Raw genomic sequence first — 225,774 nt, forward strand, 5'->3', positions numbered from 1 at the left:
GCTGCGGCGCGACGGTGACCACCTTCGAGCAGAATCCCGAGTTCGCCGACGTGGCACGAGAGAACATGGAGTTGGCGGGCGTCGCCGACCGCGTGGACGTGCGGACGGGCGACGTGACCGACCAGCTCGGCGACCTCGACCGCTACGACGTGGTGACCCTCGACACCGAGGACGCGCCGACGATGGTCGAGCGGACGCCAAACCTGCTCCGGGATGGCGGCTACGTCGCCGTCTACTCGCCGTTCGTCGAGCACACGCGCGAAGTCGTCTCGGCCGCCCACGACGTGGGTCTGGCCGAGGTGGAGACGCTGGAGACCATCCAGCGCGAGATGGACTTCGACGACCGGGGGTCCCGGCCCTCGACGGCCGGCGTCGGCCACACCGGCTATCTCACCTTCGCCCGGCGGGTCTGAGCCGACGGCGGACGAGCAACGTTCACCCTTTTCTCTCAGGTGTTTCTCGACGCTGTCGTGGACTCGAGAGTGACAAAGCGGTGACTTCCGACGGTGATACAGCAATCGCTTGCGTCGAGTGGCGCCAGCTCAGTGGTCGTCTTCGCGCCACTTGTGCTCGCACTCGGTGCAGGTGAAAAAGCGCGTCTCGCTCTCGTCGGCCGCGCGGATCTGTTTCATCTCCCAGAAGGCGCGGTCGTTGCCGCACTCGGGACAGAGGGCGTCGGTCGTCGGACCCATGTCCTCGGCGCTGACGTCCGAGGTGTCGATGACCTCGGTCTCTTCCTGTCCCTGGGTGGTGACGGCGGTCTGGGCCTCTTCCTCGGCGTCGCGGGCCTCTTCGTAGCCACAGCTGCCACATACCCAGGCGTCCCCCTCGGTCTTCATCATCGAACCGCATTCGTCGCAGAACTTCATACCCGCCGTACACGACCGCTCATTGAAAAGTGTCCGGATTCGCGGGTGTGAACGGTGGCGGCTTACTCGGCCTCGCTCCACTGGTCGCAGGCGTCCATGTCCTCCATGAGTTCGTCGTGGAGGCCGCAGTAGGGCGTGATCTTCTCGTCGACCTTGACGTACTCGAAGTGCGCGCAGTTGCCGCAGTAGGTGTCCGGGCGGCCCCGCTGGCTGGCGGTCTCGATGAACTCGGCGTCGGTGCGGTCGTCGACGGTGGCGGACCCGCCGTCGGCGGTCGGTGCGGGACTCTCGCCCGGGCCCGAGAGGATCTCCGCGCCCTGCGCGCTGGGGGATTCCTCGGTCGGGGGCGACTCGTCGCGGTTGGTCTGGGTCCGGACCTCGCCCTGCGGGTCCGTCCCGAAGAAGCCGACGCTACCGAGGCCGCCGGCCGGTTCGGCGTCCTCGACGAGTCGGACGTTGCCGGATTCGGTGATCTCCATGCGCGCGGTGCCGCCGGGGTCGTTGCGGGTCTTGAACGTGGCGAGGCCGGCGAACAGGCACGACAGCGTGATCATCGCGCCGAGGAAGTAGACCACGACGGTCGCGATCGCGAGCGGGTCGCCGGCGCCGAACCACCGGTCGGGGTAGGCGACGCGGAACAGCGCGACGCCGAGGACGCTGACGCTCGCGCCGATGACTGCGGCGGCGCGGGTCGTCCGCCCCGAGGGGAGGACGGCGAAGACGCCGAGGAACGTCGCCGGGAGCCCGAGGCCGGCGAGCGTCCCCGCGAGGCTACGCGCGGCGATCTGGTCGAGTCCGAGCGATGCCCCGGCCGTGGTCGTCGCGACGGCGATGCTCCCGACGACCATCGCCGCGCCGACCTCGAAGAGACTCGCCCCGGCGTAGAACCGACGAGAGGTCGTCACCGTCCGTACGTGCCCCTCGTACACTTCCGTCAGGCTTGCCATACGCGTCCTTCACTACCAGAGACCAAAACAACCCGTCAGACGTGCGTCTGACCGGGGAGAAGTGTCGGGCTGGGGATCGGGAGAGCGCGTCTGAGAGGCGGAAACGCCGCGGAAAAGAGGCGAACGGGGGCAGTCAGTGGCGGTGGTCGGTCGGCGGGCAGTCACCGGGTGAGCGCGACTGGGTGGTCAGTCGGCGGTCACGTCGACCCGCTGGTCGTCGGTCTCGCCGCCCGGCACCGCGGCCATGCGGTAGAGCTGCCAGACCAGCAGGACGAGCAGGCCGGCGATGACCAGCCCGGTCCTGAGGTTCGGGTCGACCAGCGGGGTGGCGATCACCTCACCGGCGTCGTTGGTCGCTGGCGCCGCTCCGTAGGGCGGGCCCGCGAGCGTTTCGACGAGACCCAGGACGACGACCCCGAGTAGCACGAGGCCGCCGCCGAGCGCCATCGCCGCCCTGTCGATCGCGTTCGTGGTGGTGTGTTGCATTGGTGGTCACCTCGTCAGCCGAGCAGGTACTTGAGCTTCGGGCGCTGTTCGACGAACCGCGTCCGCTCGACGATGGCGTCGAGGCCGTAGTACCGGCCTGCGGCCAGCGCGGCCATCGTGATCATGAGCAGCAGGCCCATGAAGTCGCCCGTCACGAGCCCGTGGCCGTAGCCGGCGTTCCCGACCCAGAACAGGGTCATGAAGAACGCCCCGCCGAAGGCAGCCAGCCGGGTCAGGGCGCCGAACATGATCCCGAGGCCGATGAGCGTCTCGAACAGGGGGACGCCCGGCTCGATGAGCCACGCGAGATTGTTGCCCATCCAGACCGGGAGCGGACCGAGCGCCGTCCCGGTCATGCCCTTCAGGTAGCCCGGTCCACCGGTGTAGGCGAAACCGTTCTCGATAATCTTCGTCATGCCCGCGTGGAAGAACCACCAGCCGGTAATGACCCTGAGTATCGCGACCCAGTACGTTGCGACCGGCCCGCCGATGTCGAACGCGAACTCCTCGTCGAGGGGGTTCGCCGTGTTGGTTGCCATGGTCGTCACCTCACATGTGCAGCTTGCGGGCGAGTGGACATATAAACGGGAGCGTGTTCCCGACTTCTGAAAATCACGGGACAGCGAAGGGGCACCTACGATGAGACATATAAAATACCCCACGAACGGGGTCGGCGAGTACGCGCAGGAGTCGTGACGCTGTGGTCGTACCGCTTTGGGCGGGCCGCGGACCAGAGTGGCGACTGGATGGGAGAACGGGGCGAAGACGAAAGGCTACGTGAGAACGGCGACGCCGGCCGATCAGACCAGCGAGGAGCCGTCGAACTCGCCGCGCTCGTAGTCGACGTCCATCAACTCGAGGATGGTCGGCGCGATGTCGAACAGGTCGACGTCGGACAGGCGGGCTTCCTCGTCGTCGATCAGCAGCGTCGCGTTGTCGAAGCTGTGCATGCCGTTGCGGGCCGCGAACTCCACGAAGGGGTCCTTGCGACCCTTGAACCCGGCCTTCAGGTCGAAGCCGTGGTTGGGGACGATGGTCAGGTCCGGAGCGATGTCGTCGTGGTCGCCGCGGAAGGCGTCCTCTTTGGTGACGACGCGGTCGGCGACTGGCTCGCCGTTCGGCCCTTCCATCGCTTCGAGTTCGGCTTTCAGCTCGGCGCGGACTTCCTCGTAGTCCTCTTCGGGGACGCTCCCGCGGGGTTCGCGCCCTTCGAGGTTGAGGTAGAAGCGCCCGGGGATGAGCGAGTAGACCTGCGCGTCATCGGCGATGTCCGGCAGTTCCGTGTGGGTGTACTCCAGCACGTCCGTCTCCTCACCGAAGTCGGTCCCCAGCGCGACGCCGTCGGCCGGCGTGACGGCGATCTCGAAGCCCTCGTCGGTGTCCTCGACATCGACGCCGTCGATCAGTTCGGTCGTGTCGGCCTTGTCGACGCCCATCGACTTCGGCGTGACTCCGGTCAGGTCCTCGACGACGCGGTCGCGGACCGCCTCGGTGAGCGCGACGACGGTGTCGCCGTCGACGTAGGCTTCGCCCTCGGCGCGGACGAGGTCGACCTCGATGTGGTAGGTCTCGTCGGCGGACTCGGTCTCGACGTCGGCGACGTCGACGACCGTCGCGGAGTCGACCCCCGATTCGACGACGGCGGGGCCGGCGTCTTCGAGCGCGGCGATGGCCTCGTCGCGGGCCTCCTCGGAGTCGGCCACCAGCGTTCCGTCCTCGAAGTCGATGTTCAGCGTGGAGACGTCGACGAGTTCGTCGACGTCACCGGCGTAGCTGGGGTCGACGTCGACGTGGCCGCCCTCGCGGAGCCACTCGCCGACCTGGAAGACGTAGTCATCGTCGTCGCCGTAGGAGAGCCAGCCGTTCTCGCGGAGCCACGCGTTGCAGTTGACCTCGTAGTCCAGCGACGTGAACCCGTGGTCGGAGGCGACCATCATCGTCACGTCGTCGGGCAGCAGCTCGCGGAGCTCGCCGAGGTACTCGTCGACCTTGCGGTAAAAGTCCATGAACTCCTCGCTGTACTCGCCGTTCTCGGCGTAGTCGCGGAAGAGGAAGTGGTTGACCCGGTCGGTCGTCATGTAGACGCCGAAAAAGAGGTCCCAGTCGTCCTCCTCGATGTAGTGTTTGAACGCCTCGTGGCGGGCGTTGATGGTCGCGTGGGCGTCCTCCATGAACTCGCCCTTGTCCTTGTGGCCGAGGCTGGCGTTGGTGTCGATACGGTAGCCGATCTCGTCGAGGTAGTCGCGGAAGTCGTCGGGATAGGCCGCCTTGTCGACGCCCGGGGAGAGGAACCCGGAGACCATCCGCTGGACGTCGCGCTGGGGCGGGAACGTGGTGACGACGTTCATCACGGTGGCGTCGCGGCCGGCCTCGTGGACGCGGTCCCAGACCCGCTTGGTCTGGACGTCGCGGCGCATCGGGACGTACGTGTCGTAGGAGCCGACCTCGCGGTCCTGGAAACCGTAGACGCCGGTCTCGCCGGGGTTTTTCCCCGACGTGAGCGCCGGCCAGCAGGCGGAGGATTCGGGAGGGACGATGCTGTCGATGGCACCCGCCGACCCCTCGTCGATGAGTCGGGCGAGGTTCGGGAACTCCTCCCTGTGGTCGGCGATGAGGCTATACGGCACGCCGTCGATACCGAAGAAAGCGACCCGCGGCTCGTCGTCGCCGCCGCGGATACGGTCGAACAGTCCCATACTCCGGGTTACCGCGGTGGGGCACAAGAACTTTCTTCTCCCGGACAGGCTGGGGGGCCGTCAGTGACGCCGCCGGGCGTCGCGTCCGTACCGAACGGACCAGTGATACTTCCCGCAGACGCACCGTCCTCGGCCAGTCATCGACCCGCCGCTACCGGGCGCTGCCGGCCGGTTCGCCGCGATCCATCGACTCACCGCTGTCCACCCGCTCGTCGCCGTCCTCACCGGGCGACGACTCGTCGTCCGCTGCTGGATCGAAGTTCTCCGGGACGACCGTCAGGTGGGCCATCCCCGTGGACGGGTTCCTGGTTGCCATACACGAGAATATACGGCGTCGCCACTCAAGTAATTACCCATGCTCATAATTTATGGGCTGCCGCGAACGTAATGCACGTGAGGAATACCGAGACGGGAATCGGTTGCCGTTGCACAGGCCGTGGCGATCGACCGGCTACCACGGTCGTCAACCAGCGACCGTGGCCGTCGGCCAGCGGTCAGACGAACGGCTGGGAGCCTCGACGCGGGGACCACCGGCGCGAGGGCCACGAGCAGGGACCGCTGCGCGAGCGTCCGAGCGGGAAGCCGGCCTCAGCGCATCCGTTCGGGGTCGACGGCGTTGTCGGTGAGGATCCAGCTGTCGGGTTCGGTCGTGTCGAAGACCACGGTCTCGCCGTCGACCTCGACGGCGATGAACCGCTCGGAGACGGCGGATATCTGTTCGCGCAGTGCGGCGGCGGAGGGTGAGTCGCTGTCTTGCATCTGTGTCACCTCGGACGAGTGTGCCTACGGACGAGTAGGCAATATAGGGGGTCGACGTCGTACGTCGTTTCGCTCCGCTTCAGGCGAGTTCATAACGGTTCAGAACCCGCCACAGTCCCGCGATTAAACCGTTCAAGGAATCCGTGAATTCGCGTGAACGATTTACGCCGACCCTGACCGTTTACTGGAGCGGTCGCTGGCCGAGTTCGGTGACCGTCGCGGACCGGCTGCCGTCGCGGAAAATGACGGCGGCCGGGTAGGCGAAGAAACTACTGCGTTGTGTCGCGGTGCAGTTGGACGGTTCCGTGGCAGGTCTACTGGAACTCTTCCTCGTAGAGGTCCTGGGCGTGCTCGATGGCGTCGTAGGCGGACTGCTTGTCCTCCCAGCCCAGCGTCTCGACTTCCTTGCCTTCCTCGAGGTTCTTGTAGGTCGCGAAGAACTCGTCGATTTCGTCGAGTTGCTGCTGGGGGATGTCTTCCAGATCCTCGATGTGGTCGTAGCGCGGGTCCTCGCTGGGGACGGCGATAACCTTGTCGTCCTGCTCGCCGTCGTCGTCCATTTTCATCAGTGCGACCGGACGGGCCTCGATGACGCAGCCGGGGAACGTCTGGTCCTCGACGAGCACGAGCACGTCGAAGGGGTCCTCGTCGTCGTAGTACGACTGCGGGATGAAACCGTAGTCGGAGGGGTAGTGGACGTTCGAGTGAAGCACGCGGTCGAGGACGACGCCGGGGATATCCTTGTCGTACTCGTACTTGTTGCGCTCGCCTTTCAGGCACTCGACGACTGCGTAGATCTCCTCGGGCGGGTTCGGCCCCGTCTCGAGGTCTTCCCAGAGATTGGACATCATCCGCGAGTCCTCTTGGCGGCGCCAAAATCCTTTCGACCTCGGTCTCGACGCGCCTCAGCGGCGACCTCCTGTCCCGGATCCCTCGGACGATCTCATGGTGATCGTCACGTTATCACTCGGTGATATCAGAAACGAAACTCCCGCCAGCCGCTTATAAATCCGGGCAATAACGGAAGAAAGTTAACAAGTGTTAAATAGCCAGATGACATTCCACTAACCATGTCAGAGGCACAATCGGTAACTGACACGCCCGGGATCGCACGTGAACTCACCGCGTTCCAGCAGAACATCCTCGTTATTCTCGGCGAAGAGCCGCGCTACGGCCTCGCTATCAAACGTGAACTCGAGGAGTACTACGACGACGAAGTCAACCACGGCCGCCTGTACCCCAACCTCGACGACCTCGTCGAGATGGGGCTGGTCGAGAAGAGCGAACTCGACAAGCGGACGAACCAGTACGCGCTGACCGACGAGGGCTACGAGACGGTTCTCGACCAGCTCTCCTGGGAGTTCTCGAAGCTCGTCACGAGCGAGGACCGCGCCGACGACCTGCGCGAACTCGTCGACGCCGTTCAGGAGTAACTCACTCTTCGAGCGGACAGCGCTCGTCCGCCACTTCGAACGCGGCCACCACCGATTTTTCGACGACCGCTCGTTGCTCGGGAGTCGGCCATGCGTTGCGCGGATAGTAATCGTTCAGGAACTCCGCTAGCTCCGCGGCCGTCGCGTCGTGGATCGGCTTCGCGTAGTGGTTGCCCATGAAGTCGGCCAGCGTCGCCACGTTCGCGGCGTGGTCGTCGCCGCGTTCCGCGCGCACGTCCGCGACGATCTCGCGATTGTACTCGTCGATCTCTTCCCAGTCGTCGCCCTCGCCGGGACCGGAGAGCGGCACTTCGATCCCGCGGTCGACGTTCTCGATGCGGTCGGTCCGGATCTGGCCGTCCTCGATCCACTCCTCGGGGTGGAGGACGAGTACGTCGCGGGTCTCGTCCTCGCGGACGCGCGCGGTGTAATCGTGTTCGGCCAGCCGCTCGTCGCGGTCCGAGCGATAGGCCGCGGCTTCCTCGTCGACGACGGCCTCTCTGGCGAGTTTCGTGAGCCGTTCGGCCTCCTCGACGACCGGCTCGGGCGGGAGGTCCTCGGGTTCGTCGTCCTCGGCCAGTACGTCTGGCGCTTCGCTGGGGTCCGGTGTCTCGTCAGGCATGGTGGATGTCTCGCTCGGCAGGCACGGGTCAGGCCTCGTCGAGCGCTTCGTTCGCCAGTTCGTCGGCGCGGTCGTTTATCTCCCGCGGAACGTGCTCCAGCGACCACGTCTCGAAGTTCCGCAGCAGTTCGTGGACGGTGACCCGGTACTCCCGCAGGTCGGGGTCGTTCGTGTCCCACTCGCCGCGAACTTGCTTGACGATGAGTTCGGAGTCGCCGCGGACGTCGACCTCGTCGAACCCGTAGTCGCGGGCGACGCGCAACCCCTCGATGAGCGCCTCGTACTCCGCCTGGTTGTTGGTGGCGCGGCCGATGGTGTGGCCGCCCTCGGCGACGATCCCGTCGCCGCTGACGATGACCCAGCCAACGGACGACGGGCCGGGATTGCCCCGGCAGGCACCGTCGAAGTACACGTGCGCGCGCCCCCCGCCTTCGCGGATCAACCCTTCCAGTTCCGCGGGCTTGGCCCCCTGGATCACGACCTTGTCGTCGTAGGCGACCGCCGTGGCGTCGCCGCGCTCGGCGCGCCAGCGCTCGTGGTCGGTGTTGCCCTCCCTGATCGCCACACCCGCGTCTTCGAGGCGCGAGCGGGCCGCGTCGACGTCGCACTCGACTGTCGGCATCGTCCGGTGGTCGCCCGCGCCCGGTCAAATGGATTTGGATCCTGCCCGCCCCACACCTGCCCGACGGCTAGCAGGTGCGTACCATCTACCGGCAAATCACGGAGTAAGCAAAAGATATATAACCGAGAGTTTAAGCCGTGGCATCGACTAGCACGGGGTTGCGATGACAGGCACCAGCCACCAGCGGGAACGCAAACGCGAGCGCACGACCGAGAGCGAAGACGAACGCGCCGAGCGGGCGTGTCCGGACTGCGGGTCGGAGCAGTTGGTCACGAGCGCGGACCGCGGGGAGCTGATCTGTGACGACTGCGGGCTGGTGGTCGAGGAGGGGGCTATCGATCCGGGGCCGGAGTGGCGGGCGTTCACCCACAGCGAACGCGAGGAGAAGTCGCGCGTGGGCGCGCCCACGACGCAGACGATGCACGACAAGGGACTGACTACGACCATCGACTGGCGGAACGAGGACGCCTACGGCCGTACCATCTCCTCCCGCAAACGCAGTCAGATGCACCGGCTACGCAAGTGGCAGGAGCGCATCCGGACGAAGGACGCCGGCGAGCGCAACCTCCAGTTCGCGCTCTCGGAGATCGACCGGATGGCCTCCGCCCTGGGCATCCCACGGTCGGTCCGCGAACTGGCGTCCGTCGTCTACCGCCGTGCGCTTGACGAAGACCTCATTCGTGGCCGGTCCATCGAAGGCGTCGCCACTGCCTGCCTCTACGCCGCCTGTCGCAAACAGGGGCTTCCCCGAAGCCTGGAGGAGATCGCCGACGTCTCCCGCGTCGACCGGACGGAGATCGGCCGCACCTACCGCTACGTCTCGACGGAACTCGGACTCGAGATGGAGCCGGTCGACCCCAAGCGGTACGTCCCGCGCTTTTGCTCGGAACTCGACGTCACCGAGGAAGTCCAGACGAGAGCCAACGAGATCATCGATCGGACCACCGAGCAGGGCCTGCTCTCGGGCAAGTCGCCGACCGGGTACGCCGCGGCCGCCATCTACGCCGCGTCGCTGCTCTGCAACGAGAAGAAGACCCAGCGAGAGATCGCCGACGTCGCGCAGGTGACAGAGGTCACTATCCGGAATCGCTATCAGGAACAGATCGAAGTGATCGGGCTCGGGTAGGTCACGCGTACCGACTCGACGGGCGTCGGGCGACGGTTTTTGTCCGGGGAGACCCAACTGCCGCTCGTCTCTCGTGTCGCTCACGCTCAGACTCGACCGTCTCGCTGGGCTCCCGGCGGCGTACCGGCTGGTCGACGCGGCCTTCTTCGCGGCGCTCGCCCTCGCGCTCACGGCCTGTTACGCGACGGGAATGCCGCTTTCGGGCGTCGCAGCGGTCGCCATCGCCGGCTTCGGGCTGGAGTACGCCGTCAGCGGCTTCGTCACCGACGGCATCTTCCGCGGGGTCGAGTGGGCTGACGAACCGCCGCCGCGCCTCCGCCGGATCGTCGCCGAGGTGGCCGCGTCGTTCGGCGTGGACGCGCCGCGAGTCGTGGTCGACCCCGAGAGCCCGGGCGGGGTGAACGTCCTCGGCGACGGCGACCGGACGGTCCTCATCGTCTCGTCGGCGCTGCTCGACCGCCTCGACGAGGCGGCGCTCCGGGGCGTCGTCGCCCACGAGCTGGCCCACGTCGCGCTGGGCCACCTCCGGCGGATGCCGGTCCGCGTGGCCGTCACCCACGTCGTCGGCCTCGCGGCGTTCTGGGTGGTCGCGCTCCGGCACGTCCCGCCACAGGTCGCGATGCTCGCCGGCGGGACGTTCCTCGTCGCCGGCGTCGCCCGCACGAACGGCATCAACGCCGTCGTCTACGTCGTGGCGAGCGTCGGCGTCGTCGTCCTCGTGCAGGCGCTGGCGGCCCGCGCGAGCCGGGTCGAAGAGTGCCACGCCGACGACGTGGCCGTCGGGCACGTCGGCGCGACGGCGTTCTGTACCGGGCTGTACGCCGTCGGGTCAGTGGGCGCCGACGACGACGCCGTCGCGGGCGAGGCACCTTTCGGGAAGCGGCGCACCCGACTGGAGCGGCTCACCGCCGCCCACCCCTCGATCGAGCGGCGGCTGGCCCGCCACGGGATCGTTCCCGGCGACGTCGCCGACCGCGTGACCGAGGAGCGCGCGGCCGACGACGCCATCGCGGGTGCCAAACCACGTGACGCCACCGACTGATTCAAGCCGCTGGGTCCAGTACGTGGGGACCAATGGCGGGCATGCGCCTCGACGACTTCATCGAGGACTTCCAGCGCGACGAGGCGGCCGAGAAGCGCCGCCTGGCCGAGGAGAAGTCCTACGAGATCACCGAGTACCTCGACGACGTCGAGCGGGAGTTCCAGCAGGCCGTCCAGGGCGACTCCATGTTCGGCTCGACGGCGCCGGAGGTGTTCGTCGGCCGCTCGGGCTACCCCGACGTGTCGACGGGCGTCCTCTCGCCGATGGCCGGCGACGCCGACGCCGCCGACTTCGCGACCAGCGGCGAGTGGTACCAGCAGGGCTACCAGATCGACGACGTGCTCCAGCGGCGGACGGGGATGCTCAACTCCACGCGCTCGGCGAAGGTCGACGTCAACGACGTGTGGGACGGCTTCGTCGGCACCCAGCGAGAGGTAGCCATCGCCGACCACCCCGTCGACGTGGAGGTCGGCCTCGACGGTACCCCGGACATCGACCTGAGCCTCGACGACGTGTCGACGCCGACGGGGCCGCGCGCCCGCGCGACAAACGCCGACCTCGCCGAGAACCCACACGTCCCCCGCCCGGTCGAGAAGACGCTGGAGGACGACGACTGGGCGGCCGAGGGGGCGATGACCTATCTCTACCGCCGCGGGTTCGACGTCTACGACATCAACACCATCCTCTCGGCGGGGGCGCTCGGCCAGGGCCGCGAGCGGAAACTCGTCCCGACGCGGTGGTCGATCACCGCCGTCGACGACACCGTCGGGAAGTACCTGCGCGGCGGGCTCCAGCACAGCGACACCGTCGACGAGGTTTCCGTCTGGACGAACGAGTACATGGGCAACCGCTACTGGGTGATCCTCGCGCCCGGCCAGTGGGAGTTCGAACTCGTCGAGATGAAGGCCCCCGAGAGCGTCTGGAACCCCGCCGCCTCCGAGTACTACCTCGCCAGCGCCTACGAGGGCTGGGAGGGCCGCACCGGCTACGTCGAGGAGACCGCCGGCGCGTACTACGCCTCCCGGCTCGCGGTCCTCGAACACCTCCGCGAACGCGACCGGCAGGCCAAGGCGCTCGTCCTCCGTGAGGTGACCGACGAGTACTGGGCGCCGGTCGGCGTCTGGCAGGTCCGCGAGGGCGTCCGCCACGCCTTCGAGGGCGAACACGGCGTCGCCGAGAGCTTCCACGCGGCACTGAACGGCCTGCTCGACCAGCTCCCCATCGGGCTGGGTCACCTCCGCAGGAAGTCGAACCTCGTCGCCGGCCTGCAGACCTCCATCGCCGACTTCTGAGCGGACCCAATCGTTTTCGGCCGGTCGGCCGTACTCGGTGGTATGCTCCTCCAGTTCGGGATGCCCGGTGGCGTCGAACTCATCGTCATCCTCCTGATCGGCCTCCTGATGTTCGGCCTACCGGTCCTGCTCATCCTCCTCTTCGGGGCGGCGTGGCTCCGCTCGCGCGGCGACTACGACGACCGCATCCGCGAACTCGAAACCGAGATCGCCCGCCTGCAGGCACAGATGGGCGACGACGGCGATTCGGCCGGGACGACCGACGCGGACACTACCCGACCCACCGATGCGGCGACGAAGACCGGCGAGGAAGACAGAGGGGACGACGCCTCCACTGACGACGGCGATACCGGCGCAGACGCGTCCCGGTAATCGTCCACTGGCTGCGACGCGCTCGCGGAAAACGAGGGGGCAATCCTCGGGCAGCGCTCACTTACTCACTCGCTCGCGTCGAGGTTCGCCCACGCCTCGTCGACCATCTCGCCGGTCTCGGCGACGATGTCCCTCCACTCTTCGGAGTCCGGTGCCATCCCGCTCAGGCGCGCGATGCGCATGATCGAGACGTGATAGACGGTCTGGACGCCCGGTTCTTCTTCCCAGATGACGACGCCGCAGGGGAACAGCCCGCCGATCCGACCGCCGGAGGCGTCGAGCGCGCGGTCGGCCATCGCTGGGTTGCACGCGCCGAGGTAGTAGTAGGGGTCGCGATCGGCGTCGACCTTCTCGTTCAGGAGTTCGGACGGAGCGAACTCCGCGGGGAAGCCAAAGCCCGCGGCCTCGAAGGCCGAGCGGACGTGTTCGATAGCCGCCTCGTGGTCCATCTCCAGCGTTGCGCGCTTCTCGCCGATGTCCCCGCTGGTCAGGTCCGCGGGGTCGAAGGGGAGCGCCATGTACCGACCCGACGGTCGCCCCCGCAAAAACAGTGATCCCGGCGGGCCGCGATGGCCCGCGAATCTCGTCCACGGACCCCCGCGCTGCAGGTCTTCAGGCCATCTCGTCGCCTGTTACGGTCTCGTCCGACTGGATCCACGCCCGGTGGTTGTCGACGTCGTAGATGACGACGTCCCCGTTTGCGATCTCGAGTTCGTCGTAGCGGCTCGTCTCGGAGCGGGTCTCGTTAGTTGCCATTGGTAGTGTCCACGTTCCGTCGCTGTCTCTCGATTCGACGCTAGCAGTAGCTACGCCCTATACTGTGTTAAATGTTACCAATGGTATGGCAAAGATTGCTGGTGGGCGCCCGGATCGCGATTCGGTCGCGACAGGTAGTAAACGACAATTCCGTTTCCTCCTGTTTACAATGATTGACAGGGGTGGGGCGGAAAGCGACGGACGACACCTGCGGCGCCGCCGTTGGTCCCCGCGGCTCGGCGGGTGAGGAACGTGATCTCACGCATGCAACGGCCACAGGCTACGGTAGTCGCGACAGTCGTACTGCTCGTTCTCGCGCCGGTCGTCGGGGTCGGCGCGGCGGATGAACACGAAGTTACGGGCCACCCGGGGATCGACGTCTCGGTGCCGGATACGGATTTCCAGCCGGGCGAACAGACGTCCCTGCAGGTCATCTTGCTGAACGACGGCAACGTCACTAGCGGGTCGGCTTCGAACCCGCAGTTAGAACAGCAGGTGACGACCGCCCGGGCCGTGCGCGTCAGCGTCGACGACGACCACGACGCGCCGGTCTCGGTCAAGACGAACGAACGCGCCATCGCCCAGCTACCCGACGGGTCCTCGACGCCGGTCGAGTTCCGTATGGACGTCGACCAGAACGCCGAACCGGGCACCTACAAGCTCCCGGTCAACGTCAGCTACAACTACACGGAGGCGGTCGACCCGCAGACCGGCGAGACCGACCACAACAGCACGTGGAAGAACTTCACCGTCGGCCTGACGATCGAGGAGGCCGCGCAGTTCAGCGTGACGAACGTCGAGTCGACGGCCCGCATCGGCGCCACCGGCACGGTCGACGTGACCCTGCGCAACACGGGGAGCGCCGTCGCGCGCAACGCCTCGGTCCTGCTCGAATCGCAGAACGCGGACATGACCTTCGGACAGGCATCGTCGTCCTCGCGGTACGTCGACGGCGCCTGGGAACCGGGTGAGCGCCGGACCATCTCCTATCGCGTCAGCGCCTCCCAGTCGGCCAGCCAACAGCGCTACGCCTTCGGCGCGACGGTCAACTACGAGGACGAAGACGGGACGCCGATGCAGTCCCAGTCGCTCTCGCTGGGCGTGACACCCGAACCCGAGCAGTCGTTCAGCGTCACGTCGGTCGACAGCGACGTGGCCGTCGCCGACGATGGCCCGGTCACCGTGACGGTCCGCAACGACGGGCCCGCGGAGGTCCGCGACGCCTCGGTCACGATCACCTCGAGCAGTAGCGCCCTCGTCTTCGGCGGGTCCGCCAGCGCGAGCGAGTACATCGGAACGTGGGGCCCCAACGAGACCCGCGAGCTCACCGTCGATACGACGGCGACGCCCGACGCCGACTCCCGCAGCTACTCGCTGCAGGCGTCGGTCAGCTACGAGGACACCGAAGGTGACCCCGGCGAGTCCGGGACGCTCCAGTTCGGCGTCCGGCCGGACCCCGAGGTCGAGTACGAGTTCGAAGCGACCAACGTGAGCTCGAACCTGCGCGTCGGCGAGGAAGGGACGCTCTCCGGGACGATCACGAACACTGGCGACGCGCGCGCGGATAGCGTCGTCGTCGTCTTCGAGAGCGAGAGCGCCAACGTCTCCCCGCTCGAACGGGAGTACTCGATCGGTATGCTCCGCGTCAACCGCTCGAAGGAGTTCTCGTTCGACGTGGATGTCAGCGAGGCCGCCGAGGCCGGGCCGCGGCAGTTCACGCTCCGGCCGACCTACCGCAACAAGGACGACGAGCGCCGCGAGGCCGAGAGCTTCGACGTGCGCCAGCGCGTCCGCGAGCAGCGCGACCGCTTCTCGATCGACGCCGGTGACGCGACGGTCGAACGCGGCGAGGGCCGCAAGCTTACGGTCACGGTGACCAACAGGGGCAACACCGCGGTTACGAACCTCGACGCGGCGCTGTACGCCGACGACCCGATCAGCATCGACGACGCCAAGGCCTACGCCCAGCAGATCGAACCCGGCGAGTCGCGCGACCTGACCTTCGAGGTGAGCGCCGGCAGCGATGCACTGACGAAGTCTTACCCCCTCGAGATGGACTTCCAGTACGACGAGAACGGCGACACGAAGCTCGACAGCGGGTACCGCTTCGCCGTCGACGTCACCGAACCGGAGGACGACGGCGGGGGCGGGCTGCCGGTCGCACTGATCGCCATCGCCGTGGTCGCCGTGATCGCGGTCGGTGGCTACCTGCGATTCGGCAGGTGACCCGATGGTCTTCCAGTGGTTCACCGACGAGGTCGGCGACGCCATCTCCGCCTATCCGGGGCGGATAACCCTCGCCTTCCTCCTGTTGACCGGCGTGTTCCTGCTCGGCCTCGGCAACGTCGAGACCGAGTCGGGTAGCAACCAGTTCGTCGAAGGGCTCGACTCCTTCGAGGCCTTCGAGGACATCCAGCGCGAGTTCGGCTCGAGCTTCGGCGAGAGTTCGACCAGCACGCAGCTACTCCAGCGCGAGCAGAACGTCCTCTCGCGACCGAGCCTCCTGCGGATGTTGCGGACACAGGATCGGTTGCAGGACCACAGCGATCTGCGGGTGACGGGCGTCTCCAGTCCCGCCCGGACCGTGGCCCAGCAACTCGATCCCGAGGCGACGACGGTCGAGGCACAGATCGACGCTGTCGAGTCGGCGACCGCCACGGAGATCGACCAGGCAGTTCGACGCGCGGCCGACTCGGGAGGGCTCGGCTCGCAGGTCAGCGACGACTTCGATCGCCAGAGCGCCGCCGCCACGGCGGCCCAGGCCACGGTCACCCACGAACGGGACATCGACTCCCGCGAAGAGCGCGTCGAGCGCGTCCTCACCACCGTCGGGGGCGATATCGAGATCGTCGGGAGCGCGCCCAACACTATCGGGTCGTCGCTCGCGCTCGTGCTCCCCGCGGCGTTCATCCTCATCGTCCTCTTCCTGATCGTGGCCTACCGCGATCTGGTCGACCTGATATTGGGGGTCGTCGCCATCCTGCTGACGCTGCTGTGGACGTTCGGCTTCCTCGGGCTGGCGGACATCGCGTTCAACCCGCTTTTGGTCGCGGTCCCGCCGCTGCTCATCGCGGTCGGGATCGACTTCGGCATCCACGCGGTCAACCGCTACCGCGAGGAGCGCGAGCGGGGCCAGCCGGTCGGCACGTCGATGCAGGTGACGACCGAGCAGTTGCTCGTCGCCTTCTTCATCGTGACGGGGACGACCGTCATCGGCTTCCTCTCGAACCTGCCGAGCGCGCTTGACCCAATCCGCGACTTCGGCGTCGTCGCCGCCATCGGCATCTGCTTCACCTTCCTCATCTTCGGGATCTTCCTCCCGGCCGCGAAGGTGAAGATCGACCGCATGCGTGCTCGCTATCCGATCCCGACGATGAGCGAGCGGCCGCTCGGCTCCGAGGGGTCGACGCTGGGCCGCCTGCTCGGCGGTGGGGTCACCGTCTCGCGGCGCGCACCGGCCCTGTTCATGCTCGTCGTGCTCCTCGCGAGCGGAGCGGCGGGCGTCTACGCCACCGGCGTCGACACCGGCTTCACCGAGGACGACTTCCTCCCGCCGGAGTACGACGAGCTTCCCGACTGGCAGAAGAACCTGCCGGACCCGTTCAGCCCGCCCGAGTACAGCTACGTCGAGAAGACGAACTACATCGACGACAACTTCGAGTCGAGCAGTTCGGTCATGCTGTTCGTCGAGGCCCAGATGGAACGTGACGACGCGCTCGACCGGGTCCGCCGGATCGGTCGCGATCCGCCCCCGACTTTCGAGCGGGACGGCCGCTACGCCCAGAGCCAGTCCGTCGTCACCGTCGTCCAGTCCTACCAGCAGCGCGACCCCGAGTTCCGCGACCTCGTGTCGCGGAACGACCTCGACGCGGACGGCATCCCCGAGGACAACCTCGGCGCGGTCTACGGGCACCTCGAATCCTCGCCCGCAAGCGGGGTCGAGGGAGTCCTGTCGAACGACCACCGGAGCACGCTCGTGACCTACTCGGTCAACCCCGACGCCACGAACGCGGAGGTGACCGCCGACGCCACGGAAGTCGCCGCGGAGACCCCGCTCGACGCGACGCCCACCGGCAACGCCGTCATCTTCCAGGAAGCCTCGAACCTGATCCTCGACACCGTGATCACGAGCCTGATCATCACGCTCGTCGGGGCGTCGTTGTTCCTGGTCGTCGTCTACGGCGTGCTGGAGGGGCGCCCCTCGCTCGGTATCGCGAACGTCGTCCCCATCGCCGTGACCGTGACGTTCGTCGTCGCGTCGATGCGCTATCTGGGGATCGACTTCAACGCGATCAACGGGGTGATACTCTCGCTGACGATCGGACTCGGGATCGACTACTCGGTCCACGTCGTCCACCGCTTCGCCGACGAGTACCATCACGCCGACATCGACACGGCCCTCGACCGCGCCGTCCGAGGCACCGGCGGCGCGCTCACCGGCAGCATGCTCACCACCGTCGCAGGCATGGGCATGCTCGTGTTCGCGCTGAACCCGGCCATCGGCGCCTTCGGCGTTCTGACCGCGCTCTCGGTCATCTACGCCTACATCGCGTCGATGCTGGTCCTCCCGTCAGTGCTGGTCCTCTGGGACCGGGTGTTCAACCGCTCGCGGGCGGCCAAGTTGCTCTACGGGCGCGGTAGCAACCCGACTCCGGAGACATCGGTCGAGGACTGAGCAGGCGTCCAGGCCCTTTGGCTCATCGCCTGATCACTACTTCTCGGAGCGCAACGGAAGCGGCCCATCGCCCCCGAACGCTTTACGCCTGGTCCGCGAACGCGTAGTATGGTCCACGTTGTCATCATCGGCGCCTACGGAAGCGCCGGCGCCGCGGTCGCCGAGGAACTCGCCGACGAACCGGACGTGGAACTCACCCTGATCGACGACGGCGAGCCCGGCGGCGGACTCTGCATCCTCCGCGGGTGCATGCCGTCGAAGGAGGTCCTCTCGGCCGGTGCCCATCGCTTCCGGGCGCGCCACGACGACCGCCTCCGCGGCAAGCCCCACGAGGTCGACGTCGAGCGCACTGTCAGGCGCAAAGACGAGCACACGCTCGGGTGGGCCGAACACCGCCGCGAGTCGATCCACGACCTCGCCGAGCGCGAGGACGTGACGTTCATCCACGACACCGCGCGGTTCGTCGACGATTGCACGCTCCGCGCCGGCGGGCAGACGATCTCCGGCGACTACGTGGTGATCGCCACCGGGTCGGCGGTCGACGTCCCCGACCTCCCGGGCATCCGCGACGTCGACTACCAGACGAGCGCGGACCTGCTGGACGAGACCGCCCTCCCCGATTCGGCCGCCGTCATGGGGCTCGGGTACATCGGGCTGGAGATGGTCCCGTACCTCAGCGAGGTCGGCGGGACCGACGTGACCGTCGTCGAACACGACGAGCGCCCCCTCGACGAGGCCGACCCGGCCTTCGGCGACGCAATCCTCGACCTCTACCGCGAGGCCTTCGACGTGACTATCCCGACCAACTCCTACGAGAAGCGCGTCGAACCCACCGACGACGGAGGCGTTCGCCTCTTCCTCGAACACGCCGACGGCGAAGACGAGGTCGTCGAGGCCGAGGAGCTGTACCTGTTCACCGGCCGCCGCCCGTGTCTCGGTCGTCTCGGTCTGAAGAACACGAGCCTGGAACCCGGTCCCGACTGGGTCCTCGACACGATGCAGGCCCGCGACGACGGCCGAGTGTTCGTCGTCGGCGACGTCAACGGCAAGGAACAGATCCTCCACGTCGCCAAGGAACAGGGCTACGCCGCCGCCGAGAACATCCTGCGACGCGAGCGGGGCGTCCCCCTCGAAGAGTACCACAACGTCACCCACCACGTCATCTTCTCGGGCCTCGGCGTCTATCCCTACGCCCGCGTCGGCATGACCGAACGCGAGGCCCGCGACTCGGGCTACGACATCGTCGTCGCCAGACGACAGGCCAGCGACGACGGCGTCTTCAAGGCCAAGGACGCCCCCGAGGGCCTCGCCGAACTCGTCGTCGACCGCGACAGCGCGACGGTGCTGGGCTGGCAGGGCCTGCACTACCACGCCGACGTGATGGCCAAGACCATGCAGATCGTCGTCGAGATGGGACTGGACGTCCGGGAGGTACCCGACCGCGCCTTCCACCCGACGACCCCCGAGATCATCGACGGCCTGCTGCGGGACGTGACCGCCGAACTGCCCGAGTGACGGCGTGATTCGGGAGCGGATGGCGTTACTACCGTGCCGGCACTTCGTTCACGGGTTCCAACAGACACTTGTATTACAGGTACGACTGACACGTATGCGGCGGCAGGTTGCGGAGTTGGCGATGTACTGGTGTCTCTTGTTTGGCGGGGCTGCGGGGGCGCTCGGTCTCTGGTCGCTCTCGCAACGACAGACGGGTCCGGACCCGGCGGTGATGCCCGTGCTTTCGATTATCGGTCTTGCAGCACTGCTGCTATCGATCGGAATCACGCTCAGAATCCGACTGGGTCCGCCGGGCGCGGCGGCCGACCAGCGTGACTAACCCGACTCGGCCGCCATCCGGGCCTACCTGCACGTCCCGACGAAGTGACGGTCGCGCTTACTCGAAGTCGTCGGGGACGTCGAAGTCGTGGTAGTGTTCGCCTTTCTCCTTCGAGAGGATGTCGAGCGCGGCGGCGCCGCCGTCGCCGGCGGAGATGACGGCCTGCCACTCCTCGGCGCGGACCATCGCGCCGGTGGCGTAGGCGTGCTCGACGCTGGTCTCCATGTCGACGCCGACGTCGACGACGTCTTCGTCGGTGAATTCACAGCCCAGATCCTCGGCGAGGTCGCGGTTCGCGCCGGTCGCGAGGATCAGGTAGTCGGCGGCGAGGTCGTCCTCGTCGGTGACGACGCGGAACTGGTCGCCGTCGCGCTCGACGGTCTGGACCTCCGCGCCCTGTCGGCGGTCGACGCCGAACTCGTCGACCTGCTCGCGGCTCTCCTCCATGAACTCGGTGCCGCCGATGTCCTTGATCCCGAGATAGTTGACCAGATGCGCCTTGTGCATCCAGGTCTCGTCGGTGTCGAAGACGACGGTCTCGAGGTCGTTCTTGGCGGTGAACAGTGCGGCGCTCAGGCCGGCGGGGCCGCCGCCGACGATGGCTACGTCTGTCATGTCTCCGTATAGGTCAGGGAGCCGGAAAGTCGTTAGCCTACCCCGACTGGATTTCCGGGTTATCGTGACGTGTCGCCGGAGGCTGGCCGCTAACTGTGACTGCCTACCCCTCCGATCAACAGATGGCGTGGTAGAGGCTGACGGTTCCGTCGTCCTCGATCTCGCCGTACGCGCCGCCGTGACAGGCGTCGTTCTCGATGGTCGTCCGTTCGGTGGTCCCCCGCGCGGTCAACGCGATCCGGAACGATTCGATGCCGTCGGGTTCGGCCACGCTGGTGTTGTAGACGGTCTGTTCGGTCCCGGGTGAGAGGTCGTACGTCCGTTCGTGGACCGTGGTGTTGGTCGCGATTCGGACGACCCGGAGCTGCGCGGTGACGGTGCGGTTCCAACGGTTCTCCAGACTAACCGTCTGCGGGTCTTGCTCGTTCGTCAGCGCCGGGAAGCCGCCGGGTTCGGTCGGCGTGGGCGATCGACCGGCCGGGACGGCGGAGAGACAGCCGCTGACTGCAAGGAGCGTCGCGACGGTTGTGGCCACGTATCGTCGCTTCGGTGACACATGAGCGAGTCGACGCTCGGGGTGAAAGGCTTTCTGGCGGAACAGCTACCTGAAAACCGCCACCTCTCGACAGCGCGACCCGGCTCCCGTTCCCACTACTCTTCGAGCAATTCCTTCGTCTTCCGGTGGCGATAACGGAACATCGGTTCGAAGCCGATCCAGCCGAGCGGACCGAGGAGACCCCCGACGACGGGGAGTTCGTACTCGACATGGTCGCGGACGCGAGTTCGGTCGCCGAGCCCCTCGAAACTGTGGGTGTGGACCCACGTCGGGAAGGGGCCGTGGACCATCTCGTCGCGGAAGCGCGCCTGCCCGTCGCGCTCCTCACGGGCGACGATGTGGGAGGTCCACCGCTGGCGCGGCGCGATGCCGAAGGGGGCGATGGTGGCCTCGATCTTCGAGCCGGCGTCCAGTACGTCGGGGTCGGGTTCGCCGTCGGGTCCGACCGTCGACTCGACGCGGAGGCGCATCCAGTTGGGGGTCAGCGCCTCCAGTCCGGCAGCGGTGGAGTGGAACTCCCAGACGTCGTCGAACGACGCGTCGACGACCGTTTCGCGCTCGTAGACGGGCATAGTGGGCGTTCGGACCGGCGGGACATAACGAGTGGGACGAACTGCGAGCGGGCAGCGGACGCGAGCCCCGGAATACTTCCGACGGTGTGGAGAACGGGGCGGCATGGCAGGGCTCTCAGTCGCGGTTGCGGGTGTCGTGGCGACGCTGGTGTTGCTCGCGTGCAGCGCCTTCTTCTCGAGTTCCGAGACGGCTATCTTCTCGCTCCCGAAGGCGTGGATCGACGAACAGGCCGAGCACAGCGACCGAGCCCGCGTGCTACAGGGACTCGTCGAGGACCCCCATCGCCTGCTCGTGACGCTGCTGGTCGGGAACAACGTGGTCAACGTCGCGATTTCGAGCATCGTCACCGTGCTCGTGACGAGCTACCTCGAACCCGGGCCGGCGGTCGTCGTCGCGACGCTGGTCACGAGCACGCTCGTTCTCCTGTTCGGGGAGATCGTCCCCAAGTCCGTCGGGCTCGGGAACGCCGAGCAGTGGGCCGTGTCCGTCGCGCCGGTGGTCAGTGCGGTCGAGACGCTGCTGGGACCGGTCATCACCGTCTTCGACGTGGTCACTCGGCGGATCGGGGCGGTGTTCGGGAGCGACGAGGCGATCGAAGAGCCGTACGTCGACTGACGGGGACCGGCATCGACGAGAGGTAGCTCCGCCCGCTCGCTACGGCCAGACGCCAGCCTGTTCGCTGGCGGTCAGCACTCGCTCGATGGCGACGACGTATGCGGCGGTCCGGACGTTCGGCAGGTCGCGCTCCTCGAAGGTCGCGGTGAGCCGGTCGAAGGCGTCGACGATGATCGACTCCAGTTCGTCGTTGACGCGCTCCTCGGTCCAGTAAAAGCGCTGGCGATTTTGAACCCACTCGAAGTACGAGACGGTGACGCCGCCGGCGTTGGCGAGGATGTCGGGGAAGACGGACACGTCGCGGTCGGTCAGCACGTCGTCGGCGTCGGGCGTCAGCGGTCCGTTGGCTGCCTCGACGATCACGTCCGCTTCGACCTCGTGGGCCAGATCGCCGTCGATGGCGTTTTCCAGCGCGGCGGGGACGAGCAGGTCCACGTCGAGCGTCAGCAGGTCCTCGTTCGAGATGGTCTCGGGGGCGCCGTAGTCGACGACGTCGCCCGTCTCGGTCTTGTGTTCCTTGACGGCGCGCGTGTCCAGTCCGTCTGGGTCGTGGATAGCACCCGAAGAGTCCGAGACGGCGACGACGTCGGCGCCCAGGTCCTCCAGCAGTCGCGCGGCGATGGAGCCGGCGTTGCCGTATCCCTGGACGGCGACGTTCGCACCCCCCATCTCCTTGTCGAGGTAGTCGAACGCCTCGCGGGCGGTCAGCATGACCGAGCGGCCGGTGGCCTCGACGCGGCCCTCGCTGCCGCCGCTGTCGAGCGCTTTCCCCGTGACGACCCCCGGCGCTGTGGTGTTCTCGAGGACCTCGTAGGTGTCCTTGATCCAGTTCATCTCCCGCTGGCCGGTGTTGACGTCCGGCGCGGGGACGTCCCTGTCCTCGCCGATGAGCGGGCGCAACTCCGTGGCGAAGGCGCGGGTGAGCCGTTCGAGTTCTGCCGTGGAGTGGTCGTCCGGGTCGACGACGATGCCGCCTTTCCCGCCGCCGTAGGGGATGTCGACGACGGCGCACTTGTAGACCATCCAGCCCGACAGCGCCTTGACCTCGTCGCGGGAGACCTGCGGGTGATAGCGGATGCCGCCCTTGTACGGGCCGCGGTCACCGTTGAACTGCGAGCGGAACGCGCGGAAGACCTCGACCGACCCGTCGTCCATCTCGACAGAGAGGTTCGCCTCCAGCACGCGTTCCGGTCGCTTGAGGCGGTCGAGCATCCCGGGGTCGACGTCGAGGTGCGCCGCGGCGTCGTCGACCTGCTCCTGAAGACTCTCGAAGGGATTGGCCTCCTCGGACATGCCGACTAGGTGGGCCAGCGCGTGGAAAAGGATTCGGCCGATCGCCGATAGAACCACATTTCAGGCACTGAATCGGCGGAAATCCAACGATCCGAAAGAACGTCGAGAACCGCTTCGTTCGGGCCGAAACGGAACCGATCAGGACTCCTGTCCGTCCGCGGCGCGGGCCCGCTCCAGTACGCGTTCGGCCTGCGCGATGAGCGGCGCGTCGATCATCTCCCCGTCGACGGCGAAGACGCCGCGGTCCTCGGCGTCGGCCTCCTCGCGCGCCGCGAGCACGCGCTCGGCCCACTCGACGCGCTCGGGGCCGGGAGTGAACGTCTCGTTTACCGGCCCGACCTGCGAGGGATGGATCGCGAGTTTCCCGTCGTAGCCCAGTTCGAGCGCGAACTCCGTCTCCGCGCGCAGCCCGGCCTCGTCCTCGAAGTCGGTGTAGACGGTGTCGATGGCGTCGACACCGGCCGCCGCGGCCGCGAGGACGACGTGTTCGCGGGCATAGAGCACTTCGGTCCCTTCGTCCGTTCGAGTGGCGCCGACGTCGGCGGCCAGATCCTCGGCGCCGAACAGGAGGGCATCAGTAGGACGCGCGGCAGCGATCCCCTCGGCGTGGAGGACGCCTGCGGCCGTCTCGACGAGCGCGAGGATCGGGAGGTCGGCGCCGCGCTCGGCCGCCAGATCGGCCAGCGCGTTCACATCGTCGGCTTCGCTGGCCTTCGGCAGGACGAGCGCGTCGAGGGGTGCTCGCGACGCCGTGCCGTCGAGGATCGCTTCGAGGTCGTCGCTGGCGCCGCTGCCCGGGGGCTGGACGCGCACGCAGACTTCACAGTCTGCGTCGAGGTCGGCGAGAACGTGCCGGACCGCCTCCCTGGCCGCGTCCTTCTTCCCGGGTGCCACCGCGTCTTCGAGGTCGAAGATGACCGCGTCGGCTCCGGTAGCTGGGGCGTTCCGCATGAGTTTCGGCCGGTCGCCCGGCGAGAACAGGAGGCTCCGGCGTGCCATGTTCGAACGTCGGTCGGCCAGCGGTTTGTAGCTACGGGCGGGCGACGCGGAGTCCGCCGAGACGCACAGCGACGACGTGTCGCGCCTCTCCGGCCGTCACGATGTCGTCGTCGGGTGTTCGTCGCTGTCGACTCCCCGTGGATTTCCGATTGTTCCCGCCGGTATTCGCCGACTACCCGGTACCTGATGGGCCACATCCGTTCAACCGACCGTCAAATTTTACCTAACCTTTATAATAAATCATGGGTATTTAGGGGACATGCCTTCTGACAGGGCGGACGGACTGAGCAGGGAGCGACGTGACTATCTGAAAGCAGTCGGCGCTCTCGGCGCGGCCGGGCTCGCCGGCTGTTCGAGCGGTGGCGACGGCGGGGACGGCGGCGGTGGCGGCGGTGGGACCGCCAGCGACGAGTGGTCGTACGACGGCGAGATCGACGAGGCGTTCGTCTCACCGGACAACCTGGAGAACGACATCTGGCAGACGTTCCTCGCGGGCGCCCAGGAGGCGGCCCAGGCGCTCGGGCTCTCGGTCGATTACCAGGGCCACGGCGGCCAGGAGTCCCAGCAGATCTCTCAGTTGCAGTCGGCGATTTCGGCCGGCGCGGACATCATCACCGGGACCGCCTACCAGAACTCGGGCGTCCGGTCGGTCGCCGAGACCGCCGCCGACGGCGGGGTCCCGTTCGTCTCCTACTGGACGATGGCCAACTGGTGGACGCCGATGGACAGCGGGCCGGAGTTCCTCCAGTACCAGATCCCCGAGGTCGTCCGGACGGGGGCGGCGACGGCGCGCGTGCTCTTCGAGGCGATGGGCGGCTCGGGGAACTTCGTCCACATCACGGGCGTCCCCGGCCACGTCGGCTCCCACCGCAACGCGGGCGTCGAGCGAGCCATGGAGGACTACCCGGACATCGAGCGTCTCGGCGACCCGATTCCCAGCGAGTGGACCCGCTCGACGGGTCGACAGGCGATGTCAGACTTCATCTCGCAGTACGGCGACGACATCGACGGCGTCTACGGCCAGAACGACGGCGTCGCCCTCGGGGCGCTGTCCGTCCTCGAGGAGAACGACATGGCGCTCCCCGTCGTCGGCTACGACGGCTTCCAGGAGACGACCGAACTCATCCGCGACCGGTCGGCCGACTCCGGCGAGCCCTACGTCGCCGGCACGTTCGCGGCGCAGCCGTTCTGGCAGGGCGGCTGGGCAGTCGTCAAGGGGTACGACTGGCTCCACGGCTGGCGGCCCGAGGTCCCCGAGCGCATGATGTTCGGCGGCGGCGTCATGATCCTCAACGACTCGCTCTCGCAGGACACCTTCAGCGACCTGGACGTCTCGTTCACCGAACCGTCCCAGTACCTCGACATCGCCTTCAGCGACGGCGAGTCGCCCTACGACTGGGAGGCTATGTCCATCGAGGAGAGTGGCGACGACTGGGACCCGCAGAACCTGCTCGTGCCCATCCGGCGCGACGACTTCAGCCAGCTGCTCTGGACGGAGGACAACAAGCCGGGCAACTACGAGGTGCCCGACGTCTACGACGACGCCGAACTGTTCGACCGGGTCGAGGAAGACTACCGCGATCGGTTCGAGAACGGACAGAACCCCTACGCGTAGTTCCACACGATGGTAGCTAACACGGCGAGCGACTCGTCGACAGTCGAATCGGCAGGCGACGCACCGCCCCGGCTGCGGGTCGAGGGGCTCTCGAAGTCGTTCAGAAACGTCGACGCGCTGGACGACGTCTCCCTCGAGATACAGGCCGGCGAGGTAGTCGGCCTCGTCGGGGAGAACGGGGCCGGCAAGAGCACGCTGTTGAAGCTGCTCACCGGGATCCACCGGCCAACCGACGGGCGGATCGTGATCGACGGGGAGCCAGTAACGGTCTCCGGCCCGCGGGACGCCGCCCAGCGCGGCATCGCGATCGTCAAGCAGGAACAGGACGTGGTTCCGAATCTCACCGGCTACGAGAACCTCTACCTGGGACGGATCCCCGACTACGCCCGCGGCGGCGTCATCGACAGCGACCGCATGCGCGAGGAGGCCCAGCAGGTCGTCGACGACCTGGGCATCACCCTCGACGTCTCTCAACCGGTCAAATCCTACAGCTTCAACCAGCGCCAGATGCTCGAAGTGGCGAAGGCGTTCAGCGAGTCGATCCACACGGACAACCCGGTCATCCTCCTCGACGAGCCGACCGCCGGTCTCGAGGAGGACAGCCGCGACCTGCTGTTCGAGCGGATCGCGGAACTGCGCGACCAGGCGTCGTTCGTCTTCGTCTCCCACGAACTCGACGAGGTTCTGGAGGTCAGCGACCGGATCTACGTGCTCAAGGACGGCGCCCTCGTCAGCGAGCAGTCGGCCGCCGAGGCGACCGAGTCCACCCTCCAGCAGGCGATGGTCGGCCGCGAGACGGCCGACGAGTACTACCGCGTCGACCGCCAGCGGCCGCTGGACGGCGACGCCGAGACGGTCCTGTCGGCCGACGGGATCTCCCGCGAGGACGAGCTGTCGGACGTTTCCGTTGCCCTCCACGAGGGAGAGATATTCGGGCTGGTGGGCGTCGAAGGCTGCGGCAAGAGCGAACTCGGGCGCGTCCTCTGCGGCGTCGACGCGCCGGACTCGGGGACCATCCGGGTCCGCGGGGAGCCGGTCGAGCCCGGGTCGATGTCGGAGATGGTCGACGCCGGAGTCGGGTACGTCCCGAAGGACCGCAAGAGCGAGGGGCTGTTGCTCTACCAGTCGCTCCCGATGAACATCTCACTGCCGAGCATCGGGACCGATCGGGTCACCGATCGCCTGTTCGGTCTCGGGTCGGCGCTCAACCTCATCGACCACGACAAGGAGACCGCGATGGCCGAGGAGGCCATCGAGGAACTGGACATCCGGACGCCGGGGGTCGACACGCTCGTCCACCAGCTAAGCGGCGGCAACCAGCAGAAGGTCGTCCTCGGCAAGTGGCTCGCCCGGGAGTCGGACATCCTCGTCATGGACAACGTCACCCGCGGCATCGACGTCGCGGCCAAAGAAGAGGTCTACCGGGTGTGTCGTGACCTCGTCGAAGAGGGGGTCTCGATCGTCTTCATCGGCGACGAACTCCCCGAGGTCATCGGGATGTCCCACCGCATCGGCGTGATGAAGAAGGGGCGGCTGGTCGACGTCGTCGACGCGCCGCCCGAGACCAAACCGGCCGAGTCGGACCTCATAACGGAGATGATCTAATGTCAGAGCGAACGTCACAGTCAGCGCTGCGGGAACGGTTCGAGAGCATCGCGGAAGACCGGACGCTACAGGACTGGGTCATCGACCTCGGGCCGTTCGCCCTGCTCGCGGTCCTGATGATCGGGTTCAGCATCGCCAGTCCGGTGTTTTTCACCTTCTCGAACCTCGTCGACAACGTCCTGCGCAACAGCACGATACTGCTGCTCGTCTCGCTGGCGGGCACGTTCCCGATCCTCCAGCAGAGCATCGACCTCTCGGTCGAGTCGATGGTCGGGATCACCGGCGTCATCGCCGCGATCCTCATCTCCGACTACCAGCTGGGCGTGCTGGCGCTCCTGGCGGCCATCCTGGCCGGGACGGTGTTCGGGGCCCTCAACGGCATCGTCTTCGCGAAGTTCAAGATCCCCTCGTTCCTCGTGACGCTCGGTTCGCTGTCGATCCTCTCGGGGACGGCGCTGCTGATGACCGGCGGGACCTCCGTCCCCTACCGGAACCCGGGAGTCAGACAGATCGCGACCGGTCACGTCATCCCCGGCGTCCCCAACCTCGTCGTCTGGGGGCTGCTGATCTACGGCGTGATGGTGTTCGTGGCGTTCAAGACGCCGTTCGGCCGCTACTGCTACGCGCTCGGCGAGAACGAGAACGTCGCGGACCTCTCGGGCGTGAACGTCGACCGCTACAAGATCGGCGCCTTCGTCGTCTCGGGGCTGCTCTGCGGGACCGCCGGCGCCTTGCTGACCGCGCGGACCGCCTCCGCGGCGCCCGGCATGGGGTCGGGGCTGCTCCTCCAGTCGATCGCGGCGATCGTCATGGGCGGGACCGCGCTGACCGGCGGCGTCGGCGGGCCTCACCGGACGCTGCTGGGCGTGCTCGTCATCGGCGTACTCGCCAACGGGATGAACCTCGTCGGGATCCAGTCGTTCGTCCAGGACATCGTGCTGGGGTTCGTCGTCATCATCGCCGTCGCCATGTCGATGGACCGCCGGAAGATTGACATCGTGAAGTGAGCGCCTAGCCTTTTCTCGCGGGCGGCCGACGGGTTCGATATGCCCGGGCGTTACTACGAGGGCTTCGAGGTCGGCGAGACCATCGCCCACGACAAGCGCCGCACCGTCTCCGAGTCGGACAACCAGCGCTTCTGCGATCTGACGATGAACCAGCAGCCGCTGCATCTGGACGCCGAGTTCGCCGAGTCGACGCAGTTCGGCGACCGGCTCGTCAACGGCCTCTACACGATGAGCCTCGCGGTCGGGCTGTCGATCCCCGACATGACCGACGGGACCATCGTCGCGAATCTCTCGTACGACGACGTCGAGCACCCGGAACCGGTGTTCCACGGCGACACGATCCGCGCGGAGTCGACGGTCATCGACAAGCGCGAGACGAGCGACGGCGAACGAGGGGTCGTGACAATGGGAGTCGAGGCGTATCGCGTCGAGTCGGGGACCGACACGCTGGTCTGTTCGTTCGAGCGGACGGTGCTCGCGAAAAAGCGGGCGAACGAAGCCTGAGTCCGCGTTCGACTGTGGAGAGGGGATGGCCGGGCCGGAACGGATCCCACGGCCGTTCCGGGGCCAGCGGACACGCGATGCGTCGGTTAGACTGTCGCGAGTACGACCGCATTGACGAGCACGGTCACTGTCCACGGGAGCGCGAGCCCCAGTGCGATGACCGTCCCGTGACGGGGACGGACGGCCCGGAGACACAGCGCACCGCCGACGACGAGGATTTTCGTCGCGACGAGCGCGACGAATCCGACGCCGTCGATGGCCTGTCGCATCACCGGGTTCCCTTCGGTGAGCCCCATCGAGAGACCGAGCCAGGTCGTGGCGACGTCCAGCACGACCGTCGCGATCACGACGGACCACAGCGCTCTCTCGACGAGCCGCCCGTCGATATCGACGACGGGGAGGCCCACGGTCTCCCACGATCTGGTCGTACTCGGCAGTAGTGGACCGCGCATCGTACCCACCGCACGCTACCCCCCACCCAGAGGGGTGAGTCGTGCGTGTGACACGTCGTCACAGCTCGGTAAAAAAGGATCGCTTTGCTATCACTTCCGGCCCAATCGACGGCGGCTTCGCTGTTACCCGTTGCAAAGGGCGCTGGCCCGAGGCGGGTCGCTCACAGCGACGCGAGCAGCGCCGCGTTGAAGACCACGGCCAGTACCCATGGGACCGCGAGACCGATCGGGGCGACCAGTGAGTACTCCGGCCAGATGGTCCGGAAGACGAGCGCGAGCGCGACAGCGCCGGCCTTCGCGAGGGCGAGCGCGCCGAGCCCGAACGCGTCGAGCGCCTGCCGCATGAGCGGGTTGCGCTCGGCCAGTCCGACGGAGAGGCCGTACGCGGTCAGGACGATGTCGAGCACGAGCGCCCAGCAGACGACTACCCACAGCAGCAGTTCCAGGTCGGACACAGAACCCGAAACTGTGCCGAGGTACTCGTCGATGGTCGACGAGTCGAGCCCGGTCGGATCGGTCGTCAAGAGCGGCATGTGTGGGGTCTCGACGGGTTGGTCGGTCGCCGGGGGTACGCCGAACCGCCCACCCCGCCATTGCATACCGCGGCCGACATCCCCAAGAGTATACGTCGCTTATGTATCACGTATCGCGGTACTCGCAAACTACCAGGAGAGCGCCCGCACAGCGCCTGCGGTCGGGGCCGCGTCGCCGGGGCCCAGAGCGTTTACATTGATCGAGAGCCACGGAAGGGTATGGATTACGAGGTCGACGTGCGGAAACTTGCCCTCTTCAACGAGATGGCGAAGGAGGGGGCGAATACCGTCTCCGACCATCTGAACCAGCTCTCGGGGTTGCACACCGAGATCGAGGTCTCGAAGATCAGCTTTCTCGACATGGCTGACGTCCGGACGCACCTCGGCGACCACGAGCAGGTCGGCATCTACGTCCAGCTGACCGAAGCGCCCTACGGCTACGTCCTCTTCATGCTCGAACCGGACGGGAGCAAGCGCCTCGCCCAGAGCATGGTCGGGGACATGGACAGCGCCGACGCCGCCGACGGCCACTTCACCGACCTCGAGCGCTCGGCGATGCAGGAGATCGGCAACATCATGACCAGCGCGTTCATCGACGGGTGGGCGAACGTCCTCGACACCACGATCGACATGTCGACGCCCTCGTTCATCTTCGGCCCGGCCAACGCCATCGTCGACGAGATGGGCGGCTGGCCCGACGAAGAGATCGCCTTCGTCGTCGACTCCCACGTCGTCGCCACCGACGCCGACGTCGAAGTCACCGTCTACACCTTCCCGCAACTGGCCGACCTCGTCCAGCTGATCCAGAACATCGACGTTACCACGGACGTCGAGCGGGACACCGCCGCCTCCGACGTCCTCTGAACCGGGTGAGCGCGCGTGGACAAACAGCCGCTCCGCGAGACGATCTGGGACGAACTCGAAGACAGCGGCGAGGCCTGCTTTCCCTTCCCGCCCCACGGCCGCATCCCCAACTTCGCCGGCGCCGCCGACGCTGCCGACCGCCTCGCCGACCTCGAGGAGTGGACCGACGCCGACACGCTGAAGGCCAATCCCGACGCGCCGCAACTGCCCGTCAGGCGGGGCGCGCTCGACGCGGGCAAGACCGTCTACATGGCGGTCCCCCGACTCCGGGACGGACGCTGTTTCTACCGGCTCGACCCCGCTGAACTCGCCGACCCCGACGCCGCCGCGACGGTCTCCGGTGTCGCCGACCACGCCGAACAGGTCGGCCCCGACGCCGTCGACCGGATCGACCTCGTGGTCGTCGGGAGCGTCGCCGTCTCGCCCGACGGCGCCCGCGTCGGCAAGGGCGAGGGCTACAGCGACCTGGAGTTCGCCGTCCTCTCCAAACTCGACCTCGTCGACGCCGAGACGACGGTCGTCACGACCGTCCACGAACTACAGGTCCGGGAGAATATCGCCGTCGACGCCCACGATGTGCCGCTCGACGTGATCGTCACGCCCGAGCGAGTCATCCGAACGGAGACGTCGCACGAACGACCCGACGGCATCGACTGGAACGCGCTGGACGACGAACGGATCGAGGAGATCCCCGTGCTGGCGCAGTTCGCGCCGTAGGCCGGGAGTCGGCAGGCGATCCTCCGCTCTCACCCGGCCAGGACCGCCGTCTCCGAGTAGTCGAGCGCGAAGGCGCCGACGCCGGTGAGCGCACCGACGGCGGTCGCGACGACGAGCGCGTGGGAGTTGCGGACGGCGAGCGCCCCGACAGTCACGGTGAGGACGAGGAGGAAGGCGACGCCGGACGTGGCGACGGTGACGGCGATCCGGCGTCGGAGGTGTGAGACCTCCGCGCCGAATCCGGCGATCACGAGCCCGATCGCCGTCAACCCGGCGAGGAGTCCCACCGGGATCCCGACGAACAGGGAGAACTCGATCCACCGGAGGGCGAACTCGGTGACGGCCGCGCCGACGGCGAGAAACGCCGCCAACCCGGCCGCGAGCGCGACGGCGACGGTTCTGAGTCGCATGGTAGGTCTACGGATCGACGGCGGAAATAACTCACCCGGCTGTGGCGTCCCAGCGGCCGCGAGCCTGCGGCCGCGACGACTCACTCTTCGAGGGCCGACTCGGCGCCCGGCGGGAGATCCTCGGGGCGCATCACGACGTTGCCGCGGCCCACGTCGACCTTGACGATGGCGTCGTCGGACTCCATCGCCGAGAGGACGCGGCTCACCTTCGACTTCGACCAGTCGGTCTCCTGGACGAGCGCGGCCTGTCGCATCCGACCGTCGTGGTCGTCAAGCAGCGTGAACACGACCTCCTCGTCGGAGAGAAACTCGGTCGGAACTTCCTCGGCGTCGGCGGCCGCCTCGCTCTCGGCGGCCTGCGTTCCCCCCTCGGAGACGACCGCGGCGGGAGCCGCGTCCGCTTCCGACGCGGGGGGATCCCCGTTCGTCCCGTCGGGTTCGGCGCGTTCGCCCTCCTCGCCCGTGAACGCGCGGCGGATCCGTCCCACCGGTGCGCGCCCGGACCAGACGAGGAAAGCGACGACCGCGACCGCCGCGACGCCGACGCCGACGAGCCCGGCGAGGGCGAGGGGGAGGTCCTCGCCAGCGGCGTCGACCTCCTCGGGGTCGGGGACGCCGTCGCCGTCCGTGTCGGGATCGGTCGGGTCGGTCTCGTACTCGTTGACTTCGGGCCCGTCCTCGAGGCCGTCGCCGTCGGTGTCGGGGTTGGTCGGGTTCGTTTCGTAGGTGTTGACTTCGGGCCCGTCTTCGAGGCCGTCGTCGTCCGTGTCGGGGTCGGTCGGGTCGGTGTCGTACTGGTTGACCTCCGCGCCGTCTTCGAGGCCGTCCTCGTCCGTGTCGATCTGGTTGGGATCGGTGTCGTAGGTGTTGACTTCGAGGTTGTCGTCGAGGCCGTCCTCGTCGGTGTCGGCGCTGTTCGGGTTCGTCTCGAACTCGTTGATCTCGGCGCCGTCGTCGAGGCCGTCGCCGTCGCTGTCCGGCTCGGTCGGGTCCGTGCCGTAGGTGTTGACCTCCATCCCGTCGTCGACGCCGTCGCCGTCGGTGTCGGCCTTGTTCGGGTTCGTCTCGAGTTCGAGTTCTCGGGGGTCGGGCAGGCCGTCGTCGTCGCTGTCGACCTTCGTCGGGTCCGTCTGGTACTGCTCGATCTCCTCGTAGTCCGAGAGCCCGTCGTCGTCGGTGTCGGAGTTGGTCGGCGACGTCTCGTAGGTCTCGACTTCGACTTCGTCGGAGAGGCCGTCGCCGTCCGTGTCGTTCGAACGGAGCGAAGTTCCGAGCGACGCCTCCCGCTCGTTGGTGAGGCCGTCGCCGTCGAGGTCGCCCTCGCGGAGCAGGACGGTGACCGGGATGGTCTCGCTGTCGAGGTCGGTCGAGCCGTTGGTCTCGCCGATGGCGACGCGGAGCTCCTGCTGGCCGGTCAGGTTCTGCGGCCAGTCGCCGACCTCGACGGTAGCGGTCTGGTTGTTCCCGGCCGGGACCGAAAACTCCGTACAGCCCAGGTCGCCGTCCGCGGACGCGAGGCCCAGACAGACGACTCCCTGGTCGAGTCCGCCGTCGCTGGCGACCGTGGTCGCGAAGGAGTGGTCGGCGGTCCGCCAGATGGCGAACCCGTCTTCGTAGTCCGTGACCGCGCCGTCACCCCGATAGGAGACGTCGGTGATCTCGGCGTCGCCCGCCGACGCCGACTGGCCGGGCCCTGCGGCCGCCGAGGCGACCGTGGCCGCGCCACTCGTCACTACGAGGACCGCGAGAAGCCAAACGTGAACGTTCCGTTCCATGGGGTCGTGGATGCCTGCCCGTCACCCGGGCGTGACCCAGTCCAGCCCCCGACTGGACGAGCCCACGCGCGGGTGACAGAGTGATATGACTTGGATGGCTGGCGTTAGGAACCTTACGCCGCCACCTGAAGGGTATGGCCACCCTTCCGGGCCGAAATCACTGCATACCGGCCGGATGGCGACCGTTCGATCGGGCACGCGATCTTCGGCTACCGCCGGGACTCCTCGCCCACGAGCCGCGTGTCCGCCCCGTTCGCGTCCGAGCGGTCCGACCAGGGTTCGCTGATCGAGAGTTTCATGTCCTCGGCGAGACGGACGGTATCGGTCCGCGGGTCGTAGGCGACGACGCCGAAGTCGTCGAGCTTCGACAGGTGCGCGCACCCGAGCCTGTCCCTGACGCGGGTCACGGCGTCCTCGTCGGTCGCGGCGGGTCGGTCCTCGCCGCGCCACCAGCCGACGAGGTGGGCCGCTACCTCCTCGACGGGCGCGCGGTTGCCGCAGTCCTGCAGGTAGTAGAGTATCGCGCGCCGCTCCCAGTCCGAGAAGACGTCGTGCATCGTCTCGATCTCGCTCGAATCGAGCTGCGGTCGGGTCCGGACTGGTCGGGTTCGCGAGTGCGTGTTTGACATGGTTGGCCTTGAGGGGGCTCGGAGACGACCACCACCGCCTTCGTCTGTCGCGCCCCGTAGTCCTGAATAGGCCGGAGAGGGGCAAAGAACCGCAAACTCGTCCCGTCCGTTGTCACAGTTCCCCACGGTCCGTCGCCCCACAGGAGGTCCACAACCCCGCCACGTGAGGGGGTCTGACGCCGTCTTCCGGTCGCGGCCGTGATACGGTCGCAACAGTCGGACCAGACGAGTGCAACTGGCGAAACAATCAGTTACCGTACCGTTTCACCCGTCAGATCGTCGGCGAACGACGGTGAGAGCGGCTCCGGCGCTCGGCACCGTCGAGTGCGGAACGCCGCGATAAGGAGGAGTTACTCGACGAGCGCCGCGATCAGGTCCGCCGCCAGCCCCTTCTCGAGGGGGTCGTTGGCGTTCCCGCAGTGGGGCGACTGGACGCAGGCCGGACACCCCGATTCGCACGGGCAATCGCGAAGCATCCGGAGCGTCCGCTCCATGAGGTCGACGACCGTCTCGTAGGCGCGCTCGGTCAGCCCGACGCCGCCGGGGTAGCCGTCGTAGACGAAGATCGTCGCGGAGTCGGTGTGCGGGTGGACCGGCGTCGAGAGCCCGCCGACGTCCCGGCGATCACAGAGGAAAGAGAGAGGGAACAGCGAGATCATCCCGTGTTCGGCCGCGTGGATCGCGCCCGGGAAGGCGTCGGGCCCGTCGCCCGCTTGCCGGAGATCCGTCTCGACGTCGGTCGGGACCGTGAAGTAGATCGCCTCGGTCTCCAGCGTCGTCTCGGGGAGATCGAGCGCCTCCCGGCCGATCGGCTCGCCGCTCTGGCGGTCGTATCGCTCGTAGCCGGTGATCTGCTTGCGCATGCTCACGTCGGCGAAGCGGACCGTGACCTCCTCGTGGGTCGGGAGTCGCTGCTCGCGGCGGTCCTCCTCGACGGTGATCGTCTTGTCGTGGAGCACCTGCGTGTAGTAGTTCGGACGGACCGGCGCGAGGTCCGCGACGTCGTTTCGCAGGTCCAGATCGACCACCTCGTAGTCCTGTCCCTGGTGGTGGTATATCGCGCCGGGGTGGGCGTCCCGCAGGGCGTCCGCGAACGACAGCGCCGCGATTCGACTTCCGTCCCGCCGGTCCCGGAGCTGCACCTCGCGGTCGCCGATGGTCCGCAGGCTCATCTCGTGCTGCGGACTCGCCCCGCCGTCGTAGAGCCAGCGCAGCCCCGCGTCGGTCGTCCGTCGCTCCAGGTCGCCTTCCTCGGTCAGCTTCGAGACGATGTCGGGGAAGAGTTCGCCGAAGTGGCGGTCGTCGTCGGGGCGGAGCCAGTTCTCGCGTGCGGCCGCGCGCACGTGCCCGGGCAGCAGGTTCTCGTTCTCGGGGTTCGAGATGGCCTCTTCCGGTTCCTCGTCGAAGAAGTCCCGTGGATGGGCCATGAGGTACTGGTCGAGCTGGTCCTCGCCGGCGACCATCGCGACGAGCGAGGGGTCGGTCCCGCGCCCGGCGCGGCCGCCCTGCTGGAAGGCGGCCATCCGCGTGCCGGGGTAGCCGTCGAGCAGGACGACGTCGAGGCCGCCGATGTCGACGCCGAGTTCGAGCGCGTTCGTGCTCCAGACGCCGCGCACTTCGCCGGAGTCGAGACCGTCCTCGATCTCCCCGCGACGCTCGTCGGTCAGCGCGGCCTGGTAGGCGTGAACCGACCGGGCGGCCTCGTGCTCGCCGCGGTCGCGCAGGTCGCTCGCGCTGTCGGTCGCGTAGCGCTCGGCGACCTGTCGCGATCGGGTGAACGCCACGGTCTGGTAGCCGCGCGCGACGAGGTCGACGAACAGCCGCTTGGTCTCGACGTGACTGGAGCGGCGGCGGCCGCTCCCGAACCCCTCGCCGTCGCCGTACTCCGGCGGATTCCAGAGCAGCCAGTGAGTCGGTCCGGTTGCGCTCTCGTCCTCGTCGACGAGCCGGAACGACGCGGGCGGCTGGCCGGTGACCGTCGCGGCGTGGTCGACGGGGTTGCCGATGGTCGCCGAACAGCAGACCCAGTCGGGGTCGGCGTCGAAGCGCTCGCAGATGCGCTGGAGGCGCCGGAAGACGAGCGACACGTGGCTGCCGAACACGCCGCGGTACTCGTGGACCTCGTCGATCACCACGGTCTCCAGCCGCTCGAAGAACCAGTCCCACAGCCGGTGGGCGTGGGGAGCAATCCCGTAGTGGAGCATATCGGGTGTCGTCAGCAGGACCGTCGGCTGGCGCTCGCGGATCGCCTCCTTCTCCGTCCGGTCCTGTCGGCCGGTGTACTGCGCGACGGAGACGCCCGAGGCGAAGCCCAGCCCGTGGGCCAGCTCCGAGAGGGTCTCCTCCTGGTCGTTGATGAGCGCCACCTGCGGCGCAATATAGAGCGTCGTCGCCCGCTCGTCGAGCGCCCGCTCGAAGGCCGGGACGGTGTAGGCCAGCGACTTCCCGCTGGCAGTCGGCGTCGCGAGGACGGCGTTCTCGCCGTCGCGGACGGCCGAGACGGCCCGGGCCTGATGGCTGTAGAGGCGCTCGACGCCCCTCGACTCCAGCGCGCTCGCGAGTCGCGAGTCGAGGTCGACGTCGGCGAAGGTCGCCTCGCGGCCGGGCGTCACGCGCCGCTCGGCGATCTGTCCCTCGTAGTAGGGGCGGCCCTGGAGCCAGCGGATCGTCTCGTCCACGTCTACCCGTTCGTGGGCGAGCGTCGCAAAAGCGGTTGCGCCTCACGCCTTCGAGTCCGTCCGCAGATACCGGCGAGCGAGCAGTCCGAGCGTGAAACCGACCGACGAGTAGATCAGGATCTCCGGCGGGTGGTCCGTGAGGAAGTACGGTCGGAAGCCGACGGCGATGGACGCGTCCGACAACTCGATCGACTCCTCGAGCAGCACCTGAACGTCGCTCACGTAGAAGACCGCGTCGCCGAACCGGAGCGCGCTCCCCAGGACGAGCGCGGGGAGGTACCCGCGATTCAGGTAGGCGTGGCCGGCCGCGAGTCCCATCGAGAGCAGGTATCCGAGCGGCGTGCGCAGCGCGAAGGCGGCCGCCAGCTCGCTCGCGGCGTGAAGGCTCGACTGCTCATCGACGACGGCCCGAAGCGCCAGGTAGTCGACTGCTGCGCTAACGACCAGTAACGCGCCGGCGGCCAGAAGTGCGAGCATCGTGATCCGCCGCTCGTCGCCGAGTACGAGCGCCCGCAGATTCTCGACGGACGGGATCCGGACGTCTCGTGTCGTCACTGGTCGAAAGTCTGCCCGCGGCGAGAAAAAATTGGCGTCGGTCGTCGGGTCGGTGCTTGTGCGTCGTTAATTCTCGCGAGTGCGCGTCGTCGCCAGCACGGCGATCGAGAGCGCCATCAGCCCGAAGAACGGCGCAGGGAACGCCGGCGACTGCGAGAGCGTCTCCAGCGCAGCCTGGTCGCCGGCCGGCGCGTTGCCGTTGTTTCCGTTGTTTCCGCCACCGGCACCGGCACACGTGTACATGCCCTGGTTGTTCTGTTCGACGTTACTGTTGGTGCCGATCAGGTCACCGTTCACGCGCACCTGGTAGATCTTCGGTTCCTCGAGGCCATCGAACGCATCGTTCTCGAAGTCGACGCTAAGCTCACTGCTGGTGGCGGTCGTCGTGAACGTGGCAGTGTCCCCGTCGTTGTCGATCGCCACCACTTCGACTTCGTCACCGACTTCGAGTCCGGAGATGATGACCTGACTACAGCCACGGAAGTCGAGAGTGGGCTCCTCACCGGGCGTCTCGGTGTCCGTGTCGGTCATCGGCGTTTCCGTGTCCGTGTCGGTCATCGGAGTTTCCGTGTCCGTATCGGTCATCGGCGTTTCCGTGTCCGTGTCGGTTTCCGGAGTGTCAGTATCCGTCTCGGGAGTTTGAGTGTCCGTGTCGGTCTCCGGCGTCTCGGTGTCCGTATCGGTCATCGGAGTCTCCGTATCGGTGTCCGTGGCGGGAGTCTCCGTATCGGTGTCTGTGGCGGGAGTCTCCGTATCCGTATCGGTCTCCGGCGTTTCGGTGTCCGTGTCGGTTTCTGGCGTCTCCGTATCAGTATCCGTCTCGGGAGTCTCGGTGTCTGTATCGGTTTCCGGAGTCTCCGTATCGGTGTCTGTGGCCGGCGTCTCCGTATCGGTATCCGTGGCCGTTTCGGGCGTCTTCGTGTCGGTCACTGGCGTTTCCGTGTCGGTATCTGTGGCCGGAGTGTCAGTATCCGTGGCCGGAGTGTCGGTATCGGTTCCCGGAGTGTCCGTCTCCGGGGTTTCGGTCTCGGTTTCGACACCCGGCGTCTCGGTGTCCGTTTCCGGCGTCTTGGTCTTCGTCTCGGTCGGCGTCTCGGTTTCCGTGGCCGGCGTCTCAGTCTCGGTCGGCGTCTCGGTCTCTGGCGCCGGCTGCTCGGTTTCGGTCTCGGTCGGCGTCGCCGTGTCGGTCGGCGTCTCGGTCTCCGCACCGACCTCTTCCGGACAGTCGCTGAAGAGGACGTACGCGGCGCCCGCGTCCATCCGGTCGTTCGAGTCGTTATTCGGCGCGCCGATCGCGACGTCCTCGGACCCGTCGTCGTTGAGGTCACCGGCCTCGGAGACAGCGTAGCCGGCGCGGTCCGTGCCGTTCTCACCGAAGAAGGTCGTGTCGGCGTCGGTGAGGTTCAGGTCACCGTCTAACCCCGCCTCGCCGGAGACGAGGTAGGCGGCGCCGGCGTTCTCCGCGGTGCTGTCGTTGTACGGCGCGCCGACGAGCACGTCGTCGACCCTGTCGCAGGTCACGTCGCCCGACCCGGCGGCCGAGACCGACCAGCCCGCGCGGTCGAGCGCGGCAGCGCCGGCCATCCGAACGTCGGCGTCGGCGAGCGACTGTTCGCCGGCGAGCGAGTCCCCGCCGTAGACGACGTAGGCCGCGCCGGCGTCGGTCTCGTTGTGGGAGTCGTTGAACGGCGCGCCGACGAGCAGGTCGGCGGTGGTGTCGTTGTTCACGTCGCCCGCGTTCGAGACCGACCAGCCCGCGCGGTCACCGGCGGACTCGCCGATCAGGGTGAGCGATGCGTCCGCCAGGGAGTTCGTGTCCCAGTCCGAACTGTCGACGACGTACGCGGCACCGGTTCGGTTCTGTGCCTCGTCCGTCGCGGACTCCGCCGCGGTGGCGTTGTAGCCCGGCGCGCCGACGATGATGTCTTCCGTACCGTCGTCGTCGACGTCGCCGGCGGTCGAGACCGACCAGCCGGCGTGGCTGCCGTCGCGTTCGCCGAGGTAGGCCGCGTCGGCCTCCGAGAGGTTCAGGACCGACCCGGGCGCTTCGCCGAGGGTGAGCCCGCTAACCATGTACGCGGCGCCGGCGTTCGGGCCCGTAGTGTTGGCGTACGGCGCCCCGACGGCAACCCCGTCTGCACCCGACCGGTTGACTTCGGAGACGGAGTAACCCGCCTGGCCGTAGGCTTCGGTGCCAGCGAGGACGGCGTCGGCGTCCTCGGCGGAGAGGTTCATCTCTGCGGGCAGCGACTCGCCGCCGTAGACGACGAACGCTGCGCCGCCGTTGGGCGCCGCGGTGTCGTTGCCCGGGGCGCCGACGACCACGTCGTCGATGCCGTCGCCGTTGACGTCACCTGCCGTCGAGACGGACCAGCCGGCGAGCTCGTTGTTCGTGACGCCGCGGAGCGTCACGTCCGCGTCGGAGAGATTCACTTCACCGGGATCGGCGGGGCCGTAGACGATGTAGGCCGCACCGGTGTTCGGCCCGGCGCTGCTGTTGCGTGGTGCGCCGATGATCAAGTCGTCGACGCCGTCGCCGTTCACGTCGCCCGCCGAGGCGACGGATTGCCCGGCGGTGTCGTTGACGCCTTCACCGGCGTATTTCACGTCCGCTTCCGTCAGGTTGATCTCGTCCGCGTACCCGCTCGATGCGGACTGCTGTGCGCTCGATACATCTGTCGGCGCGTGCGATCCAGTATCGAGATCGATGGCGCCGGCGACCGCGGTACTTGTCAGAAACAGTGCAACAACGCCTATCACGGCGAGTCTTCCACGTGTCGACCCGCCCCCATCGTCTGGAGACATGGCAACGAGGACACGGAAGGAACAGACATTGTTATTGAGTTACCTATCTGAGTAGCGTCGACCAAGGGTTCGATAAGGAGAAGTTCGTCCTCGCCGGTCAGCGCTGGGATCTCGACAGCACAACGTTACTGCGACCGAAGTCGACGCCGCGGGCAGCGGTCGAACGGCCCCCTCACAGGGCGGTCGAACCGCCGCCTGAGAGGGCCCGTGACCGGTGGTACCTTGCCTGCACTTACCATCGAGGGGTCGTGGCCGCGACACTGCCGTCCAGCGCTTCTCGGAACGGTATCGTCGCGCCCGATCCGGCGGACCGTGACGGTGAAACGAGCAATTACGATCGGCAGTCGTGCGTCGCTGCTGGCCGTGATTCGGGTACGAATGTGTTATTGACTACCAAGGACTGGGATACTGATTCGCGGGCGGCCGGGGAAAACGCACCGCCCGCCGGTTCGGGAGAGGTCGCTGCGTCCGAGAATTGCTTACTCTTCGCGCGTGCGAGCAGTGGCCAGCACGGCGATCGAGAGGGCCATCAGCCCGACGAAGGGAGCCGGGAACAGCGGCGAGGTAGAGAGGGTCTCCAGCGCGGTCTGGTCGCCGGCCGGCGCGTTGCCCGCGCCACCGCCGTCCCCGTTGTCGTCGCCACCGTCGGGGGTTTCGGTCTCGGCGCCTTCACCCGCGTCCGCGTCGTCGGGGTACGCCTTGATCGAACCGCGCTCGAGTTCGCCCTGCGAGAAGCGCAGTTCGGTCTGGCCGCCGGCGCACGGGTTGCTCGCGGAGCGGTCGCCGCTCACGTCGCTCCCCGAAGCGGCCTCCACGACGCCCGGACTCCCCGTCTGCTCGTAGAGGCCCGAGTCGGTCCCGTGGACGACCGATTCCGGTCCGAGGCCGGGGCCGCCCCTGCGGTAGTTGACGGTCACCGGGTCGCCGTCCTCGTCGTCGGTGACGGAGTTGATGATGATCACTCGGCGGTCGGTCTGGTCCGAGTCGAAACAGAACGAGACGAAGTTGATCGACTCCTCGGGTTCGGCGCCGGGCGGCGCCGCCGTCTCGGTCGTCTCAGTGGGCGCCTCGGTGTCGGTCGGCGTCTCCGTACCCGTTAGACCGTCCGTATCGGTCGCTGTGTCGGTATCCGTAGCCGTGTCAGTCCCGGTCGCCGTGTCCGTCTCGGTTTCGGGGGCGACGGTCGTGTCGGTCTCCGTCGCGGTCACCGTCTCCGTGGCGGTTTCCGTTTCAGTGGCCGTCTCGGTGTCAGTGACGGTGTCCGTTTCGGTGACCGTCTCGGTCTCGGTTTCCGCGTCGGTCGCCGTCTCGGTTTCCGTCACGGTGTCGGTTGCGTTCTCGGTCGTCTCGGGGGCTTCGGGCTCCGCGCCCACCGTCTCGGGACAGTCGGCCTGGACCGCGTACGCGGCGCCCGCGTCGGTGCGGTTCAGCGAATCGTTGTACGGCGCACCGATCGCGACGTCGGCGGTCCCGTCGTCGTAGAGGTCGCCGGCGTCGGCGACGGCGTAGCCGGCCCAGTCGTCCTCGCCGGCGCCGTGGAAGGTCGCGTCGGCGTCGGTGAGGTTCACGTCGCCGTCGAACGAGTCACCGCCGTCGACCAGGTAGGCGGCGCCGGCGTTCTCGCCGGCCGTGTCGTCGAACGGTGCGCCGACGAGCACGTCGCTCGCCGCGTCGCAGCCCGTACCGTTAGCGCCGTACGAGGCGACCGACCAGCCCGTGCGGTCGAGCGCGCCCGTACCGGCCAGGCGGACGTCGGCGTCGGCGAGCGTTACGTCGGCGGCGCTCTCGTCGCCGAAGGCCGCGTCACCGTAGACGACGTAGGCCGCGCCCGCGTTCGTCCGGTTGTTCGAGTCGTTGTACGGGGCGCCGACGATCAGGTCGGCGGTGCTGTCGTTGTTCACGTCGCCCTCGCCGGCGACCGACCAGCCCGCGCGGTCGCCCTCGGAGGCGCCGCGGAAGGCGGCGGTCGCCTCGTCGAGCGAGACGTCGCCGTCCGCGGAGCCGTTCACCACGTATGCCATCCCGGTCCGGTTCAGTCGCTCGGTCCCCGCGTCGCCTCCGGCGTCGACGGTAGCGTTGTAACCGGGCGCGCCGATCGCCACGTCTGCGACGCCGTCGTCGTCGATGTCGCCCGCGTTCGCGACCGACCAGCCGGCGTGGCTGCCGTTGCGTTCGCCGAAGTAGGCCGCGTCGGCGTCCGAGAGGTTCACGACTGCGTCGCCGGACTCGTTGAGCGTATCGCCGTCGACGACGTAGGCCGCGCCGGCGTCCGTCCCGGTGGTGTTGGCGTACGGCGCCCCGACGGCAACTCCGTCAGCACCCGACCGATTCACTTCGGAGACGGAGTAACCCGCCTGGCCGTAGGCTTCGGTGCCAGCGAGGACGGCGTCGGCCTGTGAGAGGTTCATCTCCGCGGGCAGCGACTCGTTCCCGTAAATCACGAACGCGGCGCCGCCGTTGGGCGCCGCAGTGTCGTTGCCCGGCGCGCCGACGACCACGTCGTCAATGCCGTCGCCGTTCAGATCGCCCGCGGAGGAGACGGACCAGCCGGCCAGCTCGTTGTTCGTGGCGCCGTGGAGAACCACGTCGGCGTCGGTGAGGTTCACCTCGCCCGGTTCGGCGGGGCCGTAGATGATGTAGGCGGCGCCGGTGTTCGGCCCGGCGCTGCCGTTGCGTGGTGCGCCGACGATCAGGTCGTCGACGCCGTCGCCGTTCACGTCGCCCGCGTTCGCGACGGCTTGCCCGGCGGTGTCGTTGACGCCTTCGCCGTTGAACGTCGAGTCCGCGTCGGTAAGGTTGGTCGACTCCGCGAAGCCGCCGCCCGGTTGTTCCTGGGCGGCCGGTGCGGCGTCGTCGACTGCTGCTGACGGCCCTCCGGTCGATCCGAGATCGACCGCGCCGGCGACCACTGTACTTAACGCGACTAGCGTGACGATACCGACTACGACCAGTCGGCCGCTCGTCGGTCCTGCTATCGATCCTGAGTCGTCGAGCATGCTACCGAACGCACGGATACCCACACTCGTTGTTATTCAGAGACCACTGTCGGTAACGTCGGGTAGAGCGCCGGACAACGCGGTGTTACCGATCGGGCGAGTGAACTCTCCCGACCGTTTCACCCCGTCGAGCTGACGGCCCGACTCACCCGCGATCAGCCCGGCCAGGAAACCGAGCGGACCGGCACGAACGTCCATCTGTGCCGTCGTTACGCCACGATCCAGTTCAGGGTCAGCGATCCGCAGACTCCGCGGTCGCCGGTGAAACAGTCGGAACGAGCACCCACCGCGGCGGGTACGACCGCGTTATCCAACTCTCCAGCCGGGTGAGAATGCATGACACTGTAACCTGCGCGTCAGGTAACGGGATCTATGTCACACGCGAGGAATTTCCGGGGGATGGACCCGGCGCTATTCGGTTCACCTGGACCGACGCGTGCCCATCGGAAGACGAAAGGCGCCGTTCGTCCAACGAGAGGTCAATGGCCGGCGAGACGCTGTCGCGTCGCCTCGAATCCCGCGTGTCGCCGATGGCGGCGCTGGTCGTCGCCATCCTCGCGGTCGCGACGAGTGCGATCCTCGTCCGCTGGAGCGAGGCCCCGCCGACCGTCGCCGCCTTCTACCGCGTCCTCTTCACCGCCGGAGTGCTCGCGCCGCTGGCGTTCTCCCGCCACGGTGAGGACCTGCAGTCGCTCGACCGCCGGGACGCTCTCGCCGCGGCCGTCACGGGAATCGCGCTCGCGATCCACTTCGCCGCGTGGTTCCAGTCGGTGCGGTGGACGAGCGTCGCGGCCTCGGTGACGCTCGTCCAGTCCCAGACGCTGTTCGTCGCCGTCGGTGCGTCGCTGTACCTCGGCGAACGCCTCACGCTCGCAAAGCTAACCGGCATCGTGATCGCGCTCGCGGGCGCGGTGGCCATGTCGCTAGGGGAACTCCTCGGCGGCGCGGCCGTCGGTCCGCACCCGCTCGCGGGGAACGGCCTCGCACTGGTCGGTGCGGTGATGATGGCCGCCTACGTGCTTGCAGGGCGGTCGCTACGCGCCCGGGTCGCGCTGGTCCCCTACGTCACGGTCGTCTACTCGGCCTGTGCCGCGGTCCTCGGAGCCATCGTGCTCGCGCAGGGCGACGCTCTCCTCGGCTACGAGCCGGTCGAGTGGGCACTGTTCCTCGCGATGGCGGTCGGCCCGGGCGTCTTCGGGCATACCGTCATCAACTGGGCGCTCGAACACGTCGAGTCGTCGGTGGTGAGCGTCTCGCTGCTCGGCGAGCCGGTCGGGAGCACGCTGCTGGCGCTGGTCTTGCTCGCCGAGGTGCCGGGATCGTGGACTCTCGCGGGAGGCATCGTCGTCCTCGCCGGGATCTACCTGACCGCGCGAGCCCGGAACTCCTGACCCGTCCGTCGCTTCAACAGCCGGGCTCCGGTAGTTCAGCGACTGGGACACGCGGCCGGTTCAAGCGGCGTGTTTCTCGATCTCGCCTTTGACGGCAGCGCCGTCGAAATCGTGTTCCGGCCGGATGTTGACGAAGTCGAGGAAGTCACGGGCGTCGAGCAGCGCTTCGGGTTCGTGGACCTCGAGGGCGGCGGCGACGGCGTCCCGCGCGCCGACGAGCGGTTCGAGGGCGCCGAGCGCGCAGGCGATGTCGTAGTCCCGGGCGTCCTCGATGGCGTCGCCGCGGACCTTCGTCGCGTCGATAAAGTAGAGTTCGCCGCCGGAGACGAGGACGTTCTCGCGCTGGAGGTCACCGTGCGCGAGGTTGCTGTCGTGCATCCGGTCGAGCGCCTCGAAGAGGCCGACCGCGTGATCGCGGACTTCGTCGGGCGGCAACTCGTCGAGCGCCCGGAAATCGGGCAGGTATTCGAGGACCATCACGGCCACGTCGTCGTACTCGAAGGCCTCCTTGGGCTCGGGCGCGTTGACGCCGATCTCGCGCATTCGCTCGTTGGCCTCCAGTTCGTGCTCGGCCATCTCGATGGGCGCGTCGAAGCGCTGGAAAAAGCCCTCCGTTCCCGAGGAAAAGGCGCCGAGATTGCGGCCGGCAGTCAAAAGCGCGTGGACCAGCGAGTTCTGCTCGGTGACGACCTTCACGAACAACTGGTCGTTGACGACGCAGGGCGTCGACAGCCAGTTGTCCGCCTCGAGGAAGACGACTCTGGCCGTCTCCAGATCGTAGCGAGTCATCACCTCCCGGATCGCCCCTTCGAGCGTCGGCCAGGGAACCGTCCCCCGAAGGAATCGCCTGAACGCCATCCGTCCGCCGAGTCACACCCCACGGGTTTAGTGGTTCTGTCCGCCGCCTCCGCTCGCGGTCCACTGGCGGAGTTCTCCCTCACTGTCTCCCAGGCCGTACAGCGCTTCGGACCCGAGCGCGACGTGCTCGACATCGGCTTCGGCGGTCCAGACGATCGACCCGTCGTCGGGACGCAGCGCGAACAGCGTGCCGTCGGTGACCGCCCCGTAGAGTGCGTCGTCGCCGACGACCATCGACCCCACACCCCGCCGCGCGTCGCTCGTCCGGTCACCGACGGTCCGCTCCCAGACACGCTCGCCCGTCGACGGGTCGGTCGCTACCACAAGCCCGCCCACCTGACCGACGTAGAGGCGGTCGTCGTCGGCGGCCAGTCCCCTGCCCCGGCCGCGCTCGTGCCAGACGAGTTCCCCCGTCCGGTCGAAGGCGTAGACGACCCCGCTGGTCCGGCGTGCGACGACCCGCTCGTCAGTGGCGACCACCGTCTTCACCGCCCAACCCCCCTCGTCGGTGCCGTTCGGTGGCATCGCGGTCGCCTTCCACGCCCGGTCGCCGGATCGAAGGCGACCAGTTGCTTCCCCGAGGCGCCGACGTAGAGGTGTCGGTCGCCCAGCGCAGGTCGGGCGCCGACGTGTTCGCCGAACTCGTGTTCCCAGCGGCGCTCGCCGTCGGCGTCGAGGACTCGGACCGACCACCCCGTCGCGAGGACCACCCCCTCGGCGGTGGGGTGGACGACATCGACACCTTCCGGGAGCCGGCGCGTCCAGTGGGCTGTCCCCTCGGCGGCGTCGACGGCGTGGAGCCGGTCGTCGGCGCCGACGTACACCCTGTCGCCGCGGACGGCACAGGCGGACGCCTGCGCCACTGACTCATCGTCGTCGGTCAACTCGTACTCCCAGAGCCGCTCGCCGGTCGCCGGGTCGACGGCGTGCAGGAACTGCTGCTCGGGCGGGGACACGTGCGGCCCGTGCAACAACCGGCCAGTGGCGTACACCCGCCCGTCGGCCACGACCGGGTTCGCGTACTCGGGGGAGTAGTGGTCGGCGTCCGTCTCGGGCGGCTCGGCCCGCCACGTCTCGACCGGCGCAGTCTCGAAAGTAACCCCCTCGGGGTTGTGAGCGCCGTTGGCCACACCCTCTCGGGGAAGCGGCCAGCCCGTGTCGGACCGAACCGACCCGGCACCGTCCGTTTCGGGCGTCGCCTCGTCGGGAGTGTCCGTCTCCGTCGCCGTCTCCGCGTCGGTGGCGGTCGCGGTCGGCGACTCCGTCGGTCGCGCCGTCGGCGTGGACGAGGGACTGGCGGTCGGTGCTGGCTCGGCGTCGGTGGGGGTGTCCGTGTCGCGGGACTCCCCGCCCGGACACCCCGCGAGTGCGGTGGCGGCCGCGACGCCGACCGTTCGCAGGAGGGCGCGTCGCTCTCGGGAAGGCACGTCTCGGCCGTCCGGGCGGGGTGGTATGTGTCTTGTGGGCCTCCGGCGGTTGGGCGTAGCTGACGACGCCGCGAGCGCCGCCACCATGCTATATGTCCACGCAAGGCGTACGTCGGCGTATGGACTTCACCCTCCCCGACGAACACCGGATGATCCGGGAGACGGTGCGGGACTTTTGCGACGAGGAGATCGCTCCCATCGCTCAGGAGATCGAGGACGAGCACCGCTTCCCGGAGGAGGTGTTCGACAGGCTCGCCGACCTCGACGTGATGGGCGTCCCGATTGCCGAGGAGTACGGGGGACTCGGTGGCGACCAGCTGATGTACGCGCTCGTCACGGAGGAGCTGGGGCGGGTGTCCGGCTCGATCGGCCTCTCCTACGCGGCGCACGTCTCGCTGGCGAGCAAGCCCATCGAGCTGTTCGGCACGGACGAGCAGAAGGAGGAGTGGCTCCGACCGCTCGCGACAGGGCAGTACCTCGGATCGTGGGCGCTCACCGAACCCGGGTCGGGGTCGGACGCCTCGGACATGGACACCACCGCCGAGCGGGACGGCGACGAGTGGGTCCTCGACGGGACGAAGCAGTTCATCACCAACGCGAACGTCGCGGGGTCGGTGCTCGTCAAGGCGGTCACGGAACCCGGCGCGGGCTACGACGGCATCTCGACGTTCGTCGTGGACCCGGAGGACGACGGGTTCGAGGTCTCGGCCGTCTGGGACAAGATGGGGCTGAACGCCTCGCCGACCTGCGAGATCACGCTGTCGGACGTGCGGGTGCCCGAGGACCGGGTCCTCGGCGACCCCGGCGAGGGCTGGGACCAGACGAAAAAGACTCTCGACGGGGGGCGCATCTCGATCGCCGCGCTTTCTGTCGGCCTCGCGCAGGGCGCCTTCGAGGCGGCGCTGGAGTACGCGAAGGAGCGCGAGCAGTTCGGCCAGCCCATCGGGGAGTTCGACGCGGTGCGGGACATGCTCGTCGCGATGGACCGGAAGATCGAGCGCGCGCGCCTGCTGACGCACAAGGCCGCCGTGGCGTACGACGAGGGCGAGGACGTGGCCCGCCTCTCCTCGATGGCGAAGCTCGACGCCTCCGAGATCTGCCGGGAAGTGGCCGAAGACGCCGTGCAGGTGCTGGGCGGCTACGGCTACACGACGGACTTCGCGCCCCAGCGCTTTTTCCGCGACGCGAAGCTCATGGAGATCGGCGAGGGAACCAGCGAGATCCAGCGGCTGGTCCTCGGGCGGGAACTCGGGCTGTAGGTCCGCTGCTCAGTATGTGCGCATACTGAACAACTGATCCTCCCTCCACAGCGGACTGTTACCCAAAGACACTCAACTATTGACAGTACAGACACAGGACGTGACACACAGACGAACGTTTATGGAATACGTATCAGTGGCTGCCATAGCCGGTCTTGCGGGGTGTACTAGCGAGTCTGATGGTGGTGCTAACAGAGGTCAGGGGACGGACACTGAAGAGATACCGCCAGAACGTGCTGATACGGCTCGCAGTACCGAATCAACACCCATCACGGGATCTGCTCGGAGTACTGGCTCTACCCGTGGAACGAACACTTGTGAAGAACAAACTATTGCACCGGATATAGGGGTCTGGAACGAACGGACGGCGAGAGCGACAGCATCTGTCGAAATTCGGGCTGATCCTCCAGTCTCTGACCCTCCGTATTTTTCATCCACGTATACAGTTGATGCAGACGATAGACAGACAGAGGAACGCATCTACGCTGATGCTAACCCCGATAGACACGAATACGAACTGATAGCCACCGATGAGAACCAGACGAAAAGCATCAGCGTCACTGATGTGGTGAAACAACCCACACTGCGAACGACCATCATCAAATTGGTCGAAGACGGTATTCGACTGATACCCGCACATTCCGACCCCGGAGAAGACTACAACCCAAATTGTTACTGACGTAGTCTGTACTGAGCAAATTGAAGAAACGAAGAAGGGGAACGTGAACTGTAGTATGACGCCCTCGCCGTTGTTAGTCTGTCACCACTCGGAAGCGAGGACGCCGTAGCGCTCCATGTCGACGCGGCGGCCGCGGGCGAACGCCTGCCCCCGAAGCGTTCCCTCGTGCTCGAATCCAACCTTCTCCAGCACCCGCATCGAGGCATCGTTGAACGCGAACACGCGCGCCCAGATCTTGTCGAATCGACGCTCGTCGAAGCCGTACTCGACCATCCGGCGGGCGGCCTCGGTCGCGTAGCCGTTGCCCCAGTGGTCGGGGTGGAAGAAGTAGGCGAGTTCCGCCGTCCCCCACTCGCCGCTGACGTCGCGGAAACTGATCGTGCCGACGCGCTCGCCGTCGACCCGGAGGAGGAACTGGACGCCGTCCTCGCCGAGCGACTCGAACCACTCGCGCTCGTCGGCCATGTTGATCGGTCGGGTCGAGGCGAGGCCCTCGCGGACCTCCGGGTGGTTGATGATCGTCTGGAGGAACTCCAGATCGGCTTCCTCGACCGGGTGAAACGTCACTCGCTCCGCTTCCATGAAGACCGGTCCGCTCATGCCCGCGGGGACTCGGCCGAGGCCCTTCAGCGTTCGTCCGGCGTGCGAAGTAGTGGCACGCTACGGCAGTTCCTGAACGCGGGCGAGCATGTCGTCGAGGTCGGTCGGGCAGGCGGCCAGCGAGTAGCCGTCGATGCGCGCCAGATCGGCTGCGTGCTCCCAGACGCTCTCGTCATCGAGCCCCTGGAGGACGACGGCGTTGGGCGTCGGGTTCAGGACTCTGAGGGCGACCATCGCGCCCTCGCCGCTGGTGACGTTCGTGAACACCAGGGCCCGGTTGGTCGACTGGCCGTAGAGGCGGTAGAACTCCTCGGAGGAGAGCCGGGAGATCGCCTGGATGCTGTCGATGACGGTGTGGCCGGCGACCGTGTCCTGCGCACCGGAGACGATCTCGGTGGCGCCGATGGCGTCGTAGAAGTCCTCGACCGGGACGGCGGTGGGGTACTCCCGGAGGTCCTGCACGATGTCCGCGTCGAACCCCGCCGAGAGCACCCGGGCGTGCTGACGGATGTGGCTGCCGCCGCGGCGGGCGTCGATCTCGAGCAGTGCCTCGACGGTGCGTTTGACGACGCCGATACCCGGGCTCTCGCGCCGGCCGCTCTCGTAGTCGGAGACGACCGACGGCGAGACGCCCAGCTCGTCGGCCAGTTCCGTCTGCGCGACCTCGAAGTCCGTGCGCCACTTCCTGAGCGTGCCGCCGGGGTCGTCGCTCAGGGCGATCTCGCCGGCGATCCGCTCGGCCAACTCTCGTCGCTGTCCCTGGCCCATTTGCCCGTTGGTGGACGAGCGGTGACTAAAGCGTGTCGGACCGTCCCACGGAGGCGGCCTTGTCGGTTCCGCCCGCCGAGAGGTGTCCGCCGATCAGCCCGCCGACGGCACCGAACAGGAGCGGGTAGACCACGCCGGCCAGCAGGACGGCCGTGACGAGGTTGGGGGCCGCCGTCGCGTCGCCGACCGAGATGGCGAACAGGATGGCACCGGCGACCGACAGCGGCAGGTACCCCAGCACGACGACCGCGCCGTTGCGCGCTGCGGTCGTCGGTTCGCTGGCGGTGTTCCAGGCGGCCACGATCCCGGCGGCGACCAGCAGGAGCGGCGGCACGACGAGGAAGGCGGTCAGCGCCGTTTCCTCGGCGCCGGCGACGAAGTTCTGGGCGGTCTGCCCGCCGAACAGGCCCGGGATCTTGACGGTCACGTTGTGCGCGTTGTAGAACAGCCACCCGACGAGTTTCCAGGTGACGTTCTCGTCGGTCAGCGCGCTCAGCACGTTCGATCCCAGCGAGTTCTCGATGTTGCTGGCGTGTGTGAGATACAGCGCGAGGTACCCGAGCACCCACGCGGCGATTCCCCCTGCCAGCCCACCGGCAACGACACGTTTCGTATCCGTTGACCTGTCTACCATGTGCCGACCGACCCGGGCCTGCGGGAAGTGCTTTCTGCCCTGTCCACGGAGCTCCCCTCGTATTCGGAGGTGCGTCGAGACGCCGACCGCGTCAGCCACGGACGGCGACCGGAAGCCGGCTCGGGCGTCGCAGAGCCGGTACCCTCCGCATACCTTAGTCCGGCGCGGTCGGGCGTCTCGGCATGGTCGTGCGCGTCGCGCTTCCCCCGGCACAGACCGAGACCGGGACCGGGACCTCGACGCCGACACCGGGGGTCGGTCCGGAGGAGCTGTTCGACTTCGCGCCGACGGTCGTCCGCGGGGCGTGGTTCTTCCTCGGGGCGATCGTCGTCCTCCTCGTCGGCTGGTACCTCCTCGAACCGGCGGTCTCCCGCGTGGTCCGGCGCCGCAACCACAACAACCCGACCATCCAGGACGCGATCACGCGGTACGTCCGCGTGGTCGTCGTCCTGCTCGCGCTCGTCGTCGGCGCGGGCATGGCCGGCTACGCGAACGTCCTCACCAGCTCCGCCATCGTCGTCGCCGCGGCGACGCTCGCGGTCGGCGTCGCCGCCCAGGCGGTCGTCGGGTCGCTGGTCAGCGGCCTGGTCCTCGTGTTCGACCCGGAGTTCAGCGTCGGCAACTACATCGAGTGGGACGACGGCAGCGGGACGGTCGAGGCGATCACGCTCCGGGTGACCCGCGTCGAGAGCCCCGACGGCGCGCTCGTTACCGTCCCCAACACCGTCCTCACGGGCCAGCCGATCACGCGACCCTTCGGCCGGGGGCGCTACCGGATCGTCGAACAGGTGGGCATCGACTACGCCGACGACCCCGACGAGGCGATCGACATCCTCGTCGGGGCAGCCCGGGGGATCGACGCGGTACGGGAAGATCCCGAACCGGTCGCGTTCGTCGACGAACTCGGGGACGACGCGGTCCTCGTCCGCACCCACTTCTGGCTCGGGGAGACGCGACAGCCGGAGGTGGCCGACGTCCGGTCGACGTTCGCACAGCGGGTCCGGGGGCGCTTCGAAGACGCCGGCATCACGATCAACCCGGCGCCGGAGCAGGAGCTACAGGGACGGATCGGCGTCGACGAACGCGGGTCGCTGCGCGACGCCGACGAGTCCGGCTGATCCCGTCCGGCAGATCCCGTCGATCAGTCGTCCGCGGACTGCGCCGCCCGGGTCGAATCGCGCCCCTCGCGATTCAGTCGCTCGTCGCTGACGCGCCAGCTCAGTTCCACCGTCCAGCGTTTGCCGTCTGCCTCGTCCTGGACGGACTCGACGAGGTGAACCGGTCCGTCGGGTCTCGGCGGGCGGTCGTCGTTCGCGCCGGACTCCGAGGTGTCGTAGCGAGCGGTCAGCCGCTCGTCCAGTCCGCGGAGATAGGCGCCGAGTTGTTCGCGGTCGAGCGTCCCCTCCCGGTTGGTCCGCTGGCTGGCCGCGCCACGTCCGACGCCGCCGGGTCGGCCCGAGGAGTGTTCGCCCTCCACTGCGTTGATCACTGCACCCAGCAGGAGCACGAGCGCCGAGAAGTAGAGGTACGTGACGACGACGATGACGCCGCCGAAGAAGCTGCTCGACCCGGGATCGGAAAACGAGAGGTACACCTGGAAGAGCGCCTGGAAGGCGGCCCACCCGACCGCGGCGAAGACCGCGCCGGGCAGGACGTCGCGGATCCCCGTGTCGACGTCCGGGAAGACGTAGTACATCGGGAGAAAGGCGAGGACGAGCCCGCCGAGGAGGACGAACGGCGACACGTAGCTGAGCAGTGGGACCGCGTCGGCGAACAGTCCGACCGCGGCGCTGACGCCGACGGTCGCCAGCACCGCGACGACGAGCGCACCGAACACGATGACGCCGTCGCGGAACTTGTCGACGAGGGAGTTCTCGCTGGTCGTCTCGTAGATCTCCGAGAAGGCGGTGTCGAGGCCGCGGAAGATCTTCAGCGCCCCCCATATCAGCACGACGAAGCCGATCACGGACGCCCCGGCGCCCGACGCCTCGTCGCCGAACAGCCCGGTGACGACCTCGGCGATCGGGCCGGGAAGATACTGCTGGGCCGCGTCGACGACGCGCGCTTCGAGGCCCCCGCCGACCACGTTCAGCGCGACGAACAGCACGAGGAGCAACGGCGCCAGCGAGACGAAGGCGTTGTACGCCAGCCCCGCGGCCATGAACGTCACGTTCTTGTCCGAGAAGTCCCCGTAGACGCGCTTCACGAATCCGCGTGCCCCCGAGAGCGAGACCATACCGTTCGTTGGGGCCTCGATCGGAAAACCGGCGTGCCGGCGGGCGCGTGGCCGCGGTATCGGCGGTCCGGAGCTCCGCTCGGCGGGCCGTCCCGGGCCGCTCCGAAACCACTAACCCCCTCACACGCTTTCGACCAGCCAATGGACTGGACGGAGAAGTACCGGCCGTCGTCGCTCTCGGAGATCCGCGGGAACGACAAGGCCCGCGACGCCCTGAAAGAGTGGGCCGACACCTGGGATGACCACCGGGAGGCGGTCGTGCTCCACGGATCGCCGGGGATCGGGAAGACCTCCGCGGCCCACGCCCTCGCCAGCGACATGGGGTGGCCGACCATCGAACTCAACGCCTCGGACTCGCGCACGAAGGACGTCATCGAGCGCGTCGCCGGCGAGGCCGCGAAGTCGGGCACGCTCACCGCCGGCGGGAGCGGCCGGCGCGTCGTCATCCTCGACGAGGCCGACAACCTCCACGGCAACGTCGACCGCGGCGGCTCGGCGGCGATCACCTCGCTGGTCAAGGAAGCCAGCCAGCCGATGATCCTCATCGCCAACGAGTTCTACGACATGTCCAACGGACTCCGCAACGCCTGCCAGGAGATCGAGTTCCGGGACGTGTCCAAGCGCTCGATCGTCCCCGTCCTCCGGGACCTGTGCCGGAAGGAGGATATCGAGTACGACGACGCCGCGCTCGACCAGATCGCGGAGATGAACAGCGGCGACCTCCGGGGCGCGATCAAGGACCTGCAAGCGATGGGTGAGGGTCGCGACCGGATCGGGGCCGACGACGTAGTGACCGGCGAGCGCGACCGGACGCAGGGCGTCTTCGACTACCTCGACACCGTCATCAAGGAGGCCGGCGCCGAGGAGGCGCTGAAAGCATCCTACGACGTCGACGAGACGCCGGACGACCTCATCAACTGGATCGAGGACAACATGCCCAAGGACTACGAGGGCGAGGAGCTGGCGGTCGCGTACGACTTCCTCTCGAACGCCGATCGGTGGCTCGGTCGCGTCCGCGCGACACAGAACTACTCGTTCTGGCGCTACGCGGGCGACAACATGACCGCCGGCGTCGCCGCCGCCCGCCGCGAACCCAAGGGCGGGTGGACCCGCTACGGACCGCCGAGTTACTGGTCGAAACTCGGCCGCTCGCGGGGGACCCGTAACACTCGCGACTACATCGCCCAGCAGATCGCCGAGGCCGGCGGCGTCAGCATGTCGACCGCCCGCCGGGAGATCCTCCCGCACCTCTCGGTGATGACCCACCACTGCAAGAACCGCGAGTTGACCGTCGCGATGACCGCGAAGTACGAACTCGACGCCAAGCACGTCTCCTTTATCACCGGCAGCGGCGAGGACACCAACAAGGTCCAGTCGATCGTCGAAGACGCCGAAGCACTCCGCGAGGAGCGGGCCGTCGAAAACGCCGGCGGGGCGTTCGACAACGCTCACGCGGGCGAGGGCGAAACTCCCGAGAACGAGAGCGACGGGGAATCCGACGACGAGGCCGAAGCGGCCCAAGCGTCGCTCGGCGGAGGCGAAGGTGCGACCGATTCGAGCGACGCAGACGGGGACGACGGCACGGACGGCTCGGCCGAACCCGAAGACGACGACGGGCAGTCCGGCCTGACGGACTTCATGTAGTTTCCGCCCCCTGACTTACCGTCCCGCGGTCGGCGCTTCTGTCCCGTCTCGCTCGCGCCACCAGCGATACGTGAGGACCAGCCCGGCGATCAGGCAGACGAGTGCGAGGCCGTCGAGCGCGGCGTTCAGCGGTGTGCCCGTCTCGACGATTCCCTCCTGGGTGACCTGCAAGAGCCCGTAGGCGAGCCACGTGAGACACAGGCCGAGGTACATCGTCAGCTGGGTCCGGTCGATCGACCCGCGCTGGTACCGGACTGTGACGAGGCCGAGGAGGAGGGCGTAGGCGACGACGAGGGCGATGTTGACGATATCGGGGACCATTGCGTCGTGTTGGGCTGGTATCAGTATGTGTCTTGGGATGCGGTCGACGGGGTCGCGCGCCGGAGTCCGGGAAACCGTCTCTGGACTCCCGAGATGTGGGCCAGTCCCGAGACGGATCGGACGGGCGGACACAAGGGATTTATCGAGGTGGTTCGACGCCGCGGGTAGTGCCCTCCAAGAGAAAACTCACCGACACGATCGCCGTCTGTATTGTGCTGACGCTTGCGGTCGGTCCCGTGGCAGCAACCGGCAGTCTGACCCCGCAACCGTCGTCGGCAAACGAGTCAGCAGTTACGGCATCTGAGACGAACGTGACGGTGACGGACCTGCGCGTCTGGAGCAGCGACCCGTCACCGTACCCGGAACTGAGCGACGAGTGGCCACTTCACGAGGGGTTCTCCTCGCGTGCTGACGTCGAGCAAGCCATGGCCGACGGGAGACTCCACCGGGACCGACGGGTTCCGGTGAACGGCACGCTCGTCCTAGAGTTACAGATGCCGGGCATGGCCGACCGTCTCGCGAACGCCAGTGGAACCAACGAGACGACGCGCTTTTTCGACGTGGTCTACGGCGCGGACGACGCCTTCAGGCTGGAGTCCACAACTCGAGATTCACTACATAGTCCCACAACGGTGTTCCGCTTCAATGGGACCGGTTCGACGACTGTCTACAGCGACCGGGACGCCGACACCTACTACGTCGTCGTGGACCCGGCGACCCTAATTCCCGGCTACGTCGGCGTCGAAGGAGAGAGGGAGATCGTCTGGGATACGGACGGCTATGACTTGCCACAGTCGGGGATACTTCGCGGCTACGCGCTGAACGTGACCATCGACGGACGGTCCTCCCATTTCCTCGGCAACGCGAGCATCTTCGACCTCGCAGCAGAAGATGAGGGCTGGTACCAGGTCAAACCTGTCGTCGAATTGATCTGGGACGACGAGGAGGCGGTCTTCGAGTTGCCCAGAGGATGGAACCGGACGGTCCGGGCACAGTCTGACCAGCCACTCGTCGCACACACCTCCCTCGACGCGGGTACGCCCGTGACATTCAGGGTCGTGAACCGTTCCGACGGCGGCCCTCCGCTGTCGAACACGGCCGTGGTGACCGACGAGTTCGGTTCCAAATCCACGGAGGATGCCTACATCTACCACCTGTCTAACGAAACCGTGTATACGTCGGTGACGGCGACGCTCGACGCGAGCGGGGTCGAACCCGACACCGCTGCGACGCTGGAGGTCACTGCCGGCGACCGCGTCCTCCTGCGCGAGCGGTTCACCGTCCGGCCGGCGCTCTCCACGCCGACACCGACGGAGGCGGCCACGCCGACTGCAACGTCGTCACCGACGCCCGGGGAAACGGCTGAGACTACGCCGACTTCGGCGACCACACCGATATCGACGCCCGCGACGACGACCGCTGCGCCCTCATCGCCAACCGAGACTACCGCCGGGACGGGCTCCGGGTTCGGTCTCCTCGTCGCGCTCGTCGCGTTCGTCGTGACCTGCTGGCGACGCCGTGACGACTGAGCTACCGGCGCTCGCGGCTCGCTCGGCCAGTGCGAGAACAACCCGAAACGGGGTCGATCGACGCCACATCGACCACCCGGCGCACAACTCGCAGCGATCGCAGGCTGGTACACTCGCGAACAGAACAGCGAGGCGTCAGTCCGCGCGCTGGGTGCCGAAGCCGCCGGTCTCGACGACTGTTCGGTTGGCGACGACGGCGAGCCCGGCGATAGCCACGGCGAGGAGGATCGTCGCCGTCTCGCCGTAGAAGTCGGGGAGGCCCCACTTCCGGCGGCTCAACACCATGGTGACGTAGAGAATGGCGGTGGAAAGTACGGTGGCCGCGCGGAACCGCAGGAGGTTCGCCGGGTCGACGACGGTCTCGCTCCAGGTCAGCAGGGCGACGAGGACCGCCAGCAGTGCGAACGCGGCGGCGTAGTAGGCGACCAGGTTCGTCGGCGGGTGTTCGAACACCGAGACGAACTCGAAGACGGCGACGAGCGCGACGAGGCCACCGCCGAGGCTGACGACCGACCGGACGATCTGGGAGCCGGGAGCACCGAACATCCGGGCGACCGCGTAGACGAGCAAGGCGAAGATGACAGTCGCGGTGGTGAAGTGAGCGATCATGACCGCGGGCCTGAAACCGCCGGGAAACATGCCGTTGGCGGTGGTGGTCATGCCGCCGAGGACGATCTGGAGGGGGAGGATCGCGATGGCGGCGGTGACGGCGTAGCGGACGCGGCGGTCGTCCTGCCAGCGCCAAACGCCGTAGAGCCACCCGAGCAGGAGGAAGCCGACGACCATCGCGACGAGGCGGTGGAACCACTCGAAGAAGCTCGCCCAGTTGGCCGGGAACAGGCCCATCCAGCCGTTGCACAGCGGCCAGCGCGTTCCGCAGGAGAGTCCGCCACCGGTCGATCCGGTGTGCAGTCCCAACAGGATGAGGACGAAGGTGAGCGCCGTCGTGACGCCCGCGAGGGTCCGGAAGCGGCGGGTCATGAGCGCGGGTTCGTTCGCCACGGACTTTACTCCCCCCATTTCGCTCTCGAACGGGGCTCGCGGGAGTCAGCGTGGACACCGGCGCTCCCGAATGTGTTCACCGAGATCGCGGCAAGACGGACCGGTGAACGCTCAGTTGAGGTGTTCCCGTTCACGGAACGGCCTGCTAAATCGTCGATCGGCGAAGACCGCGCTCGCCGGCGATATCGACCGCATCCGAGGTTCGACGAACGACGATGAACCAGTCGTCATTTGGAACAACGGGAAGGTTTTTGCCGGCCCCGTCCGGGGATATCGTATGGGACTCGACGAGGACGCACTGGAGTATCATCGGACGGAGCCGCCCGGGAAGCTGGAGATCGCGACGACCAAGCCGACGAACACCCAGCGCGATCTGCAGCTTGCCTATTCGCCGGGCGTCGCGGCTCCGTGCCTGGAGATCGACGAGAATCCGGGCGACGCCTACGAGTACACGGCCAAGGGCAACATGGTCGGCGTCGTCTCGAACGGCTCTGCGGTGCTCGGTCTCGGCGACATCGGAGCACAGGCGTCCAAGCCCGTCATGGAGGGCAAGGGCGTCCTGTTCAAGCGCTTCGCCGACATCGACGTCTTCGACATCGAGCTCGACGAGCACGACACGCAGGCCTTTATCGACGCCGTCGCCGCGATGGAGCCGACCTTCGGCGGGATCAACCTGGAGGACATCAGCGCGCCGGAGTGTTTCGTCATGGAAGAGGAACTCCGCGAGCGGATGGACATCCCCGTCTTCCACGACGACCAGCACGGGACGGCCATCATCTCCGGCGCCGCACTCATCAACGCCGCCGAGATCTCCGGGAAGGCTCTCGAAGACATGCGGATCGTCTTCTCGGGCGCCGGCGCGAGCGCCATCGCGACCGCCCGCTTTTACGTCTCGCTGGGCGCGAAGAAGGAGAACATCCTGCTGTGTGACTCCTCGGGGATCATCACCGAAGAGCGCGCCGAGAACGGCGACGTCAACGAGTACAAGCGGGAGTTCGCCCGCGACGTGCCCGAGGGAGACCTGTCCGACGCGATGGAGGACGCCGACGTGTTCGTCGGCCTCTCTATCGGCGGCATCGTCGACCAGGAGATGGTCCGGTCGATGAACGAGAACCCGATCATCTTCGCGATGGCCAACCCGGACCCCGAGATCACCTACGAGGACGCCAAGTCCGCCCGCGACGACACGGTCATCATGGGCACCGGCCGCTCGGACTACCCGAACCAGGTCAACAACGTCCTCGGGTTCCCCTTCATCTTCCGCGGCGCGCTGGACGTGCGCGCGACGGACATCAACGAGGAGATGAAGACCGCCGCCGCCGAGGCGCTCGCGGAACTCGCTCGGAAGGACGTCCCCGACGAGGTCGTCAAGGCCTACGGCGACCAGCCGCTGCAGTTCGGGCCCGAGTACATCATCCCCAAGCCCGTCGACCCGCGCGTCCTCTTCGAGGTCGCGCCCGCCGTCGCCGAAGCGGCCATGGAGTCCGGGGCGGCCAGAGCCGAACTCGACGTCGACGAGTACGTCGAAACGCTCGAAGCGCGGCTCGGCAAGTCCCGTGAGATGATGCGCGTCGTGCTCAACAAGGCACAGAGCGACCCCAAGCGGCTCGCGCTCGCCGAGGGCGCCAACGAGAAGATGATCCGCGCGGCCTTCCAGCTCCAGGAGCAGGAGATCGCGGACCCGGTGCTCATCGGCGACCGCGAGGAGATCGAGGCGACGACCGCCGACCTCGGACTGGAGTTCGAGCCCGAGGTCATCGACCCCGAGAACGGCGACTACGAGGAGTACGCCGAGCGGCTCCACGAACTCCGCCAGCGCAAGGGAATCACCCGCAGCGAGGCCTCGGAACTCATCGAGAACGACACCAACTACCTCGCGAGCGTGATGGTCGAGCAGGGCGACGCGGACGCGATGCTGACGGGGCTGACCCACCACTACCCCTCGGCGCTGCGGCCGCCGCTGGAAGTCATCGGTACCGCGCCCGACGCCGACTACGCGGCCGGCGTCTACATGCTGACCTTCAAGAACAAGGTCGTCTTCTGCGCGGACACGACGGTCAACCTGGACCCCGACGAGAAAGTCCTCTCGGAGGTCACGAAACACACCGCCAGCCTCGCGCGTGACTTCAACGTCGAACCGCGCGCCGCGCTGCTGTCCTATTCGAACTTCGGCAGCGTCGAAAACGAGGGCACGGCGAAGCTGCGCGACGCCGTCAGCGACCTCCACGACGACCCCGAGGTCGACTTCCCGGTCGACGGGGAGATGCAGGCCGACACCGCCGTCGTCGAGGACATCCTCAACGGCACCTACGACTTCGCCGACCTCGAAGACCCGGCGAACGTCCTCGTGTTCCCGAACCTCGAAGCCGGCAACATCGGCTACAAGCTGCTCCAGCGACTCGGCGGCGCCGACGCCATCGGCCCGATGCTGGTCGGCATGGACAAGCCCGTCCACGTCCTCCAGCGCGGCGACGAGGTCAAGGACATCGTCAACCTCGGCGCGGCGGCCGTCGTGGACGCCCAGCAGCAGGAAGACGAGTAACTGTCCGCGTGCCGTAGGCACGCGGTTCGCGGCTGCGAGCGGAGCGAGCGGCTTTTTGCCCCATCTTTTTCGCGGAGAGGTTCCCGCAGCGAACGGAGTGAGCGAGGAAACCCGACAAGAAAAAGGTGGTCGCTGCAACCTCGGCGCGGCGGCCGTCGTGGACGCCCAGCAGCAGGAAGACGAGTAACTGTCCGCGCGCCGTAGGCACGCGGTTCGCGGCTGCGAGCGGAGCGAGCGGGGTGGCTATTCTTTCGACGTGGATTCCGCGGCGAGCGCGTACACGTCGCCGGCGAAGGAGACGGTGTAGACGGTCCCGTCGGCGACCAGCGGCGGGCTGCGAATCCCGCCGTAGATCGCGTCTCCCGCCTGACGGTCGCGGACGGTGTGGACCCACCGGTCCGCGCCGTCGGCGGCGTCGAAACAGTAGAGCTGCTGGCGGTCGGTACAGACGACTCCGCTCTCGGTCACGGTGAGGGCGTGGCCGTCGTGTCCGAGGGAGGTCGACCACAGCTCGTCGCCGTCAGTCGAGAGCGCAACGAGCGACTTCTCGGTCGGGACGTACACGGCATCCTCGGTCGCGGCGACCGAGTGCCGGATCGTCGATCCGGCGTCGGCGTGCCAGCGTTTGTCGCCGTTCGCGGGGTCGAGCGCCCACGCGCGCCCGTCGCGGGCGCCGACGTAGACGGTCCCGTTGCGAACGGTCGGCGCGGCCCAGACCTCGTCGGTTGCGTCGAAGCGCCACAGTTCCTCCCCGCTGTCAGCGTCGAGCGCGTAGACGGCGTGAGTCTGTCCGCCGCCGACGAACGCCACCCCGTCGGCGACGGCGGCGGTCGTCGCGTACTCTCCCGCCGTGAAGCGCCACAGTTCCTCCCCGTCGGCGGCGTCGATGGCGATGACCGCGTCCTGATTCAGCGCACCGCCGGCGAAGAGGACGCCCTCGGCGAGCGTCAGTGGTGAGTTGACGTCGACGTCCGGAACGGCGCGCCAGCGCTCGCTCCCGTCGGCGAGGTCGACGGCGACGACGCCGCGGTCGGCTCCCGATCCGCCGTTCCAGACCGCGACGTAAGCCGTGTCGTCCGTCGTCGTCGGCGGCGCAGCGAGATCGTGGCCCACGTCGGCGCGCCAGCGCTCGGACCCGTCGGCGGCGTCGAGACCGACCAGCGACCGGGCCGCGACGACGAGCGTGTCGCCCGAGAGCGCGAGGCCGCCCTCCGCGGGGTCGATCCGGGTCCGCCATCGCCGATTCGCCGACGCGGGCGCCGCGGTGTCGACGACGCCGGTGTTCGCCGCGTCGTACTGGAACTGCCCCGGGTTCGGCCCCCCAGCTTCGCCGCCGTCCGTCCGCTCGGAGTTGGCCGTCGGCTGTGCGGGAGGTGTCGCCGTCTGCTCGGCGCTCGTCGTCGGTGCTGACTCGGACGCCGTTTGCGTGGGTTCTGCCGCGCGACCGAGACAGCCGCCGATCAACGCCGTCGACGCCGCCGCTCCGTGGAGGAACCGCCGCCTGGAGACCATACGCACTATTCATCAGCGTATCGGTATATTTCTTCGGTGGTGGGACTGGATCACGTGGTCCAGAAGATATACACGTCGGCTGGCCCGACCGTCGAACACAGACAGATGGCCAAGACCATCGATGTCTCCGGTGCACCGATACGAGCGTTCCAGTACATGCTGGTCGGGAGCGTTGCGTTCGGGATCCTGTTTTTCGTATCACTCTTCTGCTGGACGGTTCTCGACGCGGCCGAAGTCGCCGTCCCGCGCCCGAACGTCGTGGTCTGGCCGGCGGTGTTCGCGGTCGTCTGGGCGACGGCAACGGTCGCGTGGGTTCGACACGTCCGAAGGGCCGACGACAACCCATGGGTGTCGGTCCCAGGCGAGCAGCACCTCGGTCGCTTCGTTGACCACGGCGGGCTGGCCCGGTCTAGCTGGGCGCGGTCGATCCGTGACCTCTCTATCTCCGCGGGGGAAGGCGAGCGCCGCGACGCGGAGGACGGCTCTGGGAGCGGTGAAAGCGGTGAGCGCTGCGACGAGAGAGGCGATGCTGAGAGCGGTGAGCGAGCCAGGCGGCGGGAACGAGAGGAGTAGCGGTCAGTCGCTCGCGCTCCCGCGGTCGGCGCGGGACGGCGGCGGATACCGGTCGTCACCGGTTTTCGACGGCGATTCGGGGAGGACGCAGCGGTCGGCTTCGCGGTTGACGTGGGCGTACTGCTCCGGGGCGTTGGCGAGCGGGTGGGCGGGGTTGTACCCGCTGCCGATGCGGGCGGCCCGGATCTCGGCGAAGTCGTGGAGCCGCGAGCGGATGCCCCGCCAGTGGAGTCCGATGGTCTGGGGGACCGACACCGAGTGAGTGGGCTCGAGCTCTGGATCGCGGTCGGTCAGGACCGTGGCGTTGACGTTCTCGGCGAGGGCGTCGTGGTCGATGAGGACGCCGACGCTCGCGTCCGTGGGGGAGCGAGCGGCGAGAACGTCGAGTCCGAGGTGCAGCGCCCGGTACTCGGCGACGTTGTTGTCGGGGGCGCGGTCGGGGACCGACAGCCGCGCGACGCGCTCGCCGTCGCGCGTCTCGATGACGACGCCCAGCCCGCCCGTGAACTCCCGGGCGTCGTCGCCCGGCGCGGCGCCGCCGCTCTCGCGGTAGGAGCCGTCGGTCGCGAGGTAGAAATCGCGATGATGTGTCCGAGGCGGGTGGGCGATGTGCGGCGTCGGTGCCTCGTCGAACAGGTCACGCAGGGTCGGCCGGCCGTATGCGGCCATACGTTCCCTTGGAGACAGGACGATTTAAACGTACGGGGGGACCGCGATCCGCTCCCACCGCAGTCGAGCGATTCCGGGCGATCGAACCCGGATGTCTCCCGCTCTCGATACGGACGGAAAGACGCCGAGCCGAAACTTTCAGGCCGATTCGGGCGAACCCCAGTCCGTGTCCACCTACCGGAATCTCGGACTGTTCCTCCTGCTGTCGGCGCTGTGGGGCTCCGCGTTCATGGCGATCAAGGCGGGGCTGTCCGCGTTTCCGCCGGTCCTCTTCGCGGCGCTCCGCTACGACGTGGCCGGCGTCGTGATGTTCGGCTACGCGGTTCTCAGGGCCGATCGCTGGATCCCGCGGGGCCGCGACGAGTGGGTCACCGTCGCCGTCGGCGCGTCGCTCCTCATCGCCGCCTACCACGCCTTCCTCTTCGTCGGCGAGCGCGGGACGACCAGCGCCGCCGCGGCGGTCATCGTCAGCCTCTCACCGGTGCTGACCACCGTCTTCGCCCGCGGACTGCTCCCCGACGAGCGGCTCTCGACCGTCGGCATCGCGGGGATCTTGCTCGGTCTGGTCGGCGTCCTCGCGGTCGCCCGGCCGGAGCCCGACGCGCTGCTGACCGACGCGGTCCTGCCACAGTTGCTCGTGTTCGCGGCCGCGCTGTCGTTCGCCCTTGGGAGCGTCGTGACGACGTACGTCGACGCGGGCCTCGAAATCGAGACGATGGAGGCGTGGTCGATGCTCGGCGGCGCCGGGCTCATGCACGTCGTCAGTCTCGGACTCGGCGAGTCTCCCGCCGCGATCACCTGGTCGTGGACCGCAGTGGCGGCGCTGACGTACCTCTCGCTGGGTGCCAGCGCGGCTGGCTTCCTCATCTACTTCGATCTCCTCGAACGGCTCGGTCCGATCGAGATCAACCTCGTCTCCTACGTCGCGCCGCTGTTCGCCGCGCTCACTGGCTTTCTCTTTCTGGAAGAAGTCGTCGACACCGGGACTGCGCTGGGATTTTGCTGTATCTTCGCCGGATTCCTGCTGATAAAGCGGCGGGCGCTTCGACGGGAACTGCCCCGGCTTCGAGCGGCGATCGGAGAGGAGGACTGAACAGGTGGACGACGGGTGGCGGTCAGGTCACAGTCGGGCGACGTAGGGCGACGGCGGGACGACTCACTCGCGGTAGTGGGAGTGACCGACGAGCAGGGCGAGGACGTTCGCGGCCAGCAGGGCGACGAACGCGTTCGTGTACGGCTCCGAGGACAGACCTGTCGCCAGCAACAGCGGGAGATGGAGGAAGGGCAGTGCGACGGCGGCCCAGAATGCGAAGCCGGTGATCGGTGCGACGACGCTCTCGCTGACGTCCGGCAACGTGACGTCGGGGCGCTCGAGCGAGGGTGCGAGTTGTGACGTTCTGCTCGACATACGGGGAACCTCGTATGTCTACAGTGACACGGTGATACCTTATAACCGTCCGAGCCTTCCAATCATTTCACAACGTTTCACGCGTTAGACACCGCCCTAGAAGTCGTTTTACACCCTCTATGCACCTTTCACTATCGGTTTAGATGTAGCGAGAACTTTTAATCTCTCCTCTCAGTCGGTTTCACAGAATCACGCGGCTGTTCGCAACAGAGATAGACAAACGTCCACTTTCGGGGCCACAGCCATCACCCGAGTACCGTAACCGAAACTTCCCGCGGGCCGTCGGGGGTTTCGATGGTTGCGGTTTCCCGGACGTGGTCGCGAACCTGCTCGCGCCACGATTCGACCGCTTCTTGATGGCGGTCGTGATGGCGCTCGACGGTGTACTCGGTGTCGGGGTCAGCGCGGAGTCGGTCCTCCGTCTCGGCGGGGCGCGGATACGCCGGCGTCGACTCGTCGACGAGCGCGTCCGGCGAGACGTGTAGCGGTGCCGGTCGCTCGTCGTAGTCGTCGGGACCGACGTGCAGCCGCGCTCGCATCCGGCCACTGAACGGCGGTGTGACGCGTAACACGGCTTCACTGTCCCGTTGGCGCCGGGCTTCCAGCGCCGCGACCACGTCGTCGGCCGTGACGGCCAGCGTCCGGATCCGCGTCGGATCGGTCGACTCCCCGTCCATCGATCTGATCCAGCGGCGTCGTCGATTTAATCTCGTCGGTGACCCCTCTGTTGTCCCTGCCGTCCCGAACGTTCCGTCCTTCTGACACCGACGAAATAGTCCTTGAGTTTTCACGACTGATAATCGATGGGGTGGATTTATGCGTCGGTTTGGTCGATAGTCGATAGTCCGTAGCATCGACTGCGGGACCCCACGATGATATCGCCGAACAGCAACTCCGAGGACGTGACTGTTCTCGTCGTCGACGACGAACGGGACATCGCCGATCTCTACTCTACCTGGCTAGAGGAGGAGTACGATGTCCGGACCGCCTACGGCGCCGAACAGGCGCTGGAGGAAGCGGACGAGGCCGTCGACGTGGTCTTCCTCGACCGCCAGATGCCGGAGATGAACGGCGACGAGGTGCTCGAAGCCCTCCGCGAGCGAAACCTCGACTGCCGGGTCGTGATGGTGACAGCCGTCGACCCGGATTTCGACATCGTGGACATGCCGTTCGACGACTATCTCACGAAGCCGGTGATGCTCGACGACCTCTTCGGTGCCGTCGACCGAATGCTCACCCGCGCCGACTACGACGACCGCCTGCAGGAGTTCTTCTCGCTGGCGTCGAAGAAGGCGACGCTCGAAGCCGAGATGGACCACACCGAACTCCAGGACAACGAGGAGTACCAGCGACTCAAAACCGAAGTCGAGTCGCTCCGTCAAGAAGCCGACCGGTCGGTCACCGAGTTCAGCGACGCCGAGGACTACGAGACGCTCTTCCAGGAGTTCCCCGGCGACGCCTGATACGCGGATTTTCCACGAACTATCGCGGTAACGCCGAGATCCGTCCCTGCATTCCGATACCAGTCCAGTCTCACAACCAGCTGTCGCTCGCGGTCGGTGACGACGGATAAGGTATGCCCGGGGAGGGCTCCGAACCCTCGATCTCCGCATGTCCCAGGTCCGAGGCTGACGGGCCTCGTGGGGGCATGCCGGCTGCCGCGCAAGGAAACCCTATGAGTGCGGCGCTATGTCCAGCTAAGCCACCCGGGCGCACTTGCTGGTACTGTGGTGTCGGTCTTTAACCTTCTCATCTCCGACGGCCATTCGCCGCGATTCGGCCGCCGTCCCGTCGTTTCAGTGATTCGTTTCTACGTCCAAGATGTAGTGAGACCCTCGGAGAGGGGGCGAGTGGACTTCTGTAGATCACGCTCGGGGTTGGAAGCCCATGGCGTACTCTCTTGCAGTTGTAGTGACCGCAACAGCAGAAATCACTGGGAGATGAAAGCCCTCGGCGCGCTCGCGGTCGCTGAAGCGGGATATCCGCGCTCTCCACACCATCCGCGCGGATAGTGCCCGCTCAGGCGACTGAACTGGACGCGAGCGCGCCTCGCTCGTTCAGTCCGCCAGGAAATCGCGACCGCCCCGCACAGCACCGCAACGGCCCACACGCCTCCCCAGCCGATTCGCTCGCCGTTGGCTCGCTCATCTCTCGCGCGGCTATTGCTCGCGGTCCTCACAGTGCTCGGACACGCTCGACAGCGCGCGCCGCTGCACATCGTCCGTTGAGTCCTTACGATGAACACCGTCTCCGTCGAAATAGCACGCTTTTACCCACGGCGACCCCAGTTCGGGTATGGTCACCAGGGACGCGACGTGGGCGTACCGCGACGAGTTCGGCGACCGGTTCGCCCGGACGTACTTCCGCCGGTTCGGCGAGGGCGTCGTCTCCAGCATCGGCGTCGGCACCTACCTCGGAGACCCGACCGACGAGGCCGACGACGCCTACCGCGAGGCCGTCGTCGAAGCCCTCGAAAGCGGCGTCAGCGTGGTCGACACCGCCATCAACTACCGCAACCAGCGCAGCGAGCGCGCCGTCGGCCAGGCCGTCGAGGATGCCGACGTCGACCGGGAGGCCGCGTTGGTTGCGACGAAAGGCGGATTCGTCCCGTTCGACGGTGAGCGTCCCGACAATCCCGGACAGTGGATCCACAGTGAGTACGTCGACACCGGCATCGTCGACGCCGACGACCTGGTCGCCGGCCAGCACTGCATCGCGCCCGAGTTCATCGACGACCAGCTCGACCGGTCGCTCGACAACCTCGATCTGGACACGATCGACCTCTACTACGTCCACAACCCAGAGACGCAACTGGCCGAGCGGTCGGCCGAGGAGGTGTACGACCGGCTCGAAGACACCTTCACCCGACTGGAAGAGCGAGCTGCCGAGGGCGACATCCGACAGTACGGCGTCGCGACGTGGGAAGCGTTCCGCGTGCCGGCCGACGATGATAGCTACCTCTCGCTAGCGGAGGTCGCCTCGCGGGCGCGGGAGGCGGCCAAGCGGGCGAACAACGCGGCGACGCACTTCCGGGCGATCCAGCTGCCGCTCAACGTCGTGATGGCCGACGCGTTCACGGTCGAAGCCCAGGAAGGCAACGAGGGCACCCAGTCGACGCTGTGGTTCGCCCACGACGCGGGACTGAACGTCTTCACGAGCGCGTCGCTCGCACAAGGCCGACTCGCTTCGGCCGGACTCCCCGCGGACGTGGCCGAGCGTGTCGCCGGGGAGACGAACGCGCAGAAGGCGATCAACTTCGCCCGCAGCGCCCCGGGAGTCACGTGTTCGCTGGTCGGGATGGGGTCGCCGGAGCACGTCGCCGAGAACGTCGCCGCGGGGACCCACCCGCCGCTGGGCGCGGACTCGTTCGACGCGGTCTTCGAGTGACGGTAGAGGCGAGAAACGGGCTGCTGTCCGGGCGGCGTTCGACGGTTCGATCGCGGCTATCCCACTTTCTTCCACTTGTTTCCGCACTCGGGACAGACCCGGACGGTCCCGATCTCGTCGGGGTCGTTCTCCGTCCCGAGTTCCTCGCCGCACTCGCTGCAGGCGAGTCGCTCGTAGACGTCTTTCTCGATCTCGCCCGAACGGAGCCCCTTCCGGACCGATTTCATGGCCGAGCGTAGGATACGGACTCTCAAAAACCCCATGCATAGATTCGACACACGACGGCCTGCACCACCGGACGAGACGGCTCGAACCCCTCGGATTCGACCGCTCGGGCGGAGAGATTTGGCCGAGTCACGGCCGGCGTCCCTCGCTCGCCGAAACAGCGGACTATTTGAGAGTCGAGTCGTTAGCGAGCGTCGATGGAGTACGTCCAGGAGCGGGTGGCGACGCTACACGACTTCGGTGACGCGAGTCCGGAGGCCCCCCTCGACCGCGCCACGGTCGTCGTGCCCCTGACCGACCGCGACCATGCCAGCCTCGCCGCCGAGCAGGTGCTCTCGACGCTCGGCGACGTAGACCCCGGGTCGGTCCTCCTCGCGCTCCGCGCCGGCGAGGACTCGGTCGCCACCGTCCGGGAGTGGGTCGACTCGCTCGACGTGGACGCGGACCTCCTGTGGTGCAACGCGCCCGCTGTCGAGTCGCGACTCGCCGACCGCGGGCTGGACGGCGACGCCGGCAAGGGCCGCGACGTCTGGCTCGCGCTCGGCGTCGCCGCCGCCCGCAGCGAGTTCGTCGCCGTCCACGACGCCGACGCGACGACCTACGGCCCCCAGCACGTCCCCCGCCTGCTCTCCCCGCTCGACGGCGAGTTCTCGTTCGTCAAGGGCTACTACGCCCGCGTCGAGAACCGTCGCCTCTACGGTCGGCTCTGCCGGCTGTTCTACGAACCCGCCGTCGCGGCGCTCGCCGAGTCGCGCGACGACCCTATCGTCGACTACCTCGGCGCCTTCCGCTACGCGCTGGCCGGCGAGTTCGCCGCCACCAGCGACCTCGTCCGTCGACTCCGTCCACCGCGCGGCTGGGGACTGGAAGTCGCGACGCTCGGCGACGCATTCCGGGAGGCGGGGTTCGAGGGCACCGCGCAGGTCGATCTGGGCATCCACGAACACGACCACCGCGCCGTCAGCGGCCGCGGCGGCCTCTCGGACATGGCCGACGAAGTCGCCGCCGCGCTGTTCCACGCGCTGGCCGACCACGGACTGGACGTCGACTACGGCGGCCTCCGCGACCGCTACCGGACGACGGCTCGACGGCTCGTGGACCAGTACGCCGCCGACGCCGCGTTCAACGGTCTGGAGTTCGACCAGGCGGCCGAGCGCGAGCAGGTCGACGCTTACGCCGACTCGATCCGCCCGCCCGAGCGCGACGACCGGCTCCCCGCCTGGGACGAGACCGACCTCGACCCCCACGGCGTCTTCCGGTCGTCCCGCCGCGCGCTCGACGGCGTGATCGGGGAGTGAAAACCGGCCAGTCGTCTTCTGTTCTGGCGCGCTGTCGGACCTGCCCGCCGCTTGGCGGGCCGCTCGGACTAGTCGTGCGAAGTCTTCGTGAGCGGAGCTCTCTCGTCGTGCCAAAAATCTCCGATTTTCGGAGACAGCGACCGCGAACCCGACGAGGGCTTTCAACGCTCGGTAGTCTTTGCGGTAGCAGCCACTCACTGTGAGCACGTAGCGAGAGTTCACCCACCAACAACCCCGACAGCAAAGTCTCCAGCTAGATGTCGCCGGCCATGGCGTCGAACAGGCGGTCGATGAACTCCTGACGGTCCATGCCGTCGCCGGGGCCGAGGCCCTCCATGTGTTCGACGGAGAGCTGGCCGCCGCCCATTCGGGCGTGGCCGCCGGCGTTGGCCATGGGGATCTCCTCGACGACGGCACGGAGCGTCTTGCCCATGTGGACGCGGTCGTCTCGGGACCGGCCGGAGAGGTGGAGCGTATCGCCCTTCTGGCCGATCACGACGACGGCGGTGACGCCTTCGAGGCGGGTGAGTTCGTCGGCGGCCTGGGGGATGGCGTCGGCGTTGGACACCTCGCCGACGTCGCTGACGGCGAAGGCGTTGCGGACCGAGCGCTGGTTGATGGCGCGGGCCTTCACGTCGAGGACTTCGGCGTCGACCTGCGGGTTGGCGATGCGGTCGAGGCTGTCCTCGTCGATGCCGTCGTAGAGGTAGGCGCTCGCCGTGAACTCCGCCTCGGAACAGCCCTTGGTGAGGTGTTTGGTGTCCGACTGGATGCCGTAGAGCAGGCCCGTCGCGGTGTCCGAACCGAGGACGCGCTCGGCGTCGCCGTTGACGGCCTCGGCTTCCTCGGGGGAGAGGGCGTCCCAGCCCTGTTGCTCGAAGTACTCGGCGAGGATGGTAGCGCAGGCGCCGTGGTCGGGGCGCACGTCGGTGTACTCCGAGCCGGTGCCGTCGCCGGGGTGGTGATCGACGACGGCGACGGGGTCGACGCTCTCGGCGCCGGCGAACCCGCGGGGTTCGTTGTGGTCGACGAGGACGACGTTCTCCGAGGTCAGGTCGCCGGCGGTGTCGATCTGGTCGAAATCGAGGTCGAGGACCGTCTCGAACGCCCGGTTCTCCTGGTGGCGGATCTGTCCGGGGTACTGGATGTCGGCGTCGACGCCGACGTGGTCCGCGAACTCCGCGACGGCCAGCGCCGAGGCCATCGCGTCGGGGTCGGGATTGGGATGCATGAGGACCGAGATGTCCTCGTAGTCCGCGAGGTGGCCGACGAACTGATCTCCGGGCGTCCGGCGGAGGCGTCTGATCCCCCACCAGAGCGCGACGAGGACGGCGAGCAAGCCGACGACGGCGGCCGCGAGGACCAGCGGGTCCTGCTCGGCGACCGCCGTGGCGGCGTCGGAGGGCGCGGATACGCCGACGCCACCCGCGGCTGCGTGTGGCATATCCGGGCTGTCGCCTTCGAGGGTCAAGTAGTTTCTCACTATTCCGCACGCCGCATACATCGACGCAGTACGACTTCTCGACCGTATTTTGCGGCGATACGCCGACTCCGATCACCCGAGCAACTCGAAAGAACCGCGATCAGAGCGCCGCCAAATAGTCACGCCGATCCGGCGTCGCCGTCCCCGACATACGCGTCGATGGCGGCGCGGTACCCCTCCCGGTAGGTGGGGTACTCGAACTCGTAGCCGAGCCCCCGCAACCGCTCGTTCGAGACGCGCTTGCTCGTCCGCAACCGCCGCTCGACCGTCTCCGAGAGGTCCTCCGCGGCGAGTCTGTCTTCGATGGTCCGCTTGGGCGGTTCGGGTTCACCGCACTCGCCGGCGAGCCAATCGGCGAACGCCCACTTGTCGACCGGCTCGTCGTCGACGACGTTGACCGCCTCGCCGCGGGCCTGATCGGATTCGAGCAGGTACGCGACGGCCCCTGCCGCGTCGTCGCGGTGGACCATGTTGAGATAGCCCTCTGTCACCGGCCCCTCGACGTACCGTGACAGCCGGTACCGATCCGGACCGTACAGTCCCGCGTACCGCGCGACCGTCCCATCGGCCCCGTACTCCGCCGACCGTTCGATCGCGATCCGTTCGGCCTCGGCGAGCACCTCGGTCTTCGGCGTCGTCGGCTCGATGGGCGTCGACTCGTCGACCCAGTCGCCGTCGTGGTCGCCGTATACGCCTGTGCTCGACGTATACACAACGCGGTCGGGCGCGTCGTCGCGGCCGCAGAAGTGGTCGATCGCCGTCGTCAGGCCGTCGACGTACACTTCGCGGGCGGCGTCGGCGCCGCGACCACCGCTGCTCGCCGCGAAGATTACTGCGTCGGCGCCGGGGACCCGCTCCAGCGCGTCGGCGTCGGTCACGTCAGCCTGTACGCCGGTGAACCCGGCCGCTTCGATCCGCTCGACGCCGTCCTCCGAGCGGCGGACGCCGACGACGTCGTGGTCGGCCGCGAGCCGCCGGCCGAGTTCGAGGCCGACGTACCCGCAGCCGAGGACAGCGACGCGCATTATCGGGCTTCGAGGAAGTGGTGGATCGCCGCGTACTCGGCGAGGGTGATCGGGTACCGCCCCTCGACTTTCTGCTGGATCTCCTTGGGATCCATCTCGTCGTTCAGCCCGGTCGCGACGGCCTCGACGTCCACGACGGCGGTCGTCATCCCCATCAGCAGCATGTCCAGCGCTTCCATCTTCAGGGTCTCGCCGTCGGGCCGCTCCGGGTCCGTCGCGAGGACGGCCGCCGCGGCTTCCAGCGTCAGCTCCGGTCGATCGCCGGCGGCGATGGCCTCGACGACCTCTCTGTCGACGCCCGAGCGCTCGACGATGGTGTCGACGCCGACGCGGTCGACCGTGTCGGCCAGCCGCTCGCCGTACGCGTCGCGCAACTCTTCGGGGGACAACTCGCCCGCCGACTCGAACTCGCCTCTGAGCATACCCGACCTTGACCGTCGGCCTACAAGTCTCTGTCACTCTCGACCCGACAATCGGGGTCGGGTACGAGCCCCGTGGGCCGGGGATCGACGTCCCCGCCGGATCCGTCCGCGCCCGGACAGTCATCGCTTGAACTGTTGATCGATAGCGGATAGTCCTCCCCAGTCCACGGCCGGTCACGGTCGGAGGGTCCGGGAATCGCCCAGCCGGACGACTCCTCGATCGCCGTACCGTCGATATCTCCGACGCCGGTCCCGCCGGCCGGGACGACGACCACCACGGCGGTCCGCGTGGTGAACGTCACCCGCGAAGCGCGGCCCAGTACTTCCCCTTCGCCGTCGCCGTCGACGTCCACCGTCGCGTTCGAGCCGTCGCGGACGTAGTTCAGCGAAGCGTCGCCCACATCCGGCGTCCGACGCGGCGTCTCGACGGCGAAACGGGCGTACTCCCCGCGCACAGTCACCGACCAGACGTTCATCGTCGCGACCCAGTTGCCCAGCGGCGGCGCCAGCGGGATCCCGGCCGGGATCTCGCTGACGGACTCGTTGAGCCGCTTCTCCAGCGCGCCCGAGACTTCCGACTCCACGCGCTTCGAAACCGCGTCTTTCACGTGTGCGGTCGCGGCCGTCACCGCCGGACCCGAGACTTTCCCGCGTTTCGCCTCCAGCGAGTCGTACAGCGCGGTCCGGAGACGGAGCCGTACCCGGTCGCGCTCTCTGGTCGACCAGCCGTCCTCGGTCACCCGCTCCTCGGCGGCCGCGACCGTCGGCTCGACCACGGACCCGTTCGACAGGGCGAGGGCGCGCTGATCCAGCGTGTCCCACTTCGAGAGGCCGTCCTCGACGATCCGCTCGCGCTGGGCCGAACCGTTGCCGACTCGCAGGCGGAACAACTCGTCCGTCAGGTCGTCGCGGATCTCGCCCACTGTCGAGTCGACCTTCGTGCGTAGCCGGTCGCGGCGCTCTTCGACGCTCGCGTTCGGACGGTGATCGAGCGTCCTGTTTGCCGCCCGGAGCGCCCGTGCGGCCGTCACGAGCCGTCGTTCGCGACTCGACCCGCCCGGCATCAGCGCTGTCAACACTGCGTCGGTCGCATCGCCATACGGGATGGTGGCGTAGTTGACGTTCCGCGCAGTGAGCGGGTGAGTCGGCGCGTCGTCGGCGCTGACCGCCGTCACGTCTCCGTCGTTCACTTCGGTCAGCGTCAGATACGGCGGCGCGCCGTCGACGTGCATGTCGAGACCTGTGGCGGGATCGGACTCAGATTCGCCGTCCCCGGACCCGTCGCCCCGCTCGTCGGCTCGCCGGGCGTCGTAGCTCGTCCGGATCGTGGAAAGCGACGGCGCACCGACTGTTTCGAGCGCATCCGCCAGCGCGTTCTCCCGCTCGGAGTGCCTGTCGGCGCGCGTCTCCAGCCGGTCGATCACGAGGTCGAGATACCGACCGCGGACGGCCGCGCGCGCCTTGGCCGCGACGTGCGGATAGGTGTCCAGTGCGTCCGCGAGTGCCGCGCGTCGTTCGCGCAACCGTTCGGCGAGCTTCGCGGCCGGATTGACTTCGTGAGTGCCCATCCGGCCGCGCGACACCGCGACGGACTCGTCCCGGACGGTCCGCCGGAGGTCGACCAACCCCTCGTAGATCCACGGGGAAACGTCCCCGACCCACTCGCCGTCGATCCGCTTCGGACTCCCGTCGAGCGCGCCGCGAGCAGCCCGCCCCGCCAGTCCGTCCGGGCCACCCCCGATATCGACCCACGCCCGGACGCGCTCGGACACGTCGGCGAGGTTCGGCCCGCCGAAGGGACCGTCCCGTTCGTGGACTGTCGCGATCGGATCGTCAGGCGCGTAGGGCGTAACTGCGTGGTCGCCGACGACCGAGACGGTCACCCGCTTGGTCTCGGTGCTCGTCCGCGTCGTCGCGTTGACCGACCCGTTGTGGTACCAGACCGCCCGCCGCTCGTGGCGGAGCGTGACCGTTCGGACGTACGTCTCGAGCCTGTGGTATCCCGACGGGGACGTGACGCTCGGCCCCTCCGTCGCGTTGGAAACGTCGACCACGTCCGTATCGGTCGTCTCGGACCTGAACTCCCAGTGGTGCGGATCCGCCGGCGGTCCCGGTCGAGCAGGTTTCCCGCCGCTGATCCGCTCGGACGCCGACACGGCACGGACGCGGGCGCCGTACACGGAGTCGATCGTCTCGTTGATTCCTCCCTCATCGCGAAGCTCGCGGAACGCCCGGTCCGCCGAGAGGCCGACGGAGACGTTGATCGTGTCTTCGGGTGAGGGCGCGTCTGTGCCGTTCGACGCCAGCCCGGGGATCCCTCCGCTCTCGGACGGCGTCGTCGCCGACCGCAGTTGCTGCTGGAGGAGAGCGTCGATCCCGGGGTCGCTGGGCCCGTGGACCGAAGTCACGTCCTGCAGCCCGACCGCGGCCGTGGCCGTCTCGAGCGCCTGCCGTCCGTCGGGGTCGCTCCGGCCGAACGTCGACCGCTGGACGTCGAGGACGGCGCCGTTGGCCATGAGTTCGACGTGGCGGTTGGCGACGACGTTGGTGATCGGCGCGCCGCCGTACTGGGCGTAGCCCCGCGCCCACGCCACCGCGTACAGTCGGGTGGTCAACCGCTGGCCGAGCCCGGGCTTCCCGACGCCCGATTTCAGGCGCTCCTGGAACCGATCGACCCGGTCGTGGACCGCAAGCACCGGCGTCTCGACGACGACCGAGAACGACTCCCGTTCGGTACCGACGACGCGGCCGTCGCCCGTGGCCCGGATGGTGACGTTCGAGATTTCGGCCCGAAGGCTCGTCCCGTCTGGGCCCGCTCGTTCGATGCTGACCCGCTCGATCGCCTCGTCGAGCGCTTCGGGGGTCGGCGTCGGTGCGAGCGTCGCGTTCGCCCGGACGCCGCGGTGAGTGCGGGCGACGGAGTCGAGTCGGTCCCGCGCAGCCAGGTAGATGCGTGCCCGGAGAGCGTCTCGGAACGCAGTGTCGGGGTCGATGACGTCGCCCCACTCGTTGTTCGCGGGCGTCACCACTGGATCGCTGGCAGCGGCGACGCTCGCGTCGGTGACTGCAGTCCGGACGGCCGCCCGCGCGTCCGCGGTCGTCCGCTCGACGGCGAGGTCGACCGCTGGCTCGGGAGTCGGTTGCGGCCGGTCGACCGCACTTGCGAACAGCGCGCTGGAGAGGACGAGGAGTACGCCGACCAGCGCGAACGGGATCCGGCCGCGCTCCCCGAGTTCGAAGCCGCGTCGGCTCACGGCGACCACGTCCTGACGACGAGTCGGACCTGATGAGGTCTAACCGCGCGTGCAGCTGCCTCGGGCGTCTCGAACCGATCCCGGAGATCGGCGCGGAGCCGCTCGGCGAGCGCGCGAGCGAGCTTCCGGTTGACCGCCCCGACGCCTCGCGGACCGACCTTCCCGGAGAACTCGACGCCCAGCGCATCCGACACCTGGCGATAGCGGTGGGCCGTCAGTGCGCGGTCCGGCCCCTCGCTGTAGAGCGCGGCTCGCATCTCCGACTCGGGGAACAGGCCGTCGACGACAGACCGCGAAACGACTCTGGCAACGCCTCCGTATCCGCCCCCGCGGGCCGCACGCCGTGCTTCCGCCGTGACGTTGGGAAGACCGCTCGCCGCCGTCACCGTTGTCACCGACACGTCGGCGTCCCGTGGAGGTGTGTTTCCGACGGCGAACGACGAGCCGAGCGTCGCGTCGGGATACGGCCGCCACGCGACGGCAACCTGTGCGTTCGCCTCGCGCGTGTGGAGGACACGGTCAGTCGCGATACGCGCCTCCTCTCGGAATTCCTCGCCGGTGCCGACCAGCGGTACTCCACCGAGCGAGGGCGTCGAAACCGCAGCAGCGGCGAGCAACTGGGCGTGCGTACCGTGAGCCGTCCGCGTAACGCTGACCGTCCGGCGCTCGTCGCCGCCGAGCAGCGACGACGTCTCGACAGTCGCCGAGCGCGTGTACGTCACTTCGGTCGTGCTCGTCGCGAGCACGTCGGCAGTCTCCTCGGCGACGCGGTCCCCCTCGATCGCCCGTCCGTCCACGCCGGCGAGAACACCGACCGCAACGCCGACGAGGAGGACGAAGATCACGGTATCGAAGGCCGTGCTCGACGCCTTCAGGTCCATACTCGCACCTCCAGTCGACCGGGAGCGACGCGACCCTCGCCGACGCGAACGCTGATACGCCGGCTCGCTTCGTCGGCCGATTCCGGGAACGCGGGCCCCGCTCGCTCGACCCGGTTGTCCACGGTGAGCGTCGCGTTCGCCCGGTAGCCCGCTGGCACGCGATCGAGGGCGTCGGCGAGCCGGTCCGGTCTGGCGACCCCGCCGGCGGTCACCGCTCGCTCGACCCGGTCCGCCGCGGGCTGGGCGTGGTTGCGGTCGACCGGGTCCGGCAGGCTTGACTCGAAGGCGCCGGCGTACAGCGCGAGTGCGAGCGCGACGACGACGACGGCGACCAGCGCCGCCACCGGCTCGGTCTGGCCCCTACTCCCCGACGAGCGTCGCATTGACATCCCCCCAGGTGACTCGGCGAACGACGAGCGTCTCCGGTGCGGGCTGCCACGACGGGTCGCGAGTCCGCGACCGGTCCAGTGCCCGCTGGAACGCGTCCGGATTCGGGAACGCTCGGGCGGGCGGAATCCCGTGCAAGACCGTGGCGAGTCGGTCACCGTCTCCGCCCACGGCGGGGACGACCGGCCCGTAGGCGAACGACGCGTGGGCGTCACCGCCGGGTCCACGGAGGCCGAGCCGACTGGATCCCAGCCGGATCTGGCGCGCGTCGAGCGGGTGTTCGGCGGTCGACTCGTAGGGACTCGACGCGACGCTGTCGACCGTGCGGGCGACGCTGGTCGCGTCCGGGGGCGGCGCGGTCGGGACGCGGAGTGCCAGCCCGACGATCCCGGCGCCGACGACCGCGAGGGCCAGCCAGACGTACGTCGATTCCACTGCGGTGTCGAACATGGGCCGGCCTGGCCGCCCGACCGGATTTAAACCTTCAGACGAGCCATCCCGTGCCGACGAAACCGGCGACGAAGACGACGCCGGCGAGACAGAGCGCCCGGCCTACCCGGTACCCGACGAGCGAGCGGTCGAGCCCGCGCTGCAGACCCGTCGCGAGCGCGGTCAAGATTACGGCGAGCAGTGCGACGTAGATTCCGACGGCGGTCCCCAGCGCAGCGGGCGAGACGGCCGCGGTGAGCGGGCCGTCGGAACTCATCTGGTCGGCGAGCGTGACGGTGGCGCCGCCGACGAGCGGGCCGAACACCGCGGCGGTGTTCGCGAGCGTCGACGTGACGCGTTCCAGTTCCCGTCCGATCTCCCGTTCGACGCCGCGAAGGTCGTCGAGGTGATCCGCCATCGCGACGATGGCCGGCCCGGCAGGCTGGCCCTCGGAAGCGGCGACGGCGAGCAGCTCCGACGTGCTCCGGGCGCGCTCGCTCGGCACGGTCGCGAGCGCGCCGTGTTCGCCGAGGAACGACTCGCGGACGCCCGCGCGGACCTGCCGCTGCTGGCGGACGGCGTCGGCGAACACGTCGCCGGTCGCCGACTCCAGCAGGTCGACGGCGTCGTCCAGCGCCGCCTCGACCGCGCGACCGCGACCGACTTCGCGGCCCACGAGGTAGAGCGCGTCGGGGAGGCCGGCCTCCACGGCCTCGACCCGGTCGCGAACGGCGACCATCGGCCGGTAGGCGACGACGAGCGCGACGCCGACCCCGACCGTCGGCGCGACGACGAACGCGGCCCAGGGCGCGGCCAGACGACCGACGACCAGCCACGCGCTCGCCGCCGTCGCACACCCGGCGACCGGGGCTGGCCACCGCCGGTCGGGTACGTCGGGGTGATCCCGGGCGATTGGCGTCGGCGGGAACGCGACGGGGCGGCGCGAAAGCAGCCACGCGCTCGCCGCGATCAGCGCCGCCGGGAGCAACACGTCGTAGCCGAGTACGACTGCCGCGAGCGGGACTTGGACGCCGACTGTCCCGGCCGTCGGCAGCAGCGCGACGAGGGCGAGCGGGAGCAACACGCCGAACGCGTACAGCGCCGTCGCCGGCCCCTGGACCGACGCCGCGAACTCGGCCATCGTTTCGCGCGTTCCCTCGAGCGTCACGTCGATCGCGGCATCGAGCGCGCGTTCGCGTTCCTCCGCCGGGGCCGATCCGGCGGACTCGACGAGCGTGAGCGCGCGCCGCAACGCCGGGAACCACTCCGCCCACTCGTCCGCGAAGGTGGACAATCCCGATCGGCCGGTCCCACGCGCACGGCGGACGTGGCCCGCGAGACTGCGTGCGAGTCGCCCGTCGCCGGTATCGGCTGCGAACGCGGCCGCCGTCTCGGGCGTCGGCGTGAGCCGCATCCGCAGCACGGCGCTGCTGACGAGTTCCGGCGCCGTCCCGAGCGCGCGCGTCCGCCGCGCCGTCGCGAGCAGCCGCGGCAGGTACCGCGCGACGGCGGCGACGACCATCCCGACGAGGGACCCAGCGGCGATCGCCACCGAGAGCGTTCCGAACAGAACCAACATCGGCACCGCGATGACGACGGCGGCGACGATCCCTGCACCGTCGGCTGCCCGCAGCACCGTCTCCGCGTCGAGGTCGTCGTCGAGGTACGCGACCGCCCGCGAGAGCTTCGGATCGGCGTCGGGCGTCCACAGCGGGATCGACGCGAACGTCTCGACAGCAACGACCGCTGGCGACGACGGTTCCGCTCGGCTTTCCCCCGCGACTCGCAGAAGTCGATTCGGGCCGTCGGCGGACCCGCTTCGACTGTCAGGTGTCACGCGTTCACCCGGTCGACCCGCGCCGGTTCGACCGTCTCCGGGCCCGTTCGACCCGTCTCCGCGAGATTTGCCAGCCACGACGTCCGGGCGGTGAGTTCCGTGCGGAGATCGGCGTAGGTCTCTCCCGGCTCGGCCAGCGACTCGACGAGCCGGCTGTTGCCGCGCTCGATCCGGTCGGTCGAGCGAAGCGCGTCACCGTCGCGCTCGTAAAGCGTCGCGAAGCCGACCGCATCGCTACCGTCTCCGTTCCCGGAAGCACAACCGGGGTCCCCCCGTGACCCACCTCCGGTCCGCCGGACTTCCTCGATCGAACTGACGCGGCGCTGGGTTCCCTCGTCCGTCTCGGTCGCTTCGAGCGTGACCAGGAAATCCGTCGCGGCGAACGACGCGGGCGGGACGCCGAGATCCGAGACGACGCGCTCGCGGACGTCCGCGCCGCCGTCACCGTGAATCGTTCCGAGGACCGCGCCGTCGTTCGCGCCGACCCGCATCGCCTCGTAGAGCGTCCCGGCCTCCTCGCCGCGGATCTCGCCGACTACCAGCGCGCCGCTCCCGAGACGGAGCGCCGTCCGCAGCGCCTCCGTCGGGCTCGTCCCCGTCCCGTCGAGCGAACTCCGGAGCGCCTGCACGTCCCGTCCGCCAGACTTGAGCGCCTCGATCGGGAGCTCGGGCGTGTCCTCGATGACGATGCTCCGGGTCTCGGGCGGCACCTCCCAGAGGAGCGCGCTCAGGCAGGTGGTCTTGCCGGCGCCGCGTGGGCCGGCGACGAGGCCGGCCGCGCCGCGTTCGACCGCGACCGAAAGGAGGGCGGCCGCGTCGGCGGTCGTCGTCCCGTTCGCGACGAGCGCGGGCAGCGTCCACGGCTCGCGGTCGCCCGCGCGGAACGCGAAGGCGATGCCGTCGCTCACGGGGTCGGTCACTGCGGCGACGCGGACGCGCCGGTCTCCCGTCGCGACCGCCGCGTCGAGCGTCGGATCCGCGCCCGAGAACGCCCGCCCGCTCTCCCGGCGGAAGCGCGAGGCCAGCGCTTCGGCCCCGTCGCGTGTGAGTCGAACGTTCGTCCGCATCGCCTCACCGTCGACGCGAACCCGCAACGGCGTCGACGCGACCGGCGCGGTCGCGAAGACGTCGGACACTCGCTCGTCGGCGAAGAGGTCGGCGACGACGCCGTACCCCCGCGTATGCTTCCGGAGCACCGCCGCGATCTCCTCGACCGGGTCGTCCTCCGCGGCGACGCGCCGCACCGCTCGGCCGGGCGCGCGCTCGGCGCCCGACACCGCACCGCCCGCCAACCGCTCGTACGCGGCCGCGAGCGTCTCCGTCGATTCGGGATCGAAGCGCGCCTCCACCGGTTCGAGGTGGTAGGTCCTGACGGCGTCGTCGGGTCGGCCGTAGACCCGGGCGACCCCACCGGTGTCCAGTTCCCGACGCGCGACGAGTTCCGCATTCGCTGGCGGTCGCGCGGCGACGCGGGAGCGGCTCACCGTCGGCCCGACGAACGGACGGAGCGCGTCCTCGTACTCCCGTGCTCGTGCCGCGCCGTCTGCAAGCCCAGTCTCGGCGGCGATCCGGCTGACCGGACCGGCCCGCCCGGTCGCCTCCCGTGCGGCGGCGAGCGGGTCCCGGGTCGCCAGCCGAGCGAGCCGCTCGTCGTGGAACCCCGCGGCGTCGGCGAACCGGCCGGCCGCGACCAGGAACGCCGCGGCGTCGCCCTCGTAGGCGCGAACGACTCCGTTCGCACGAGTCGTGACCGCCGCCGCGTCCCGTTCAGCCAGCGCACCGACGACCGTCTCCCGACACTCGGCGGACGATTCGAGTCGGCCCGCGTCGGGGCAGTCGTTCGCGTCGACGACGAGTCGGTCGCCTTCGAAATCGGGGCGACACCGGCACTCGCCGGGGTCCTCCTCACCTCGGAGTCGAGACAGCAGTGCGTGCATGGCCGCGGGTGGTCCCGTGTTTCTACTTCAACCTTCGCGCCGCACGCGGACGACGGCGGTCCCGTCTTCGTCCACGAGCCGAAGCACCGCCCGCGCCTGCCCGCCGCGCAGCCGGAGCGGTTGGTCCTCGTGCGGTCGAATCCGTACTCCGTCGACGACGACGGCGTGATCGGTCCCTCCCGAAACGCGCCACGTGAATCGCGTCACGGCTGCACTCGGCCGATCTCGTCGACTCGCTTCGCCTGAGCCAGTCGCTCCTGATCGTTCGGCCGGCCCTTCGATGCGAAATCGCTCGACGCCGGCGCTGGCGAACCCCTCGGTCGGGAGGACGAGTTCGACGGCGCGGCGGGCGGGTGCTGTGTCGGCCGGCAGCGCGTCGTTCCCGGCATCGAGCGCGCGTGCCTCACCGACGAGGCGATCGATCGCGTCCCTGACTGCGGTATCGCTTCGCTGGACGCCCGCGTATTCGACCGCGGGGACGACGACGCCCGCCACGGCGACGAGGAGCGCGACGGTGAACGCGACTCTGACCACGGGTCACAGCGCGTCCCTGACCCGCTCGATGAACTGCTCGGTCTGGCTCTCCCCGTCCGCTTCCGAGTCGCCGGCCGCGTCTCCCCCGTCAGTTCCCGGTCGCTGTCGGTTTCCTGCCCGCATCCGTTTCCCGCTGCCGGGTTGCTGTTCGCCGGTCTCCGCCCGTTGATCGTCGCTTGGCCGCTCTGACCGTTCGTTCCCGGGAGTCCGCGATTCCGGGCGGGAATTCGCACTTGGATCCGTCGACTGGGCGGGGCGGGCACCTGGACCGTCGTCATCGACCGCGGCTTCGAGCGTCTCGGCTTTCGCGAGCGCGGCGCTGGCCCGGCGTTCGACCTCGCGGTTGACGGCACGGACGTTCCCGGCGTAGCCGCGGACGGCCTGCAGTCCCGCTTCGAGTTCGTCGACCCGCGACTCCAGTTCGGCCAGCCGCGACTCGAAATCGGCCACGTCGCCGGCTTCCTCGGCGGACGCCCGGAGCTCGCTCAGGTCGGTCTCGTCGTCGGTCAGCGCGCGCTCGACCGCGTCGAGCCGCGCGTCGAGGTCTCGCTCGGACATGGGTCGGGTTCGTCCCGTCACCGTACTTGAACCCTCGGCTGTTCCCAACGTTCAATAACCATTGTACCGAGGGTACTGGTATGAAGGTCGTCCTGATTGGTGTCGGCCAGGCCGGGGGGAAGGTCACCCAGCGGCTGGCCGAGTACGATTACGACATGGGGTTCGGCGCCGTCCAGGGCGCTATGGCGGTCAACACCGCCCAAGCGGATCTCCAGAGTCTGGACATCGATACGATGCTTATCGGCCGCGATCGCGTCAAGGGTCACGGGGTCGGGGGAGACAACGAACTCGGGGCCGAGATCATGCAAGACGAGGCGACGGAGGTGATGGACGGCCTCGACAGCAAGCTCGCCACGGATGCTGAGGCCGTCGTCATCGTTGCGGGCCTCGGCGGCGGCACCGGCAGCGGCGGCGCACCGGCGCTCGCCCGCGAGCTCAACCGGATCTACGACATCCCGATCTACGTCCTCGGCATCCTCCCCGGCCGCGACGAGGGCGCCATCTACCAGGCCAACGCCGGTCGCTCGCTGAAGACGATCGCCCGCGAGGCCGACTCCCTCCTCCTCATCGACAACGACGCCTGGCGGACCGCCGGCGAGTCAGTCGAAGAGGGGTACAAGGAGATAAACGACAACATCGCCCAGCGACTCGGCCTCCTCTTCGCCTCGGGCGAGATCGACGCCGGCGCCGACGTCGCCGAGAGCGTCGTCGACTCCTCGGAGATCATCAACACGCTCAGGCCCGGCGGGATGGCCGTCCTCGGCTATGCGAGCGCCGCCTCCAGCGAGAACGCCGGCGAGAACGTCAACGCGATCACGTCGACGGCCCGCAACGCGCTGCTGACCGGGACGAGCGTCCCCAACGTCGTCGAGGCGGAGACCGGACTGCTCGTCGTCGCCGGCCAGCCCGAGCGCATCTCCCGGAAGGGCGTCGAGCGCGCTCGCTCGTGGATCGAGAACGAAACCGGCAGCATGCAGGTCCGCGGCGGCGACTTCCCGCTCGACTCCGAGCGCATCGCGACGCTGGTACTGCTCGGCGGCGTCGAGCGCTCCAGCCGCATCCAGGAGTTCATGGACCGCGCCCGCGAGGCCCACGAGTCCGAACAGCAACACGAGACCGACGCCAAGGAAGCGTTCGTCAACGAGGAACTCGACGACCTCTTCTGAGTCGCCGGGTTCCGCCCTCCGCTCGGTAACCCGCGCGTTCGGCCTCCTCGCCAGCCCGGAAGCGAAAGCTCTAATCGACGGGGAGGAGAAACACGACTCATGGCTGACGACGAGTCCGAAGAGGAGGAGCCCGCGGTCGAGCTCGGCGAGGGCGAACCGGTCGAGGGCGCGCCGCTCGCACGGGTCGCCTCGCGACTGAACTGGGGAATGGCCCACAGCGAAGTCGTCGAGCGAGAGGGCGACGTGACCATCCGGACGCCGGACGGCCCGCAGCAGCTGGGCGACGTGATGGACGAGGTCGACATCCCTTACTTCGAGAGCCGCCGGGAGTTCAACGGCGCCGTCCGCGAGGTCATCGGCACCGGCCCGATCCCCACCGCCGACGAGTAGGCCGTCGAACCGACCCGACCCCGTCCGATCGACGCGAACGTATTTTCCGCCGAGGCGTCTAGCGAGTACCGATGGTCGAGACCGTACTCGCCGTCGGGGTCGTCGCCTCGCTGTTCGTTGGGTTCAACATCGGCGGGTCGTCGACCGGGATCGCCTGGGGTCCCGCCGTGGGAGCGATGGTCCTCCGGAAGGCGACGGCGGCGGCGCTGATGACGGTCTTCGTGTTTCTCGGCGGGTGGACCGTCGGCAGGAACGTCATGGACACGCTCAGCGGGGACATCGTCACGACAGAGATCACGCTCGGCGCGGGGGTGGCCGTCCTCTTTTTCATCGGGCTCGGGATCCTTGTCGCGAACGTCTTCGGGGTGCCCGTACCGACGTCGATGACGACGGTCGGATCGATCGCCGGATTCGGTCTGGCCAACGGGACGCTCAACTTCGCGACGCTCGGCTGGATCGTCTCGTGGTGGATCGTCACGCCGATTGTCGGGTTCTGGGTCGGTGCGACCGTCGGCCGGTATGTCTACCCGGAACTCAACCGCCGCGTGCAGATCGAAGTCTCAGAGGGGCCGACGCTCTCGGTCGACCGTAGCGGCACCGTCCCGCGACCAGGTCTGGGACCGAACACGACCCCGGGCGAACTCGCCGGGACGGTCGTCGTGCTCGTGATCGGCTGTTACATGGCGTTCAGCGCGGGCGCGAGCAACGTCCCGAACGCAGTCGCGCCGCTGGTCAGCAGTCGAGCGCTCGACCCGGACATCGCGATCGGGATCGCGACGGTCGCCATCGGCACCGGCGGGTTCACCATCGCGCGCCGGACGATGGAGTCCGTCGGGTCAGAGCTCTCCGACATCCCGCTGCTCGCGGCGCTCATCGTCATGATAACCGCTTCGACGGTCACGACAGCCCTGTCGTACATCGGCATCCCGATCAGCCTCGTCATGGCGTCGGTGATGACGATCGTCGGCCTCGGCTGGGGGCGGGCGACACGGCCTATCGCCGCGAGGGACGTCCTGCGGGGCGAGTTCGACCGCGAGATCGAACCGGCCGCGCTGACGGTCGAACCGGACGCACCGCTCACCGAAATCGGCGAGGCAGAACCGGACGAAGTACTCGATGCGAGCGAACTATTCAACCCGCGCGCGATCGTCAAGTACGTCTCGATGTGGATCGTCGGGCCGACGATGTCGACGCTGCTCGCCTACCTGTTCTTCACGCTCGTCCCGGTCGCCTGATCGACGCCTCCAGTTTTACGGATGGTGACCGTAGAGTGGCTATGGCCTCGCGCGTCCTCGTCCCCATGGACGGCTCGGAGATGAGCGAACGAGCGCTCGAACACGCCGTCGATATCTACCCGGCTGCTGAACTGACTGTCTTGCACGTGGTCGGCGAGCCGTCGCCGATGTGGGGCGAGGCCACCGGCGTCGCACTCGCCGACGACGTCGAAGCGGCAGCGGAAGAGCGCGCGAAGCCTATCTTAGACCGGGCGCGCGAGATCGCCGACGCCGCCGACCACGACGTCGACCTGCAAACCGAGGTCGCGCTCGGACACCCGCTCCGCGCGATCATCAACCGGGCCGACGAGTACGACGCGGTCGTCATCGGCAGCCACGGCGGGACCGTCGCGGAGCGCCTGTTCGTCGGAAACGTCGCGGAGAAGGTGTTCCGGCGGTCGCCGGTCCCGGTAACCGTCGTCCGCTGAGTCGCGGTGGCAGTCGGTCCACAGCGGTCGGTCGCGTTCGTCGCAGTCGGTCACGCCCGCTCGTCGCTTGCGTCCCGGGCCTCGTCCTGCCGGGTGCGTCGCTCGAACCGTTCATCGAGCGACTCGACCCGCGTCTGGACCTCGTCGAGTCGCTCGCCCATCGTTCGTTCGACCGCCTCGACGGTCCCGTCCATCCTCTCCTCGACCGTTTCTTCCATCGTCTCTTCGACGGCTTCCTCGACGGAGTCGTCGACCGTCTCCTCGACGGTCTCCCTGACGACGCGAGTCATCCAGTCCGGATCGAACCGGACCATCTTCCAGACGACGTGAACGACGTACGCCGCGAAGACGCCGACGCCGAACGCGATCCCGACGTTCGTATTCACGGTTGCGATCAGCACGATGGAGAGGGCGATCAGGCCGCCGTAGACCAAGTCGACGAGCGCGTCGGCGCGGACGGGGTTCACCATCGGGGCCGGTCACCCCTCCGCTCGGCCCCGTTAACCCCGGTCGACTGTCGATTCTCCCGCTGGCCGGCTCTCCCCTCGGGTCTCATGGCTGTCCGACCGTGTCTACGGAGTGCGGACGGATTAGTCCGATCCACAGTCGAGCCCGACCGCCACGGAACCTATCCCTCCCCCTCTAGATCCTCGGCCCGTCGTCTCTCCGCGATCGTCGCGGCGGCTCCCCGCGTCGACGCAGCCGATTCAGTCCAACAATTGGTCGGCGATCGTGTTCCGCAGGACCTCGCTGGTTCCCTCGTAGATCTCGTTTAGCTTCGCGTCGCGGTAGTACCGTTCCACCGCGAAGTCCTTCGTGTAGCCGTAGCCGCCGTGGATCTGGATGGCCTCGTTGGTCACTTCGCGGGCCATCTCGGAGGCGTACAGCTTCGCCTGCGCGGCCTCCTTGACGTAGCGCTCGCCGCGCATCTTCCTGTCGGCGGCCGCGTGCATCAGGTAGCGAGCGGCGTTGATCTTCGTGTCCATGTCCGCGAGCTTGTGCTGGATCGCCTGGAATTCGCTGATGGGCTGGTCGAACTGCTCGCGGTCCTGGGCGTATTCGAGCGCGTCGTCGAGCGCGGCCTGCGCAAGCCCGATCGAGCGGGCGGCGATGGTTATCCGCCCGCCGTTGAGCGTCTTGAGCGCCTGGACGAATCCCTCGCCTTCTTCACCCAGTCGCCGGTCCGCAGGGATCTCCATCCCGTCGAAGCGTAACTCGGCGGTCGGACACCCCTTGTCGCCGAGTTTGTGCTCGGTGCCCTCGACGTGGAAGCCGTCGTCTTCGTCGGGCCGGACGACGAACGAGGAGATGCCCTTGCCGCCGGCGTCGGGGTCGGTCTTGGCGAAGACGACCACCGTGTCGGCGACGGACCCGTTCGATATCCAGAGCTTGCCGCCGTCGACGACGTAGCTGTCGGGGTCGTCGGCGTCGCCGACGGGCTCCGCGGTCGTCTCCATCGCCGGCACGTCGCTCCCGGCGCCGGGTTCGGAGAGGGCGAACGCGCCGATCTCGTCCCCTTCGGCCAGGGGAGTCAGGTACCGCTCGCGCTGGTCCTCGTCGCCGAACTCGTAGACCATGTTGCAGGCCAGCGAGACGTGGGCGGCGACGATGGTGCCGAGGCCGCCGCTCCCGCGCGATATCTCGACCAGCGCCTCGGGGTAGGCGTGGTAGTCGAGGCCCGCGCCGCCGTACTCCTCGGGGATCGGCATGCCCATCAGGCCCAGTTCGGCCATCTCGTCGATCAGGTCGGCGGGGAACTCGTCGGTCTCGTCGATCTCGGCCGCGCGGGGGACGACCTCGTCGTCGACGAACTCCGCGACCATGTCGCGGATCTGGCGCTGCTCCTGCGTGAGGGCGAAGTCCATACCGTACCTACCGCCGCTCGGCCCTTGATAGTTCGGCAGCGAAGCGTCCCGATCGCGGGGATCAGTCGTCGCCGGTCGACAGGTCTGCCGAGAGGCCCTGGGCCATCTCGATGTCTTTCGAGTTGTTGAGCGTCCACGCCGTGCGGTCGGTGACGGCCTCGATGACCTCGCGGGCGCTGGGGTAGCCGTTGCCCGACTTCTTCACGCCCCCAAACGGTAGCTGGACCTCTGCGCCGATACACGGGAGGTTCGCGTAGGCGAGGCCGACCTCCGCGTGGTCGCGGTAGTAGTTGATCTGGCGGTAGTCCTCGGAGATGACCGCGCCGGCCAGCCCGTAGTCGGTGTCGTTGTGGATCTCGACCGCGCGCTCGATGTCGCCGTCGTACTCCATGAGCGCGACGTGCGGGCCGAACACTTCCTCGTGGGTACAGCGCAGGGCCGCGTCGGGGTCGGCCTCGTAGACGAACGGACCGATCCAGTGTCCAGCGTCGCCGCCCTCTGGGGTCTCGTCGTCACCGAGGTCGGTCCGGTCGACGAGGACGTCGACCCCTTCCTCGCTGGCGAGGTCGTTGTACTTCGCGACCTTGTCGCGGTGGTCGGCCTCGATCAGCGGGCCCATGAAGGTGTCTTCGTCCAGCGGGTCGCCGACGGCCACCTGCTCTGCGGCCGCGACGAAGCGCTCTCTGAACTCGTCGTAGACGTCCGCGTGGACGATGATGCGCTCGCTGGAGACGCAGCGCTGGCCCGTCGTCTTGAACGAGGACATCACGGCAGAGTGGACCGCGATGTCGAGGTCCGCCTTCTCCGTGACGACGATCCCGTTTTTGCCGCCCATCTCGCAGGCGGCGCGCTTGCCGGGGTCCTCGGCGACGGCCGTGGCGATGTTGTGGCCGACCTCCGCGGACCCCGTAAAGAGGACCGTGTCCACGTCGTCGGAGTCCACGATGGCTTCGCCGGCGTCCCCGAAGCCCTGAACCATGTTGAAGACGCCGTCCGGCAGCCCGGCCTCGTCGAACAGTTCCGCGACGACGTTCGCACAGAGCGGCGTCTGCTCGGCGGGCTTGAACACGACGGTGTTGCCCTCGACGAGCGCGACGGCCATGTGCCAGTAGGGGATGGCGACCGGGAAGTTCCACGGCGTGATACAGCCGGTGACTCCACGGGGCTTCCGGCGCATGTAGGCGTCCTTCGAGGGGATCTCGGAGGGGACGATGTCGCCGCTCGGGTGACGGGCGTCGCCGGCGGCCCACTCGACCATGTGTGCGGCCTCGACGACGTCCGCGCGGCCCTCGCTGATCTCCTTGCCGCACTCCCGCGAGACGGTCTCGCCGAGGTCGTCGACCGACTCCTTCAGCGCGTGGTACACGTCCCAGAGGTACTCTGCGCGGTCGATCCGGGAGAGTTCCCGCCACTCCTCGTACGCCGCGCTCGCGGCGTCGACCGCGCGCTCGACGTCCGCCGGGGTCCCGCGGTGGAACTCGCCGAGCGTCTCGCCGGTCGCGGGGCTCTCGCTCGTGAACGTCTCGGATCCCTCGCCGGAGACCCACTCGCCGTCGATGTACTGTCGGTGTCGCTCTGCCATGGATCGGCGGACGGGCGGAGACGGCGAAACGTCCGACCCGACCATGGGCGGGTCGCCGTACGGGGCCCGAACGGGCCGCGAACAGCGCTCTCGGGGCCTCGCCCGACCATGGTCGGGTCTGTCTACGAGTGACCGGCAGGCAAATGCCCGCTCGAGGCATACGATACACATGAGTATCGCGGATCAGATAGCCGGGACGCGACTGACGCTGGACCTGTGGCATCCGAACTGCTGGGCGATCGAGGCGACCGAACAGACGGGCGGCGGCGTCCTCGCACACGCCATCTACAACTCGCCGCAGACGGACGGCGAACGGCCGGCCTCGGTCAACGGGCTGTTCACCGCTTTCGGCGACGACGAGGCCGCCGTCGAGGACCTGCTCGACGCCATCCGCGCGTCGGACCGCTCGGGCGAAGTGCTGGAACTCCAGGAGCGGTTCGGGCGCGGGCGGAACACGCCGGGCAACGTCGTCCGCGAGTTCTTCCTCGAGTACGACCCCGACGACATGGTGTGTCCGACGCTGCTGGAATACGGGTTCGTCCACAGCGCGCCGGTCAGAATCGAGAACGGCCGCGAACAGTGGGAAGTCTGCTTCGTCGAGGACCGCTCGGCGATCGAGGACGCGCTCGACGGCGTGCGCGAGCAGGCCGGCGCCGAGGTGACCGTCGACTCGATCACGACCGGCGAGCCCTCCAGCGGGACCGAGCGCGACCAGCGCCTGGACACGCTCACGACCACCCAGCGCGAGGTCTTCGAACACGCCCGCGAGGTGGGATACTACGACTGGCCGCGCGGGACCTCCACCCGCGAACTGGCCGCCGACCTCGACGTCTCGAAGACCACGCTGCTCGAACACCTGCGCAAGGCCGAGTCGAAACTCCTCGACCCGTAACATCTGTCTCGCAGAACGGACCACACGGCGTCAGTCTTCACGGCCGCAGCCGACGGCGATATCTCGGTTCGGTCGCCGCTCACAGGTTCGAATTCGGTCGGTGCTCCCGAGCTCAGACGCCGACGACGGATCTGAGCGCGAACAGGGCGTTCGACTTCCGTTCCCTGATCCGCCGGTAGAAGTACGAGAACCACTTGCTCCCGTACGGGATGTACTGGTAGACGTCGACCTCGTCGGCGAGCGCGTACTGCTCGTCCTCGCGGACGCCCATCAGCATCTGCACCTCGTAGGGCGTCCCGAACTCCGCGTGGAGGTCGCGCGCGAGGTCGATCATCGCCGGGTCGTGGCTCCCGACGGCCACCCCGTCGTCGAACTCGCGGAACATGTACCGCAGGCACTCCCGGTAGGCCTCGTCGACCCGCGCCTTCTCTCTGTACGCGATCTCGGCGGGCTCGTCGTAGGCGCCCTTGACCAGTCGCACCTTGCCGGGGAGGTCGGCGAACCGTTCGAGGTCGTCGGGCGTCCGCTTCAGGTTCGCCTGCAGACAGACCCCGACTCGCCCCCCTGTCTCGACGGCGTGGCGCTCGACGGCGTCCAGGGTCACGTCCGTCGTCTCGTGGTCCTCCATGTCGACCCAGACGAACGAGTCGGCGGCGTCGACGATGCGCGCGAGGTTCTCCTCGAACGCCGTCGCGCCGACTTCCAGTCCGATCTGGCTCGGCTTGACGGAGATGCAGGCGTCGGCGCCCCGCTCGGCTATGAGCGCGGCCAGTTCGACGTACTCGTCTGCGTCCGCGTCCGCGGCCGCGCGTTCCTCGTAGTGCTCGCCCAGGAGGTTCACGATTGCGGCCACACCGTCCTCGTTCAGGTCGTCGACGTGTGCGAGCGCCGTCTCCGGCGTCTCACCGGCCACGAAGTCGCTGGCGATCGGCGGGATCATATCACCGACTCGGTCCGGCACGCCCCTATAAGGGAACCCGACCAATCGTTTCAGCGCCTACCTGCATGATGAAAACAGAGTCCCCGCCCGTAACGGGTCTGACGACGGCCGAGACGGACGAAATCGGCGATCCCCGACCATGGGAGGGTTGGGCTTAACCCCGCTCGTCTCATTAGTTTATAGAACGTATGCCACGATATACCAAGGACGACATCGACCGACGAACGCTGTTGAAGTTGACGGGTGGGGTGGGTCTCGCCGGACTGGCCGGCTGTGTGAACACGACCGACGGTGACGGCGGCGACGGCGGCGACGGCGGCGACGGCGGGAGCGGAACTGACGGGGAGGGCGACGGCGGAAGCGGCAACACGGAGACCGAAACGTCCTCGAGCGACGGCGGGAGCGACGATCCCTACACGATCGGGATGGTGGACTCGCTGACGGGGTCGCTGTCGGCGTTCGGCGAGCGCAACCAGCGCGGGAAGGACCTCGCGCTGGCGACGGTCAACGACGTGGGGATCAAGGGTCGAGACCTCGAAGTCGCCGTCGAAGACTCCGGCTCCGAAAACCAGGGCGGCATCTCGGCGGCCCAGAAACTCGTCAACCAGGACGGCGTCCCGTTCCTCATCGGGTCCGTGGGCTCGGGCGTCTCGCTGGCGATCTACGAGAGCGTCGTCCAGGACACCGACGTCGTGCAGCTGAGCCAGAACTCGACCGGACTCGGGCTGACCGACTTCCCCGGCCTGCTCCGGATGTCGCCGACCGGCCGCACGCAGTCGACGGCGCTGGCGGACATCATCGCCGAGGACGGCTACGACACGGTGGCGGTCACCTACGTCAACAACAACTACGGGCAGAGCCTCGCCGACGCCTTCGTCGAGGCGTGGGACGGCGAGGTCGCGTACAATCAGGCTCACGACCAGGACCAGCAGTCGTACTCCGGGGCCCTCTCGGAGATGAACAGCTCCGCCGCGGACGCGTGGCTGTTCATCACGTACCAGGCGGAGTTCGCCACGATGGTCAACGAGATCTACTCCAGCGGGTACGAGGCCCAGCTGTACGGCGCCGACTCCGTCTCCGGCGACGACGTACTCAGTAACACGCCCGAGGGGAGCATGGAAGGCATGAAGATCGTCGTGCCCTCGGCGCCGGTCGAACAGGACAACTACAAGGAGTTCGCGAGCAGGTTCGAGGAGGAGTACAGCGAGTCGCCGACCTCGTGGTCCGCCTACGCCTACGACTGCGTCGTCAACGCGGCGCTGGCGATACAGGCGGCCGACGAGTTCACCGGCGCAGCGCTCCAGGAGACCGTCCGCGAGGTGAGCCGCCCCGAGGGCGAGAAGGTCACGACCTACGAGGCCGCACACGACATCCTCGCCGACGGCGGTAGCGCCGACGAGGTCGACTACCAGGGCGTGAGCGGGCCGATCGACTTCGACGAGAACGGCGACCCGGTCGGGTTCCTGCAGATCCTCACCGTGCAGGACCACGACTACGCCGGGACCGGCTTCATCGAGTCCTGAGGACCGATGGTCCTCCTCGATCACATCGCGAGCGGGCTGATTTACAGCAGCATCATCGTCCTCGGGAGCATCGGCCTCTCCCTGATCTACAGCATCGCCGACTTCGCCAACTTCGCCCACGGAGACACGATGACGATCGGCGCCTACTCGTCGTTCGTCGCCTTCGGCTTCGTTGGCGGCATCGGCGGCGTCGCGGTCCTCGGGCTCCCCATCGGCTTCTTCATCGCGCTGCTCGTGGGGATCGCCGCGGCCGCGGTCGTCGCCGTCGTCACCGAGAAGCTCGTCTACGAGGGGCTAGATGTCGACTCGATCGGGATGCTGATCACCTCGATCGGCATCGCGTTCATCTACCGCGCGGTCATCCAGATGCAGTTCGGCGCCGACGCCGTCCGCTACGACATCCAGACGCTCCGTCCCATCGAGTGGCTGCTCCCGTACAACATCCGCGTGACTGAACACGACGTGGCGATCGTGATCTCGGCGGCCGTGCTCGTCACCGGACTGCACGTCCTGTTGCAGTACAGCGACCTCGGTCGGAAGATGCGCGCGATGGCGGACAATCCCGACCTCGCCCGCGTGAGCGGCATCCGCACCGACCGGATCAAGCTCTGGACGTGGATCATCGGCGCGGGCCTCGCCGGCTCCGGGGGCGTCTTCCTCGGGCTGTTCAACCTCCTGCGGCCGCGGATGGGCTTCGACCTCCTGTTGCTGATCTTCGCGGCGGTCATCCTCGGCGGGATCGGGTCGGTCTACGGAGCGATGCTCGGGGGGTTCCTCATTGGCATGATCCACGAACTCGTCCCGCTGCTCACCCAGATCGGCGCGGTCCTGCCGTTCGTCTCCGACAGCTTCGGCATCCCCATCGAGAACCGGTACGCCAGCGCGGTGGCGTTCGTCATCATGGTGGTCGTCCTGCTCGTCCGGCCGCAAGGGATCGCCGGGGAGGCGGTCTGAGATGAGCGCAGTCACGCGGGCCCAGACGTACTGGGCCGACCTGACGCGCGCCGAGCAAGGCGTCACCGGCTTCGTCGTCGGCTTCGCCGCGCTCCTCCTCTTCGGCCTTCTCAGCGGCGCGCTCGCGCCGACGTACTTCCTGTTCCTCGTCGGCATCGCGGGCATGTACGCGCTGCTGTCGTTCGGCCTGAACGCCCAGTGGGGGTTCACCGGGCTGATCAACTTCAGCGTCGCCGCGTTCTTCGGCCTCGGCGCGTACGGGACCGCCCTCATGACGGCGGACAGTTCACCGCTCCCCGTCGACTTCAACCCGATCGTTGGCCTCCTCGTCGCGCTCGTCCTCGCGGCCGTCGTCGCCGTCTTGATCGGGATCCCGACGCTCCGACTCCGCGCGGACTACCTCGCCATCGCCTCGCTGGGCCTGGCCGAGGTCGTCCGCACCATCGTCAAAAACGAGGACCAGTGGACGAACGGGACTGCGGGCGTCCGCGGCATTCCGGGATTCTTCGAGGGGTGGCCGATCCTGTCGACGTTCCCCGAGGCGATGCCGGGGCTGGAGATAATCGTCTCGCCCGGTTGGCGGACGACGATCGGGCTCCCGTTAGTCGACTTCGGGCTGGAGTTCGTGATCCCGTCGTCGACGCTGCTGCTCGGCACGTCGTTCTGGTCGGCGCTGTTGAACGTCGCCCTCGTCCTGACGTTCGTCGGCGCGAGCTACGCCCTGTTGCGCCGGGTCCACCGCTCGCCGTGGGGGCGCGTCCTGCGGACGATCCGCTCGGACGAGGATCTCGCGCGGGCGCTGGGCAAGCACACCTACTCGTTCAAGATGCAGTCGTTCGTGCTCGGCAGCGTGATCATGGCGCTGGCCGGCGTCTTCTACGCCCACTTGAACCTCTTCGTCGGCCCGGGCGAACTCGACCCCGTGACGACGTTCTACGTCTGGGTGGCTGTGATCCTCGGCGGCAGCGGGTCGAACCGCGGCGCGCTGTTCGGCGGGTTCGTCATCGTCGCCATCCGCGAGGGGACCCGCTTCCTCAACGAGTTCGGGTGGATCCCCGTCGACGTGGCGCCGCTGCGGCTGCTGCTGATCGGCGCCCTCATCGTCGTGATCATGCGGTTCCGGCCGGAGGGCGTCCTCCCGCCGCAGCGGGAACTCATCTGGCCATCGGCCGTCGACGAGCCGCCCTCGAGGCCGGATTCCGGCGTCCGCGACGTCAAGGCAGGTGGTGGCGATGAGTGACGTCGAAGAACCGGTCGACCGGGCGGTCGAGACCGACGCCGACCGCGCGGGGGACAACGTCGTCCTCCGCGTCGAGGACCTCCAGAAGTCCTTCGGCGGCCTCGTCGCGACCGACCACGCCACCTTCGAGGTCGAACGCGGGACGATCACCGGCCTCATCGGTCCGAACGGCGCCGGCAAGTCGACTCTCTTCAACCTCGTCTCGGGCTTCTACGAGCCCGACGGCGGTCGCATCGAGGTCAACGGGGTCGACGTGACCGGGAAGGAACCGTACGAGGTCGCCGACCACGGGCTGATCCGGACGTTCCAGACCCCGCGCAAGCTCGAGGGGATGACCGTCCGCGAAGCGATGCTCGTCGGACCGCGACGCCAGCCCGGCGAGTCGTTCGTGAACCTCCTCACGTCGCCGGGCGCGGTCGGCGAGGCGGAGCAGCGGAACCTCGCGGACGCCCAGCGGATCCTCGAGGAGTTCGAGATCGACCACCTCGCGACCCAGCCGGCGACCGACATCTCCGGCGGACAGATGAAGCTGGTCGAACTCGCGCGGGCGATGCTGGCGGAACCGGAGATCCTGCTGCTGGACGAACCGGTGGCCGGCGTCAACCCGACGCTCCGGAACAAGCTCGCGGACCAGATCCAGCGGCTCAACGAGGAGGGGACGACCTGCCTGCTCATCGAACACGACATGGACTTCGTGATGACACTCGCCGACCCGGTCGTGGTACTGGACCAGGGGAGCGTCCTCATGGAAGGGCCGCCCCAGCGCGTGCAGACGGACGATCGCGTCATCGGGGCGTACCTCGGGGGTGGCACGTGAGCGACCACGTCCTCGAACTCGCGAACGTCGACAGCGGGTACGGAGAGGTGCAGGTCCTCGACGACCTCTCGATGCACCTCGACGAGACGGAGATCGTCTGTCTCATCGGCCCGAACGGCGCCGGCAAGTCCACGGTGCTGAAGACCGTGTTCGGCCTGCTCTCGCCGTGGGAGGGCACTATCCAGTACCACGGCCGCGACATCGGCGGGATGGCCCCCGAGGACATCGTCCGCGAGGGGATCGGCTTCGTCCCCCAGACCGACAACGTGTTCGGCTCGCTCACCATCGACGAGAACCTCCGGATGGGCGGCGTCGCACGCGAGGAGGGGCTCGACGAGGCGATCGGCCGTCTCTACGACCGGTTCGAGCTGCTCGACGAGAAGCGGGCCGCGAAGGCGCGGACCCTCTCGGGAGGCCAGCGGCAGGTCCTCGCGTTCGCCCGCGCGCTCGTGATGGAACCGGACGTGCTCCTGATAGACGAACCCTCCGCCGGGCTGGCGCCGAACACCGCCGACGACGTGTTCGGCCACGTCCAGGCCGTCAACGAACTCGACACGGCGATCCTGATGGTCGAACAGAACGCGACGAAGGGACTCGACATCTCGGACCGCGGGTACGTCCTCGACCAGGGGACCGTCAGGTTCGAGGGGGCCGCGGACGGACTCCTCGAAGACGACCAGGTGTCGAAGCTCTACCTCGGCGGTTGACTCCCCGACCGTCTCTCGGCGCTCGCTCCTACTCGTGACTGGACTCAGACGATACGCGTTCGCCCTCGGGCCGCTGACAGCCGCGGGATTGTGGGGCGGGATGTACGTCGTCAGCAAGTGGGGATTCTCGGTGATTCCGCCCGTCACCCTCGGGTTTCTCCGGGTCGCACTGGGCGGGGCCGCGCTCCTCGCGGTGCTCCGGGTCGGGGAATCGAGGGGGGCGTCGACCGCGACCGACGGCGGGACGTCGGTCGCGCGCTCGGACTGGCCGCGCTTCCTCGCTCTCGGGGGCTGGGTCACCCTCACCATCGCGACGCAGTTCCTCGGCACCGACCTCACGAACGCGAGCCAGGGGTCGCTGTTGACCGTGTTGACCCCAGTCTTTACAGTCGCGCTCGGCGCGGCGGTGCTGGGTGAGCGGGTGACCCGACGGAAGGCCGCTGGTGTCGCGCTGGCGGGGATCGGCACGGTCGTGGTCCTCGCCGGGCAGTACGACCTCGGTGGGATCGCGGCCGGCAACGCCCTCGGCGTCGCGCTCCTCCTCGTCGCGAGCGTCGCCTGGGCGGGCTTTACCGTCTGGGGCGCGCCGCTGGTCCGTCGGTACTCGGCGCTGACCGCCGCGACCTACGCGACGCTTGCCGCCGTGCCGATGCTCGGCGTGCTGTCGGTCGTCGAACTCGCCGCGCTCGGGTACGGGCCGGGTGACCTCCCGCTGAACGCCGCGAGCGCGTTCGCGGTCGGCTACCTCGGGCTGGCGTCGACGGCCGCCGCCTGGTACCTCTGGTACAAGGGCCTCGAATACGTCTCCGCGGGCACCGTCGCCGTCTTCTTCTTCGCCCAGCCGGTCGTCGGTGCCGCCCTCGGCGCGGCGCTGCTCGGCGAGCGACTCGGCGCGGGGTTCGCCGCCGGCGGCGCCCTGATGGCCGTCGGCGTCTGGACCGTCAGCCGGGAGCGAGCGAAGCGGGCCGACGAGGCGTGACGCCAGACCGCCTCAGGACCGCGACGCCTCGACCGACAGGTCCTCGTCGACGACGAGTTCGAGCCGTTCGCCGTCGCGCTCGACTGCCAGCGCGACCTTCCAGGGGTCGGTGTCGCGGACCGTCAGGGACTCGTTGGTCATCGCCCACTCGAGTTCCCAGTGGGGGCGGCTGGTCACGTCGATGCCGTGGTCGTGGAAGAACGCGACGACCGCGGGGTGATAGAGCACCGTGAGGCCGACGGACATGTAGTGGCGGGCGCCGCAGTGGTCGCACTCGCTGGCGACGAACACGTCGAAGCGCTCGCTCCCCTCGGACCAGACGTCCTCGCCGCGGACGAACTCGGTGTCGAGTGGGCTGACGCAGGTCGGACAGACGCCACGGGCGTAGGCGAGCATCTCGTGGCGGTTGTACTGGTCGACGCGTTCGAGGAGGTCGCCAGTGTCACCGGTCTCGACTGTACTGGGCGGTAGTTGCGCGTGCGAGTACACGTGGTCACAGCCCGGACAGCGCAGTTCGAACGTGCCGTCCTCGTACTCGCCCTCGACCGGGACACCGCAGAAGTAACAGTCGAGACCGACCTCGAACGGCCCGACGGTCGCTCGGCGGTTGAACGTCCCGGCCCGGATCTGCCTGTAGAGCGCGAGCCCCTCGGCCCTGAGCGTGTACCCGTCGTCGTCGCGGTCGACGAACTGCCCCACGAGCTCCGAGAGGTGGTAGTTGAACCGCCCGCTGTCCATCGTCGCGTCGACGCGCGCGCGGAGATCGGAGAAGGGGACGCCCTCGTGGGGCGTCTCGCCGAGCGCGCGGAGGATGGCCGCCCGCGTCTCGTTGCCGATGAGCGCGAAGGCGTCCTCCGGATCGGCGCCGGCCCCCGCGGGCGCCGTGTCGGTGTCGTCTGGCACGTCTGGGAGTTCCGGAGTCACGTCGAAATATGTTGGGGAGCCGCGCCGACGGTCCGACGTGTTCGACCGCCGATCGGTCCGGAACGGCCGACCGCGAAACGAGGAAGTACAGACCGAATTACCCACCTTTTTCGCGCCACCGCCCGTGGATCCGGTCATGGACACGCGACAGTTCGGTTCGACGGGGTACGACGTCACGGAGATCGGTCTGGGGACCTGGAACGTCGGTCCCAGCTGGGGCGACGTGACCGACGAACAGGCCAAGGAGGCGATCCGCACGGCGCTCGACGACGGCGTCAACTTCATCGACACCGCCGAGGTGTACGGCGACGGCCGCGCCGAGCGACTCATCAGTGAGGTCCTCGACGAGCGCGACCCGGACCGGCGCATCTACGTCGTGACGAAGGCCGCGCCCGACGAGGACGGCGGCCACTCCGAGGACGGCCTCCGGTCGTCCGTCGACGGGTCGCTCGACCGCCTCGGCGTCGACTCGCTGGATCTCGTCCAGCTGCACTGCCCGGAGACGTCGGCGTTCTACGAGCCCGAGAACTTCCGGGTGCTCGAGGATCTGCGCGACGAGGGGAAGATCGACCACGCTGGCGTCAGCGTCGAGAAGGTCGAGGAGGCGGCGAAAGCCATCGAGTACGACGTCGTCGAGACGGTCCAGATCATCTTCAACCCGCTCCGCCAGCGGCCGGCCGAGCGATTCTTCGAACGCGCCGCCAACGAGGACGTCGGGATCATCGTGCGCGTCCCGCTGGCGTCGGGCCTGCTCGCCGACGCCTTCGAGGGCGTCGAGGACTTCGGCGAGAGCGACCACCGACGCACCGCCGCCGAGGACGGCGTCGAGGCCGGCGTCGGCCGCAAGGGCGGCGAGACGTTCGCCGGCGTCCCCTTCGAGGACGGTCTGCGCGCCGTCGACGACCTGCGCCCGTTCGTCCCCGACGAGGCGACGATGGCGCAGTTCACGCTCCGCTGGATCCTCGACCACGACGCCGTCTCGACGGTCATCCCCGGGTCGACCACGCCGAAGCACGTCAGCGAGAACGACGACGCCGCCGACCTCGACCCACTCTCCCACCAGACTCACGGCGCCGTCCGCGACATCTACGAGGAGCATGTCGCCGACTACGTCCACCACCGCTGGTGACCACTCGGTAGCGATTCCGTATCGGCTCGGACGTTCTGGCCGTTCCGGACCGAAATATTCATACGGGACGCGTGAGCCGTGGTCTCCAGCCGACAGGGTTGCGACGGGGACGCGTCGAAGGTACGTTTCGACAGGAGCGATACGACGAGAAGCGACCGCTCCGTCTCCCGATTTTCCAGTCGAAACCGAAGGGTTGATTAGTGTCGATTTTCGCGCCGCGTGCGGCGACGGGGAGCGCGCGGCGATAGCGGTTCAGTCGGCGCTCGCGGCGGACAGGGGGTCCACTTCGCCGTCCGGTCCCGTCTTCTCGCCGATCCCGCGACCGAGCAGGTACAGGGGAACCCCGAACAGGATCGTCGCACCGGCCCAGGGGATAGTGGTGAAAATCGAAAGGAGGACCGCCAGCAGCGGTGACGACGGCGGGTGGAACAGCACGGCGGCACAGACCGGGGAGACGACCAGCAATCCGGTCACGCTCCGAGCGACAGCCGTGCTACGTCCAGCCGCGCGACCGAGCGGGAACCAAAGCGCTGCTGGGATCGACAGCAACGCCGTCTGCAGGGCGACGACGGAGACGACGCTGGCAACGGCCGTGCCGATAGCGGCCGCGAGGACCGTCCAGCCGAACGCGGCGCGGGCCGACGGCCGGTCGAGCGCCAGCACGCCCGCAGCCACGAGCGCATACACCCCCGCGAAGGTGCCTACCGTCTCGGCGACGGCGGCGTCGAGGATGGAGCCAGCGACCGACGCAGCGCCGACCGCGACGACGACGGTCGCACCGACGCCGACGATGCCTTTAGCGACCAGCATCGAGTCGACCGCGGGTAGTTCGGATCCCCAGCGCCGGACTGCGAAGATCACGCCGCCGAGGAACAACGCGGGGAGGACCCCGTGGAAGAGGACGCTGCTGCCGACGAGCGTGAGGCCGAAGCCGACGACCGCAACGGACGTCGCGCTCCGGCCGAGCGGCCCGTCGGTGGGCGCGAACGCCAGTCCGGTCGTGGACTGGAGTCGGACGCCGGACTCCTCGGCCCGCCAGACGACCGAGTTCCCGTCGATGGCCGCGCCAGTCGGCGTGCGAGTGACCGCCATCCCCTCGGGACCGCGGATTCGGAGTTCGTCGGCCTCCATCTGAAGGCCGCTCCGCCGCGTCCGCCCGTCGAGCAGGTCGACGAGGACGGCCCCCGTAGCGCTCCGGTGGGCCACGCCCTCTGCGGCGAAGTCGACGACGAGCGTCCCGTTCTTCACGGAAGTCCGCAGGTCACGCGGGTCGCCGACGACGCTCCGCCGGTCCAGCGCCTCCCGGACGACGTACTCGCGGAGGGTCGCGTTCGCGGCGAATCGCTCGGCTGCGCCGTCGGAGACGCGGACTTGAGCGTGCCAGTGGCCGGTTCCGTTCTCGTGGACGTCGATGGTGGCCACGCCGTGTTCGACCGTCAGCGGAACGCCGGCGTACTCGGCGGCCTCGGCGAACCCATCGCCACAGACGCCGCAGAGCGATTCGGGCGGCGGCGCTGCGCTCGCCGGCCCGACGGGACCGGCGGCGGCGACCGCGATCAGGGTCAGGACCGCGACTGCTCCGAAGAGGACCGGGCGGCGAACTGTCATTACTCGATTCTCTTACCCTTGTATAAAGGACGTTCCGGTGGGTCAGATGGGGATTTCACCCTCTCGGTTCCTCCCACCGGTTCAGTCGTACTCGTAGAAACCCGCGCCCGTCTTCTTCCCGAGGTCGCCGGCCTCGACCTTCCGCTTGAGGAGGTACGCCGGCTGGTAGCGGTCGCCCAGTTCGTCGTGGAGCGTCTCCGTGGCGTGCAGGCAGACGTCGAGGCCGATGTGATCGGCCAGTTCGAGCGGCCCCATCGGGACGTTCGTCCCGAGTTCCATCCCCCGGTCGACGTCCTCCTTCGAGGCGACGCCCTCGTCGTAGGCGCGGATGCCCTCGTTGATCCACGGCATGAGGACCCGGTTGGTCACGAACCCCGGCTTGTCGTCGGCCTCCCACGTCTCCTTGCCGAGCGCCTCTGCGAACGCGTGGGCGAACTCCGTGACCTCGGATGCAGTCTTCTCGCCGACGACGACCTCGACGCCGCGCATGACCGGCACCGGGTTCATGAAGTGCAGGCCGACGACCTGCCCGGGCCGCTCGGTGGCGCTGGCGATAGTCGTGATCGACAGCGTGCTCGTGTTCGTCGCCAGCACCACGTCCCCGTCGGTTACCTCGTCGAGGTCCGCAAACACGTCCCGCTTCACGTCCACGTTCTCGACCACCGCCTCGATCACCACGTCAGCGTCTGCCAGATCGGCCAGGTCCGTCGTCCCGGTGACGCGCTCGCGCATCGCGTGGGCCTCGTCGGCAGTGACTTGCTCTTTGTCGACCAGCCGGTCGAGACCGTTGGAGAGAGTCTCGATCCCCCGCTCGACGAGGTGATCTTCCACGTCGCGGAGCACGACCTCGTACCCTTCCCGGGTGGCGACCTGAGCGATCCCGCTTCCCATGGTGCCGGCGCCGACAACGCCGACCGTGTCGATAGCATCGAGTCCGCGCATGGTCCTGTCTCCGCCCGCCGCCGGCGTAAGCCTGCTGGCGACTCGGGTCGGCGCCGCCGTCACCACGCCGGAAACCCAGACCAGTCACCTTTTCGAGAACTGGCCAGCTCGTTGCCAGATGATTTCACGAAGTTTCTGGATCGGTTCAGATAGACGAATCCGGCAGCGAGAGCGATTGGTAACGCGTGTCACGCGAAATCGTTTACTCGGGCGGTAGTAAATAGTGTCAGAAAGAAGATATATAACGCCGGTCCGAGTACGACTGTTCGTAATGCGACCCATCGACGACGCTCCGGTCACGCGGGACGGGAAAGTACTCGTTTTGGCCTACGATCACGGTATCGAGCACGGGCCGGTCGATTTCGACCCACAGCCCGAGAGCGCGAACCCGGAACACGTCTTCGAGGTCGCCACACACCCCGCGGTCACGTCGCTCGCAGTCGGCAAGGGCGTCGCCGAGGCCTACTACCCCTCCTACGAGGACGACGTGTCGCTGCTCGCCAAGCTCAACGGCACCTCCAACCTCTGGATGGGCGAACCCGACAGCGCCATCAACTGCTCGGTTGAGTACGCCGCCGAGGAACTGGGCGCCGAGTCCATCGGCTTCACGGTCTACCCCGGTACGAACTGCGAGGTCGAGATGTGCGAGGAGTTCCGCGAGGTCCAGGAGAAAGCCCGCGAGTACGACCTCCCCGTCGTGATGTGGTCCTACGCCCGCGGGCAGGGCGTCAAGAACGACACCAAAGACGACGTCATCGCCTACGCCGCCCGGCTCGGCCTCGAACTCGGCGCCGACGTGGCGAAGGTCAAGTACCCCGGCAGCCGGGAGGCCATGAAACGGGTCAACCGGATGTCGGGCCCGACCAAGGTGATCATGTCCGGCGGGTCGAAGAAAAACGACCGCGAGTTCCTCGAGAACGTCAAGGACGTCATCGACGCCGGCGGCGCCGGCCTCGCCGTCGGCCGCAACGTCTGGCAGCGCGAGAACCCGCGGCGCATCCTCGACGCGCTGGAGAAGGTCATCTACGAGGAGGCCTCCGTCGACGAGGCGCTCTCGGCCGCACCCCCGAAAGCATGAGTCGGTCGACCCCGTCGGCGGCCGAGTGGACCGGCGACGCGGGGGTCGACGCCGTCTTCGACGTCGTCCGCGAAGCGGCCGTGGAGATCCGCGAGGCGCTGCCCGAGCGCCGCGCGTACGTCGACCGCGAGAACCCCAGCGGCGAGCGCGTCCGCGCCGCCGACGAGTACGCCGACGACCTCCTCTGCGAGCGTCTGCTCGAACTCGACGCCGTCGCCGCCTACGCCTCCGAGGAGCGCGAAGAGCAGCGCTACGCCGAGGACGGCGGCGAGTACCACCTCGCGCTCGACCCGCTCGACGGCTCCTCGAACCTCCGGTCGAACAACCCGATGGGGACCATCGTCGGCGTCTACGACGAACCGATCCCGGCGAGCGGCCGCGACCTCGTCGCCGCCGCGTTCGTCCTCTACGGCCCCAACACCACGATGGTCGTCACCGACGGCGAGCGCGTCGACGAGTACCTGATCGAGGACGGCGACCGCACGCCGCTCCGCGAGGACGTCACGCTCCCCGACGATCCGACGGTCTACGCTTTCGGCGGCCGCCGCCCCGACTGGACGGCCGGCGTCACGGCCGCCGTCGAGGACTTCGAGGACGAGCGGTTGAAACTCCGCTACGGCGGCGCCTTCATCGCCGACGTGGGACAGGTGCTCACCCACGGCGGCGTCTTCGCCTACCCCGAACTCGAGGACACGCCGGAGGGAAAGCTCCGCTACTGCTTCGAGTGCGCGCCGGTCGGACTGGTGGTCGACGCCGCCGGCGGCCGCGTCTCCGACGGGTACGGCGACCTGCTCGACGCCGACCCCGAGGAACTCCACGAACGCAGTCCCGTCTACGTCGGGAACGCCGAACTGGTCGACAGGGTCGAGTCGCAGCTGTCGTAAAGACTCCCGGAATCATCGGTTTGCGGTCGCTGCTTTCACCCGCCGTTTCTCAGCCGGAGTTGCTCACCCGCCGGTGCTCTCGCCGCCACCGACCTTCCCGAGCACGAACCGCAGGAGCACGAGCACCAGCAGGAGGCCGACGATTCCGCCGATCGCCATCCCGATCAGTCGAAGCGGCAGGAAGGACAGGAACGAGAAGATAGAGAGGATGGAGAGCAGCCCGCCGCCGCCCTCGACGACGACCGGGCCGGCTTGGGTCCCGTTGACCATCACGGTGTGGTTCCCCTCCGTCGCGAACCGCGTCGTGAACGCGACCTGTCGCTGTTCGCCCGCCGGGACCGCGACCGACTTCTTCGCGACGAACGAGACGTTCATCCCGTGGACCGTCTCGAGCCCGGGCGTATAGCTGCCGTCGCCCTCCCCCGTGTTCAGCAGGGTGACGTTGACGCCGACCGACTCGTTGACCGCGACGGCTGTCCGGTTGACCGTGACGTTGTGGACCACGACGTTCGCCTCGGGGTCCTCGGCGTCGGTCCCGTTCGGCGCTGTCTCGCCGTCCGCCGCCGCGCCGTCACCGGGGCCATCCGTTTCGGTCCCGTTCGGTGCCGTCTCGCTCCCGTCCGCCGACGCGAGTGCCGGATCCGTCGCCAACGAAAACACGGAGAGGTCGGGTGAATCGACCTCGTAGCCGACGTGAGTTTCGTTGGACGACGCGGTCGTGGCGAGCGCCGACCAGTTACCGCCCGAGCGGCGGTAGACCGTGAGGTTCGCCGGGTCGATCCCCTGGGCCTCGAGGTACGAGCGGCGGACGGAGAGTTCGAGTGTGACACCGTCGACAGCCGCGTCGGCGACGGAGTGCTGGACGGTGACGGTCGCCGCGGAACTCGACCCCTCGGGCGCATCGAGGGGGGTACCCGCTCGCTCCCGGGCGACGACGTTCGCGGTGACGTTCGCCTCGGTCGCGAGGTCGATCGAGAGGGTCTCGACGGAGACGTTCGCCGTCTCGACGACCGCGTTCGGACCGTCCGCGTCCGGTATCGAGACTGTCGTTCCCGCCGCGGCGCCGCGGACCGTCACCGCCGACGTCGCCGTCCCCTCGCGTTCGTCTCGGAGCGGTTCGACGGTTACTCGCGGCCAGTCCGCGTCGCCGTCGTCGCCGCTTTCGTCGACGAACGTCTCCCGTGTCCGCCCGTCGACGGTGAAGCGGCTGGTGTGTTCGACGCCTTTCGCGTCGGTGGCGCGGACGATCACGTCGGTCCGATTGGCGCCGATCGCGACCTCGCGGTCGAACTCGACGCGGTCGCTCCGCGACCCCGAGTGAACGACCTGATAGTCGAGGGTCTCGCCCGTGTCCGCGCGGCGCGTCTCGACGACGAGGCGCTCGGTGACACCCTCGAACGCGACGCCGCTGAGGAAGAGCCTGTCGCTGGCGACGACGACCGTCCGATCGCGGTCGACGGCGATCTCCGGGGCGACGTCGCGCTCCGAACGGGACAGCCGCTCGATGGTGACCGTCCGACTCGTCTCCTTTCCGGTGACGTCGGTTACGGTGATCGTCGCCTCGTACGTGCCCGGATAGAGCATGAAAAACGACTCGTTGAACGTCGTCGAGAGTCGGTCACGATCCAGCAGCGACTCGGTCGGCGCGCTGATCTCGCGACTCTCGGTGTCGTTTCCGTCCGGACCGGAGAACTCGATGGTGCCCTTCTGGATGCCCACGTCGTCGTCGACGCTGCCGCCGAGGAAAACCTGGTTGCGGGTCGTCTCGTTGGGAAACGGTTCGAGCGAGAGGGCGGGCGGGCGCTCGTCAGTCGTGTCTATCGAAAACGTGTAGATGCGGACGTTGCCGAACTCGTCGACGGCGGTGATCCGGAAGTCGTTGGTGCCGTTTCCGCCCTCGCCGGTGAACCCGAGATCCATCTCGACGGAGAAGTTCTCCCCGACGTGGTGGAGGACGCGCGTGTCCTTTTGCCCGGCGAACTCCCGGGAGATGTGAATTTTCTCGACGGCGGAATCGTCGATGATGTTCCCCTCGATCGTCGCTCGCGATCCGTTCACCGTCCCGTCGCCGATCGGCTTCCACGGCGCCGTCTCGTAGGGGCTGGTGAGGTAGACGTGGGGCGCCTGGGCGTCCTTTTTCACGGTGAAGGAGGTCGACTCGACGTTCCCCGCGTCGTCGGTGACGATCACCCGGACGCTGTTGGCGCCGTTCGAAAAGTCCGGGGCCACCTGCTCCGACACGGAACTACCGTTGACCGCGATCGAGCGGACGCGCTCGCCGCCGACCCGGACGACGATCTCCGAGAGCCCGGTGTCGGCGGCCGCGTCGGTACCGACCGACGCGTTGATCCTGATCCCGACGTCGGTCCTCGTCTCGTAGGTCTCGCCCTCGCTGATCGCGGTTCCGCCGACCGAGAGATCGACCGTCGGTTTCTCCGCGGCCGCCGCGCCGGCCGATCCGGCGGCCAGCGGCACGGCGACGGCACAGACGGCGACGAGAACCAGTGAGAGCGACCGGAGACGCATTGGCGCGATGTTGCCCGTTCACCTACTTAACCGGTCGCCCGAGGGTATCAACTTTGAAATCCCCACGTTCGGCCCCGCCGATCGGAACGCCGGACTGCGCGACGGGGCGGCATATTTTACCGCTAGCGTACGACAGTAGCGACATGCGAGTTCGAATCGCCGGGGAGGCGACCGTCGAGGAGGCCGAAGCGATCGCCTCCGCGCTGGAGCGCCACGTGCCGAGCGACGGACGCGTCGAGGTGTTCGTCGGCGACGCCGACGAGCCCGCCGTCGTCCACGATCTGGACGGCGACGCCGAGAGCGGTGCAGCGTCGTCCTCCGCGCCGGACGAGAATCTCGGGCCGACGGCTCGCGAGCGGGCGCTCCGCGAGGAGATCGCCGACATCCGCGCGGGCGGCCCCGAGAAGTACCGTCGCCGGCTCGCCGAACAGGGCAAACTGTTCGTCCGCGACCGCCTCGAACTCTGGTTCGGCGACACCGACCCCGTCCCGGGCGAGCGCGAGCGCGACGAGGCCGCCGGAGACGACGAAGGCGCCGCCCGCGACGACGAGGACCCGTCGGGTCTGCACTTCGAAGACGGCAAGTTCGCCAACTTCGACGCCTGGCACGCCGACTCACCGGAGACGGACGGTACAGAAGACGGCGAGGGCGGCGGCGACCGACTGCCCGCGGACGGGCTGATCACGGGTGCCACCGAATTCGAAGGCCGTGATCTCCACTTCATGGCCAACGACTTCACCGTGAAGGCGGGGTCGATGGCCGAGCGCGGCGTGGAGAAGTTCCTCCGGATGCAACAGCGCGCGCTGAAGACCGGCCGCCCCGTCCTCTACCTGATGGACTCCTCGGGCGGACGCATCGACCAGCAGACCGGCTTCTTCGCCAACCGCGAGGGGATCGGGAAGTACTACTACAACCACTCGATGCTCTCCGGGCGGGTCCCGCAGATCTGCGTCCTCTACGGCCCCTGTATCGCCGGCGCGGCCTACACTCCCGTCTTCGCCGACTTCACGGTGATGGTCGAGGACATGTCCGCGATGGCCATCGCCAGCCCGCGGATGGTCGAGATGGTCACCGGCGAGCGGATCGACCTCGACGACCTCGGCGGCCCCGACGTCCATACCCGCCACTCGGGGTCGGCGGACCTGGTCGCCGAGGACGAACACCACGCCCGCGATCTCGTCGCGCAGTTGATCTCCTACCTCCCGGACAACAGCGACGAGAGCCCGCCGCAGACCGACGGGCGCGCGCCAGCAAAATCTCCCGGAGGTATCGACGGCGTCGTCCCGCAGGAGCCGAACAAAGGCTACGACATGAAGCGAGTCATCGAGCGAGTGGTCGACGCCGACTCCTTCTTCGAGCTCCAGCCCGAATACGGCGCGGAGATCCTCACCGGGTTCGCCCGCGTCGACGGGCGTCCGGTCGGCGTGGTCGCTAACCAACCCGCCAACCGGGCAGGCGCCATCTTCCCCGACGCCGCGCGCAAGGCCGCGGAGTTCGTCTGGAAGTGCGACGCCTTCGAGATCCCACTGCTATATCTCTGTGACACGCCCGGTTTCATGGCCGGCTCGGACGTCGAGAAGGAGGGGATCCTCGAAGCGGGCAAGAAGATGATCTACGCCACCTCGGCGGCCACCGTCCCCAAGCAGTGCGTGATCGTCCGGAAGGCCTACGGCGCCGGCATCTACGCCATGTCCGGCCCCGCCTACGACCCCGAGTCGACCCTCGGGCTCCCATCCGGCGAGATCGCCATCATGGGTCCCGAAGCGGCCATCAACGCCGTCTATGCGAACAAGCTGGACGCGATCGACGACCCCGACGAGCGCGAGCGCCGCGAGCGGGAGTTGCGCGAGGAGTACCGGGAGGACATCGACGTCCACCGGATGGCCAGCGAGGTCGTCATCGACGAGATCGTCCCGCCGTCGGAGCTTCGCGACGAACTCGCCGCGCGCTTCGCCTTCTACGAGACCGTCGAGAAGGAGCGCCCGGAGAAGAAACACGGAACGGTGCTCTGAGCGGTCGCCGCTTCGCTGGATTACTGTAGCGGCTGTCTCGCAGTCGTCTCGCTCCCCGTTCAGTACTCCGTGGAGTCGTCGAACAGGCCGAGGTCTTCGGCGACCAGATCCTGCAACTGCTCCGCGAGGGCGGGGTCGACCTGTGCGACCTGTTCGCCGTCGTGGAGCCGGTCGTTGTGTCGTTCGACCGCCTCGGCGACGTCGTCGAGGGCGATCTCGGTCTCGGTCTCGCACTCCGCGCAGATCACCGGCACCGTCGGATCGTCGCTGTCGTCTGCCATCAGTTCTCGGCCGTCTGTTCGACGGCCCGGGTGAAAATCTCTCGGCTTCGGCCCGCACCACAAGGGCTTATGGCCGGAACCCGAACGCCGACTATGCGACGCGTCATCGTCGATACGGACACGGCGGGCGACGACACGCAGGCGCTCGCGCTCGCCGCGCTCACCGAGCGGCTCGCCGTCGAGGCCGTCACGGTCGTCGCCGGCAACGTCCCGTTCGACCGGGAGGTCGAGAACGCCAAGTACACGCTCTCGCTCGTCGACGCCGAAGACATCCCCGTCTACGAGGGCGCCCACCGCCCGCTCCTGAAGTCCCACGAACACAGCACCGAGATCCACGGCGAAGGCGGCCTCGGCGGCGACCTCCACCCCGAGACCGGGATCGACTCCGCCGAGGGGTTCGGCCCCGACGAGATCGTCCGGCGCTGCCGCGAGTCGCCGGGCGAGATCACGCTGCTCTGTATCGGCCCGCTCACCAACTTGGCGCTCGCACACGCCCGCGAGGAGTCGCTGCCCGACCTCGTCGACGAGGTATGGGTGATGGGCGGCGCCGTCAACTGCCAGGGGAACGTGACGCCGGCCGCCGAGTTCAACTTCTGGGCAGACCCCGACGCCGCGGCGCGCGTCGTCGACGCCTTCGAGGTGACGCTCGTCGACTGGGGGCTCTGCCTGCGAACGCCGCTGGCGCCCGCCGCGCTGGACGCCGTCGCCGAACTCGATACCGACCTCGCCGAGTTCTTCCTCGAAGTGACCAAGACCGTCCGCACCCGCGGCGAACCCGGAGGAATCGACGGCATCACCCAGCCCGACGGGCTGGCGACCGCGCTGCTCGCGTACCCGGAACTCCGCGATCTCGTCGGAACCTACCCGGTCGCCGTCGACGAACGAGAGGGCCTCACCCGCGGCTACACGAGCGTCGACGTCGAAGGCGTCACCGGCGACGACGCGAACACGCACGTCGTCGAGGCCGCCGATTCAGAAGGGTTCACGGACGTGATACTCTCGATGCTTCACAATCGAGATCCCGACGCCGGTATCGAATAGGCGCGTCGGCTACCGGATACTCGCAGCTGATACCGTCACGATCGACCGAACACCATAACTACCGCTCGTACCGTAGCGACGAAAGAAGATGGGTTGGGGCGGATTTGAACCGCCGGCCTCCTCCATGTCAAGGAGGTGTCATAACCAACCTAGACCACCAACCCTCGCGTGCTTGCCTGCTACACTTTCGAGTTGAGGACAGGGATAATTGAAGGTTTCGAAGACGGCCCGAAAGTGACGCGACGAGTGAGAGAATTTCCGGGACGGCGGCGGGGTCGTTCAGCACTGGCTGCGCATCTGCTACTCTCGCGGTCGACAGGGGGAGACCGACAGAAACCGCCCCACTCGCCTGAGCAGTTTAGAACGAGAAGTCGTCGTCTTCCTGCCGCATGCCGGGATCCTCGGCGGTGTCCCACATGTCGTCGGCGAACTCGTCGGCCATGTCGGTCTCGGCCACCTCTTCCTCTGTGTCGCGCGTGTACGCGTCCAGCCCCATCGAGAGCAGTTCCTCGACGGCGGCTTCGCGGCTGACGAACTCCTCTTCGGTTATCCGTTCGAGTTTCGTGAAGACGTCCTCCGGCAGTGAGACTTCGACTGTGGGCATGAGTTGTCGGTTTACACTCAGGGGTGAAGTGTTTTGAGTATTTGGGCTGGCCGCCGGACGGTCGCTACTGACCGGCCGTGATCGTCAACTCGACGGTCGCGGCACCCGCCCCTGAGGACCCCCCGGACGAGTCTTCGGACGACTCCCCGTCCGCCGTTTCTTCCGTTCCCTCCTCGGCAGTCGATTCGGGCGTGGACTCGGGCGTCGGGGGCTTTGCCTTGCCCATCTCGGAGTTGTCGAAGATGAGGCGGTAGCTCCCGGAGCTGATGCCGGAGGAAGAACTACCGTCGGAGCCGTCCTGAACGCTGTGGGCGGCGTTGTAGTTCACCTCGTGGCCGTCCTTGAAGTAGTCGAATTCCCCGTCGCCGATCATCAGTACGTCGATCGCCGGCCCGTCCGTGACGGTGAAGTCGTACTTGAGCGCGCCCCCGTTCTCGAAGTCGATCGAATAGCTGGTGAACGACCCTGCGGGGATCTCGATCGTCTCGTCTTTCTCGTAGAAGATGTCCGTGACGTCGGTGTGGTCGGGGAACGGACCCGAGTTCCCGCCACCACCGCCGTTTCCGTCTCCGTTGCCGTCTCCGCCGTCGGAGCCGCTCCCGCCGTTGCACCCTGCCAGTGCCGCGAGGCTTGCGGCGCCCATCCCCAGCACTGCACGACGTGTTCGAACCATGCAGGCAGGTACCGCCTTACACTACATATATGTGTCGACGGCTAACACATACTCCAGTCCGCCAATACCGAACGCAACAGCCCCTCTCGGGGAGAAATACGGATTTCGACACCAAGTACTACCAGTGCGTTATGTAATATAGAACAGTGGGCCAACGCGGATTTGAACCGCGGACCTCCCGGTTATCAGCCGAGCGCTCAACCTAACTGAGCTATTGGCCCTCGACAACCGTTCATTTTGGACGGGGCACTTTAACAGTTACCCTTTGGCCTCGATTCCGACGCCGTCCGGCGGTTCTATGGTACCGTCCCACAGGGACGATACAGTTCGAGTCTGCCCGTCTGTCATTCGACGCCGGGGCGGCGGTCGCTATCGTCGTCATCGAAGTCGATGTCGTAGGCGTCGTCGTCAAGGTCGTAAGCGTCGCCGGGCTGTCCGGGACCTGGGCTGCCGGCACCGGGGCCGCCAGCGTTCGGTCCACCAGCGCCGGGACCGGCGTCGCCGAACGGGAACCCGCCGATGTAGACGTTCCCAGTGGCGAACCCGCCGCTTTTCTTGTCCATGTAGGGGACGATGACCTTCTCGCGGACGACCCATCGGATGGGCGAACGGGTGAACGGCACAACGAGCAGGATACCGATCACGTCCGTGACGAGGCCGGGGGTGAGCGTCAGGGCACCGGCCACGAGCAGGAACGCGCCGTCGAGCAGTTCGTCCGTCGGGAGTTCGCCGGTGGCGAGCTTTTGCTGTATCCTTCGGACAGTGTGGCGCCCCTCGGCACGGACGAGCAACATTCCGAGGAGGGCGGTCAACACGACGATGAGCACCATCAGGGGGGCATTGATCGGGGTCTGGGTTACCAGAACGAGCAAGAGCAGCGAGTCCAACAACGGAATCAGCAACAGCAACCCCACGTACCGGAGCATACCTCGACTTGTCACCGACGACTCAAACACTTTTCGAGGGATCGACGCGGGGGGCTCTTTCGGACCTACCGGCCTCGAACACCGACTCCGATCGGGTTCTCGGGCTGGAGGGTGATCTGCATCGACAGGTCGAGCGGCGGTTCGGTGACGGGATCGAAGGCGAACCGCCGGGCGAGCGTCGCTAGCACGAGCTTCGCCTCGACGAGCGCGAACCGCATCCCGATGCAGTGACGCGGCCCGCCGCCGAACGGGAAGTACGCGTACTCCGGCAACCCTTCGCGGAAGTCGTCGGTCCACCGCTCCGGCCGGAAGGTGTCGGGGTCGTCGTACCACCGCTCGTCGCGCTGGACGACCCACTGAGGCATCGAAATGGTCGACCCTTCAGGGATCTCGTACCCACCAATCTCCACGTCGCGCGTGGGCTCGCGGAAGACGGTGTAGGCCGGCGGGTAGAGCCGCAGCGCCTCGTCGACGACCCGGTCGAGGTACTCGAGTTCGAACAGGTCCGCGGCGGTCGGACGTGGGCCGTCGGCAGCGCTCCCTTCGGACCCGTCGCCCAGCACCGAATCGAGTTCCTCGTGCAGCCGCGCCTGCTTCTCGGGGTTGTTGGCGAGCAGATAGACCGCGTAGGCGAGCGTCAGCGCGGTCGTCTCGTGGCCGGCGAACAGGAAGGTGAAGAGGTGGTCGCGGATCTGCTGCTCGGAGAGTCCGCCCCCCTCTACGTCGAGGTCGAGCAGGATCGACAGCAGGTCGTCGAACTCGCCGTCGCTGGCCCGGCGGTCGTCGACGATGGCGGCGATGGCGTCGTCGAACTCCGCGACCGCGCGCCGGCAGCGGCGGTTGGCCGGCGTCGGTACCCACAGCGGGAGCAGCGACGAGACGGACCCGACGTCGAACCGGTCGGAGATGGCTCCCGCGGCGTCGCGAATCGCCGACTCGCGACCCCGGATGTCCACGTCCAGCAGCGTCTTCGCGAGGATTTCGAGAGTGAGCGTCTGCATCTCCTCGTTCACGACGACCGAGTCGCGGCCCTCCCACTCGTCGGCGCGCTCCTCCGCGAAGCGACTCATCATGTCGGCGTAGGTCTCGATGCGCTCGCGGTAGAAGGAGGGCTGGAGTGCCGCTCGGTGGGCCTGCCACTCCTCGCCCTCCATGAGGAAGAGGCCGCCGTCGGCGATCTGTCCGAGTGCGTTCCGGATGACCGAGGCGCGGCGGAAGTCGGCGTCGTCGGTGACGAGCACGCGCTCGACGTCTGCCGGGTTCTTGAGCATGTAGCCGTCGCTCCAGGCGACCCGGTAGCTGACCACGTCGTCGTCGATCGCGCGGCAACGATCGTAGAACGCCAGCGGATCCCGGAGGAACTCGACGGTGTTCCCCGCCAGCGGAATTCCGTCGGGACCCGGTGGGCGGTCGCCGGGCGTCGACCGGCGCAGCGGTCCGTCCGACGTCTCCGACCCCTCCGTTCGCGCGTCGTGCGTTGCCATCACCTGTGTCTACGCACCCGACCGCCAATGCTGTTGGGCCGAGTACGCCCGCTGCTTTAAGTAGTCCCGCGAGAAGCGACAACGCAGTCCTTATGCGCGGCGTGGCAGTAGGACCGTCGATGACAGTCATCGGGATCGTCGGACTGCCCGGCAGCGGGAAGAGCGAGGCCGCAGCCGTCGCGCGCGAGGCGGGCGTCCCCGTCGTGACGATGGGCGACGTGATCCGCCAGGCCTGCCGCGACCGCGGGCTCGACCCCGCGACCCACCACGGCGAGATGGCGCGGACGCTCCGCGAGGAGAACGGCCCCGACGCCATCGCCCAGGCGTCGCTTCCCCTCATCGAGGACCGCCTCGAGGACGCCGACACCGTCGTCGTCGACGGTATCCGCTCGGACGTCGAAGTCGAGCGCTTCGTCGAGGCCTTCGGCGACGAGTTCACGCTCGTCGAGGTCCACGCTCCGAAGGAGGTCCGCGCCGAGCGTCTCGACCTGCGCGGCCGTGACGCGTCTGCCGAGGAGGGCGGCGAGTCGATGGAGGAACGGGACGAGCGCGAACTCGGCTTCGGCATGGGCGAGGCGATGGCCATGGCCGACCTCACCATCGAGAACGACGCCAGCCTTGAGGCGTTCCAGTCCACCGTCGAGCGCCTGCTCGCCGACGGCCCCGAAGCCATCGAGGACGAGCAATGATCCCGAACCCGAGGAGCCAGCCATGAGCACAGTCTACTCCGTCGATATCCAGATCACCGCACCGGTCAACGACACCGAGGTCACCGACAGGGTCGCCGACGCCGTGACGAACCTCTTCCCCGGCGCCGACGTCGACCACCAGCACGGCGAACTCGTCGCCACCGCCCACGACATGGAGGAGTTCTCCGAGCGGCTCCACCGCCAGGAGATCCTCGACACCGCCCGCGGCGCCTTCTTCGAGGACCTGCAGGGCGACACCTTCTCGTTCGACCTGAAGAAACAGGCCGCCTTTCAGGGGGTCGTCAACTTCGCCGTCGGCGAGCCGGACGAACTCGGGGAGATTCACGTCCGCGTGCGCGTGAACGATCCCGACGCCGAATCCTACATCGACCACGTCGCACCGCCCACGAAAGAGGGCAAGCCCATCGACCCCGACGAGTAATCCCGCTGCGCGACGGTTTCCCACAGCCGGGCCACCTTTTTGGCCCGTTCCGCTGACACCCAGGTATGGCAGCGATATTCTTCGACGTGGACGGCACGCTAGTCCGGTGGGCGGGCGACTACGCTGGTATCGTCGCAGACGCCTTCGACCGGGCGGACGCGACGGCCACCGACGACCGGCTGGACCACTACAACGAGCGCTTCTTCCACCACTTCGGCGCGTTCGCCGACGACCCGTACTACCGCGCGTTCACCGACGTCTGCGAGCGCTTCGACGACGATTCGGATCCCCGAGCGCTCGCGGACGCGCTCGTCGCCGCGGAGTTCGACGCCGTCGAACCGGTCCCGGGTGTCGAGGCGGCCGTCGAGCAACTCGCGGAAGACCACACGCTCGGTATCCTGACCAACGGGGTCCCGCGCGTCCAGTTCGGCAAGGTCGAGGAGGTCGGGCTGCTCGACTACTTCGATGTCCGCGTCGCCTCGCACGACCCGGAAATCGAGGCGACGAAACCCGACCGGGACATCTTCGAGGCGGCGAAAGACCGCGTCGACGCCGAGACGTACGTGATGGTCGGTGACGACCGCGAACCCGACATCGACGGCGCACGAGAGCACGGCTTCGAGACGGTCCACGTCGATACGGGCGTCGCGGATCTGCGTGCGCCGGACTTCCGGACGTTCGCGACGCTGCTCTGAGCGGGTCTGGTACTCCCCCGACGTCGTTCAGCCGTCGATCCCGCTGACGAAGACGGCGACCCACTCGCCCACTTCCCGACGGCGGGTCACGCGAACCGATTCGACCCACTTGACCCACTGGAAGCCGCGGCGGCCGGGTGCGACCAGCCGCATCGGGGCGCCGTGGCCGTGCGCGAGGGGCTGGCCGTCGACGTGCGTCGCCAGCAGCGCGTCCCCCGCCTCGTCGAGTGGTAGGCTCCAGCGGTAGCCGGTCACCGAGCGGAACTGCACCCAGGCCGCGCCAGATTCGGGGGATGCAGCGTCGAGCAGGTCACCGACCCGGACGCCCTGCCAGTCGTGCTCGGAGTACCAGCCGCTGGTGCAGTCCAGAATCGCACGCGTCTCCGTCCGGTCGGACCCTGCTCCGGCGTCGGTCTCGTCGGGGAACATGTCTTCGGCGGACAGCTCCAGCGACTCTTCCACGCGTCCGCCCACCGTGAGCGACCACGACCGCCGGTCGACCGGGTCCGGGTCGTCGGCGACCCACGAGGTGACGGGGAAGCGGTTACCGTCGTCGCTCCCCTCCTCGAGAGAGCCGGTGAATCGTCGCTCGGCGCCCGCGGTCTCGAGGATCTCGTTCGTCGCTTCCTGCGCCCGCCAGACGACGGCGCCCGACCCGACGAGCGCGGCGTACCGGAGCGCGTTCCGCCGGTCCGCGACGGACTGGCGAGAGGGGAGTGCGAACCGCTGGCGGAGGTGAAACAGCAGCATGAGTGGCACGGTCAGCCCCAGTCCGATGTGGAGGTTCAGCAGCCCCCACGGCCCCAGGCCGAGCCGGCCGCCGAACACCCACCAGATGCCCGTCGCCAGCGCGGCCGTCGAGACGACCCCCAGCAGCGCGGACAGCAGCCGCGTCGCGTCCAGCGCGTCCGCCGACAACCGGTGGCGCACGCGGCGGAGTTTCCACACCAGCAGAACCACGGTCGCCAGTCCCGCGACGGCGTGAACGTCGAAAATCCATGCCTCGGCGGGTCGACCGGAGACGAGACTCACCGCGCCCGTCGCGAGCAGGACGACCACCGCCGCGAGCAGTGAGGCGTCGACGACCCGCGGCGGCGGTTCGATCCGGGGCAGTCGGCCCATTACCCGCCGTTAGCGCTGGACGGGCTTGACTGGTCGGGTCGGATCGACAGAGCGGTGGACCCGGGACCGGCCCTACGCTCAAGACAGTTCCGTTCGAACAGTCGACACGATGCTCCGCCCGCCCGCAGTCACGGAACTCATGGAGACGGCCGAAACGGTCGACCCGGAGACCAGCGCGCTCGCCGTCGCGCGCAGGCTCGACGATCCAGCCGTCGAGTCGGTCGTCGTCGTCGAAGACGGCGACGTCGTCGGCGTCGTGGCACAGTCCGATGCCGTGGCGCTGCTCGTCGACGACGAGGATCCCGAAACGCTCACGGCCGCCGACGTGATGTCCAGCCCGGTCCACACCGTCGACGCGGACGAGTCGATCGTCGCGGCCGCCGAGCGGCTGCGAACCCACGGTATCGGTTCCCTGCCCGTCCTCGAAGACGGCCGCCTCGTCGGCGTCGTCACGGCCGCCCTGCTCTCGCAGTACATCCCGCACGTACGCCGACCGGCCCCCGATGCCGCCGCGGACGAGGATCTCGTCCGCCGGACCGACCGCGCCGACACCGCCTACGAGAAGTCCGGCTGGGAGTTCGAGTACGTCGGCCACCAGGACCACATTGACGTCGGCGACGTGGTACGCTTCTCGAAGCCCCTGGCCGAGGCCGAGGTCGACGCGTTCGCCGACGCCAGCGGCGACACGAACCGCCTCCACCTCGACGACGAGTACGCGAAGGGCACCCGTTTCGGCCGCCGCATCGTCCACGGGACGCTCGTCGCCGGCGTCCTCAGCGCCGCGCTCGCCCGACTACCCGGCCTGATCGTCTACCTCTCACAGGAGGTCAGCTACCTCGGCCCCGTCGACATCGGCGAGCGCGTCACGGCTGAGTGTGAAGTCGTCGAGGAGATGGGCGACGAGCGCTACCGACTCACCACGACCGTCGCCGACAGCGACGACGAGACGGTCGTCGACGGCGAGGCGGTCGTCATCGCCGATCCCATCCCCGAGACGGCCTGAATCGGGGCGGATCGGTGGCCGGGCGGAAAATTTCCGGGCCCAGAAACGCGACAGCGGCAGCTACGCGCTCGCGGAAAACGGAGAGAAAGCGTCGCAGATTACAGCAGGCCGGTCTTCTGGAGCTTCATCAGGTCCTCGGTGTCGAGGGTCTCGCCTTCCTTGAACTTCTGGTAGATCTCCTCGGCTTCCTCGCGGGCGGCCTCTTCTTTCTCCTGACGGGCCTCGCGCTCTTCCTCTTCTTCCTTCTTGTCCAGTTCGCGCAGGCGCTTCTGGACGCGCACGAAGTCCTCGTGGTGCTGGTCGGCCGCTTCCTGGGCCTCCACGAACTTCTCGTGCATCTCGTCGGCCTCGTCGCGGATGTCGTCCGCCTCGCGGTAGGCCTCGATCATCTGGTTGTGGTGCTCCTGAGCCTCGTCGGCCAGCTCCGTCACCTTCTGGTGGTGCTTGGAGGCTTCAGAGCGAATCTCCTCGGCTTCCTCCTTGATCTCCTCGAGGTCGCCGCCCTGGTTGAGCTTCTCCTTCTTCTCGGCGAGCTTCTCGCGCTTCTCCTCGATCTTCTCGATGAGTTCGCGCTCGTCCTCGGCCGAGAGGACCTCCGTCTGCTGCTTGAACTCGAGATCCTCGATCTCGTCCTCGAGCTGCTCGATGTCCTTGCCCTCGTCGAGCTCGAGCTCGTCGCGCTGGTCCTCGACCTCGTCGAAGAGCTCGTTGGCCTCGGCGTTGAGCTCGTTGCGCTTCTCCTTGTGCTCCTGGACCTGCTGGTTGAGCTCGTCGCGCTTCTCGCGGTGCTCCTGAGCCTCGTCGACCTTCTCGCGAGTCTTCGCGTTCAGGTCGTCGCGCTCGGAGGCCCGCTCGGAAGCCATCTGGTTGAGTTCGTTTCGTCGATCCCGGAGCTGTCCCGCGAGCTTGATGAGCTCGCCCTTGGACTTGTTCTCGAGATCGTCGTCTGTGACCGATACGTTCTTGGATTCGTCTATCGAGTCTGCCATAATTGTGCCTCTATGCCATACCCGCTCCGGCGAGAGACAGGCCCACCGCTACGGAGTGGCTGACGCCGACAACAAGGGTGTCCTGTCATGCTGGTCGAAGTGCGATACAGCCTGAACGCCGGAGACGTTCTGGTATCTCATCGTTGCGCTTCCCCTGATTTAAATATTCCGGTGAATCGCGTCGCCCGACACACCCCCACGGCCCCGAATACGCGACGAGAACGCCACGAGAACCCATACCACAGTTCGCGAGTGGCTTATAAACGGTACGTGTTGTCGACGGCCGCGTCGCCGACGGTCAGCGTCAGGTCGACCGAGGACGCGTCGGACGGCACGGAGATCGTCTCCGCGACCGTTCGGTCGGCGGCGTCGACGGTCACGTCGACTTCCCCGCTCTCGTCGCCGGCAGTCCACGCGACCGTGCCCGAGATCGATTCGGGCGCGTCGTTGGCGACGACGACGTCGCACTCCCCGGCAGACGCGCCGACGAGGAACGCCTGCACTGGCTCGAACGCCGCCGCGAGGCTGTCCGCGGCCTCTTTCCGCGTCCCGTCGCGCGCGTAGACGCCCATGCCCGCGTCGCCGGCGTCCCGGAGCGCGTTCGCGACGACAACCGGCGAACCGTCGGTCCGCAACCGCTCGGCGATCCCGCGGACCAGCTCCGCCTGATAGGCCTGCGAGGCCGCGGCGTCGTCGTTCCCCACGACAGCCCGATGCTTCGACGCGTCGAACCCGGCGGCCTGGAAGTCGTCGTCAGCCGGGTCGACGCCGTCGGGAAGCGAGCCCGCTCCGAACTCGCCGACGACCTCGCCAAGGTCGTAGCGTTCGCGGACCCATTCCAGATCGTCGACGCCTCCGTAGTCCCAGCCGGGATACAGCGCTGCGGCGTCGGGGTCGGTACCCGGTTCGCCGACCACCGGGTACACGGCGATCCCGTCGGGGACCGCCTCGGCGACTTCCTCGGCGGCGCCGCGGTCGTAATCGCTCCGCCAGACCCGATAGCGGAAGCGCAGTCGGTCGACCAGGCCCGACCCGACGCGGTCGCCGAACGTCGCGGTCGGTTCGTCGTGGACCGAGAACGCCGCGAGGCTCGGGTGGTGCGCGTAGGTTCGCGCCAACCGTTCGGCCAGGTCCTGCCCGCGCGCGATGTCGAACACGCCGGGGCCGGTCAGCGGCAGGTCCTGCCAGACGAGCAGCCCCGCCTCGTCACAGGCCTCGTAGACCGCCTCCGGGAGGGCGTGAGCGTGCGCACGGACGAGATTCGCGTTCGCCTCGACGGCCAGCTCGGCGTCCTCGACCGCGGCGTCCCGCAGCGCGACGCCGCGGACGGGCACGTCCTCGCCGTTGACGCGCAGACCGCCCTCGTCGGTCTCCTCGATAGATGCGATCCCGGTCGTCGCCGTCCGGACGGCGTCGCCGAGTTTCGCCCGCACCTCGTAGCGGTGCTGGGGACCCATCCCGCGGGGCCACCACAGCGACGGATCGCGCACCTCGATCGCGTGGTCGGCGACGGCCCGCTCGCCCGCCGCTGCTGTCACGTTCGCGCGATCCATCATCCCGCGACCGCGTCGATCGCCCGCGGGTTTCGTCGTCAGCGTGAGGCGGTCGTCGACCGATTCGGAGGCGTACACCTCCGCGGCCGCGTCGATGGCCGCGCCGTCTTCGGTCCGGCGCGGTGTCAGGTCCACGGACACGACGAACGGGTCCGGCTGCCCGGTAATCTCGACGTCCCACCAGATCCCCGGAACGGACTCTTCGGGCGGGATCAGGTCAGTGTCGTGGACGCCCCCGAAGCGATCCTCCGGCGCCCAGCACTCGACGACCAGTTCGTTCTCTTCTTCCGGCTCGAAGGGGACCTGCACGGGGTCGAAGACGGCGTCGGACTCGGCGACGAGTTCGTCGTTCAGCCAGACCTCGGCGTTGGCGTACAGGCCGCGGAGCTCGAGCAGGGCCAACGCGTCCTCGGGGTCGCGCGGGTCGTCGAAGACGGTCCGGTAGGCGACCCGGTCCTCACCGGCGAACGCGGCCGGCCGCCCCGGGACGTCGACGTCTTCCCAGTCCCTGGGTTCGGGCTTGCCTCCGCCGGGGTCGACCGCCGCGCCGCTCCACTCACTCGGCATACCAACGTGCGCGTTCTCCGGTGGTATATCAGTTACGTCGGACGGGCGAGGACCCACCCGGCCCGCAGTGACCGGAGGGTCACCCCGTCGTCACGGCGGGGACTACTTCCGCTGAGAGAACCGCCGGACGGGGCGTACCACCCCGCCGCAGTCGTGCGGTTATACTTTCACTCAGGGTACGGCTCGGGTTCATATGTCTCCCGGCCGAAGTACGAGTATGTTGAGCGAGATAGCCTGCCGATGCGAGGCGGCGAACTGCTCGCGGGAACTGACCGACGGGTCCTGTATGCTCGTGTTCCGCACCGACGGCGGCGAGCGCCGCGCCTACGAGTGCGACTGTGGCCACGTCACGGTCACCGTCGCCGCACCCGACAACTGACGGGTGCGGTCGGTGACGCGATCAGTGGGTGGGGTTCGGCGTGAGCGCAGTCGGTCGGCCGCGCGGACGAGTCCGACTCCCTGAAGTGCGCGCGCTCGAACCGTCGTGCATGAGCGACTACGCCAGCGACGGAACACAGGCGGCCGACGTCGACGGGCCGACCGACAGCGACGAGACGGGTGACGAACTCGTCGAGGTCGTCCGCGCACGCGGCCACGAGAACGTCACCGCCGAGCACGTCAGCACGCTGGAGTTCACGAGCGACGACTTCCTCACGCCCGCCGGCGATTGCATCCTCGCGATCGAAGCCGACCGCGTCCCCGCCGACTTCGACGATGCATTCCTCGAAGCCTGTCAGGCTCACGGTGCGACCGTCACGGCGACCATCGAGGCCGACGGCCACACCCACGAGGTGACGGGTCGCGGCCACCCCGATTTTTCCTTCGAGAACGAGCGCAGCCACGTGATCCGGACGAGCGACTACGTCGACGACCGGACGGTGATGGTCGGTGCGGACGGCGCGGCCGCCGACGTCGACCGCGACCTCGTCGCGGCGCTCGCCGACGGCGCCGACGCGACGCTGACCCTGCGGGTCGACCCCGCCTGACCGGGTCGATCGGAGACACCGGCGAACGCGTGACGCGGGACGATTATGGTGGCGCGGCCCCGACGCGCACGTATGAGCGACGACGCAGGGGGCGCGGACGCGACGGCGGACCCGGAACCCGAGGAGAACATCAGCGGCGGCGCCGCGGGCGGCGGCGAGGCTACCGCCTTCGAACCGTCCGAGGCCGACAGCCGCGCCGAGGCCGTCGTCGACCGCCTCGGCGACATGTACTGGCAGAAGGCCTACGGCGGCCGTGACGGCTTCGAGTGTCTCGTCCGGACGATCCTCAGCCAGAACACCTCCGACGTGGCGAGCCAGCCGGCCCACGATTCCCTGATGGAGCGCTACGGCCCCGGCGGGGAAGTCGGCGGTCCCGATCTGGCCGAGTCGCTCGCCGACGCCGACCAGCAGCGCCTGGCCGAGACCATCGCCTCGGCGGGCCTGTACAACCAGAAATCCGAGCGGATCGTCGCGCTCGCCGAGCGGATCTGCGAGGAGTACGGCGGCGCCGAGGGGTTCGACGAGTTCGTCAAGACCGGCGACCCCGACGAGGTCCGGTCGACGCTGCTCGACATGAACGGCGTCGGCCCGAAGACCGCCGACTGCGTGTTGCTCTTCTCCGGCGGCCGCGGCGGCGTCTTTCCAGTCGACACGCACGTCCACCGCATCGCCCGCCGGATGGGGCTCGCCCCGCCCGACGCCGACCACGAGGGCGTCCGCGAGGCGCTCGAACGGGAGGTCCCCGCCGAGAAGTGCGGTTTCGGCCACACGGCGATGATCCAGTTCGGCCGCGAGTACTGCACGGCGCGCAAGCCCGCCTGTCTCGACGACCCCGAGGCCTGTCCGCTCTACGACCGCTGTGACCGCGTGGGCGTGTATCCAGAGAGCGACGACGTAGTCGATCCCGCAGAAGCAGGCGCGACGGGCGATTGAACTGTCGGCGCGAGCGGAAAACGGAACGGGTTCCGGAAGAGAAGCGAACCGCGACCGGTCAGCCCGTGGTCTCGTCGTCGCCCGCCTCGATCGGGATCTCGTCGTACCAGATCCGCACGGACCGGTAGGCCGAGGACGGCGAGGGTTCCTCGGGCGCGTCACCGCGGTAGAGGTAGGCCCGCAGGCGAACGGTTCGGTTCTCAGCGGACGGTTCGGGTTCGAACTCGACGCGCTGGGTCGCGCCGTCGTCGACCGATATCGTGCGGCGGTCGCGCTCAGTCGCGGACTGGACGGTCGTCTCGTTGTCCACTACGGAGACGGTCTCCCGGACGAACACGACCGAGTAGTCGGTCCGGTCGCCCTCGTCGTTGCTGAGGTCGAAGTACAGCGAGCCGCCGGCGTCGACGGTGTCCGTGTAGTTGGCAGTGACGTACTCGCCGGAGCCGTTGGCAGTCAGGGCCGCGAACTCGGTGAACTGGTCGTCGGTACCGGCCTTGACCGTGTCGCTCGTCGCGAGGACGGCCGTCGCGCCGACAACGCTGGCGACGAGGACGATCCCGAGGAAGAACGTCGCCGAGAGGCGGGGCCGAGCGGCCCTGGCGACCGGCTGCCACGGGACGGCGGGACTGTACCGCGCCCCCGTGGGCAGCGAGCGGCGGCGGTAGCTGGCGACAGCGGCGGCGATGACCGTCGCAACAGTAATGCCGACCACCATCGGGAGCGCGCGGATGCCCCACGGGCTGGCGTTGACGGCCAGCGCGACCGCGGCGACGACGACGACGCTCGCGACGATCGACAGCGCGAAGCGCACGACCGAACTGATCGGGTCGGTCGAGGCGCCGCGACTCGGCGCCGACGACGCGCGCGTCCGGTTCGGGTCCGAACCATCGCCGCCCCGCGGGTACAGCGCCGCGATGACGGCCCACCCGGGCGCCAGTAGCACCACCGGCAGGCCGAGGGCAACTCGGAGCGGCGTCAGGTCGATCGACAGTGCGACGACGGCGTCGAAGACGACGACCAGCGCGACGACAGCGACGAGGTCGACGACGCCGGACCGTCCGTTGGATGTCTGGTAACTCATTGGTTCAGGCCCCCGGTCGGGTGCACAGCTCCGCCTCCTGGTTGTCGTACGCGCGAGTGCTCGTCTCCGGGCAGATCTGGTCGTGGCTCACGTGCTGGGTCAGGACGACCCCGCGTTCAGTGAGGAACTGGGGCGCCCCCGTGGACTGGTAGTCCCGATAGACTGTCCTGTCGTGGGGCGGCCCGGCCTCGTTGATGCTCGTGAGGTTTATCGCCAACGCGTAGAAGGCACCGCTACTCTTGAACGCGGTCTGATAGGGGTGGTCCGTGTGGATCGCGCCCTCGCTCCCGGGCGTGGTCTCGCCGATGGTCCCCATCGCTGCGATCTCCGACTCCGTGTAGGAGTACTTGGGCCACTGCTGGTCAAAGGTCGGGTCGTCCAGCGTGGCCTTCTTGCCGGCGACCATCGCGAACGGGAACGAGAGCATGAGGACGACCAGCAGTGCGGCGACCGCGCGCGTCGAGAACTGCGTCCCCATGTAACGGAGCCCCGCGGCGCCGACGACCGCCATCAGCGCGTAGGCGAAGGCGTACCAGCGCCCGGGCAGGAACGTCCGGATCCCGAACAGGGGGAGCCCGAGCGAGAAGAACAGCATCACGCCGATCGCGATGATGATCGTGTGCGACGCCTGCGGCGAGCGGTGGCGCCGGACCAGCGCGAGACAGCCGAGGATCGCGATGAACAGGAGCACGAGGAAGCCGAGCGCGTCGACGTAGCTGGCCACCTGCGCCATCATCGCGGCACCGCCGTCACCTCCACCGGCCGTTCCGGACTCCGACGGGACGAGGTTCAGGAACCCGGCCGACGTCTGGATCGTGTACCAGACCAGCCCGATCATCCGCGGCAGGAAGCGCTCACCGGTACTCCACGGAGTGACCGCCCAGATCGCGCCGGTGAACAGGATGTGGAAGGCGAACGCGCCGTGGAGCGGAACGGTGTCCGCGAGCGAGCGCGAGGCGCCGTCGGTGATGGCGTCGGCCGACTCCCCGCCCTCCGTCGCGGTCGACCCGAGACCGCCGCTGTAGTTGCCGGTCGGCGTGACCCAGTCGACGTGGTTGACGAGGAGTTGCGCGAGGACGGCCGAACCCAGGAAGACCATCGAGACGAACGCCGACACCTGGTGGGTGAGCGTGATCGCGACGATGAGCCCGTAGAGCAGCGCCCAGTCGGCGCGGGTCGTCTCGGCGTGGAGCAGCCGCGTCACGACGAAGACGATCCCGAGGAAGAGGACCAGCCCGAGGCTCGTCGGGATGATGTGCATCCCCCAGCGGATGGCCTGGTCGGTCATCGCGAACGCGCCGGTCGCGAACAGCGCCCAGCGGACGTCCACGAAGTACCGCGCCGTCCCGTACACCAGCAGTACCGAGAACACGAGGACGCTCCCGAGGACGAGGTACAGGCTCAGGCGAAGCGACACGCCGAGCAGGTCGGAACCGACGACGTTCACCAGGTGGTGAAACGGGGCGAAGTAGTACTTCCCGCCCGCGAGCGGCGCGAGCGATCCCGCCTCCTGAACCGACGCCGCGAACTGGGTGACGTGCTCCCAGCTGTCGACGCCGACGAACCCGGCGGTCGTGAACAGCCCGGTGAACCGGACCACGAACGCGTGGGCGAGGATCTGGACGAGCACGAGCCGCTCGTCGAGGGCGTCCTCCGAGAGGAAGGCGATCTGCAGGAGGATGAACGCGCCGACGGCGCCGGCCAGCAGGATGACCCGGAGGGTCCGCGTCCCGGCGAAAGCCGCGGCGACCGCGACGGCGACCAGTCCGATCCCGGTCAACTCGGCCGCGGCGACGCCGCTCCCGCCGATCGTCCAGCGATACCGATGGGCGGAGACGTCCCCGCGGATGGACAGCAAGTAGACCAGACAGCCCAGTCCCAGCACGATGGGGACCGTCCGGACGTACGCCTCCGAGGAGAGGAAGACCAGCGGGAGTAAGCCGAGCGCGACGACGAGGCCGAGGGTGGCGATCACCGCGTCGAGCCGCCCCGTCCGGAACCACGTCGTCGGGTGCGTGTTCATGCCGCTACCCCCCTGTCGAGGGCCCGCTCGTAGACGCCGAGGAGGTCCTCGCCCATCCGGTCGAGACCGAACTCGCGGGCGCGCTCCCGTCCGGTCGGCCGGTCAGTCGAGCCGAGTACGGCGGCGAGCGCGTCGGCGAGCCCCTCGTCGGTGTCGCTGACGTGCGAGCACTCGGCGCCGTCGAGCAGCGTCGGTACGTCGCCGACAGGCGTCCCGACGACCGGCAGGTTACACGAGAGCGCTTCCTTGACCGCGTTCGGCGATCCCTCCCGCTCGGAGGGGAGGATCATCACGTCCGCGGCGTTCATGTACGTCGGGACCTGCTCGTGGGGAACGCCCGACACCGCGTGGAGCTCGACCGGGCCGTCGACCGCCTCGCGCGCCCGGTCGACGACGCGCTCGGCCCGCGGGTAGTTCTTCTCCTCCCGCGAGGGGTCGTAGGGGAAGAGGACGTGGTTCGCCCCGCGCTCCCAGCCGACCTCCTCACGCGCCTCGTCCTGCGGTTCGGGCGAGAAGCGGTCGGTGTCGATCCCGTGGGGGACGACGGTGTAGTCGCCGTCGAGGTCGGCCGCCATCTCGTCGGACATGACGACGACCTCGTCGGCGAGGCGGGCGCACTGTTCGCTGACGGTGCCGTAGCGACCGAGCAGGTCCGAGCCCCACAGCGAGAGGACGACCGGTCGGATGGGCTGGGCCAGCGCCGCGGGGGCGGTCAGCCCGTAGTTGGCGTGGACCAGATCGAAGTCCGGGCCGGAGGTCGCTTCGAGGACGCGCCCGTAGAAGCGGACGTAGTCCGCGAACGACCGCTCGCGAGTGCTGCCGGGCACCGGAACGACCGTGCAGGAGACGCCGTTTCGTTCGAGCACCTCCACTTGCTGTTCGAAGAACGGCCTGCGGGACGTGACCAGCTGGAGCGTTCGAACCATCAGCGCACCACCGGCGACGCCGTCGGTCGCGTTTCGCGTATGGGTGTGCGCGAGCGAGCGGCCTCCCGCTCGACAGGACGATTCGAACCCCTCGATCGCGGTCTGATATCGAACCCGTTCACACCCCTATCCACCCCACAGTTTCCTATTGTAATGATGCGACTACGGCGCCCGATCACCCGGACTAACCGCTCGCGGCGCCGACTGAACCGCCGTCTTCCGGCCCGATCTCCCGGAATAAATCGCCTAACACGACAGCTGGCTAGCGAGGTGAGGGCCGATCCGCCGGTCGCTCGGACCGCAGGCGGGTAACCGTCAGTGGTCGACCGGCGTCCGCGCTGGGTTCGTAGCCCGCATCCCTGTTCGGCGGAGCGACGACGAACGCGGGAACCGAGGAGCGGAGACCACACGAGGTGAGCGACCGGAAAACGCCCACGATGGGCGACCGCACGAGGGCGTGAATGCCGTGGAACGGCCGGTTTCGTCGGCTCGACGGCCGGCGTCGTCCGTCTCGTCAGGACGACGAGCCGGTGACGTCCTCGATGACGCCGCGCAGTTCGAGGCGGATGCCCTCGTTCGCGAACAGCAGCGCGAAGTAGACGGCGACGCCCGTGGCCACTCCCAGCGCGACCCGCGGGATGCCGTCGGGGAAGTACGGCTTCACTCCGAGGACGGTAGCGGCCATGAGGATCGCCGAGACGACGCTCCAGGCGACCCGCCGCCAGGGCACGACGATGTCGACGAACCGCGAGACGTAGGTGATCCCGACGACCGCGGCGATCGCGGCGCTCAACGTGGTGGCGACGGCTGCCCCGATGATGTCGAAATGCGGGACGAGCGCGAAGTTCAACACGAGGTTCGAGACGATAGCGGCGACGCTCCCGCGATACCCGAGGACCGGCTTGTTCATCGCGTACAGCGACGGCCCGAGTACCAGCTGGACCGACCGCAGGATCTTCTCGGCCATGAAGATGATGAGGACCGGATACGCCAGCACGACGTCGGCGCCGAACAGCGTTCCGAGGACCTCTCTGCCGAGCACGACGGCGCCCGCGAACGCCGGGATCGTCATGTACAGCGGGATCTGCAGCCACTGCCTGAACGCCGATTCGATCTCGTCCAGCCGGTCTTCCGCGTACCACTGGGAGATCTGCGGGAACAGCGACGTCCGGATCGCCTCGGTGAGCATCATCGCGACCGACGCGACCCGCCAGGCGATCTCGTAGGCGCCGACCATAGACACCGGGACGAACAGCCGCAGGACGGCGACGTCCATCCACTGGTAGATCATCCCGCTGACGCTGCCGACGAACACGTACCGGCCGAAGTCGACCAGACTGCGCGCGCGGGAGACGCGCGGGGTACTCACCGCCAGGTCCGCCTTGACGAGCGCCGCGACGAGCGTGGCCGCCCGACCCAGGATGTACGCCGTGATCATCGCCCGGGCCTCCCACCCGAGGTAGACGAGCGCGGCCCCGCTGGTCACCCAGACGAGCTTCCCGAGCACTTTCAGGAACGCGTTCTGGTCGACGCGGAGCTGTCCCGCGAGGAGCCGCAACGCGACCATTCGGAACTGCGACACCGCGAGCCCGACGACGATGAAGGGGACGATGCCCTGGATGCCGACGTACCGCTCGACGTGCGGGGTCGCGATCACGAGTCCCGCGAGCCACGGGGCCGCCAACAGCACCTTGACGGCGACCGACGTGGTTAGCACCTCCCCCAGCGGCTCGTCCGCGGAGAGCTGTTTCTCGAGTGCCTTGGAGACGCCCAGGTCGATCGGGACGCCGAGCATCCCGATGACCGCCTGGAAGACGAAAAACGACCCCATCGGGCCGGTCCCGAGCGCCTGCGTGAATCCAGCGATCGCGACGAACTCGACCACCGCGATGACCACGCGTCCCGAGAACAACTTCAGGACGGAATCCCTGAGGTCCATTCGCTGTCAGTCGAGCCCGCCGATCAGTTCGGTCGAATGGCGGTTCCACGAGACGCGACGGGCACGGAGCGGGACCACGAGGTCCGGCCGGAACACCCTGTTTCCGCGGGGCGCCTGCGGGGAGCGGCGCCAGCCCGAGGACCGCTTTGCAGAGGGTAGTCGAGATCCGAATGTGTGAGTCATCGCCTGTTGGTTCCCGACCCCACCCTGTTGTTAAACACCTGTTACCCGGGAGTACGGGGATCCCTGTATCGCGGCCTCGGTTCGGCCGCCCGGGCGTCGGCTGGGTCACGCGAAAACGTACCCCGGAGACGCCGAGTGGTCACTGGTCGAGCGAACGGGGACAGGAGCGAGGGAGGACGAAGCGGAAAACCCAGAGCTGGAGCAAAGTGGAAAACCGAGCCGGAGCAAAGTGGAAAACCGGCCGGGGCAGAAAACCCGAGGGGGAGCGACGCAGCAAACCACCAGTCCGCCAGTAGAGCGGCAGTAAGGACGACTTACCGCGGGCAACCGATGTCCGCGGACGGCTCGTCAGGACCGTAGTGGTTGCTGTCGTATTCCACGTTGGTCCACTCGTCGACGTGGACCTGAACGATGGACTCGTTGGTCCACATGTCCGGCGAGTCGCGCGGCTTCTTCGGGTTGTGGAACCAGTTTTTGTGGACGTCGGCGACGTCGTCCGGGACGCCGCGGATCATCACGTGGCAACTCGGATCCTTGCCGTCGTTGAGGTGCTTGGTGGGGATGAACGTGTTGTGGTGGATTTTGAGGGTGGTCGCACCGGGGCGGTGAGTCCCGACCTGGTAGTCGATAGCCTTGCCCTCGAAACGGTTGTACCGGACCTCGTAGCCGGCCGTGCCCTCGTTGGCGACGGAGTGGCGGTTGAAGTTGAACCGATTGTACTCGACGAGCGTGTCCTGGCCGCCGTAGCACATGACGCCGTACCCGAGGCCGTCCATCGAGTTGTGGTGGACGTGGCTGTGGTGGACGTGCGCGGACGCTTTGAGTTTGAGCGCGGCGTGGCTGAAGCCCCAGATCTCGACGTTGTCGATCTCGACGCCCTCTCCCGTGACTGTCAGGCCGCTGGAGACGGGCTTGCTGTACTCGACGTACTCCGAGAGCGGGCCCGTGATTCGCACGCCCGTCACGCGGGCGTCGCCGCCTGCCCAGAGCATGGACTCCCAGTCGATGACGTCGGTCTTGATCTGACCGCCGGGCGAGCCGCCGATGCCGCGGTCGGACGCGAGCGTCACGCCCGAGGGGATGGTCAGTCGCTCCGTCCCGGTCGCTTCCGTCGCGTCGATGGTCGCGTCGCCCGCGACGTAGACCACGTCGCCGCTACTGGCGTCGTTCAGTCCCTGTTCGAGTTCGTCGAGGGTGGAGACGACGACGTCCGCCTCCGACTCGGAGACCGTGTTCGGGTAGCCCTCGCCGCCGCCGAGGAGGGCCGGGGAAGCGAGGTCCGTCGCGGTCGTCTCCTCGCCGGTGACGTCCGAGGGCTCGACCGTACTCCCGTCGACCCACAGCTCGAACGGTCCTTCTTCCGGAGAGAAGTCGGTGATCTCCCCCTCGACGTTGTAGGTATCGTACCCCTCGCCGGCGACGTGGCCCGTCGCCGTCCACGTCCCGTCGGGGTTCTCCGAGATGGAGTCGTTCGACTCGATCGTTCCCTCGGCCGGTTCGATAGCTCCCGTGGCCGTGAACGCGTAGGTCACGCGCTTTCGCCCGGTGCTGACGATCTCGATGTGTCGCGTCTCGGCAGTCGACGCCGCCTGCGCGCCCCGGGCGAGTACCGGAAGCGCCGCCGCGCCGCCGGCGGCTTTGAGGAACGATCGACGACCGAGCCCACCGGTCAGGCCACGTAGGCGGTCGTTACGATCTGCCTGCGTTCGGGTACGGTCGGTCTGTGATTCGTCGCCCTTCGGTTTGCCCTCATTACTGAGTGCCATATCGCGGTAAGATTCAGCTTCTAAAATAAGGGTATCTGCGACGGTGGTACCGAAAACGGGCGGCTTCCGGAGACTTGCCGTCGGGAACGTCAGCTTTAGTTGCGGGTTGGCCTGCGCTTCCGTAGGACGGGCCGGCACAGCGCCGCTGGGATCCCTCCGATCTCGGGCAGCTGAAAACGCCGGTCTCCCGGCCGGTAAGGAGCGATTACCGCAGCCGTGACCGGTTTCGCAACACCGACTTCCATCCGGGACGCGGCGAAGAAGCGATGGTCCGCGCAGGGGGGAACGACGGGACCCGCTGGCGCTCCGTCGGCGAACGGGATCCGCTGGAGTTCCGTCGGCGAAGAAGAGACAGAAACGTGAGCCGCAACCGCCGAATCGAAACGGTTCACAGCACCGGGGTGGGCCGCCGTCCGATTACCTGGGACGGCGGTGTCTCACAGGGAACGGGTCGGGTGCGCTTACCGCGGGCAACCGATGTCCGCGGACGGCTCGTCGGAGCCGTAGTGGTTGTTACTGTACTCGACGTTCGTCCACTCGTCGACGTGGACCTGGACGATCGACTCGTCGGTCCACATGTTCGGGGTGCTGCGCGGTTCCATCGGGTTGTAGAACCAGTTGTTGTGGACGTCGGCGACGTCGTCGGGGACGCCGCGGATCATCACGTGGCAGCCCGGGTCCTGGCCGTCACTGAGGTGCTTTGTCGGGACGAACGTGTTGTGGTGGATTTTGAGAGTGGTCGCACCGGGACGGTGGGTCCCGACCTGGTACTCGATGGTCTGGTTCTCGAATCGGTTGTATCGGACCTCGTACCCGGCCGTGCCCTCGTTCGCGACGCAGTGACGATTGTAGTTGAACCGGTTGTGCTCGATCAGCGTGTCCTGACCGCCGTAGCACATGATCCCGTAGCCGAGACCGTCCATCGAGTGGTGGTGGATGTGGCTGTGGTGGATGTGTGCCGAGGCGTTGAGCTTGATGCCCGCGTGGTTGAAGCCGTAGACCTCCACGTTGTCGATCTCGACGCCGCTCCCGTTGACCGTGAGACCGCTGGAGACGGGCTTGCTGTACTCGACGTACTCCCAGATCGGACCCGTGATCCGCAGGCCAGTCACGCGCGCGTTGCGGTTCGCGGACATCATGTGCGAGTAGTCGATGACGTCGGTCTTGATGCGACCGCCGGGGGCGCCGTCGATGCCCCGGTCGGACGCGAGCGTCACGCCCGAGGGGACCACGAGTTTGCTCGTCCCGGTGACCGACGAGGCGTCGATGGTCGCGTCGCCCGCGACGTAGACGATCTCGCCGCTCGATGCGGCGTCGAGGGCGTCCATCAGGTCGCTGAGGGTGGAGACCACGTAATCGGCCTCCGATTCGGGGATGGTGTTCGGGTACCCTTCGCCACCGCCGAGGTTGTGCTCGTTCGAACCGCTGGTCGTCGTCTCCTCGACCGTCCCCTCGTACTGGCTGAGGTCGATCAGCGAGCCGTCGACGCGAACCTCCACGAAGTCAGTGACCGGACCGAACGCGGTTAGTTCGCCCTCGAAGTAGTAGGCGTCGCCGTAGCCGTTGCCCGTGTAGCCGTCAGCCGTCCACGTGCCGTCGCTGTTCTGGCTGACCGAGTCGTTGCCCGACGCGGAGTTGTCGCCGTTGTCGGTGTCTTTGGTGATCTCCCCGGTCGTCGTGAACGTGTAGTCCAGCTCGGAGGGATCCTCGGTAGTCAGGACCTCGATGTGGTGCCGTTCGGGCTCGAACTGCGAGAGGTCGATGGTCGAGCCGTCGATCCGGACCTCGACGAAGTCCTCGACCGGACCGAACTCGACGAGGTCGCCCTCGAAGTAGTAGGCGTCCCCGTAGCCGTTGCCGGTGTGTCCCGTGGCCGTCCACGTGCCGTCGCTGTTCTGCGTGACGGAGTCGTTGCCGGCCGCGGAGATGTCACCGTTGTCGGTGTCTTTGGTGATCTCCCCGGTCGTCGTGAACGCGTAGTCCAGGTCCGAGGGGTCCTCGGTGGTCACGACCTCGATGTGATGGCGGCTGGACTCGAACTGCGAGAGGTCGATGGTCGAGCCGTCGATCCGGACCTCGACGAAGTCCTCGACCGGACCGAACTCGACGAGGTCGCCCTCGAAGTAGTAGGCGTCCCCGTAGCCGTTGCCCGTGTACCCATCCGCGGTCCACGTGCCGTCGTCGTTCTGTGTGACGGAGTCGTTGCCCGACGCGGAGATGTCGCCGTTGTCCGTGTCTTTGGTGATCTTCCCGGTCGTCGTGAACGTGTAGTCCAGCTCCGAGGGGCTCTCGGTAGTCACGACCTCGATGTGGTGGCGCGGATCGCTGACCAGTTCGTCGGCGGTGACGGTCTGGCCGTCGAGGATCAACTCGTAGGAACCCTGCGCGGAGAAGTCGGTGACCGACCCCTGGAAGGTAAACGCGTCGCCGAAGCCGTTGCCGGTCTTGCCCGTGGCCGTCCACGTGCCGTCGCTGTTCTGCGTGACCGAGTCGTTCTCCTCGCTCGAATTGCGACCGCTGTCGGCGTCCGGAGTGATCTCTCCGGTCGCCGTGAACTCGTAGGTGACGTCGAGGCCGCCCGTTTCCGTCGCCGACTCCGTCGAGACGATCTCGAGGGTGTGGGAGGTCGGCGCGCTACTCGCCGCCCGGGCGAGTACCGGGAGCGCCGCCGCGCCGCCCGCTGCCTTCAGGAACGATCGACGGCCGTATCCGCGACCGACGATCGGTAGCCCATCGTTAGCCCGGGTAGGCTCGTTCTTCTTGTCCGATTCGTTCTGGTTGCCGTTGACCATGTTCCGGTTAAGCCATATCTACTGTTATAAGGGTAGTTGCGCGTCTGGTTTCCGATGCGAGCGAGTTGGAAGAGGTTACGTTCGGATACTCGCAGGATAGTTGCGGGATTGTGGAGGGACGGTCTCGATTACGGCCCTCTGAGTGCGCGATACGTCGGGGCCGCGGCCAACTGAATGCGCGGTTCGGACGTGCCCGCGAAGAGACGGTGCTACCGGAGTAACCATCCGCTACATAGGCGGTAAGCGCACGTTAACAGCGGTTTCAGGGCCTGACGCGAGATCAGTACGGCGAGCGAAAACGGCTGGGACCACCCCCGGCACAGCGGCGGATGGAACAGTGACAGACAGGAGCGGAGCAGCCGAGGACGGGAATTGACGACCGGGACAGAAACTGAAGAAATCGCCCGTGCCGGAGTGCCGGAAACTGCGCGGGCGGGACGGCTACGGGTTCCGTCGCTCGCGGCCCCCGCGGAGGTCGCTCGCCTCGGGGTCGTCTATCTCCGGCGTCCCGAGCGAGAGGTTCTTTCGCTCGATGGTGGAGTTGTTGAGTTCGATCGGATCGTCGGTCACCTTGATCGTCGAGTCGGCGACCAGACAGTTGTCGGAGTTGTTGAAGACGATCCCGTCGCGGTCGGCGCCGGACTGTTCGATCGTGCAGTTGCGGAACGTAGTTCCGGGTCGGTCGGCGATGGTGACGGTCTCCCCGTTCCCACCGGAACCGGTGATCGTGACGTTCTCGAATTCGAGCGGGTCCTTGGTCCCCCCGCTGTTCGCGTGGGTCGCATCGATCGCGTTGAAGCCGTCGCGGTCGACCGTGATCTGCGTGTCCCTGATCGTCGAACTTCCGTGGTCAGGGTGGAAGGAGATGGCACCGAACCCTTCACCGGCGTCTTCGCCGATCCGAATATCGCAGTCCTCGACCACCTGGCCGCTGCGCGCACGGAGGCGAATGCCGCGAACGTTGAGATCGCTCTGGGAGATGGTCGGCGGGACCGTGTCGACGACGACGGTCGCGTGCCTGACCGTCGATCCCGTCGATCCGATGCGAACGTTGGCGATGTTGTTGTTCTCGTAGCGACCGCCCCGGACGTGGACGGCCCCGTTGGCGCCGCGGTAACCGTCGGAGTTGCGGCCCGGCGTCGAGGCGTACAGTCCGTTGTTCGGGAAGTTGGCGACCTCGCAGTCGCGGAAGGTCAGCGTCCCGGCGTGGTCCTTCCCGACGTAGATGCCGACGCCGTTCCCGCCGTCGTGACCGCCCTCGCGCGCGGTGACCCGCTCGACGAGGCCGATCCCTTCCTCGTCCTGGACGTCGAACCGGTAGGCGACGTTCTTCCGGCTCTTGTCCCTGTCGGGGAGTTTCCCCTCTGTCCGGAGGTCTCTGGCGATGAAGTTCCCGTGGGTGACGAGCCGAACGGACCCGCCGTAGCCGGACTCGGAGTAATCGAAGGTGATCCCCTCGAGAAGCACGTCGGCGACCCGTCGGAAGTCGATGAACGCCTCCCGCAGGTCGTCCCGCGGGACGGAGGGCCTGATCACGGAGTCGTCTCTCGGGAGGGAGGCGAGGCCGACGTTGCGGGCGTCGCGGACCCGGACCTCCGAGAGCTCGTACTCGCCCGTCGGAAAGTAGAGGAGGGTATCGTCCGTGTTGACGGCCGACTGGACGACGTCGTCGACCGAGGTGTCGTCGCCGCTGGCGGCCTGGGCGACGTTGACGATCGATTCGTACCGCTCGCCGTACCGCTCGACGATCTCGGGGACTGGCGTCGGGGAGGGCGAGGGCGTCTGAGTGGGGGACTCGGTTTCGGTGGGGGCGGGGGTTCCCGTCTCGGGCGGCGTCGGCGTCTCGGGCGGCGTCGGCGTCTCGTCGCCGTCCGAGCGGCAACCGGCGAGTCCCGCGGCCACTGCTGCTGCTGCTGCTGCGATACCGGAGCGCAAGAAGCCGCGTCTCGTCCGCTCTTCAGCAGGCATTCGTTGCTACTTCCGTCCTCCCGGTCATTGTTATGACGACGATACCCCTCGCAAACGCCCCCTACGACGCACAGTTCCGGGCAGACTGCGCCGAGGGCGCCCAACAGCGTCCCGTCCAGCGGATGCGTTCGACGGCCGCGGACCGCGGAACCGAGATCCCACTTCTCGGCCGTCATAGACCCGCTAACCCCGATAAGTCAGGGATAACAAAGCGGGAATCGGGCGAGCAGTCGCTCGATGAAGGTATCAGTGTTCGGTCTCGGATACGTCGGCTGCGTGATGACCGCCTGTCTCGCCAGCGAGGGCCACGACGTCGTCGGCGTCGACGTGAACCCAGAGAAGGTCGAGACCGTCTCTGCCGGGGAGTCGCCGATCGAAGAGCCGGGCGTCGACGAGGCCATCGCCGACGGCGTCGCGGAAGGCCGAGTCGACGCGACCACCGACGCGTCGGAAGCCGTGCTCGATTCGTCCATCTCGTTCCTGACGGTCGGCACGCCGCTCGACGACACGGGCCAGCTCAGCACGACCAACCTCTACAACGTGGTCGACTCGATGGTCGAGGCGGTCGACGAGAAGGGCGAACACCGGGTCGTTGTCCGCAGCACCGTCCCGCCATCGACGACGCGCAGCCTGCGCGAGTACATGGACGAGAAGACCGACGACGGGACCGAAGTCGACTTCGCCGTCAACCCCGAGTTCCTGCGCGAGGGCGCGGCGATGGACGACTTCTTCGAGCCGCCGTACGTCGTCGTCGGCACCTTCGAGAGCGACGCCGCCGAGGACTTGGTGAACCTCTATCGGACGCTGGGCCTCGACGGCGACGTCCGCACGGTCGCGCCCGAGGAGGCCGAGTCGCTCAAGATGGTCAACAACGCCTTCCACGCGCTGAAGATCTGCTTCGCCAACGAGGTGGGCTCGCTCGCGTCGGCCGCCGGCGTCGACGGCCGCGAGCTGATGGATCTGGTCCAGAGCGACCGGAAGCTCAACGTCTCCGAGCAGTACCTCGACCCCGGCTTCGCCTTCGGCGGCTCGTGCCTGCCGAAAGACTCCCGGGCCATCGCGACCATCGCGGAGGACAACGGCGTCGATGCCCCCCTGCTCGACAGCATCCCCGAGAGCAACGACACGCACATCCAGCGCGTCCGCGACCGCGTCGAGTCTCTGGAGGGCTCGACCGTCGGTATCGTCGGCATGGCGTTCAAGTCCGACACGACCGACATGCGCAACAGCCCCGGCCTGCGCCTCGCCAAGCAGCTCGACGACGAGGTGCTGTTCTACGCGGACGGCATCGACCCCTCCGAGGCGGTCGGGTCGAACCGCGACTACCTCGACAAGACGATGCCCGACCTGACCGACCGGCTCGTCTCGGACCCGGACTCGTTCCTCGACCGGGCCGACGTCGTCGTGTTCGCCAACAACTGCGAGCGCCCCGAACTGACGACGCGACTGGAGGAGACGCCGGTCTGTGACCCCGTCGGCACCGTCCCCGAGATCGCCGAGGAGGTCCCCGAGTACCACTCCGTCAGCTGGTAGCCGCGTCTGCCGAAGCCGACTCCCGGCGCAGGCGACGAACGGCTCGGCCGAAACGGTCCCCTAACCGGTCTCGACCCGTTTTAGCGCACTGTTACTAACGTCGGCGAGGCCCCTCCCGGTACCTGATGGTTCAGCGAACTGGTGAGCCGGCGGATCGACGGATCGAGGGGTCGTCCGAGGGCCTGCGCGTCTGCGTCTTCACGAGCGCGCACGACGCCACGGACTCCCGGGTCGTCGGCCGCGAGGCGGTCTCGCTCGAGGAGGCCGGCCACGACGTCACGTACTACACGCCCTTCGAGGGCGACTCGCCGGTCGAGACGGTCACCTACGGCGACGCCGACGAGGGGTCGATGATATCCATGGGAACGCGGTTGCGCGCGGCCGCTAATGTCGCTCGCGTGCTCCTCGACACCGACTACGACGTGTATCACTTCCACGACGTGGAGTGTCTCCCCGTCGGTGCCGTCCTCTCGCTCGCGACCGACGGGACGGTCGTCTACGACGTCCACGAGAACGTCGAGGACACGCTGGCCCACAAGCCGATCTTCCCCGAGCCGATCCGGCCCGCCGCCGCGAAGGCGGCCGGACTGGTCGAACTCGGGCTCTCGCGCGTCGTCGACGAGATCGTCACCGCCTCGCCGGACATCGCCGAGCGCTTCGCCGGCCGGGACCCGACGGTCGTCACGAACTACCCTCAGCGCCGGTGGGCCGAAGGCACCGACCCGAGCGACGACATCGAACCCGACGCGGAGGGGCCGACCCGGCTGGTCTACCGCGGGCTCCTCTCGGAGGACCGGGGGATCCACACGCTGATCGAGGCCGTCGAGCGGATCCCCGACAGCTACGACGTCGAGCTATCGATCGGCGGCAAGTACGACTCCGCGGACGAGCGGGCGGGGATCGAGCGCCGCATCGAGGCCTCCGACCGAGTGGAGTTCGTCGAGTGGTTCCCCTCGCTGGAGGGGATGATCGACCACTTCCGCGAGGCCGATATCGGGACGATGTGCTTTCACCCCGCGCCGAACAAGACCAACGCGGTCCACCGCTCGAACAAGCTCTTCCAGTACATGTCCGCGGGCCTGCCCGTGGTCGTCTCCGACATCGGGAACTGGGGCGAACTCGTCGAGGACGTCGACTGTGGCGTCGCCGTCGAACCGGAGTCCGCCGACGCGCTCGCCGACGCGCTCGTCTCGCTCATCGACGATCCCGACCGCCGCGCCGAACTCGGCCGGCACGGCCACCGCGCCGCCCTCGATCGGTTCAACTGGGAGAACCAGCGGGAGAAACTGCTCGACGTGTACGAGGGGCACACGTCCAACTCCTACCGCGACGCCGACCGCGACCGGGCCGACTCCCGACGGCTCGAACCGACCGACTGACCCGACGGCTCGAACCGATAGAACTCGGATTCGCCCGTATCCGCCGGTCTGTCGGGTTAACCGGCGCGTACTTATTGGTCTCTGTGCGGTCCACTCGTTCGTGTACGCCACTACGAACGACCCGAGGACGCCGATACGCGAACCATGAGCGGCGACCGGAACTCGGTGCTGTTCGTCCACCACCGGGACATTTCGACCTCGTACAGTTCGACCGCCGAACACTACGTCTCGACGAAGATGGCCGACTCGGCGACCGTCCACGTGCTCTGCAACGGCCGCCGGGACGTCGAGGACGAGGAGCAGCCGCCCGAGGACATCGTGTATCACACCGTCGACACGGGAGCGGTCCCGGTCGTCTCAGGGATCCTGTTTCACCTGATCTCCCTGTTCTACGCCGTCGCGCTCGGCCTCCGCTACCGCTACGACGCCGTCTACACCTTCCAGAAGACCGTCTTGCAGGGCTGGGCGGCCGCCGTCGCGGGCGAGTCGCGGTTCGTCGTCGGCCTCGTGTCCGTCCCCGTGCGCCAGAAGCGGGACTTCGTGGAGTCGAGCGGGAAGCGAACCCTCCGCAACCGCGTCACGGTCACGGTGAAGTCGCTCTACGCCGAGGTGTTCGGCGCCCTCCTCTCCCGGGCCAGCGCGGTCGTCTGCCTGACCGACGGGATCCGACAGATCACCGAGGAGGAGTACGGCGTCGACCTCTCCGACGCGTTCGTCATCGGCATGGGCGTCGACTTCGAGGAGTTCGCCGAGGGCGCCCGTCGGGGCAGAGCGGCCCGGACCGAAGCCGAGGAGGACCCGGATCTGGTGGTCACCTACATCGGCTCGATCGGGCTGAGTCGCGGGATCGGCGACGTCATCGAAGCCGTCCATCGGAGCGACCACCACATCGAGTTCCGTATCGTCGGCAGCGGATACGACGACACGATCGCCGAGCTCAAGCGCAAGGCCCGAGATCTCGGCGTCACCGACCGCGTCGAGTGGGTCGGGCTCGTCCCCCACGACGAAGTACCCCGGATGCTCGGCGAGACGGACGTCGCCATCTCCCCGCTGCACGACATCGAATCGTTCCGGATCAGCTTCCCGGGGAAGCTCCTGGAGTACATGGCCGCCGAGACGGTCGTCGTCGCGACAGACCTGCCCGCCCACGAGCAGCTCCTGACCCACGGGGAGAACGGGCTGATCTACGACCAGAGCGTCGAGCAGCTGGTCGAGACCCTCGACGCCTGCATCGAGGGCGAGGTCGACGCGCGGGCGCTCGAACGCGGCGCCCGGGCGACCGCCGAGGAGTACGACTGGGACCGCATCGTCGCGCGCCACGAGCGCGTGCTGTTCGACAACACCGTCGAGACCCGGCGAGCGGCCCCGGTCTCGGCCTGATCGCGGACTGCGATCCGCGGCCAGGCGGTCTATCGGGCCGGATACGGCCCGTAGCCGACGCATACTTTATATCGTCCCCGGAGTCGCCCCGCGTGTGAACCGAGCTGTGGATTCAGTGCTGTCTGTGGCGACCCGTCAGGGCGCGGACACCGACGAGTCGACCCCGTCGACGGTCTCCGTGGAGTCAGTCACCGCCAGCGGCGGGCGCATCGAATCGACGGTCGACTACACGGGCGACCTGCGACCGTTCTTCGACGAGTCCCCCTTCTACGTCGAGTACGACGTCGACGTCTCCGACCTGCCGGAGTCGATCCTCACCATCCCGGTACTCGCGCAGATCTGTCCAGTCGCCTGGGCGGTCGGCGCGGACGTGCGCGTCCACACCGTCGACCGGCGGTTCCTCGATTCGCTGGAGGCAGTCGGACGCGCCCTCTACGAGATGTACCCCTTCATCGAAGGGGGCCGGGTGATCGCCGAGCGAGCGCCCGAGTGGGACGGGGCGTCCGAGCTCGACGGGCCGACCGGAATCGATGCGGACGCCACGTCCGACGCGAGCGCGACTCCCGACACCGGGGACGCCGACGGCGCCGGGATGCTGTTCACCGGCGGGGTCGACTCGCTGGCCGCGTACGTTCGCCACCGGCAGGAGGAACCGACGCTGATCACCGTGCAGGGCTGGGTCGTCGACGTCGACGACACCGAGCGCTGGGAGCGAATGAGCAACCGAACCGAGCGCTTCGCCGACCGCTTCGGCGTCGACGCGCAGTTCGTCCGGTCGAACATGCTGGAGTTCCTCGACACCACGATGCTGAGCGCGCACTTCCACGACCGCCACGACGGCGGTTGGTACAGCGCTGTCGGCTCCGGCCTGGGGATGCTCGGCCTCTGTGCGCCGCTCGCGGTCGCCGAAGGCATGGGCAAGCTCTACATTGCCGCCTCGTTCTGGGAGGGGATGGACGTGCCGTCGACGCTCGACCACTGGGACGGCGCCGCGATGCCGTGGGGCTCGCACCCGGCCATCGACGACGAGATCGCGTGGGGCGACACCGAGGCGGTCCACGACGCCTTCGAACTCGACCGACAGGGCCGCATCGGCGTCATCGCCGAGTACGCCCGGGCTCACGACCCGACCGTCCCCGTCTACTCCTGTTCGGCCTCGGAAGTCGCCGAGAACTGCGGCCGCTGCGAGAAGTGTCTGCGGACGGCCATCGGCCTCGCGCTGGAAGGCCTCGATCCCGCCGACCACGGCTACGACGTCGACCGCGACTCCTTCGAGTACGCTGTCAGGAAGTTCGAGGCCGGCGAGTGGCTCGACGACCGCCACGCCCCCTACTACTGGCAGGACTTTCAGGAGCGTCTCTCGACCGACCAGGGCCTGCCGATGGAGGGGTCCGACGAGTTCGTCAGGTGGCTCCTCGACGCCGACTTCGATTCCATCGCTGGCTCCCCCGCCAGCGAGCGCCTCGTCCGTGCTGCCGCCCGGCACACGCCGTATCCCGTGTACTCGAAGATGTACCCGGTCTACGGCGCCGTCCGGAAGCGACTCGGCGGGACCTGAACTCTCCGGTCGGCAGCGGCGTAATCTCAGCAGTACCGGTCTCGGACGCCCGTTTTTGCCGAGCGCTACCTGACAGTCGAAGTGCAGTGGCGCGCGCTGTCGAGCGTGCCCGCCTCGTGGCGGGCCGCTCGAAATAGCCGTGCGAGGGATGAGTAGCGCAGGAGCCTGCGACGAGCAGCGAGGGACCGAAGGTCCCTCGGGCCGTGCGGGCGACGCTCGGGTCGCCCGCAGACAACGCAATCGGCTGGGGAGGCGTGTGGCCGTCTGCGGTGCTGTGCGGGGCAGTTGCCGTTCCTGGTGGACTGAAAGGGCGAGGCGGGCTCGCGTTCATCGAGTCGTCTGAGCGGGCACTATCCGCGCGGGCGGTGCGGAGAGCGCGGATATCCCGGTCAGCGACCGCGAGCGCGCCGAGGGCTTTCAACTCTACCCTGCAGTAGCGGTCCCAATTACTGCTAGCGAGTGCGCCGAGGGCTTTCAACTCCCAGTAGATCCTGCGGTCACTGATTCAGCTAGCGAGCGCGTCTGCGCTTTCAACGCCCAACCTGATCGACACAAGTCCGTTCCCGTTTCAGGGGAGCATGTTCAGCGCGTCGCGGACGAACGGCTTGGGGTCGTCCAGTCGCAGGTAGTCGAACCGGGGATGCTCGCGGAGCGATTCGAAGACGTCGGAAAACGCCTCGCGGCGGTCGGGGCGCTCGACGAGTTCCTCGTCGTCGAAGAGTACGCTGTGGAGGTACGACACCTCGCCGCGGAGGAGGTGGCCGGCGATGCCGACCTCGTAGTCGTCGTCGATCTGATCGCGCTCCCCGCGGGCGAGTTGCCAGTAGTGATACGGGAAGTCCGCGCCGGTCCGCACGGAGAACGGGAGCGACGACCACAGGCGCGGGTTGATCTCCATGAGTTCGAACTCGCCGGTCTCGTCGTTGCGGAGGAACTCGACCATCGCGAGGCCGTGCCAGTCGAGTTCGTCGAGCAGCGCACGACCCGACGCTTCGAGTTCCGGGATCGACACCGACTCGCGGAACGAACTCGGGCCGCCGGCGTAGTTGTACGCGCGGACCTGCCGGTGCTGGAAGGTAGAGACGGCCTCGCCCTCGTCGTAGAGGGCGAAGAAGCCGTACTCGTCGGTCGTCGGGAGGAACTCCTGGACGATGGGTGTGTGGCCGTTCTGCCGGCGGATCGTCTCGACGTCTGGTTTGTCGCCGTTGAGGTACTGGGTGGAGGGCGGGTCGCGGGACTTCTCGGGCGGGTAGTCGTCGAGGTAGGCGTCGGCCAGCAGCGTGTAGCGGCCCTTGACGATCCACTCGCGGTCCCAGTCGTCGACGTCGTCGAGGAGGCGCGTGTCGGGGACGGCGACGCCGGCGCGCTCGGCGGCGTCGAACAGTTGGACGCGGTCCTGGACCTGTTCGAGGCCGTCCTTGGTCGGCCATTGGGCCTCGACGTGGGGAGTGAACTCCTCGCGATAGCGCGCGAGGACGTACACGTCCTCCTCGCGGACCGGCAGGATCGTCAGCACGTCCGGACGCATCGCGAGAGCGAGCAGGGCGTCCTTGTAGGCGACCAGATCGTCGTGGGGCGAGGGGACGACGAGGGTCTCGCCGGCGTAGCGCGAGTGGAACGCCGCGGCGTCGTCGTCCTCGGAGACGACGATCGTGTGGATGCCCCGTTTCCCGAGCGACCGGACGCAGGCCACGCTGCTCGGCGCGTCGATCGCCGGCACGACCACCGAACGTGGCCCGTCTGCAGGATCGATACTCATCTCCTCGCCGATTCACGCGAGCGTACCGTTAGTATAGACCGCTGGACCGCGAGAAAGGCGTGCCTACTGTGCCGATCCCGACCGACCGATCAGGCTTCGGTGGCGTCGTCGATGCGCGCCCACTGGTCGTCCGAGAGGTCGACCTCGACGGCGTCGAGGTTCTCGTCGAGCTGGTCGACGGTGCGCGCGCCGATGATCGGGACGCAGGTGAACCGCTCGTGGTCCATCAGCCAGCGCAGAGAGACCTGCGCGGGCGTCGCGTCGACCTCGTCGGCGACCGCGCGGATCTCGTCGAGGACGTCCCACGCCTGGTCGTCGAGGTACCAATCGGTGAAGTGCTCGTCGAGGTCGCCCCGCGAGCCGTCGGGCGTCTTCACCTCGCCGTCGCCGACGCGCTCGTACTTGCCGGTGAGGAACCCGCCGTGCAGCGGCGAGTACGGGCAGACGGCCAAGTCCTGATCGGCGCAGACGTCGAGGTACTCCGAGACCGGGTCGCGGTAGGTCGCCGAGTACTGGGGCTGGGTGACGGTGAACGCCTCGTAGTTGTTGACGTCGGCCTCCCAGAGGCCCTTCGTGAGCTTCCAGGCGTCACAGGAGGAGATGCCGACGTAGTGGACCTTCCCCTCGCTGATCAGGTCGTCGACCGTCCGGAGCGCGTGGGCGATGTCGACGTCGTCGTCGAAGCGGTGGAAGTACAGGACGTCGAGGTAGTCGGTGCCGAGTTTCTCCAGCGACCCCTCGACCTCCGCGCGGATGTTCTTCCGCGAGAGGTTCTCCTGGAACCGCGAGACGTCCGACCAGTAGCACTTCGAGGCGATGACGTAGTCCTCGCGGTCGCGGTCGTCGAGCCACTCGCCGATCCACTTCTCGCTGCGGCCCTCGCCGTAGCCGTTGGCGGTGTCGATGAAGTTGCCGCCGCGCTCCTCCAGCGCGTCGAGCAGTTCGTGGGCCTCCTCGCGGTCGGTCTCCATCACGCCGTCGTCGTGTTCGAGGCCGAACCGCCACGTTCCGAAACAGATAGGCGACACTTCCAGTCCCGTCGAGCCGAGTCTGACGTACTCCATACTGCGACAGTGTGAGGCGCAGGTGAAAGTCGATTGGGTCCCGGAAGCCCGTTCCGGTCGTTCCGGCCGCCGCGTTCAGCCGCGAACACCCGGGAAATCGATCCCGGTCCCCCTCGCTACTCAGTCCCGGAGCATCCCGGAGACGAGGCGGGTCACGCCGTCGGCCATGGGTCCGTCGAGGTCGAGCGCGGACTTGTGGCGCTGGACCTGTCCGTGCGCGGTGCTCATCGCCTCCATGAGGACGGGGTTGCTCTCGACGGCGTAGAACGTCCGGAGTTCCGGGGCGAACTTCGCCTTGTACTCGTTGACGCTCCGGGCGCCCGCGCCGACGAGGTCGTAGTACGAGCGACCGTCATCCATCGCCTCGGTCATGACGTGCCAGTCGAGCAGGTCGTTGACCGCGACCGACACCTCGCGGTGGGGGCTGACGCCCCCGAACCAGCGGTAGACGGTGTCGTCGTCGGCGACCACGAGGATCCCCCCCGCGAACTCGCCGTCGACGTGACAGACGTACGGCGCGATGGCGTCGTCGGGGAGCGACCGGGCGAGCGCGGCGACGAACTCGGTCGGGACGGAGACTGCCTCGCCCTGCTCGCGGTAGCGGCGCGCGACCTGGTCGAGGATCACGCGGACGTCGCCGGCGTCGCCGCGACTGATCTCGAAGGCGTCCGCGTCGGCGTCGCGGATGTTCCGCCGGGCGTCGCTGCTGAACCGGGAGAGGAGGTCGTCCTCGTCGGTCAGTTCGACGACGTAGGAGTAGTTGAGTTCGACCGAGTGGCCGTCCCACTGGAAGGGCCTGACGTCGTCGTACAGCGGCGTCGTCTCGACCCGGGTCACGAGCGGGTCGATCCGCTCGTCGACGTACTCGAGCGACCCCTCGATGAACCGCTCGTGGCGGCGCTCGGCCTTCCGCCGCGAGAGCTTCGCCATGTTCAGACACGCCGGGCCGAGGTAGTCGACCCACGTCCCCGGCGGCGGGGAGAAAGCCATCCGTATCGGCCCCTTCTCCAGTTCGAACAGCGGGAAGACTCCCACCGGCTCCTGTCCCTTGTATCCGACCAGCGCGTGCAGCGTCGCGCCGGTGTAGTCGGCCAGGTGTTCGAGGACGGCCGACCGGTGGAAGACCGTCGCCTCCGGCGATCGTCGCACGTGTCGATCCCACTCGTCGAAGTCGTCGGCGGTGATCCGCGTGATGTCGATAGTCATGTGTTTTCGATGTACCCCAGTTCTTCGAGTCGCGACTCGACCACACCGTCGTCAGCCTCCCGAACCGGCTCCGCGCGGTCGACGGCCTCGTACCTCCGCTCGCCGACCTCCTCTACAATCGGAAGTACCTCCCCGTCCGTCCGCTCCGGCCGCGCCAGGCCGAACAGCGCGAGGACCGTCGGCGCGACGTCGAACAGGTGCGCGCCGTCGAGCGACGCGTCCGTGTCGACCGCCCCGCCGGCCGCGGCGACGATCCCCTCGCGCTTGTGGTTCCACGGCTCCGAGGGCGGGCCGAACGCGTCGCCGGCCAGCCGCGAGGTGAGCAGGTGGTCGAAGTCGTTCGGCACGACCACGACGTCGACCGCCTCCTCCGCGGCGGGGCCCTCGAAGTACGCCTCCCGCGGGACGACCTCCTCGAAGACCGGCTCGCCGTCGGGCGTCCGCACGGCCGACAGCTTGTCGATAAGTTCCGAGCGCACCGTCTCGTACTCCTCCGGCGGGACCGCCCCCTCGGGTTCGCGCCCGGCGAGGTTGATCCGGATCCCGAGTTCGCTCCGCGAGCGCAGGTAAGCGGTCGACTCGGGGTAGTCGACCTGTTCGGAACCGGAGTCGGCGACGGTCGACGGGACGACCCGGCCGACGGCGTCGGTCAGCCCCAGCGCGTCGAGGACGGTGACCACCCGCTGGGTGGTGATGCCGGCGCGCGCGGCGAGCGCCATCGCCGTATCGAGCGCCGTGGTCTCGGGCTTGCCCGTCTCGCCGCTCGCGAGTCGGGTGTCCCGCACGGTTCCCCACGCGGGCATCCCGTCGCCGCCGCGCCGGGTCGAGAGGTACCCCTCCTCGCGGAGGAACTCGTTGACGCGGAACTCGTAGCCGTCGTACTCGCCCATCCCGTGGTCGCTGACGACGAGGACGGCGTCGGGGTCGTAGCGGTCGAGCAGACGGTCGAGTTCGGCGTCGACCGCGCGGTAGACCGCCTCGACGGCCTTCCACTCCTCGGGATGGCGGTGGAAGACGGTATCCGTCTGCTGGAACTGGATGAACCCGAACTCCGGATCGAACCGGTCGACGAGGTACTCGAAGGCGTCGCCTCGCGCACGGACGACCTCGCGGTGGGCCGCGTAGTCGTCGGCGGTCAGGTCCCCCTCGGGATAGATCCGGTACCTCCCGATGGCCTCCCGGACGTCGTCGAGGATCCCTTCGGGATGGGTCGGCGGGTCCTCTGGGGCCGTGTAGCCGGGAATCAACGCCCCGTCGAACGGTCGCGGCGGGTGAGTCACGGGAACGTTGACGACGACGCTTTCGTGGCCGGCCTCGGAGAGGTACTCCCAGAGGGCGCGCTCGCGCAGGTGCGTCGAGTCGATTACCTCCCAGTCGTAGCCGTCGTACGAGAGGAAGTCGAGACAGCCGTGCTTCCCGGGGTTGGTCCCCGTGAACAGCGACGGCCACGCGCTCGGCGTCCACGGCGGGATCTGCGACTCCAGCGGCCCCTCGGCGCCGCGCTCGAACAGCGACTGGAGCGTCGGCGTGACACCGCTCTCGAACAGCGGACCGAGCACCCGCTCGCAGCCGGCGTCGAGACCGACGAGGAGGCACCGCAGTCCGTTCCCGTTCGCGACCATGAATAGCGGTACCTCCCCACATGTGATTGTAATGGGGAGAATGGTTTCCGATAGCGCGAATGTAACGCTCGATAACACTTGTCTTCTCCGCGCGGAGCCGACGGCGTCCGAGCGGCGGATCTGGCTGTTTCGACCGGTAGAGGGGGACTATCGACCGACCGAGTTCGCCTTTCAGCGACTGCCGTCGCCCGATCGGCGTCGGAGACGGAACCGATCAGTGTCGGAAGCGGCGGCACGCTTCCTCGATAGCTCCACGAGCGAGGTGCTGGTGGACCGGAAGCGCGATCACCTGCTCCGCGAGCCGGGTCGCCGTCCCGTATTCGGGATGGTCGCGGACGGCCTGCGAGAGCCGAGGCCACGCGTACGCGCCCGTGACGCCACAGCGTTCGAGGTCGTCGCGGAATCGCCGCGGTGCGTCGGCGACTACCGGGTAGACCTGCGGACAGACTCCCGGCGGCAGGTCGTCGAACAGCGGTCGCACGTCCGACTGGTCGGCGAGCCCGCGGTCCCACGCGGCGTAGTTCGCGCGTCGTGCCCCGCGGACGGCCGCCGGGTCGATGCGGGCGAGCACGGCGGCTGACAGCTTCGACATGGGCGATTTCGACGCTTCGTATCGCGCCGCTGGGTCCGCGACGGCCGTCTCGCCCTCCGACAGGAATCGGCTGGCGAACTCCCGGAGGCGTTCGGGCTCCCCGATCGCCCGCTTCGCGAGGTCCGTCGCGAGGAACTGCCAGTCATCCGCCTGAAACTGCTCGCGACGACCGGCGGCGTCCGAGCGGCCGACGGTCCCGGCGCGGTCCTCGTCGAGGAACAGACACGCGCCGTCCGGGATGGGGAGCAGTTTGTGGAGGCTCGCGAACCCGAGGTCCCCGCGGGTGCCGAGCAGCGCCCCGTCCGCGACGGAAAAAGCACCGTGGGAGCTGTCGCCGACGAGCAGGCAGTTTCGGTCGTCGGCGAGGTCGCGAAGCGCCGGCAGCGCCGGGTTCGGGAATCCGAAGTAGTCGACGGCGACGACGGCGACCGTGTCCTCGTCCGCGCGCGCGGCGACCTCGGCGGGGTCGGGCGCGAGCGAGCGCGTGACGGGATAGAAGCGCACCTCAAGTCCCAGGTCCGCGAACACCTCGGGGACGGCGTCGGGCAGGTACGCCGGGAGGAGCGCGTTCTCGCCGGGCTCGACGAACGGGGCGAGTCCGTCCCGCAACGCCGCCTTTCCGGATCCGTAGTAGCGGTACTCGTCGGCGCGACTGCGGAGGAACTGGTCCGTGCCGGTCTGGTCCCCCGGGACGATCAGCGACGACGCGAGTGACGGCGACTCCCCCAGCATCGCCCCGTGGTTCGACCGCGGTCGCCTCTGTTATTCGGTCGATACCGGGAGCCACCGACGGGGTGGCGCTGATCAGTTGCCGTCGAATTGCCCGCCGCGACGGTCCCGATGATCCCCCAGATTAGTCGCGCTCGCCGATCCGGAGCGCGACGGCCGCCGCCGTGATCAGGACGAACGCGAGAAGCGAGAGATTCGGGATCGAAAGCCCGACGACGCGCAGTTGCACGGCCGCGCAGCCGCCGCCCAGCGCGCACCGTCCCCCCGATGAAATCTGCAGCCAGGAGTGATAGGCCGCGAGAGTCGCCCCGATCACCGAGAGCGGCAGGACCGTCCGGTTGACGCCGGGCCGGCGTTCGACGAGCGCGACGCCGAAGACCACTACGAGCGGGTACATGAGGATCCGCTGGTACCAGCACAGCTCACAGGGGACCAGCCCCAGGCCGAGCGAGAAGTAGAGGCTCCCCGCCGTGGCGACGGCGGCGACGACACCACCGGCGGCGAGCAGGACTTGCGGGTCAAGGCGATCGATGGACGGCCGGCTCACGCCGGGTGGGTCGCGGCCCGACTCAAAAGAGGTTCCGAGTCGGCGGCGGATACACCGCGCTCCCGATCAGAGTTCGGATTGACCGTTCGATTCGATGCCGGTTTCGGACGGTTTTCCTTCGGACTGGCCGTCCCAGTCGTAGCCGTTCTCCGACAGGCCATCGCGGACGTGCGGGACGTGTTCGGGCTCGATAGGCCCTCTCGGTTCGACCGCCGAACCTCCAGCCGGGACCTCGAACTGGTAGCTGACCACGACGATGACGCCCTCGTCGTCGACTCCCGTGAGTTCGACGAGGAGTTCGCCGTCGTAGGGGTAGACCGCGCAGTTCGTGATCCGGTCGGGTTCGCCCGGCGCCACGGTGTCACTCCCCGCTCGCGATGCAAGCGTCGTCGAGACACCCGCTCGCGCAGCGATACTCGCCGCCGCAGTCGAGACACCGCCACAGGGTTACCGAAGCGTCCTCGGTTTCCGCCGCGACGAGCCGGTGTTTGCGCAAGTCGAGCGCTCGCCTGGACGAACTCATCTCGTGACCCTCCCGGGCTGTCTGTTCGGTTCGCCCTCGCTGTCCCGCACGTCGTAGAAGTGCTCGTCGCAGAGAAACGCCGTCCGGTCGGTGACCTCGTAGGAGACTTCCGAGACGAGGTGCTGGCCGCCCCGCTTCAGCGTCGGCGTCCACGTCGCGAACCCGAAGTGGCCGTCCCGGTCACACACGAGACAGGTCCGTTCGTCCCGGCTGGAGCGTTCGAGCGAGCGGCCGAACTCCTCGAACTCGCAGTTGCGACAGAAGCCGCCTAGCTCGCGATCCGTCACCGTGTCGACGACGGCGCGATTGTATCCGGCCTGCCGTCCGCAGCGAATGCAGTTCCTCGTGTTCCCATCCATTCGTTCGGACTTCGCTATCACTGGAGCAGTGACTAATACGTGAGCACCCCGGTGAAATTGATCGAAGTGTAAACGTCCGTATTGCTGTCGGCCACACCACGTCTACCGAAACTCACCGATACTGTCCGATCGCTGTGACGTTTGCTCTTAACGCTCAAGAGAGACGCTACACCCTCGGCACCCCCGAGCTGTGGCCAGTCGCCGGCCGATCGGAACCGTAGAGCAGCGGCGATCGGGCTGATCGGTGGAGTTAGCCGGTCTCCAGCGGGCCTCTCACTGCCGGTTACTTCGCGGACCGGCGCTGTCAGGAACAGGTCGGAATATAGATAGAGACATATTTCATATAGTATCTCCATCGGTATCAACTCTGATTTCCCGGAGAGAGTGCCGATGCTTCAGGAACGCACCCCGATTTCCACTCGAGTGGGTATTCATGCACACGGTGGCACCAAACACGGCCGTATTAACTGTTTTCGTGGCCATCGAATCAGACCAATATATCGCGGCCAAGACAGAATCAGATCTGAATACGATCCGATTTCTATAAGTCGACAAATACTGACGAACCGGTGTGAGTCGGTAGCCTCGGCAGCCCGAACTGCGGGCGCCGCCGATTCACGACGCGCGGATCGGATGGCGAACGGACAGGGAAGACATGGCTACGCACACGAAACGCGACCGGGTCTGGACGGCGGCGCTTCAGCTCGCGTCTCGGACCGACGAGTTCTCGACGGCGGACGTCTACGCGGAGACGGACGGCGACGATCCGGCGGAGCGGACGGTCCGGGACGTGCTGACGACGATGGCCGCCGAGGAGTGGCTGTGCAAACACACGGCGCCAGAAGACGGACGGCGACTCTACAGCGCGGGGCCGAAACTCGGCGACGCCGCCGAGCGGCTCTCGGAGATGGAAGACTGACCGGCCCGTCGCCTACGTCGGTGGCGCCGAACGGATTTTGCGGCGACGAGAGAACGGAGCGGCGTCGTTAGACGAACCGGAACGTCTCGAGGTTCTTCGGTGCGAAGGTGCGCATGTTGAACTCGTGGTACAGCGCGGAGGAGAGATCCTGCGTCGAGGACTCGTCGCCGTGGACGCAGAGGACCTTCTCGGGCCGGGGGTTCATCGTGCGGACGAAGTTCTCCAGGCCCTGGCGGTCCGCGTGGCCGGAGAAGCCGTCGACCGTCTCGACGTTCATGTTCAGCGAGAGCGTGTTCGCGCGCCCGCCGCCGTTGTTGACCGGGATCTCGTCCCAGCCATTTTGAATGCGGCGACCGAGCGTCCCCTGTGCCTGGTAGCCGACGAAGACCATCGTGCCGTCCTCCTGTCCGCCGACGTGGCGGAGCCAGGACATGATGGGGCCGCCCTCGACCATCCCGGAGGTCGAGAGGACGATGCAGGGGCCGCCGTCCGCGATCTCCTGCCGTTCGTCCTCACCGCCGTCGATGTGGTTGAACTGGTCGGCGAGGAACGGGTTCTCGTCGTCGTGGAAGATGCGGTCGCGCAGGTCGTCGCGGAGGTACTCGGGGTAAGTGGTGTGGATGGCCGTCGCCTCCCAGATCATCCCGTCGAGGTGGACCGGTACCTCTGGGATGTCGCCCTCGCGCATCGCCTCTTCGAGGACGAGCATGATCTCCTGAGAGCGCCCGACGGCGAACGCGGGGATGAGCACCTTGCCGTCACGCTCGATGGTCTCGGCGATGACCTCCTTGAGCTTGCGCTCGGAGTCGGCCTGGTCGGTCTGGTAGTCGTCGCGGCCGCCGTAGGTCGACTCCATGACGAGCGTCTCGACCCGTGGGAACTCGTTGACGGCGCCGTTGAACAGGCGGGTGTCGTCGTAGTGGATGTCGCCGGAGAACGCGACGTTGTAGAGACCGTCGCCGATGTGGAAGTGGGAGATGGCCGACCCGAGGATGTGCCCGGCGTTGTGGAAGGTGAGCTTGATGTCCGGCGCGATGTCGGTCACGTCGCCGTACTCCAGCGGGATGCAGTGTTTGATCGCCTCGCGGACCATCTCGGACTCGTAGGGCGGGGCGCGGCCCTCCTTCGCGGCCACGTCGAGGTAGTCCAGCGTCAGCAGCCCCATCAGGTCACGGGTCGGCTCCGTGCAGTAGATGGGACCGTCGTAGCCGTACTTGAAGAGGAGGGGGATGAGCGCCGAGTGGTCGAGGTGGGCGTGGGTGAGCACGACCGCGTCGAGCGAGGCCGGCCCCGAACCCAGGGCCTCGGGCACCTGAAGGTAGGGCACCTCGTCCTCGGCGCCGGGCTTGTCGCCGCAGTCGATCAGCACGCGCGTCTCGGGCGTCGAGAGGATGAAGCTCGCGCGGCCGACCTCGCGGCAACAGCCCAGCGTCGTGATGCGGACCCACTCGTCGTCGGACATCTCCTCGCGGTGGATCTGCCGGCCGATCCGCTCGAGGATGTCGCGGCGCTCGTCGCGCTCCTGCTTGAGGAAGTTCCGGACGTTGTTGACCGTCGAGGACTCGATCGGCGGCGTGCGGACGACCTCGGGCGTCCAGCCCACTTCCTGCGTGATCTCCCGGAGCGTCGAGCCGTGGCGGCCGATTACCATCCCGGGCTTCTGGGCCTCCACGACGACCTCCCCGGTGTCGTGGTGGAAGTCCAGATCGGTCACGCCCGCGTCCTCGGGGATGATCCCCTCGATGGTCGCGCGGGCGTCCTCGGGCTCGGACAGCTGGCTCGGGTCGGGCCGAACGGTGATGCGCTTGCGGAGCTTCGAGGCGAGCCGCCGGATGAGGTCGCCGTTGCTCGCGAACGTCTTCGGATCGCGGGTGTAGACGACCAGCTCGGGGCCCTCGTAGGTGACCTCCGTGATGGTTATCTCGTTCGGAACTTCCTGTTCGATCTCTGCTCTGATATCGTCGAGTTGCTTGTCTACTTGACTCATAGCTGCGAAAACAGGGTCGAACCGGCCGGCCGCCGGGCTCGACGCGCGCTCGGACGCTCGTCGTCCCGATCGATATCGCCTGCCTGCCGGGATCTGAAAGCAATATTCATAGGTCGGTTTCCCTACTGGCGTAGTCCACTCCGGACCCTACACGGAAGTGTCCGGAAAACCGGCTTACCTCGGTCTAATCTCCCGGTGTTATAAAAGCCTTCGCAAAACAGTAGGCGCTCCAACGAGACGGGCCGATATGCGCCTGACACCCGCCGCCGTCGCCGGAGAGCGCGAGTGGGTCCGCGAGCGCGCGCCTGTCGTCGTCGCGCTGATCAACGCGACTCGCGCGGATCTCGGCGAGCGCTTCGATACCGACGTAGCCAGCGTCGACGCCGAGCGGTACCGCCGGGAGGTCGACGAGGTGTTCGCCGACGGCGACCGCGCGGTCAACGTCGCTGCGCTCGTCGGCCTCCTGCGCGACCTGGACGTCGAGGGCGACTACCCCGGGTTCGTCGTCGACGAGCTCCTCGGCCGCGAACTCGCCGGGACGATCGCCGGCGACCAGCCGCTCCGGCTGCTCGCCGAGGCGACCTTCCACTACGCGGACGTAGCCATCGAGGAAGAGAACGGTCCGGCAGCCGTCGCGGACGGCGACCCCGCCGGACTCGACGATCTGGACGCCGCGCTCGCGGCCGGGTTCCAGACGCGGCTCCCCGGCTGGGAGTGGCGCGAGTCGCCGAGTCCGTTCGCCGTGGATCCGTCCGACGACGGGTGAGTCAGCCCGTCCGACGCGGAGTGAGAACAGTCGGCCGAGTGCCCAGTAGTGTTACTCCCGCAGGAGCGCGTCGCCGTGTCGGTCCTGCAGTCGTCGCAGGTACTCCCGCTGGTCGGCCACGCGCGGGGGCATCCCCTCGTGGACGTGCTCGAACAGGTCGTCGATGTCGGGGGCGGGACGGGATTCAGCCTCCTCGATCGCGTCGGCGACGCGCTCGTCGACCCGCGAGTCGATGGCGTCGATGTCCGCCTCGTCGAGGCGGCCGGTGTCGCGGAGGAACGTCTCCAGCCGGTCGATCGGGTCGCGCTCGCGCCAGTAGGCGACCTCCTCGTCGTCGCGATAGACCTCGGGGTCGTCGGCGGTGGTGTGGGCGCCGTAGCGGTACTCGACGGACTCGATCAGCGTGGGCCGCAGGTCGTCCGGGTCGGGGTCCAGCGCCTTCTCGCGGGCGTAGCGGACGACCGAGTAGACCGCGAGGGGGTCCATCCCGTCGACGCGGACGCCCTCGAACCCGTAGGCGCGGGCCTTCTGCGCGAGCGTCGCGCTCGCGGTCTGGCGGCGCCGGGGGACAGAGATCGCCCACTGGTTGTTGTGACAGAGGAAGACGGCGGGCGCGTCGAAGACGCCAGCGAAGTTCAGCGCCTCGTGGAAGTCACCCTCCGAGGTCGCGCCGTCGCCGAAATGGGAGAGGGCGACCGACTCGTCGCCGCGATGGCGGGCGGCCATCGCCGCGCCCGTCGCGTGGGGAATCTGCGTCGCGATGGGGATGGCCTCCGGGGCGACGGTCGGCCCCTCGGCCGACCCGCTCGGTAGCTCGGCGCCCATCAGCCCGCGGAGGATCGCTGGGAGGTCGAACCCGGCGACGAGCCGGACCGCGTGCTCCCGGTAGGTGGGGAACACCCAGTCGTCGTCCGCGAGCGCGAGCGTGCTGGCGACCTGTCCGGCCTCCTGCCCGCTCATCGGCGCGTAGGTGGCGAGCCGGCCCTGTCGCTGCCAGCTCACCGCCCGCTCGTCGAAGCGCCGGGCGGTCCGCATCGCCTCGTACATCGTCACGAGCGCCTCGTCGGACAGGTCCGGCACCGCCGCCTCGGGGAGGAGGTGCCCGTCGGGGTCGAGGACGCGAACCTCGCCGGTCTCGTCCGCGTAGTCGTTCGTCCGTACCAGGTCGGTGTCTCGTATCGTGCTCATGGTGGGTGCGTGCTGGGTCCGCAGTCGCTGGTCCGGGCGTGTGCGTAGGTGCCCCCACGGCGCACTGGGACCTATCGCGGGTCAGTCGTCTGCGGGTCGATTCCTCGGGGGTCGGTCCGAGCGCTATCGTCGCGTCTGTTCGATCGGTGGCTATCGGCGTGTCGAGTGTCGAACGGCGAAAGAATCCGCCAGCCGTGTGCGAGACCGCGAGCGAACCGCGCCGGAGCGCTCGGAAGCCGGAGCAGTCGCCGTCCGCGCACCACTGGCGGAAGACATACGTGAACCGAGGCGCCATTTCCACTTAACAATTGTGTGGGATTGCGCACCACACCGGACGAACGTCCGCATTTTCGGCCGCAAGCGGCGGGTAAGCGGGCTGTGAGCGGTGCTGCCAGAGTCGCGACAGGGGCGACGGTAGCGACGGCCGGTAGCCAGAGGGCGCCTCAGCGAGTGCTCGCCCAGAGCGCGGCGGAGAAGCGGATCGGGCGTCAGCGAGTCGCCGTCCAGAGGGCGACGTAGAAGAGGAGGGCACCGACGTAGGAGGCGGCGAGCCCCCAGAAGAGCACCATCCAGGCGCCGCCGCTCCCGTGTGCGCCGACGGCGACTGTGCGTCCGAAGGCGACGACCCACGCGCTCGCGAGCGGCGCGCCGACGGCGACCCACCGCAGTCTCGACCGGTCCCGGTCGACGACGCCGAACCCGAGAGCGGGGAACGCGACCAGCGGGACCAGTCCCAAGGTGTAGGCCACCGTATCGGTGTACGACCCGCGATGACCCGCGGCCAGGGCGAGCGTCAACAGCATCGCGGCCACGGCCATCGCCCCGGCGACGCGAGCGCGGTGACGGGCTCGCGGCGTCGCGAAGACGTCGGGAAGGACCCGCTTGACCGTCGTCGCCGTGTCCTCGTAGAACACCCTCGGATACTCGCCGGTCACCTCGTCGTCCTCGGGAGGAGCGTCCGCCGGGGCCGCTCCGGCGTCGCTCGACGCCCCCGCCGCGTCCCCGGAGGGCGTGAACGATTCCCAAGAGACGTAGGCGACACCGACGACCAGCGCAGCGAGAAGGACGAGACCCGGGAGAGCGTACTCGACGAACGCCAGCGCGGTCCACGCGACCACGGTCCCGACCGGGACGAGGACGAGCATCTGGAATCGCCTGTCCGACAGCGGCGACCACTCGTCCGACGGGTCGACTCGCCCGGTGTACCTGAGACAGCCCGCGAGTGCGACGACAAGCGGGACCCACGCGCCGGCCGCCCCCAGGGCCGCGGTCGGGCTCGCCCACGTCAGGACGTCGACCGTCGTCGCGACGGTCGCGACCGCGTCGGGCGTCCCCGGGGCCCCGAACAGCAGGTACGTCCGCGTCGAGATCCGGTCGGACTCCCAGACGAGACGGTCGCCGCGCGTCGTCGCCCCCGGCGGTTCGACGAGCGGTTCGGTCCCGTCGGGACCGTGGACGACGAGCCGGTCAGTCTCGATCTTGGCCGAGTCGTCGGGGTCGCTCTCGTCCAGGCGGCCCTCGCCTTTCTGTCGGTAGAAGCGGTCGAACAACACCGTCTCGCCGAGCCGTCGCGCGTCCATCTCGGCGACGCGGTAGGTGACGACGAGGTCCTCGCCGTCCATCGCGACGCGGAGGTCTCGGCGGTCGAACGCCGGCCGTTCGTCGCGGTCCTCGTACCTCGTCGGGGATCCCTCGGTGAGTTTCGCCCGGACCAGACCGAGGAGGGTCCCGTTCGCGCGGAACTCGTCGACACCGGTCCCGTCGAGCGTCACCTCGGCTTCGACCCGCGCCCCGCCGCTCTCGCGGAGGTACAGGTGCGTCGTGCTCTCGGCGACGGCGACCGAACGATTCGTCTCCTCGGCGACAGCCGACACACCGTCGACGCACTCGTCGCAGACGACCTCCACCGGCGGGAGCCCGGAACACCCGGAGAGGAGCGCCAGGCCGAGCACCGCGACCAGCGCGACTCGCCTGCGGTCGAGTGCGATCATGCCTCCCTTCTCTGTCGACTCGGTGTAAATAATTTCCCCCTGTCACGTGTCCCGGACCGACGACGGTGCGGCCGTCGGTAGTCCGTGCGTTCCCCGGGTCGCCGCGAAAGTCGGTGTGAGACGGGCAACCGGGGCTTCGTCAGGTTCAAGAACGCGCTCGGCGAGGTTCCGGTAATGAGCGGCGAGCAAGAGCTCGGGATAACCGAGAGCAAGGAGCATTCGACGGGCGAGTGGTACGCCGAAGTCGTGCAGAAGGCGGAGATGGCCGACTACGCCCCCATGGGCGGATTCATCGTCACGCGCCCGCGCGGGTACGCCGTCTGGGAGCGGATTCAGGACCACCTCGACGGCTGGTTCAAGGAGACGGGCGTCCAGAACGCCTACTTCCCGCTTTTCATCCCCGAGAGCTACCTCGAACGGGAGAAAGACGTCGTCGAGGGCTTCGACCCCGAGGTCGCGTGGGTGACCCACGGCGGCTACGACGAACTCGAAGAGCGCCTCGCCGTCCGCCCCACCAGCGAGTCCATCATCACCCCCTTCATCGCCGACTGGGTGCGCTCCCATCGGGACCTCCCGATGCGGCTCAACCAGTGGTGCTCGGTCGTCCGCTGGGAAGCAACCGAGACGAAGCCGTTCTTCCGCACGAAGGAGTTCCTCTGGCAGGAGGGCCACACCGCCCACGCCGACGAGGACGGCGCCTGGGACGAGACGATGACCCGCCTCGAACAGTACGAGTCCCTCTACGAGGACGTCCTCGCGATGCCCGTCCTGAAGGGCCGCAAGCCCGAACACGACAAGTTCCCCGGCGCTCACACGACGACGACCGTCGAGGCGCTGATGCCCGACGGCAAGTCCGTCCAGGGCGGGACCTCCCACTACCTCGGGACCTCCTTCGCCGAGGCGTTCGACATCACCTACAGCGACGAGGACGAGAACGAACAGACCGCCCACACCACCTCGTGGGGCCTCTCGTGGCGCTCGATGGGCGCGCTCATCATGACCCACTCCGACGAGCAAGGGCTCGTGCTCCCGCCCGCGCTCGCCCCCGAGCAGGTCGTGATCGTCCCCATCTGGCAGGAGGACAACAAAGAGGAAGTCGTCGAGTACGCCGCCGACGTGGCCGCCGAACTTGACGAGGAGGGCCTGCGCGTCCACCTTGACGACCGCGACAACCGCAACCCCGGGTTCAAGTACAACGAGTGGGAGCTCAAGGGCGTCCCCCTCCGCATCGAAGTCGGCCCCAACGAGGTCGAGGACGAGGAGCTGACGATGAACCACCGCCCTGACGGCGAAACCGTCGTCGAGGACCGTGCAGACGCCGTCGAAGCCGTCGAGGACAACCTCGACACCGTCTTCGCCAAGCTCTACGCCAGCGCCGAGGAGACGCTGGAGGGCGAGATCCGCGAAGCCGAGTCCCGCGAGGAGATCCTCGGCACCATCGGCCAGCACGGCGGCTACGTCAAGTCCGGCTGGTGCGGCGACGAGGACTGCGAGGAGCCCATCAAGGAGGCCATCGCCGCCGAGATCGCGATGGTCCCCCTCGACCGCGACGAGGAGCCCATCCACGACGAGTGCGCTATCTGCGGCGAGGAGGCCGAGGAAACGGCCTACTGGGCGAAGACGTACTGACGACGGGCACCCCTTTTCGAGGCGCCGGCCGCTCCGTCGACGTCCGGAGTCAGTTCCCGCTCGCTTTCGACGCGCCCTTCTCGTAGACGGGAGCGAGCGTCGCGTACACGGGATAGGGGAGGTTCCGGGCGACCGCCTGCACAACGTCGTGGTGGACCGGCCGAGTCGCGTCCGCGGCGAGCGAATCGACGTCGGTCGCCGATACCCAGCGGAAGAACTCCGTCGCACCCGCGATGGGGAACGTTCGGTCGAAGTCGACGTGCTCCTGAATGTCCCGCCACATGAACCGCTCGTCCGCGCCCATTGTGTACGCGCCGCGCTCGAACCCCCGCCGGATCTCCTCGAACGTCTCCGGGGACATCTCGTACCCGAAGTCGTTCGGATCGAGGCCCGCGAGGACCAGCCCGCACATCGTCCGGTAGCACTTCTCGCACTCGTTGCAGTTCGCTCCCGCTTCCGACTCCGTACACGTCCGGAGCGTGAGGTCCGCGCCCTCCGAGCGGACGTAGTCCGCGATGAGTTCGATCTTCTCCTGGCGGCTCAGCTCGTACCCGTCGTGGTTGCAGTCGGTGTAGCACCAGCGGACCCTGTCGTCGATCTCCGGGTGGGACCCCCACGGTTCGGTGAACGCCGCAGTGTGGGTCGCGGCCATGTGGACCGTCCCCCACCCGAGTTTGTACGCGATCGGCGCCGTCAGCCCGAGGAGACCGAGTCCGTGGCCCACGGAGCTGTACCACGCCCCGTCGACGTACCGCTGGTAGTGCGCCTGTAGCATCCGCGTGTCCAGAAACGACAGCATGTTGGACCGGACGTAGCGGGTTTCGAGGCCGTGTTCGTCGGCGAATTGCCCGATCTGACCGCGGACGTTCTCCCAGCGGTCGTCCTGGTCGACGTCGACGACCCAGCCCTGAACGCTGACGAGCGTCGGATCCGCCTCCCGCGTGCGGATGTAACTCGCCACCGAGTCCACCCCGCCGCTGAACAGCAGCGCCTCGTCGTGGAACGACGCCGGATCGCGCTCGACCCGGGTGTCGACGACCTCCTCGGCCCGGATCTCTCCGCCTTCCATGAACTCCGGGTACATCCCGACCAGCGCGTCTCGGACCGCTTCGAGCGCGCGCAGGAATCGCTCGTCCACGACTTCCACCGAGACGTCCGTCCCGTTCGCCCACGCGACCGGACAGATCTGCGCGAGCGCCGGGATCACGGAGACGGCCTCCGGGACGTCGGATACGTCGACGTCGTACTCCGCACGGAACCGCTCGCCCGTGAAAAACCGACGGAGCCCGTCCGGCGGTGTCACGTCGCACTCGATCATCGACGACTCCGTGGCCGGAGGAGCGATTTCGTGGGTCATCGCTCGTCTCCCCGGGATCGGTCGAGTGGCCGTCGTCGGTCGGATCTCACAGGTACTTTCGTCACCATGTTACGGCCGCTGGATGGTTCGAGTGTGGAATAGTTGTTGTCTGTATAACTAGTTCGGAATGACTATAGGGCGAAAGTACAACCGACCACCATCTCTCTACAGAGGGGCTACCGATCGATGTTTCTCGGTAAGGTCCTCGTCGCCGACTCGATACCTCGCCGGATGGCGATCGTGTCCGAGCGCGGACGAGGATTCGAGGATGGCCCGTAACCGACCCTGCAGGCGGCCACGGAGAACCCGGGGATTACGACGTTACGGTCCTCGTTCCGAGGCGGACGGCGTTGACGGCCGCCCCGATCAGCACGACGATGCTGGCGAAGTACAGCCACGTGACGAACAGCAGGACCGCTCCGATGACGCCGTAGGCCGCGTACTGGCTCGCCCCGGAGGCGTAGATCCGGAACCCGACCTGCAGCAGTACCCAGCCCACGGCGGCTACGACCGCGCCGGGGAGCACCTCTTTGACCGAGACGTCGACCGGTGGAAGCACGTAGTATATCGGCAGGAACGCGAGTGCGAGCACGGCGACCAGCACCAGCGTCCCGAACACGTTGACGAGCGGGATCTCAAGCGACAGGATCGACAGGGCGACCCCGACGGCGACGACGAACCCGACGGCGAGACCGATGCCGAGGATCACGACGAGCGCGTCGCGCACCTGATCCAGCAGCGACGCCTCGACGTCGTCCGTGTACACCTCGTCGAACGCCTGGTCGAGGCCGCGGAAGAGTTTCAGGGCGCTCCACGTCAGCGTGATCAGCCCGACCACGGACGCGGCACCGCGACCGGTGCTGTTCGTCAGTGCCTGGGAGACGGTGTCGGTTCCCGACGAGGAGAGTTGCTGGCTGAGCATGCTCGTCACGCGGTCGGCCAGCGCCTCTCCGCCCACGGCCGAGGCGACCACGACGGCGAGCAGTAGCAGCGGGATTATCGACACGAACCCGTAGTAGGCGATCCCCGCGGCCAGGAACGTGAGGTTCCGGTCGCGCGCGAGTTCGACGACGGAACGAACGGTCGACATACCGGTCATCGCTGTTCCATTCGGTTGAACCCGACGCTGGCGCAGGAAAGCGCCACCCTGAGCCCTCGATCCGACTGCGCGTGGCGGTCCGAGCGAGCCGTCATCTCGACCCGTCGGACCGCTCCGACCGTCGGTTCGAGCGCGCCATCAGGACGAGCAACGTTGCGCAGGCGAGCCCGACCACGGCCGCTCCGGCACCGAACCCGTCGCCCCCGGCGCTGGTCCGCTCGGGTCCGGTGTCGGTCCCGACGGCCGGGTCCTCCCTGACGTTCAGCGTCCCTGCAGTCGCGCCGTCGACCGTCACCTCCCCCGCAGCGGCCGGGAACACCACGGAGACGTTCCGCCGGGTGTCGGGTGCCACCCGGACCGTCTCGTTTTTGACCTGCTGGCCGTCGACCGCGACCGACAGGGTGTGTACCGCGGTCCGATTGGCGCGGTTGACCAGCGTGGTCTCGACCGAGGCGTTGTAGCCCGAACGGACCCAGTCCGGGAGCCCGTCGGCATCGACTACCTCGACGTCGTCGGACCGCGGCGCGAGTTTGCCGCCGGCAGGCACGGCCGTCCGGTTGCGCGCCGTCGGCGGCTCCTCGATCGTGTCGGACTCGACGACCGAGACGGTAGACCGGGCCGTCCCGCCGACGACGATCTCGTGGTCCCCGACCTCGTCGAACGTGCGCTCGAACGTGATCACGTCTGACTCGCCCGCACCGAGAGTGACCGCCTTCGACGCCACCAGTTCGCCGTCGACCGTGAGGGGGACGAGTTCCCGGTCGGCGCCGTCGGCCGGATTCCGCACCCGCGCCTCGACGACAGCGGACTCACCGACAGACACTGTCTTCCCGGCGACTCTGGTCTCGGCGATCTCGAACGACACCTCCGGCGTCGACGTGTCCGCCGACTGCTCGGTCGAGGCGCCGACCTGCGGGGTCGGCGCTGCAGTCGGTTCCGGCGTGTCGGTCGGCGTCTCGTCCGCGGACGACTGTTGAACTGGCGTGTCGGTCGGAGTTGGGGTCGGCGTGTCGTCCCCGGAAGACTGCTGATCCGGGGTCGCAGTCGGCGTCGTCGCCTGCGTGTCGGTCGGTTCCGGCGTCTCGGTGGGCGTCGGCTCCGGCGTCGGTGTCTCCGTCGCCATCGCGGTAGGTGACGGCGTGGTCGTCACAGTCGGTGATTCCGTGGGCGACGGCGTCGCCGTCGCCGTCGCGGTCTGCGACTCGGTCTGTGTAGCCGTGGTCGTCGGCTCCAGTGTCGAGACCGGTTCCTGGGTCGTCGTCGCTCCGTCTCCGCCGTCGCTCTCGTTGTCGTCGTCCTGCCACGGCCATTCGTTCTCGTGGTCACTATCGTCTTCGTCCCCTTCGTCGTCGTCGTCGCGTTCGTCGTCGTTCTCGTCATCGTCGTCTCCCCACGGCCACTCGTTTTCGTCGCCGTCTTCGTCATCGGTTTGCTCGTCCTCGTGGTCCGTCTCTCCGTCCTCGTCTTCGTCCGGTTCGTCGGTCGCGAGGGAGAGCGGATCGTCCGCGGACGCGGGGCCATCGTCGGAGGCCGTGGTTCCGTGGGCGTTCGACCCGGCGACCGGGACGGTTCCGGTCGCGACCGCTGCTCCGGCGAGTGTGGCGACGCCGATGAGTACGACTACCGCGAGTCGTGGCGAGGCGGCGCGTTCCATGGTGGTAGGCCGAGCGTATCACCAATTGTTAATCGCCCGTGAGGGCGAGTAACGTCCTCCTGCGCTCGACCGGCTCGCGACGGGCCCGACCGCATCGACGTCTGGTTCCGTCCAGACCGAACAGGCGTCCCCTCCCCCGATCCCGCCCGGCTCGACCCCCACTGATACCGCGCCCACTCGCCTGTAAGCTCTCTTTTCGGTCGTCCGTTCGAATCGAAAAGGAGTCGCCGTGAGCCGCTGAAACCGGCGTCTCGACCGGTTTCCGGGGTCGGCCTTACAGGTCGGCGTCCCTGAACCGGTAGTAGCCGACCGCGAGCGGGACGAGAAGCCACGCGACCAGTATCGCCAGGGCTGCCCACCAGTCGACGTACACGGGGGCGCCATCGGCCACGTACCGCGCCGCCCGGCCGACGTCGAAGCCGGCGCGTATCAGGCGGTCGTAGGACTCGGCCGGTCCGAACAGTCGGAACAGCAGCGCCCAGTCGGGCATATCGGTGAGGACGCTGAACCGGAACCGGTGGAGGAACAGCATGACCACCGAGTGGACGGTCCCCCAGAGGTTCACGACGATCATGTACGCGCCGAAGGCGCCGAAGGTGATCCAGCGGTCGACCGTCGTCGCCATCGAGAGGCCGACGGCGGCGCCGAGGAACGCTAGCCCGTAGAGCGCGGATACGAACAGGAACCACGGGAACATCGCCGCCCCGTCGGTCCCGTAGCGGACCGCGCCGACGACCCCCGCCGCGACGAGCGCGACGAGGGTCGGTGCGAGCAACACGATCGATCGGCCGACGAGCGTCCCGACGACCAGATCCCGGCGGGAGCAGGGGAACGACAGCGTGAGGAACAGCCTCCCGCTGGACCGGTCGTCAGAGATGGACTTGTACCCCAACAGCAGCGCGACGATCGGCACGACCGCGGTGACGACGTCGGTGAGCCCGTTCAGGAACGCGGGGAACTCCTCGACGCCGAGATACGAGTGGCCGAACGCGTAGCCGACCGACAGCAGCGTCAACAGTGCGAACAGCAGCCAGATCGTCTTCGACCGGGCCGCGTCGCTGACGTCCTTGCGCGCGACGTCGGTCCAGGTCACGACAGGTCCCTCCCGGCGAAGCGGACGTACGCGAGCCCCAGCGGCCCGACGACCCACAGCGCCAGCAACAGGAGCGCGAGCCATTCGTTGAGATACCACGCGTCACCGACGCTGCGGCTCGGGTCCACGATTCCCGCGGTGGCCCGCGTGAAGACGCGATTGGGCGCCAGTGCGAAGACGAACTCCGCGGCGGCGGGCAGGCCGTCGTCGGCCAGGCCGGCAGCGGTCAGCCCCATCGTGAGCGCCCGTTCGATCGTACTCCACATCAGGACGAACAGGAACAGGAGCGCGAACCCGAGGACGAGCGCGCGCCGCTTCGTCGCGACGGCGAGCGAGACGGCGACGCCGATGCCGCTCCAGACCGCGGCGAACGCGACGGTCAGGGCCACGAATAGCAGGAACCGGCCGAGCGCGAGTTGGCCGAAGGGGTAGACGACCAGCGCGCCGGCGACGACGAGCGCGCCGACGAGCGTCGCGGCCAGCACGCCGGTCCGGCTGACGTACTTCCCGAGGACGACGTCTCCGCGGCTCTGGGGGAGCGACAGCGCGAGCCGAATCGCTCCCGACTCCCGGTCGCTCACGACGGCGTTGTAGCCCAGCAGGACGCCGACGAACGGAACCAGCGTCGTCAGCGTCCCCTCCACGAACCCCGGGAACCGGGCGGTCGTGTACGGTTCCGTCCCGATGACCGGATAGACGTACCCGGCGAACGCGACCGCGAACGCGACCAGACCGAGCAGGACCTTCGACGAGCGGTCGCCGACCGTGAGCGCGCCGTCCTGCCGGGCGACGGATCGCCACGTCATCGCTTTCCGGACCCGGTGTACTCGATGAACATGTCCTCCAGCGAGGCCTCCTCGGTCCGGAAGTTCACCACGTCGACGCCCGCGTCGTGCAGTTCGACGAGGATCTCCATCTTCGCGTCGTTCGAACACGTCACCTCGATGGTCGAGTCGTCCTGTGCGACCACGGTCTCGACGCCCGCGACGGACTCGACGCTGCGCAGGACGCCGTCCTCGATCCGGTCGAGCGTGATGACGAGTTTCGTCCCGCCCCCGAGCGACTCCCGGAGTCCCTCGATGGTGTCGACGGCGACTAGTTCGCCGTCCTGAAGGATACCGACCCGGTCGCAGACGGCCTCGACCTGTTCGAGGATGTGGCTGGAGAAGAAGATGGTCGCGCCGCGCTCGTTCTCCTCGCGGAGGATCTGGCGCATCTCCGCGGCGCCGTTGGGGTCGAGTCCCGTACTCGGCTCGTCGAGCAGGAGCAGGTCCGGTTCGCCGACCAGCGCCATCCCGAGCACCAGCCGCTGGGCCATCCCCTTCGAGTAGTCGCTCGCCTGCCGGTCGGCGTCTTCGAGGATGCCAACCCTGTCGAGGATTTCACTCGGATCGGCGTCGGCGTCTTTCGTCCGCATCGCGTACTCGATGTGCTGACGGCCGGTGAGCCGCTCGAACACGGAGTACCCTTCCGGGAGCACGCCGATCCGACTGCGGGCCGCGGTGCCGTCGCGCTGGCAGTCGTGGCTGAAGATTTCGGCCGACCCTTCGGTCGGCTTCACGAAGTCCAGCAGGACGTTGATGAACGTCGACTTCCCGGCCCCGTTGGGGCCGAGAAAGCCGAAGGTCTCCCCTTCTTCGACGGTGAGGTCCAGACGGTCCAGCGCCGTCTCGGTCCCGTACCGTTTCGTTACCGCTTCGGCTTCGATAGCTACCATGTGCGTGTACTGTACCACCGGGGTATTAATACCGCGAGGAGAATTTCAGGGCCAGCAACTCGTCGATCGGACCAGTTCGGTGACTCCCTCGACGCGCCAGCCCACCGCATCGACGACCCCGTCTGCACCGCTCAAACGGCCGACTTCCGTCGGAGAAACGCCGCGAACGTCTCGCTGTCTACGTTGCAGTGGACGGCGGGCTTGAATCCCCCGAGGTGTGTGCCGCGGTCGCTCCCCGACCGAGGGTTCAGGACGTCCGCGACCGCCTCGTCCATGTAGTAGTTCGGTCCCTCGCGGCGGTCGCTCAGCCGGATCGCCCGGTCGAGCAGGCCACCGGGTTCGCGCCCGGGAACGATCACTACGGACCGCGGTCGCTCCGTGAGAGCCGTGTCCTGGGCATACAGCTCCCCATTTTCGGCGAACCGTTTGGCGTGTGCGTTCTCGGGATGGCGATCCAGCAGCGCCGCTTTCTCCGCGGCGTCCATCTCGGGGTCCACGACTACGGGCGACTCGGCGACCGTGAAGTAGCCGAACAGGTAGCGGTGTTTGTACGCCGAGTCGGGACTCGGGAACCCGCCGTAGAACGCGACGGCGTCGCCCGGGTCGAGGTCGCGGAGCTTCGCGACGTAGCCCGGCCGGGGTTCGCCGTAGGTGAGCGCCGCGAAGTTCGGGTCGCGGTGGACCTGCTGGTCACGGATGGCCTCCGGGTCGGTGACCCACTCGCCGTCGCTGCCCGGACGGATCCCGTCGAGCAGGTCCGCGAGTGGCCCGTCGCGGTGTCGACAGTCGATAGTTCCGTAGGTCGCCGACTCGCTCGTCGCGCCCGTCTCCGGGATGGGGACGTACTCGAAGCGGCCCTCGACGTCGACTCGCGGGACTGGTCGGACGTTCCCGGTGTCGGCGCCGACGCCGCAGAGGACGACTGTCACGGCAGGGAGTCGACGCCGAGCGCGAAAAAGGGACCGATAGCTCGGACGCGACCGCGGACAGGGGTTTCGATGTCTCTCGTCGGTCGTCGACGGCCGCGCTCCCCTGGTCGGTGCCTGACAGCGGACCCGGGGAGCGCGGATCAGGTGGATAGCGGGTGAGGCGGGTCGGGCAGACAGGGGTGACACCGCCGACGGGGACGGTTCGGAAGCGTGTGACGGGTGCCGTCGGGGTGTCGAACGCCGACAGTCTGCTGTCGAACGACGGCCCGGGCCGGGCCGGCGCCGCGGGAGAGAGCGGGGGCCGCGTCGACAGGGCGGCTGCCGGCACCCGGTGTGAAGGGGCGGACCGGAAAAGCGGTACCGGATGGTTCAACGCCGCTTTGAGTGCTCGACGGCGGGGACGACGACGCTTATCGCTCCCACAGCGCGTCCTCGCGCTCGGTCGCTTCACAGCCACCTTTTTCCTGCCCGGGTTTCCTCGTTCGCTCCGCTCACTGCGGGAACCCGGGGCAAAAACGTGGGTGAAAAAGCCGCTCGCTCCCGTCGGTCGCTCGCGGTGAACCGCGCGCCGCAGGCGCGCGGACGCCGTTTCACTCCCGCAGCGCGTCCTCGCGCTCGGTCGCCTCCAGCGTCTCTTCCTCGACGCTCGTGGCGACGACGGCCGGCTTGTACGCGCCGCCGTCGATGAGGTCGTGGTCCGAGACCGACGACTCGACGAAGCGAGTGAACGCGCGCCGTTCCGGCGGAAGTTCACCGTACAGCACTTCCTCCTCGACGAGGTCGTAGACGGGAATGCGCGGCGTGAGCAGCGTGTTCTCGCCGACGACGGAGTTCTCGCCGACGACGAATCCGGAGGTGACGCGACAGCCGGCGCCCAGCGAGACGCCGTCCTCGACGATGACCGGCGCGTCCTCGACCGGTTCGAGGACGCCGCCGATGAGCGTGTTCGCGCCCAGCTTGACGTTGTCGCCGATCTGCGCACACGAGCCGACCGTGTCGCAGGAGTCGACGAGCGTCCCGTCGCCGACGTGGGCGCCGATGTTGACGAACGCGGGCGACATCAGGATGGCGTCGCTGCCGACGTAGGCGCCGCGGCGGATGACCGTCCCGTCGGGCGTGTTGCGGGTACCGCGCTCGGCCAGGTCCTCGGTCTCGCGCAGCGGGAGCACGTCGTGGTACTGCACGTCGCCGTACTCGCGGGCCTCGGTCTCGCGGAGACCGAAGTTCAGGAGGATGCCCTGCTTGACCCACTCGTTGGCTTCCCACTCGCCGCCGGCCTTCTCGGCGGCACGGACCTCGCCGGCTTCGAGCGCGGCGAGGAACTCCTCCAGCACTTCGAGGTGGTCGTCGGTCGCGTCGGCGGCCGTCAGGCCGTCCTGTTTCTCCGCCCAGAGGTCCTCGACGTCGGCTTGTAGACTCATTGCTCGGGCGTTTTCGCTCCGGCGTAATAGCGGTCGTGGTATGGACCGGCCAGCCGCGGCGAGCGGGTGACTGTCGCGGTCACTCGGCGTCGATGACCTCGTCGAACTCGTGCCAGCCGTCGCCCTCGTCGGCGAGCCAGACGGCCGCGTCGAGCGCACCTGCGGCGAAGACCCCGCGGTCCTCCGCGCGATGAGAGAGCGAGACGACTTCGTCGTTGCCGGCGAGGACGAGTTCGTGCTCGCCGCGGACGTCGCCGGCGCGGCGGGCGAAGACGCCGATCTCGTCGTCCTCGCGCGGCGCGTGGCCTTCGCGGCCGTAGACGGGTTCCACGTCGCGCTCTTCCTGGATGGTTTCGAGGATCGTGTTGGCGGTCCCGGAGGGCGCGTCGACCTTGTCGTTGTGATGGGTCTCCATCAGTTCGAGGTCGTAGCCGTCGAGCGCGCCGACGGCTTCGGTGACCGTCCGGAGCAGCACCTGGATCCCCCGCGAGAAGTTGGTGGCCTTGAGGACCGGGATCTCGTCGCTCGCAGCTTCGAGCGCGTCGAACCCCGCGGCGTCGAAGCCCGTGGTTCCGACGACGAGGCCGACGTCCGCCGCGACGCAGTCGTCGACGATTCCGAGCGCGGCCTCGGGGGTCGAGAAGTCCACGACCGCGTCGGGGTCGTACTCGTCGAGCGCGTCCGCCACCTCGTCCGCTCCGACGACCGGGACGCCCCCGATCTCGCCGGCGTCGCTCGCGTGGAACCCGACGACGACTTCGGCGTCGTCGCGCTCCGCGGCCGTCTCGATGACCGTTCGACCCATCCGTCCGGCGGCGCCGTTGACCGCGATTGCCGTCGTCATCGTTCGATCTCGGCGTAGTCGTCCTCGTAGTCGAACGTTTCGGCTTCCAGGTCGTCGAGCACCGCTTGCAGGTCGTCGCGGTACTCCGCGGAGAGACGGGTCAGCGGCGAGCGCAGTCGCGCGGGGCCGTACCCGCGGATCTGCATCGCTTCCTTGACCGGGATCGGGTTGGTCTCGACGAAGAGTTCGCGGAACAGCGGGCCCAGGCGGTGGTGGATCTCGCGGGCGCGTTCGAAGTCACCGGCCAGCGCCGCGCCGACCATCGCGCACGTCCGCTCGGGTTCGACGTTGGCGGCGACGCTGATGGCGCCCGTCGCACCGACCGAGACCATCGGCAGGGTCATCCCGTCGTCACCGGAGAGCACGTCCAGATCGGTGTCACGGGTCCGCTCGATGATCTCGCTGATCTGGCCCATGTCGCCGCTGGCGGCTTTGAACCCCTGGATGTTGGGATGGCCGGCGAGTTCCTCGACGGTCTCGGGTTCGATGTTCTGTCCGGTGCGCGAGGGGACGTTGTAGACGATCTGCGGCAGGTCGACCGCGTCGGCGATCCGCTCGTAATGCTCGACGAAGCCGCGCTGTTCGGGCTTGTTGTAGTAGGGAGAGATGAGCAGCAGGGCGTCGGCGCCGGCGTCGGCCGACCGCTGGGAGAGCGAGAGCGCCTCGCGGGTGTTGTTCGAGCCGGAGCCGGCGATGACCGGCACGTCGTCGACGGCGTCGACGACCGCCTCGACGACCTCGATGTGTTCGTCGTGGGTCATCGTGGCGGACTCGCCCGTCGAGCCGCAGGGGACGAGGCCGTCGACGCCCGCGGCCTCCAGCCGCTGGGCGTCCCGCCGGAGTGTCTCGAAGTCGATACTGCCGTCGTCGTCGAACGGCGTGCACATCGCCGGATACACGCCGCGGAACTCGAATGTCATTGGCTGGTGTTCGCGTCGGTGGGTGATAGGCTGCCCGGGATCGGTCGCGGGACGATACGACACGCGGCCCGATAGCAGGACCGCTCGAAGGTGGCCCGCGACGAGGTCGCCACGCTCGCCGGGAGCCGCTCACGACCGTTTGCGTTTCGGAGAATCGGCGGACGCGCCGGTCACGGCGAAGATGGTCGCTTCGGACCCGGCGCGGATCATGTGCGAGAGACGGACAGCGATCGACTTAGTGGTTGTGGACGCAAGCCGCTCACTTCATCAGCGACCGGAGGACTTCCAGTTCCTCGTCCTCGGTCAGCTTGTCGGACTCCATGCAGGCGTGGACGACCTTGTGCGCGAGTTCCGGCGAGAGCGAGAGATCCGTCCCCTCTCCGGCACCGGTCTCGTCGAGCCGCGACTCGATCGTCGCGAGTCGATCCTCCACGGCGGCGAGCCGTCGGTCGGTGATCCCGGGCGACGCTTCGGCCTCGCCGGATGCGTCGCCGTCGCTGGTTCGCCCCGATTCGGCGTCGCTCCGGGCAGCAGACCGCGCCGACTCCCCGTCGCGATCGGCGTCACCGGAGTCCGTCGACTCCCGGTCGTTCCCGTCGTCGGTCGGTCCCCGGCCCCCGTCGTTCTCCGGCGTCGCCGACTGGATCGCGGCCGCTCCGGCGTCGTCCGCGGCGCTATCCTCGTCGCCGAAGGCCGACTCGGCGAAGGCGCGCCTGTCGCTCCACTCGAAGCCCGGGATCGCGTTGAGACGGCGACAGATCGTCGCTCGCGTGACGTCGAGGTCTTCGGCGAGGTCGCCCTGGGAGGCGTTCGGACGCTCGTACAGGGCCTCGAGCGTCCGGCGCTGCTTGTCCGACAGCGAATCGAGGTCCGGTGGACGGTCGGGCTCGTCGTCGGTCGCCGGGGCGCCGTCGTCGGGAGTGGTCGTCTCCTCGTTCCCGGCGAGTCCCCCGCTGCCGATGCCGCCACGAGTGAGGGTGTCGGCCTCTCGATCGGGGGTGCTCGTCGATGGGCCGGGGTCCGTAGTCGAAACTTCCCCGTCCGCCGAGTTCCCGTCCGCTCCGGACTCGTCCATCGCGCCCTCGTCCGATGGCGTGGTCTCGTCAGGAACCGGAGCGTCGTCCGCGCTCGTGTCGACGTTCAATCCCCTGGTGCCGCCGTCCGTGGAGGTCCCGTTGTCCATCGTGGTTCCGTCCGTCTCGGTCTCTTCGGCGGTATTGCCGTCGAGTTCTGTGTCGTCAGCGGATTCGTCGGCCACGAGCCCGGTATCGTCAGTGGCAGGGCCGTCCGCGGCCGTGCTTTCGTCGCCACTAGCGTCGGTCCCGGCGAGATCACTCGCGTCGCCCGACGCACCGTCGGCGTTCGGGGAACCGTCCGCGTCCCCGGGCCCTTCGGTGGACTCGTCTTCGCGGCCGGGATCGCCGTACTCGTCGAGGACCCGCTCGACGAGCCCGGGCGACGCGCCGCTGACCTCGTCGGCGATTGCCTCCATCGACGCATCCGGGTCAGAGGCCGCGACGTCGAGGATCCGTCTGTGAATCATCGCTCGCGGCTGGTCACGTCCACGGTCCGCACTACTCATTATCTGAGTTACAGTTCGGGCTCCCGTATAGAACTTCCGCTCGAAGTGAATATATAATTAACAAGTGGCAGCAGGACAGCCACCAGTTCGGACCCAATTTGTCAACGCGTGAGAGGGTCGATTATCCGACCTATCAGTTGGTAGATGGCGTGGTGCAAAAAAATCATCGCGGGGCGGGACGGCGATTCGGTACGGTGAAACGAGGGTGGTGACCGGCCGGGTCGTCAGTCGTCGGCCTGTCCGTGGCTGGGGACGCCGGATTCGGACGTCGGCGTCGCCGGGTCGGGCAGGTCCGTGCGCACGTCCGCGCGCTCGCGGTCAGCGATAACCTCGGCGTAGGCGTCGGGCATCACCTTCGTGAAGTTGTCCAGTTCCTCGTCCCACTCGGCCAGCAGGTCGGCGGCGCGCTCGGAGTCGGTGTACTCCGCGTGGTTCTCGACGAGGCGCGTGATCAGCTTCCGGTCGAGTTCGTCGAGCGCGGGCTCGATGGAGACCATGCCGGTGTTGGCCTTCCGGGCGAACTGGCCGTCGGGGTCGTAGACGTAGGCGACGCCGCCGGACATCCCGGCCGCGAAGTTCTTGCCCGTCTCGCCGAGGACGACGATGGCGCCGCCGGTCATGTACTCACAGCCGTGGTCGCCGACGCCCTCGACGACGCCCGTTACGCCGGAGTTGCGGACGGCGAATCGCTCGCCGGCCACGCCGTTGACGTAGGCTTCGCCCTGGGTCGCGCCGTACAGGGCGACGTTGCCGATGACGACGTTCTCCGCTGCCGCGTAGTTGGCGTTCTCGGGCGTCCGGACGATCAGCTTCCCGCCCGAGAGGCCCTTGCCGACGTAGTCGTTGGCGGTACCGACCAGGTCCATCGTGATCCCGTGCTGGAGGAAGGCGCCGAAGCTCTGGCCGGCGGTGCCCTCTAGCCGGCAGTCGATGGTGTCGTCCGGCAGGCCCTCGCCGCCGTAGCGGCTGGACACCTCGTTCGAGAGCGTCGCGCCGATGGCGCGGTCGACGTTGTCCACTTCCCTCGAGATGGCGACCGGTTCGCCCGATTCGAGCGCCGGCTCGGCCGCGTCGATCAGGTCCCAGTCGAGCGCGTCGGCGACGTCGTGGGTCTGCTCGCGGGTCTTGTAGCGGTCGTCGTCGCCCGCGGGATCGGCGATGACGCCCGAGAGGTCGACCTTCCTCGCCTTCGGCTGGCTTACGTCCGTCCGCTGGGCGAGCACGTCGGGGCGGCCGACCATCTCGTCGACCGTCCGGAAGCCCAGTTCGGCCATGATCTCCCGCAGTTCCTGCGCGACGAAGGTCATGTAGTTGATGACGTGCTGGGGTTCGCCCGGGAAGCGGTCGCGGAGCTTCTCGTTCTGCGTGGCGACGCCGACCGGGCAGGTGTTCTCGTGGCACTGCCGGGCCATCACGCAGCCCGAGGTGACCATCGAGGCGGTCCCGAACGCGTAGCCCTCGGCGCCGAGCAGCGTGGCGACGGCCACGTCCCGGCCGGTCTTCATCCCGCCGTCGGTGGTGACCTCGATACGCGAGCGCAGGCCCGTCGCGCGGAGCATCTGGTTGGCCTCGGCGAGACCGAGTTCCCACGGGAGGCCCGCGTTCTTGATCGAGGTCTTCGGCGACGCGCCGGTCCCGCCGTCGTGGCCCGAGATGTGGACCTTGTCGGCGTTGGCCTTCGCGACGCCGGCGGCGATGGTGCCGATGCCGTCCTCGGCGACCAGCTTGACGTTCACGTCGGCGTCGGGGTTCGAGGCCTTCAGGTCGTGGATGAGCTGCTTGAGGTCCTCGATGGAGTAGATGTCGTGCAGCGGCGGCGGCGAGATGAGGCCGACGCCCGGCGTCGCGTAACGGACGTGAGCGATCATCTCGTTGACCTTCTTGCCGGGCAGGTGGCCGCCCTCGCCGGGCTTGGAGCCCTGGGCCATCTTGATCTGCAGCTCCTCGGCCTCCGAGAGGTACTCGCTGGTGACGCCGAACCGGCCGGAAGCGACCTGCTTGATGCCGCACTCCTTCTCGGTGCCGAACCGTTCGGGCGGCTCGCCGCCCTCGCCGGTGTTGGCGTTGCTGCCGAGGCGGTTCATCGCGATGGCGTTGTTCTCGTGCATCTCCGGCGAGAGCGACCCGAGGCTCATCGCGGCCGTCTCGAAGCGTTCGACGATGTCCTCGACCGGTTCGACCTCCTCGATGGGGACCGACTCGCGGTCGGAGTCGAACTTCAGCAGGCCGCGCAGGGTCTGGAGGTTCTCGTTCTGCTCGTTGATCTCGGCGGCGAACTCCTTGTAGCGCTCGTAGTCGCCGGTGCGGACGGCCTGCTGGACCGTCCCCACGGTCGAGGGGTTCCACTGGTGGTGGATGCCGCCCGAGCGGTTCTCGTACTCGCCCTGGCGTTCGAGGTCGGGGTCCTCGCCCCAGGCGACTTCGTGGCGGTCGAGCAGGTCCTCCTCGATCTCCTCGAGGCCGATGCCTTCGGTGCGGTTGGCCGTCCCCTCGAAGTACTCCGCGACGAAGTCACTGGAGAGGCCGACGGCCTCGAATATCTGGGCGCCCTGGTAGCTCTCCACCGTGGAGATGCCCATCTTGGCCATCGTCTTCAGGAGGCCGTCCTCCAGGGCGTTGACGTAGGCGTCGATGGCCATGGAGAGTTCGGCGCCGTCCGGTCCCGCCACGAGGTCCTCGATGGTCTGGTAGGCGAGGTAGGGGTTGACCGCGCCCGCGCCGTAGCCGATCAGCGTCGAGACGTGGTGGACCGTGCGCGGGTCACCGGACTCGACGACGAGACCGACGTGGTTGCGCAGGCCGTTGCGGACGAGGTGGTGGTGGACACCGCCCACCGCCAGCAGGCTCGGGATGGCGACGCGGCCCTCGCCGGCCTGCCGGTCCGAGAGGACGACGACGTCGTGGTCGGTCGCCGCCTCGTCGGCGGCCTCGCGGGCCTCCTCGACGGCCTCGCGCAGGTCGTGTTCGTCCGGGTCGTACGTGATGTCGACGACCTTCGAGGACATGCCGTTGGCGCCGAGGTCGCGGATCGCCTCGGTCTGCTGGTCGGTGAGGACCGGCGAGTCGACGACCAGCTGGCGGGCGTGCTCGGGCGACTCGTCGAGCAGGTTGCGCTGGTGGCCCAGCCGCGACTCCAGCGAGGTGACCAGTTCCTCGCGGATGTAGTCCAGCGGCGGGTTGGTGACCTGCGCGAACAACTGCTTGAAGTAGGTGAAGAGGGGACGGTTGAACTGCGAGAGCACACTCAGGGGCGTGTCGTCGCCCATCGACCCGACCGGGTCCTTGCCCTTCTCGGCCATCGGCTCGATGAGGTGGTCGACCTCGTCGTAGGTGTAGCCGTACTGGGCCTGGTAGGCGCGCAGCTCGTCGAACTCGTGTTGGGGCAGGTTGTCGTCCTCGGGGTTGATGTCCTCGAGTTCGACCTGGTTCTCGTCGACCCACTCGCCGTACTTCTCGTCGGTCAGGCCTTCGAACACCTCGTCGTCGGGGACGACCCGGCCTTCCTCGGGGTCGGCGAGGAACAGCTGGCCGGGCTGGAGGCGGCCGCGCTCCTCGATGTCGGCGGGGTCGGTGTCGAGCGCGCCCGCTTCGGACGCCATGACGAGCGTGTTGTCGGTGAGGACGTCGTAGCGACACGGTCGCAGGCCGTTGCGGTCGAGGACGGCGCCGACGCGGTCGCCGTCGGTTGCCGCGACGAGCGCGGGGCCGTCCCACGGTTCGACCAGCGAAGCGTGGTAGTCGTACCAGTCGCGGCGCTGCCCGCTCACGTCGTTGGCCTCGCCGCGCCACGCCTCGGGGATGAGCATCCGGAGCGCGTGGGGGAGGTCGCGCCCCTCGAGCAGCAGCAGTTCGAGCGCGTTGTCGACGCTCGCGGTGTCCGATTGCTCCGGGTCGTCGATGATCGGTTTGAGCTTGTCGACGTCGGAGAACGCGTCGGAGTCGAGGTCCGTCTCACGCGCGCGCATCCAGTTGATGTTGCCCTGGATGGTGTTGAACTCGCCGTTGTGGATGATGCCGCGGTAGGGGTGGGCGAGGTGCCACGCGCCGAGGGTGTTCGTCGAGAAGCGGGCGTGGACCATCGCGAAGGTGCTGTCGAGGCGCTCGTCGGTCAGGTCGGGGTAGTAGTCGGCGACCTGCTCGCCTTTGAGCAGGCCCTTGTAGACGACTGTGTCGGTGGCCAGCGAGACGACGTAGAAGCGCTCGTGGCCCGCGGGCTCGGTCTCCTCGACGTAGTTCTCCAGCACTCGTCGGGCGACGTACAGCTGCCGGTCGAACTCGTCGCCGGTCAGCCCCTCGGCGGACTCGACGAACGCCTGGACGACCTCCGGCTCGGAGTCCAGCGCCGTCTGCCCGAGGTCGGCGTTGTTCGTCGGGACCGTCCGCCAGGCCACCACGTCGAGCCCTTCCGCAGCGAACTGCTCCTCGACGACGCCCTTCAGTTCCGCGCGCGCGTCAGCGTCGTCTTTCGGGAGGAACAGCGACCCGACGGCGTACTCGCCGGGCGTGAGGTCGGCGTCGACCTCGTCGGCGAAGAACTCGTGAGGCGTCTGGATCATGACGCCGGCGCCGTCGCCGGTCGCTTCCTCCGCTCCGGTCGTGCCACGGTGTTCGAGGTTCTCCAGCAGTTCCAGTCCGTCCGAGAGGACCCAGTGCCCACCGTCGCCGTCGAGGTCCATCACGACCCCCACGCCGCAGTTGGACCGCGCGTCGGCCGGGTCCGCCAGCCGGTGGTCCCCGTCGTCACGAGAGAATCCGCTCATGTGTCCCGCGTCTACCCGATACCCCGGTAAAACGCTTGGCCTGATAGACTATATGACCGTTATATCCACACTTAGGAGTATTAACATCCTTTGCTATGTATTACCTCACGAACGAACGGGGTAGTCACGGTGCCTGATCGTATCTACTGGTATCGTCGATTGGGTACGGTATAAAGCTAGCTCGAACCCGAGAAACCAAAAAGAACGTCCAAAAATAGAGAGTGAATCGAAACGGTGCCGCCCGAGGTGGATCGATGTCGAGGCGCCGTCAGGTGGTTACGGCCAGGTGCCGGCCTGCTCGGCGGCGTCGAGGACGCGCTGGATGGCGACGACGTACGCGGCGACGCGCATACTCGGCAGGTCGTGTTCCTCGTAGGCGTCGACGAGGTTCCAGAACTGCTCGACGGTGATGTCTTCGAGGCGCTCGTTGACGGTCTCCTCGTCCCAGTAGAAGCGCTGGCGATTCTGCACCCACTCGAAGTACGAGACGGTGACGCCGCCGGCGTTGGCGAGGATGTCCGGGACGATGATGACGTCCTTGTCCTCGAGGATGTCGTCGCCCTTCGGCGTGATCGGACCGTTGGCGGCCTCGGATATCACGTCGGCCTGGACGCCTTTGGCGACCTCCTCGTCGATGGCGTTCTCGAGCGCGGCGGGGATCAGCAGATCGACGTCGAGCTGGAGGAGCTCCTCGTTGCTGATCTCCTCGTCGGCGCCCTCGAAGCCGACGACGCTTCCCGTCTCGCGCTTGTGCTCTTTGGCGGCGACCGCATCGAAGCCCTGTTCGTTGTAGATACCGCCGCTGGAGTCGGACGCGGCGACGACGGTCGCGCCCATCTCCTCGATGAGCTTCGCGGAGAGCCAGCCGGCGTTCCCGTAGCCCTGGACGGCGACGGTGGCCTGGTGGATGTCCTTGTCGAGGTAGTCGAACGCCTCGCGGGCGGCGATGACGGTCGAGCGACCGGTCGCCTCGACGCGGCCCTCGCTCCCGCCGCTGGAGATGTCCTTGCCGGTGATGACGCCCGGCTCGGTGGTGTTCTCGAGGGTCTCGTAGGTGTCCTTGATCCAGTTCATCTCGCGCTGGCCGGTGTTGACGTCCGGCGCCGGCACGTCGCGGTCCTCGCCGATGAGCGGGGTGAGCTCCTTCGCGAAGGCGCGCGTGATGCGCTCGAGTTCGTCCTCGGAGTAGTCGTCGGGATCGATGATGATGCCGCCCTTGCCGCCGCCGAGCGGGATGCCGGCCGTCGCGGTCTTGTAGACCATCCAGCCCGAGAGGGCCTTGACCTCGTCGCGGGAGACCTGCGGGTGGTAGCGGATGCCGCCCTTGTACGGGCCGCGGTCACCGTTGAACTGCGAGCGGAACGCGCGGAAGACCTCGATCGACCCGTCGTCCATCTCGACCGAGAGGTTCGTCTCGAGGATGCGCTCGGGATTTTTCAGGCGGTCGAGCATGCCCTCGTCCACGTCGAGGTACTCCGCCGCCTCGTCGATCTGTTCCTGTAGGCTCTCGAAGGGGTTTACGTCGGATCCCATGTATGGACACTCGTATACTTCTGATAAAAATAAATCGGAATCGTCCAGATATCGGGCCGATAGCTGGAAAATTATTATACAGGAAGGGTGTCCAGATAATAATAGGTATATAACCACATAAAACACGAGTTGACGATCCGGGCGGTGACTCAGTAGCGACTGAAAATCGCTGGGCCGAGAGGGGGTGCTCGGCGAGCGATCGACCAGATCGCGGCCGAAATCGGGCCGCGTCTGCCGGTTGTCAGCCCGAAGTCTGACGGCCTTTTATGACCACCGCCGCGTCACTCGAAGACGCCGGGGCGCGGCACGGTCACACGCTCCCGTTCCCCGCCTCGCAGTGGACATCCCATCCAATCCCATCCTTTCGTACCGACTCACGTCGAGTCAGTCGTAGAGACCGCGGTCGGCTCCATCCGAAGCGTCACCGGCGACCCCTCGACCGTCCAGTCGCGGCTGTGGCCGCTTTCGTCGACGCCGGCGTCGACTGCATCACCACCTTCCGTGGCCGCGACGGTGAGATCGGAGACCCGGACGTCTTCACGCAGTTCTTCGGCGTGCTCGGCGACGGCCGCCCGGACCTCCGCGTCGGCAGTGAGGACCGACAGCCGGACCCGTCGATCGACCGCGAGATCGAGGTCCGCACGCATCTCCTGGGCGCGCCGGGCCACGTCGCGAGCGAGTCCCTGACGGCGTAGCTCCTCGGGAAGCGCCGTATCGACGTAGACCGTCCCGCCGTCGAAGGGGACGCACACTACGTCGTCCGGCACTCGCTCGACGACCGAGACTAGGTTCTCGGTCACCTCGTAGTCGGTCCCCTCGACGGTGACCGCCAGCGGCAACTCGGAGACGGGTCGGCCCTCAACGGCGTCCGCGACGGTCGACGCCGCCTCGCGGAACCGCGGGCCGAAGGCGTCCATCTCGGGGACGAGCACGCGCTCGCGAGCGGGGTACCGGTCGGTGAGCGCGACGGCCTCGGCGTTGGTCCGCTCGGCCAGCAGGTCGCGGTGGGTCTCGACCGCCTCCGCGACCGACGAATCAGTCGTCTCGACGACGGCTTCGGCGACCGGCCAGCGGTGTTTGCGCCCCATCTCCTGGCGAGCAGTAGCGACCGCGCCCTCGACCTCCCGGAGTGCGTCGACGTGCGTGACCAGCTCCGGACGGACGGGCAGGTCGAGGTCGGTTGCGTCCGGCCAGTCCGTGGCGTGGACCGTCGGCTCGCCCGCGTCCGTCGGCCCGTCCCCACCCGCCGACCCGTCAGCGTCCGCCGGCCTGTCGAGCGCGTGGTAGAGCCGCTCGGCGAGGTGGGGCGCGAACGGCGCGAGCAGCCGGACCGAGGCGCCGAGAACCGTTCCCAGCGCGTCGTAGGCCGCCCGCTTGTCCGCCGTCGAGTCGGGCGTCCAGACGCGCTCGCGCACCGTCTGGACGTAGTACCGCGAGACGTCCTCGACGAGAAAGTCGAGGGTCGCGTCGAGCGCGACGTTCGGCTCGCGGGCCTCGAAGGCCTCGGTCGCCGTCTCGACCGTCTCGTGCAGGCGGGCGAGCACCCACTCGTCGAGGACGGTCCGATCGGCGGAGTCGGCCGTCAGACCCAGCGTGGGCCGGTAGTCGTCCTCGGCCATGAACATCGCGGCGAACCGGGCGACGTTCCAGACGACGTCGAAGCGCTCCCGGGTCGTCTCGACGCCCTCCATGTCGGAGGTCATCGTCACGTCCTGGCCCTGCTGTTCGTGGCCGAGCAGGTGCGCCCGCAGCGCGTCGCGCCCGTGGGCCGCGGCAACCTCCGGCGGCCGCAGGACGTGCCCGCGGGACTTCGACATGGGTTCGCCGTCCAGCAGCGCCCACCCGTGCATCAGCACCTCCTCGTAGGGGGCCCGGTCGGCGAATGCGACGCCAAGGTACAGCTGCATCAGGAACCAGCCGCGAGTCTGGTCGTTGCCCTCGACGACGAGGTCGGCGGGCCACTCGTCCGGCGTGGGGTTCTCGCTCGGCCGCTCCCGCAGGCTCGCCCACGACGCGACGGCGGAGTCGAACCACACGTCGAGCACATCCTCGACGCGCGTCGCCCCGCCGCCGCAGTCCGGGCAGGGGATCGTCACCTCGTCGACGACGGGACGGTGCGGGTCCTCCGGGACCGCGTCGAGTCCGGCGCGCTCGGCGAGATCCTCGCGCGAGGAGACGACCACGTCGCGGCCGCAGTCGTCGCAGTGCCACACGGGCAAGGGGCTCCCCCAGTAGCGCTGGCGGGAGACGTTCCAGTCCGGCCCGTTCTCGACGGTGTTGCGGAATCGCCCCTCGCGCGCTTCTTCGGGGTACCACGTCGTCTCGCCGACGGCGTCGAGCAGGTCGGCTTTCAGCCCCGTCACGCGGACGAGCCACTGCTCGGCGGCGCGGAACACCACCTCCGCGTCGCAGCGCGGACAGCGCGGGTACTCGTGGGTGAACTGCTCGGTGGCGAGGAGCGCACCGGTCTCCCGGAGCGCGTCCGTGACGGCCGCGCGGCCGTCGCCGTGGACGCGCTGGCCGGCGAACGGCCCGGCCTCCGCGGTGAATCGCCCGGTCAGATCCACCGGCGAGTACGCGGGGGCGTCGAGGCCGAGTTCGCGGGCGCGCTCGAAGTCCTCGTGGCCGAACCCCGGCGCGGAGTGGACCAGCCCCGTCCCGTCGCCGCCGGTCTCGACGTAGTCGGCGTGGGTGACAGTCCCCCGCGGCGTCGGGTGGTCGGGGAGCCGGTCGGCGAGCGGGTTGTCGTAGGACACGCCGACGAGGTCGCTGCCCGGCAGCGTCTCGGCGACAGCGTAGTCGTCCGCGGCGACGCCCAGCGCGTCCATCACCGCGGGCACGCGCTCGGAGGCGACGTACAGCGGGCCGTCGGTCGCGACGCCCGCGTCGAGCGCGCCGTCGGCGACCGCTACCGCGGCGTACTCCCCGTCGGCGTCGACGGCGACGAACTGATTCCCGACGAGCGTCCACGGCGTCGTCGTCCACGCGACGAGCGTCCCCTCCCCGTCGGCGAGCGGGAAGCCGACGTAGGCGGCTTCGACGGTCCGATCCTCGTACTCCAGCCGCGAGTCCGAGACCGCCGTCTCGCAGCGCGGGCAGGTGTTGACGACCTGTCGACCGCGCTCGACGAGGCCGCGGTCGGCGAGTCCGGCGAAGGCGTCCCAGACGGCGTCGACATACTCGGGATCCATCGTCTGGTAGACGTCGTCCCAGTCCATCCACACCGCGAGATCGCGGAACTCCTCGTCCATGACTGCGCGCTGCTCGTCGACGAACTCGCGACACTCGTCGACGAAGCGGTCGACGCCGTAGTCCTCGACCGCCTGCTTCGTCTCGAAGTCGTGGGCCTGCTCGACGTTCACCTCGACGGGCAGTCCGTGGGTGTCGTAGCCCGGGCGCGCGCGGACCGCGCGGCCCTGCATCCGGTGATAGCGCAGCAGCGCGTCCTTGAGGATCTTCCCCCACGCGTTGCCGACGTGCATCCGCCCGCTGGTGAAGGGCGGGCCGTCGAGGAAGTAGAACGCCTCGCCGTCGCGTTCGCGGGCGCGCCGCTTGGCGTACTCGTAGGCGCGGCTGGTCTCCGCGGGCGCGTCGACGTCCGGGAAAGCGTCGGGGTCGCGCCAGTGGTCGTTGACGTGCTGTTCGACCGCGTTCGGGTCGTAGTGGTCTGGTAGTCGTTCCGGCATCGATCAGATGTGTCTCGTCGTGTCGGTCGGCGTGCAGTGCGAGGCGACTCGCCGGACCGCGCGTCCGGAGGCCGAGTCGCCGCTGGCGGATCGAGACTCACAGCACGAGCGGGCCCGGTTCGAGGGCGTCCGCGGGCGGACGCGACCGCCGGCGTCGGACGAGACTGGCGTCGCTGACGGATTCGAACGGACCGTCGCGCCCCGAGAAAGTTGGTACTATGCCCCTGACGGGGCAATAATGAACGCCGCCGCGGCCGGAGCCTGCCGCGTCATTATCTGAGTAATCCGCCTCGGTCGATAAATCGTTTTCGGCGCGTGTCGGGGACCGCGTTCGAGCGACGGGCCGTCACTCGTCCCGACGGTACGCCAGCGGCCGGAGCGTCTCGGGGTCACCGTCCGGGCGGTCGACCGCGCCGATCGCCTCGAACCCGCACGCCTCGTAGAACGGGACGAGTCCCTCGCGTGCGAGCAGCGAGAGGTCCACGTCCGAGAGCGGCGGGTGGGTCACCAGCGCGGCCAGCAGTTGCTCGCCGAGGCCCTCGCCGCGGCGACCGGCGCGGACGATCACGTCGTAGACCATCGCGTAGTACGTGTAGTCGGTCAACACCCGCGCGGCGGCGACGAGGTCGTCGGTCGCCTCGTCCCTGAGCGCGACCACCTCGTCGGTGGCCGCGAGCGCGCGGCGGAGCGTGGCCTCCTCGCGGTCGGCCCACCACTCGTAGGTCCGATAGAGGTCGATCAGTTCCGCTGTCGCCGCTGGTCCGAGCGAACGCTCGACGGTGACGGACATGCGCGTGGGGAGCGACGGCAGCGAGAAAAGCGTGTCTCCAGTGTGTGAGAGATTCCCGGTCGGCGGGCGAGCCACTTAGATCGCCCGCAAGCCGTTTTTCCGGTGCGGGCCCCTTTCTGGAACATGAGCGATTCGCTCGCGACGCGACTCAAAGCCGACGGCGACGGCACCGCGACGGTGACGGCGGTCCCCGACGGGAGCGTCGACCGCTTCTACGAGGTGTTCGATGGCGAGCGCCGCGTCCGCCACCGCGAGGCGTTCGGCGAGGCGATCACGGAGGGCCACTCGCCGGCGTTCCGCGTCCGCCGCACGTCGGTCGAACCCGGCGGCCACGCGGTCAACATGGCCGAGCAGGCCGATCTACTGGGGAACGACGTGACGCTCGTCGGCCACTGCGACGACCCGGTCTTCGAGGCGCTCCCCTACGAGACGGTCTCGATGGGCGAACCCTCGGACGTCGACGTCTACGGCTTCGACGACGGCGACGTGCTGATCGCGGAGCCCTCCGCGGACATCGCCGACTGGTCGCTCGCCGACCTCCGGGAGGCCGCGGCCGAGCGGTTCGACGAGCTCCTGACGGCGGAGGTCGTCTTCTGGACGAACTGGACGACGTTCGACGCGACGCCCGAGGCGCTGTCGTCGCTCGCGCGGGCCGACCCCGACGGCGAGTACTTCCTCTTCGATCCGGGGAGCCTGTCGGCGCGCTCCCCCGACGCGATGGAGCGGCTCGCCGACTCCCTGCGCGACCTGGGTGAGGCGTACGACGTGGTGCTGGCCGTCAACGGCGGCGAGGCACGGATGCTGGTCGACGGCATCGCGGGGGAGCGCGACTCCGAGTCGCTCGCAGATCTGACAGCGGCGCTCCGCGAGACTGCCGATCTCACGGCCGCGGTCGTCCACGAGGCCGACGAGGCCGTCGCGGCCACGCCCGAGGGCACCGTCCGCATCGAGAACGTCGCCGTCGACCCCGTTCGCCACACCGGCGGCGGCGACCGGTTCGACGCCGGACTGTCGCACGCGCTGGCACGCGAGTGGGACTGGACGGACGCGCTCCGGCTCGGCAACGCCTGCGCCTCCCGATACATCGCCACCGGCGACTCCGCCACGCCGGAGGAGCTGGCAACGTTCGTCCGCGAGCGCGAGTGAGTCGGCCCGGCCGCGCGTATTCAGGCACGGGCGTCAACCCGCGCTGGCTCGTTAGCTGCTGACACAGATGGTTCGACCGCGCTCTCCCGCCGCCGTACCAGATCGCGCCGCGTCTCGTCCGCCGACTGTCCCGGAACCGATCGGAGCCGCGGGGCGGTCGCCGTGACGCCTGACCTGAAACCGCTCGACCAGCAGGTGATGGTGATCACCGGCGCCACGTCGGGCAACGGGCTGGCGACCGCTCGGATGGCCGCCGACCGCGGCGCCTCGCTCGTCCTCGCCGCCCGAAGCGAGGGCGCCCTCGACGAGTTGACCCACGAGATCGCAGAGCAGGGCGGCGATGCCGTATACGTCGTCGCCGACGTGAGCGACCCGGAAGACGTCGAGCAGATCGCCGCCGTCGCCGAGGACAGCTACGGGGGGTTCGACACGTGGGTCAACAACGCCGGGAAGTTCATCTACGGCCGCCTCGACGAGACGCCGATCGACGACATGCGCGAGCTCTTCGAGGTCAACGTCTGGGGGCTGCTCTACGGCTCGCTCGTCGCCGCGGAGCACTTCCGCGACCGCGGGAGCGGCGCGATAATCAACGTCGGGAGCGTCGTCTCCGAGCGGGCGATGATCCTGCAGGGGGCCTACACCGCCTCGAAACACGCCGTCAAGGGGTTCACCGACACCCTCCGGATGGAACTCGAAGAAGAGGGCGCGCCGGTGTCGGTGACGCTCGTCAAGCCGGCGGCCATCGACACGCCCTACGCCGAGCACGCGAAGAACTACACCGACAGCCAGGTGACGCTCCCGCCGCCGGTCTACGCGCCCGAGACGGTCGCGCGGACCATCTGCCACGCCGCCGAACACCCCGAGCGGGACGTCTACGTCGGCGGGGCCGCGAAGAACATGGCCCAGATGGAGTACTACGCGCCCGGGCTGCTCGACACGATCATGGAGCGGCTGTTCGTCGGGCTCCAGAAGCGCGACCGGCCTCCCCGTCCGCCCGCGGAGAACGCATTCGACCAGCCGAGCGGCGAACTGAAAGAGCGCGGCGACCACGGGGGCCACGTCGCAAAGCGGAGCCTCTACACGCGCTTTGCGACCAGCGGTGTCAGCGGGAAGACCGTCGGTGCCCTCGCGGTCGTGGCGGCGGCCGGCTACGCCCTCTACCGGGCGGCGCGCGAGGACGAAAGCCGGTCTCAACGACGAGTCGACGCCGATTCGAACGAACGGGGCCGACGGCCGCGCGGGATGGTCACCAAGCGGCGGTGAGCGGGAAGACTCCGCCGAGCACGGCAGTCAGCAGACCTGCCAGCCGCCGTCGACGTGCAGGAGTTCGCCCGTCGTGTAGTCCGCGGCGTCGCTGGCGAGGTAGCAGATCGCGGGCGCGATATCTTCGGGGGTTCCGGCTCGCCCCATCGGGACGTCCTTCAGGAACTCCTCCTCGCCCTCGTCGGCGGCGGCCTGCGTGGCCGCTTCCGTCCAGCCGTCGACGAACTCCGTCGCGATCTGGCCGGGCGCGACGGCGTTGACGCGGATCCCCGAATCGGCCAGATCGAGCGCGGCGCCGCGCGTGATCATCCGGACGGCGCCTTTCGTCGCGTCGTAGCCCACCTGTCCGTGCTGGGCGAGCGAGGAGCTGATCGACGCGGTGTTGACGACGACGCCGGGGTCGTCGCGGTCGATCATGTCCCGTGCGGCGGCCTGCGTGCCGACGAAGACGCCGCGGACGTTGACCCCGAACATGGCGTCCAGTTCGGAGGCGTCGAGGTCGGTGATCGAGCCGCCGCGGAACAGGCCCGCGTTGTTAACCATCACGTCGACGCCCCCGTACTCCCGGGCGGCCTCGACGACGCTCTCGACCTCGTCGGGGTCGGACACGTCGGTCTCGACGTAGTGGGCCTCGCCCCACGAATCCCTGATGACGTCGTGGGTCGGTTTCTCGGCGTCCAGATCCTTCGGGTCCGGGCGTACATCGGCGACGACGACGGTGGCGCCGGCCTCCCCGAATTCGATGGCGGTCGCGCGGCCGATACCGGAACTGCCCCCGGTGACGACGACGACCTCGTCGCTGAAATCGAAGCTTGCAGTCCCCATGGCCGAACCGTCGACCGAGAAGGCCAAAACGCCACCGCCGGTCGCGGGCATCGATCGGGAGACCGGCCCCGAGTCCCGAGAATCGCCACAAAGCTCATTCTGGACGCGGTCGCAGCGTCAGGTATGCAGGAGGCCTGGATCCAGCTCCGGTGTCCGGACTGTGACGAACAGTGGGAAGCCAACCCCGCGGACCTCCACAGCCCCGACGAGGCGTTCACCTGCGAGGGCTGCGACGGGACGCGCCCGCTGTCGGAGTTCACCAAGACCCAGCGCGACTTCGAGATCCTCCGAGATTTCCACGCGAGCTAGAGCCACCCGGAAGTTTCGCCCGAACGAAAAGAGACAGGTTACGATGCTTCGAACTCGGATGGGATGACCGAGTTCGATGCGGTAGTTTTTGACCTCGACAACACGCTTTGCGTCCCGACGCAGAGCGACGAGGAGATCCACGAGGCGATATTCGAGCGCACGGGGATCCCGGAGTTTTTCCATCCCGCCGACATGAACGACATCGACTGGTCGGCGTTGCCCGAAGCTGACTCGGAACGGGCCCACTACGAAAACGTCTACCGCGCCGTCGCGGCCGAGGTCGGTGCCGACCCAGACCACGCGCCGCCACTGGCGGAGGCGACGGTGGAGGTAATGAATCCGGTCGCAGTGGAGTTCCGAGACGGTGCCGAGGAAGCGCTCGCGTACGCCCGCGACCGGTACGATGTCGCGCTCCTCACGAACGGAACCGAGGAGTCCCAGCTGCCGAAAGTCGAACGGCTCAGCGTCGCCGACTGCTTCGAGGCGGTCGTCTGCTGCGGGCCGGGCACCGGGATCGAATCGAAACCGCATCCGGAGCCGTTTGAGCGGGCCCTCGACGCGCTCGACACGGCCCCGGATCGAACAGTCTACGTCGGCGACCGTCACGACGGCGATGTCGTCGGCGCCCACGAGGCTGGCATGCAGTCGGTGTGGGTGCCGACGGGGGTCCCCGGCGAGCACCACCCCGCAGACCCTGAACCCGAACCGACTCACTGGCTCGACGGGATGGACGAACTGCGAAGCGTTCTCTGAGGACGGGTGGCCCGGGACTCACCGAGCCGGGCTGATCGTTCTCGTAGCACAGCTGTTCGTCGAGCGGGTCTGAAAGTATCGGATACTGTTGAGCCGCTCAGACTTCGGCGGGGAGGCCGGCGAGTTCCGCAGCCTCGTCGGCGGAGGCGTCGTCGTGGAGGACGGCGGCGACGGCTCGGGTGATGGCCTCGGGGTCGTCGTGCTGGAAGATAGAGCGGCCCATCGAGACGCCGGCGGCGCCGGCGTCGACGGCACCGCGGACCATCGAGAGGGTCTCGCGGTCGGTGCCCTTCGAGCCGCCGGCGATGACGACCGGGAGGGAGGTCGCGTCGACGACGCGGTCGAAGGTGTCGGCGGTGCCGCTGTAAGCGGTCTTGACCACGTCGGCGCCGAGTTCCTCGGCGAGGCGGACGGCGTGGCTCAGGTCCTCGGCGAACAGTTCGGGGTCGTCGTCGCGCACGTCGTGGCCGCGGGCGTAGGCCATCGCGAGCACCGGCAGGCCGTAGCGCTCGGCCTCGCTCGTGACCTCGGCGAGCTTGGTGATCTGGTCGGGCTCGTGCTCGCTGCCGACGTTGATGTGGAAGGAGACGGCGTCGGCGCCGGCGCGGACGGCGTCCTCGACAGTGCCGGTCATCCGCTTGTCGCTCTCGTCGGGGCCGATCGTCGTCGAGCCGTTGAGGTGGACGATGTAGCCCGCGTCGTTTTTGTTCGGGTGGACGCGGCCGGCGACCCCCCGCTGGGTGAGGACGGCATCGGCGCCGCCGCGCGTGATCGCGTCGACCGTCGATTCGAGGTCGACGAGGCCTTTCACCGCTCCGAGCGTGATCCCGTGGTCCATCGGGACGATGAGGTACCGCCCCCCTGTCCCGATGCGGGCGAGACGCGCGTCTTTCCCTGCAGTCATGTTGTGTGAGGGTGTGGCAAGTACGGTAATGTGCGTTCCGGTTGCGGCCCGCCTTGCGCGACCACGGCACGCCGACCGCGGTGATGTTCACCGACTCCCCACACCGCCCATTCGTTTTCACCACTGATACTCTAGGGCGTATAGATATAGTGCATAAATCCCTCGTAGCAGATAATGAAGTCCTGCGTCTCTATTTTAATATCTCTCGCCTGTGTCGCCGTCGTGGTCGGGGCGCTGACGACGGTCGGCGCGGCGGCTCCTCTGCCGGCGGACGACCGGCCGGCGTCACTGCCTGGCAGTGCGTCCCCAGAGATGCAGGAATCCGGCCAGATCGCGTCCGAGACCACCGGACCGACGACGAACGTCACCGTCCGACGGACCGAAGAGCGAGCAGTGGAGTACACTCTCCGCGTGACCGACCGCCCCGAATCGGGTCGGCTGTGGGTCGTCCTCCGCGGTCCGGCCACCGTCCAGTCGTCGTCGGGGTTCGATCGGGCATCCAGCAGTAAAGTGACGCGACTGGTCGCAAACCGGTCAGCGGCGGACGAGTCCGCGTTGACAGTCAAGATCAGCGCGAACGGAACGGCGAGCGACGAGACGATCGTCGCGGACGACTGGACGTTCGGGACGGTCCCGTTCGTCGAACTCCAGTGGACGCACGGCGGGTCGGTCGAGCGCTCGTGGCCGCTGACCGAGCGGCGCGCGCCCGACGCGGGATCGCCGGCCTCACTCGGTCACAGGTACGCCGTCGTGGGGGACCACGATCTGACCCACCGCTCGACCCCGAACGGCGGGATCGACCTCGTAGTTCCGTCGGGGGCGATGGACGGGACCCGGACCGACCGGGTCGCGGACTCGCTCGCGCGGGCATCCCGCGACCTGGACGTGGGTGACCGCGGCGACGACGTGCTGGCTTTCGCGGCACCGGATTCGATCCGCTGGGGCGGCGAGTCCGTCCCCGCCCACGACGAACTCTGGGTCAACGCGGGCTCCCGCCTCGACGACCCCGAGGCCGTCTGGCTCCACGAGTACGTCCACACCCGCCAGTCGTTCCGCCTCGCCGAGAACATGACGTGGTTCCGCGAGGCCAGCGCCGAGTACTACGCCGCCGCGCTCGCGCGCGAACAGGGACTGATCGACAGCGCGGCGATGGAGCGACACCTCGACGGCGCGCCGTCGTCGGCGACGCTCACCGACCCCGATAGCTGGGGCAGCGACGCGGTCCCCCAGCGGAAGGGCGGGCGCGCGCTCGCCGTCCTCGACCGGCGGATCCGCGAGCAGACCTACGGCCACCGCTCGCTGGAGGACGTCTTCCGCCGGCTCAACCGCCACGACGGCGTCGTCACCTACGCCGCCTTCGCCCAGACGGTCGCCGAGGTGACCGGCGAACCCGACGACGACTGGCTCGACAACCACGTGAACGGGTCGGCGCCCGTCGCGGAGCAGTACGGCCCCGACGCGCGACCGCTCGGTGCCAGTCTCCTCGCCGGGTTCGGACTCGGCGAGACGACGGAGTCCGGGTTCGGTGAGACGACGGAAGCAGGGATGGAAAGCGGTGGCGCGTCCGCAGCGCTCCGCGGCACGGGCGAGGTATTCTTCGCCATCTCGACCGTATTCAGCGTTCTCGCCGGGATTCCGCTGTACGGCGCGCTCCGCTGGCTACAGCGGCACGAACGAGGCGAGCGCGAACGGGGGCAGCCGTTCGACCGGACGATGGGTACTCCCTGAAGCAACGGAGAACGAGTCTGGGGGTGTTCAGTCCGACTGTTCCGACGCCGTCCGCGCCTCGGCACCGGCCAGCGCGCCCTCCTTGAGCTCGCGGGCCTTCGATTCGAGGCGCTGGGCCGTCTCGGCGAACGGCTGGTCGACCTCGGGGTCGGCGCCGGCGGCGATGATGTCCACCAGCGCCGAGCCGACGATGATCCCGTCGGCGCCCGCCGAGACGATGCGCTCGGCGTGCTCGCCGGTCTTGATGCCGAAGCCGACGGCCTTCGGGACCTCCCAGTCGGCGACGCGGGCCAGCGACTCCTCGGTCTGGCCGGAGACGTCCTCGCGGGCGCCGGTCACGCCCAGCCGAGCCTGCACGTAGACGTACCCGGAGACGTTCTCGCGCATCCGTTCGAGGCGTTCGCCCCTCGTCGTCGGCGCGATGATGAACACGAGGTCCTGGTCGAACTCGTCGCAGGCCTCCCGGAGCGGGCCGGCCTCCTCGGCGGGCAGGTCGACGACGACGAACCCCTCGATGCCGACCTCGGCCGCTCGCCGGGCGAAGGCGCGCGGGCCTCGCTCGCCGGTCTCGGGATGGGTGTACTGGGCGACGAGGTTGTAGTAGGTCATACAGACCAGCGGCACGTCCACGTCGAGGTCCTCGACGAACTCGAAGTAGTGCTCGGGGGTCATCCCGGCCTCCAGCGAGCGGACGACCGCCTCCTGGATGGTGCGGCCTTCCGCCATCGGCTCCGAGAACGGGAGGCCGAGTTCGATCACGTCGGCACCGCCCCGTTCGAGCGCCTCGACGTACTCCAGCGATTCCTCGTAGCTCGGGTCGCCCGCCGCGACGTACGGGATGAACGCGGGTCCGTCGGCGAAGACGCGTTCGAGCCCCATCAGAGGTCACCTCCGCTCCCGGCGGCCTCGCGCAGCACCGACATGTCCGGTGCGATGTCGAGGTCGCGCTTCTCCGTCTCTTCGAGCACCGTTTCGAGGTCCTTGTCGCCGCGGCCGGAGACGTTGACGACGACGAGGTCGCCGAGTTCGTCGTGGTGCTCTTCGAGGTAGCCGAACGCGTGGGCAGACTCCAGCGCGGGGATGATCCCCTCGTCCTGCGAGAGCCGGTGGAACCCTTCGAGCGCGGCGTCGTCGTCCACGTTGCCCGCCCGGACGCGCCCCTCGTCGACGAGGTGGGCGAGTTCGGGGCCGACGCCGGCGTAGTCCAGCCCCGCCGACACCGAATGGGACTCCATGATCTGGCCGTCGGAGTCCTGGAGCAGTTTCGTCCGTGCACCGTGGAGGACGCCCCGCTCGCCCGTGGAAAGCGACGCCGAGTTCGGCGCGACGCCCTCTTCCTCGTCGACTTCGAGCGAGGACCCGCCCGCCTCGACGGCGTGCAGTTCCACGTCGGCGTCGTCGACGAAGTGGTGGAAGGCGCCCATCGTGTTCGACCCGCCGCCCGCGCACGCGAGGACGGCGTCGGGCAGGCGACCCGCTTTCTCCTGGACTTGCTCGCGGGCTTCCTCGCTGATGACCGCCTGGAAGTCCCGGACGATAGAGGGGAACGGGTGCGGGCCGACGACCGAGCCCACGACGTAGTGGGTGGTCTCGACGGTCGTCGCCCAGTCGCGGAACGTCTCCGTGATGGCTTCCTTGAGCGTGCCGCGACCCGCGGTCACGGGATTGATCTCGGCGCCGTTGATCTTCATCCGGAAGACGTTGGGTCGCTGGCGCCGGATGTCGGTCTCGCCCATGTAGATCTCGCAGGGCATGTCGAGGTGCGCGGCGGCCATCGCCGTCGCGGTGCCGTGCTGGCCGGCGCCCGTCTCGGCGATGATCCGCTCTTTGCCCATGTACTTCGCGAGCAGCACCTGCCCGAGGGCGTTGTTGAGCTTGTGCGCGCCGCCGTGGAGCAGGTCCTCCCGTTTGAGGTAGACCTCGGTGTCGTAGCGCTCCGACAGCGATTCGGCGTGCTGGAGCGGGAGCGGGCGCCCGCCGAAGTCGGCGAGTCGCCGCCGGAACTCGTCCATGAAGCCGTCCTCGTTGTCGAGGACGTACCGCTCGTAGGCGTCCGCGAGCTCCTCGATGGCCGGCATCAGTGACTCCGGCACGAACTGTCCGCCGTACTCCCCGAACATCTTGTCTGTGCTCATGATTGGGTGTCCCGTTCCGCACTCGCGAGGCGCTCGGTGTTCTCGGTCACGTCGCCGTCCATGATCGCCGACCCCACCAACAGGGCGTCGGCGCCCGCCTCGCGCATCCGCGTCACGTCGTTCGTCGTCGCTATGCCGCTCTCCGCAATGAGGGTGACGTTTTCGGGCACTTCGGGCGCAACCGCCTCGAACGTCCCCAGGTCGACCTCCAGCTCCGCGAGGTCGCGGTTGTTCACGCCGATAATCTCCGCACCGGCGTCGAGCGCCCGCTCGACCTCCTCGGCGGTGTGGGTCTCGACGAGGACCTGAAAGCCACGCTCGCGCGCCGCCTCCAGCAGATCCGCGAGGTCGTCGGTCCCCTCCTCGTCGAGGAAGCGGACGATCAGCAAGACCACGTCCGCCTCGACGGCGTCCAGTTGGCCCTCGCTGACGACGAAGTCCTTGCGCAGGATCGGCACGTCCACGGCCGCGCGGATCCGTTCGAGCGCGTCGGTCGACCCGCCGAAGTGCTCGGGTTCAGTCAGCACCGACAGCGCCGCCGCCCCGCCCGCGACCATCGACTCGGCGAGTTCGACGGGGTCGTCCTCGCGTTCGCCGTCGGTCGTCGGACTCGTCGGCTTGACCTCCGCGATCACCGGGACGCGCCCGTCGGCTTCGGCCCGGTCGAAGGCCGCCGGGAGCGAGCGCGCGTCGACGTCGACGCGCTCGCCGCTGCCCGACCGTTCGCGGGCCGCGTCCAGTATCGACCGCACCTCTGGCGCGATCGTTTCATCAGTACTCATTGATGTCCACTAACGGACAGAGTTGTACATAAGGTTTGCGTCACGGTGTCGGACAGGAGCGATGCGGTGGCGCGCGCTGTCGCGCGTCTCGTCGCGCGATCGCAGTCGTGCGAGGGATGAGGGAGTGAGCAAAGCGAACGAGCGAATCGGCTGGGGAGGCTCGTGGTTCGTTGCGGTGCTGTGCGGTTCTGCTGTTCCTGGCGTCCTCGTGAGCGAAGCGAACGAGGGCTCAGGAGAGCTTGCTCTCCTGGTGGACTGAAAGGGCGAGGCGGGCTCGCGTTCACTTCAGTCGCCTGAGCGGGCCACTATCCGCGCGGGCGGTGCTGAGAGCGCGGGTATCCCGCTCAGTGACCGCGAGCGCGCCGAGGGCTTTCAACTCTCTGCATATCCTGTGGTAGCGGTTCGAGCGACTCTTAGCGAGCGCGCCGAGGGTATTCATCACAAAACGGGCCGCTCACTAGCTGACCAACTTCGTCCGGGTACAACGCAACGAGAGACACCCGAAGAAGCAACTCCGGGAGGCGAACGCTGAAAAGGGCAGCCACCCTGACCCAGGGTATGAGTCTGCTGGCCGACGAACTCGCCGGTGTAGTCGACCTGTTCGGAGGGTTGACTCGTGAGGAACTTCACCGCGCGCTGGAGGAACTCGCGTTCAAGCGCGGCGAGGAACCCGACGCCGACGCCGTCGCTGCCGCCGTAGAGGACACCGTCGAGAGCTACCACGTCGTCCCCGTCGACCACGAGGGCGAGACGCTGCTGGTCGCCGGGCCCGTCGCGTTCCCGACGCTACCCGAACACGCCGAGGACCTGCCGCACATCATGGACGTCGAGGAGCAGACAGTCGAGCGCGAGGCCGTCGCTGCCGCGGTGCGCGACCGGCTGGAAGCCGACACCGAAGCCGTCGCGGCGGCCGGAGACAGCGACCGGGCGGCCGACCTCGTCGACGTGTGTTACGATCTGGAGACGTGGGCCGACGTCGACACGGGCGGTCTCCGCGAACGGCTGGACGGCGTGTGACCTGCCTTCGAGGGTAACCCGTCAGTTAAGACCACCCGCCCCATTCGTTGGCCTATGGACCTGTCGCGGGTACGCGAGCGCGACCCCGTCGGCCTGCGGTCCGAGGACGGACCCACCGAGGCCGACAGCGATCGGCTCACCGGCGACGAGCGTGAGGCCGCGGTACTTGCGCCCATCGTCACCCGCGACGGCGACGAGCACGTCCTCTTCACCAAGCGCGCCGACCACCTCCCCGACCACCCCGGGCAGATGAGCTTCCCCGGCGGCGGCCGCGAACCCGAGGACGACGATTTACTGGCGACCGCACTCCGCGAGGCCTACGAGGAGATCGGGCTCCGGTCGGAGGAAGCGGAGACCGTGGGCCGACTCGACGACATCCGGACGATCACCGACTACCTCGTCCGGCCGTTCGTCGTCCGCATCCCCGACCGCGAGTACCGGCCCGCCGACGGCGAGGTCGCCGAGGTGGCCGTGCTCCCGGTCGCCGGCCTCACCGATCTGGACAACTACGAGAGCGAGCGCCGCGACCACCCCCACTACGGCGAGATCCGCCTGCACTTCTTCCACGTCGACGGGTACACAGTCTGGGGTGCCACCGCGAACATGCTCGTCCAGCTGCTGGAGCTGACCACCGACTGGGAACTCCCGCCCGAGCCCGACCACGCGGTCGACGCCGACGCCGACCTGCCGGGCTGACCGGAGACAAATCTTCAAGGGTCGACCGCCCCGACGATAGGTATGAACGACGAGGCTGGCATCTTCGCGCGCGAGTCGGCGTATCTCGACTGCTACGTCCAGTTCGGCGCCGCGCAGGGCCGCGTGCTCTCGGTGTCCTTCCCGAACACCCCCGACGACGAGGCCGCGGGCGAGCACGAACTGCTCGACCGGATCGACGAGTACCTCGAAGGCGAGGAGGACGACTTCGCCGACGTGACCGTCGCGCTGACGGTCCCGACCGACCGGCGCGGCGTCCTCGAAGCCGTCCGCGAGATTCCCTACGGCGAGCAGGTGAGCATCGACCAACTCGTCCGGATGACGCCCGACGGCGACCCGGACGACGAGGAAGACGTGCGGACCGCCCGGAGCGCGCTCGCGGACAACCCCGCGCCGCTGCTCATCCCCGACCACCGCGTCCGCGACGGCCCCAGCGCCGCGCCCGCCGAGGTCGAACAGCGACTGCGCTCGGTCGAGGGCCTCTGACTGTCAGGCTGTCGCCGCGTCCGGACCCGTCTCGAAGCGGAACCAGAGCAACAGGACCATCGCCGCGAATATCGTCAGCTCCGCCGCCAGCGACGCCGCCTCCGCCGCGACCGGGAGCCACGCCGGCCCCACCGTCCCGACTATCAGCGCCGCCCCGCCGCCGGCGAGAGCCGCCCCCGTGAGCAGCTTCGCCTGCTGGACCGTCCCGACGACAGCGACCACCCCAACGAACGCGAGCGCGACGGCCAGCCCGGCACCGACCCACAGCGGCGGAACCGCGAACTCGCCGGTCGAGTCCGTCACCACGATCGCGAGCCAGACCACTGCCAGGACGGCCCAGCCCGCCAGTTTGAGTCGGTGTATGCGTTCGTCGTCCATGCAGAATATGTCGGACGAGTGCCACAAAACAGCACCGTTCGATCCCGCGCTCACGACCACACGGGGTCCGGCAGGCCGAACCCTTCGTGGACGAGGAACTCCAGCGCGTTGACGAGGTAGTGGGCGACGACCACCACGAGGAGGCTGTTCGTCAGGACGAACCCCGCCGCGAGCGCGAACCCGAGCGCGCCAGTCACCGCGATGCCGACCCGCCCCTGTGCGCCGTGGCCGAGCGCGAAGGCGACCGAGGAGACGACCGCTAGCAGCCACGGCGACACGCCCAGCGCCGCCGTCGTCGCGCCGACGACCGCCGCGCGGAAGACGAACTCCTCGACGACGGCGATGACCGGGAGCGTCGCCCCGAGCAGGAGGCCCCACGCTCGCGGCCCGTCCGGCGCGAGCAGTTCGCGCAGTCCCTCGTCGTAGTCGGCGCCCGACGACGCTGCCAGCCCGGAGGCGAGTTCGTTGCCGACCCAGAGGACGAGACCGAAGCCGATCCCCACGGCCAGCGCCGGGAGACCGGTCGAGAGCGCGTCGCCGCTGATGCCGAGCGTCGGCAGCGGGACGCCGAAGTACCACGCGCCACCGGCGAGGATCGCGCCGAACAGCCCCTGCGTGAGCGCGACGTTCAGGAGCAACAGCCCGGGCGACATCCGCGGCGGTTCCGCCGCGCGTGGCCCTGCGACCGGCGAGTCCCCGTGGCCGGCGGCCCGGTGTTCGTCACGACCCGTGACTCGTGGACCGTCCCGCTTCGCAGCCCCACGGTCGTCCTCGTCGGGCGACCACCCGACAGCCCCGTCAGGGGCGAGCGGATGCGCGACCGGCGACGACTCGTCGGCGCCGGCCCCGTCAGCGTCGCGACTGCTCTCGTCGGCGCCACGGGAGCGGTCGAACTCGAACCCCGATCGGTCCGGTCCGTCGTCTTCCCCGTCGACAGTGCCCTGCGAGACCCGTGCGAGGATCAGGAAGCCGGTGAGGACGAACGCGACGAGCCAGGCGAACGCTGCCAGATCCGTCTCCGGGGAGGGGATCAGCGGCGGCGCGGCGGGCGGCCGGGCTATCACAGTTCGAGTTGGGACTCGTCGGTCGAAAGTCGTTTCGGAGCGAACGAGACGAAAAACGCGACCGGGCGTCGGGTCGCGGCGAGCGCCGGGAAAAACGAGCGCCGGAGCGAGCCGTTACTGCGGGCTCGGGCTGCCGCCGGTCTGGCCGACTTCGCGCTGTTCGAGCGCCTTGCCCGTGATGGACTTGAGGCGGTCGACGAGACCGTCTTTCTCGGGTTCGCCCGCGAGGGCGACCTCCAGCACTTCCGAGATGTGCGAGACCGGGATGATCTCGATCTGGTCCTTGTACTCGTCCTCGATCATCACGTCCTGCTCGTTGGCCTTCGGGATGATGACCGTGTCGAGGCCGGACTTCGCGGCGGCCTCGATCTTGTGCGTGACGCCGCCGACCGGGAGCACGTCGCCCCGGACCGACAGCGAGCCGGTCATCGCGAGGTTCTGCTCGACCGGGACGTCTTCCAGCGCGGAGATGACCGCGGTCGCGACCGTGATGGACGCGGAGTCGCCGTCGACGCCGCCTTCACCGGCCTGAACGAACTGGATGTGGACGTCCTTCTCGGAGATGTCCTCGTCGCTGAACTTCTTGATGATAGCCGAGACGTTCTGCACTGCTTCCTCGGCCATCTCCTGGAGCTGGCCGGTCGCGATGACCTGGCCGGGCCCCTGCGAGGGGGTGACCTCCGCCATGACGGGCAGGACGATACCTGAGTCCTCGCCCATGACTGCGAGGCCGTTGACGCGACCGATCACGTCGCCCTCGTTGACGGTGAGCTCGTAGTCCTTGCGGCGCTCGATGTAGTTGTCCGCGAGCTGCTGCTCGATGGACCGGGAGCGCCGTTTGGCCTGGAGCACGTCGCCGCGCTCGGTGAACTCCTTGTCCTCGGCGCGGGCGATGTCGCCCGCGACGCGGACCAGTCCGCCCAGATCGCGCAGTTTCAGCGAGAGGTGGCCCTTCCGGCCCGACCGGCGCCGGGCTTCGAGGATGACCTCTTCGACGGCGTCCTCGGTGAAGTGCGGCAGGCGGCCGTCCTTCTCGACTTCCTGGGCGACGAAGCGGGCGTACTTGCGCCGCATCTCCGCCTCGTCCTCGATGGTGTCGTCCATGTAGACCTCGTACCCGTACCCCTTGATACGTGAGCGCAGGGCCGGGTGCATGTTCTCCATGGCGTCGAGGTTCCCCGCAGCGACCATGATGAAGTCCGTCGGGACGGGTTCGGTCTGGACCATCGCGCCCGAGGAGCGCTCGGACTGGCCCGTGATGGAGAACTCGCCCTCCTGGATGGCCGTCATCAGCTTCTGCTGGCTGCGGATGTCGAGCGTGTTGATCTCGTCGACGAACAGCACGCCCTTGTTGGCCTTGTGGATGCCGCCGGCCTCGACGCGGTCGTGGCTCGGCGTCTCCATGCCGCCGGACTGGAACGGGTCGTGGCGGACGTCGCCCAGCAGCGCACCGGCGTGGGCGCCGGTGGCGTCCTCGAACGGCGCGACCTGCTGGTTCGCGTTGTTGACCAGCAGATTCGGGATCATCGAGTCGTTACCGCGCGAGCCGTAGCGGAAGGCCAGATAGACGACCCCGGCCGCGAGGATGCCCAGCAGGACCGACCCCTGGATGAGCAGCGCGTACCCGATGATGATCGCGATGATGATCCACATCAGGAACGAGCGCATCTGGTTGCGCTTGCGCGCCTCCTCCTTGTGGGCGTCGACGATCTGTTCGCCCTTCCCCGCGGGGACGGTCCGGATCTTCGGCTCGTTGCCGTCGTCGGGGTTGTGATAGACGAGAACGTCCTGCAGTTCTTCTTTGGGGAGCAGCTGGCTCATCGCCTTCGCCAGCATCGACTTGCCCGTCCCGGGCGAGCCGATCATCATCACGTGCCGACGCTGCTTTGCGGCCTTCTTGACCACGTCTCGGGCGTGGTCCTGCCCGATGACCTGGTCGACCAGCCTGTCGGGGACCTCGATGTCCCCGGTAGTCTCGATATCGAGTCCACCGAGCAGGTCCTCGTCGGCGTTTTCGACGACTGCCTCGTCGGCGTCGATCTCGACCGCGCTGCCGAGACTCTCGTCGCCGTCGACCGGGACGGCGTTCCCCCCGTCCCCGGCCTCCTCTGCGGCCGATCCATCACCGGCGGGATCGCCGCCACCGTCGACGTCGACCGACGTCCCCGGCTCCGACTCCTGGTGCTCGCCGCGTTCGGAGTCCGGAGATTCGGCGTCGGTCACGCCGACCTCCTCGGTCTCGTCCGCGTCCGCTGCGGACGGTTCGTCGTTGTCGATATTCTCACTCATATAAACGATTCTGACAACTGAAGCCAAGGGCTGTTTATTGATATACTTTCTCCCCTCCAGCGGGTGGATAACAGCCGCAAACCGCCCGACGGGGCCGGTATCGGTACGAACGGGGTATACCGCACTTACCCCTCGCCCGGAAAAAACAGGGGACGTATACGGGCAGTTCCCCGTGCTTTGTGCGACGGCGACTCGGGCTTGCACCCCCGGCAGCGTTCGCCCGCGCTCGGCGGTCGCCGACTAGTCTCCGGATCGGGCCGAAACCGGGAAGCGAGTCACCGGGGTTAATGTAGCCGGTACGCCCACGGTAGGGTATGACGCGCGGGTTCTACATCGGGCGCTTCCAGCCGTTTCACAACGGTCATCGGGCGATGGTCGAGCACATCGTCGACGAGGTGGACGAACTCGTCCTCGGCATCGGGAGCGCGGACGTCTCTCACACCGTTCGCAACCCCTTCACCGCGGGCGAACGCGTGATGATGGTGACCAAGGCCGTCGAGGACATCGGGGTCCCCACCTACGTCGTCCCCATCGAGGACATCGACCGCAACGCCGTCTGGGTCAGCCACATCGAGAGCATGGCCCCGTCGTTCGATGTCGCTTACTCCAACAATCCGCTGGTCGTCCAACTGTTCGAGGAACGGGGCATCGAGGTCCGCCAGTCCCCCATGTTCGACCGCGACCGCCTGGAGGGCAGCGACATCCGCGACCGGATGCTCGCCGACGACACCTGGGCCGACCGCGTCCCCGACGTGGTCGCCGACGTGATCGACGAGATCAGCGGCGTCCAGCGCCTCCAGACCGTCGCCAAGGACGACGTCTCCCGTCGGTGGGAAGCCGAAGAAGACGACTGACTGCAACCGGACTGAACCCGTATCGGTACGCGGACGAGAAGCCACTCTATTTCCGACTCGTCACGTGCGACGAGGACAGCCCGCGATCATCTCACACGAGGTCGGTGCCGATGGTCTCGATCTCCTCCTCGATCGCCTCGTGCTCGAAGTAGAGCAACTCGGCGGCGACGACGACGACCGAGACGGCCAGGACCGTGAAGAAGACGTGGCGCTCGCTCGTGTAGAGGTGCCAGAACAGCAGCGGCAGGAACACCGCCGTCCCGACCAGCCCGACGGCGGGCGGAAGCGGGTTGACCCGGTCGCGCTCCCGCTCGCGCAACGCGAGGTAACTCATCGACCCGAAGACGACGATGAACGCCACCGAGGCGAAGGAGGTGACGCCGTTGAGGCTGCCGACCGCCGCGAACCCGGCGGTGACGACGCCCAACAGCAGCAGCGTCCGAGCCGGGACCCCGTCGACGCTCGGATCGCCCACGTCGTCGGGCAGCAGGTCGTCCGAGAGCATCCCCTTGGCGAAGTACCCCGAGGAGAACAGCGTCGCGTTGATCGCAGAGCCCGTCGAGAACAGCGCCGACAGCGAGATGACGACCGTCCCCGCCCGCCGCAGCCCCAGCGGTGCGGTGATGGCGCCGGCTGCGTCCACCAGCGCGGTGTGTGGGTGCGAACGCAGCGCCTCCGGTGCCAGCGCGATCGTCGCGACCGCGACCATCGCGTAGATGGCCACCGCGACCGGGATCGAGACGTAGACCGCCCGCCGGATCGTCGCCACGGGGTCGGCGATCCGCTCCTGGTCGTAGAACAGCAGTTGCCATCCCTGGAACGCGACGAACGAAACCGCTGCTGCGACGACAGGGCCGAACGACGGCAACTGTGAGACGCCCAGCGACAGCGACGCGCCGCTGGACCCGAACGCGACGTAGGCGATCCCTCCGATGCCGAAGACGACCAGGACCATCACCTTCGCGGCGACGAGGACGTTCTCGGCGCTGCCCGTCGCACGGGCGCCCAGCAGGTTCAGACCGACGAACGCCGTGACCACGAGCACCGATATCACCGGCCGGAGCGGCACGCCGCCGGCCGAGTCGGGGACGGCGCCGAACGCGGCCGTGAACTCGCCGAACGCGAAGGCGTACATCGCCATCGACCCGACGTAGCCGATCAGGAGCGTCCAGCCGATCATCCCCGCCAGCGTCGAGTTGCCGACGAACGACTGGACGAACGAGACCGACCCGCCCTGGTTCTCGTCGTCGATGTCGTTGAGCGCGTTGTACGAGTAGCCGGCGCACCCCGCGACGACGCCGGCGAGGACGAACGACGCCCACGTCGCCGGTCCGGTGATCCCGGTGACGACGCCTAACACCGCGTAGATGCCGCCGCCGATCATCCCGCCGAGCGCGATCGAGACGCTCTCGGTCAGACCGAGTTGCTCTCCGGACACGGATACCGTTTGTTTCGGTCGGTAGACGGTTGAAAGTGATGCCGAGCACGCCGGGGACTGTGCGGCGCGCGATCCGACGACGACGGAGCGGCCACTACGGAGCGGTTCGCGGCCGAAAAATGGCGAAGTGTAGTCGTGTTCGGCGGCTACCGGATTAGCTCGCGGAGATGACGTCGTCGATGCGGACGATCATCGTCGCGGCCTCGGCGGCGGACTCGACGGCCTCGTGCTTGACGGCGGCCGGGTCGAGGACGCCCAGGTCGATGGGGTCGTCGATGACGCCGGTCTGGCCCTCGGAGATGATGCCGGCGATGCCCTCGCTCTCGTGCTCGGAGCGCAGGTCGACCAGCGCGTCGATGGGATCCATGCCAGTATTCTCCGCGAGCGTGCGCGGGAGCACGTCCACGGCGTCGGCGAACGCCTCGACGGCCAGCTGCTTGCGGCCCTCGATGCTGGCGGCCTCCGAGCGGATGTAGTCCGCGACCGCGATCTCGGTGGCGCCGGCGCCGGGGACGACGCCGCCCTCGTCGAGGGCGGCCGTCACGACGTCGAGCGCGTCGCCGAGGACGCGCTCGAGCTCGTCGGTGACGTGCTCGGTGCCCCCGCGGGCGAAGACGGTGACGGACTGGCCGGCGTCGCCGTCCTCGACGAACGTGACGTAGTCGTCGCCGTACTTCTCGACGGAGAGCGAGCCCGCGGAGCCCAGGTCGTCGGCTTCGAGTTCCTGGACGCCCGCGACACGGGAGAGGCCAGTCGCGTGGGCGAGCTCGTCGCCCTCGTCGTCGCCGACCTCGAAGGCGAGGACGTCGTTTTTCGCGAGGATGGCGGCGACCTGGTCAGCGATGTCGCCGTCGACGAACAGCACGTCGACGCCCAGATCGATGACGTGTTCGGCGTAGCCGCGGAGTTCGTTCTCCTCGGCCTCGATTGCGGTGTTGAGGTCGTCAACGCTGGAGACGTTGTACTCGGCGTCGATGTTGGCCTCGCGGACCTCGATGTCGTCGTTGACGAAGGCGATCTGCGGGTTCTCAACGCGGCGCGGCATGTTGTCGTGAACCGGCTCCTCGTCGATGAGGACGCCGTCGACCAGTCGGGTCGCCGACGAGGACGAACCCGTCTGGGTGTAGACGTTGATGTTGTCGCGGACGACGCCCTCGTCGCCGGCGACGCGGCGGACGGCGTCGACGACCGTCTCGGCGAGGCGGTCGGCGGAGACGTCGCCGGTGCCCTTGCCCGTCATCGACGAGCGGGCGACCGTCTCGAGCAGGTCGTCGTCGAGTTCCTCGTCCAGCGTGACCTCGTCGATGGCCTCGTGGGCCAGCGAGAGCGCCTGGTAGTACCCCTCGACGATAGTCGTCGGGTGGACGTCGTCGTCGAGCAGGTCCTCGGCCTGCGAGAGGAGCTCACCGGAGAGCACCGCCGCGGTGGTGGTGCCGTCGCCGACCTCGCTCTCCTGAGTGTCCGCGACCTCGGAGATCATCTGCGCGGCCGGGTGCTCGATGTCCATCTCGTTCAGGATGGTCGCGCCGTCGTTCGTGATGACGACGTCGCCGGAGTCCGAAACGAGCATCTTGTCCATCCCGCGGGGGCCGAGTGTCGTCCGTACGGCCTCGCTGACGGCCTTCCCGGCGGTGATGTTGGAGCTCTGGGCGTCCTTGCCCTGCGTGCGATCACTGTCCTCGTTGAGGATGAACATCGGCTGTCCACCCATGCGTCGCTGGCCAGATGACATGGTTGAGTTTCATCTATTCATCGTAAGCGGTTCTATATAAAATTTTCCAAGCCAGGCCCGGAACCACCGCCAGCGGTGTGTCAGGAAGGCCCGCTCGACCCGCCGGGAAGCATTTATATAGGATCAGTCGTGGCCCCGCGCTGTCGGGGTCAGCGGCGGGAAACCGATGAACCCGGTGCGGTGGCGCGCTGTCGAGCGTGTCCGAGCACTGCGAGGACCGCTCGGCACAGTCGTGCGAGGTCTTCGCGAGCCTGCGAGCGAAGACTCGTCAGAGCGTGCTCCGACGGTGGATGAGAGAGTGAGCGAAGCGAACGAGGGTTCAGGAGAGCGCGCCTCGGCCGTTCACTTCCCAGCAGTCCCTGCGGTTGCGGACACTACTACCAGTTGCACAGGCGGGCTCGAAAACCGACTGGATCCGAATACTGATCACCATCGTTCGCTCTCCGACAACCGTTTTAACCACGTCCACACATGGTAGGGTGAATGCTGGAGTTGGAACACGGGTTCCGGGTGGTCGACGTACACGCGCGACTCGAACCCGACGAGGACAGACGGCAGCGCGAGGGGCTGGGCGACCCCGAGCGGCTGGAGCGGGAGATGCACCAGGCCGGTGTGGTGCGCTCGCTCGTGTTCCCGAGCGCCCGCGACGACAACTACCTCGCCGCGAACAACGCCGTCGCGCGGATGAGCGTCGGCCGCCCGTTCGTCGCCGTCGCCCGGATCAACGGCGCACGCGACGCTGCGGACACGCCTGTGGCGACCTTACGGAACCTCACTGCGCATCGCACCGACGACCACACCTCCCCCGCCGACGTCGAAAAGTACGCCTACGACGACCGGTTCGTCGGCTTCAAACTCCATCCCGCACGCGACGGCCTCCCCGACGAGGAGATCCTCGAAGAACTGGAGGAGGCGGGCCTGCCGGTCATCGTCCACGGGGGTCGCGGGTTCGGCCCCGACGCCGTCGAGGCGACGCTGCTGCAGTACGGCTTCCCGGTGGTGCTCGCGCACTTCGGCGGCCACCCGCTGGATCGGGAGCTGATGGCGGCGAGCATCGACCTGCTCGACCGGTCGTCGTCGCTGTATCTCGACACGAGCTTCGTCCGCTACCGTAGCGCCCTCGAACGGGCGATCCGGGAACACCCCGACCGGGTGCTGTTCGGCAGCGGGTCACCCGCCTCGCACCCGAACGTCGCCGTCATGGAGATCCTCACGCTCGACGTGCCCGAGGACTCGATGCGGAAGGTCTTCTCGAACAACCCCGGGCGCGTCTTCGACGCGCTCGCGCCGTCTGGCGGGCAGTAACCGGGAACTGCCGAGCAGAATTCGTCAGCGACGGTCGTAGACGGCGACCGGCCGGTCCGAGCGGGCCGACCGGCCGTAGGGGTTGCGCCGGGTCGACCGGTCGAGCAGGCGTGCCCAGGCGCCGTCTTTCGACCCGACGGTGAGCCCCGAGATCACGTCGCGGCCGGTACCGAGCCAGCCCGACGGGGTGGCGTCGCCGCGCGCCACGTCGCGCAGCGAGTCGCACGCGTCGCGTCCGGCGTGGGCGACGAGGCGGGCGGCCACCCGCGGGCGGACGCCGTAGTTTTTGACCAGTCGGTAGGCCAGCGAGCGGTACTTCCAGCCGGGGTCGGTCTCCGGGCCGCCGCCGTCGGCGCCCACCTCGCGAGCGACGCCCATCTCCGGCGCCCAGGTCACCGAGAAATCCATCGCGGCGAGGCGGTGGGCGCCGTCGCGGGCGCTGCCGATCTCGAGATATTCGTCGAAGCCGTCGAGCGCGTCGAGCGCCGACCGCGAGAAACCGACGTTGCCGCCGTTGAAGTAGGTGACCTCGCGGCCGGCGAGGTCGTCCGACTCGACTTCCTCGGTCGTCATCCCGCCCCGGAGCCGCTCGTGGACCGGGCCGGTGACGACGTCGGCCCCGCCCAGCCCGTCGGCAAGTGCGTCGTACCACTCGTCGGTGACCGCCAGCCCCTGGTCGACGAGGGCGACGACGTCACCGGTGGTCTGCTCGACACCCGCGTTGCGCGCGGCCGTCACCGTCCGGTCGGCGACCTCGACGAGCACGTCCACGTCGTCGCGTTCGCGGACCATACCCGTCGTCCCGTCGGTCGACGGACCGTTGACGACGACGACCTCCGCCGCGGGCACGTGTTCGGCCAGTGCGTCGAGCGTCCGGGCCAGCTGCGCCCGGCCGTCGAGCGTCGGGACCACCACCGAGAGCTGCATACAGTCCGTAGCAGACTCGACGCGTATAAAAGTCGTGGGACGAACGCTCCGTCGACCGGTCGGTCAGCCGTCGGTTCCTCACCGGCTCCAGCCCGGCGGCCCACCGGGTCGGGACCAACGACTCACTCGACGGTCGCGTTCCAGTAAGAGATAGAGGCCAGTTTGTCACCCAGCGGCGTGCGGTCGAACGCTTCTTCGGCCCGGCGGAACGCCTTCGCGACGCCGCCCGGGAGCTTGCGGTACAGGCCGAACGGGACGACGAACTCGTGGGTCTCGTCGACGAGGCGCAGTTTTGCGGCGTCGAGCATCCCGTCGACTTCCCGCCGCGAGTACAGCCGCGACCCCATCGGGAGCGCCCAGTTGTACAGCGACCGGCCAGAGGTGCGGTTGTACGTCTCGAAGACGACCTGCTCTTTCGAGACGCGGGCCATCTCGCGGAGGTACTCCTCGGGGGTGTCCGCGAGGTGGAAAAAGCGGATGGCGAAGACGGCGTCGAAGTGGTCGTCGGGGAACGGGAGCCGCGCGGCGTCGCCGCGCATGAACTCTAGGTGGTCGTCGACGCCGGACCGCCGGGCCTTCTCGCGGCCCTCCCCGAGCATGGGCGCCGAGATGTCGAGTCCGACGACGTCCGCGCCCTGTTCGGCGAGCATCACCGAGAACCGCCCGGTCCCACAGGCGATCTCGAGGATCTTCTTGTCCTCGACGGGCGCGAGCGCTTCGCCGACGGCTGCCTTCTCCAGTCGATCAGTGAGCCGGCCCCCGCCGCGCGAGAAGCGCTTGTCCTCGTAGGACTCGACGACGGTTTCCTGCTGGTACCACTCCTTACCCTTCACGATACGGTGATTTCGCCCGTGTGGGACCAAAAGAGTACTGGAAGTGCTCGGCCGACGCGGTCCCCGACGGCTCTCGCCCGGCACGGTCCCGACGGCCGGCCGCCCGGGCGAAAAGACCGCTGAAAGCCGCTATCCGCCCGTGTACACCTCGTCCGGGCGGATCTCGACGATGACGCGAGCCCCCGAGTTCGGGTCGTCGTTCGGGTACTCGTCGACCCCCATGTACCGGTGGGCGAGTTCGTCGATGTGGTCCGGGGCGCCCTCCTCGGTCAGCGCCGTCACCTCGCCCGTGACCGAGAGGAATCGATACGGGTCCTCCGGGTCGGTCATGCTCACGCCGACCTTCGAGTTCTGCTCGAGGTTGCGCTCCTTCCGTCGCCCCCGCGCCGTGTTGATCAGCACCCGCTCGCTGTCGGGGTCGTAGTCGACCCAGACGGGCGTGACGTGCGGGAAGCCGTCGGGGGTCAGCGTCGCGAAGTGCGCGAACGTTTGCTTCTCGAACAGGTCGTGGTATTCCTCCGGGATGGCTGCCATATTCTCTCATGGCACTCCAGTGCCGAAAACGCTGGGCCGCCGGCAGGCTGCGAAACGTGATCCGCCGTGCGCGCCGCTGTGGGCCGATCTGTCCGGCGGATGGGCGAATATACAAGGGTACCTTATATGGTTTGTACAATTTGGTCATCCATATAGCCAACGTTTACCAGTACCCTCCAGCGAAACTGAGCCATGAGTACGACCATCGACGAGCCGAACGCGGACGAGCGGCTGGGTGAGGCGGAGTTCCGCGAACGCCTGCGTGAACTGCCCCCGAGCGCGAAGCTGGTGGCGAAAGTGCTGGAAACCGACGCGCCCCTGTCGCAGGGCCAACTGGCCGAGGAGTCGCTGCTGCCCGACCGGACCGTCCGCTACGCGCTGAACCGCCTCGAAGACGCGGAGCTGGTCGGGTCCCGACACAGCTTCCACGACGCGCGAAAACAGGTTTACTTCCTCAACAACTGAGCGCGGATCGAAGTCGCCCTTCGTGGCGACTGACCGCGAATCCGAGGCAGCGCCGCCCTACCGCGGGGCGTACGCGGCTTCGGTGTCGTCGAAGCCTTCTATCTCGACGCCGTCGCCAGTGACGGTCGCCACGTAGACGCCGTTTCCGGACCCGGTGTCGCGCTCGCTTGCCGCCTCGACCGCACGGATCGCCAGGTCCCGAGCGTCCGCGAGGCTCATCTCGCGGTCGTACTCGCCCTCGATCGCCCCGTGAGCGAGTTGCATCCCGGAGCCGGTGACGGTGTAGTCGTCCTGCATGACGCCGCCGGCGGGGTCGATGCTGTAGACGTGGCTGCCCTCGTCGTCGACGCCGCCGAGGATCGGGTTGATGGCGAACCACGGGCCGCCGCGGGCGAAGTTACCCGCCAGCGTCGCCAGCGCGTGCATGCTGATGGACTCGCCCTTGCGGACCTCGTAGAGGTCGGCCTCCGAGCGGAGCGTCCGGATGAACGACTGGGCGCCACCGACGGAGCCGACGAGCGTGAGCACGCCGGTCGGATGGATCTGCTCGACCTTCTGGACGGACTTGTTCGAGACGAACCGTCCGCCGAGCGAGGCGCGCATGTCCGTCGCGACGATGACGCCCTCCTCGGTCGCGATGCCGACGGTCGTCGTCCCGGTCTTGTTGACCGCCTCGTCGTCCCGGGACTGCGCGTCGGCTGGCCCGTCGTTGCCGGCGAACTGCCCCGCACCGAGTTCGGGCGCAGTCGGGTCACCGATCGCGTCGGCGCCGGTCATGGGGTCGGTGAATCTACTCATCGTCCTCACCTCCGAACTCCGCGAGGTGGGAGTCGATCTCCTCGGCCTCCAGCGAGCGGACGCGATGGGTCTCCGTGTCGACGACGCTCACTTCGACCGCTTCGGGGTCGATGTCCTCGTCGGTCTCCGCGAGCGTGCGGAGCGCGAGCGTGATCCCGGCGTCGAGGTCCAGATCGCCGCGGTACTCGTCTTCGAGGAAGCCCATGAGCTCCTCGCGGTTGCCGCCGATGGTGGTCGCCTGCCACTCGTAGGGCGTCCCCGAGGGGTCGGTCTCGAAGAGCTTCGGCGTGCCGTCGGGGTCGACGCCGCCGATGGCAAGCGCCGTCCCGAACGGGCGGACGCCGCCGCTCTGGGTGTGCCGTTGGATGTAGTCGGTGACCTCCTTGGCCAGCGACTCGACGGTGATCGGCTCGTCGTAGCGCAGGCGGTTGACCTGCGCTTGCTCGCGGGCGAAGTCGATGAGCTGTCGCGCGTCGGCGACGTGGCCCGCGCTTGCGACGGCGATGTGGTCGTCGATGCGGTGGAGTTTCTCGATGCTCTGTTCCTCGATGAGCGGGGAGCGAACCTGCCGGTCGGCCGCGAGCACGACGCCGTCGGTCGTCCGAACGCCGACGCTCGCCGTCCCGCGCTTGATCGCTTCCCGGGCGTACTCGACCTGGTAGAGGCGCCCGTCCGGCGAGAAGATCGTCATCCCGCGGTCGTACGCCTGCTGATTCTGATCCTGCATAGTGTGCGTCACTGAGTCAGCGTGACTAACTCAGGGTTAGTGATGGGTGTATATAGGCCTTTCTGGTGGAAAACTCACGATCGGCGATCGGTGGCCCGCCTGCTTGGGGTGGGGGACTGCGCGCCGGATCGAGTTCAGACAATATTCACCGGGAAGTGGGCGAACTCACTTCCCGAGTGAGGGGATCCCGGCCGGCAGACGATTCGACACTGGGGGCGAGCGTGAAGAAAAAAGTCGTGCCTTCACCCGGCTCCGAATCGACCCAGATCTCACCGTCGTGGCGCTCGACGATCCGTTTGCATAGCGTCAGCCCGATTCCCGATCCGGCGTGGTCTTCGACCGAGTGGAGTCGCTGAAAGATAGCGAAGATTCGATCGGTGTCGGCCGACTCGATCCCGATTCCCTCATCTCGAACCGAAATCGTCCACTCCTCGCCGTCCTGTGTTGCCGAGACGTTAACCCGCGGTGGGCCGTCGCCGCTGTACTCGATCGCATTCGTGATCAGATTCTGGAACAGTTGCTGCAAGTGTCGCCCGTCGCCTTGGACTGTGGGGAGCGGCTCTCGCGTGACCCTGGTGTCGGTCTCCTCGAGCCTGAACTGGAGGTCGGTGAGCACGTCATCGAGAACTGCGTCCAGATCGACTGTGTCGAACGAGCCGTCCTGTGTCTCGATCCGAGAGTATTCGAGCAACCCCTCGATCATCTCGCTCATTCGCTCGGCGCCGTCCGCGGCGAACCCCATGAACTCCATGCACTCCTCGTCGAGGTCGTCACCGTACCGACTCTCGATGAGTTGCAGATAGCGTCTGACCATTCGAAGTGGTTCCTGCAGGTCGTGAGAGGCGGCGTACGCGAACTGCTCTAGTTGCTCGTTCGACTCTTCCAGCTGAGTGACGGCCGCTTCGAGTTGCTGTTCGGTCCGTTGCAGTTGTTCGTTTTGCTCTTCAAGCGTCTGCGCGTGGGTACGCGCCTGAGCATTGTTCACGCCGATTCCCAGACCCGCGATCGAACCGATCGAGAGCAGGACTGCTTGCGTCCCGAACGTGAAACTGACGTCGACGCCGGGATGGACGACGCGCAGCCCGAGCACGACGCCCATCACGACGACTCCGCCGACGGTCCACGCGATGATGCGCGGATAGAACCCGAGTTCGATGGAAGACCGCGGCAACCAGAATCCGACGGACAGCAGTACTAGCCCCGGAACGCTGAGCAAGACCAGATCGAGTCCGACTTCCAGCAGAGCGTCGCTGCTGGAGAGCCCGTCAACCGATCTGCTCACAGCGAAGAGGAGAAGCAGCACGCCCGCCCCGGGAATAACGAAGTGCCAGTAGTTCGTGCTCCCCTGCCCTGATTCCGTAGAACCCTCACTCATTACCCGTCCACAGATGGTCGACGCCGTTCAGCCTGGCTTTTGGGCTTTCAACATCCTTTTAATATTCTTCCCGAGATGGGGACGCGACATCGGTAAGCGTGCTCCCGAGGACGTGTTTGATGCCGCGTCGGAGACGAGAAGCGACGGCCTGATGTGAGATGCCCAGTTCGTCGCCGATATCCTCCATCGTCACTTCGCGCGGGGATTCGAAGTACCCGCGGTTGTAGGCGAGCACCAGCGCCTCCTGTTGCGTGTCGGTGAGCGCTTCCTCGGTTGCCGTCTCGACCGGCGTAAGCGCGTGAAGCTCCATCAGCGTGATGGGGATATCCAGATCCCGACAGCGAGACTGAAAGTTCGCGATGTCGCTTCGCGCGTCCCCGCGGATCTCGAACGTCCACTGCTGGTCCGTTCCGGTGGCTCTGATAAGGGCGATCTTCGTTTCGGTCAGCGTGGTGAGTACGTCATCGTAATCGAGTGCCCACTCGATTCGCAGGAGGTACTCGTCCGCGACGGAATCGACGAGCTGGATCCGCTCCACGCCCGGGTGCTCAGTGAACGCTCCCTCGACGTCGTCGACTGTCGTCCCTCGAACCCAGAAGTAGGGGATTACGACGTCGCGCGCGGGGATGATTCGTTCCAGCTCGACCGACACGTCCGGTAGTTGTTCGAATACGGTCCCAAGGGGGAACTGATCGGAGGGGACGGTAAAGGTAGCCTCAGTAGCCATCGTCCGAATGGTGACGCTCCGGGCGTAAATACTCAGCACGGGCCCGGCCGAGAAGAGACGGCTTCTAGTAGAGCGAGAGGTCGCCGGTCACCTTGTCGACGAGGTCGTCGCGAGCGGGGCCGACCGCGAGGGCGCTGGCGGTGCCGGGTTCCAGTTGCGTGTGGCCGGCGTCGCGGACGACGGCGTGGGGCAGTCCCTCCCGCTCGGCCTTGTCGGCGAGTTCGAACAGCTGGGACTCGCTGTCGGCCTGCAGGACGACCTTCTTCTGGCCGCTGCCCTTCCATTCGTTTTCGGCTTTCCGGTCGGCGTCCTCGACGGCCATGAGGGAGGCGTGGGCGACCTGTGCGGCGAGTTTCCCCTCGCCCATCCCCAGGTCCGCCCGGGCGACGATGGCCTGTTTCATGGCTCGACCGACGGCGGGGGCGCGTATCTGCCTTTTCATCGCTCGGCCGAGGGCCGCGCCCGGTCCGGGTTTCCGCTCGGCCGAACCGCGAAGTACTTGTCGTCCGGGTGACTCGTCTCCGCCGTCCCATGCTCGCCGCCCTCCGCGACCTCCTCGTCGATCCCGATTCGTACTTCGACCGTCGCGCCGACGCGCTGAACGGGATCCAGGGGTTCGCCGTCGCCGTGGCTGTCACCGTCCTCCTGACGGTCGTCGTCTCCGCCGCACTGTTCGGCCTCTCCCAGCAGATGACCGGGACTACGACCATCGACAACCCGGATCGCCCGCCCGAGGCGTTCTGCAGCGAAGACGCCCCGCCGATGCCGACGACCAACTCGAGCGGCGGCGACGTGACCGACGGGTGTGAACTGCCGGCCGAGGTCGAGCGGAACGTCGGCGAGCTGTTCTGGCAGTACGCGAGCGGGCAGATACCGCTAATCGCCGTGGGCGTCGGCATGGCCTGGTTCGGCGTGGGGGTCGCGCTGTACGTCCTCGCCCGGCTCGCCGGCGGTGGGGGCTCGTTCGGCCAGACGCTGGCGGTCACGGCCTACGGGATGGTCCCGATGCTGTTGGCCGGGGTCGTCGGCGCGGCGCTGCTGGTCTGGTTCGCCGCCGGTGCCGACCTCGGGACGGGTGACCCCGAACGACTCCTCACCCAGTTCCGCGGCCTCACGACCGGCGTCTCCGGGCTCACACTCACCGGCGTCCAGCTCGCCGGCGTCGCCTGGCAGACGTACGTCTGGACCTACGGGCTGGTTCACACCCACGACCTGCCGGCGCGCGCCGCCGGCGCCGCGGCCGGGAGCGTCGGCGCGGTGCTCGCCCTGATCACGCTCGTCTGAGCGAGCGATCCGGGCAGCCGACCGGACGAGCGGGCAGAACCGGACGAACTCTCGGGGCCGTAACGACCTTCCCGCTCGCGGCGGCAGTGTGGAGGATGCGGATCGGAATCCAGCCCTACACGATCAGCGCCATCGACGAACCGCTCCCCGCCAAACTCCGCCGGATCGCTCACGCCGGTTACGAGGGCGTCGAACTCGGCCCCGACGCCGACACCGACGCGGTCCACGACGCACTCGAAGACACCGGCCTCACCGTGTCGAGCATCGGATCCGGGATGGACGCGCTCGACGACGACCTCGATGCCCACGTCGCCGCGAGCGAGGCGTTCGGCACGGACGACGTGGTCGTCATGTGGATCGACCCCGAGCACTTCGAGACCCGCGAGGCCGTCGCGGCGACCGCCGAGCGACTCGACGACGCCGCGGACCGCCTCGCCGACCGCGGGCTCCGGCTGCACTACCACAATCACGCCCACGAGTTCACCGACCTCGGCGACACGACGGGGTACGAGGCGCTCGTCGACGAGACCGACGCCGTCCGCTTCGAGGTCGACGTGGGCTGGGCCGGCGTCGGCGGCGTCGACCCCGCGGCGTTGCTCGACGACATCGGCGACCGCGTCTCGCTGATCCACCTCAAGGACATGGACTTCGAGGCCGGCGAGTTCGTCACCTTCGGCGAGGGCGACCTCGATCCGGCCGAGACGGTTGCCGCGGCCCGGCGCAACGACGTCGAGTGGGGACTGTTCGAGAACGACGAGCCGGTCGACCCAGTCGCCGAACCCTCCCACGCGTCGCTGCTGCTGGACGAACACACCGGGCACCTCGACCGTAATGGAGCCGCCACCGCCGGCGAGTGACCTGCTCGCGTCGGGCGGTTCCGGTCCCGGAATCGCTCCGACCATGCGATCGCAGAAAGAAGGTTTTCATGTCAGGCGAGAGTCGCCACGGCTGCCTATGGTCCTCCGCCACTCCAGCGTCGCCGCCGCCCTCTCCGAGACGATCCCCGACGGGTCGTGGAGGCGCGACGCCACCGCTATCTTCCTGATCGCCCTCGCCCTGCGAGCGCGGGTGTGGACGAACATCGGTACCCTCGTCGTCCGGGACGCCACCCGGTACCTGACGTGGTGTAACGAGTTCTCGCTCGGGACGCTCTTCGGGACCCGGGCGCTGGTCTACTCGGGCTACTGGCTGCCCTACTGCGGCTGGCTGCGCGCGACCGGCGAGTACGTCCACGGCTGGGTCGGCGTCCAGATAGCGCTCTCGGCACTGGCCTGCGTCCTCGTCTACGCGACGGGGCGCCACCTCGTCGGTCGCACCGCGGGCGTCGTCGCCGGCGGCGCGCTCGCCGTCCAGTGGGAGGTGTACCGCTGGGCCGCCCGGCCCCAGTCCGAGTTCATGATGACGTTCGCGCTCGCGCTCGCGCTGTGGCGGCTCGCGCACTACCACACGACGCCGACGACGCGCAACCGACTGCTCGCGCTCGGCACGCTCGGGTTCGCCGCGCTCGTCCGCCCGAACGGCCTGCCGATCGTCGCGGCGTACTTCCTCTACGACCTCCTGCCGTCGACCAGCGACCACCGGCTGAACCTCGGCTTCCCGGCGAAGGTCAACTTCGCCCTCGTCGGTGCGCTCGTCGCCGGCATCGCCTACCGTCTGCAGTTCGGCTGGGCGAAGGGGTCGATGCTCTACCACTGGCGTGAAGGCATTATCGTCACGCCCGAGCGGGTCGTCTACGGGTACGAACCCGCCGCCGCGAGCGGCGTCCTCGACTTCTTCGTCTCCAACGCCGAGCACGTCGTCGCTATCGCCCTCATGCGGGGGGCGTGGTTCTTCTCGCCGGTCATGCCCGGCTGGTCGGACAGCCACGCGCTGAAGGCGCTGGTCACGCTCGGGCCGCTGTTGATCCTCGCCGCGCTGGGCATCCGTGCCGCGGTGACCCGCGAGCGGTGGGACCTGCTCGCGCTGTGGGGGACGCCCCTGGCCGCTGTGGTCGTCACCGCGATGGGCATCTGGGTCGCCGGCTGGCGCAACTTCCTCGGCCCCGCCGCCGTCGTCTACGCGCTGTTCGCCGGCTACTACGTCTCGCTGACCGAGTGGCCGCAGCGAGCGCGGGCGCTCAGCCGGTTCTAGCGGCCGCTCGCGCCCGTTAGGCCGACGAGTCGTCCCGTCCGAACCGGCGGCAACCGTGATGTTTTACCGCGAGCGGTCAGAGAATCCAGTATGATACTGTCGGACGCGGACATCCTGCGGCGCCTCGAGGAGGGGGATCTGGTGGTAGAACCGCTCGACGACCCGGACATCCAGATCCAGCCCGCCAGCGTCGACCTGCGCCTCGGGCGCGAGTTCCTCGAGTTCCAGCACGCCAACATCCCCTGTATCCACCCCAACAGCGAACGCGAAGTCGACGAGTACGTCGAGGAGACCGTCGTCGACGCCGACGGCGAGTTCATCCTCCACCCCGGCGACTTCGTCCTCGGGACCACCCACGAGCGCGTCGAGATCCCCGACGACCTCATCGCCCACGTCGAGGGCCGCTCCTCGCTCGGCCGCCTCGCTATCGTCGTCCACGCCACCGCCGGCCTCTGCGACCCCGGCTATCAGGGCCAGATCACGCTCGAACTCTCTAACCTCGGCACCGCACCTGTCGCGCTCACGCCCGGCATGCGGATCTCCCAGTTGACGTTCACCGAACTGAAGACGCCCGCCGACCGCCCCTACGGCGAGGAGCGCGGCTCGAAGTACCAGGACCAGTCCGGTCCGCAGGCCTCGAAGATCCAGGGCGACCGCGAGTTCGGAGGCGACCAGTGAGATGGCGACGACGACCGAGGTGACCGGCCGATGAAGTTCATCGAGGAACTGGTCGTCGAGGAGTTCCTGCCGACGTTCCGGTCGATGCTCGCCGAGGCGCTGCGCGAACGGGGGCTGACCCAGAGCGAGGTCGCGGACCACCTCGGGATCAGCCAGAGCGCCGTCTCGAAGTACGTCCACGGCGAGGTCGAGCGCAACGACCGCCTGCTCGACGACCGGCGGATGCAGGAGCTGGTCGAGCGCCTCGCCGAGGGACTCGCCACCGGCGAGATGAGCCGCGTCCAGGCGCTCGTCGAGGCCGAGGTGTTCGTCCGCCGCCTCGAACGCGGCGGCCTGCTCGCCCAGCTCCACGAGGAAGAGATGCCCGACCTCGCGGAGTACGGCGACGACCGCTTCGCCATTCACGACCCCGAAAGCACCGTCCGCGCCGCCGAGCAGGTGCTCGCTTCGCTCCGCCGCGGCGTCCGCATCCTCGAAAACACCGACGACTTCCCGGATCTCGTCCCCGCCGTCGGCTCGAACCTCGTCGAGTGCCTCCCCGACGCCGAGGGTATCGAGGACGTCGCCGCCGTCCCCGGCCGCATCCTCGATCTCGAAGGGACGACGGCCGTCCCCGCCGACCCCGAGTTCGGCGTCAGCGAACACGTCGCGAGCGTCCTGCTGGCGGCCCGCGCCGGCGGTAGCGACGCCCGCGCCGCGCTGAACGTCCGCTACGATCCCGACATCATCGAGACGCTGACCGAAGCGGGCTACACGGCCGTCGAGTTCGACGCCGAAGCGGACCTGGAATCGGCGATCGCCGACGCCCTCACCGAATCGCCCGACGCCGACGTGCTCTACCAGACCGGCGGGTTCGGCGTCGAACCGATCGTCTACGTGCTCGCGGACGACGGACCGACCGCCGCGCGAGTCGTCCGGGAGCTCTAATGGCCGACGACATCGGCGCCACGCAGTCGTTCTACGGCCGGTGGGCGCGGGTCTACGACTGGCTAGCCACCGCGCCCGGCGTCGGCTCGTGGCGCGAGCGCGCCGCCGACGCGCTGGACCTCGACCCCGGCGACACCGTCGTCGAGATGGGCTGTGGCACCGGTGCGAATATCCCCCACCTCCGCGAGCGCGTCGGACGAGCGGGCCGAGTCGTCGGCGTCGACCTGACGCGCGGCATGCTGCGCCGGGCGCGCGAACGCGTCGAGCGAGCGGGCTGGCGGAACGTCGACCTCGTCCGCGCGGACGCGCGACGACCCCCCATCGACGGCCCAGTCGACGCCGTCCTCGCCACCTTCGTCGTCGGCATGTTCGCCGACCCCCGTCCGGCCGTCAAGCGCTGGATCGACCTGCTGGCGCCGGGCGGGCGCATCGGACTGTTGAACGCCGGACGCTCAGACCGTCGTATCGCCGCGCCGCTCAACCTCGGTTTCCGGGCGTTCGTCCGCGCGGCGGCACCCGGCGACGGCCGCGAATCCCCGTCGAAGAGTCTGGAACGGCGGGTCACCACGGCCCGCGACGCCGTGTACTCGAACTGCACCGACCACGGCTTCGAGGAGTTCGCCCTCGGCTACCTCGGCCTCGCGTGGGGCGAACGCTCAGGGTGAGTGCGATAAGTCGTGTCTGTAACTGGTAGCGTTGGTTGAAACAGCGAGACGGCTCCCCCTTGACGCGAACCGGCTAGTGTGACTACTCACACGACAGCGACCGCGAACAGCGTGAAAGCCCCCGACCGCTGCGGTCGAGGCGCTCGCTGCGCTCCTCGGTCGTTCCACTCCTTGCGGTGCTTGTGTCGCCCGTCTTCCCGCAGCGGTCGGCCCCTTTCATTCCCACCCGTGTCGGCTGGCGGTCAGTCTGTGCGCGCGGGAATGAACGGGGCACGACGGAAGCAGCCCGAGGCTTTCACGCTGTTTGTGGTGTTGGCACTCAGTCATCACCTCTTTCTGGCGCACTCGGATCACGAGTCGCGTCCGGAGACGAACGCCCGGAACGAATCGGGTACAGAGAGCGCCCCCGATTCGACGCGGTAGACGAGACAGCCGGCGAGGGTCAGCAGACTGCCGTAGAGGACGGGCGTCCCGAGGCGGAACACCGGCAGGAGCGCGTCGAGTATCGCCTGCGCGGTCCCTGAATCGAGCGGGGCGACGTGGACGACTTCCCGGAGCGTGCCGAACGACATCGAGACGTTGGCCACGAGCGCGCCGGCGACGAACACCTGTCGGCCGCGGCCGGCCGGCAGGTCGTACAGCAGGACGACGAGCGAGAACGCCGTGTAGGCGTAGTAGAGCAGCAGCGACGGGACGGCGACGACCATCGCGACGAGGGTGCCGTGGACGGCGACGTGGCGGTCGGTCGTCGTCTCGACGCGCCAGTAGAGGGCGGCGAGCACGGGCGCGAGCAGCGCCGCGGCGCCGACCGCGTACCACGTCGGGTCGACATTGGGGAACAGGACCGAGAGCGGCCGGCGGAGGGTGACGAAGCTCCGGCTCGGAGCCAGTCCGCCGACGAACGCCGCGGTCTCGCGGCGGGGGACGAGCGCGTCGACGACGTAGGTCCGCGTCGCGTCGACGCCGAACGCGAGCAGGCCGAGCGCTCCCAGCCCGGCCGCGGTCCCGACCGCCGCGCCGATGGCGCGCCACGCTCGCCGGCGGAGGAGCCAGAGCCCGACGAGGCCGGGGAACACCTTGACGCACGCGGGGAGCGCGAGCGCGACGCCGGCCCGGGCGTCCCGGTCGCGCGCCAGCCAGACGAACCCGGCCACGAGCGCGGCGACGAGGAGGTGGTTCACCTGCCCGTAGGCGAGCGACGGCGCCGAGTGCGCGGAGGCGAACAGGAAGGCGAACAGCAGCGCGCGGTCCGCGCGGCCGACGCTGTGGCCGAGCGACTCGACGTAACCTGCGAGGAGTCGGGTCGCGACGGCCGACGCCAGCCCGGAGACGAGTGTCATCGCGACGAACCCGGGCACCCAGCTCTCGAAGAGCGCGGAGGGGAGGAAGGCGAGCACCGCCGCGGGCGGGTAGAGGTAGTGATACCCGCTGTCCGGCGGGGTGACCGCGTAGAAGTCCTCACCGGCCAGGGCGGCCTCCGCGGCGACGTGGTAGACCCGGTAGTTGAGGCCGAAGGTCCCCGGCCGGTTGACGGCGTAGTTGCCGAGCGCGAGCGCGCCGAGGAGCGCCCCCGTCGCGAACACCGCCAGCGCGCCGCGCTTCCGCTCTGTCATGGTCGCCGGTGCGACGGTGAGGGCCTTGGGCGTGTCGAACCGTTGCCGAGTTGAACAGTAGCCCCGTGTCGGTGCCGACCCGCCACGACCTACGGTCGGTACCGCTCGGCGTGTTGGGGGCAGAACTCGGGGTCGCGCAGTTGCGCGCGGACGACGCCGGGCTGGCGGTGGGGGTTGTGCAGGCGGCAGTCCTCGTCGTCGCAGAAGTCCTCACCGGTTTCGAGATAGTGGTACGCCTGCAGGACGTAGCCCTGTAGCGCCTCCGTCGTCCGCGGGTCGTCGGCGACGAGGAACTCCCCCTCGACCTCGTTTTCCAGCACTTCTCGCGGCGGAGAATCGCCGGAGAGCAGCGCGTGTTTCTGCTGTTCCTTGTAGTACTGCTCGGGCTTGGCGGGCGCCTCGTAGAGGCCGGGCACGGAGACGATGCCGGGCTGGCCGAGCACGTTGACGCGCTTGTGCCAGCGGCCGTCGTGGTCGCCCCAGGTCCCGACGACGCGGTCGAGCAGCGGAACGTGCAGGTGCTCAAGCCCGCGTTCGTCGGCCGGGAGCAGGTCGTGGAGGATCGCCTGGACCTGCAGCCCGTCGTAGATGACGCCGCCGGCGCGCTCGGGGTTCTCCAGCGCGCGCTCCTCGTAGCGGACGATGCCGACCATCGTGTTGCCCGTCTCCCGGTCGTACGGGGAGAGCACCCGCGCCTCGGCGAACGACTCCGCCAGGTCCTCCTCACCGTACTCCGTCAGGAATCGCGGGCGCACCGATACCTCGGCGTCGACGCGCTCGCGGAGCCACCCGGCGACCGCGTCGGCGTCTGTCTCGGTCGTGGGCGCGCGGTAGAGCGTGACCTCCTCGACCATACGAGTGGGTGGTACCACCCGGTGAAACTGGTTACGGTCCGGGGCGTGCGGCGAGACTCACGTGTGGCGGGGGTGCGCCGCGCGCCGGACCCGGGATCAGACCTCGCTGCCGTCGAAGCGCTCGTGGCGCTGGTCGTCCATCTCGGCGAGGTGGTCGCTGATCACGCTTCGCCGCCCCTTCCGGTTGCACGCCGTCGCCGGGCAGGTGACGTACTCCCGCTGTGGCGTCTTCGTGTCGGGCATGTGCGGACCTACGCGTGCCCCCGCAAAGTTCCGACTGCCCAGTTCGTTCCCTGATACCGGCCACTCGCCTACCAAAAAATTATACGTTGATGTACACTCTAGTACGCTACACCCCACATATGTCCGAAGACAAATTCGAAGTAGCGGACGACTTCCTGACCATCGGGCGGACGTTCGCGGAGTACCGGCGGATGTTCGACCTCGGTATCGACGACCTCGCGGGTCGTGAGTTGCTCGACTGCGGTGGCGGCGCGGGGGCGTTCACCGCGACGGCCGCCGAACTGGCAGAGAGCGCCGTCGCCGTCGACCCGCTATACGGCCCTCCCGCCGAAGAACTGGCGCGCGAACTCGACGAAGCGATCGAGTACAACGTCGCGCAGCTCCGCGAGAAGCGAGACCTGTTCGTCTGGGACTTCTACGGCGACGTGGAGACTCGGGGGCGGTACCTCCGGGCCGCAGCCGAGCGGTTCCTCGCCGACTACGCCACGCATCCCGAGCGGTACGTCGTCGGTGCGCTGCCGGAACTTCCCGTCGCCGACGACGCCGTCGACCTCGCGCTGGTCGCGAACCTCCTGTTCGTCTACGACGACCGCCTCGACCGAGAGTTCCACGCGGCCGCGCTCCGAGAACTCGCACGCGTCGCGCGCGAGGAGGTGCGCGTCTTCCCGCTGCACTCGCTGGACCGCACCCGCTCCGAGTACGTCGAACCCGTCGCGGAATCGCTCCGGGCCGACGGCCACGCGGTCTCGTTCCGTGAGGTCCCCTACGAGTTCCAGCCCGGCGCGACGGAGATGCTCGTTCTCGAACCGTGATCGGTCCGGTCGGCCCACGGGGGGAACTGCGCAGCGGCGTCGATCCGTTTCGACGACAGTTTTAAGCTCGTGTGTAAAGTACGTTTTACTGTAAAGAGTGCTTTACACATGGTCGACAGACTCGCAGCCGATCGGTACTCGGAACGGACGCGACGGATCACCTATACCGTCAGCTTCGTCGCCGCTGGAGTTGCCGTCGGGGCCGTGTTCGTCCTCGCGGGCGAGGCCGCGGGGGCCGTAGCGCTGGTGGCGCTGGTCGCCCTCGGCAACCTGGCGAGTCGGCACTACCCCGGCCGAGTCGACGAGCGCGACAGGCACGTCCACCGGGTCGCGAGCGCGCGGACGGTCGAGCTGCTCACCGTCGGCGGCGGCCTGGTCGTCGCCGGCGCAGTCGTCTTCGACGCGTTCGACGTCGCGTCGATGCCGGCGTGGGCGATGCCGCTCGGCTGGGCCGTGGCCGCGCTCAGCCTGACGTACCTCCTGATGGCGGCGTACGAACGACACGCCTGAAGGGGACGGACGGCGAGGTGGCAATCGAATGGACAACGACGTGCGCGCTCGCCGGGAGCAGTTGGAGCTCAGCCAGGGCGACCTCGCCGACGCCGTCGGCGTCACCCGCCAGACGATAAACGCCATCGAGCGCGACCGCTACGACCCGTCTCTGGAGCTCGCGATGAAGCTCGCCGCCCTGTTCGACTGTCCCGTTTCGGCCCTCTTCTCGCCCGAACGGTCGTCGTGGGACCTCCCCGAGGACCCCGGGGCCGAGTAGTCGTCCGACGCCTGCGATCGTTCGCGCCGGACGGTCGTCGGCTACTCGTCCGGGGACGCCCGGACAGTCAGGACGGGTCGACTGGCACCGCGAACGACCGCCGTCGCGACGCTCCCCATCACGAACCGGTCGATACCGGTCCGTCCGTGGGTCCCGACCACGATCAGGTCGACGTCCTGCTCGTCGGCGAATTCCAGGATCTCCTGTTCGGGCTCGCCCTCCCGCGTCGCGGGGGCGACGTCGACGCCTTCCTGCGCGCCGCGAGCGCGCAGCGCGTCGCCGATGGTCTCGCCCTGCCGTTCGAGGAAGCCGTGCAGCGCGCCCCCGCTCCCGAACCGGCTGTCGATCACGTAGAGCCCGTGGACCGTCGCGTCGTGGGCTGCGGCGAGGTCGAACGCGTAGTCGCGTGCGCGCTCGGCGCTCTCGCTCCCGTCGCTCGCGAGCAGGATGCGACGGATCCCTCCGTCGGCGCCGGGGCCGTCGGCCCGGACGATCAACACCGGCACCGACGACTGCTGGGCGACCTGCCGGGCCACCGAGCGCCGGAGGAACCGCGCTAGTCGCCCGCGGGCGTGGGCACCGATCACGGCGAGGTCGACCTCGTTCGCTGACGCGTACGCGGCGATCTCGTCGGCCGGATGCCCGACAGCAATCGTCTCGGTGGTGGCGATACCGGCGTCGCTGCAGGCCGCTGTGGCCGCGTCGAGCGCCGACTGAGCGGTCTCCCGGGCCGCCGCTTCTATCTGATCGCCAGGCGAGGAGTCGCCGAAGTCGTCGGGGACGGCGCTCCTGTCGACGACGGCGAGCGCGTGGACCGTCGCGTCGTCGTCGGCCAGCATGAGCCCGTACTTGACGGCGCGCTCGCTCGCCTCGCTCCCGTCGACTGGGACGAGTATCCGGTCGAACATACGATCCGTTAGACCCCCCACAACAAGGCGATTCCGAGCACGGTCACCGCCGACAGGAGCAGTTGCAGCGGGCCGCCCACGCGCATGTAGTCGGTGAACCGGTAGCCGCCCGGCCCGTAGACGAACAGGTTGGTCTGGTAGCCGATGGGGCCGAGAAACGACGTCGACGCGGCGAAGGTGACCGCGAGCACGAACGCGAACGGGTTCGCGCCGATGGCGGTGGCAGCGGCCGCCGCGACGGGGATCATCAACACGACGCTCGCGTTGTTGCTTATCACCTCGGTGATAAGTCCTGTCGTGACGTAGAACAGCCAGAGCACGAGGAGGTCCGGGAGGAAACCCGCCGACGCCGCGACCGCGGCGCCGACCAGCGCCGCGGCACCGGTACGTTCGAGCGCCACGCCGAGCGGGATGACCCCCGCGAGCAGGAAGATGACGTTCCAGTCGACCGACTCGTACAGCTCGTTCGGTTCGAGGACGCCCGCGACGACCATGGCGACGATCCCGGCGAGCGCGCTGACCAGGATATCCTGCTGGAAGCCGGCCACCGCGGAGAACTCCTGGATCCCGGTCGCACCGACGAGCGCGCTCGCGAGGAATTCCCACGGAAACGCCACGACGCCGACCACCCCGATCATGATCCCGACCGCGTACGGGATCTTCTCGGTCCGGTAGTCGGGGTCGCCGGCCTCCCGCGCGAGGACGAAGTCCCGGGTCTGCGCGAGGCGGTCGACGCTGTCCGGGCTGGCCCGGACGAGGAGCGTGTCACCCCCGCGGATCGGCAGGTCGTCGAGCGGGTCCCCAACGGCGCCGCTCCGCCTGCGAAGCGCGAGGACGGTCGCGTCGTAGCGCTCGCGAAACGTCGAACTGCGGAGGCTCTCGCCGACGAGCGGGGAACTGGACGGCACCACGACCTGAACGAGCGACTGGTCGCCCGTCGCCGCCGTCGCGTCGGCGCCGTCGACGGTCTCGCCCGCTCCCGGGACGGCCAGCCCGTCGATGTCGTCGAACTCCCCGAGCGTTGCGCTGTTCGCCCGGATCAACAGGGTGTCGGCCGGCCGAAGCCGCCGCTCGCCCACGTCGTCGGAGAACCGATCGCCGTCGCGGATCAACTGGAGGAGGTCGGCGTCCACGTCGGGCGCTTCGACCGCTCTCCGCGCCCTCCGGCCGACGAACGGCGACCCGTCGTCGACGACGACCTCCGCGAGGTACTCCCTGGCGCCGGGTTCCTCGTCGGCCACCTCCGGCGGGACCCGTTCGGGGAGGAGCCGATGGCCGATGAGGACGAGGTAGAGTCCACCGACGAGGAGGACGACCGCCCCGAGCAGGGTGAACTCGAAGAAGTCGAACGCGTGGAGGGTCGGGTACCTGCGGGAGAGCCGCGCCGACGTGGCGCTCGCGAGGATGTTCGTCGACGTCCCGATGAGCGTGAGCATGCCGCCGAGTTGCGAGGCGTACGAGAGCGGGATCAGCAGTTTCGACGGCGACGTGTTGCCCTTGTGAGCCACGTCCGAGATGACGGGGACGAGGATCGCGACCACCGGCGTGTTGTTGACGAATCCCGACACCGGCCCGGCGACGCCGATGGTCGCCAGCAGTTGCCTGTCGAGGCTGTCGCCGGCGAACGCGGCGATCTTCCGGCCGACGATCTGGACCGCGCCCGTCCGGCTGATCCCCGCGCTCAGGATCAGCATCGCGAGGACCGTTATCGTCGCCGGGCTGGAGAAACCCGATATCCCGTCGGCCGGCGATATCTGTGTCCACGGTTCGAGCACGATCAGCGCGACCATGATCGCGATCGCGGTCACGTCGACGGGGAGCCACTCCGTCACGAACAGCACGACCGCGGCGAGCGTGACGGCGAACACCACGAGCATCCCGGGGGTCACGCCCGCCGGCGTCGTCGCCTGCAAGACGCTCGCGGAGACCATGGAGGGACGAACGGAAGTCCGGGTAAAGAAGGGCTGTATACGTTGAATCGGCGGCGCCAGCCATCGGCGTTCGCCAGCGAGCCGTAGAGAGGGGTTACTCGGGCACTGTGTGCGGTTATCGACTGCCATCCCGGTGATAGGTAGCGCGTTCACCAGTGGCGTCCCGTATCCAGACCGCCTGTCGCGGGCCGGCGGCGCTCGTGCGGCCCCGTGACCTCGATCCCCACGCCGCCCCAAGGGGTTAGTTCCGACCGGCCGAACGGCCGGCATGGTCGACGCCCGCGAGTACCACGACCGGACGAACCACTCCCCAGAAAAACTCCGCGAGGAGTCCTTCCGGCTCGACCGGTCGAACCAGCCCCGCCCCTACAAGGTCTACGAGGACCTCCCCCGGTTCTCGCCCGACGGCGACCCCGACCAGCCCGAGACGCCCGCGCTCGCCGCCGTAGCGGCAACCGATCCCGAACCGCCCGACGGGACGGCGAATCCGTCGGGAGATCCCGACATCCGGACGCTCTGTCACTACGCCGCGGGGGTCACGAAGGAACTGGAGATCCAGGGGCAGTCGATGTCGTTCCGGGCGGCCGCCTGCACGGGGAAGCTCTACCACGTCGACCTGTACGCCGTCACCGGCGAGTGCGGCGGGTTCGACCCGGCGGTCTACCACTTCGACCCCCGCTCCGGCGAGTTCGACGTGCTCCGGGAGGGCGACTTCCGACCCGTGCTCGCGGACGCCAGCGGCGACCACGCGGGCGTCGCGGAGGCGCCGGTCACGTTCGTCGCAACCTCCCAGTGGTGGCGCAACGCCTGGAAGTACCGCGAGCGCACCTACCGCCACGCCTTCTGGGACTCCGGCACGATCCTCGCGAACCTGCTCGCGGTCGCCCACGGGAGCGGCCATCGGGCGGAAGTCGTCGCGGGCTTCGCCGACGACCCCGTCGTCGACCTGCTCGGCCTCGACCCCCACGAGGAGGCGCCGCTGGAACTCGTTCCCGTCGGATCGGAGTCGCCGATGCCCGGCCAGCGCGAGTCGCCGAACACGACGGATTCGCCTGATGCGACCGCCGCGCCGAACTCGGCCGAACTCGACCCGATCGACCCCGAGGAGCGGCCGCTCTCGGACGACCCGGTCGACTACCCGCTCGTCCCCGACGCCTGGCGCCAGAGCCGGCTCGACGACGGCGCGGCCGCGGCGGCGTGGCGCGAGCGGTTCACCGCGGAAGTCGCGGACGCCTCGCTCGGCGCGCGTCCGGACGACAGCGGCGACCGCGTCCAGCTCGACCCGGTCGACGCGGAGACAGCCTCGGCGCGTCCGGTCGGGAACACCATCGACCGGCGCGGCTCCTGCCGGGACTACAGCCACGACCCCATCAGCGCCCGGAAGTTCGCGACCGTCCTCGACCGGGCGCTCCGCGGCGTCCCAGCCGACGCCTTCGCCGGCGACCTCGACGGCCTGGTCGACTGCTACTGCCTCGTCCACGCCGTCGAGGGGATCGACCAGGGCGTTTACGAGTACCACCCCGGCGACGACGAACTGGAGCGAGTCGGCGACACCGACCGGGAGACCGCCGGCCACCTCGCGCTCGGGCAGTCGGTCGTGGGCGACGCGGCCGTGAACGTGTACCTCGTGGCGGACGTCGACGCCGTCGTCGAGGAGTTCGGCAATCGGGGGTATCGGCTCGCGCAACTGGAGGCGGGGGTCGCGCTGGGCCGACTCTACCTCGCCACCTACGCCCACCTCGGACTCGGCGGGCGCGGGTTCACCTTCTTCGACGGCGAGGTGGCCGAGTACCTCTCGCCGCACGCCGACGGACAGACGCCGATGACGCTGTTCGCGTTCGGCAACCCGGCGTGAGAGCGCCGGGTCGAGCGCTCCGCCTCAGGAGAGTTTGAAGAGCGCGATGCCGGGGTCCATCTCTCCACCGGATGCGACGCCCCCCGCGTAGACGGCGCCGTCGACGACCGCCGGTCCCGCGGTGAACCGGTAGTCGCCCCCGTCGTGGCGCCAGTCGACGTCGCCGCTTTCCGGGTCGAGCGCGACGAGCGTCTCGTCGCCGATCTCGCCGTCGTTACCGCTCGTCAGGTAGAGGTGGTCCGGACTCGCGGCGACCCCTCCGGAGTGCGTCAGGTCCATCTTGCCGAATCGCCAGCACCGCTCGCCGTCGTCGGCACGGAAGGCGTACATCGCGCCGTCGCTCGCCACGTAGACGTGGCCGCCGTCGACCGCCAGCCGCTCGAGGTCGTCGTCGACCGACCCAGCCCAGACTCGCTCACCCGTTGCCGCGTCCAGCGCGAGGACTGCGCCGTCGGTCCCCGCAGTGTAGACGGTCCCGTCGACCACGGCGGGAGCGGTCTCGAGCGGCCCCGGCGTCTTCGCCCACCAGGCTCGCTCGCCGGTTTCGAGGTCGACGGCGTGGAGGTACGCGTCCCCGCCGGCCGCGTACACGGTTCCGTCGACGACGGCCGGGTGGCGGCCGACGCGGAGTCCGATGTCGTAGCGCCAGCGTCGCTCGCCCGTCGAGAGGTCGTACGCCCGGAGACCGGTCCGCGTCGGGACGAGCACCGCGCCCTCCGTGACCGTCGGCCGGGACTCCCTGAGACCGAGATCGGCATCGACGCCGGTCCGCCATCGCCGGTCGCCGCTCTCGCGCTCGAACGCGACGAGCGTGTCCGTCGACCCGGCGACGGCGACGACGTCCTCGCCGACGACCGGGACGCTCGGATCTTCGATGCCGGCGGTCCACGTCCCCTCGCCGGTCGCCGCGTCGACCGCGTACAGCGTCGCATACTTGTCCGTCGTGTAGACGGTTCCGTCGGCGACGGTCGGCTGTGCGCCGCCGATGTGACCCCCGACCCGCATCGTCCACTCGACCGAAAGCGGCGGCTCCGGCATGGCATCCCGGGGAACCGACCGCGTGTTCCGCCGGTCGCCGGTCGCTGTCGGCCACTCCGGATCGCCCGGATTGCGGTCGCCGTCGACCGAGCAATCGCTGCCCCCACCGAACCGGTTCCCGCCGAACCGGCTCCCGCAGCCCGCGACGAGCGCCGTCCCCGCCGCCGCCAGAAACGCGCGACGCCTCATTCGAACCACACCACCCGTCCGCTGCTTACTGTCGCGACCATCGCACCGCCCGCGACGGCCGCCCCCTCGTGAGCGACGTTCCCGATCTGATCGTCGTATCCGAAGTACTCGGACTCGGCGTGCTCGCCGAACTCGCCCCACAGCGGGTCGCCGGTCGCAGCGTCGAGCGCCCCGAGACCGACGTAGACCCGGTCGGCGGTGACGACGGGTGCGTCCTGGCGGGGGTTCCGGTCCGTGAATCCGTCCAGTTCGGCCCGGTTGACCAGCCGCCACCGCTCCGTGCCGGTGGCCGCGTCCAGCGCGTACACGTTCTTCGCGCTGACGTACACGGTCCCGTCCGCCACGGCCGGCCGACTCGTCCCTTCGTACCCGGTCGCGAACCGCCACTCGCGCGTCCCGTCGGCGGCGTCGATAGCGTGCAGCGCGTTCCCGATGGGAGCGTAGACGACGCCGTCGACGACTGCGGGCGACCGAATCCGTCCGTGAGCGCGGGCCTCGTAGCGCCACTCGACGTCACCGGTTTCGAGGTCGAGCGCGACGATTTTCACGGTCCGCTCTTCGTAATCGCTGACGTCCCGGACGTCCAGCGCGAGATACGCCGTCGAACCGTCGACGGCCGGCGCGGTCACGGTCGTCCGGTCCGTCCCGAGGAACCCTTCCCCCAGGGACAGCGGGGACCGGCGGCCACACCGGCGTTCCGCGGCCAGGTCGACGATCACGAGTCGACCGCTGTCGTCGCCGACGTAGAGGTGGTCGCCGGCGACCGTGGGAGCGCCCAGCGCCCGCGGGGCCGACGCCGTCCACAGTTCGTCGCCGCTCTCGCGGTCAAACGCGACGACGTCGCCACCGACCGTCGTCACGACGACGGCGTCGCCGGCGACGATCGGCCCCCCGCCCACGCTGTCCGGAAGTGAGGCCGTCCAGACCGGCGCGTCGCTCGTCCGTTCGAGCGCGTAGAGCCGGCCCGGTGGATCCTCGACGCGCCAGTTCGGCCGACCGGTCGCGACGAACGCGCGGCCGTCAGCGACGACGGGCGGAGTCCCAGAACCCGTCTGTTCGTCGGGGGGGTACTCCCAGAGCTCCCACTCGACGGGCTCCGGCTCGGCGGCCGGACCGCTGTCTGTCGCACGGCCGGTCTTGGCTGCGTCGAGACCGGGCTGGGGCCATCCGGAGGGTGGGTCGGTGTCGGGCGCGGAGGGCGAGCAGTCGTCACCGGCGCAGCCGGCGAACGATCCGATCGCCGCCGTCCCGACGGTCGCGAGGACCGTTCGACGGCGGACCATACGCCGTCATTCGCGGGTCGCGGAAAACCTCTTTTGGTCTGGCTGTCACGTCGGATCGGTCGTCGCGTGATGCGGTCCGACCGGTCCGTGGTCCGGGCAGATGCCGGCGATGGGCGTCGCGTTGAGACAGCACTGCCGGCTGTTCGTGGCGGCGAGGTTCTGCTGGAGTTGCGCCCCGCACAGTCGACAGTATTCGGTCTCGTCGGTCACGCTGATCCGCCTGTGGTGTTCGGGGCGGGAATGTCTGTCGACGAAGGCGCCGTCGAAAGCTCTCGGCACGCTCGCTGGGAATGACTGGTACCGCTGGAATTACTCGGAGTTGAAAGCCCTCGGCGCGCTCGCGGTCGCTGAGCGACATACCCTCGCGGCCTGCGGCCGCTTCGGGTAGGGGTCGCTCAGACGACTGAAC

204 protein-coding genes, 3 tRNA genes and 2 pseudogenes (1 of these 209 cut by a window edge) are annotated in these 225,774 nt (G+C 68.3%); 78 read left to right on the forward strand and 131 right to left on the reverse strand.

The window, feature by feature from the left end:
• On the forward strand, positions 1-413 hold the 3' portion of the coding sequence (locus AB2U09_RS10155; RefSeq protein ID WP_459192601.1) for a methyltransferase domain-containing protein. Its footprint begins 316 nt before the window's first position; the window shows 413 of its 729 coding nt (coding positions 317-729); the start codon falls outside the window, past its left edge; its stop codon occupies positions 411-413.
• 129 nt (positions 414-542) lie between these two features.
• Here AB2U09_RS10155 and AB2U09_RS10160 read toward each other — a convergent pair whose 3' ends face one another.
• The 9 genes and pseudogenes from AB2U09_RS10160 to AB2U09_RS10200 form a co-directional block, all read right to left on the reverse strand.
• The gene (locus AB2U09_RS10160; RefSeq protein WP_459192602.1) at positions 543-869 is read right to left on the reverse strand and encodes a transcription factor S; all 327 of its coding nucleotides are present in this window, start codon (positions 867-869) and stop codon (positions 543-545) included.
• A 62-nt stretch (positions 870-931) separates the two neighbouring features.
• Positions 932-1,816, reverse strand: coding sequence for a cell division protein CdpA domain-containing protein (locus tag AB2U09_RS10165; RefSeq protein WP_459192603.1), 885 nt, complete (start codon positions 1,814-1,816; stop codon positions 932-934).
• A 186-nt stretch (positions 1,817-2,002) separates the two neighbouring features.
• Positions 2,003-2,302, reverse strand: coding sequence for a hypothetical protein (locus tag AB2U09_RS10170; RefSeq protein WP_459192604.1), 300 nt, complete (start codon positions 2,300-2,302; stop codon positions 2,003-2,005).
• A gap of 14 nt (positions 2,303-2,316) precedes the next feature.
• Complete coding sequence (locus AB2U09_RS10175; protein WP_459192605.1) at positions 2,317-2,841, reverse strand: DoxX family protein; 525 nt, start codon at positions 2,839-2,841, stop codon at positions 2,317-2,319.
• A 261-nt stretch (positions 2,842-3,102) separates the two neighbouring features.
• Positions 3,103-3,588 (reverse strand): annotated as a pseudogene (locus tag AB2U09_RS10180) (alkaline phosphatase family protein); the annotation flags it as partial.
• 549 nt (positions 3,589-4,137) lie between these two features.
• A pseudogene (locus AB2U09_RS10185) lies at positions 4,138-4,998 on the reverse strand (alkaline phosphatase family protein); the annotation flags it as partial.
• A 151-nt stretch (positions 4,999-5,149) separates the two neighbouring features.
• Positions 5,150-5,314 (reverse strand): hypothetical protein, encoded by a 165-nt coding sequence (locus tag AB2U09_RS10190; protein WP_459192606.1) that lies wholly within the window; start codon positions 5,312-5,314, stop codon positions 5,150-5,152.
• A 272-nt stretch (positions 5,315-5,586) separates the two neighbouring features.
• Positions 5,587-5,757, reverse strand: coding sequence for a DUF7331 family protein (locus AB2U09_RS10195; RefSeq protein ID WP_459192607.1), 171 nt, complete (start codon positions 5,755-5,757; stop codon positions 5,587-5,589).
• Between the two features lie 314 nt (positions 5,758-6,071).
• Complete coding sequence (locus AB2U09_RS10200; RefSeq protein WP_415380939.1) at positions 6,072-6,605, reverse strand: inorganic diphosphatase; 534 nt, start codon at positions 6,603-6,605, stop codon at positions 6,072-6,074.
• A gap of 222 nt (positions 6,606-6,827) precedes the next feature.
• On the opposite strand from AB2U09_RS10200, the gene AB2U09_RS10205 reads away from it, so the two are divergent.
• Entirely contained in the window at positions 6,828-7,190 is a 363-nt protein-coding gene (locus AB2U09_RS10205; protein ID WP_459192608.1) for a PadR family transcriptional regulator, read from the forward strand.
• 1 nt (position 7,191) lies between these two features.
• Here AB2U09_RS10205 and AB2U09_RS10210 read toward each other — a convergent pair whose 3' ends face one another.
• Together AB2U09_RS10210 and rnhA are read right to left on the reverse strand one after the other, a co-directional pair.
• Positions 7,192-7,812 carry a DUF7108 family protein gene (locus AB2U09_RS10210; RefSeq protein WP_459192609.1) on the reverse strand — a complete coding sequence of 207 codons (621 nt, stop codon included), beginning with the start codon at positions 7,810-7,812 and terminating at the stop codon, positions 7,192-7,194.
• A 28-nt stretch (positions 7,813-7,840) separates the two neighbouring features.
• Entirely contained in the window at positions 7,841-8,434 is a 594-nt protein-coding gene (gene rnhA / locus AB2U09_RS10215; RefSeq protein WP_459192610.1) for a ribonuclease HI, read from the reverse strand.
• Positions 8,435-8,597: 163 nt separating this feature from the next.
• Between rnhA and AB2U09_RS10220 the strand changes: the two genes are divergently transcribed.
• The 4 genes from AB2U09_RS10220 to AB2U09_RS10235 all read left to right on the forward strand — a co-directional run bounded on the left by AB2U09_RS10220 (position 8,598) and on the right by AB2U09_RS10235 (position 12,266).
• Positions 8,598-9,560 (forward strand): transcription initiation factor IIB, encoded by a 963-nt coding sequence (locus AB2U09_RS10220; RefSeq protein WP_459192611.1) that lies wholly within the window; start codon positions 8,598-8,600, stop codon positions 9,558-9,560.
• A gap of 73 nt (positions 9,561-9,633) precedes the next feature.
• Positions 9,634-10,602, forward strand: coding sequence for a M48 family metallopeptidase (locus AB2U09_RS10225; protein WP_459192612.1), 969 nt, complete (start codon positions 9,634-9,636; stop codon positions 10,600-10,602).
• Positions 10,603-10,643: 41 nt separating this feature from the next.
• Positions 10,644-11,894: a DNA repair protein NreA gene (gene nreA / locus AB2U09_RS10230; RefSeq protein ID WP_459192825.1), complete on the forward strand. Its 1,251-nt coding sequence runs from the start codon at positions 10,644-10,646 to the stop codon at positions 11,892-11,894.
• A 42-nt stretch (positions 11,895-11,936) separates the two neighbouring features.
• Positions 11,937-12,266, forward strand: a complete 330-nt coding sequence (locus tag AB2U09_RS10235) for a hypothetical protein (protein ID WP_459192613.1) — start codon at positions 11,937-11,939, stop codon at positions 12,264-12,266.
• Positions 12,267-12,331: 65 nt separating this feature from the next.
• On the opposite strand, the gene AB2U09_RS10240 is transcribed toward AB2U09_RS10235, so the two are convergent.
• Entirely contained in the window at positions 12,332-12,784 is a 453-nt protein-coding gene (locus tag AB2U09_RS10240; protein WP_459192614.1) for a DUF302 domain-containing protein, read from the reverse strand.
• Positions 12,785-12,878: 94 nt separating this feature from the next.
• Positions 12,879-13,022 carry a DUF7331 family protein gene (locus tag AB2U09_RS10245; protein WP_436909352.1) on the reverse strand — a complete coding sequence of 48 codons (144 nt, stop codon included), beginning with the start codon at positions 13,020-13,022 and terminating at the stop codon, positions 12,879-12,881.
• A 264-nt stretch (positions 13,023-13,286) separates the two neighbouring features.
• Between AB2U09_RS10245 and AB2U09_RS10250 the strand changes: the two genes are divergently transcribed.
• The 3 genes from AB2U09_RS10250 (at position 13,287) to AB2U09_RS10260 (ending at position 19,212) form a co-directional block, all read left to right on the forward strand.
• Positions 13,287-15,248, forward strand: coding sequence for a COG1361 S-layer family protein (locus tag AB2U09_RS10250; RefSeq protein ID WP_459192615.1), 1,962 nt, complete (start codon positions 13,287-13,289; stop codon positions 15,246-15,248).
• Entirely contained in the window at positions 15,223-17,697 is a 2,475-nt protein-coding gene (locus AB2U09_RS10255; protein WP_459192616.1) for an efflux RND transporter permease subunit, read from the forward strand. The genes AB2U09_RS10250 and AB2U09_RS10255 overlap by 26 nt, the downstream gene beginning before the upstream one ends.
• Positions 17,698-17,805: 108 nt before the next feature.
• Positions 17,806-19,212 carry a dihydrolipoyl dehydrogenase family protein gene (locus AB2U09_RS10260; protein WP_459192617.1) on the forward strand — a complete coding sequence of 469 codons (1,407 nt, stop codon included), beginning with the start codon at positions 17,806-17,808 and terminating at the stop codon, positions 19,210-19,212.
• Between the two features lie 376 nt (positions 19,213-19,588).
• On the opposite strand, the gene AB2U09_RS10265 is transcribed toward AB2U09_RS10260, so the two are convergent.
• The 3 genes from AB2U09_RS10265 to AB2U09_RS10275 form a co-directional block, all read right to left on the reverse strand.
• Entirely contained in the window at positions 19,589-20,146 is a 558-nt protein-coding gene (locus tag AB2U09_RS10265) for an NAD(P)/FAD-dependent oxidoreductase (protein ID WP_459192618.1), read from the reverse strand.
• A gap of 115 nt (positions 20,147-20,261) precedes the next feature.
• Entirely contained in the window at positions 20,262-20,681 is a 420-nt protein-coding gene (locus AB2U09_RS10270) for an Ig-like domain-containing protein (RefSeq protein ID WP_459192619.1), read from the reverse strand.
• 116 nt (positions 20,682-20,797) lie between these two features.
• A complete protein-coding gene (locus tag AB2U09_RS10275) occupies positions 20,798-21,274 on the reverse strand; it encodes an SRPBCC family protein (RefSeq protein ID WP_459192620.1) in 477 nt (158 codons plus the stop codon).
• 103 nt (positions 21,275-21,377) lie between these two features.
• Between AB2U09_RS10275 and AB2U09_RS10280 the strand changes: the two genes are divergently transcribed.
• Positions 21,378-21,890 carry a DUF21 domain-containing protein gene (locus tag AB2U09_RS10280; protein ID WP_459192621.1) on the forward strand — a complete coding sequence of 171 codons (513 nt, stop codon included), beginning with the start codon at positions 21,378-21,380 and terminating at the stop codon, positions 21,888-21,890.
• A 39-nt stretch (positions 21,891-21,929) separates the two neighbouring features.
• Here the strand turns inward: AB2U09_RS10280 and AB2U09_RS10285 are convergent, their stop codons facing one another.
• Positions 21,930-23,183, reverse strand: a complete 1,254-nt coding sequence (locus tag AB2U09_RS10285; protein WP_459192622.1) for a Glu/Leu/Phe/Val family dehydrogenase — start codon at positions 23,181-23,183, stop codon at positions 21,930-21,932.
• Positions 23,184-23,321: 138 nt separating this feature from the next.
• Positions 23,322-24,182, reverse strand: a complete 861-nt coding sequence (locus AB2U09_RS10290; protein ID WP_459192623.1) for an HpcH/HpaI aldolase/citrate lyase family protein — start codon at positions 24,180-24,182, stop codon at positions 23,322-23,324.
• Positions 24,183-24,441: 259 nt separating this feature from the next.
• Between AB2U09_RS10290 and AB2U09_RS10295 the strand changes: the two genes are divergently transcribed.
• The 4 genes from AB2U09_RS10295 to AB2U09_RS10310 are packed head-to-tail and all read left to right on the forward strand — an operon-like array spanning position 24,442 to position 28,913.
• Positions 24,442-25,797, forward strand: a complete 1,356-nt coding sequence (locus AB2U09_RS10295) for a sugar ABC transporter substrate-binding protein (protein ID WP_459192624.1) — start codon at positions 24,442-24,444, stop codon at positions 25,795-25,797.
• A gap of 9 nt (positions 25,798-25,806) precedes the next feature.
• The gene (locus tag AB2U09_RS10300; RefSeq protein WP_459192625.1) at positions 25,807-27,402 is read left to right on the forward strand and encodes a sugar ABC transporter ATP-binding protein; all 1,596 of its coding nucleotides are present in this window, start codon (positions 25,807-25,809) and stop codon (positions 27,400-27,402) included.
• Positions 27,402-28,409 carry an ABC transporter permease gene (locus tag AB2U09_RS10305; protein ID WP_459192626.1) on the forward strand — a complete coding sequence of 336 codons (1,008 nt, stop codon included), beginning with the start codon at positions 27,402-27,404 and terminating at the stop codon, positions 28,407-28,409. Before AB2U09_RS10300 ends, AB2U09_RS10305 begins: the two co-directional genes overlap by 1 nt.
• Positions 28,410-28,448: 39 nt before the next feature.
• Entirely contained in the window at positions 28,449-28,913 is a 465-nt protein-coding gene (locus AB2U09_RS10310; RefSeq protein ID WP_459192627.1) for a MaoC family dehydratase, read from the forward strand.
• An 86-nt stretch (positions 28,914-28,999) separates the two neighbouring features.
• On the opposite strand, the gene AB2U09_RS10315 is transcribed toward AB2U09_RS10310, so the two are convergent.
• Positions 29,000-29,365 carry a DUF5658 family protein gene (locus tag AB2U09_RS10315; protein ID WP_459192628.1) on the reverse strand — a complete coding sequence of 122 codons (366 nt, stop codon included), beginning with the start codon at positions 29,363-29,365 and terminating at the stop codon, positions 29,000-29,002.
• Positions 29,366-29,526: 161 nt separating this feature from the next.
• Positions 29,527-29,898: a DUF5658 family protein gene (locus AB2U09_RS10320; protein WP_459192629.1), complete on the reverse strand. Its 372-nt coding sequence runs from the start codon at positions 29,896-29,898 to the stop codon at positions 29,527-29,529.
• Between the two features lie 219 nt (positions 29,899-30,117).
• Here AB2U09_RS10320 and AB2U09_RS10325 point away from each other — a divergent pair, with 219 nt between their 5' ends.
• Together AB2U09_RS10325 and AB2U09_RS10330 are read left to right on the forward strand one after the other, a co-directional pair.
• Positions 30,118-30,762 (forward strand): chemotaxis protein CheC, encoded by a 645-nt coding sequence (locus AB2U09_RS10325; RefSeq protein WP_459192630.1) that lies wholly within the window; start codon positions 30,118-30,120, stop codon positions 30,760-30,762.
• A 15-nt stretch (positions 30,763-30,777) separates the two neighbouring features.
• Positions 30,778-31,479 (forward strand): 5-formyltetrahydrofolate cyclo-ligase, encoded by a 702-nt coding sequence (locus AB2U09_RS10330; RefSeq protein ID WP_459192631.1) that lies wholly within the window; start codon positions 30,778-30,780, stop codon positions 31,477-31,479.
• Between the two features lie 29 nt (positions 31,480-31,508).
• On the opposite strand, the gene AB2U09_RS10335 is transcribed toward AB2U09_RS10330, so the two are convergent.
• From AB2U09_RS10335 to AB2U09_RS10365, 7 genes are all read right to left on the reverse strand, one after another.
• On the reverse strand, positions 31,509-31,889 hold the full coding sequence (locus AB2U09_RS10335) for a DUF8147 domain-containing protein (RefSeq protein ID WP_459192632.1): 381 nt from the start codon (positions 31,887-31,889) through the stop codon (positions 31,509-31,511).
• Positions 31,890-31,969: 80 nt separating this feature from the next.
• On the reverse strand, positions 31,970-33,622 hold the full coding sequence (locus AB2U09_RS10340) for a helix-turn-helix transcriptional regulator (RefSeq protein WP_459192633.1): 1,653 nt from the start codon (positions 33,620-33,622) through the stop codon (positions 31,970-31,972).
• A gap of 251 nt (positions 33,623-33,873) precedes the next feature.
• Positions 33,874-34,221, reverse strand: a complete 348-nt coding sequence (locus AB2U09_RS10345; protein WP_459192634.1) for a DUF7344 domain-containing protein — start codon at positions 34,219-34,221, stop codon at positions 33,874-33,876.
• A 422-nt stretch (positions 34,222-34,643) separates the two neighbouring features.
• Positions 34,644-36,971, reverse strand: coding sequence for a DEAD/DEAH box helicase (locus AB2U09_RS10350; protein WP_459192635.1), 2,328 nt, complete (start codon positions 36,969-36,971; stop codon positions 34,644-34,646).
• A gap of 42 nt (positions 36,972-37,013) precedes the next feature.
• On the reverse strand, positions 37,014-37,526 hold the full coding sequence (locus AB2U09_RS10355) for a hypothetical protein (RefSeq protein WP_459192636.1): 513 nt from the start codon (positions 37,524-37,526) through the stop codon (positions 37,014-37,016).
• Between the two features lie 66 nt (positions 37,527-37,592).
• Complete coding sequence (locus AB2U09_RS10360; protein ID WP_459192637.1) at positions 37,593-40,286, reverse strand: hypothetical protein; 2,694 nt, start codon at positions 40,284-40,286, stop codon at positions 37,593-37,595.
• A 524-nt stretch (positions 40,287-40,810) separates the two neighbouring features.
• Positions 40,811-43,327, reverse strand: coding sequence for a hypothetical protein (locus AB2U09_RS10365; RefSeq protein ID WP_459192638.1), 2,517 nt, complete (start codon positions 43,325-43,327; stop codon positions 40,811-40,813).
• Between the two features lie 482 nt (positions 43,328-43,809).
• Here AB2U09_RS10365 and AB2U09_RS10370 point away from each other — a divergent pair, with 482 nt between their 5' ends.
• Entirely contained in the window at positions 43,810-44,718 is a 909-nt protein-coding gene (locus AB2U09_RS10370; RefSeq protein WP_459192639.1) for a DMT family transporter, read from the forward strand.
• Positions 44,719-44,778: 60 nt separating this feature from the next.
• Here AB2U09_RS10370 and AB2U09_RS10375 read toward each other — a convergent pair whose 3' ends face one another.
• From AB2U09_RS10375 to AB2U09_RS10385, 3 genes are read right to left on the reverse strand one after another with little or no spacing between them, the layout of a single operon-like run.
• On the reverse strand, positions 44,779-45,576 hold the full coding sequence (locus tag AB2U09_RS10375) for an RIO1 family regulatory kinase/ATPase domain-containing protein (RefSeq protein ID WP_459192640.1): 798 nt from the start codon (positions 45,574-45,576) through the stop codon (positions 44,779-44,781).
• 27 nt (positions 45,577-45,603) lie between these two features.
• Positions 45,604-46,101, reverse strand: coding sequence for an outer membrane protein assembly factor BamB family protein (locus AB2U09_RS10380; RefSeq protein WP_459192641.1), 498 nt, complete (start codon positions 46,099-46,101; stop codon positions 45,604-45,606).
• Complete coding sequence (locus AB2U09_RS10385; protein WP_459192642.1) at positions 46,062-47,003, reverse strand: outer membrane protein assembly factor BamB family protein; 942 nt, start codon at positions 47,001-47,003, stop codon at positions 46,062-46,064. The genes AB2U09_RS10380 and AB2U09_RS10385 overlap by 40 nt, the downstream gene beginning before the upstream one ends.
• A 119-nt stretch (positions 47,004-47,122) precedes the next feature.
• Between AB2U09_RS10385 and AB2U09_RS10390 the strand changes: the two genes are divergently transcribed.
• Complete coding sequence (locus AB2U09_RS10390; protein WP_459192643.1) at positions 47,123-48,262, forward strand: acyl-CoA dehydrogenase family protein; 1,140 nt, start codon at positions 47,123-47,125, stop codon at positions 48,260-48,262.
• Between the two features lie 760 nt (positions 48,263-49,022).
• Here AB2U09_RS10390 and AB2U09_RS10395 read toward each other — a convergent pair.
• The 3 genes from AB2U09_RS10395 to AB2U09_RS10405 are packed head-to-tail and all read right to left on the reverse strand — an operon-like array spanning position 49,023 to position 50,943.
• A complete protein-coding gene (locus tag AB2U09_RS10395; RefSeq protein WP_459192644.1) occupies positions 49,023-49,541 on the reverse strand; it encodes a GNAT family N-acetyltransferase in 519 nt (172 codons plus the stop codon).
• Positions 49,542-49,601: 60 nt separating this feature from the next.
• Complete coding sequence (locus AB2U09_RS10400) at positions 49,602-50,309, reverse strand: helix-turn-helix domain-containing protein (protein WP_459192645.1); 708 nt, start codon at positions 50,307-50,309, stop codon at positions 49,602-49,604.
• A 25-nt stretch (positions 50,310-50,334) separates the two neighbouring features.
• Positions 50,335-50,943: a DUF7978 family protein gene (locus AB2U09_RS10405; protein ID WP_459192646.1), complete on the reverse strand. Its 609-nt coding sequence runs from the start codon at positions 50,941-50,943 to the stop codon at positions 50,335-50,337.
• Between the two features lie 182 nt (positions 50,944-51,125).
• On the opposite strand from AB2U09_RS10405, the gene AB2U09_RS10410 reads away from it, so the two are divergent.
• Entirely contained in the window at positions 51,126-52,061 is a 936-nt protein-coding gene (locus AB2U09_RS10410; protein WP_459192647.1) for a mechanosensitive ion channel family protein, read from the forward strand.
• A 23-nt stretch (positions 52,062-52,084) separates the two neighbouring features.
• Here the strand turns inward: AB2U09_RS10410 and AB2U09_RS10415 are convergent, their stop codons facing one another.
• Entirely contained in the window at positions 52,085-53,179 is a 1,095-nt protein-coding gene (locus AB2U09_RS10415) for a YihY/virulence factor BrkB family protein (protein WP_459192648.1), read from the reverse strand.
• A 141-nt stretch (positions 53,180-53,320) separates the two neighbouring features.
• Here AB2U09_RS10415 and AB2U09_RS10420 point away from each other — a divergent pair, with 141 nt between their 5' ends.
• Entirely contained in the window at positions 53,321-54,823 is a 1,503-nt protein-coding gene (locus AB2U09_RS10420) for a replication factor C large subunit (RefSeq protein WP_459192649.1), read from the forward strand.
• Positions 54,824-54,838: 15 nt separating this feature from the next.
• On the opposite strand, the gene AB2U09_RS10425 is transcribed toward AB2U09_RS10420, so the two are convergent.
• A complete protein-coding gene (locus AB2U09_RS10425; protein WP_459192650.1) occupies positions 54,839-55,144 on the reverse strand; it encodes a hypothetical protein in 306 nt (101 codons plus the stop codon).
• Between the two features lie 167 nt (positions 55,145-55,311).
• Here AB2U09_RS10425 and AB2U09_RS10430 point away from each other — a divergent pair, with 167 nt between their 5' ends.
• On the forward strand, positions 55,312-56,673 hold the full coding sequence (locus tag AB2U09_RS10430) for a hypothetical protein (RefSeq protein ID WP_459192651.1): 1,362 nt from the start codon (positions 55,312-55,314) through the stop codon (positions 56,671-56,673).
• Between the two features lie 135 nt (positions 56,674-56,808).
• Here the strand turns inward: AB2U09_RS10430 and AB2U09_RS10435 are convergent, their stop codons facing one another.
• Positions 56,809-57,675 carry a COX15/CtaA family protein gene (locus AB2U09_RS10435; RefSeq protein ID WP_459192652.1) on the reverse strand — a complete coding sequence of 289 codons (867 nt, stop codon included), beginning with the start codon at positions 57,673-57,675 and terminating at the stop codon, positions 56,809-56,811.
• 277 nt (positions 57,676-57,952) lie between these two features.
• Between AB2U09_RS10435 and AB2U09_RS10440 the strand changes: the two genes are divergently transcribed.
• Positions 57,953-60,217 carry an NADP-dependent malic enzyme gene (locus AB2U09_RS10440; protein ID WP_459192653.1) on the forward strand — a complete coding sequence of 755 codons (2,265 nt, stop codon included), beginning with the start codon at positions 57,953-57,955 and terminating at the stop codon, positions 60,215-60,217.
• 243 nt (positions 60,218-60,460) lie between these two features.
• Here the strand turns inward: AB2U09_RS10440 and AB2U09_RS10445 are convergent, their stop codons facing one another.
• A complete protein-coding gene (locus AB2U09_RS10445) occupies positions 60,461-61,729 on the reverse strand; it encodes an outer membrane protein assembly factor BamB family protein (protein ID WP_459192654.1) in 1,269 nt (422 codons plus the stop codon).
• A gap of 54 nt (positions 61,730-61,783) precedes the next feature.
• Here AB2U09_RS10445 and AB2U09_RS10450 point away from each other — a divergent pair, with 54 nt between their 5' ends.
• Positions 61,784-62,302 (forward strand): hypothetical protein, encoded by a 519-nt coding sequence (locus AB2U09_RS10450; RefSeq protein WP_459192655.1) that lies wholly within the window; start codon positions 61,784-61,786, stop codon positions 62,300-62,302.
• Between the two features lie 3 nt (positions 62,303-62,305).
• Here the strand turns inward: AB2U09_RS10450 and AB2U09_RS10455 are convergent, their stop codons facing one another.
• Complete coding sequence (locus tag AB2U09_RS10455; protein ID WP_459192656.1) at positions 62,306-62,971, reverse strand: ribonuclease H family protein; 666 nt, start codon at positions 62,969-62,971, stop codon at positions 62,306-62,308.
• A gap of 166 nt (positions 62,972-63,137) precedes the next feature.
• On the opposite strand from AB2U09_RS10455, the gene AB2U09_RS10460 reads away from it, so the two are divergent.
• The gene (locus tag AB2U09_RS10460) at positions 63,138-64,064 is read left to right on the forward strand and encodes a DMT family transporter (protein ID WP_459192657.1); all 927 of its coding nucleotides are present in this window, start codon (positions 63,138-63,140) and stop codon (positions 64,062-64,064) included.
• A 63-nt stretch (positions 64,065-64,127) separates the two neighbouring features.
• Here the strand turns inward: AB2U09_RS10460 and AB2U09_RS10465 are convergent, their stop codons facing one another.
• Together AB2U09_RS10465 and AB2U09_RS10470 are read right to left on the reverse strand one after the other, a co-directional pair.
• Positions 64,128-64,379 carry a DUF8028 family protein gene (locus AB2U09_RS10465; RefSeq protein WP_459192658.1) on the reverse strand — a complete coding sequence of 84 codons (252 nt, stop codon included), beginning with the start codon at positions 64,377-64,379 and terminating at the stop codon, positions 64,128-64,130.
• A gap of 245 nt (positions 64,380-64,624) precedes the next feature.
• Complete coding sequence (locus AB2U09_RS10470; RefSeq protein WP_459192659.1) at positions 64,625-65,056, reverse strand: DUF8009 family protein; 432 nt, start codon at positions 65,054-65,056, stop codon at positions 64,625-64,627.
• A gap of 195 nt (positions 65,057-65,251) precedes the next feature.
• On the opposite strand from AB2U09_RS10470, the gene AB2U09_RS10475 reads away from it, so the two are divergent.
• Entirely contained in the window at positions 65,252-65,842 is a 591-nt protein-coding gene (locus tag AB2U09_RS10475; RefSeq protein WP_459192660.1) for a HalX domain-containing protein, read from the forward strand.
• A gap of 114 nt (positions 65,843-65,956) precedes the next feature.
• Here the strand turns inward: AB2U09_RS10475 and AB2U09_RS10480 are convergent.
• Positions 65,957-66,091, reverse strand: a tRNA-Met gene (locus AB2U09_RS10480).
• A 583-nt stretch (positions 66,092-66,674) separates the two neighbouring features.
• Between AB2U09_RS10480 and AB2U09_RS10485 the strand changes: the two genes are divergently transcribed.
• The gene (locus AB2U09_RS10485) at positions 66,675-67,766 is read left to right on the forward strand and encodes an aldo/keto reductase (RefSeq protein WP_459192661.1); all 1,092 of its coding nucleotides are present in this window, start codon (positions 66,675-66,677) and stop codon (positions 67,764-67,766) included.
• Positions 67,767-67,822: 56 nt separating this feature from the next.
• Here AB2U09_RS10485 and AB2U09_RS10490 read toward each other — a convergent pair whose 3' ends face one another.
• Positions 67,823-67,993: an HVO_0758 family zinc finger protein gene (locus tag AB2U09_RS10490; protein WP_274325010.1), complete on the reverse strand. Its 171-nt coding sequence runs from the start codon at positions 67,991-67,993 to the stop codon at positions 67,823-67,825.
• A gap of 195 nt (positions 67,994-68,188) precedes the next feature.
• Here AB2U09_RS10490 and AB2U09_RS10495 point away from each other — a divergent pair, with 195 nt between their 5' ends.
• On the forward strand, positions 68,189-69,289 hold the full coding sequence (locus AB2U09_RS10495) for a glycosyltransferase family protein (RefSeq protein WP_459192662.1): 1,101 nt from the start codon (positions 68,189-68,191) through the stop codon (positions 69,287-69,289).
• Positions 69,290-69,542: 253 nt separating this feature from the next.
• Here the strand turns inward: AB2U09_RS10495 and AB2U09_RS10500 are convergent, their stop codons facing one another.
• The 11 genes from AB2U09_RS10500 to AB2U09_RS10550 form a co-directional block, all read right to left on the reverse strand.
• Complete coding sequence (locus tag AB2U09_RS10500; protein ID WP_459192663.1) at positions 69,543-70,733, reverse strand: DHH family phosphoesterase; 1,191 nt, start codon at positions 70,731-70,733, stop codon at positions 69,543-69,545.
• Between the two features lie 158 nt (positions 70,734-70,891).
• Positions 70,892-71,797: an SDR family oxidoreductase gene (locus AB2U09_RS10505; protein WP_459192664.1), complete on the reverse strand. Its 906-nt coding sequence runs from the start codon at positions 71,795-71,797 to the stop codon at positions 70,892-70,894.
• Positions 71,797-72,219 carry a DUF5791 family protein gene (locus AB2U09_RS10510; RefSeq protein ID WP_459192665.1) on the reverse strand — a complete coding sequence of 141 codons (423 nt, stop codon included), beginning with the start codon at positions 72,217-72,219 and terminating at the stop codon, positions 71,797-71,799. The genes AB2U09_RS10505 and AB2U09_RS10510 overlap by 1 nt, the downstream gene beginning before the upstream one ends.
• 20 nt (positions 72,220-72,239) lie before the next feature.
• Positions 72,240-75,473, reverse strand: coding sequence for a DUF7286 family protein (locus tag AB2U09_RS10515; protein WP_459192666.1), 3,234 nt, complete (start codon positions 75,471-75,473; stop codon positions 72,240-72,242).
• Positions 75,470-76,354 (reverse strand): DUF7284 family protein, encoded by an 885-nt coding sequence (locus tag AB2U09_RS10520; protein WP_459192667.1) that lies wholly within the window; start codon positions 76,352-76,354, stop codon positions 75,470-75,472. The genes AB2U09_RS10515 and AB2U09_RS10520 overlap by 4 nt, the downstream gene beginning before the upstream one ends.
• Complete coding sequence (locus tag AB2U09_RS10525; RefSeq protein ID WP_459192668.1) at positions 76,345-76,737, reverse strand: DUF7285 family protein; 393 nt, start codon at positions 76,735-76,737, stop codon at positions 76,345-76,347. The genes AB2U09_RS10520 and AB2U09_RS10525 overlap by 10 nt, the downstream gene beginning before the upstream one ends.
• Positions 76,715-77,191 (reverse strand): DUF7283 family protein, encoded by a 477-nt coding sequence (locus tag AB2U09_RS10530; RefSeq protein WP_459192669.1) that lies wholly within the window; start codon positions 77,189-77,191, stop codon positions 76,715-76,717. The genes AB2U09_RS10525 and AB2U09_RS10530 overlap by 23 nt, the downstream gene beginning before the upstream one ends.
• A gap of 34 nt (positions 77,192-77,225) precedes the next feature.
• Positions 77,226-78,959 (reverse strand): amino acid adenylation domain-containing protein, encoded by a 1,734-nt coding sequence (locus AB2U09_RS10535; protein WP_459192826.1) that lies wholly within the window; start codon positions 78,957-78,959, stop codon positions 77,226-77,228.
• A gap of 44 nt (positions 78,960-79,003) precedes the next feature.
• Positions 79,004-80,944, reverse strand: coding sequence for an ATPase, T2SS/T4P/T4SS family (locus AB2U09_RS10540; protein ID WP_459192670.1), 1,941 nt, complete (start codon positions 80,942-80,944; stop codon positions 79,004-79,006).
• A 27-nt stretch (positions 80,945-80,971) separates the two neighbouring features.
• The gene (locus AB2U09_RS10545; RefSeq protein ID WP_459192671.1) at positions 80,972-81,478 is read right to left on the reverse strand and encodes a DUF7311 family protein; all 507 of its coding nucleotides are present in this window, start codon (positions 81,476-81,478) and stop codon (positions 80,972-80,974) included.
• Between the two features lie 3 nt (positions 81,479-81,481).
• Positions 81,482-82,036, reverse strand: a complete 555-nt coding sequence (locus AB2U09_RS10550; protein ID WP_459192672.1) for a DUF7310 family coiled-coil domain-containing protein — start codon at positions 82,034-82,036, stop codon at positions 81,482-81,484.
• Between the two features lie 80 nt (positions 82,037-82,116).
• Between AB2U09_RS10550 and AB2U09_RS10555 the strand changes: the two genes are divergently transcribed.
• The 4 genes from AB2U09_RS10555 (at position 82,117) to AB2U09_RS10570 (ending at position 85,294) form a co-directional block, all read left to right on the forward strand.
• Positions 82,117-83,202 (forward strand): tubulin/FtsZ family protein, encoded by a 1,086-nt coding sequence (locus tag AB2U09_RS10555; protein ID WP_459192673.1) that lies wholly within the window; start codon positions 82,117-82,119, stop codon positions 83,200-83,202.
• A gap of 99 nt (positions 83,203-83,301) precedes the next feature.
• Positions 83,302-83,592: a DUF5789 family protein gene (locus AB2U09_RS10560; protein ID WP_459192674.1), complete on the forward strand. Its 291-nt coding sequence runs from the start codon at positions 83,302-83,304 to the stop codon at positions 83,590-83,592.
• A 71-nt stretch (positions 83,593-83,663) separates the two neighbouring features.
• Positions 83,664-84,827, forward strand: a complete 1,164-nt coding sequence (locus AB2U09_RS10565) for an inorganic phosphate transporter (RefSeq protein WP_459192675.1) — start codon at positions 83,664-83,666, stop codon at positions 84,825-84,827.
• Between the two features lie 41 nt (positions 84,828-84,868).
• Entirely contained in the window at positions 84,869-85,294 is a 426-nt protein-coding gene (locus AB2U09_RS10570) for a universal stress protein (protein WP_459192676.1), read from the forward strand.
• A 50-nt stretch (positions 85,295-85,344) separates the two neighbouring features.
• Here the strand turns inward: AB2U09_RS10570 and AB2U09_RS10575 are convergent, their stop codons facing one another.
• The 3 genes from AB2U09_RS10575 to AB2U09_RS10585 all read right to left on the reverse strand — a co-directional run bounded on the left by AB2U09_RS10575 (position 85,345) and on the right by AB2U09_RS10585 (position 88,741).
• Positions 85,345-85,764 carry a hypothetical protein gene (locus AB2U09_RS10575; protein ID WP_459192677.1) on the reverse strand — a complete coding sequence of 140 codons (420 nt, stop codon included), beginning with the start codon at positions 85,762-85,764 and terminating at the stop codon, positions 85,345-85,347.
• 237 nt (positions 85,765-86,001) lie between these two features.
• Complete coding sequence (locus tag AB2U09_RS10580; protein WP_459192678.1) at positions 86,002-87,159, reverse strand: acyl-CoA dehydrogenase; 1,158 nt, start codon at positions 87,157-87,159, stop codon at positions 86,002-86,004.
• A 61-nt stretch (positions 87,160-87,220) separates the two neighbouring features.
• Complete coding sequence (locus AB2U09_RS10585) at positions 87,221-88,741, reverse strand: aldehyde dehydrogenase family protein (RefSeq protein WP_459192679.1); 1,521 nt, start codon at positions 88,739-88,741, stop codon at positions 87,221-87,223.
• Positions 88,742-88,910: 169 nt separating this feature from the next.
• Between AB2U09_RS10585 and AB2U09_RS10590 the strand changes: the two genes are divergently transcribed.
• The gene (locus AB2U09_RS10590) at positions 88,911-89,633 is read left to right on the forward strand and encodes a helix-turn-helix domain-containing protein (RefSeq protein WP_459192680.1); all 723 of its coding nucleotides are present in this window, start codon (positions 88,911-88,913) and stop codon (positions 89,631-89,633) included.
• A gap of 112 nt (positions 89,634-89,745) precedes the next feature.
• Here the strand turns inward: AB2U09_RS10590 and AB2U09_RS10595 are convergent, their stop codons facing one another.
• On the reverse strand, positions 89,746-90,573 hold the full coding sequence (locus tag AB2U09_RS10595; protein ID WP_459192681.1) for a proline dehydrogenase family protein: 828 nt from the start codon (positions 90,571-90,573) through the stop codon (positions 89,746-89,748).
• A 188-nt stretch (positions 90,574-90,761) separates the two neighbouring features.
• Here AB2U09_RS10595 and AB2U09_RS10600 point away from each other — a divergent pair, with 188 nt between their 5' ends.
• The 6 genes from AB2U09_RS10600 (at position 90,762) to AB2U09_RS10625 (ending at position 96,793) form a co-directional block, all read left to right on the forward strand.
• Complete coding sequence (locus AB2U09_RS10600; protein WP_459192682.1) at positions 90,762-92,096, forward strand: ABC transporter substrate-binding protein; 1,335 nt, start codon at positions 90,762-90,764, stop codon at positions 92,094-92,096.
• 6 nt (positions 92,097-92,102) lie between these two features.
• Entirely contained in the window at positions 92,103-93,050 is a 948-nt protein-coding gene (locus tag AB2U09_RS10605; RefSeq protein WP_459192683.1) for a branched-chain amino acid ABC transporter permease, read from the forward strand.
• 1 nt (position 93,051) lies between these two features.
• Complete coding sequence (locus tag AB2U09_RS10610) at positions 93,052-94,290, forward strand: branched-chain amino acid ABC transporter permease (protein ID WP_459192684.1); 1,239 nt, start codon at positions 93,052-93,054, stop codon at positions 94,288-94,290.
• Positions 94,283-95,107: an ABC transporter ATP-binding protein gene (locus tag AB2U09_RS10615; RefSeq protein ID WP_459192685.1), complete on the forward strand. Its 825-nt coding sequence runs from the start codon at positions 94,283-94,285 to the stop codon at positions 95,105-95,107. Before AB2U09_RS10610 ends, AB2U09_RS10615 begins: the two co-directional genes overlap by 8 nt.
• Positions 95,104-95,814 carry an ABC transporter ATP-binding protein gene (locus AB2U09_RS10620; RefSeq protein ID WP_459192686.1) on the forward strand — a complete coding sequence of 237 codons (711 nt, stop codon included), beginning with the start codon at positions 95,104-95,106 and terminating at the stop codon, positions 95,812-95,814. The genes AB2U09_RS10615 and AB2U09_RS10620 overlap by 4 nt, the downstream gene beginning before the upstream one ends.
• Before the next feature lie 100 nt (positions 95,815-95,914).
• Complete coding sequence (locus tag AB2U09_RS10625) at positions 95,915-96,793, forward strand: DMT family transporter (protein WP_459192827.1); 879 nt, start codon at positions 95,915-95,917, stop codon at positions 96,791-96,793.
• A 12-nt stretch (positions 96,794-96,805) separates the two neighbouring features.
• Here AB2U09_RS10625 and AB2U09_RS10630 read toward each other — a convergent pair whose 3' ends face one another.
• A complete protein-coding gene (locus AB2U09_RS10630; protein ID WP_459192687.1) occupies positions 96,806-97,696 on the reverse strand; it encodes a winged helix-turn-helix domain-containing protein in 891 nt (296 codons plus the stop codon).
• A 157-nt stretch (positions 97,697-97,853) separates the two neighbouring features.
• On the opposite strand from AB2U09_RS10630, the gene AB2U09_RS10635 reads away from it, so the two are divergent.
• The gene (locus AB2U09_RS10635; protein ID WP_459192688.1) at positions 97,854-98,846 is read left to right on the forward strand and encodes an aldo/keto reductase; all 993 of its coding nucleotides are present in this window, start codon (positions 97,854-97,856) and stop codon (positions 98,844-98,846) included.
• A gap of 252 nt (positions 98,847-99,098) precedes the next feature.
• Here the strand turns inward: AB2U09_RS10635 and AB2U09_RS10640 are convergent, their stop codons facing one another.
• Both AB2U09_RS10640 and AB2U09_RS10645 read right to left on the reverse strand, forming a co-directional pair.
• Entirely contained in the window at positions 99,099-100,454 is a 1,356-nt protein-coding gene (locus AB2U09_RS10640; RefSeq protein ID WP_459192689.1) for a hypothetical protein, read from the reverse strand.
• A gap of 81 nt (positions 100,455-100,535) precedes the next feature.
• A complete protein-coding gene (locus AB2U09_RS10645) occupies positions 100,536-101,396 on the reverse strand; it encodes a 3-hydroxyacyl-CoA dehydrogenase family protein (RefSeq protein WP_459192690.1) in 861 nt (286 codons plus the stop codon).
• Between the two features lie 271 nt (positions 101,397-101,667).
• Here AB2U09_RS10645 and AB2U09_RS10650 point away from each other — a divergent pair, with 271 nt between their 5' ends.
• A complete protein-coding gene (locus tag AB2U09_RS10650; RefSeq protein WP_459192691.1) occupies positions 101,668-102,474 on the forward strand; it encodes a class I fructose-bisphosphate aldolase in 807 nt (268 codons plus the stop codon).
• On the forward strand, positions 102,471-103,358 hold the full coding sequence (locus tag AB2U09_RS10655; RefSeq protein WP_459192692.1) for a class 1 fructose-bisphosphatase: 888 nt from the start codon (positions 102,471-102,473) through the stop codon (positions 103,356-103,358). The genes AB2U09_RS10650 and AB2U09_RS10655 overlap by 4 nt, the downstream gene beginning before the upstream one ends.
• Before the next feature lie 63 nt (positions 103,359-103,421).
• On the opposite strand, the gene AB2U09_RS10660 is transcribed toward AB2U09_RS10655, so the two are convergent.
• Positions 103,422-105,884 carry a hypothetical protein gene (locus AB2U09_RS10660; protein WP_459192693.1) on the reverse strand — a complete coding sequence of 821 codons (2,463 nt, stop codon included), beginning with the start codon at positions 105,882-105,884 and terminating at the stop codon, positions 103,422-103,424.
• A 143-nt stretch (positions 105,885-106,027) separates the two neighbouring features.
• Here AB2U09_RS10660 and AB2U09_RS10665 point away from each other — a divergent pair, with 143 nt between their 5' ends.
• Positions 106,028-107,896 carry an acyl-CoA carboxylase subunit beta gene (locus tag AB2U09_RS10665; RefSeq protein ID WP_459192694.1) on the forward strand — a complete coding sequence of 623 codons (1,869 nt, stop codon included), beginning with the start codon at positions 106,028-106,030 and terminating at the stop codon, positions 107,894-107,896.
• A gap of 59 nt (positions 107,897-107,955) precedes the next feature.
• Here the strand turns inward: AB2U09_RS10665 and AB2U09_RS10670 are convergent, their stop codons facing one another.
• On the reverse strand, positions 107,956-108,177 hold the full coding sequence (locus tag AB2U09_RS10670) for a DUF8149 family protein (RefSeq protein WP_459192695.1): 222 nt from the start codon (positions 108,175-108,177) through the stop codon (positions 107,956-107,958).
• 93 nt (positions 108,178-108,270) lie between these two features.
• On the opposite strand from AB2U09_RS10670, the gene AB2U09_RS10675 reads away from it, so the two are divergent.
• Positions 108,271-109,218 (forward strand): nucleoside hydrolase, encoded by a 948-nt coding sequence (locus AB2U09_RS10675; RefSeq protein ID WP_459192696.1) that lies wholly within the window; start codon positions 108,271-108,273, stop codon positions 109,216-109,218.
• Positions 109,219-109,307: 89 nt separating this feature from the next.
• Here the strand turns inward: AB2U09_RS10675 and AB2U09_RS10680 are convergent.
• From AB2U09_RS10680 to AB2U09_RS10705, 6 genes are all read right to left on the reverse strand, one after another.
• Positions 109,308-109,382 (reverse strand) — tRNA-Val (locus tag AB2U09_RS10680).
• 194 nt (positions 109,383-109,576) lie between these two features.
• Positions 109,577-109,822 (reverse strand): DUF7120 family protein, encoded by a 246-nt coding sequence (locus AB2U09_RS10685; protein ID WP_459192697.1) that lies wholly within the window; start codon positions 109,820-109,822, stop codon positions 109,577-109,579.
• A 64-nt stretch (positions 109,823-109,886) separates the two neighbouring features.
• Complete coding sequence (locus tag AB2U09_RS10690) at positions 109,887-110,495, reverse strand: hypothetical protein (RefSeq protein ID WP_459192698.1); 609 nt, start codon at positions 110,493-110,495, stop codon at positions 109,887-109,889.
• A 147-nt stretch (positions 110,496-110,642) separates the two neighbouring features.
• Positions 110,643-110,716, reverse strand: a tRNA-Ile gene (locus tag AB2U09_RS10695).
• 123 nt (positions 110,717-110,839) lie between these two features.
• Positions 110,840-111,421, reverse strand: a complete 582-nt coding sequence (locus AB2U09_RS10700; protein ID WP_459192699.1) for an FxsA family protein — start codon at positions 111,419-111,421, stop codon at positions 110,840-110,842.
• Between the two features lie 65 nt (positions 111,422-111,486).
• Complete coding sequence (locus AB2U09_RS10705; RefSeq protein ID WP_459192700.1) at positions 111,487-112,905, reverse strand: cytochrome P450; 1,419 nt, start codon at positions 112,903-112,905, stop codon at positions 111,487-111,489.
• A gap of 119 nt (positions 112,906-113,024) precedes the next feature.
• Between AB2U09_RS10705 and AB2U09_RS10710 the strand changes: the two genes are divergently transcribed.
• The 3 genes from AB2U09_RS10710 (at position 113,025) to AB2U09_RS10720 (ending at position 114,731) form a co-directional block, all read left to right on the forward strand.
• Complete coding sequence (locus tag AB2U09_RS10710; protein WP_459192701.1) at positions 113,025-113,594, forward strand: AAA family ATPase; 570 nt, start codon at positions 113,025-113,027, stop codon at positions 113,592-113,594.
• 22 nt (positions 113,595-113,616) lie between these two features.
• Positions 113,617-114,036 (forward strand): RNA-binding domain-containing protein, encoded by a 420-nt coding sequence (locus AB2U09_RS10715; protein WP_459192702.1) that lies wholly within the window; start codon positions 113,617-113,619, stop codon positions 114,034-114,036.
• Between the two features lie 65 nt (positions 114,037-114,101).
• Complete coding sequence (locus AB2U09_RS10720) at positions 114,102-114,731, forward strand: HAD family hydrolase (protein WP_459192703.1); 630 nt, start codon at positions 114,102-114,104, stop codon at positions 114,729-114,731.
• A 27-nt stretch (positions 114,732-114,758) separates the two neighbouring features.
• On the opposite strand, the gene AB2U09_RS10725 is transcribed toward AB2U09_RS10720, so the two are convergent.
• Positions 114,759-115,853 (reverse strand): molybdopterin-dependent oxidoreductase, encoded by a 1,095-nt coding sequence (locus tag AB2U09_RS10725; protein ID WP_459192704.1) that lies wholly within the window; start codon positions 115,851-115,853, stop codon positions 114,759-114,761.
• A 109-nt stretch (positions 115,854-115,962) separates the two neighbouring features.
• Between AB2U09_RS10725 and AB2U09_RS10730 the strand changes: the two genes are divergently transcribed.
• The gene (locus AB2U09_RS10730; protein ID WP_459192705.1) at positions 115,963-116,856 is read left to right on the forward strand and encodes a CBS domain-containing protein; all 894 of its coding nucleotides are present in this window, start codon (positions 115,963-115,965) and stop codon (positions 116,854-116,856) included.
• Positions 116,857-116,954: 98 nt separating this feature from the next.
• Here AB2U09_RS10730 and AB2U09_RS10735 read toward each other — a convergent pair whose 3' ends face one another.
• The gene (locus tag AB2U09_RS10735; RefSeq protein ID WP_459192706.1) at positions 116,955-117,845 is read right to left on the reverse strand and encodes a coiled-coil protein; all 891 of its coding nucleotides are present in this window, start codon (positions 117,843-117,845) and stop codon (positions 116,955-116,957) included.
• 257 nt (positions 117,846-118,102) lie between these two features.
• Complete coding sequence (locus AB2U09_RS10740; RefSeq protein WP_459192707.1) at positions 118,103-119,965, reverse strand: glycoside hydrolase family 2 protein; 1,863 nt, start codon at positions 119,963-119,965, stop codon at positions 118,103-118,105.
• A gap of 217 nt (positions 119,966-120,182) precedes the next feature.
• Between AB2U09_RS10740 and AB2U09_RS10745 the strand changes: the two genes are divergently transcribed.
• The 3 genes from AB2U09_RS10745 (at position 120,183) to AB2U09_RS10755 (ending at position 121,884) form a co-directional block, all read left to right on the forward strand.
• On the forward strand, positions 120,183-120,344 hold the full coding sequence (locus AB2U09_RS10745) for a hypothetical protein (protein ID WP_459192708.1): 162 nt from the start codon (positions 120,183-120,185) through the stop codon (positions 120,342-120,344).
• 109 nt (positions 120,345-120,453) lie between these two features.
• The gene (locus AB2U09_RS10750) at positions 120,454-120,951 is read left to right on the forward strand and encodes a DUF371 domain-containing protein (protein WP_459192709.1); all 498 of its coding nucleotides are present in this window, start codon (positions 120,454-120,456) and stop codon (positions 120,949-120,951) included.
• 72 nt (positions 120,952-121,023) lie between these two features.
• Positions 121,024-121,884, forward strand: coding sequence for an endonuclease III domain-containing protein (locus AB2U09_RS10755; protein WP_459192710.1), 861 nt, complete (start codon positions 121,024-121,026; stop codon positions 121,882-121,884).
• 58 nt (positions 121,885-121,942) lie between these two features.
• On the opposite strand, the gene AB2U09_RS10760 is transcribed toward AB2U09_RS10755, so the two are convergent.
• From AB2U09_RS10760 to AB2U09_RS10790, 7 genes are all read right to left on the reverse strand, one after another.
• The gene (locus AB2U09_RS10760) at positions 121,943-122,965 is read right to left on the reverse strand and encodes a DUF8471 domain-containing protein (protein ID WP_459192711.1); all 1,023 of its coding nucleotides are present in this window, start codon (positions 122,963-122,965) and stop codon (positions 121,943-121,945) included.
• Between the two features lie 4 nt (positions 122,966-122,969).
• Positions 122,970-124,988, reverse strand: coding sequence for a hypothetical protein (locus tag AB2U09_RS10765; protein WP_459192712.1), 2,019 nt, complete (start codon positions 124,986-124,988; stop codon positions 122,970-122,972).
• Positions 124,985-125,914: a glycosyltransferase gene (locus tag AB2U09_RS10770; RefSeq protein ID WP_459192713.1), complete on the reverse strand. Its 930-nt coding sequence runs from the start codon at positions 125,912-125,914 to the stop codon at positions 124,985-124,987. The genes AB2U09_RS10765 and AB2U09_RS10770 overlap by 4 nt, the downstream gene beginning before the upstream one ends.
• A gap of 514 nt (positions 125,915-126,428) precedes the next feature.
• Positions 126,429-127,853 (reverse strand): oligosaccharide flippase family protein, encoded by a 1,425-nt coding sequence (locus AB2U09_RS10775; RefSeq protein WP_459192714.1) that lies wholly within the window; start codon positions 127,851-127,853, stop codon positions 126,429-126,431.
• Positions 127,854-128,350: 497 nt separating this feature from the next.
• Entirely contained in the window at positions 128,351-129,802 is a 1,452-nt protein-coding gene (locus AB2U09_RS10780; protein WP_459192715.1) for a right-handed parallel beta-helix repeat-containing protein, read from the reverse strand.
• Positions 129,803-130,263: 461 nt separating this feature from the next.
• Complete coding sequence (locus AB2U09_RS10785; RefSeq protein ID WP_459192716.1) at positions 130,264-132,594, reverse strand: right-handed parallel beta-helix repeat-containing protein; 2,331 nt, start codon at positions 132,592-132,594, stop codon at positions 130,264-130,266.
• Between the two features lie 441 nt (positions 132,595-133,035).
• On the reverse strand, positions 133,036-134,562 hold the full coding sequence (locus tag AB2U09_RS10790; protein ID WP_459192717.1) for a right-handed parallel beta-helix repeat-containing protein: 1,527 nt from the start codon (positions 134,560-134,562) through the stop codon (positions 133,036-133,038).
• Positions 134,563-134,799: 237 nt separating this feature from the next.
• Here AB2U09_RS10790 and AB2U09_RS10795 point away from each other — a divergent pair, with 237 nt between their 5' ends.
• From AB2U09_RS10795 to AB2U09_RS10810, 4 genes are all read left to right on the forward strand, one after another.
• Complete coding sequence (locus tag AB2U09_RS10795) at positions 134,800-136,095, forward strand: nucleotide sugar dehydrogenase (protein WP_459192718.1); 1,296 nt, start codon at positions 134,800-134,802, stop codon at positions 136,093-136,095.
• A 125-nt stretch (positions 136,096-136,220) separates the two neighbouring features.
• On the forward strand, positions 136,221-137,474 hold the full coding sequence (locus tag AB2U09_RS10800) for a glycosyltransferase family 4 protein (RefSeq protein ID WP_459192719.1): 1,254 nt from the start codon (positions 136,221-136,223) through the stop codon (positions 137,472-137,474).
• A 144-nt stretch (positions 137,475-137,618) separates the two neighbouring features.
• On the forward strand, positions 137,619-138,854 hold the full coding sequence (locus AB2U09_RS10805) for a glycosyltransferase family 4 protein (RefSeq protein WP_459192720.1): 1,236 nt from the start codon (positions 137,619-137,621) through the stop codon (positions 138,852-138,854).
• Positions 138,855-138,948: 94 nt separating this feature from the next.
• Positions 138,949-140,412 (forward strand): hypothetical protein, encoded by a 1,464-nt coding sequence (locus tag AB2U09_RS10810; protein ID WP_459192721.1) that lies wholly within the window; start codon positions 138,949-138,951, stop codon positions 140,410-140,412.
• Positions 140,413-140,980: 568 nt separating this feature from the next.
• Here the strand turns inward: AB2U09_RS10810 and AB2U09_RS10815 are convergent.
• From AB2U09_RS10815 to AB2U09_RS10855, 9 genes are all read right to left on the reverse strand, one after another.
• Positions 140,981-142,171: a carboxylate--amine ligase gene (locus AB2U09_RS10815; protein ID WP_459192722.1), complete on the reverse strand. Its 1,191-nt coding sequence runs from the start codon at positions 142,169-142,171 to the stop codon at positions 140,981-140,983.
• Positions 142,172-142,260: 89 nt separating this feature from the next.
• Positions 142,261-143,235, reverse strand: a complete 975-nt coding sequence (locus AB2U09_RS10820) for an aldo/keto reductase (RefSeq protein WP_459192723.1) — start codon at positions 143,233-143,235, stop codon at positions 142,261-142,263.
• 120 nt (positions 143,236-143,355) lie between these two features.
• Positions 143,356-144,441 (reverse strand): lipid II:glycine glycyltransferase FemX, encoded by a 1,086-nt coding sequence (locus AB2U09_RS10825; RefSeq protein ID WP_459192724.1) that lies wholly within the window; start codon positions 144,439-144,441, stop codon positions 143,356-143,358.
• Positions 144,438-146,063, reverse strand: coding sequence for an alkaline phosphatase family protein (locus tag AB2U09_RS10830; protein WP_459192725.1), 1,626 nt, complete (start codon positions 146,061-146,063; stop codon positions 144,438-144,440). Before AB2U09_RS10830 ends, AB2U09_RS10825 begins: the two co-directional genes overlap by 4 nt.
• Before the next feature lie 214 nt (positions 146,064-146,277).
• A complete protein-coding gene (locus AB2U09_RS10835) occupies positions 146,278-147,387 on the reverse strand; it encodes a DegT/DnrJ/EryC1/StrS family aminotransferase (RefSeq protein WP_459192726.1) in 1,110 nt (369 codons plus the stop codon).
• Between the two features lie 121 nt (positions 147,388-147,508).
• On the reverse strand, positions 147,509-147,931 hold the full coding sequence (locus AB2U09_RS10840) for a disulfide bond formation protein B (RefSeq protein ID WP_459192727.1): 423 nt from the start codon (positions 147,929-147,931) through the stop codon (positions 147,509-147,511).
• Positions 147,932-147,997: 66 nt separating this feature from the next.
• Complete coding sequence (locus AB2U09_RS10845) at positions 147,998-148,288, reverse strand: hypothetical protein (protein ID WP_459192728.1); 291 nt, start codon at positions 148,286-148,288, stop codon at positions 147,998-148,000.
• A gap of 4 nt (positions 148,289-148,292) precedes the next feature.
• The gene (locus AB2U09_RS10850) at positions 148,293-148,454 is read right to left on the reverse strand and encodes a hypothetical protein (protein ID WP_459192729.1); all 162 of its coding nucleotides are present in this window, start codon (positions 148,452-148,454) and stop codon (positions 148,293-148,295) included.
• Complete coding sequence (locus tag AB2U09_RS10855) at positions 148,451-148,813, reverse strand: hypothetical protein (protein WP_459192730.1); 363 nt, start codon at positions 148,811-148,813, stop codon at positions 148,451-148,453. The genes AB2U09_RS10850 and AB2U09_RS10855 overlap by 4 nt, the downstream gene beginning before the upstream one ends.
• Before the next feature lie 655 nt (positions 148,814-149,468).
• On the opposite strand from AB2U09_RS10855, the gene AB2U09_RS10860 reads away from it, so the two are divergent.
• Entirely contained in the window at positions 149,469-149,732 is a 264-nt protein-coding gene (locus AB2U09_RS10860; protein WP_459192731.1) for a hypothetical protein, read from the forward strand.
• Positions 149,733-149,799: 67 nt separating this feature from the next.
• Here the strand turns inward: AB2U09_RS10860 and AB2U09_RS10865 are convergent, their stop codons facing one another.
• The gene (locus tag AB2U09_RS10865; RefSeq protein ID WP_459192732.1) at positions 149,800-151,719 is read right to left on the reverse strand and encodes a beta-CASP ribonuclease aCPSF1; all 1,920 of its coding nucleotides are present in this window, start codon (positions 151,717-151,719) and stop codon (positions 149,800-149,802) included.
• Between the two features lie 247 nt (positions 151,720-151,966).
• Between AB2U09_RS10865 and AB2U09_RS10870 the strand changes: the two genes are divergently transcribed.
• Positions 151,967-152,485 (forward strand): DUF7984 family protein, encoded by a 519-nt coding sequence (locus AB2U09_RS10870; RefSeq protein ID WP_459192733.1) that lies wholly within the window; start codon positions 151,967-151,969, stop codon positions 152,483-152,485.
• A 51-nt stretch (positions 152,486-152,536) separates the two neighbouring features.
• On the opposite strand, the gene pdhA is transcribed toward AB2U09_RS10870, so the two are convergent.
• Both pdhA and AB2U09_RS10880 read right to left on the reverse strand, forming a co-directional pair.
• Positions 152,537-153,673, reverse strand: coding sequence for a pyruvate dehydrogenase (acetyl-transferring) E1 component subunit alpha (gene pdhA / locus AB2U09_RS10875; protein WP_459192734.1), 1,137 nt, complete (start codon positions 153,671-153,673; stop codon positions 152,537-152,539).
• A 488-nt stretch (positions 153,674-154,161) separates the two neighbouring features.
• The gene (locus AB2U09_RS10880; RefSeq protein WP_459192735.1) at positions 154,162-155,664 is read right to left on the reverse strand and encodes a hypothetical protein; all 1,503 of its coding nucleotides are present in this window, start codon (positions 155,662-155,664) and stop codon (positions 154,162-154,164) included.
• Between the two features lie 174 nt (positions 155,665-155,838).
• Between AB2U09_RS10880 and proS the strand changes: the two genes are divergently transcribed.
• The gene (gene proS / locus AB2U09_RS10885; RefSeq protein WP_459192736.1) at positions 155,839-157,293 is read left to right on the forward strand and encodes a proline--tRNA ligase; all 1,455 of its coding nucleotides are present in this window, start codon (positions 155,839-155,841) and stop codon (positions 157,291-157,293) included.
• Positions 157,294-157,342: 49 nt separating this feature from the next.
• On the opposite strand, the gene AB2U09_RS10890 is transcribed toward proS, so the two are convergent.
• The 15 genes from AB2U09_RS10890 to AB2U09_RS10960 form a co-directional block, all read right to left on the reverse strand.
• Entirely contained in the window at positions 157,343-158,650 is a 1,308-nt protein-coding gene (locus AB2U09_RS10890) for a hypothetical protein (protein WP_459192737.1), read from the reverse strand.
• A gap of 313 nt (positions 158,651-158,963) precedes the next feature.
• A complete protein-coding gene (locus tag AB2U09_RS10895; RefSeq protein ID WP_459192738.1) occupies positions 158,964-159,740 on the reverse strand; it encodes a YihY/virulence factor BrkB family protein in 777 nt (258 codons plus the stop codon).
• Between the two features lie 100 nt (positions 159,741-159,840).
• Positions 159,841-161,403 carry a hypothetical protein gene (locus tag AB2U09_RS10900; RefSeq protein ID WP_459192739.1) on the reverse strand — a complete coding sequence of 521 codons (1,563 nt, stop codon included), beginning with the start codon at positions 161,401-161,403 and terminating at the stop codon, positions 159,841-159,843.
• Positions 161,404-161,677: 274 nt separating this feature from the next.
• Positions 161,678-162,496, reverse strand: coding sequence for an ABC transporter permease (locus AB2U09_RS10905; RefSeq protein ID WP_459192740.1), 819 nt, complete (start codon positions 162,494-162,496; stop codon positions 161,678-161,680).
• Positions 162,493-163,302 carry an ABC transporter permease gene (locus AB2U09_RS10910; protein WP_459192741.1) on the reverse strand — a complete coding sequence of 270 codons (810 nt, stop codon included), beginning with the start codon at positions 163,300-163,302 and terminating at the stop codon, positions 162,493-162,495. Before AB2U09_RS10910 ends, AB2U09_RS10905 begins: the two co-directional genes overlap by 4 nt.
• Complete coding sequence (locus tag AB2U09_RS10915) at positions 163,299-164,213, reverse strand: ABC transporter ATP-binding protein (RefSeq protein WP_459192742.1); 915 nt, start codon at positions 164,211-164,213, stop codon at positions 163,299-163,301. Before AB2U09_RS10915 ends, AB2U09_RS10910 begins: the two co-directional genes overlap by 4 nt.
• A 131-nt stretch (positions 164,214-164,344) precedes the next feature.
• Positions 164,345-165,142, reverse strand: a complete 798-nt coding sequence (locus tag AB2U09_RS10920) for an Nmad3 family putative nucleotide modification protein (RefSeq protein ID WP_459192743.1) — start codon at positions 165,140-165,142, stop codon at positions 164,345-164,347.
• A 590-nt stretch (positions 165,143-165,732) separates the two neighbouring features.
• A complete protein-coding gene (locus AB2U09_RS10925) occupies positions 165,733-166,563 on the reverse strand; it encodes a 2,3,4,5-tetrahydropyridine-2,6-dicarboxylate N-succinyltransferase (protein ID WP_459192744.1) in 831 nt (276 codons plus the stop codon).
• 79 nt (positions 166,564-166,642) lie between these two features.
• Positions 166,643-167,407, reverse strand: a complete 765-nt coding sequence (gene dapB / locus AB2U09_RS10930) for a 4-hydroxy-tetrahydrodipicolinate reductase (protein ID WP_459192745.1) — start codon at positions 167,405-167,407, stop codon at positions 166,643-166,645.
• Entirely contained in the window at positions 167,404-168,327 is a 924-nt protein-coding gene (dapA, locus tag AB2U09_RS10935; RefSeq protein WP_459192746.1) for a 4-hydroxy-tetrahydrodipicolinate synthase, read from the reverse strand. The genes dapB and dapA overlap by 4 nt, the downstream gene beginning before the upstream one ends.
• A 259-nt stretch (positions 168,328-168,586) precedes the next feature.
• The gene (locus AB2U09_RS10940) at positions 168,587-169,909 is read right to left on the reverse strand and encodes an MSCRAMM family adhesin (RefSeq protein WP_459192747.1); all 1,323 of its coding nucleotides are present in this window, start codon (positions 169,907-169,909) and stop codon (positions 168,587-168,589) included.
• A 224-nt stretch (positions 169,910-170,133) separates the two neighbouring features.
• Complete coding sequence (gltB, locus tag AB2U09_RS10945; RefSeq protein WP_459192748.1) at positions 170,134-174,669, reverse strand: glutamate synthase large subunit; 4,536 nt, start codon at positions 174,667-174,669, stop codon at positions 170,134-170,136.
• 276 nt (positions 174,670-174,945) lie between these two features.
• On the reverse strand, positions 174,946-176,202 hold the full coding sequence (locus tag AB2U09_RS10950) for a Glu/Leu/Phe/Val family dehydrogenase (protein WP_459192749.1): 1,257 nt from the start codon (positions 176,200-176,202) through the stop codon (positions 174,946-174,948).
• Positions 176,203-176,576: 374 nt separating this feature from the next.
• Positions 176,577-179,888 carry an isoleucine--tRNA ligase gene (gene ileS / locus AB2U09_RS10955; protein ID WP_459192750.1) on the reverse strand — a complete coding sequence of 1,104 codons (3,312 nt, stop codon included), beginning with the start codon at positions 179,886-179,888 and terminating at the stop codon, positions 176,577-176,579.
• Positions 179,889-180,234: 346 nt separating this feature from the next.
• Complete coding sequence (locus tag AB2U09_RS10960; RefSeq protein ID WP_459192751.1) at positions 180,235-180,678, reverse strand: GNAT family N-acetyltransferase; 444 nt, start codon at positions 180,676-180,678, stop codon at positions 180,235-180,237.
• A 123-nt stretch (positions 180,679-180,801) separates the two neighbouring features.
• Here AB2U09_RS10960 and AB2U09_RS10965 point away from each other — a divergent pair, with 123 nt between their 5' ends.
• Positions 180,802-181,824, forward strand: a complete 1,023-nt coding sequence (locus AB2U09_RS10965) for a carbohydrate kinase family protein (RefSeq protein WP_459192752.1) — start codon at positions 180,802-180,804, stop codon at positions 181,822-181,824.
• Between the two features lie 162 nt (positions 181,825-181,986).
• Positions 181,987-183,087, forward strand: coding sequence for an SDR family oxidoreductase (locus tag AB2U09_RS10970; RefSeq protein WP_459192753.1), 1,101 nt, complete (start codon positions 181,987-181,989; stop codon positions 183,085-183,087).
• Positions 183,088-183,114: 27 nt separating this feature from the next.
• On the opposite strand, the gene AB2U09_RS10975 is transcribed toward AB2U09_RS10970, so the two are convergent.
• Positions 183,115-183,912, reverse strand: a complete 798-nt coding sequence (locus AB2U09_RS10975) for an SDR family NAD(P)-dependent oxidoreductase (protein ID WP_459192754.1) — start codon at positions 183,910-183,912, stop codon at positions 183,115-183,117.
• A 123-nt stretch (positions 183,913-184,035) separates the two neighbouring features.
• Between AB2U09_RS10975 and AB2U09_RS10980 the strand changes: the two genes are divergently transcribed.
• Both AB2U09_RS10980 and AB2U09_RS10985 read left to right on the forward strand, forming a co-directional pair.
• Positions 184,036-184,221, forward strand: a complete 186-nt coding sequence (locus AB2U09_RS10980; protein ID WP_459192755.1) for a DUF7836 family putative zinc-binding protein — start codon at positions 184,036-184,038, stop codon at positions 184,219-184,221.
• A 63-nt stretch (positions 184,222-184,284) separates the two neighbouring features.
• On the forward strand, positions 184,285-184,974 hold the full coding sequence (locus tag AB2U09_RS10985; RefSeq protein WP_459192756.1) for an HAD family hydrolase: 690 nt from the start codon (positions 184,285-184,287) through the stop codon (positions 184,972-184,974).
• 97 nt (positions 184,975-185,071) lie between these two features.
• Here AB2U09_RS10985 and AB2U09_RS10990 read toward each other — a convergent pair whose 3' ends face one another.
• The gene (locus AB2U09_RS10990; RefSeq protein ID WP_459192757.1) at positions 185,072-185,878 is read right to left on the reverse strand and encodes a 2-amino-3,7-dideoxy-D-threo-hept-6-ulosonate synthase; all 807 of its coding nucleotides are present in this window, start codon (positions 185,876-185,878) and stop codon (positions 185,072-185,074) included.
• Positions 185,879-186,052: 174 nt separating this feature from the next.
• Here AB2U09_RS10990 and AB2U09_RS10995 point away from each other — a divergent pair, with 174 nt between their 5' ends.
• A complete protein-coding gene (locus AB2U09_RS10995) occupies positions 186,053-187,606 on the forward strand; it encodes a hypothetical protein (protein WP_459192758.1) in 1,554 nt (517 codons plus the stop codon).
• Between the two features lie 27 nt (positions 187,607-187,633).
• Here AB2U09_RS10995 and trpA read toward each other — a convergent pair whose 3' ends face one another.
• Genes trpA through trpC form a run of 3 tightly spaced genes read right to left on the reverse strand, consistent with a single transcriptional unit; the run spans position 187,634 to position 190,523 of the window.
• Entirely contained in the window at positions 187,634-188,485 is an 852-nt protein-coding gene (gene trpA, locus AB2U09_RS11000; RefSeq protein WP_459192759.1) for a tryptophan synthase subunit alpha, read from the reverse strand.
• Positions 188,485-189,741, reverse strand: coding sequence for a tryptophan synthase subunit beta (trpB, locus tag AB2U09_RS11005; protein WP_459192760.1), 1,257 nt, complete (start codon positions 189,739-189,741; stop codon positions 188,485-188,487). The genes trpA and trpB overlap by 1 nt, the downstream gene beginning before the upstream one ends.
• The gene (trpC, locus tag AB2U09_RS11010; protein ID WP_459192761.1) at positions 189,738-190,523 is read right to left on the reverse strand and encodes an indole-3-glycerol phosphate synthase; all 786 of its coding nucleotides are present in this window, start codon (positions 190,521-190,523) and stop codon (positions 189,738-189,740) included. The genes trpB and trpC overlap by 4 nt, the downstream gene beginning before the upstream one ends.
• 558 nt (positions 190,524-191,081) lie before the next feature.
• Between trpC and AB2U09_RS11015 the strand changes: the two genes are divergently transcribed.
• Genes AB2U09_RS11015 through AB2U09_RS11025 form a run of 3 tightly spaced genes read left to right on the forward strand, consistent with a single transcriptional unit; the run spans position 191,082 to position 192,740 of the window.
• Positions 191,082-191,540 carry a DUF7109 family protein gene (locus AB2U09_RS11015; protein WP_459192762.1) on the forward strand — a complete coding sequence of 153 codons (459 nt, stop codon included), beginning with the start codon at positions 191,082-191,084 and terminating at the stop codon, positions 191,538-191,540.
• Between the two features lie 54 nt (positions 191,541-191,594).
• Positions 191,595-192,236, forward strand: a complete 642-nt coding sequence (locus tag AB2U09_RS11020) for an NUDIX hydrolase (protein WP_459192763.1) — start codon at positions 191,595-191,597, stop codon at positions 192,234-192,236.
• Positions 192,237-192,278: 42 nt separating this feature from the next.
• A complete protein-coding gene (locus AB2U09_RS11025; protein WP_459192764.1) occupies positions 192,279-192,740 on the forward strand; it encodes an MGMT family protein in 462 nt (153 codons plus the stop codon).
• Positions 192,741-192,743: 3 nt separating this feature from the next.
• Here AB2U09_RS11025 and AB2U09_RS11030 read toward each other — a convergent pair whose 3' ends face one another.
• The 3 genes from AB2U09_RS11030 to lonB form a co-directional block, all read right to left on the reverse strand.
• The gene (locus AB2U09_RS11030) at positions 192,744-193,118 is read right to left on the reverse strand and encodes a hypothetical protein (protein ID WP_459192765.1); all 375 of its coding nucleotides are present in this window, start codon (positions 193,116-193,118) and stop codon (positions 192,744-192,746) included.
• Between the two features lie 50 nt (positions 193,119-193,168).
• Positions 193,169-194,182, reverse strand: coding sequence for a CPBP family intramembrane glutamic endopeptidase (locus AB2U09_RS11035; protein WP_459192766.1), 1,014 nt, complete (start codon positions 194,180-194,182; stop codon positions 193,169-193,171).
• Positions 194,183-194,296: 114 nt separating this feature from the next.
• The gene (lonB, locus tag AB2U09_RS11040; protein ID WP_459192767.1) at positions 194,297-196,471 is read right to left on the reverse strand and encodes an ATP-dependent protease LonB; all 2,175 of its coding nucleotides are present in this window, start codon (positions 196,469-196,471) and stop codon (positions 194,297-194,299) included.
• A 314-nt stretch (positions 196,472-196,785) separates the two neighbouring features.
• Between lonB and AB2U09_RS11045 the strand changes: the two genes are divergently transcribed.
• Positions 196,786-197,325: a nicotinamide-nucleotide adenylyltransferase gene (locus AB2U09_RS11045; RefSeq protein ID WP_459192768.1), complete on the forward strand. Its 540-nt coding sequence runs from the start codon at positions 196,786-196,788 to the stop codon at positions 197,323-197,325.
• 91 nt (positions 197,326-197,416) lie between these two features.
• Here AB2U09_RS11045 and AB2U09_RS11050 read toward each other — a convergent pair whose 3' ends face one another.
• Together AB2U09_RS11050 and thsA are read right to left on the reverse strand one after the other, a co-directional pair.
• Positions 197,417-198,763, reverse strand: a complete 1,347-nt coding sequence (locus AB2U09_RS11050) for an APC family permease (RefSeq protein WP_459192769.1) — start codon at positions 198,761-198,763, stop codon at positions 197,417-197,419.
• Positions 198,764-198,917: 154 nt separating this feature from the next.
• Positions 198,918-200,474 (reverse strand): thermosome subunit alpha, encoded by a 1,557-nt coding sequence (gene thsA / locus AB2U09_RS11055; RefSeq protein WP_459192770.1) that lies wholly within the window; start codon positions 200,472-200,474, stop codon positions 198,918-198,920.
• 504 nt (positions 200,475-200,978) lie between these two features.
• Between thsA and AB2U09_RS11060 the strand changes: the two genes are divergently transcribed.
• Positions 200,979-201,800, forward strand: a complete 822-nt coding sequence (locus AB2U09_RS11060) for an amidohydrolase family protein (protein ID WP_459192771.1) — start codon at positions 200,979-200,981, stop codon at positions 201,798-201,800.
• A gap of 24 nt (positions 201,801-201,824) precedes the next feature.
• Here the strand turns inward: AB2U09_RS11060 and AB2U09_RS11065 are convergent, their stop codons facing one another.
• The 3 genes from AB2U09_RS11065 to AB2U09_RS11075 form a co-directional block, all read right to left on the reverse strand.
• On the reverse strand, positions 201,825-202,727 hold the full coding sequence (locus tag AB2U09_RS11065) for a glycosyltransferase family 2 protein (protein WP_459192772.1): 903 nt from the start codon (positions 202,725-202,727) through the stop codon (positions 201,825-201,827).
• 122 nt (positions 202,728-202,849) lie between these two features.
• Positions 202,850-203,560, reverse strand: a complete 711-nt coding sequence (locus AB2U09_RS11070; protein ID WP_459192773.1) for a class I SAM-dependent methyltransferase — start codon at positions 203,558-203,560, stop codon at positions 202,850-202,852.
• Positions 203,561-203,689: 129 nt separating this feature from the next.
• A complete protein-coding gene (locus tag AB2U09_RS11075; protein ID WP_459192774.1) occupies positions 203,690-204,094 on the reverse strand; it encodes a PPOX class F420-dependent oxidoreductase in 405 nt (134 codons plus the stop codon).
• Between the two features lie 192 nt (positions 204,095-204,286).
• Between AB2U09_RS11075 and AB2U09_RS11080 the strand changes: the two genes are divergently transcribed.
• Positions 204,287-204,559, forward strand: coding sequence for a MarR family transcriptional regulator (locus tag AB2U09_RS11080; RefSeq protein WP_459192775.1), 273 nt, complete (start codon positions 204,287-204,289; stop codon positions 204,557-204,559).
• Positions 204,560-204,616: 57 nt separating this feature from the next.
• Here the strand turns inward: AB2U09_RS11080 and psmB are convergent, their stop codons facing one another.
• From psmB to pth2, 5 genes are all read right to left on the reverse strand, one after another.
• Positions 204,617-205,357, reverse strand: coding sequence for an archaeal proteasome endopeptidase complex subunit beta (gene psmB / locus AB2U09_RS11085; protein ID WP_459192776.1), 741 nt, complete (start codon positions 205,355-205,357; stop codon positions 204,617-204,619).
• Complete coding sequence (gene psmA / locus AB2U09_RS11090; RefSeq protein ID WP_459192777.1) at positions 205,350-206,084, reverse strand: archaeal proteasome endopeptidase complex subunit alpha; 735 nt, start codon at positions 206,082-206,084, stop codon at positions 205,350-205,352. Before psmA ends, psmB begins: the two co-directional genes overlap by 8 nt.
• A 145-nt stretch (positions 206,085-206,229) precedes the next feature.
• A complete protein-coding gene (locus tag AB2U09_RS11095) occupies positions 206,230-207,459 on the reverse strand; it encodes a sensor histidine kinase (RefSeq protein ID WP_459192778.1) in 1,230 nt (409 codons plus the stop codon).
• 58 nt (positions 207,460-207,517) lie between these two features.
• Complete coding sequence (locus AB2U09_RS11100; protein ID WP_459192779.1) at positions 207,518-208,186, reverse strand: helix-turn-helix domain-containing protein; 669 nt, start codon at positions 208,184-208,186, stop codon at positions 207,518-207,520.
• A gap of 64 nt (positions 208,187-208,250) precedes the next feature.
• Positions 208,251-208,589, reverse strand: coding sequence for a peptidyl-tRNA hydrolase Pth2 (pth2, locus tag AB2U09_RS11105; RefSeq protein WP_459192780.1), 339 nt, complete (start codon positions 208,587-208,589; stop codon positions 208,251-208,253).
• A 128-nt stretch (positions 208,590-208,717) separates the two neighbouring features.
• On the opposite strand from pth2, the gene AB2U09_RS11110 reads away from it, so the two are divergent.
• The 6 genes from AB2U09_RS11110 (at position 208,718) to AB2U09_RS11135 (ending at position 213,870) form a co-directional block, all read left to right on the forward strand.
• Positions 208,718-209,470 (forward strand): Yip1 family protein, encoded by a 753-nt coding sequence (locus AB2U09_RS11110; protein WP_459192781.1) that lies wholly within the window; start codon positions 208,718-208,720, stop codon positions 209,468-209,470.
• Positions 209,471-209,565: 95 nt separating this feature from the next.
• Complete coding sequence (locus AB2U09_RS11115) at positions 209,566-210,327, forward strand: sugar phosphate isomerase/epimerase family protein (RefSeq protein ID WP_459192782.1); 762 nt, start codon at positions 209,566-209,568, stop codon at positions 210,325-210,327.
• A gap of 97 nt (positions 210,328-210,424) precedes the next feature.
• Complete coding sequence (locus AB2U09_RS11120) at positions 210,425-211,600, forward strand: glycosyltransferase family 39 protein (RefSeq protein WP_459192783.1); 1,176 nt, start codon at positions 210,425-210,427, stop codon at positions 211,598-211,600.
• A 90-nt stretch (positions 211,601-211,690) separates the two neighbouring features.
• A complete protein-coding gene (gene dcd / locus AB2U09_RS11125) occupies positions 211,691-212,278 on the forward strand; it encodes a dCTP deaminase (RefSeq protein ID WP_459192784.1) in 588 nt (195 codons plus the stop codon).
• Positions 212,279-212,308: 30 nt separating this feature from the next.
• Positions 212,309-213,205 carry a thiamine-phosphate synthase family protein gene (locus AB2U09_RS11130; RefSeq protein ID WP_459192785.1) on the forward strand — a complete coding sequence of 299 codons (897 nt, stop codon included), beginning with the start codon at positions 212,309-212,311 and terminating at the stop codon, positions 213,203-213,205.
• Positions 213,205-213,870 (forward strand): class I SAM-dependent methyltransferase, encoded by a 666-nt coding sequence (locus AB2U09_RS11135; RefSeq protein ID WP_459192786.1) that lies wholly within the window; start codon positions 213,205-213,207, stop codon positions 213,868-213,870. The genes AB2U09_RS11130 and AB2U09_RS11135 overlap by 1 nt, the downstream gene beginning before the upstream one ends.
• A gap of 350 nt (positions 213,871-214,220) precedes the next feature.
• Here the strand turns inward: AB2U09_RS11135 and AB2U09_RS11140 are convergent, their stop codons facing one another.
• From AB2U09_RS11140 to AB2U09_RS11150, 3 genes are all read right to left on the reverse strand, one after another.
• On the reverse strand, positions 214,221-215,483 hold the full coding sequence (locus AB2U09_RS11140) for a glycosyltransferase family 87 protein (RefSeq protein ID WP_459192787.1): 1,263 nt from the start codon (positions 215,481-215,483) through the stop codon (positions 214,221-214,223).
• Between the two features lie 89 nt (positions 215,484-215,572).
• Positions 215,573-216,337, reverse strand: coding sequence for a DUF7001 family protein (locus AB2U09_RS11145; protein WP_459192788.1), 765 nt, complete (start codon positions 216,335-216,337; stop codon positions 215,573-215,575).
• A gap of 96 nt (positions 216,338-216,433) precedes the next feature.
• On the reverse strand, positions 216,434-216,580 hold the full coding sequence (locus AB2U09_RS11150; RefSeq protein WP_459192789.1) for a hypothetical protein: 147 nt from the start codon (positions 216,578-216,580) through the stop codon (positions 216,434-216,436).
• A 119-nt stretch (positions 216,581-216,699) separates the two neighbouring features.
• Between AB2U09_RS11150 and AB2U09_RS11155 the strand changes: the two genes are divergently transcribed.
• The 3 genes from AB2U09_RS11155 (at position 216,700) to AB2U09_RS11165 (ending at position 218,161) form a co-directional block, all read left to right on the forward strand.
• Complete coding sequence (locus tag AB2U09_RS11155; protein ID WP_459192790.1) at positions 216,700-217,392, forward strand: class I SAM-dependent methyltransferase; 693 nt, start codon at positions 216,700-216,702, stop codon at positions 217,390-217,392.
• 108 nt (positions 217,393-217,500) lie between these two features.
• Positions 217,501-217,902, forward strand: coding sequence for a DUF2178 domain-containing protein (locus AB2U09_RS11160; protein ID WP_459192791.1), 402 nt, complete (start codon positions 217,501-217,503; stop codon positions 217,900-217,902).
• Between the two features lie 28 nt (positions 217,903-217,930).
• On the forward strand, positions 217,931-218,161 hold the full coding sequence (locus AB2U09_RS11165; protein WP_459192792.1) for a helix-turn-helix transcriptional regulator: 231 nt from the start codon (positions 217,931-217,933) through the stop codon (positions 218,159-218,161).
• A gap of 41 nt (positions 218,162-218,202) precedes the next feature.
• Here AB2U09_RS11165 and AB2U09_RS11170 read toward each other — a convergent pair whose 3' ends face one another.
• Positions 218,203-219,069: a universal stress protein gene (locus AB2U09_RS11170; protein ID WP_459192793.1), complete on the reverse strand. Its 867-nt coding sequence runs from the start codon at positions 219,067-219,069 to the stop codon at positions 218,203-218,205.
• A gap of 8 nt (positions 219,070-219,077) precedes the next feature.
• Positions 219,078-221,000, reverse strand: a complete 1,923-nt coding sequence (locus AB2U09_RS11175) for an SLC13 family permease (protein WP_459192794.1) — start codon at positions 220,998-221,000, stop codon at positions 219,078-219,080.
• Positions 221,001-221,268: 268 nt separating this feature from the next.
• On the opposite strand from AB2U09_RS11175, the gene AB2U09_RS11180 reads away from it, so the two are divergent.
• Complete coding sequence (locus tag AB2U09_RS11180) at positions 221,269-222,855, forward strand: SagB/ThcOx family dehydrogenase (RefSeq protein WP_459192795.1); 1,587 nt, start codon at positions 221,269-221,271, stop codon at positions 222,853-222,855.
• Positions 222,856-222,879: 24 nt separating this feature from the next.
• Here the strand turns inward: AB2U09_RS11180 and AB2U09_RS11185 are convergent, their stop codons facing one another.
• Genes AB2U09_RS11185 through AB2U09_RS11195 form a run of 3 tightly spaced genes read right to left on the reverse strand, consistent with a single transcriptional unit; the run spans position 222,880 to position 225,575 of the window.
• Positions 222,880-224,082 carry an outer membrane protein assembly factor BamB family protein gene (locus AB2U09_RS11185; RefSeq protein WP_459192796.1) on the reverse strand — a complete coding sequence of 401 codons (1,203 nt, stop codon included), beginning with the start codon at positions 224,080-224,082 and terminating at the stop codon, positions 222,880-222,882.
• Positions 224,079-225,365: an outer membrane protein assembly factor BamB family protein gene (locus AB2U09_RS11190; protein WP_459192797.1), complete on the reverse strand. Its 1,287-nt coding sequence runs from the start codon at positions 225,363-225,365 to the stop codon at positions 224,079-224,081. Before AB2U09_RS11190 ends, AB2U09_RS11185 begins: the two co-directional genes overlap by 4 nt.
• 45 nt (positions 225,366-225,410) lie before the next feature.
• Positions 225,411-225,575, reverse strand: coding sequence for a hypothetical protein (locus tag AB2U09_RS11195; protein ID WP_459192798.1), 165 nt, complete (start codon positions 225,573-225,575; stop codon positions 225,411-225,413).
• Positions 225,576-225,774: the final 199 nt, after the last annotated feature.

The sequence above is a fragment of the Halosimplex yunnanense genome (genome assembly GCF_054504345.1).

Excerpts from the sequence above, each read along its gene's own strand:
- AB2U09_RS10405 (WP_459192646.1), bottom strand. The coding sequence starts at position 50,943 with ATGGTAGACAGGTCAACGGATACGAAACGTGTCGTTGCCGGTGGGCTG.
- AB2U09_RS10240 (WP_459192614.1), bottom strand. The coding sequence starts at position 12,784 with ATGGCGCTCCCCTTCGACCCCGCGGACCTGACCAGCGGGGACATCGGC.
- AB2U09_RS11130 (WP_459192785.1), top strand. The coding sequence starts at position 212,309 with ATGAAGTTCATCGAGGAACTGGTCGTCGAGGAGTTCCTGCCGACGTTC.
- AB2U09_RS11185 (WP_459192796.1), bottom strand. The coding sequence starts at position 224,082 with ATGAGGCGTCGCGCGTTTCTGGCGGCGGCGGGGACGGCGCTCGTCGCG.
- AB2U09_RS10655 (WP_459192692.1), top strand. The coding sequence starts at position 102,471 with ATGAGTCGGTCGACCCCGTCGGCGGCCGAGTGGACCGGCGACGCGGGG.
- AB2U09_RS10570 (WP_459192676.1), top strand. The coding sequence starts at position 84,869 with ATGGCCTCGCGCGTCCTCGTCCCCATGGACGGCTCGGAGATGAGCGAA.
- AB2U09_RS10600 (WP_459192682.1), top strand. The coding sequence starts at position 90,762 with ATGCCACGATATACCAAGGACGACATCGACCGACGAACGCTGTTGAAG.
- AB2U09_RS11140 (WP_459192787.1), bottom strand. The coding sequence starts at position 215,483 with ATGACAGAGCGGAAGCGCGGCGCGCTGGCGGTGTTCGCGACGGGGGCG.
- AB2U09_RS10690 (WP_459192698.1), bottom strand. The coding sequence starts at position 110,495 with ATGGTTCGAACACGTCGTGCAGTGCTGGGGATGGGCGCCGCAAGCCTC.
- AB2U09_RS10670 (WP_459192695.1), bottom strand. The coding sequence starts at position 108,177 with ATGGCAGACGACAGCGACGATCCGACGGTGCCGGTGATCTGCGCGGAG.
- AB2U09_RS10800 (WP_459192719.1), top strand. The coding sequence starts at position 136,221 with ATGGTTCAGCGAACTGGTGAGCCGGCGGATCGACGGATCGAGGGGTCG.
- AB2U09_RS11155 (WP_459192790.1), top strand. The coding sequence starts at position 216,700 with ATGTCCGAAGACAAATTCGAAGTAGCGGACGACTTCCTGACCATCGGG.
- AB2U09_RS10455 (WP_459192656.1), bottom strand. The coding sequence starts at position 62,971 with ATGGCCGCATACGGCCGGCCGACCCTGCGTGACCTGTTCGACGAGGCA.
- AB2U09_RS10770 (WP_459192713.1), bottom strand. The coding sequence starts at position 125,914 with ATGGTTCGAACGCTCCAGCTGGTCACGTCCCGCAGGCCGTTCTTCGAA.
- AB2U09_RS10495 (WP_459192662.1), top strand. The coding sequence starts at position 68,189 with ATGGAGTACGTCCAGGAGCGGGTGGCGACGCTACACGACTTCGGTGAC.
- AB2U09_RS10835 (WP_459192726.1), bottom strand. The coding sequence starts at position 147,387 with ATGCTGGGGGAGTCGCCGTCACTCGCGTCGTCGCTGATCGTCCCGGGG.
- AB2U09_RS10705 (WP_459192700.1), bottom strand. The coding sequence starts at position 112,905 with ATGGCAACGCACGACGCGCGAACGGAGGGGTCGGAGACGTCGGACGGA.
- AB2U09_RS10725 (WP_459192704.1), bottom strand. The coding sequence starts at position 115,853 with ATGGGCCGACTGCCCCGGATCGAACCGCCGCCGCGGGTCGTCGACGCC.
- AB2U09_RS10700 (WP_459192699.1), bottom strand. The coding sequence starts at position 111,421 with ATGCTCCGGTACGTGGGGTTGCTGTTGCTGATTCCGTTGTTGGACTCG.
- AB2U09_RS11110 (WP_459192781.1), top strand. The coding sequence starts at position 208,718 with ATGCTCGCCGCCCTCCGCGACCTCCTCGTCGATCCCGATTCGTACTTC.
- AB2U09_RS10165 (WP_459192603.1), bottom strand. The coding sequence starts at position 1,816 with ATGGCAAGCCTGACGGAAGTGTACGAGGGGCACGTACGGACGGTGACG.
- AB2U09_RS11120 (WP_459192783.1), top strand. The coding sequence starts at position 210,425 with ATGGTCCTCCGCCACTCCAGCGTCGCCGCCGCCCTCTCCGAGACGATC.
- gltB (WP_459192748.1), bottom strand. The coding sequence starts at position 174,669 with ATGAGCGGATTCTCTCGTGACGACGGGGACCACCGGCTGGCGGACCCG.
- AB2U09_RS10265 (WP_459192618.1), bottom strand. The coding sequence starts at position 20,146 with ATGACAGACGTAGCCATCGTCGGCGGCGGCCCCGCCGGCCTGAGCGCC.
- AB2U09_RS10865 (WP_459192732.1), bottom strand. The coding sequence starts at position 151,719 with ATGAGTCAAGTAGACAAGCAACTCGACGATATCAGAGCAGAGATCGAA.
- AB2U09_RS10210 (WP_459192609.1), bottom strand. The coding sequence starts at position 7,812 with ATGCCTGACGAGACACCGGACCCCAGCGAAGCGCCAGACGTACTGGCC.
- AB2U09_RS10520 (WP_459192667.1), bottom strand. The coding sequence starts at position 76,354 with ATGGACCTGAAGGCGTCGAGCACGGCCTTCGATACCGTGATCTTCGTC.
- AB2U09_RS10635 (WP_459192688.1), top strand. The coding sequence starts at position 97,854 with ATGGACACGCGACAGTTCGGTTCGACGGGGTACGACGTCACGGAGATC.
- thsA (WP_459192770.1), bottom strand. The coding sequence starts at position 200,474 with ATGGGTGGACAGCCGATGTTCATCCTCAACGAGGACAGTGATCGCACG.
- AB2U09_RS10500 (WP_459192663.1), bottom strand. The coding sequence starts at position 70,733 with ATGCCACACGCAGCCGCGGGTGGCGTCGGCGTATCCGCGCCCTCCGAC.
- AB2U09_RS10325 (WP_459192630.1), top strand. The coding sequence starts at position 30,118 with ATGGATTACGAGGTCGACGTGCGGAAACTTGCCCTCTTCAACGAGATG.
- AB2U09_RS10880 (WP_459192735.1), bottom strand. The coding sequence starts at position 155,664 with ATGATCGCACTCGACCGCAGGCGAGTCGCGCTGGTCGCGGTGCTCGGC.
- AB2U09_RS10410 (WP_459192647.1), top strand. The coding sequence starts at position 51,126 with ATGGTCGTGCGCGTCGCGCTTCCCCCGGCACAGACCGAGACCGGGACC.
- AB2U09_RS10785 (WP_459192716.1), bottom strand. The coding sequence starts at position 132,594 with ATGGTCAACGGCAACCAGAACGAATCGGACAAGAAGAACGAGCCTACC.
- AB2U09_RS10615 (WP_459192685.1), top strand. The coding sequence starts at position 94,283 with ATGAGTGACGTCGAAGAACCGGTCGACCGGGCGGTCGAGACCGACGCC.
- AB2U09_RS10850 (WP_459192729.1), bottom strand. The coding sequence starts at position 148,454 with ATGAGTTCGTCCAGGCGAGCGCTCGACTTGCGCAAACACCGGCTCGTC.
- AB2U09_RS10555 (WP_459192673.1), top strand. The coding sequence starts at position 82,117 with ATGAAGGTCGTCCTGATTGGTGTCGGCCAGGCCGGGGGGAAGGTCACC.
- AB2U09_RS10815 (WP_459192722.1), bottom strand. The coding sequence starts at position 142,171 with ATGAGTATCGATCCTGCAGACGGGCCACGTTCGGTGGTCGTGCCGGCG.
- AB2U09_RS10960 (WP_459192751.1), bottom strand. The coding sequence starts at position 180,678 with ATGTCCGTCACCGTCGAGCGTTCGCTCGGACCAGCGGCGACAGCGGAA.
- AB2U09_RS10750 (WP_459192709.1), top strand. The coding sequence starts at position 120,454 with ATGAGCGACTACGCCAGCGACGGAACACAGGCGGCCGACGTCGACGGG.
- dapA (WP_459192746.1), bottom strand. The coding sequence starts at position 168,327 with ATGACATTCGAGTTCCGCGGCGTGTATCCGGCGATGTGCACGCCGTTC.
- AB2U09_RS10490 (WP_274325010.1), bottom strand. The coding sequence starts at position 67,993 with ATGAAATCGGTCCGGAAGGGGCTCCGTTCGGGCGAGATCGAGAAAGAC.
- AB2U09_RS10415 (WP_459192648.1), bottom strand. The coding sequence starts at position 53,179 with ATGGTCTCGCTCTCGGGGGCACGCGGATTCGTGAAGCGCGTCTACGGG.
- AB2U09_RS10830 (WP_459192725.1), bottom strand. The coding sequence starts at position 146,063 with ATGGTCGCGAACGGGAACGGACTGCGGTGCCTCCTCGTCGGTCTCGAC.
- AB2U09_RS10855 (WP_459192730.1), bottom strand. The coding sequence starts at position 148,813 with ATGGATGGGAACACGAGGAACTGCATTCGCTGCGGACGGCAGGCCGGA.
- AB2U09_RS10585 (WP_459192679.1), bottom strand. The coding sequence starts at position 88,741 with ATGGCAGAGCGACACCGACAGTACATCGACGGCGAGTGGGTCTCCGGC.
- AB2U09_RS10290 (WP_459192623.1), bottom strand. The coding sequence starts at position 24,182 with ATGGCACGCCGGAGCCTCCTGTTCTCGCCGGGCGACCGGCCGAAACTC.
- AB2U09_RS11190 (WP_459192797.1), bottom strand. The coding sequence starts at position 225,365 with ATGGTCCGCCGTCGAACGGTCCTCGCGACCGTCGGGACGGCGGCGATC.
- AB2U09_RS10710 (WP_459192701.1), top strand. The coding sequence starts at position 113,025 with ATGACAGTCATCGGGATCGTCGGACTGCCCGGCAGCGGGAAGAGCGAG.
- psmA (WP_459192777.1), bottom strand. The coding sequence starts at position 206,084 with ATGCAGGATCAGAATCAGCAGGCGTACGACCGCGGGATGACGATCTTC.
- AB2U09_RS10485 (WP_459192661.1), top strand. The coding sequence starts at position 66,675 with ATGGTCACCAGGGACGCGACGTGGGCGTACCGCGACGAGTTCGGCGAC.
- trpC (WP_459192761.1), bottom strand. The coding sequence starts at position 190,523 with ATGAGTACTGATGAAACGATCGCGCCAGAGGTGCGGTCGATACTGGAC.
- AB2U09_RS10825 (WP_459192724.1), bottom strand. The coding sequence starts at position 144,441 with ATGACTATCGACATCACGCGGATCACCGCCGACGACTTCGACGAGTGG.
- rnhA (WP_459192610.1), bottom strand. The coding sequence starts at position 8,434 with ATGCCGACAGTCGAGTGCGACGTCGACGCGGCCCGCTCGCGCCTCGAA.
- AB2U09_RS10530 (WP_459192669.1), bottom strand. The coding sequence starts at position 77,191 with ATGTTCGACACCGCAGTGGAATCGACGTACGTCTGGCTGGCCCTCGCG.
- AB2U09_RS10295 (WP_459192624.1), top strand. The coding sequence starts at position 24,442 with ATGCCTTCTGACAGGGCGGACGGACTGAGCAGGGAGCGACGTGACTAT.
- AB2U09_RS10795 (WP_459192718.1), top strand. The coding sequence starts at position 134,800 with ATGAAGGTATCAGTGTTCGGTCTCGGATACGTCGGCTGCGTGATGACC.
- AB2U09_RS10315 (WP_459192628.1), bottom strand. The coding sequence starts at position 29,365 with ATGCGCGGTCCACTACTGCCGAGTACGACCAGATCGTGGGAGACCGTG.
- AB2U09_RS10780 (WP_459192715.1), bottom strand. The coding sequence starts at position 129,802 with ATGGCACTCAGTAATGAGGGCAAACCGAAGGGCGACGAATCACAGACC.
- AB2U09_RS10400 (WP_459192645.1), bottom strand. The coding sequence starts at position 50,309 with ATGGGCCAGGGACAGCGACGAGAGTTGGCCGAGCGGATCGCCGGCGAG.
- AB2U09_RS10440 (WP_459192653.1), top strand. The coding sequence starts at position 57,953 with ATGGGACTCGACGAGGACGCACTGGAGTATCATCGGACGGAGCCGCCC.
- AB2U09_RS10965 (WP_459192752.1), top strand. The coding sequence starts at position 180,802 with ATGAGCGATTCGCTCGCGACGCGACTCAAAGCCGACGGCGACGGCACC.
- AB2U09_RS11135 (WP_459192786.1), top strand. The coding sequence starts at position 213,205 with ATGGCCGACGACATCGGCGCCACGCAGTCGTTCTACGGCCGGTGGGCG.
- AB2U09_RS10300 (WP_459192625.1), top strand. The coding sequence starts at position 25,807 with ATGGTAGCTAACACGGCGAGCGACTCGTCGACAGTCGAATCGGCAGGC.
- dcd (WP_459192784.1), top strand. The coding sequence starts at position 211,691 with ATGATACTGTCGGACGCGGACATCCTGCGGCGCCTCGAGGAGGGGGAT.
- AB2U09_RS10650 (WP_459192691.1), top strand. The coding sequence starts at position 101,668 with ATGCGACCCATCGACGACGCTCCGGTCACGCGGGACGGGAAAGTACTC.
- AB2U09_RS10390 (WP_459192643.1), top strand. The coding sequence starts at position 47,123 with ATGGACTTCACCCTCCCCGACGAACACCGGATGATCCGGGAGACGGTG.
- AB2U09_RS10280 (WP_459192621.1), top strand. The coding sequence starts at position 21,378 with ATGGCAGGGCTCTCAGTCGCGGTTGCGGGTGTCGTGGCGACGCTGGTG.
- AB2U09_RS10175 (WP_459192605.1), bottom strand. The coding sequence starts at position 2,841 with ATGGCAACCAACACGGCGAACCCCCTCGACGAGGAGTTCGCGTTCGAC.
- AB2U09_RS10510 (WP_459192665.1), bottom strand. The coding sequence starts at position 72,219 with ATGCTCAGAGGCGAGTTCGAGTCGGCGGGCGAGTTGTCCCCCGAAGAG.
- AB2U09_RS10765 (WP_459192712.1), bottom strand. The coding sequence starts at position 124,988 with ATGAACACGCACCCGACGACGTGGTTCCGGACGGGGCGGCTCGACGCG.
- AB2U09_RS10625 (WP_459192827.1), top strand. The coding sequence starts at position 95,915 with ATGTACGTCGTCAGCAAGTGGGGATTCTCGGTGATTCCGCCCGTCACC.
- AB2U09_RS10445 (WP_459192654.1), bottom strand. The coding sequence starts at position 61,729 with ATGGTCTCCAGGCGGCGGTTCCTCCACGGAGCGGCGGCGTCGACGGCG.
- AB2U09_RS10305 (WP_459192626.1), top strand. The coding sequence starts at position 27,402 with ATGTCAGAGCGAACGTCACAGTCAGCGCTGCGGGAACGGTTCGAGAGC.
- AB2U09_RS10365 (WP_459192638.1), bottom strand. The coding sequence starts at position 43,327 with ATGCTCGACGACTCAGGATCGATAGCAGGACCGACGAGCGGCCGACTG.
- AB2U09_RS10345 (WP_459192634.1), bottom strand. The coding sequence starts at position 34,221 with ATGCACGACGTCTTCTCGGACTGGGAGCGGCGCGCGATACTCTACTAC.
- AB2U09_RS11075 (WP_459192774.1), bottom strand. The coding sequence starts at position 204,094 with ATGGCAGCCATCCCGGAGGAATACCACGACCTGTTCGAGAAGCAAACG.
- AB2U09_RS10465 (WP_459192658.1), bottom strand. The coding sequence starts at position 64,379 with ATGTCGAGCAGAACGTCACAACTCGCACCCTCGCTCGAGCGCCCCGAC.
- AB2U09_RS11170 (WP_459192793.1), bottom strand. The coding sequence starts at position 219,069 with ATGTTCGACCGGATACTCGTCCCAGTCGACGGGAGCGAGGCGAGCGAG.
- AB2U09_RS10745 (WP_459192708.1), top strand. The coding sequence starts at position 120,183 with ATGTTGAGCGAGATAGCCTGCCGATGCGAGGCGGCGAACTGCTCGCGG.
- AB2U09_RS10275 (WP_459192620.1), bottom strand. The coding sequence starts at position 21,274 with ATGCCCGTCTACGAGCGCGAAACGGTCGTCGACGCGTCGTTCGACGAC.
- AB2U09_RS10395 (WP_459192644.1), bottom strand. The coding sequence starts at position 49,541 with ATGAGCGGACCGGTCTTCATGGAAGCGGAGCGAGTGACGTTTCACCCG.
- AB2U09_RS11165 (WP_459192792.1), top strand. The coding sequence starts at position 217,931 with ATGGACAACGACGTGCGCGCTCGCCGGGAGCAGTTGGAGCTCAGCCAG.
- AB2U09_RS10910 (WP_459192741.1), bottom strand. The coding sequence starts at position 163,302 with ATGACGTGGCGATCCGTCGCCCGGCAGGACGGCGCGCTCACGGTCGGC.
- AB2U09_RS10320 (WP_459192629.1), bottom strand. The coding sequence starts at position 29,898 with ATGCCGCTCTTGACGACCGATCCGACCGGGCTCGACTCGTCGACCATC.
- AB2U09_RS10610 (WP_459192684.1), top strand. The coding sequence starts at position 93,052 with ATGAGCGCAGTCACGCGGGCCCAGACGTACTGGGCCGACCTGACGCGC.
- AB2U09_RS10740 (WP_459192707.1), bottom strand. The coding sequence starts at position 119,965 with ATGCCGAGTGAGTGGAGCGGCGCGGCGGTCGACCCCGGCGGAGGCAAG.
- AB2U09_RS10595 (WP_459192681.1), bottom strand. The coding sequence starts at position 90,573 with ATGATCCCGCCGATCGCCAGCGACTTCGTGGCCGGTGAGACGCCGGAG.
- AB2U09_RS10260 (WP_459192617.1), top strand. The coding sequence starts at position 17,806 with ATGGTCCACGTTGTCATCATCGGCGCCTACGGAAGCGCCGGCGCCGCG.
- AB2U09_RS10760 (WP_459192711.1), bottom strand. The coding sequence starts at position 122,965 with ATGAGTTACCAGACATCCAACGGACGGTCCGGCGTCGTCGACCTCGTC.
- lonB (WP_459192767.1), bottom strand. The coding sequence starts at position 196,471 with ATGAGTGAGAATATCGACAACGACGAACCGTCCGCAGCGGACGCGGAC.
- AB2U09_RS11115 (WP_459192782.1), top strand. The coding sequence starts at position 209,566 with ATGCGGATCGGAATCCAGCCCTACACGATCAGCGCCATCGACGAACCG.
- proS (WP_459192736.1), top strand. The coding sequence starts at position 155,839 with ATGAGCGGCGAGCAAGAGCTCGGGATAACCGAGAGCAAGGAGCATTCG.
- AB2U09_RS10870 (WP_459192733.1), top strand. The coding sequence starts at position 151,967 with ATGCGCCTGACACCCGCCGCCGTCGCCGGAGAGCGCGAGTGGGTCCGC.
- AB2U09_RS10805 (WP_459192720.1), top strand. The coding sequence starts at position 137,619 with ATGAGCGGCGACCGGAACTCGGTGCTGTTCGTCCACCACCGGGACATT.
- pth2 (WP_459192780.1), bottom strand. The coding sequence starts at position 208,589 with ATGAAACAGGCCATCGTCGCCCGGGCGGACCTGGGGATGGGCGAGGGG.
- AB2U09_RS11045 (WP_459192768.1), top strand. The coding sequence starts at position 196,786 with ATGACGCGCGGGTTCTACATCGGGCGCTTCCAGCCGTTTCACAACGGT.
- pdhA (WP_459192734.1), bottom strand. The coding sequence starts at position 153,673 with ATGAGCACGATACGAGACACCGACCTGGTACGGACGAACGACTACGCG.
- AB2U09_RS10820 (WP_459192723.1), bottom strand. The coding sequence starts at position 143,235 with ATGGAGTACGTCAGACTCGGCTCGACGGGACTGGAAGTGTCGCCTATC.
- AB2U09_RS10220 (WP_459192611.1), top strand. The coding sequence starts at position 8,598 with ATGACAGGCACCAGCCACCAGCGGGAACGCAAACGCGAGCGCACGACC.
- AB2U09_RS11100 (WP_459192779.1), bottom strand. The coding sequence starts at position 208,186 with ATGGCTACTGAGGCTACCTTTACCGTCCCCTCCGATCAGTTCCCCCTT.
- AB2U09_RS10790 (WP_459192717.1), bottom strand. The coding sequence starts at position 134,562 with ATGCCTGCTGAAGAGCGGACGAGACGCGGCTTCTTGCGCTCCGGTATC.
- AB2U09_RS10170 (WP_459192604.1), bottom strand. The coding sequence starts at position 2,302 with ATGCAACACACCACCACGAACGCGATCGACAGGGCGGCGATGGCGCTC.
- AB2U09_RS10160 (WP_459192602.1), bottom strand. The coding sequence starts at position 869 with ATGAAGTTCTGCGACGAATGCGGTTCGATGATGAAGACCGAGGGGGAC.
- AB2U09_RS10200 (WP_415380939.1), bottom strand. The coding sequence starts at position 6,605 with ATGTCCAATCTCTGGGAAGACCTCGAGACGGGGCCGAACCCGCCCGAG.
- AB2U09_RS10370 (WP_459192639.1), top strand. The coding sequence starts at position 43,810 with ATGGCCGGCGAGACGCTGTCGCGTCGCCTCGAATCCCGCGTGTCGCCG.
- AB2U09_RS11025 (WP_459192764.1), top strand. The coding sequence starts at position 192,279 with ATGAACGACGAGGCTGGCATCTTCGCGCGCGAGTCGGCGTATCTCGAC.
- AB2U09_RS10975 (WP_459192754.1), bottom strand. The coding sequence starts at position 183,912 with ATGGGGACTGCAAGCTTCGATTTCAGCGACGAGGTCGTCGTCGTCACC.
- AB2U09_RS10940 (WP_459192747.1), bottom strand. The coding sequence starts at position 169,909 with ATGAGTAGTGCGGACCGTGGACGTGACCAGCCGCGAGCGATGATTCAC.
- ileS (WP_459192750.1), bottom strand. The coding sequence starts at position 179,888 with ATGCCGGAACGACTACCAGACCACTACGACCCGAACGCGGTCGAACAG.
- AB2U09_RS10925 (WP_459192744.1), bottom strand. The coding sequence starts at position 166,563 with ATGAGTCTACAAGCCGACGTCGAGGACCTCTGGGCGGAGAAACAGGAC.
- AB2U09_RS11150 (WP_459192789.1), bottom strand. The coding sequence starts at position 216,580 with ATGCCCGACACGAAGACGCCACAGCGGGAGTACGTCACCTGCCCGGCG.
- AB2U09_RS10285 (WP_459192622.1), bottom strand. The coding sequence starts at position 23,183 with ATGTCCGAGGAGGCCAATCCCTTCGAGAGTCTTCAGGAGCAGGTCGAC.
- AB2U09_RS10190 (WP_459192606.1), bottom strand. The coding sequence starts at position 5,314 with ATGGCAACCAGGAACCCGTCCACGGGGATGGCCCACCTGACGGTCGTC.
- AB2U09_RS10640 (WP_459192689.1), bottom strand. The coding sequence starts at position 100,454 with ATGACAGTTCGCCGCCCGGTCCTCTTCGGAGCAGTCGCGGTCCTGACC.
- AB2U09_RS10540 (WP_459192670.1), bottom strand. The coding sequence starts at position 80,944 with ATGCACGCACTGCTGTCTCGACTCCGAGGTGAGGAGGACCCCGGCGAG.
- AB2U09_RS10915 (WP_459192742.1), bottom strand. The coding sequence starts at position 164,213 with ATGGTAGCTATCGAAGCCGAAGCGGTAACGAAACGGTACGGGACCGAG.
- AB2U09_RS11065 (WP_459192772.1), bottom strand. The coding sequence starts at position 202,727 with ATGCAGCTCTCGGTGGTGGTCCCGACGCTCGACGGCCGGGCGCAGCTG.
- AB2U09_RS10375 (WP_459192640.1), bottom strand. The coding sequence starts at position 45,576 with ATGGCGTTCAGGCGATTCCTTCGGGGGACGGTTCCCTGGCCGACGCTC.
- AB2U09_RS11160 (WP_459192791.1), top strand. The coding sequence starts at position 217,501 with ATGGTCGACAGACTCGCAGCCGATCGGTACTCGGAACGGACGCGACGG.
- AB2U09_RS10995 (WP_459192758.1), top strand. The coding sequence starts at position 186,053 with ATGAAGTCCTGCGTCTCTATTTTAATATCTCTCGCCTGTGTCGCCGTC.
- AB2U09_RS10560 (WP_459192674.1), top strand. The coding sequence starts at position 83,302 with ATGGCTGACGACGAGTCCGAAGAGGAGGAGCCCGCGGTCGAGCTCGGC.
- AB2U09_RS10660 (WP_459192693.1), bottom strand. The coding sequence starts at position 105,884 with ATGCGTCTCCGGTCGCTCTCACTGGTTCTCGTCGCCGTCTGTGCCGTC.
- AB2U09_RS11145 (WP_459192788.1), bottom strand. The coding sequence starts at position 216,337 with ATGGTCGAGGAGGTCACGCTCTACCGCGCGCCCACGACCGAGACAGAC.
- AB2U09_RS10195 (WP_459192607.1), bottom strand. The coding sequence starts at position 5,757 with ATGCAAGACAGCGACTCACCCTCCGCCGCCGCACTGCGCGAACAGATA.
- AB2U09_RS10565 (WP_459192675.1), top strand. The coding sequence starts at position 83,664 with ATGGTCGAGACCGTACTCGCCGTCGGGGTCGTCGCCTCGCTGTTCGTT.
- AB2U09_RS11175 (WP_459192794.1), bottom strand. The coding sequence starts at position 221,000 with ATGGTCTCCGCGAGCGTCTTGCAGGCGACGACGCCGGCGGGCGTGACC.
- AB2U09_RS10470 (WP_459192659.1), bottom strand. The coding sequence starts at position 65,056 with ATGGACGGGGAGTCGACCGATCCGACGCGGATCCGGACGCTGGCCGTC.
- AB2U09_RS11080 (WP_459192775.1), top strand. The coding sequence starts at position 204,287 with ATGAGTACGACCATCGACGAGCCGAACGCGGACGAGCGGCTGGGTGAG.
- trpA (WP_459192759.1), bottom strand. The coding sequence starts at position 188,485 with ATGGGGCTCGAACGCGTCTTCGCCGACGGACCCGCGTTCATCCCGTAC.
- AB2U09_RS10550 (WP_459192672.1), bottom strand. The coding sequence starts at position 82,036 with ATGTCCGAGCGAGACCTCGACGCGCGGCTCGACGCGGTCGAGCGCGCG.
- AB2U09_RS10730 (WP_459192705.1), top strand. The coding sequence starts at position 115,963 with ATGCTCCGCCCGCCCGCAGTCACGGAACTCATGGAGACGGCCGAAACG.
- AB2U09_RS10605 (WP_459192683.1), top strand. The coding sequence starts at position 92,103 with ATGGTCCTCCTCGATCACATCGCGAGCGGGCTGATTTACAGCAGCATC.
- AB2U09_RS10735 (WP_459192706.1), bottom strand. The coding sequence starts at position 117,845 with ATGGCAGACTCGATAGACGAATCCAAGAACGTATCGGTCACAGACGAC.
- AB2U09_RS10235 (WP_459192613.1), top strand. The coding sequence starts at position 11,937 with ATGCTCCTCCAGTTCGGGATGCCCGGTGGCGTCGAACTCATCGTCATC.
- psmB (WP_459192776.1), bottom strand. The coding sequence starts at position 205,357 with ATGAGTAGATTCACCGACCCCATGACCGGCGCCGACGCGATCGGTGAC.
- trpB (WP_459192760.1), bottom strand. The coding sequence starts at position 189,741 with ATGAGCACAGACAAGATGTTCGGGGAGTACGGCGGACAGTTCGTGCCG.
- AB2U09_RS10575 (WP_459192677.1), bottom strand. The coding sequence starts at position 85,764 with ATGGTGAACCCCGTCCGCGCCGACGCGCTCGTCGACTTGGTCTACGGC.
- AB2U09_RS11020 (WP_459192763.1), top strand. The coding sequence starts at position 191,595 with ATGGACCTGTCGCGGGTACGCGAGCGCGACCCCGTCGGCCTGCGGTCC.
- AB2U09_RS10900 (WP_459192739.1), bottom strand. The coding sequence starts at position 161,403 with ATGGAACGCGCCGCCTCGCCACGACTCGCGGTAGTCGTACTCATCGGC.
- AB2U09_RS10250 (WP_459192615.1), top strand. The coding sequence starts at position 13,287 with ATGCAACGGCCACAGGCTACGGTAGTCGCGACAGTCGTACTGCTCGTT.
- AB2U09_RS10590 (WP_459192680.1), top strand. The coding sequence starts at position 88,911 with ATGAGTATCGCGGATCAGATAGCCGGGACGCGACTGACGCTGGACCTG.
- AB2U09_RS10425 (WP_459192650.1), bottom strand. The coding sequence starts at position 55,144 with ATGGTCCCCGATATCGTCAACATCGCCCTCGTCGTCGCCTACGCCCTC.
- AB2U09_RS10205 (WP_459192608.1), top strand. The coding sequence starts at position 6,828 with ATGTCAGAGGCACAATCGGTAACTGACACGCCCGGGATCGCACGTGAA.
- AB2U09_RS11060 (WP_459192771.1), top strand. The coding sequence starts at position 200,979 with ATGCTGGAGTTGGAACACGGGTTCCGGGTGGTCGACGTACACGCGCGA.
- AB2U09_RS10525 (WP_459192668.1), bottom strand. The coding sequence starts at position 76,737 with ATGCGACGCTCGTCGGGGAGTAGGGGCCAGACCGAGCCGGTGGCGGCG.
- AB2U09_RS10895 (WP_459192738.1), bottom strand. The coding sequence starts at position 159,740 with ATGTCGACCGTTCGTTCCGTCGTCGAACTCGCGCGCGACCGGAACCTC.
- AB2U09_RS10335 (WP_459192632.1), bottom strand. The coding sequence starts at position 31,889 with ATGCGACTCAGAACCGTCGCCGTCGCGCTCGCGGCCGGGTTGGCGGCG.
- AB2U09_RS10665 (WP_459192694.1), top strand. The coding sequence starts at position 106,028 with ATGCGAGTTCGAATCGCCGGGGAGGCGACCGTCGAGGAGGCCGAAGCG.
- AB2U09_RS11030 (WP_459192765.1), bottom strand. The coding sequence starts at position 193,118 with ATGGACGACGAACGCATACACCGACTCAAACTGGCGGGCTGGGCCGTC.
- AB2U09_RS11180 (WP_459192795.1), top strand. The coding sequence starts at position 221,269 with ATGGTCGACGCCCGCGAGTACCACGACCGGACGAACCACTCCCCAGAA.
- AB2U09_RS10720 (WP_459192703.1), top strand. The coding sequence starts at position 114,102 with ATGGCAGCGATATTCTTCGACGTGGACGGCACGCTAGTCCGGTGGGCG.
- AB2U09_RS10755 (WP_459192710.1), top strand. The coding sequence starts at position 121,024 with ATGAGCGACGACGCAGGGGGCGCGGACGCGACGGCGGACCCGGAACCC.
- AB2U09_RS10505 (WP_459192664.1), bottom strand. The coding sequence starts at position 71,797 with ATGCGCGTCGCTGTCCTCGGCTGCGGGTACGTCGGCCTCGAACTCGGC.
- AB2U09_RS11015 (WP_459192762.1), top strand. The coding sequence starts at position 191,082 with ATGAGTCTGCTGGCCGACGAACTCGCCGGTGTAGTCGACCTGTTCGGA.
- AB2U09_RS10860 (WP_459192731.1), top strand. The coding sequence starts at position 149,469 with ATGGCTACGCACACGAAACGCGACCGGGTCTGGACGGCGGCGCTTCAG.
- AB2U09_RS10715 (WP_459192702.1), top strand. The coding sequence starts at position 113,617 with ATGAGCACAGTCTACTCCGTCGATATCCAGATCACCGCACCGGTCAAC.
- AB2U09_RS10985 (WP_459192756.1), top strand. The coding sequence starts at position 184,285 with ATGACCGAGTTCGATGCGGTAGTTTTTGACCTCGACAACACGCTTTGC.
- AB2U09_RS10775 (WP_459192714.1), bottom strand. The coding sequence starts at position 127,853 with ATGGACCTCAGGGATTCCGTCCTGAAGTTGTTCTCGGGACGCGTGGTC.
- AB2U09_RS10685 (WP_459192697.1), bottom strand. The coding sequence starts at position 109,822 with ATGCCCACAGTCGAAGTCTCACTGCCGGAGGACGTCTTCACGAAACTC.
- nreA (WP_459192825.1), top strand. The coding sequence starts at position 10,644 with ATGCGCCTCGACGACTTCATCGAGGACTTCCAGCGCGACGAGGCGGCC.
- AB2U09_RS10645 (WP_459192690.1), bottom strand. The coding sequence starts at position 101,396 with ATGCGCGGACTCGATGCTATCGACACGGTCGGCGTTGTCGGCGCCGGC.
- AB2U09_RS10990 (WP_459192757.1), bottom strand. The coding sequence starts at position 185,878 with ATGACTGCAGGGAAAGACGCGCGTCTCGCCCGCATCGGGACAGGGGGG.
- AB2U09_RS11095 (WP_459192778.1), bottom strand. The coding sequence starts at position 207,459 with ATGAGTGAGGGTTCTACGGAATCAGGGCAGGGGAGCACGAACTACTGG.
- AB2U09_RS10475 (WP_459192660.1), top strand. The coding sequence starts at position 65,252 with ATGATATCGCCGAACAGCAACTCCGAGGACGTGACTGTTCTCGTCGTC.
- AB2U09_RS10310 (WP_459192627.1), top strand. The coding sequence starts at position 28,449 with ATGCCCGGGCGTTACTACGAGGGCTTCGAGGTCGGCGAGACCATCGCC.
- AB2U09_RS10380 (WP_459192641.1), bottom strand. The coding sequence starts at position 46,101 with ATGCCACCGAACGGCACCGACGAGGGGGGTTGGGCGGTGAAGACGGTG.
- AB2U09_RS10950 (WP_459192749.1), bottom strand. The coding sequence starts at position 176,202 with ATGGGATCCGACGTAAACCCCTTCGAGAGCCTACAGGAACAGATCGAC.
- AB2U09_RS10420 (WP_459192649.1), top strand. The coding sequence starts at position 53,321 with ATGGACTGGACGGAGAAGTACCGGCCGTCGTCGCTCTCGGAGATCCGC.
- AB2U09_RS10675 (WP_459192696.1), top strand. The coding sequence starts at position 108,271 with ATGCGACGCGTCATCGTCGATACGGACACGGCGGGCGACGACACGCAG.
- AB2U09_RS10890 (WP_459192737.1), bottom strand. The coding sequence starts at position 158,650 with ATGACCCACGAAATCGCTCCTCCGGCCACGGAGTCGTCGATGATCGAG.
- dapB (WP_459192745.1), bottom strand. The coding sequence starts at position 167,407 with ATGACGACGGCAATCGCGGTCAACGGCGCCGCCGGACGGATGGGTCGA.
- AB2U09_RS10245 (WP_436909352.1), bottom strand. The coding sequence starts at position 13,022 with ATGGCAACTAACGAGACCCGCTCCGAGACGAGCCGCTACGACGAACTC.
- AB2U09_RS10580 (WP_459192678.1), bottom strand. The coding sequence starts at position 87,159 with ATGGACTTCGCCCTCACGCAGGAGCAGCGCCAGATCCGCGACATGGTC.
- AB2U09_RS10980 (WP_459192755.1), top strand. The coding sequence starts at position 184,036 with ATGCAGGAGGCCTGGATCCAGCTCCGGTGTCCGGACTGTGACGAACAG.